187 protein-coding genes, 1 tRNA gene, 3 rRNA genes and 2 pseudogenes (2 of these 193 cut by a window edge) are annotated in these 230686 nt (G+C 56.9%); 105 read left to right on the forward strand and 88 right to left on the reverse strand.

Translation table 11 applies throughout. The features are described 5' to 3' along the window. The 3 genes in view from SANT_RS04415 to rlmM are tightly spaced (at most 18 nt apart) and all read left to right on the forward strand, a layout consistent with a single transcriptional unit that may run on beyond the window. Positions 1-752 carry the 3' portion of a transcriptional regulator GcvA gene (locus SANT_RS04415; RefSeq protein WP_025421091.1) on the forward strand. It extends 205 nt beyond the left edge of the window, so 752 of the gene's 957 nt are visible here — the last part of the coding sequence; its start codon lies beyond the left edge, outside the window; it ends in the stop codon at positions 750-752. A gap of 18 nt (positions 753-770) precedes the next feature. Continuing rightward, positions 771-1166 (forward strand): DUF423 domain-containing protein, encoded by a 396-nt coding sequence (locus tag SANT_RS04420; RefSeq protein WP_025421092.1) that lies wholly within the window; start codon positions 771-773, stop codon positions 1164-1166. Then, positions 1159-2259 (forward strand): 23S rRNA (cytidine(2498)-2'-O)-methyltransferase RlmM, encoded by a 1101-nt coding sequence (gene rlmM, locus SANT_RS04425; RefSeq protein ID WP_025421093.1) that lies wholly within the window; start codon positions 1159-1161, stop codon positions 2257-2259. The genes SANT_RS04420 and rlmM overlap by 8 nt, the downstream gene beginning before the upstream one ends. A gap of 102 nt (positions 2260-2361) precedes the next feature. Here the strand turns inward: rlmM and SANT_RS04430 are convergent, their stop codons facing one another. After that, positions 2362-4254, reverse strand: coding sequence for a glycoside hydrolase family 3 protein (locus SANT_RS04430; protein ID WP_237234647.1), 1893 nt, complete (start codon positions 4252-4254; stop codon positions 2362-2364). Between the two features lie 606 nt (positions 4255-4860). On the opposite strand from SANT_RS04430, the gene SANT_RS04435 reads away from it, so the two are divergent. Further along, positions 4861-5655: a prepilin peptidase gene (locus tag SANT_RS04435; RefSeq protein ID WP_025421095.1), complete on the forward strand. Its 795-nt coding sequence runs from the start codon at positions 4861-4863 to the stop codon at positions 5653-5655. A gap of 316 nt (positions 5656-5971) precedes the next feature. Here SANT_RS04435 and xni read toward each other — a convergent pair whose 3' ends face one another. From xni to queF, 3 genes are all read right to left on the reverse strand, one after another. Further along, a complete protein-coding gene (gene xni / locus SANT_RS04440; RefSeq protein ID WP_025421096.1) occupies positions 5972-6724 on the reverse strand; it encodes a flap endonuclease Xni in 753 nt (250 codons plus the stop codon). 92 nt (positions 6725-6816) lie between these two features. Beyond that, positions 6817-8181: a nucleotide 5'-monophosphate nucleosidase PpnN gene (gene ppnN, locus SANT_RS04445; RefSeq protein WP_025421097.1), complete on the reverse strand. Its 1365-nt coding sequence runs from the start codon at positions 8179-8181 to the stop codon at positions 6817-6819. Between the two features lie 205 nt (positions 8182-8386). Then, positions 8387-9232: an NADPH-dependent 7-cyano-7-deazaguanine reductase QueF gene (queF, locus tag SANT_RS04450; protein WP_025421098.1), complete on the reverse strand. Its 846-nt coding sequence runs from the start codon at positions 9230-9232 to the stop codon at positions 8387-8389. A gap of 60 nt (positions 9233-9292) precedes the next feature. Here queF and syd point away from each other — a divergent pair, with 60 nt between their 5' ends. The 4 genes from syd (at position 9293) to SANT_RS04470 (ending at position 12268) form a co-directional block, all read left to right on the forward strand. Further along, positions 9293-9856 (forward strand): SecY-interacting protein, encoded by a 564-nt coding sequence (gene syd, locus SANT_RS04455; protein ID WP_025421099.1) that lies wholly within the window; start codon positions 9293-9295, stop codon positions 9854-9856. An 844-nt stretch (positions 9857-10700) separates the two neighbouring features. Next, positions 10701-11021 carry a YqcC family protein gene (locus SANT_RS04460; RefSeq protein ID WP_025421100.1) on the forward strand — a complete coding sequence of 107 codons (321 nt, stop codon included), beginning with the start codon at positions 10701-10703 and terminating at the stop codon, positions 11019-11021. Next, positions 11014-11799: a tRNA pseudouridine(65) synthase TruC gene (truC, locus tag SANT_RS04465; RefSeq protein WP_025421101.1), complete on the forward strand. Its 786-nt coding sequence runs from the start codon at positions 11014-11016 to the stop codon at positions 11797-11799. The genes SANT_RS04460 and truC overlap by 8 nt, the downstream gene beginning before the upstream one ends. A 22-nt stretch (positions 11800-11821) precedes the next feature. Further along, a complete protein-coding gene (locus SANT_RS04470) occupies positions 11822-12268 on the forward strand; it encodes a flavodoxin (protein ID WP_025421102.1) in 447 nt (148 codons plus the stop codon). A gap of 253 nt (positions 12269-12521) precedes the next feature. Here the strand turns inward: SANT_RS04470 and SANT_RS04475 are convergent, their stop codons facing one another. The 4 genes from SANT_RS04475 to map all read right to left on the reverse strand — a co-directional run bounded on the left by SANT_RS04475 (position 12522) and on the right by map (position 17492). Beyond that, entirely contained in the window at positions 12522-12911 is a 390-nt protein-coding gene (locus SANT_RS04475; RefSeq protein ID WP_025246444.1) for a DUF3461 family protein, read from the reverse strand. A gap of 124 nt (positions 12912-13035) precedes the next feature. Next, positions 13036-13860 carry a 2,3,4,5-tetrahydropyridine-2,6-dicarboxylate N-succinyltransferase gene (dapD, locus tag SANT_RS04480; protein WP_025421105.1) on the reverse strand — a complete coding sequence of 275 codons (825 nt, stop codon included), beginning with the start codon at positions 13858-13860 and terminating at the stop codon, positions 13036-13038. Between the two features lie 51 nt (positions 13861-13911). Continuing rightward, on the reverse strand, positions 13912-16587 hold the full coding sequence (gene glnD, locus SANT_RS04485; RefSeq protein WP_025421106.1) for a bifunctional uridylyltransferase/uridylyl-removing protein GlnD: 2676 nt from the start codon (positions 16585-16587) through the stop codon (positions 13912-13914). A 110-nt stretch (positions 16588-16697) separates the two neighbouring features. Further along, the gene (gene map / locus SANT_RS04490; protein ID WP_025421107.1) at positions 16698-17492 is read right to left on the reverse strand and encodes a type I methionyl aminopeptidase; all 795 of its coding nucleotides are present in this window, start codon (positions 17490-17492) and stop codon (positions 16698-16700) included. Between the two features lie 334 nt (positions 17493-17826). On the opposite strand from map, the gene rpsB reads away from it, so the two are divergent. The 20 genes from rpsB (at position 17827) to tilS (ending at position 41823) form a co-directional block, all read left to right on the forward strand. Beyond that, on the forward strand, positions 17827-18552 hold the full coding sequence (gene rpsB / locus SANT_RS04495; protein ID WP_025421108.1) for a 30S ribosomal protein S2: 726 nt from the start codon (positions 17827-17829) through the stop codon (positions 18550-18552). Between the two features lie 115 nt (positions 18553-18667). After that, entirely contained in the window at positions 18668-19525 is an 858-nt protein-coding gene (gene tsf / locus SANT_RS04500; protein ID WP_025421109.1) for a translation elongation factor Ts, read from the forward strand. Positions 19526-19665: 140 nt separating this feature from the next. Next, entirely contained in the window at positions 19666-20391 is a 726-nt protein-coding gene (gene pyrH, locus SANT_RS04505) for a UMP kinase (RefSeq protein WP_025421110.1), read from the forward strand. A 68-nt stretch (positions 20392-20459) separates the two neighbouring features. Next, positions 20460-21017 (forward strand): ribosome recycling factor, encoded by a 558-nt coding sequence (frr, locus tag SANT_RS04510; protein WP_025246437.1) that lies wholly within the window; start codon positions 20460-20462, stop codon positions 21015-21017. A gap of 156 nt (positions 21018-21173) precedes the next feature. Beyond that, on the forward strand, positions 21174-22370 hold the full coding sequence (gene ispC / locus SANT_RS04515; RefSeq protein WP_025421111.1) for a 1-deoxy-D-xylulose-5-phosphate reductoisomerase: 1197 nt from the start codon (positions 21174-21176) through the stop codon (positions 22368-22370). Between the two features lie 195 nt (positions 22371-22565). Next, complete coding sequence (ispU, locus tag SANT_RS04520) at positions 22566-23327, forward strand: (2E,6E)-farnesyl-diphosphate-specific ditrans,polycis-undecaprenyl-diphosphate synthase (RefSeq protein WP_025421112.1); 762 nt, start codon at positions 22566-22568, stop codon at positions 23325-23327. Between the two features lie 9 nt (positions 23328-23336). After that, on the forward strand, positions 23337-24194 hold the full coding sequence (gene cdsA / locus SANT_RS04525; RefSeq protein WP_025421113.1) for a phosphatidate cytidylyltransferase: 858 nt from the start codon (positions 23337-23339) through the stop codon (positions 24192-24194). A 19-nt stretch (positions 24195-24213) separates the two neighbouring features. Further along, complete coding sequence (gene rseP, locus SANT_RS04530) at positions 24214-25569, forward strand: sigma E protease regulator RseP (protein ID WP_025421114.1); 1356 nt, start codon at positions 24214-24216, stop codon at positions 25567-25569. 37 nt (positions 25570-25606) lie between these two features. Continuing rightward, the gene (bamA, locus tag SANT_RS04535) at positions 25607-28033 is read left to right on the forward strand and encodes an outer membrane protein assembly factor BamA (RefSeq protein WP_025421115.1); all 2427 of its coding nucleotides are present in this window, start codon (positions 25607-25609) and stop codon (positions 28031-28033) included. Positions 28034-28175: 142 nt separating this feature from the next. Beyond that, the gene (gene skp / locus SANT_RS04540; RefSeq protein WP_025421116.1) at positions 28176-28673 is read left to right on the forward strand and encodes a molecular chaperone Skp; all 498 of its coding nucleotides are present in this window, start codon (positions 28176-28178) and stop codon (positions 28671-28673) included. A gap of 3 nt (positions 28674-28676) precedes the next feature. Further along, entirely contained in the window at positions 28677-29699 is a 1023-nt protein-coding gene (lpxD, locus tag SANT_RS04545; RefSeq protein ID WP_025421117.1) for a UDP-3-O-(3-hydroxymyristoyl)glucosamine N-acyltransferase, read from the forward strand. A 150-nt stretch (positions 29700-29849) separates the two neighbouring features. Then, positions 29850-30305 (forward strand): 3-hydroxyacyl-ACP dehydratase FabZ, encoded by a 456-nt coding sequence (fabZ, locus tag SANT_RS04550; RefSeq protein ID WP_011411663.1) that lies wholly within the window; start codon positions 29850-29852, stop codon positions 30303-30305. 4 nt (positions 30306-30309) lie between these two features. After that, complete coding sequence (gene lpxA, locus SANT_RS04555) at positions 30310-31098, forward strand: acyl-ACP--UDP-N-acetylglucosamine O-acyltransferase (protein ID WP_025421118.1); 789 nt, start codon at positions 30310-30312, stop codon at positions 31096-31098. A 2-nt stretch (positions 31099-31100) separates the two neighbouring features. Further along, entirely contained in the window at positions 31101-32249 is a 1149-nt protein-coding gene (lpxB, locus tag SANT_RS04560) for a lipid-A-disaccharide synthase (RefSeq protein WP_025421119.1), read from the forward strand. 23 nt (positions 32250-32272) lie between these two features. Further along, complete coding sequence (rnhB, locus tag SANT_RS04565) at positions 32273-32869, forward strand: ribonuclease HII (RefSeq protein ID WP_025421120.1); 597 nt, start codon at positions 32273-32275, stop codon at positions 32867-32869. Between the two features lie 58 nt (positions 32870-32927). Continuing rightward, positions 32928-36410 carry a DNA polymerase III subunit alpha gene (dnaE, locus tag SANT_RS04570; protein WP_025421121.1) on the forward strand — a complete coding sequence of 1161 codons (3483 nt, stop codon included), beginning with the start codon at positions 32928-32930 and terminating at the stop codon, positions 36408-36410. A 12-nt stretch (positions 36411-36422) separates the two neighbouring features. Beyond that, complete coding sequence (gene accA / locus SANT_RS04575; protein WP_025421122.1) at positions 36423-37382, forward strand: acetyl-CoA carboxylase carboxyl transferase subunit alpha; 960 nt, start codon at positions 36423-36425, stop codon at positions 37380-37382. Positions 37383-37578: 196 nt separating this feature from the next. Next, entirely contained in the window at positions 37579-39711 is a 2133-nt protein-coding gene (locus tag SANT_RS04580) for a lysine decarboxylase LdcC (RefSeq protein WP_025421123.1), read from the forward strand. 149 nt (positions 39712-39860) lie between these two features. After that, positions 39861-40250 (forward strand): VOC family protein, encoded by a 390-nt coding sequence (locus tag SANT_RS04585; protein ID WP_025421124.1) that lies wholly within the window; start codon positions 39861-39863, stop codon positions 40248-40250. Beyond that, the gene (gene tilS, locus SANT_RS04590) at positions 40240-41823 is read left to right on the forward strand and encodes a tRNA lysidine(34) synthetase TilS (RefSeq protein WP_025421125.1); all 1584 of its coding nucleotides are present in this window, start codon (positions 40240-40242) and stop codon (positions 41821-41823) included. The genes SANT_RS04585 and tilS overlap by 11 nt, the downstream gene beginning before the upstream one ends. A gap of 43 nt (positions 41824-41866) precedes the next feature. On the opposite strand, the gene rof is transcribed toward tilS, so the two are convergent. After that, entirely contained in the window at positions 41867-42127 is a 261-nt protein-coding gene (rof, locus tag SANT_RS04595; protein WP_025421126.1) for a Rho-binding antiterminator, read from the reverse strand. Between the two features lie 247 nt (positions 42128-42374). Here rof and SANT_RS04600 point away from each other — a divergent pair, with 247 nt between their 5' ends. From SANT_RS04600 to SANT_RS04610, 3 genes are all read left to right on the forward strand, one after another. Then, positions 42375-42911, forward strand: coding sequence for a YaeQ family protein (locus tag SANT_RS04600; protein ID WP_025421127.1), 537 nt, complete (start codon positions 42375-42377; stop codon positions 42909-42911). A gap of 194 nt (positions 42912-43105) precedes the next feature. Continuing rightward, complete coding sequence (locus tag SANT_RS04605; RefSeq protein ID WP_025421128.1) at positions 43106-43522, forward strand: copper resistance protein NlpE N-terminal domain-containing protein; 417 nt, start codon at positions 43106-43108, stop codon at positions 43520-43522. A gap of 701 nt (positions 43523-44223) precedes the next feature. After that, positions 44224-49710, forward strand: coding sequence for a hypothetical protein (locus tag SANT_RS04610; RefSeq protein ID WP_158500146.1), 5487 nt, complete (start codon positions 44224-44226; stop codon positions 49708-49710). Positions 49711-49765: 55 nt separating this feature from the next. Here SANT_RS04610 and proS read toward each other — a convergent pair whose 3' ends face one another. The 6 genes and pseudogenes from proS to metN all read right to left on the reverse strand — a co-directional run bounded on the left by proS (position 49766) and on the right by metN (position 55473). After that, positions 49766-51490, reverse strand: coding sequence for a proline--tRNA ligase (gene proS, locus SANT_RS04615; RefSeq protein WP_025421130.1), 1725 nt, complete (start codon positions 51488-51490; stop codon positions 49766-49768). A 198-nt stretch (positions 51491-51688) separates the two neighbouring features. Then, positions 51689-52390, reverse strand: a pseudogene (gene tsaA / locus SANT_RS04620) (tRNA (N6-threonylcarbamoyladenosine(37)-N6)-methyltransferase TrmO); the annotation flags it as partial. Beyond that, the gene (gene rcsF, locus SANT_RS04625) at positions 52387-52800 is read right to left on the reverse strand and encodes an Rcs stress response system protein RcsF (RefSeq protein WP_025421132.1); all 414 of its coding nucleotides are present in this window, start codon (positions 52798-52800) and stop codon (positions 52387-52389) included. The gene rcsF and the pseudogene tsaA, both read right to left, overlap by 4 nt. Positions 52801-52915: 115 nt before the next feature. Beyond that, complete coding sequence (locus SANT_RS04630) at positions 52916-53731, reverse strand: MetQ/NlpA family lipoprotein (protein WP_025421133.1); 816 nt, start codon at positions 53729-53731, stop codon at positions 52916-52918. A 64-nt stretch (positions 53732-53795) separates the two neighbouring features. Beyond that, positions 53796-54449: a methionine ABC transporter permease MetI gene (locus tag SANT_RS04635; protein ID WP_025421134.1), complete on the reverse strand. Its 654-nt coding sequence runs from the start codon at positions 54447-54449 to the stop codon at positions 53796-53798. Then, the gene (metN, locus tag SANT_RS04640) at positions 54442-55473 is read right to left on the reverse strand and encodes a methionine ABC transporter ATP-binding protein MetN (RefSeq protein ID WP_025421135.1); all 1032 of its coding nucleotides are present in this window, start codon (positions 55471-55473) and stop codon (positions 54442-54444) included. Before metN ends, SANT_RS04635 begins: the two co-directional genes overlap by 8 nt. 189 nt (positions 55474-55662) lie before the next feature. Here metN and gmhB point away from each other — a divergent pair, with 189 nt between their 5' ends. The 5 genes from gmhB (at position 55663) to rrf (ending at position 61880) form a co-directional block, all read left to right on the forward strand. Continuing rightward, positions 55663-56235, forward strand: coding sequence for a D-glycero-beta-D-manno-heptose 1,7-bisphosphate 7-phosphatase (gmhB, locus tag SANT_RS04645; RefSeq protein WP_025421136.1), 573 nt, complete (start codon positions 55663-55665; stop codon positions 56233-56235). A 340-nt stretch (positions 56236-56575) separates the two neighbouring features. Continuing rightward, positions 56576-58113 (forward strand): 16S ribosomal RNA (locus SANT_RS04650). 224 nt (positions 58114-58337) lie between these two features. Then, positions 58338-58413, forward strand: a tRNA-Glu gene (locus tag SANT_RS04655). Between the two features lie 162 nt (positions 58414-58575). Then, a 23S ribosomal RNA gene (locus SANT_RS04660) occupies positions 58576-61478 on the forward strand. Positions 61479-61764: 286 nt separating this feature from the next. Then, positions 61765-61880: ribosomal RNA gene (gene rrf / locus SANT_RS04665) — 5S ribosomal RNA — on the forward strand. The 16S, 23S and 5S rRNA genes sit together here with 1 tRNA gene alongside, the layout of an rRNA operon. A 431-nt stretch (positions 61881-62311) precedes the next feature. Here rrf and SANT_RS04670 read toward each other — a convergent pair. Continuing rightward, positions 62312-63148, reverse strand: a complete 837-nt coding sequence (locus SANT_RS04670; RefSeq protein WP_025421137.1) for a MurR/RpiR family transcriptional regulator — start codon at positions 63146-63148, stop codon at positions 62312-62314. Positions 63149-63311: 163 nt separating this feature from the next. Between SANT_RS04670 and SANT_RS04675 the strand changes: the two genes are divergently transcribed. Beyond that, positions 63312-64868: a PTS transporter subunit EIIC gene (locus SANT_RS04675; protein WP_025421138.1), complete on the forward strand. Its 1557-nt coding sequence runs from the start codon at positions 63312-63314 to the stop codon at positions 64866-64868. Next, positions 64865-65587, forward strand: a complete 723-nt coding sequence (locus SANT_RS04680; protein ID WP_025421139.1) for an N-acetylmannosamine-6-phosphate 2-epimerase — start codon at positions 64865-64867, stop codon at positions 65585-65587. Before SANT_RS04675 ends, SANT_RS04680 begins: the two co-directional genes overlap by 4 nt. A gap of 163 nt (positions 65588-65750) precedes the next feature. Here SANT_RS04680 and SANT_RS04685 read toward each other — a convergent pair whose 3' ends face one another. The 5 genes from SANT_RS04685 to trxC all read right to left on the reverse strand — a co-directional run bounded on the left by SANT_RS04685 (position 65751) and on the right by trxC (position 72012). Then, positions 65751-66095 (reverse strand): YfiM family lipoprotein, encoded by a 345-nt coding sequence (locus SANT_RS04685; protein WP_025421140.1) that lies wholly within the window; start codon positions 66093-66095, stop codon positions 65751-65753. A 72-nt stretch (positions 66096-66167) separates the two neighbouring features. Continuing rightward, the gene (gene pssA, locus SANT_RS04690) at positions 66168-67523 is read right to left on the reverse strand and encodes a CDP-diacylglycerol--serine O-phosphatidyltransferase (protein ID WP_025421141.1); all 1356 of its coding nucleotides are present in this window, start codon (positions 67521-67523) and stop codon (positions 66168-66170) included. Positions 67524-67606: 83 nt separating this feature from the next. After that, positions 67607-70330 carry a bifunctional acetate--CoA ligase family protein/GNAT family N-acetyltransferase gene (locus SANT_RS04695; RefSeq protein ID WP_025421142.1) on the reverse strand — a complete coding sequence of 908 codons (2724 nt, stop codon included), beginning with the start codon at positions 70328-70330 and terminating at the stop codon, positions 67607-67609. A gap of 188 nt (positions 70331-70518) precedes the next feature. Continuing rightward, positions 70519-71202, reverse strand: coding sequence for a tRNA-uridine aminocarboxypropyltransferase (locus SANT_RS04700; protein ID WP_025421143.1), 684 nt, complete (start codon positions 71200-71202; stop codon positions 70519-70521). A 369-nt stretch (positions 71203-71571) separates the two neighbouring features. Next, complete coding sequence (gene trxC, locus SANT_RS04705; protein WP_025421144.1) at positions 71572-72012, reverse strand: thioredoxin TrxC; 441 nt, start codon at positions 72010-72012, stop codon at positions 71572-71574. Between the two features lie 219 nt (positions 72013-72231). Here trxC and SANT_RS04710 point away from each other — a divergent pair, with 219 nt between their 5' ends. Continuing rightward, positions 72232-73365 (forward strand): tRNA/rRNA methyltransferase, encoded by a 1134-nt coding sequence (locus SANT_RS04710; protein ID WP_025421145.1) that lies wholly within the window; start codon positions 72232-72234, stop codon positions 73363-73365. A gap of 69 nt (positions 73366-73434) precedes the next feature. On the opposite strand, the gene mprA is transcribed toward SANT_RS04710, so the two are convergent. The 13 genes from mprA to SANT_RS04775 all read right to left on the reverse strand — a co-directional run bounded on the left by mprA (position 73435) and on the right by SANT_RS04775 (position 86425). Beyond that, a complete protein-coding gene (gene mprA, locus SANT_RS04715; protein ID WP_025421146.1) occupies positions 73435-73956 on the reverse strand; it encodes a transcriptional repressor MprA in 522 nt (173 codons plus the stop codon). A 138-nt stretch (positions 73957-74094) separates the two neighbouring features. Then, positions 74095-74433 (reverse strand): L-valine transporter subunit YgaH, encoded by a 339-nt coding sequence (gene ygaH, locus SANT_RS04720; RefSeq protein ID WP_025421147.1) that lies wholly within the window; start codon positions 74431-74433, stop codon positions 74095-74097. Beyond that, positions 74426-75163: an AzlC family ABC transporter permease gene (locus SANT_RS04725; protein ID WP_025421148.1), complete on the reverse strand. Its 738-nt coding sequence runs from the start codon at positions 75161-75163 to the stop codon at positions 74426-74428. The genes ygaH and SANT_RS04725 overlap by 8 nt, the downstream gene beginning before the upstream one ends. Before the next feature lie 113 nt (positions 75164-75276). After that, positions 75277-76476: an MFS transporter gene (locus SANT_RS04730; RefSeq protein WP_025421149.1), complete on the reverse strand. Its 1200-nt coding sequence runs from the start codon at positions 76474-76476 to the stop codon at positions 75277-75279. 142 nt (positions 76477-76618) lie between these two features. Then, a complete protein-coding gene (gene proX, locus SANT_RS04735; protein WP_025421150.1) occupies positions 76619-77617 on the reverse strand; it encodes a glycine betaine/L-proline ABC transporter substrate-binding protein ProX in 999 nt (332 codons plus the stop codon). A gap of 59 nt (positions 77618-77676) precedes the next feature. Then, entirely contained in the window at positions 77677-78663 is a 987-nt protein-coding gene (gene proX, locus SANT_RS04740; protein WP_025421151.1) for a glycine betaine/L-proline ABC transporter substrate-binding protein ProX, read from the reverse strand. A gap of 71 nt (positions 78664-78734) precedes the next feature. Then, on the reverse strand, positions 78735-80000 hold the full coding sequence (gene proW / locus SANT_RS04745) for a glycine betaine/L-proline ABC transporter permease ProW (RefSeq protein WP_025421152.1): 1266 nt from the start codon (positions 79998-80000) through the stop codon (positions 78735-78737). Beyond that, positions 79993-81195: a glycine betaine/L-proline ABC transporter ATP-binding protein ProV gene (proV, locus tag SANT_RS04750; RefSeq protein WP_025421153.1), complete on the reverse strand. Its 1203-nt coding sequence runs from the start codon at positions 81193-81195 to the stop codon at positions 79993-79995. The genes proW and proV overlap by 8 nt, the downstream gene beginning before the upstream one ends. A 686-nt stretch (positions 81196-81881) precedes the next feature. Then, a complete protein-coding gene (gene nrdF, locus SANT_RS04755) occupies positions 81882-82853 on the reverse strand; it encodes a class 1b ribonucleoside-diphosphate reductase subunit beta (protein ID WP_025421154.1) in 972 nt (323 codons plus the stop codon). A gap of 16 nt (positions 82854-82869) precedes the next feature. Then, positions 82870-84999: a class 1b ribonucleoside-diphosphate reductase subunit alpha gene (nrdE, locus tag SANT_RS04760; RefSeq protein ID WP_420480354.1), complete on the reverse strand. Its 2130-nt coding sequence runs from the start codon at positions 84997-84999 to the stop codon at positions 82870-82872. Beyond that, positions 84996-85403 (reverse strand): class Ib ribonucleoside-diphosphate reductase assembly flavoprotein NrdI, encoded by a 408-nt coding sequence (nrdI, locus tag SANT_RS04765; RefSeq protein ID WP_025421156.1) that lies wholly within the window; start codon positions 85401-85403, stop codon positions 84996-84998. The genes nrdE and nrdI overlap by 4 nt, the downstream gene beginning before the upstream one ends. A gap of 9 nt (positions 85404-85412) precedes the next feature. Beyond that, entirely contained in the window at positions 85413-85652 is a 240-nt protein-coding gene (gene nrdH / locus SANT_RS04770) for a glutaredoxin-like protein NrdH (RefSeq protein WP_025421157.1), read from the reverse strand. Between the two features lie 437 nt (positions 85653-86089). After that, complete coding sequence (locus tag SANT_RS04775) at positions 86090-86425, reverse strand: glycine zipper domain-containing protein (RefSeq protein ID WP_025421158.1); 336 nt, start codon at positions 86423-86425, stop codon at positions 86090-86092. A gap of 197 nt (positions 86426-86622) precedes the next feature. On the opposite strand from SANT_RS04775, the gene SANT_RS04780 reads away from it, so the two are divergent. From SANT_RS04780 to SANT_RS04830, 11 genes are all read left to right on the forward strand, one after another. Continuing rightward, positions 86623-86958, forward strand: a complete 336-nt coding sequence (locus SANT_RS04780; RefSeq protein ID WP_025421159.1) for a DUF2002 family protein — start codon at positions 86623-86625, stop codon at positions 86956-86958. Positions 86959-87459: 501 nt separating this feature from the next. Next, complete coding sequence (locus SANT_RS04785; RefSeq protein WP_025421160.1) at positions 87460-88356, forward strand: ABC transporter substrate-binding protein; 897 nt, start codon at positions 87460-87462, stop codon at positions 88354-88356. Positions 88357-88366: 10 nt separating this feature from the next. Next, a complete protein-coding gene (locus SANT_RS04790; protein WP_025421161.1) occupies positions 88367-90052 on the forward strand; it encodes an FAD-dependent oxidoreductase in 1686 nt (561 codons plus the stop codon). Further along, positions 90049-90819, forward strand: coding sequence for an SDR family NAD(P)-dependent oxidoreductase (locus SANT_RS04795; RefSeq protein ID WP_025421162.1), 771 nt, complete (start codon positions 90049-90051; stop codon positions 90817-90819). Before SANT_RS04790 ends, SANT_RS04795 begins: the two co-directional genes overlap by 4 nt. Positions 90820-90857: 38 nt before the next feature. Continuing rightward, complete coding sequence (locus SANT_RS04800) at positions 90858-91637, forward strand: amino acid ABC transporter ATP-binding protein (RefSeq protein WP_025421163.1); 780 nt, start codon at positions 90858-90860, stop codon at positions 91635-91637. A gap of 162 nt (positions 91638-91799) precedes the next feature. Continuing rightward, positions 91800-92708, forward strand: coding sequence for an amino acid ABC transporter permease (locus SANT_RS04805; RefSeq protein ID WP_025421164.1), 909 nt, complete (start codon positions 91800-91802; stop codon positions 92706-92708). A 560-nt stretch (positions 92709-93268) separates the two neighbouring features. Continuing rightward, a complete protein-coding gene (locus tag SANT_RS04810; protein ID WP_025421165.1) occupies positions 93269-94333 on the forward strand; it encodes an LLM class flavin-dependent oxidoreductase in 1065 nt (354 codons plus the stop codon). Positions 94334-94383: 50 nt separating this feature from the next. Further along, positions 94384-95547 (forward strand): aromatic ring-hydroxylating oxygenase subunit alpha, encoded by a 1164-nt coding sequence (locus SANT_RS04815; protein ID WP_025421166.1) that lies wholly within the window; start codon positions 94384-94386, stop codon positions 95545-95547. 55 nt (positions 95548-95602) lie between these two features. Continuing rightward, positions 95603-96589: an aldo/keto reductase gene (locus tag SANT_RS04820; RefSeq protein ID WP_025421167.1), complete on the forward strand. Its 987-nt coding sequence runs from the start codon at positions 95603-95605 to the stop codon at positions 96587-96589. A gap of 32 nt (positions 96590-96621) precedes the next feature. Further along, positions 96622-97983, forward strand: coding sequence for a type III glutamate--ammonia ligase (gene glnT, locus SANT_RS04825; protein WP_237234648.1), 1362 nt, complete (start codon positions 96622-96624; stop codon positions 97981-97983). 50 nt (positions 97984-98033) lie between these two features. Then, complete coding sequence (locus SANT_RS04830; protein ID WP_025421169.1) at positions 98034-98996, forward strand: PDR/VanB family oxidoreductase; 963 nt, start codon at positions 98034-98036, stop codon at positions 98994-98996. 8 nt (positions 98997-99004) lie between these two features. Here the strand turns inward: SANT_RS04830 and SANT_RS04835 are convergent, their stop codons facing one another. Then, complete coding sequence (locus SANT_RS04835) at positions 99005-99652, reverse strand: TetR/AcrR family transcriptional regulator (protein WP_025421170.1); 648 nt, start codon at positions 99650-99652, stop codon at positions 99005-99007. Positions 99653-99851: 199 nt separating this feature from the next. Here SANT_RS04835 and SANT_RS04840 point away from each other — a divergent pair, with 199 nt between their 5' ends. Next, entirely contained in the window at positions 99852-100862 is a 1011-nt protein-coding gene (locus SANT_RS04840) for an alpha/beta fold hydrolase (RefSeq protein ID WP_038668215.1), read from the forward strand. Between the two features lie 63 nt (positions 100863-100925). Here SANT_RS04840 and SANT_RS04845 read toward each other — a convergent pair whose 3' ends face one another. The 3 genes from SANT_RS04845 to SANT_RS04855 all read right to left on the reverse strand — a co-directional run bounded on the left by SANT_RS04845 (position 100926) and on the right by SANT_RS04855 (position 103198). After that, positions 100926-101339 (reverse strand): hypothetical protein, encoded by a 414-nt coding sequence (locus SANT_RS04845; protein ID WP_237234649.1) that lies wholly within the window; start codon positions 101337-101339, stop codon positions 100926-100928. Positions 101340-101388: 49 nt separating this feature from the next. Beyond that, a complete protein-coding gene (locus SANT_RS04850; RefSeq protein WP_237234650.1) occupies positions 101389-101868 on the reverse strand; it encodes a hypothetical protein in 480 nt (159 codons plus the stop codon). A gap of 517 nt (positions 101869-102385) precedes the next feature. Next, on the reverse strand, positions 102386-103198 hold the full coding sequence (locus SANT_RS04855) for a shikimate 5-dehydrogenase (RefSeq protein ID WP_025421174.1): 813 nt from the start codon (positions 103196-103198) through the stop codon (positions 102386-102388). Positions 103199-104072: 874 nt separating this feature from the next. On the opposite strand from SANT_RS04855, the gene glgX reads away from it, so the two are divergent. Then, the gene (glgX, locus tag SANT_RS04860; protein ID WP_237234651.1) at positions 104073-106310 is read left to right on the forward strand and encodes a glycogen debranching protein GlgX; all 2238 of its coding nucleotides are present in this window, start codon (positions 104073-104075) and stop codon (positions 106308-106310) included. 113 nt (positions 106311-106423) lie between these two features. On the opposite strand, the gene SANT_RS04865 is transcribed toward glgX, so the two are convergent. After that, the gene (locus tag SANT_RS04865) at positions 106424-107584 is read right to left on the reverse strand and encodes a cobalamin-independent methionine synthase II family protein (RefSeq protein ID WP_025421176.1); all 1161 of its coding nucleotides are present in this window, start codon (positions 107582-107584) and stop codon (positions 106424-106426) included. Positions 107585-108496: 912 nt separating this feature from the next. On the opposite strand from SANT_RS04865, the pseudogene SANT_RS04870 reads away from it, so the two are divergent. After that, positions 108497-109308 (forward strand): annotated as a pseudogene (locus SANT_RS04870) (nucleoside-specific channel-forming protein Tsx). A gap of 231 nt (positions 109309-109539) precedes the next feature. On the opposite strand, the gene speG reads toward SANT_RS04870, so the two are convergent. From speG to SANT_RS04885, 3 genes are all read right to left on the reverse strand, one after another. Further along, entirely contained in the window at positions 109540-110103 is a 564-nt protein-coding gene (gene speG / locus SANT_RS04875) for a spermidine N1-acetyltransferase (protein WP_025421179.1), read from the reverse strand. Between the two features lie 43 nt (positions 110104-110146). Further along, positions 110147-110476 carry a DMT family transporter gene (locus SANT_RS04880; protein ID WP_025421180.1) on the reverse strand — a complete coding sequence of 110 codons (330 nt, stop codon included), beginning with the start codon at positions 110474-110476 and terminating at the stop codon, positions 110147-110149. Between the two features lie 230 nt (positions 110477-110706). Continuing rightward, the gene (locus SANT_RS04885) at positions 110707-111654 is read right to left on the reverse strand and encodes a LysR family transcriptional regulator (RefSeq protein ID WP_025421181.1); all 948 of its coding nucleotides are present in this window, start codon (positions 111652-111654) and stop codon (positions 110707-110709) included. A 97-nt stretch (positions 111655-111751) separates the two neighbouring features. Between SANT_RS04885 and SANT_RS04890 the strand changes: the two genes are divergently transcribed. Together SANT_RS04890 and SANT_RS04895 are read left to right on the forward strand one after the other, a co-directional pair. Continuing rightward, positions 111752-112651 carry a DMT family transporter gene (locus SANT_RS04890; protein WP_051440110.1) on the forward strand — a complete coding sequence of 300 codons (900 nt, stop codon included), beginning with the start codon at positions 111752-111754 and terminating at the stop codon, positions 112649-112651. Positions 112652-112840: 189 nt separating this feature from the next. Continuing rightward, positions 112841-113353, forward strand: a complete 513-nt coding sequence (locus SANT_RS04895) for a GNAT family N-acetyltransferase (RefSeq protein WP_025421183.1) — start codon at positions 112841-112843, stop codon at positions 113351-113353. On the opposite strand, the gene SANT_RS04900 is transcribed toward SANT_RS04895, so the two are convergent. Beyond that, positions 113331-114044, reverse strand: coding sequence for a TetR/AcrR family transcriptional regulator (locus SANT_RS04900; protein ID WP_025421184.1), 714 nt, complete (start codon positions 114042-114044; stop codon positions 113331-113333). The two genes, SANT_RS04895 and SANT_RS04900, sit on opposite strands and share 23 nt — an antisense overlap. 205 nt (positions 114045-114249) lie before the next feature. On the opposite strand from SANT_RS04900, the gene dgcN reads away from it, so the two are divergent. From dgcN to SANT_RS04920, 4 genes are read left to right on the forward strand one after another with little or no spacing between them, the layout of a single operon-like run. After that, the gene (gene dgcN, locus SANT_RS04905; protein WP_025421185.1) at positions 114250-115257 is read left to right on the forward strand and encodes an N-acetyltransferase DgcN; all 1008 of its coding nucleotides are present in this window, start codon (positions 114250-114252) and stop codon (positions 115255-115257) included. Position 115258: 1 nt separating this feature from the next. Continuing rightward, a complete protein-coding gene (gene dgcA / locus SANT_RS04910; protein ID WP_025421186.1) occupies positions 115259-116272 on the forward strand; it encodes an N-acetyl-D-Glu racemase DgcA in 1014 nt (337 codons plus the stop codon). A gap of 2 nt (positions 116273-116274) precedes the next feature. After that, positions 116275-117333, forward strand: coding sequence for a P1 family peptidase (locus SANT_RS04915; protein WP_025421187.1), 1059 nt, complete (start codon positions 116275-116277; stop codon positions 117331-117333). Between the two features lie 10 nt (positions 117334-117343). Further along, on the forward strand, positions 117344-118165 hold the full coding sequence (locus tag SANT_RS04920; protein ID WP_025421188.1) for a M55 family metallopeptidase: 822 nt from the start codon (positions 117344-117346) through the stop codon (positions 118163-118165). Between the two features lie 497 nt (positions 118166-118662). Here the strand turns inward: SANT_RS04920 and cho are convergent, their stop codons facing one another. Further along, entirely contained in the window at positions 118663-119526 is an 864-nt protein-coding gene (gene cho, locus SANT_RS04925) for an excinuclease Cho (RefSeq protein ID WP_025421189.1), read from the reverse strand. 497 nt (positions 119527-120023) lie between these two features. Between cho and SANT_RS04930 the strand changes: the two genes are divergently transcribed. Beyond that, a complete protein-coding gene (locus SANT_RS04930) occupies positions 120024-120533 on the forward strand; it encodes a ferritin-like domain-containing protein (RefSeq protein ID WP_025421190.1) in 510 nt (169 codons plus the stop codon). Between the two features lie 960 nt (positions 120534-121493). On the opposite strand, the gene SANT_RS04940 is transcribed toward SANT_RS04930, so the two are convergent. The 3 genes from SANT_RS04940 to SANT_RS04950 all read right to left on the reverse strand — a co-directional run bounded on the left by SANT_RS04940 (position 121494) and on the right by SANT_RS04950 (position 123571). After that, positions 121494-121991: a ferritin-like domain-containing protein gene (locus SANT_RS04940; protein WP_025421191.1), complete on the reverse strand. Its 498-nt coding sequence runs from the start codon at positions 121989-121991 to the stop codon at positions 121494-121496. Between the two features lie 597 nt (positions 121992-122588). Further along, positions 122589-123038 carry a DUF421 domain-containing protein gene (locus tag SANT_RS04945; RefSeq protein ID WP_025421192.1) on the reverse strand — a complete coding sequence of 150 codons (450 nt, stop codon included), beginning with the start codon at positions 123036-123038 and terminating at the stop codon, positions 122589-122591. Positions 123039-123049: 11 nt separating this feature from the next. After that, positions 123050-123571, reverse strand: a complete 522-nt coding sequence (locus SANT_RS04950) for a hypothetical protein (protein ID WP_025421193.1) — start codon at positions 123569-123571, stop codon at positions 123050-123052. Positions 123572-123859: 288 nt separating this feature from the next. Between SANT_RS04950 and SANT_RS04955 the strand changes: the two genes are divergently transcribed. Continuing rightward, entirely contained in the window at positions 123860-124183 is a 324-nt protein-coding gene (locus SANT_RS04955; protein WP_025421194.1) for a glucose PTS transporter subunit EIIB, read from the forward strand. Positions 124184-124415: 232 nt separating this feature from the next. Here SANT_RS04955 and SANT_RS04960 read toward each other — a convergent pair whose 3' ends face one another. After that, the gene (locus SANT_RS04960; protein WP_025421195.1) at positions 124416-126068 is read right to left on the reverse strand and encodes a dihydroxyacetone kinase subunit DhaK; all 1653 of its coding nucleotides are present in this window, start codon (positions 126066-126068) and stop codon (positions 124416-124418) included. A gap of 388 nt (positions 126069-126456) precedes the next feature. Continuing rightward, entirely contained in the window at positions 126457-127743 is a 1287-nt protein-coding gene (locus tag SANT_RS04965; protein ID WP_025421196.1) for a Gfo/Idh/MocA family oxidoreductase, read from the reverse strand. Between the two features lie 107 nt (positions 127744-127850). On the opposite strand from SANT_RS04965, the gene SANT_RS04970 reads away from it, so the two are divergent. Beyond that, positions 127851-129440, forward strand: coding sequence for a hypothetical protein (locus SANT_RS04970; protein ID WP_025421197.1), 1590 nt, complete (start codon positions 127851-127853; stop codon positions 129438-129440). 224 nt (positions 129441-129664) lie between these two features. Here the strand turns inward: SANT_RS04970 and SANT_RS04975 are convergent, their stop codons facing one another. Then, positions 129665-130120: a transcriptional regulator gene (locus tag SANT_RS04975; RefSeq protein ID WP_025421198.1), complete on the reverse strand. Its 456-nt coding sequence runs from the start codon at positions 130118-130120 to the stop codon at positions 129665-129667. Between the two features lie 347 nt (positions 130121-130467). On the opposite strand from SANT_RS04975, the gene kduD reads away from it, so the two are divergent. The 7 genes from kduD to SANT_RS05010 all read left to right on the forward strand — a co-directional run bounded on the left by kduD (position 130468) and on the right by SANT_RS05010 (position 141389). Beyond that, entirely contained in the window at positions 130468-131229 is a 762-nt protein-coding gene (gene kduD / locus SANT_RS04980) for a 2-dehydro-3-deoxy-D-gluconate 5-dehydrogenase KduD (RefSeq protein ID WP_025421199.1), read from the forward strand. A 36-nt stretch (positions 131230-131265) separates the two neighbouring features. Further along, positions 131266-131904 (forward strand): RpiB/LacA/LacB family sugar-phosphate isomerase, encoded by a 639-nt coding sequence (locus tag SANT_RS04985; RefSeq protein WP_025421200.1) that lies wholly within the window; start codon positions 131266-131268, stop codon positions 131902-131904. 583 nt (positions 131905-132487) lie between these two features. Further along, positions 132488-132673 carry a hypothetical protein gene (locus SANT_RS04990; protein WP_025421201.1) on the forward strand — a complete coding sequence of 62 codons (186 nt, stop codon included), beginning with the start codon at positions 132488-132490 and terminating at the stop codon, positions 132671-132673. Between the two features lie 901 nt (positions 132674-133574). Beyond that, entirely contained in the window at positions 133575-135275 is a 1701-nt protein-coding gene (treA, locus tag SANT_RS04995; RefSeq protein WP_025421202.1) for an alpha,alpha-trehalase TreA, read from the forward strand. Positions 135276-135934: 659 nt separating this feature from the next. Continuing rightward, positions 135935-137464 (forward strand): alpha/beta hydrolase, encoded by a 1530-nt coding sequence (locus SANT_RS05000; RefSeq protein WP_025421203.1) that lies wholly within the window; start codon positions 135935-135937, stop codon positions 137462-137464. 759 nt (positions 137465-138223) lie between these two features. Further along, positions 138224-138655 carry a universal stress protein gene (locus SANT_RS05005; RefSeq protein ID WP_025421204.1) on the forward strand — a complete coding sequence of 144 codons (432 nt, stop codon included), beginning with the start codon at positions 138224-138226 and terminating at the stop codon, positions 138653-138655. 28 nt (positions 138656-138683) lie between these two features. After that, entirely contained in the window at positions 138684-141389 is a 2706-nt protein-coding gene (locus SANT_RS05010) for a cation-transporting P-type ATPase (RefSeq protein ID WP_025421205.1), read from the forward strand. Here SANT_RS05010 and SANT_RS05015 read toward each other — a convergent pair whose 3' ends face one another. From SANT_RS05015 to SANT_RS05030, 4 genes are read right to left on the reverse strand one after another with little or no spacing between them, the layout of a single operon-like run. Continuing rightward, positions 141390-142931, reverse strand: coding sequence for an efflux transporter outer membrane subunit (locus SANT_RS05015; RefSeq protein WP_025421206.1), 1542 nt, complete (start codon positions 142929-142931; stop codon positions 141390-141392). Further along, the gene (locus SANT_RS05020; RefSeq protein WP_025421207.1) at positions 142931-144073 is read right to left on the reverse strand and encodes an HlyD family secretion protein; all 1143 of its coding nucleotides are present in this window, start codon (positions 144071-144073) and stop codon (positions 142931-142933) included. Before SANT_RS05020 ends, SANT_RS05015 begins: the two co-directional genes overlap by 1 nt. Further along, on the reverse strand, positions 144070-145764 hold the full coding sequence (locus tag SANT_RS05025; protein ID WP_025421208.1) for an MFS transporter: 1695 nt from the start codon (positions 145762-145764) through the stop codon (positions 144070-144072). Before SANT_RS05025 ends, SANT_RS05020 begins: the two co-directional genes overlap by 4 nt. Next, the gene (locus SANT_RS05030; protein WP_025421209.1) at positions 145761-146204 is read right to left on the reverse strand and encodes a MarR family winged helix-turn-helix transcriptional regulator; all 444 of its coding nucleotides are present in this window, start codon (positions 146202-146204) and stop codon (positions 145761-145763) included. Before SANT_RS05030 ends, SANT_RS05025 begins: the two co-directional genes overlap by 4 nt. A 361-nt stretch (positions 146205-146565) precedes the next feature. Here SANT_RS05030 and SANT_RS05035 point away from each other — a divergent pair, with 361 nt between their 5' ends. Next, positions 146566-148728, forward strand: a complete 2163-nt coding sequence (locus SANT_RS05035) for a putative bifunctional diguanylate cyclase/phosphodiesterase (RefSeq protein WP_025421210.1) — start codon at positions 146566-146568, stop codon at positions 148726-148728. Between the two features lie 181 nt (positions 148729-148909). Further along, positions 148910-150499, forward strand: coding sequence for a phospholipase D family protein (locus SANT_RS05040; RefSeq protein WP_025421211.1), 1590 nt, complete (start codon positions 148910-148912; stop codon positions 150497-150499). 43 nt (positions 150500-150542) lie between these two features. Here SANT_RS05040 and SANT_RS05045 read toward each other — a convergent pair whose 3' ends face one another. Together SANT_RS05045 and SANT_RS05050 are read right to left on the reverse strand one after the other, a co-directional pair. After that, positions 150543-152942 carry a phosphoketolase gene (locus SANT_RS05045; RefSeq protein ID WP_025421212.1) on the reverse strand — a complete coding sequence of 800 codons (2400 nt, stop codon included), beginning with the start codon at positions 152940-152942 and terminating at the stop codon, positions 150543-150545. Positions 152943-153171: 229 nt separating this feature from the next. Beyond that, positions 153172-155577: a heavy metal translocating P-type ATPase gene (locus SANT_RS05050; protein WP_025421213.1), complete on the reverse strand. Its 2406-nt coding sequence runs from the start codon at positions 155575-155577 to the stop codon at positions 153172-153174. An 88-nt stretch (positions 155578-155665) separates the two neighbouring features. Here SANT_RS05050 and cadR point away from each other — a divergent pair, with 88 nt between their 5' ends. The 4 genes from cadR to SANT_RS05070 all read left to right on the forward strand — a co-directional run bounded on the left by cadR (position 155666) and on the right by SANT_RS05070 (position 159238). Next, entirely contained in the window at positions 155666-156145 is a 480-nt protein-coding gene (gene cadR, locus SANT_RS05055) for a Cd(II)/Pb(II)-responsive transcriptional regulator (protein WP_025421214.1), read from the forward strand. A gap of 72 nt (positions 156146-156217) precedes the next feature. Then, positions 156218-156400, forward strand: coding sequence for a hypothetical protein (locus SANT_RS05060; RefSeq protein ID WP_038668226.1), 183 nt, complete (start codon positions 156218-156220; stop codon positions 156398-156400). 215 nt (positions 156401-156615) lie between these two features. Further along, complete coding sequence (locus tag SANT_RS05065) at positions 156616-157476, forward strand: glucose 1-dehydrogenase (RefSeq protein ID WP_025421216.1); 861 nt, start codon at positions 156616-156618, stop codon at positions 157474-157476. A gap of 541 nt (positions 157477-158017) precedes the next feature. Next, the gene (locus SANT_RS05070) at positions 158018-159238 is read left to right on the forward strand and encodes an MFS transporter (RefSeq protein WP_025421217.1); all 1221 of its coding nucleotides are present in this window, start codon (positions 158018-158020) and stop codon (positions 159236-159238) included. Positions 159239-159310: 72 nt separating this feature from the next. Here SANT_RS05070 and SANT_RS05075 read toward each other — a convergent pair whose 3' ends face one another. The 4 genes from SANT_RS05075 to SANT_RS05090 all read right to left on the reverse strand — a co-directional run bounded on the left by SANT_RS05075 (position 159311) and on the right by SANT_RS05090 (position 163352). Next, positions 159311-160648, reverse strand: coding sequence for a hypothetical protein (locus SANT_RS05075; protein ID WP_148296239.1), 1338 nt, complete (start codon positions 160646-160648; stop codon positions 159311-159313). Positions 160649-161318: 670 nt separating this feature from the next. Beyond that, positions 161319-161831, reverse strand: a complete 513-nt coding sequence (locus SANT_RS05080) for a YgjP-like metallopeptidase domain-containing protein (RefSeq protein ID WP_025421219.1) — start codon at positions 161829-161831, stop codon at positions 161319-161321. A gap of 35 nt (positions 161832-161866) precedes the next feature. Next, complete coding sequence (locus SANT_RS05085) at positions 161867-162229, reverse strand: YibL family ribosome-associated protein (RefSeq protein WP_025421220.1); 363 nt, start codon at positions 162227-162229, stop codon at positions 161867-161869. Positions 162230-162365: 136 nt separating this feature from the next. After that, positions 162366-163352 (reverse strand): LysR family transcriptional regulator, encoded by a 987-nt coding sequence (locus SANT_RS05090; RefSeq protein WP_200867275.1) that lies wholly within the window; start codon positions 163350-163352, stop codon positions 162366-162368. Positions 163353-163410: 58 nt separating this feature from the next. Between SANT_RS05090 and pcp the strand changes: the two genes are divergently transcribed. Then, positions 163411-164058, forward strand: a complete 648-nt coding sequence (pcp, locus tag SANT_RS05095) for a pyroglutamyl-peptidase I (protein WP_025421222.1) — start codon at positions 163411-163413, stop codon at positions 164056-164058. Positions 164059-164187: 129 nt separating this feature from the next. Further along, a complete protein-coding gene (locus tag SANT_RS24680; protein WP_051440112.1) occupies positions 164188-165144 on the forward strand; it encodes a bactofilin family protein in 957 nt (318 codons plus the stop codon). A gap of 41 nt (positions 165145-165185) precedes the next feature. Here SANT_RS24680 and SANT_RS05105 read toward each other — a convergent pair whose 3' ends face one another. Together SANT_RS05105 and SANT_RS05110 are read right to left on the reverse strand one after the other, a co-directional pair. Further along, positions 165186-165743, reverse strand: a complete 558-nt coding sequence (locus SANT_RS05105; protein WP_025421224.1) for a sugar O-acetyltransferase — start codon at positions 165741-165743, stop codon at positions 165186-165188. A gap of 22 nt (positions 165744-165765) precedes the next feature. Beyond that, positions 165766-166944, reverse strand: a complete 1179-nt coding sequence (locus SANT_RS05110) for an MFS transporter (protein ID WP_051440213.1) — start codon at positions 166942-166944, stop codon at positions 165766-165768. Positions 166945-167081: 137 nt separating this feature from the next. Here SANT_RS05110 and SANT_RS05115 point away from each other — a divergent pair, with 137 nt between their 5' ends. Then, entirely contained in the window at positions 167082-167633 is a 552-nt protein-coding gene (locus SANT_RS05115; RefSeq protein ID WP_025421226.1) for a TetR/AcrR family transcriptional regulator, read from the forward strand. A gap of 410 nt (positions 167634-168043) precedes the next feature. Here the strand turns inward: SANT_RS05115 and SANT_RS24455 are convergent, their stop codons facing one another. Then, positions 168044-168193, reverse strand: coding sequence for a hypothetical protein (locus SANT_RS24455; protein ID WP_158500147.1), 150 nt, complete (start codon positions 168191-168193; stop codon positions 168044-168046). A gap of 199 nt (positions 168194-168392) precedes the next feature. Here SANT_RS24455 and SANT_RS05120 point away from each other — a divergent pair, with 199 nt between their 5' ends. The 3 genes from SANT_RS05120 to umuC all read left to right on the forward strand — a co-directional run bounded on the left by SANT_RS05120 (position 168393) and on the right by umuC (position 170793). Beyond that, the gene (locus SANT_RS05120; protein ID WP_025421227.1) at positions 168393-168758 is read left to right on the forward strand and encodes a S24 family peptidase; all 366 of its coding nucleotides are present in this window, start codon (positions 168393-168395) and stop codon (positions 168756-168758) included. 344 nt (positions 168759-169102) lie between these two features. Further along, positions 169103-169522 (forward strand): translesion error-prone DNA polymerase V autoproteolytic subunit, encoded by a 420-nt coding sequence (gene umuD, locus SANT_RS05125; protein ID WP_025421228.1) that lies wholly within the window; start codon positions 169103-169105, stop codon positions 169520-169522. 2 nt (positions 169523-169524) lie between these two features. After that, positions 169525-170793, forward strand: coding sequence for a translesion error-prone DNA polymerase V subunit UmuC (gene umuC / locus SANT_RS05130; RefSeq protein ID WP_025421229.1), 1269 nt, complete (start codon positions 169525-169527; stop codon positions 170791-170793). Positions 170794-170907: 114 nt separating this feature from the next. Here the strand turns inward: umuC and SANT_RS05135 are convergent, their stop codons facing one another. Together SANT_RS05135 and SANT_RS05140 are read right to left on the reverse strand one after the other, a co-directional pair. Continuing rightward, positions 170908-171561 carry a Qnr family pentapeptide repeat protein gene (locus SANT_RS05135; RefSeq protein ID WP_025421230.1) on the reverse strand — a complete coding sequence of 218 codons (654 nt, stop codon included), beginning with the start codon at positions 171559-171561 and terminating at the stop codon, positions 170908-170910. 121 nt (positions 171562-171682) lie between these two features. Beyond that, positions 171683-173002 carry an APC family permease gene (locus tag SANT_RS05140; protein ID WP_025421231.1) on the reverse strand — a complete coding sequence of 440 codons (1320 nt, stop codon included), beginning with the start codon at positions 173000-173002 and terminating at the stop codon, positions 171683-171685. Positions 173003-173556: 554 nt separating this feature from the next. Here SANT_RS05140 and SANT_RS05145 point away from each other — a divergent pair. Genes SANT_RS05145 through SANT_RS05155 form a run of 3 tightly spaced genes read left to right on the forward strand, consistent with a single transcriptional unit; the run spans position 173557 to position 176976 of the window. Next, positions 173557-174573, forward strand: a complete 1017-nt coding sequence (locus tag SANT_RS05145; RefSeq protein ID WP_025421232.1) for a LacI family DNA-binding transcriptional regulator — start codon at positions 173557-173559, stop codon at positions 174571-174573. Positions 174574-174591: 18 nt separating this feature from the next. Continuing rightward, positions 174592-175710, forward strand: a complete 1119-nt coding sequence (locus SANT_RS05150) for a mandelate racemase/muconate lactonizing enzyme family protein (protein WP_025421233.1) — start codon at positions 174592-174594, stop codon at positions 175708-175710. Positions 175711-175761: 51 nt separating this feature from the next. Beyond that, the gene (locus SANT_RS05155; protein WP_148296240.1) at positions 175762-176976 is read left to right on the forward strand and encodes an MFS transporter; all 1215 of its coding nucleotides are present in this window, start codon (positions 175762-175764) and stop codon (positions 176974-176976) included. A 59-nt stretch (positions 176977-177035) separates the two neighbouring features. Here SANT_RS05155 and SANT_RS05160 read toward each other — a convergent pair whose 3' ends face one another. After that, on the reverse strand, positions 177036-178364 hold the full coding sequence (locus SANT_RS05160; protein WP_200867276.1) for a chloride channel protein: 1329 nt from the start codon (positions 178362-178364) through the stop codon (positions 177036-177038). A 370-nt stretch (positions 178365-178734) separates the two neighbouring features. On the opposite strand from SANT_RS05160, the gene SANT_RS05165 reads away from it, so the two are divergent. The 9 genes from SANT_RS05165 to SANT_RS05210 all read left to right on the forward strand — a co-directional run bounded on the left by SANT_RS05165 (position 178735) and on the right by SANT_RS05210 (position 188996). Beyond that, a complete protein-coding gene (locus SANT_RS05165) occupies positions 178735-179826 on the forward strand; it encodes an ABC transporter substrate-binding protein (RefSeq protein ID WP_148296345.1) in 1092 nt (363 codons plus the stop codon). 866 nt (positions 179827-180692) lie between these two features. Beyond that, a complete protein-coding gene (gene arnB, locus SANT_RS05175) occupies positions 180693-181832 on the forward strand; it encodes a UDP-4-amino-4-deoxy-L-arabinose aminotransferase (RefSeq protein WP_025421238.1) in 1140 nt (379 codons plus the stop codon). A gap of 1 nt (position 181833) precedes the next feature. Further along, on the forward strand, positions 181834-182814 hold the full coding sequence (arnC, locus tag SANT_RS05180) for an undecaprenyl-phosphate 4-deoxy-4-formamido-L-arabinose transferase (RefSeq protein WP_025421239.1): 981 nt from the start codon (positions 181834-181836) through the stop codon (positions 182812-182814). Continuing rightward, entirely contained in the window at positions 182811-184793 is a 1983-nt protein-coding gene (gene arnA / locus SANT_RS05185) for a bifunctional UDP-4-amino-4-deoxy-L-arabinose formyltransferase/UDP-glucuronic acid oxidase ArnA (protein ID WP_025421240.1), read from the forward strand. The genes arnC and arnA overlap by 4 nt, the downstream gene beginning before the upstream one ends. After that, positions 184790-185683: a 4-deoxy-4-formamido-L-arabinose-phosphoundecaprenol deformylase gene (gene arnD, locus SANT_RS05190; RefSeq protein ID WP_025421241.1), complete on the forward strand. Its 894-nt coding sequence runs from the start codon at positions 184790-184792 to the stop codon at positions 185681-185683. The genes arnA and arnD overlap by 4 nt, the downstream gene beginning before the upstream one ends. A gap of 7 nt (positions 185684-185690) precedes the next feature. Further along, the gene (arnT, locus tag SANT_RS05195) at positions 185691-187343 is read left to right on the forward strand and encodes a lipid IV(A) 4-amino-4-deoxy-L-arabinosyltransferase (RefSeq protein WP_025421242.1); all 1653 of its coding nucleotides are present in this window, start codon (positions 185691-185693) and stop codon (positions 187341-187343) included. After that, on the forward strand, positions 187340-187675 hold the full coding sequence (gene arnE / locus SANT_RS05200; RefSeq protein ID WP_025246307.1) for a 4-amino-4-deoxy-L-arabinose-phosphoundecaprenol flippase subunit ArnE: 336 nt from the start codon (positions 187340-187342) through the stop codon (positions 187673-187675). The genes arnT and arnE overlap by 4 nt, the downstream gene beginning before the upstream one ends. Next, complete coding sequence (arnF, locus tag SANT_RS05205; protein ID WP_025421243.1) at positions 187672-188067, forward strand: 4-amino-4-deoxy-L-arabinose-phosphoundecaprenol flippase subunit ArnF; 396 nt, start codon at positions 187672-187674, stop codon at positions 188065-188067. The genes arnE and arnF overlap by 4 nt, the downstream gene beginning before the upstream one ends. 317 nt (positions 188068-188384) lie before the next feature. Next, a complete protein-coding gene (locus tag SANT_RS05210; protein WP_051440115.1) occupies positions 188385-188996 on the forward strand; it encodes an undecaprenyl-diphosphatase in 612 nt (203 codons plus the stop codon). A 206-nt stretch (positions 188997-189202) separates the two neighbouring features. Here SANT_RS05210 and SANT_RS05215 read toward each other — a convergent pair whose 3' ends face one another. Next, a complete protein-coding gene (locus SANT_RS05215) occupies positions 189203-190672 on the reverse strand; it encodes a SulP family inorganic anion transporter (RefSeq protein WP_025421245.1) in 1470 nt (489 codons plus the stop codon). A 179-nt stretch (positions 190673-190851) separates the two neighbouring features. Beyond that, positions 190852-191496: an HAD family hydrolase gene (locus tag SANT_RS05220; protein WP_025421246.1), complete on the reverse strand. Its 645-nt coding sequence runs from the start codon at positions 191494-191496 to the stop codon at positions 190852-190854. Between the two features lie 749 nt (positions 191497-192245). Between SANT_RS05220 and SANT_RS05225 the strand changes: the two genes are divergently transcribed. Then, positions 192246-194390, forward strand: coding sequence for a TonB-dependent siderophore receptor (locus tag SANT_RS05225; RefSeq protein WP_025421247.1), 2145 nt, complete (start codon positions 192246-192248; stop codon positions 194388-194390). A gap of 80 nt (positions 194391-194470) precedes the next feature. Here SANT_RS05225 and SANT_RS05230 read toward each other — a convergent pair whose 3' ends face one another. Then, positions 194471-195250 (reverse strand): transporter substrate-binding domain-containing protein, encoded by a 780-nt coding sequence (locus SANT_RS05230; protein ID WP_025421248.1) that lies wholly within the window; start codon positions 195248-195250, stop codon positions 194471-194473. Positions 195251-195620: 370 nt separating this feature from the next. On the opposite strand from SANT_RS05230, the gene uxuA reads away from it, so the two are divergent. From uxuA to SANT_RS05255, 5 genes are all read left to right on the forward strand, one after another. After that, the gene (gene uxuA, locus SANT_RS05235; RefSeq protein ID WP_025421249.1) at positions 195621-196808 is read left to right on the forward strand and encodes a mannonate dehydratase; all 1188 of its coding nucleotides are present in this window, start codon (positions 195621-195623) and stop codon (positions 196806-196808) included. A gap of 97 nt (positions 196809-196905) precedes the next feature. Next, positions 196906-198378: a fructuronate reductase gene (locus SANT_RS05240; protein ID WP_025421250.1), complete on the forward strand. Its 1473-nt coding sequence runs from the start codon at positions 196906-196908 to the stop codon at positions 198376-198378. A 240-nt stretch (positions 198379-198618) separates the two neighbouring features. Then, positions 198619-199395, forward strand: coding sequence for a Uxu operon transcriptional regulator (gene uxuR, locus SANT_RS05245; RefSeq protein ID WP_025421251.1), 777 nt, complete (start codon positions 198619-198621; stop codon positions 199393-199395). Between the two features lie 306 nt (positions 199396-199701). Next, positions 199702-201105, forward strand: a complete 1404-nt coding sequence (locus SANT_RS05250) for a hypothetical protein (protein ID WP_025421252.1) — start codon at positions 199702-199704, stop codon at positions 201103-201105. Positions 201106-201355: 250 nt separating this feature from the next. Next, complete coding sequence (locus SANT_RS05255) at positions 201356-201736, forward strand: hypothetical protein (RefSeq protein WP_148296241.1); 381 nt, start codon at positions 201356-201358, stop codon at positions 201734-201736. Between the two features lie 388 nt (positions 201737-202124). Here SANT_RS05255 and SANT_RS23215 read toward each other — a convergent pair whose 3' ends face one another. Then, positions 202125-202520 (reverse strand): VOC family protein, encoded by a 396-nt coding sequence (locus SANT_RS23215; RefSeq protein ID WP_237234652.1) that lies wholly within the window; start codon positions 202518-202520, stop codon positions 202125-202127. A gap of 91 nt (positions 202521-202611) precedes the next feature. Next, positions 202612-203007, reverse strand: coding sequence for a VOC family protein (locus SANT_RS05265; RefSeq protein ID WP_025421255.1), 396 nt, complete (start codon positions 203005-203007; stop codon positions 202612-202614). A 228-nt stretch (positions 203008-203235) separates the two neighbouring features. On the opposite strand from SANT_RS05265, the gene SANT_RS05270 reads away from it, so the two are divergent. Together SANT_RS05270 and SANT_RS05275 are read left to right on the forward strand one after the other, a co-directional pair. Further along, on the forward strand, positions 203236-204129 hold the full coding sequence (locus SANT_RS05270) for an AraC family transcriptional regulator (RefSeq protein ID WP_025421256.1): 894 nt from the start codon (positions 203236-203238) through the stop codon (positions 204127-204129). 296 nt (positions 204130-204425) lie between these two features. Further along, on the forward strand, positions 204426-205067 hold the full coding sequence (locus SANT_RS05275; protein WP_025421257.1) for an SDR family oxidoreductase: 642 nt from the start codon (positions 204426-204428) through the stop codon (positions 205065-205067). A 445-nt stretch (positions 205068-205512) separates the two neighbouring features. On the opposite strand, the gene SANT_RS05285 is transcribed toward SANT_RS05275, so the two are convergent. The 17 genes from SANT_RS05285 to SANT_RS05355 form a co-directional block, all read right to left on the reverse strand. Continuing rightward, positions 205513-206472, reverse strand: a complete 960-nt coding sequence (locus SANT_RS05285) for an NleF caspase inhibitor (RefSeq protein WP_025421259.1) — start codon at positions 206470-206472, stop codon at positions 205513-205515. Between the two features lie 715 nt (positions 206473-207187). Further along, positions 207188-209011, reverse strand: coding sequence for a hypothetical protein (locus tag SANT_RS05290; RefSeq protein ID WP_025421260.1), 1824 nt, complete (start codon positions 209009-209011; stop codon positions 207188-207190). Positions 209012-210187: 1176 nt separating this feature from the next. Further along, positions 210188-210526, reverse strand: a complete 339-nt coding sequence (locus SANT_RS05295) for a TA system toxin CbtA family protein (RefSeq protein WP_025421261.1) — start codon at positions 210524-210526, stop codon at positions 210188-210190. Positions 210527-210564: 38 nt separating this feature from the next. Next, entirely contained in the window at positions 210565-210930 is a 366-nt protein-coding gene (locus SANT_RS05300; RefSeq protein ID WP_025421262.1) for a type IV toxin-antitoxin system YeeU family antitoxin, read from the reverse strand. Positions 210931-210955: 25 nt separating this feature from the next. After that, positions 210956-211177, reverse strand: a complete 222-nt coding sequence (locus SANT_RS23220) for a DUF987 domain-containing protein (RefSeq protein ID WP_071881996.1) — start codon at positions 211175-211177, stop codon at positions 210956-210958. A gap of 13 nt (positions 211178-211190) precedes the next feature. Next, the gene (gene radC, locus SANT_RS05305) at positions 211191-211670 is read right to left on the reverse strand and encodes a RadC family protein (RefSeq protein ID WP_025421263.1); all 480 of its coding nucleotides are present in this window, start codon (positions 211668-211670) and stop codon (positions 211191-211193) included. Between the two features lie 11 nt (positions 211671-211681). Then, complete coding sequence (locus SANT_RS05310) at positions 211682-212125, reverse strand: antirestriction protein (protein ID WP_025421264.1); 444 nt, start codon at positions 212123-212125, stop codon at positions 211682-211684. 12 nt (positions 212126-212137) lie between these two features. Further along, positions 212138-212977, reverse strand: coding sequence for a DUF932 domain-containing protein (locus SANT_RS05315; protein ID WP_025421265.1), 840 nt, complete (start codon positions 212975-212977; stop codon positions 212138-212140). A 135-nt stretch (positions 212978-213112) separates the two neighbouring features. Further along, positions 213113-214057, reverse strand: a complete 945-nt coding sequence (locus SANT_RS23780) for a hypothetical protein (protein ID WP_237234653.1) — start codon at positions 214055-214057, stop codon at positions 213113-213115. A 62-nt stretch (positions 214058-214119) separates the two neighbouring features. Then, positions 214120-214530 (reverse strand): hypothetical protein, encoded by a 411-nt coding sequence (locus SANT_RS22855; RefSeq protein ID WP_025421267.1) that lies wholly within the window; start codon positions 214528-214530, stop codon positions 214120-214122. 148 nt (positions 214531-214678) lie between these two features. Further along, complete coding sequence (locus SANT_RS05330; RefSeq protein WP_025421268.1) at positions 214679-214894, reverse strand: hypothetical protein; 216 nt, start codon at positions 214892-214894, stop codon at positions 214679-214681. Between the two features lie 11 nt (positions 214895-214905). After that, positions 214906-215052: a hypothetical protein gene (locus tag SANT_RS24595; protein ID WP_171825048.1), complete on the reverse strand. Its 147-nt coding sequence runs from the start codon at positions 215050-215052 to the stop codon at positions 214906-214908. A gap of 4 nt (positions 215053-215056) precedes the next feature. Next, positions 215057-215770, reverse strand: coding sequence for a sporulation transcriptional regulator SpoIIID (locus SANT_RS05335; protein ID WP_025421269.1), 714 nt, complete (start codon positions 215768-215770; stop codon positions 215057-215059). Between the two features lie 260 nt (positions 215771-216030). Further along, the gene (locus SANT_RS05340; RefSeq protein WP_025421270.1) at positions 216031-216906 is read right to left on the reverse strand and encodes a GTPase family protein; all 876 of its coding nucleotides are present in this window, start codon (positions 216904-216906) and stop codon (positions 216031-216033) included. A 444-nt stretch (positions 216907-217350) separates the two neighbouring features. Further along, the gene (locus tag SANT_RS05345; RefSeq protein ID WP_025421271.1) at positions 217351-221376 is read right to left on the reverse strand and encodes a hypothetical protein; all 4026 of its coding nucleotides are present in this window, start codon (positions 221374-221376) and stop codon (positions 217351-217353) included. A 14-nt stretch (positions 221377-221390) separates the two neighbouring features. Next, on the reverse strand, positions 221391-221798 hold the full coding sequence (locus tag SANT_RS05350) for a DUF6375 family protein (RefSeq protein ID WP_025421272.1): 408 nt from the start codon (positions 221796-221798) through the stop codon (positions 221391-221393). Positions 221799-221809: 11 nt separating this feature from the next. Next, positions 221810-222712, reverse strand: coding sequence for a radical SAM protein (locus SANT_RS05355; protein ID WP_025421273.1), 903 nt, complete (start codon positions 222710-222712; stop codon positions 221810-221812). Between the two features lie 444 nt (positions 222713-223156). Here SANT_RS05355 and SANT_RS05360 point away from each other — a divergent pair, with 444 nt between their 5' ends. From SANT_RS05360 to SANT_RS05375, 4 genes are all read left to right on the forward strand, one after another. After that, positions 223157-224893, forward strand: coding sequence for an ATP-dependent nuclease (locus SANT_RS05360; RefSeq protein ID WP_025421274.1), 1737 nt, complete (start codon positions 223157-223159; stop codon positions 224891-224893). Continuing rightward, positions 224883-226301, forward strand: a complete 1419-nt coding sequence (locus SANT_RS05365; protein WP_025421275.1) for a UvrD-helicase domain-containing protein — start codon at positions 224883-224885, stop codon at positions 226299-226301. The genes SANT_RS05360 and SANT_RS05365 overlap by 11 nt, the downstream gene beginning before the upstream one ends. A gap of 61 nt (positions 226302-226362) precedes the next feature. After that, entirely contained in the window at positions 226363-227427 is a 1065-nt protein-coding gene (locus SANT_RS05370; protein WP_148296243.1) for a DUF5677 domain-containing protein, read from the forward strand. A gap of 170 nt (positions 227428-227597) precedes the next feature. Continuing rightward, positions 227598-230686, forward strand: partial view of a hypothetical protein gene (locus SANT_RS05375; protein WP_025421277.1) — the 5' portion only. Its footprint extends 763 nt past the window's final position; 3089 of the gene's 3852 nt are visible here — the first part of the coding sequence; the start codon lies at positions 227598-227600; its stop codon lies beyond the right edge, outside the window.

A 230686-nucleotide genomic window follows, 5' to 3' on the forward strand; every position in this document is an offset into this window, starting at 1 on the left:
ATTACCTCGACATCAAAGAGATTTTCTCCGCGCTGGCGGAAGCAACGCGCAAACTGCAATCGCGCAGCGCCAAGGGCGCGCTTACGGTCAGCCTGCTGCCGAGTTTCGCCATTCAGTGGCTGGTACCGCGGCTGTCGAGCTTTAACGCCGCCTGGCCAGGCATTGATGTTCTGATCCAGGCGGTGGACCGTGAAGAGGACAAGCTGGCGGATGACGTGGACGTGGCCATTTTCTATGGCCGCGGGAATTGGCCCGGGTTGCGGGTGGAAAAGTTATATGCCGAATATCTGTTGCCGGTTTGCGCGCCCGCGCTATTGACCGGCGTCCATCCGCTGAAAACGCCGGCGGATTTGATTTATCATACCCTGTTGCATGACGCCTCGCGGCGGGAGTGGCTGGCCTACAGCCGGCAATTGGGTTTAAACCAGCTCAATGTGCAGCAGGGACCGATTTTCAGCCACAGCGCCATGGTGCTGCAGGCGGCGATCCATGGTCAGGGGGTGGCGCTGGCCAATAACGTCATGGCGCAAACGGAAATCGAGGCCGGGCGGCTGGCGTGCCCGTTCAATGAGGTGCTGGAAAGCAAAAACGCATTTTACCTGGTGTGCCATGACAGTCAGGCGGAAGTGGGTAAAATCGCCGCCTTTCGTCAATGGATCCTGGCGCGCGCGGCCAGCGAACAGGAGACGTTCCGTTTTCGTTACGGCGCGACACAGCCTATGGCGCCGCTGCACGGCACACTCCATCAATAATTATCGGAATCGAGAAACATGCGTAGTCGTGGAATGCTGATTTTCGCCGCCCTGAGTGGATTCTTATTCGTGGCTATCGGCGCTTTCGCCGCTCATAGCCTGCGTCTGTCGCTTGGGGAGCTGGAAATGGCCTGGTTAAGAACCGGTTTGGAGTATCAGGCCTTTCATACGCTGGCGATTATGGCTCTAAGCACGGTGATGATGCGCAATCCCAACCTGTGGTTTTACTGGAGCGGCGTGCTGCTGGCTATCGGTATCGTGCTGTTTTCCGGCAGTTTATACTGCCTTGCGCTGTCGCACCTGCGCCTGTGGGTGTATATCACCCCCATCGGCGGCGTTTGTTTCCTGGCGGGCTGGGTGCTGCTGCTGATTGGCGCGCTGCGCCTGAAAAAAAAGGCGGAACGCCGTGAATAACGTTATCTTGTATTGCCGCCCCGGCTTTGAGAAAGAGTGCGCCGCTGAAATGACCGAGAAGGCCGCCGAACGGGAGCTCTATGGCTTTGCGCGCGTGAAGGAAAATAGCGGCTACGTGGTCTTTGTCTGTTACCAGCATGAAGAGGCGGATCGATTGATCCGCACTTTACCGCTGCGCAGTCTGATTTTTGCGCGTCAGATGATTCTGGCGGGCGACCTGCTGCGCGATTTGCCTACCGACGATCGCATTACGCCGATAGTGGGTATGCTGACGGGCGCCGTCGCCGAGGCGGGGGAGCTGCGGGTCGAAGTCCCCGATACCAATGAAAGCAAAGAGCTGATGAAGTTCTGCCGCAAATTCACCGTGCCGTTACGCGCCGCCCTGCGCGCGCAACGCATCCTCCGGAGGGATGAACGCACCTCGCAGCAGGTCATCCATGTGCTGTTTATCGCGCCGGGATGCTGCTACGTGGGCTACGCCTATCGGCATAATCATTCCCCCTTCTACATGGGCATTCCCCGGCTGCGATTTCCGCCGGATGCGCCCAGCCGCTCCACGCTAAAACTGGAAGAGGCTTTCCATGTCTTTGTTCCGGCGGATGAGTGGGATGAGCGTCTCGGCAGCGGCATGTACGCGGTGGATTTGGGCGCTTGTCCCGGCGGTTGGACCTATCAGTTGGTTAAGCGCAGCATGATGGTGCATGCGGTGGATAATGGCACGATGGACGAGGCGCTGATGGCCACCGGGCAGGTGATCCATCATCGCGCCGACGGCTTTCGCTTCGAGCCGCCGCGCAATAATGTGTACTGGCTGGTGTGCGATATGGTGGAGAAGCCGTCGCGCGTGGCGCAATTAGCCGCGGATTGGTTGGTAAAGGGGTGGTGTCGCGAGGCGATTTTCAACCTGAAGCTGCCGATGAAAAAGCGCTATGAAGAGGTCAACCAGAATTTACGCCTGCTTTGCGACCAGTTGGCGGCGAACGGGGTGCATGCGGAAGTACACGCCAAGCAGCTGTACCACGATCGGGAGGAAGTCACGGTGCACGCCCGCCGGTTCTGGAGCGCGGTGCCGGGACGGCGCGATGAGCGTTGAGGGGGCGCCGCGGCGTTAAAGCCGCGTGCCGTTGTCTGTGAACGGGGAAGGGCCGGCGCAGTGACAGCGCTCGGCCGCCGCCGGGCAGGACCTCGCGCAGCGTCAGCCGTTGAGACCGAAGCCGCGTGGATAGCGGATATCGGTTATCGCCCCCTGCGGGTCGACATTATAGATATTCACCGGCAGCTTACCGCTGGGCTTTAGATCCCCTACCAGCGCCCGCGCGGCGGCAAACAGCGATTCGCCGCGACGTACGCCGTTGTCCAGACCGTAATAGGCATAGGTGGCTACTATGGCGTCGGTCTTACCATCAAAGTGGATAATGTCGTAGGGCGAACGCATCAGCAACAGCACGATTTTCTTCTGCTGGCGGTGGGCATAATCGATAATGGCGGCAATGTGCGCCGTATCGCCCGTGCCGTTCGCTCCGCTGGCTTGGCCGTTGTTTTCCACCGGGCTGACGCCGACCGCCTGACTGCCGACAATCACGATATCGCAGCGATCGATTTCCTGACGCTGTGCCTGCCAGGCGATCTCGTCGATTTTATGGCTGCTGACGTCATGAAAACCCTTTTGTTGCAACACCTGCCGCACGGCATGGCCCTGTTCGCCCCAGGGCGTGAAAATGGCGATCCTGCGGCTGACGTCCCGCAGCGGCAGCAACTGATGATTTTGCAATAGCGTAATCGATTGATCGGCAATAGCGCTTTCCACCTCTTTCGCCAGGCGCCGCTCGGTCTCGCCGATCGCGGCGGAAGCCGCCTGGCCCGCCAGGATGTTTTTTGCCCGTTTGAGCGTTAGGATCCGCGCTACCGAGACATCGATCTCTTCGCAGTCTATCTCACCACGCTCCACCTGCGCGACGATGTAGTCGATAAGCTCGCGCAGTTTATCTTCCTCATCCGCCGCCTGTACGCTGACCGGCATCAGGGCAATATCAACACCGGCGTTAAATACTCGCTTAACCACATCACGCGGGTCGAAATGGTCGCTGATGGCCTTCATATCCAGCGCATCGGTTATGGTCACGCCGCGATAGCCCATCTCCTGGCGCAATAGGTGGTGCTGGATCCTACGCGACAGCGTGGCGGGAACAATAATGTCCTCGCCGTCGAGCCGGGTTATCAGGCTGTCGTCAAGGGCGGGGTATTGGATGTGGGCGGTCATAATCATGTCCGGCGCGTCGTTATCGGCGATAGCGGCGATATAAGGCGCCAGATCAACGGCGAAGGCCTGCTCGCGGTTGCGGTCCACCCGCGGCAAATTCAGGTGGGAATCGGTATGGGTATCGCCATGGCCTGGAAAGTGTTTGTAGCAGGTGACTATCTGCGCACTGCCTTTAACCATCTGGCGCGCCAGTCTGTCGACCTGTGCCGGGCAGTCGCCGAACGCGCGTACATTAATCACCGGATTGGCCTGATTGCTGTTCACGTCCACCACCGGCGCAAAATTGAGGTTAAGACCCAGGCTGCACAGTTCCTGCGCCATGATTTTGCCCTGCAAGTAGGGAAGCGCGCTTTCGCCGTGGCCTTCGTACAGCGCCCCGAGCGCCATATTGCCCGCAAACGCGGTGTAGTCGCCGCGCGGCAGGCGAAAAACATTACCGCCCTCGTTGTCGGTACCGATCAGCAAACCGATGCCGTGGGTCTGGGGAACGGCGGCGAGTTGCCCGGTCAGGCGGCGGATCTGGTCGGCATCTTTCAGGTTGTTGGCAAACAGAATGACGCCGCCGATGTGGTAATCGCGCAGGATGTTTTCGATGCAAGCGTTAAGCGCCACGGTGTCCCGCGCCGCGCCGCTAGCGCTATCCCGGCCCCAGTAGCGAAAATCGAGCATGATTTTCTGACCGATTTTTTCTCTAAGGGTCATACCGGCCAGAACGGATTGACTGTTGTCGGCGCGCGTCAACGCCTGGCCAAGCGCGTTGGCGCGAGGCGTCTGCGTCGTTACGGCGGCGACGCCGGTCACGCGTGTTGGAGGGATGGTGTTCATCATGTGCTCTCTCGCTCGGGGTAAACAGGGGGCGGTCATCATTGCCCGTCGCCGGCAACGCAGCGGGATCCCAACGTGTCAGAGGAATATCCTTACCGTTCCGGTAGGTAGCGCACGCCAGCACGGCGACACTATCATGCCAGCGGCGGACGAAACAGTAAATTGCCACATGGCGGCGGAGCGGGCATCCGGTGGATAGCCGCCCATTGACCACAGGACATTGACGCTCGGCCGTCGCTTGTTGCGGCGCAGTATCCAATTTCGCCGACGCAGGCTGGCCGGCCGCCGATGGCTGTGGCAAGGTTTGGCCAAGCAAGCGGGACGGTGCCGTTTTGCAAGCCTGGAAGGCGCACCTCGCTGGTCGTACGTCATAGATCGCAAGTCGTGGGTCACCCGTCGCAGGTTGTAGGTTGCGCGTCACCCGTCACCCGTCACGGGTTGTGGGTCGCACGTCACAGGTTACAAGTTACAAGTTACAAGTCGCAGGTCGCAGGTTGAACCTCACCCGTCACCTATCGCAGAGCCGCCGCTGGCAAGCGTTGATACGGCAACGGCTGATGTGCGTGGGCGCGCTGACGCTCACGCCGCGCGTGCAAGAGGGAATCGACGATGGCATCGTTAAATGTCGCCATGATGGCGCTTTGGTCCTCCTTAGGGACGGAACGGCGCGACGCATGGCGGGGCTGGGAAACGTTAGGGGTCGCCGGACCTGCGGCGGGAACGCCGGTAGAAAGAGCCTTATTTTTCGTTTGTTCGCCACCGCTTTGGCAACTGCTACTGCTGTTGCTCGGTTTGACGGCGGGGCTGGCGCTGCATTTCGCGCTATTGCAGTTGTTGGGCAACCTTCCCCGTCGGCGCGTCGGGCGCCTGGGAAATTGCCGTTTGTGCCGCTGGCCGCTGGCGCTGAGCGCCGGTGTGCTGTTTCTGCTGGCCGCCCTACGTTTCGCACCCGGCGCCGCGCTGGCGGGGGCGATACTGTTGTCTAGCGCGCTGCTGCTGCTGGCGGTGGTGGACGCCGCTACCCTGCGGTTGCCGGACGTTGTCACTCAGCCGCTGCTGTGGTTAGGGCTGCTGTTTAACCTCGGCGCCACTTTTGTGCCCCTGTCGGATGCGGTGTGTGGCGCTGTGATCGGTTATCTGATGCTATGGGGCGTCAACGGGGGTTACCGGCTGGTGTACCGCCGGCACGGGCTTGGGGCTGGGGATTTCAAACTACTGGCGGCGCTAGGCGCCTGGTTGGGCTGGCGTGCGTTGCCGCCGCTGCTGCTGCTGGCGGCGACGGGAGGGCTAATGTGTGTTGTATGCGTGCGACGGTGGCGCGGCGCGGACCTGGCGGCGCCGCTGGCGTTTGGTCCCTGGCTCGCGCTGGCGGGGGCGCTGCTGCTATTCTGGAACGGCGGGTAAGGAAGCCCTACCCGCTATATTCAGACGGCGGCTAATGCTGTTCCAGCGGCTATGCTCAAGCGGCGGCTGATGTCGCTCCAGCGGCGATGCTCAAGGGGTGGCTAATGCTTCTCCAGCGGCTATGCTCAAGCGGCGGCTGATGTCGCTCCAGCGGCTATGCCCAAGCGGCGGCTAATGTCGCCCCAGCGGCGATGCTCAAGGGGTGGCTAATGCTGCTCCAGCGGCTAGGCTCAAGGGGTGGCTAATGCTTCTCCAGCGGCTATGCTCAAGCGGCGGCTACCCGAGCTCCGCTCCTGCGGCACTTTTCATGCAGCGGCTAACGTAACCGCAACTGCTGTAAATTTCCCTGTAGCGTCACGGCGGTGTCCAGCGTAGCCACCCGACGGCAGAGAAACGCCAGATCACGGTCACGTTCCAGCTTGTGCCGCCATTTTTCCGGCAATCGCTCAAGCTGCTGGTAGAGAGCGTCCAGCGTGCCTGCCTCGGTTATCAGCTGCGCGGCGCTTTTGGGGCCGATACCGGCAACGCCCGGGATTTTGCTGCTGCTGATTCCCGCTAACCCCCAAAAATCGGTCAACTGCTGCGGCTGTACGCCGAAATGACGCGCCACGAAGGGCATATCCAGCCAGCGCTTTTGAAAGTAGTCCCGAATTTGTATCGACGGCGAAAGCAGCTGGCAATAGCCCTTATCGGTGGAGACCAGTGTCACCTGATGGCCGCCCGCCGCCACCTTGAACGCCAGCGTCGCGGCAATATCGTCCGCCTCATAGCCGCTGGCGTGCCAGCAGGGGACGGACTCGCGGTTGAATTCGGCGCGAATGGCCGGCATCAGCGCCTGCAGATCTTCCGGCATCGGCGCGCGCCCGCTTTTATATTGCGGCAATTGCTGATGGCGCCAGCTTTCGTGGCGCTCGTCGTCGTCAAACACCGCCACCGCGTGGCTGGGGTGGCAGTGCAGAATAAGCTGGCGCAGGGCGTGTCCGCAGGCGGCAAGGCAGGAAGCCCCCTGTACCGCATGAATGCGGCGGATAAGATTCAGCGCGTCAACTATCAACAAATGTACCGACATGGAGTGCCATCCTGATTATCCATTAGGCGGGACAAGCGGCCCCGCACGCGGTGAAAGCGCTGGCGCCGGCTTCCCGCCGGCGCCGGTAAGCGTTAAAGACGGATTTCGTAGCAGGGGAGGTAGGCGCTGCCGGGCAGCTTCATCCGGTGCTGGGCAACGAAACCCTGCAGTAGCGTATCCATATGCCGCATGATTTCCACATCGCCATGCAGTTGGTAAGGCCCGTACTGCTCGATAGCGTGAATGCCATACTCCTTTACGTTGCCGGCGACGATGCCGGAGAAGGCACGGCGCAGCGCGGCCGCCAGGCGTTCGGCCGGCTGTTCGCGGTGCAGATTGAGGTTGGCCATATTTTCATGGCTGGGCTCGAAGGGATGCTGCAAATCATGGGCGATGCGCAACGACCAGTTAAAGCCGTAAGCATCGCCGCTGCGGCGGCGGTTTTCTTGGACCTCCGGCATCGCCTTTTTCATGCGGCGGGCCACTTCAGCGGCATCATCGATGATTATGGAATAATAGCGGCGGGCCTGGGGGCCAAGCGTGCTAACGATAAATTCATCCAGCACGCGGAAATAGTCGGCGCTCTCCTCCGGTCCGGTAAGCACCAGCGGCAGCATCTGATCGGCGTTTTCCGGATCCATCATGATGCCCAGCAGATACAGGAACTCTTCCGCGGTGCCGACGCCGCCGGGGAAAATGATGATACCGTGGCCAAGGCGCACGAAAGCTTCGAGGCGTTTTTCAATATCCGGCATGATCACCAGCTCATTCACCAGGCCGTTGGGCGGTTCGGCGGCGATAATGGAGGGTTCGGTCATCCCGATAAACCGCCCCTCTTTATAGTGCTGCTGGGCATGGCCCACCGCGGCGCCCTTCATGGGGGCTTCCATCGCGCCCGGCCCGCAGCCGGTGCAAATGTTGAGCTCGCGCAGGCCAAGCTGATTGCCGACGGCGCGGGCATAACGATATTCGTTTTCGTTGATGGAATGCCCGCCCCAGCAGACAATCATATTTGGCGCTTCGCCCACGTGCAGCGCGCGGGCGTTGCGCAGGATGGAAAATACCAGATTGGTGATATGGGATGCGTTGGCCAGATTGAGATGTTGATGCCGCCCGGCGCTGGCGATTTGACCGTTAACAAACAGGATATCCCGCAATACGGCAAACAGGTTGGCCTGCAGCGAGCGAATGATGCGGCCATCGACAAACGCTTCTTCCGGCGGGTTCACCAGCTCCAACTTCACGCCGCGCTCGCGGCGCAGCACGTTAATATCAAAATCCTGAAAGCGCTCAAGCAGCTCTTTACTGCTGTCGGTCTGGATCCCGGAATTGAGCACCGCCAGCGAACAGTTGCGAAACAGCCGGTAGAGATCGCTGCTGGCGGTACGTTTGAGCATGTCCACTTCGAGTTGTGACAATAAATCCATGGAGCCCAGCGGGCTGATATGCGTAATCAAAATAGCTCCTTGTCATGCCGGTACATACAACAAAATGAGAATCCCATTCTGGCCTGGCGCTGGGGAACTGCGGCGCATAACCGCTGGCACAATGACCCAACGGCCCAACGGCCCGTCAGACCCGTTCTCGCTAAAAGTAAGGCCGGTAGGGCAGTTTTACCACCCTCGCCGCCGGGCGCGGGGCAATTTTGCGCGCCGCAATGCATTATTGCCGTGCAAGCCGCCCGGTTGCCGGCGAAAAGTGCGTATTACTACGCCAGGGATTGATATCCAATCCACCGCGGCGGGTATAGCGCGCATACACCGATAGGGTATCCGGGCGGCAAAATTGCATCAGATCGCAGAAGATGCGCTCCACGCACTGCTCATGGAATTCGTTATGCTGACGGAAAGACACGAGATAGCGCAGCAGCGCCTCGCGGTCGATGCGCGCCCCCCGGTAGCGGATTTGCACCGATCCCCAGTCCGGCTGATGGGTGATAAGACAATTGGATTTCAGCAGATGGCTGACCAGCGTTTCGCTCACCCAGGGTCCGCCGGCGGCGCCCTCAAGCCAACGGTTGCTAAAGGTATAGTCGTCGATGCGGATAGGTTGATCGTCGATGCACTCGCCGTCAAAACCCAGCACCGGGCTGCCGGTAAACTCGTCGAGCGCGCGCAGCGTGACCGCCACCTCGCCGTCGGCGCAGCGGGAGAGATCCTCGGCGAGAAGGTCGCGCACCGCTTCGCGTGAGGGAAAGCGGGTTTGGTTAAAACTGTTCAGATACAGTTTAAAACTTTTGGATTCGATAAGATTGACGCTGGTGGCGTTAAGGGCGACTTCGCCAATCGCCACCTGCGGCAAGCCCGCATCGTTGAGCCAGGAGAGCTCGTACAGGGTCCAGATATCGGCGCCATGAAAGGGGAGCGCCGCCGCCTGCAGCCCCAGCGGATCGCGGTTGAGGGCACGCGGTACCGCCTGGAGCAGCGAGGGATCGTAGCGCTCGCGGTACGGGGTGGGTTTCCCCAGCGTCAGCGATTGCAAAGCGTGATGTTGGTCATAATGCGTCATGGTGTTTACCTTGGGGCCTTACTGATACACTAGGCGTAGTGTACCGCACGGAGCCGTAAAATGAGAGAGAATAGGGACCCGGCCGCTGCCCTGGCGCTGGCGGATTTTACCGCGCGCTATGTAGAGTACTGGCGACAAACGACCGGCGGTTTACCCGTCAGCCATGGAGTATCCGATATACCGTCGCCCTGCGTCGTCGGAGGCGATGGCGACGCGGTGTACTGGCAGCCCCGGCCGGCGGCGCCGGATCAGACGCTGGCGGGCGTCGAGCGGGCGCTTGCCCTGCGGTTACAGCCGGCGGCGCAGGCCTATTATTGCAGCCAGTACGCCGGTGATATGCCGGCCGCCTTTGAGGGAGAGCCTCTCGAACTGGTGCAGGTTTGGAGCGAGTCCGATTTCGTGCGCGTGCAGGAAAACCTGATAGGGCATCTGCTGATGCAGCAGCGGCTGCGCCAGACGCCGACGCTATTTATTGGCACGACCGCGTCCGAACTGACTATAATTTCATTATGCAACCTGAGCGGGCAAGTACTGCGTGAGCAGGTGGGCGGCAAACGGCGCGAGGTGCTAGCGGCCGATCTGGCCGGCTTCCTCACCCGGCTGGCGCCGCGGCTGCCGGGGTAAATTTCACACCTTTTTATGCAAATTCTTGTAAGAGATGTCTTACAAGAACTGTAGGAAATAACTGTGTTTCAAAAGATTAAATTTAGCTAAAAATTTAATTATTCCAGCAAGATCAACGCAATATAACGACTCGTTAACATTTCGTTTAATCTGTCGCTTTATAAATACATATCACTACTCTTGTTTAGAACGAAAGATTAAGCGATCTTATCAATCAAATCAGTAAAGCAGGGACCGCCCACTGACCAGGATTGCGCCGCAAGGACAGCGCGAGGAGGGTGAGCGTAGGACCGGCCTCAGGAAGAAGCCCGCAAGTTTCAGGATGATACCCAGGACACCTCCAGGATGGAGAATGTGAGCCGGTAATGGAACACCGGCGAGGCATGGAGTGCTTAAGGACATACGTTTGATAACGTAGGCGTTGCGCAAGGACGGGTACTGCCGACACGGATTGTTGCAATGTTATCTTGTATAACAAGCGTCATGGAGGTAGGCAGGGAGCATAAATGTAGCGGGATTGCTATAAAACGAACCGGGGGTACTGTGTAAACAGTACCCCCTTTTCTTTGACGCAGACCCGCTCCGGCGTGAAAAAAGGCCCGATATTAACCGTTGCCGTAGCGTTATCCCGGCGCGAAGGAGGTCTGCCGTTGCGGGACGAGGGTGCCCGTTTTCTGTCGCACAGAAATTATCACTCTTGACAATAAAATCGTTTGCGCAACGCAGCCGTTAATGCCTCAATTGTCCGTTTTACGCCCATAATTAGCACTGGCCCCGCTCTGATGTTATTCTTTGCGGTTTTGCATGGACGGCGCCGACGGGTCGCGCGGCGCGGGAGGATCAGATGACGTTACATCAACAGGTTCGTCAGCGGCTGTTCGATATCGAGCAGGCCATGCGCGACGCCGAGATTTGGCAGCCGCAGCCGCCGGCGCGCGCGGCCTTCGACAGCGTAGAGCCGTTCTGCATTGACACGATGGAAGCGCAACAGTGGTTGCAGTGGATCTTGCTGCCGCGTATGCATGCGCTCCTGGATCGCGACGCGCCATTACCGCAACGCTTCGCCTTGGCGCCCTATTTTGAAGAGGCGCTGCCCGAAGCGCAGGCGTTATTGCAGCAATTACGCCGGTTGGATAGCCTGCTTGGCGGTGAAGCGCATGATTGAACTATGTTACCAGGATCAATACCTGGTGGCGGTCAATAAACCGGCAGGCTGGCTGGTGCACCGCAGTTGGCTGGATCGCAAGGAAAAAGTGGTGGTCATGCAAACGGTGCGCGACATGCTGGGGCAACACGTGTTCACGGTGCACCGATTGGATCGCCCGACCTCCGGCGTCCTGTTGCTGGCGTTGTCAAGCGACGTGGCCCACAGGCTGGCACAGCAATTCGAGCGCCATCAGGTGAAAAAACACTATCTGGCGGTCACGCGCGGCTATCTGGAAGGCGAAGGGCTTATCGACTATGCATTGACGCCGGAACTGGATAAAATTGCCGACAAATTCGCCCATCCCGAGAAAGCGCCGCAGCCGGCGCAGAGCCATTATCACGCATTGGCGCGGGTGGAGATGCCGGTTGCCGTTGGCCGTTATCCCAGTAGCCGCTACAGCCTGATGGCCCTCTCTCCCCTGACCGGCCGCAAACATCAGCTGCGCCGCCATATGGCGCATTTGCGCCATCCGATTATCGGCGATACCACCCATGGCGATCTGCGCCACAACCGCGGCTTCGCCGCCGCCTTCGACTGTCGCCGTCTGATGCTGCACGCTTGCCGATTGGCGCTGTCGCATCCGGTCACCGGCGTACCGCTGGTCATTGATGCCCGTTGGGACAACAGTTGGCAACAATTGACGCGCCAATTCGGCTGGCACGGCCTTCTCCCTGCATATGAAAGGGTTGAGTTTGCCGGGCCTTCAGGTCAGGATAAGGCCTTTGATCAAGCGTAGTAGGCTAGGGGAGTCGAGCGCCATGGCGCAAATAGGTATTTTTGTCGGTACGGTTTACGGTAATGCCCTGTTAACCGCTGAAGAGGTGGAGTCGGTGCTAACAGAGCAGGGGCATCAGGTAACCCTGTTCGAGGACGGTGGCTTAGAGCAATGGCAGGCGTATGCTGAACGGGTAATCCTCATCATCACCTCCACCACCGGACAAGGGGGGCTACCGGATAATATCGTGCCGCTGTTCCAGCAGGTGAAAGATAAACTGGGGCATCAGCCGGCGCTACGCTATGGCGTTATCGCGCTGGGCGACAGCAGTTATGATACCTTTTGTGGCGCGGGGCACGCTTTCGACGCGTTATTGCAGGAGCAGGGGGCTACGCGGGTCGGTGATCTGCTGGAAATCGATGCCGTGGAGCATCCCGAGCCGGAAACGCTGGCCTGCCCCTGGGCGGCGCAGTGGGGCGCTCTATTATAGTTTAGGCGCAGCGCGCGACCGACTAGGCTTGCCGCCGCGCGCTAACCGGCGGGGTGGCTGCCCTGCCGCAGGGGTTAGCCGGGTGGGTTAGCCATCGCCGCGTCTTCGCCGGGGGGGGCGATTGCCGCCGCGCTCGCGGCCGGATACAGCCCACCGAACGGAACGCAGCCTGCCCGCCCCGCCCGGCGTGGAGTGGCGTCGGGCGGGGCCGGGCTAAGGCGTGGCCGTCTTCGGTCTTTGCGCGGTCGCGCGGTTATTTCTGCCGGGTCAATTTTTCCAGATCCGCTTCGATCTCGGCGATTTTATTGGCCACCACGCTTTCCAGGTGGCGTAAGTCATCTAAAATTTTGTGCTTTAAATCCACCTCGGTCTGATCACGCAGGCAGATTTGATCCAGCTCATCGATCACATAGCGCAGATTGGGGCTGATTTCGTTGATTTCCCGATAGCCTTCCGCCGCATTATCCGACACCACGGTCTTACGTTGACGGGGGTATTTGAATTTAACGCTTTTGGCGAAAAACTCGCCTTTGTCACGGCGAAAATAAATCTTGAGAATATCGTTATTGGCCTCCTGGCGCAGGCTGTAGCGATCGATATCGTCCGGATGATTAACGCCAAGGCTTTTCAGATTATCGTACATGGTCGTCCCCTGGTGATGTGCGGTATAGGTAAAATTATGACGCCTGGCGGCGTCATAAGCTGTGACTTACGGCCGGATTTGCCGCCGTACTGACCGGGCGCGAACGCTGCCGCCGTGGATAATATTAGTCGATGGTGCGTAATAACTCATTGATACCCACCTTGCCGCGGGTTTTGGCGTCGACTTTTTTCACAATCACCGCGCAATAGAGGCTATAGCGTCCGTCTTTGGAGGGTAAATTGCCGGACACCACCACCGACCCTGCCGGTACGCGGCCGTAATGCACTTCGCCGGTTTCACGATCGAAGATTTTGGTGCTCTGGCCGATAAACACCCCCATGGAAATGACCGAGCCCTCCTCGACGATCACCCCTTCGACGACTTCGGAACGGGCGCCGATAAAACAGTTGTCCTCGATGATGGTCGGATTGGCCTGCAGCGGCTCCAGCACGCCGCCGATACCGACGCCGCCGGACAGATGGACGTTTTTGCCGATCTGCGCGCAGGAGCCGACGGTGGCCCAGGTGTCTACCATGGTGCCTTCATCCACATAGGCGCCGATATTGACATAAGAGGGCATCAGCACCGTATTGCGGGCGATATAGGCGCCCTGGCGCACGCTGGCCGGCGGCACCACGCGGAACCCTTCGCGCTGGAAGCGCTCGCTGTCCCAGCCGGCGAACTTCATCGGCACTTTATCGAAAAAGCGCGTTTCGCCGCCCTCGATCAGCTGATTGTCGGCGATGCGAAACGAGAGCAGTACCGCTTTTTTCAGCCATTGATGGGTCACCCATGCGCCATTGATTTTTTCCGCTACGCGCAGCGCGCCGCTGTCGAGGGAAGCGATAACGTGATTAATCGCGTCGCGGGTGGCGCCATCGACGTTAGCCGGCGTGATGGCGGCGCGTTGTTCAAAGGCGGTTTCAATAATCTGCTGTAATGACTGCATCCTGTCGTGTCCTGTCTGTCGGCTTAATGGGAATTCATAACGTTACTTGTATCACATTTTATCGTTTGGATTGAGCGCCTCTGTCAAGCGCCGCCGCAATTCCGCCTGCATTGCCGGGCTGAGGGCGCGGCGGTCGCCGCCCGCCAGAATGAATAAATCCTCCACCCGCTCGCCGATGGTTGAGATGCGTGCGCCGTGCAGCGAAATACCCAAATCGACAAAGACCTCGCTGACGCGAGCCAATAGTCCCGGCTGGTCGAGCGCCGTCAGCTCCAAATAACTGCGCCGCTCGGTCGGTGATGGTAGAAACACTACCGAGGTGTCCACATTGAAATGGCGTAGCTTGGGAGAAGGGCGGCGCACCCGCGGATGGCGGTAATCCCCGGGCTGTAGGATTTGCAGCAGCGCCTGGCGGATGACGGGATGGCGGTCCGGCGACAGCGGGCTGCCGTCCGGCTCGAGCACCACGAAGGTATCCATCGCCATGCCGTCCCGGTTGGTGAAAATCTGCGCGTCGTGCACGCTCAGATTACGGCGATCCAGCTCGCCCGTCACCGCGGCGAACAAATAGGGACGGTCCTGATTACGAATGAAAATCTCGGTGCCGCCGCGGGTGGCCTGTGGGCTAATCAGCACCAGCGGTTCGTCGCGGCCGTGCAGTACCATATGGCGCGCATGCCAGGCCAGCTGATTGGGGGTATGGCGCAGGAAATAGTCGGCGCGGCACCGGTTCCAAATTTCCTGCAGGCGGTGTTCGTCGACCCCTTCCATGCGCAGTAGCGCCAGCGCCTGGCGGCGGTTGTGCCGCACCCGCGCCCGAACATCCGGCGTGACATGCATACCGCGACGCAACTGCTTTTCGGTGGCGAAAAACAGCTCGCGCAGCAGGCTTTGTTTCCAACTGTTCCACAGCGTTTCGTTGGTGGCGCAAATATCCGCCACCGTCAGGCACAGCAAATAGTGCAGGCGGCTCTCGCTTTGCATTTCGCCGGCGAACTGCACCAGTACGTCCGGGTCCTGAATATCCCGCCGCTGGGCGGTGACCGACATGACGAGATGGCTTTCCACCAGCCAGGCCACCAGTTGAGCATCCTCGGCGGGCAAATCGTGCAGCGCCGCGAATTCCAGCACGTCGCGGGCGCCGAGCTGGGAATGATCGCCGCCGCGCCCTTTGGCGATGTCGTGAAATAGCGCCGCCACCAGCAATAAGTGCCGCTGGCCCAGGCGCGGAAACAGCTCAACGCACAGCGGATGGTACGGCCGCTGGCTGTCGTCGGCGAAACTTTCCAGCTTCAGCAATACCCGAATGGTATGTTCATCGACGGTGTAGGCATGGAACAGGTCAAATTGCATCTGACCGACGATATTGCTCCACTGCGGCATATAGGCCCACAGCACGCTGTGTCGATGCATCGGCAGCAGGGCGTGTTTCACCGCGCCCGGTTGATGCAAAATCTGCATGAACAGCGCGCGCGCCTCCGGGATCGTGCACAGCGGCGCCTTGAGATGACGGCGGGCATAGCGCAGCTGGCGCAGGGTGGCCGAATAGATCCCTTCGATATGTTGATTACGCACCATCTGCCAGAACAGGCGCAAAATGGCCTGCGGCTGTCGGCTGAACAGCGTCTCGTCGCGTAAATCAATGAGATTGCCGCGCAGCTGAAACTCGTCGTCCAGCGGCTGCGGCTTTTCATCGGGCGCCAGCGCCAGGATAGCTTCATCAAACAGCTGCAGCAGCATTTGATTCAGCTCGCTGACGCGGCGGGTGACGCGAAAGAAATCTTTCATCATCCGCTCAACCGGCAGGTTGCCTTCTCCCTGGTAGCGCAACAGTTGCGCCACGCTCTGCTGGCGGTCGAACAGCAGGCGGTTATCGTAGCGGTTCAGCACCAGGTGCAGGGCGAAACGGATGCGCCAGAGGAAGCTTTGGCACTCGTTGAGTTCATCCCGCTCGGCGCGGGTAATGAAGCCGAAGCCCACCATTTCATCCATCGAGGTGGCGCCGAAATGGCGGTGCGCGACCCAGAGCAGCGTATGGATATCCCGCAGACCGCCGGGACTGCTTTTAATGTCCGGCTCCAGATTGTAGCTGGTGCCGTGATAGCGCAAATGACGTTCCTGCTGTTCCGCCAATTTAGCGGGGAAAAACGCCCGCGAAGGCCAAAAGTCATCGCTGAATATCTGCTTTTGCAGGGTAAGAAACAGCGCCAAATCGCCGCAGATCAAGCGCGACTCAATCAGGTTGGTCGCAACGGTGAGATCGGCGCGGCCCTCTTCCAGGCACTCGGCAATACTGCGTACGCTGTGGCCAACCTCCAGCTTCAAATCCCACAACAGCGTCAGCAGTTCGCTAATATGCTGTTGCAACGGCGGCGTCAGCGGCGCCTGGCTCAAAACCAGCACATCGATATCGGACAGCGGATGCAGTTCGCCGCGGCCGTATCCCCCCACCGCCACCAGCGCGGTGTGAGGCGCATGGGCAAACCCGTGGTAATACCACAACTGCCGTAATAACTGATCGATATACAGCGTGCGGGCATCCACCAGCGTTTCCGCCGTCTCGCCCGCATCGAAGGCATCGGCCAGCCAGCGGTGGAACTCGTCCAGCCGCTCTTTTAAAAAAGGGCGGTTGAGGGCGTCATCCGGCCAGGTGAGGGGAGAGGACGGTTTAACCGGCGGCCGGCGCGGCGCCGGCGGGCTGGTATATTGAAGGATCTGGTCCGGCATCGGGTCGCCCTGCATAGTGCGGCAGCCCGGCGCGAAAGCGGTCTTACCGGGGCTGGCGCGGAATTGACGCTTGCCGCCGTCCGGCATGGGGCCGGGGGCTGTAAGCGGTATCAGGCCGGGTGGTGGATCACCGTCGGCAGCGAGTCATCGGTACGCAGCGTCATGATTTCGCAGCCGTCATCGGTCACCACGATCGTATGCTCGTACTGCGCCGACAGACTGCGATCTTTGGTTTTCACCGTCCAACCGTCTTTCATGGTGCGGATGCGGTAGTCGCCGGCGTTGACCATGGGCTCAATGGTGAACGCCATGCCCGGCTGCAATACCACGCCGCCGTCGTCGGCGTCATAATGTAATACCTGCGGCTCTTCATGAAAGCCTTCGCCGATGCCGTGGCCGCAATACTCGCGTACCACCGAGAAGCTTTCCGCCTCGACGAATTGTTGAATCGCTTTGCCGAGGGTGCGCAGGCGGATGCCCGGCCGGACCATGCGGATAGCCAGATAAAGGCTCTCTTTCGTTATCCGGCACAGCCGTTCGCCGAGAATGGTCGGTTTGCCGACGATGAACATCTTCGAGGTATCGCCGTGAAACCCGTCTTTAATGACCGTGACGTCAATATTCAGAATGTCGCCCTCTTTGAGCTTTTTCTCATCGCTCGGAATACCGTGGCACACCACTTCATTCACCGAAATGCAGACCGATTTCGGAAAACCGTGGTAGCCGAGCGACGCGGAAACGGCATGCTGCTTTTCGGTAATGTGCTGGTGGCATAAACGATCCAGTTCGCCGGTGCTTACGCCGGGTTTAATATAAGGTTCAATCATTTCCAGCACCTCGGCGGCCAGCCGGCCGGCAACGCGCATCTTAGCGATATCGTCTGATGTTTTAATAGGAATGGCCATGTAGAGATCCACAGTCGGCGCCAGGGTCGACAATAATATATGATAAATTAGCGAGTGGCATTAATGGTATCAGTACGGCTCGGCACTGCCAAATTATCATTTTTCCCGCCGCGCGAGGAAAACATTTGGTGGAGTCCGGGCGTGGTTTATGGTATAAAGCGCGCCGACGATAGGCGCCAGGTTTTTTAGCCGCGCGCCGTTCGTCGCAACGAAACTCAATTGTGTTATTACACACACGTATCGGCACATGCGCCGGGGTGCTCTGACCGCAAGGCCGGGGTCGGCCGTATGGGATACGTGGAGGCATAACCCCAAACTTACTTAGAGGTTTAACATGGCAACTGTTTCCATGCGTGACATGCTCCAGGCCGGTGTCCATTTCGGTCACCAAACCCGTTATTGGAACCCGAAAATGAAGCCTTTCATCTTCGGCGCCCGTAACAAAGTTCACATCATCAACCTGGAACAAACCGTACCGATGTTCAACGAGGCTTTGGCCGAGCTGAACAAAATCGCCTCGCGCAAAGGTAAAATCCTGTTTGTCGGCACCAAGCGCGCCGCAAGCGAAGCGGTAAAAGAAGCGGCCAACAGCTGCGATCAATTCTTCGTCAACCATCGCTGGTTAGGTGGGATGTTGACCAACTGGAAAACGGTTCGTCAGTCCATCAAGCGTTTAAAAGACCTGGAAACCCAGTCTCAGGACGGTACTTTCGAGAAGCTGACCAAGAAAGAGGCGCTGATGCGCACTCGTGAACTGGACAAGCTGGAAAACAGCCTGGGCGGTATCAAAGATATGGGCGGTCTGCCGGACGCGCTGTTTGTTATCGATGCGGAACACGAACACATCGCTATCAAAGAAGCCAACAATTTGGGCATTCCGGTTTTCGCTATCGTTGACACCAACTCCGATCCGGACGGCGTAGATTTCATTATCCCGGGTAATGACGACGCCATCCGCGCTATCAACCTGTACCTGACCGCCGTTGCGACTACCGTGCGCGAAGGCCGTTCTCAGGATCTGGCGGAACAGGCTGAAGAAAGCTTTGTGGAAGCTGAATAATAAGGCATGCTCTCAGGAGCCCTTATTAACCAAGTTTTAAATATGTTGGTTAGAGGGCCTGTCTTCAGGCCCTCTTTTTTACCTATCTCCAACACGGAATAACGAGGAACAGATAATGGCTGATATTACCGCCGCCCTGGTTAAAGAACTGCGTGAACGTACCGGCGCAGGCATGATGGAATGCAAAAAAGCCCTGGTTGAAGCGCAGGGCGATATCGAACTGGCTATCGACAACATGCGTAAGTCCGGCCAGGCGAAAGCCGCCAAGAAAGCGGGCCGCGTCGCGGCTGAAGGCGTCATCCTGACCAAAATCGCGCAGGACGGGAAATACGGCGTCATCATCGAGCTGAACTGTGAAACCGATTTCGTTGCCAAAGACGGCGGCTTCAAAGCCTTTGGCGACGAGGTCATCACCGCGGCGCTGAACGAACGCATCGCTGATGTTGAGGCCCTGAAGGCCAAATTTGAAGAAAAGCGCACCGCGCTGGTGGCTAAAATTGGTGAAAACATCAATATCCGCCGCCTGGGCGTTCTGGAAGGCGACGTGCTCGGCTCTTACCTGCACGGCGCGCGCATCGGCGTCATGGTTTCCGCCGCCGGCGCGGACGAGGAACTGGTGAAGCACGTCGCGATGCATATCGCCGCCAGCAAACCGGAATATGTCAACGCGGATGATGTGCCGGCCGACGTCGTGGCCCGTGAGCATCAAATTCAGCTGGACATCGCCATGCAGTCCGGCAAGCCGCGTGAAATCGCCGAGAAAATGGTGGAAGGCCGTATGCGCAAGTTCACCGGCGAGATTTCTCTGACCGGCCAGCACTTCGTGATGGATCCGAGCAAGACCGTCGGCCAGCTGTTGGGCGAACACGGTGCCAAAGTTAACAACTTCATCCGTTTTGAAGTGGGCGAGGGCATTGAGAAAGCCGAAGTCGATTTCGCCGCCGAAGTGGCCGCGATGGGTAAGCAGTTTTAATTAAGTTGTTCGGAACCGCCTGCAGGCGGTTCCGCTTTAATGAGCCGGAATAATGTCAGACGACGTGTGCCGCACTCATCAGCCGGGCGCGGCACCAGGTCAATTCCATCCCATGAAATCGCTCTCAAGGAACAGATCAAATGGCAACCAACGCAAAACCCATTTACCAGCGTATCCTGCTCAAATTGAGCGGTGAAGCCCTGCAGGGCGCCGAAGGTTTCGGTATTGACGCCAGCGTACTGGATCGCATGGCCCAGGAAGTAAAAGAACTGGTGGAGTTGGGTATCCAGGTGGGCGTGGTCATCGGCGGCGGCAACTTGTTCCGCGGTGCGGGGCTGGCGAAGGCCGGCATGAACCGCGTGGTGGGCGATCATATGGGTATGTTGGCGACCGTCATGAACGGTCTGGCGATGCGCGACGCCCTGCATCGCGCCTATGTCAATGCCCGTCTGATGTCGGCGATTCCGCTGAACGGCGTCTGCGACAACTACAGCTGGGCCGAAGCCATCAGCCTGCTGCGCAATAATCGCGTGGTCATTTTTGCCGCCGGTACCGGCAATCCCTTCTTTACCACCGATTCCGCCGCCTGTCTGCGCGGTATTGAAATTGAAGCCGAGGCCGTGCTGAAAGCGACGAAAGTGGATGGCGTCTTTTCCGCCGATCCGGTAAAACATCCGGATGCTACACTTTACGATCAATTAAGCTATCAGGATGTGCTGGAGCAAGAATTGAAAGTCATGGATCTGGCCGCCTTTACCCTGGCGCGGGATCACAATCTGCCGATTCGCGTGTTCAATATGAACAAGCCTGGCGCGCTGCGGCGGGTGGTAATGGGTGATAAAGAAGGCACCTTGATTACCAAGTAATGCATAACGGGGCCTGGCTACCCACCGCCACGGTCCGCCCGGATAACCAAGTCTCAAGGGTTCGCAACGTGATTAATGAAATCCGTAAAGATGCCGAGAATCGCATGGAAAAATGCGTCGACGCGTTCAAAAACCACATCAGCAAAGTCCGCACGGGCCGCGCTTCCCCGAGCCTGCTTGACGGTATTCAGATCGAATATTATGGCACGCTGACGCCGCTGCGCCAGCTGGCCAATATTGTCGCCGAGGATTCCCGCACTCTGGCTATCACCGTCTTTGACCGCGCGCTGGCGCCGGCGGTGGAAAAAGCCATTATGGCCTCCGATCTGGGGCTCAATCCCTCTTCCGCCGGTACGGTTATTCGCGTGCCGCTGCCGCCGCTGACCGAAGAGCGCCGCCGCGATCTGATAAAAGTGGTGCGCGCCGAAGCGGAGCAGGGTCGGGTGTCGGTGCGCAACGTCCGTCGCGATGCCAACGATAAAGTGAAGGCGCTGCTGAAAGACAAAACCATCGGTGAAGACGAAGACCGCCGTTCGCAAGACGAGATCCAAAAGCTGACCGATGCCTGGATCAAAAAGCTCGATAGCGCTTTAGCGGAAAAAGAAGCGGAATTAATGGAAATTTAATCCGCTGGCGAAGTAAAACGCCGCAGCGGCGCCTCCCTGGCGGGGTGCTGTCGCTGCGGTGTTTTTTTTTGTTTGAGCCGCCATAGACAAAATGGCGCCATCGTCTCAGACTAGATGTTTCCTTCATAATTCCAACGCGGTATAAAAAGTAACTTCATGCGGCATTTGACGATTCTTGGCAGTACCGGCTCCATTGGCGCCAGTACCCTGGCGGTGGTAAAGCACAATCCCGACCAATTCACCGTGCGCGCGCTGGTGGCCGGTAACAACGTTGCCCTGATGACCGAGCAGTGTCTGGCCTTTCGTCCCGACTACGCCTGTATGGCGGACGCCGCCGCGGCGCGGGCGCTCAAAGCCAACCTCGACGCGGCGGGTGCCACCACCGCGGTGCTGTCGGGCGCGCAGGCCGCCTGTGAGCTGGCGGCGCTCAATGAGGTGGATACGGTCATGGCTGCGATTGTCGGCGCCGCCGGGCTGTCGGCGACGCTGGCGGCGCTACGCGCCGGCAAGCGGGTATTGCTGGCCAATAAGGAGTCGCTGGTCACCTGCGGCCGGCTGTTCATGAACGAGGCGCGCCGCCATCACGCCCTGTTGCTGCCGGTAGACAGCGAACATAACGCGATTTTTCAGAGTTTACCTGAACCACTTCAGCGCGGGTTGGGTTACGCTTCCCTGATGGAACATGGCGTGTCGCGCATTATCTTGACCGGCTCCGGCGGCCCCTTTCGCCAGACATCGCTAGCCGAACTGGCCATGATGACGCCGGAGCAGGCCTGCGCCCACCCCAATTGGTCGATGGGACGTAAAATATCGGTGGATTCCGCCACCATGATGAACAAGGGATTGGAATATATCGAAGCGCGCTGGTTGTTCAATGCCGCGGCCGAGCAGATGGAAGTGCTGCTGCATCCCCAGTCCATCATCCACTCCATGGTACGCTATACCGACGGCAGCGTGCTGGCGCAATTGGGGTCGCCGGACATGCGTACGCCGATCGCGCACGCCATGGCCTATCCCGAGCGTGTGCCCTCAGGGGTCGCGCCGCTGGATTTTTTACGCCTCGGCACGCTGAGCTTCGAGCCGCCGGACGCCGCCCGTTATCCCTGTCTGCAGCTGGCGGTCGACGCCAGTCAGTGCGGCCAAGCGGCGACTACTGCGCTTAATGCCGCTAATGAAATCGCGGTAGCGGCGTTTTTGCGTGGCGATATCCGCTTTACCAATATTGCCGCCGTTAATCGGCGGGTGCTGGAGCAGGCCAACCAGCCCGAACCGGACAGCGTGGAAGCGGTGCTGGCCATCGACGGCCAGGCGCGGGAAATGGCGCGCCAAAGCGTCAGATTTTACGGGCGGTGACGCGACTTAGCGCCGCGACGGCTGATTTGTTCGTTGACCGGCAAAATGATATAGTCTGCGCCACTCATCCCGTCGATGAAGGCCAGCCGGGTAAAAACAGTGACAGGCCGTGTACGCACACGGCTTTTTTGCGCGTTCGGGGCCCTTCGTTCCGGTAAGACGGTGGTATTCTTAGTGAGGAAATACGTAAGCGTGATGTCGTCCGAAAATCAGCAAAAGCCAAAAGCGTTGCCTCCCTCCTCACCACGCCATGTGGCTATTATTATGGATGGCAACGGCCGCTGGGCGAAAAGCCGGGGGAAATTACGTATCTTCGGTCACCAAGCCGGCGTCAAGTCGGTCCGCCGCGCGGTAAGCTTTGCCGTCAGCCATCATTTCGACGCGTTGACGCTGTACGCGTTCAGCAGCGAAAACTGGAATCGCCCCAGCCAGGAAGTGTCCGCGCTAATGGAGCTGTTCGTGCGGGCGCTGGACAGCGAAGTGAAAAGCCTGCACAAGCATAACGTCCGGCTGCGCATTATCGGCGACACCTCGCGCTTCGGTATGCGGTTGCAGGAACGTATCCGCCGCTCCGAGGCGCTGACCTGCAATAATGACGGGTTGACCCTGAATATTGCCGCGAATTATGGTGGACGTTGGGATATCATTCAGGGGGTGCGGCAACTTGCCGCCCGGGTGCAAGAGGGCATCCTGCGTCCCGATCAGATAGATGAGGACGCCTTATGCCAGGTGGTCTGCATGAACGAGCTGGCCCCGGTGGATCTGGTGATCCGCACCGGAGGGGAACATCGCATCAGTAATTTCCTGCTGTGGCAGATAGCCTATGCAGAGCTGTTTTTTACCGACGTGTTATGGCCGGATTTTGACGACGCTGTTTTTGAAGGTGCGCTGAATGCTTTTGCTCAACGCGAGCGGCGCTTCGGTGGAACTACACCTAATGATGCCAACGCATCCTAGGGGGGATTTTTGCTGAAGTATCGCCTGATTACTGCTTTTGTCCTGATACCCATTGTTATCGCCGCACTGTTTTTGTTGCCGCCGGTTGGATTCGCCCTGGTTACCCTCGCGGTGTGTATGCTGAGCGCCTGGGAATGGGGGCAACTTGCGGGACTGGCCTCCCGCAGCCAGCGCATCTGGCTTGCCATACTCTGTGGCCTGCTGCTGGCGCTAATGATGCTCACCGTACCGGCCTACCGGCCGTTCGTGACCGTCTGGCAGGCGCAATATGCCCTATGGGCCGCCCTGGTCTGGTGGCTGGCGGCGCTGTTGTTGGTGTTGTGCTATCCCCGTTCCGCCACGCTTTGGCGCGACTCCCGATTACTGCGGCTGGCGTTCGGTATCCTGACCATTTTGCCCTTTTTCTGGGGCATGCTGGCGCTGCGTCAGCACCATTATGATATTAACCACTTTACCGGTGCCTGGTGGCTATTGTATGTCATGGTGCTGGTCTGGGGCGCAGATTCCGGCGCCTACATGTTCGGGCGCGCGCTCGGTCGTCACAAGCTGGCGCCGAAGGTCTCGCCCGGCAAAACCTGGGAGGGGCTGGTGGGCGGTCTGGTCACTTCCGCGGTGATAGCCTGGCTGTTCGGCAAATATGCGCCCCTTGACGCGGCCCCGCTTACGCTGCTGATTTGCTCGGTTGTCGCGGCGCTGGCGTCGGTGCTGGGTGATTTAACCGAAAGTATGTTCAAACGGGAGGCCGGTATCAAGGACAGCGGCCATTTAATCCCCGGCCATGGCGGCATTTTAGATCGTATAGACAGTTTGACCGCCGCGGTGCCGGTGTTCGCTTGTCTGATGCTGCTGGTCTTTAACGCTATCTGAGTCGGGACTGGGAGCGCTTATGCTGCACTTTTTCTGGAGTCTTGCCGCGTTCATCGTCGCGCTGGGCGTATTGATCACGGTGCATGAGTTCGGCCATTTTTGGGTGGCCCGCCGCTGCGGCGTGACGGTGGAACGGTTTTCCATCGGCTTCGGGCGTGCGCTGTGGCGCCGGCGTGACAAACGCGGCACGGAGTATGTTATCGCCGCCATTCCCCTGGGCGGCTACGTCAAAATGCTGGACGAGCGGGTAGACACCGTTGCGCCCGAGCGTCGTCATGAAGCATTCAATCATAAGACCGTCTGGCAGCGCGCCGCGATTATCGCCGCCGGGCCGGTATTCAACTTCCTGTTCGCCATTTTCGCCTATTGGCTGGTGTTTCTAATAGGCGTGCCGAGCTACCGGCCGGTTATTGGCGATATTGCCCCCCATTCCATCGCGGCGCAGGCCGAAATTTCTCCCGGTATGGAACTTAAGTCGGTTGACGGTATCGAAACGCCTGATTGGGATTCGGTTCGCCTGCAGCTTATCGATAAGATTGGCGACGGCGAAACCACCCTTGGCGTCGCGCCGTTTGGCGCCGCGCAGAGCGAGCGGAAAACGCTGGATTTGCGCGGCTGGCAATTCGAGCCGAACAAGCAAGACGCCATCGTTGCCCTGGGCATTATTCCCCTCGGTCCGCGCATTGAGCCGGTGCTTGCCGAAGTCCAGCAGGGGTCGGCCGCGATGAAAGCCGGTTTGCAAGCCGGCGACAGGATCGTTAAAGTCGATGGTCAGCCGGTCGCCGCATGGCAGCTGTTCGTGACCCAGGTACGCGATAATCCCGGCCGGCCGCTGCAAGTCGGCATTGAACGGCAGGGCAGCGCACTGGATATCACCCTGCGGCCCGACAGCAAGCCGGTGGGCAAAGGGGAAGTGGAAGGGTTCGCGGGCGTCGTGCCGAAGATAATCCCGCTGCCGGCGGAATACAAAACCGTGCGGCAGTACGGTCCGCTCCCGGCCCTGGCCCAGGCCGGCGAAAAAACCTGGCAGCTGATGCGGCTTACGGTCAGTATGTTAGGCAAATTGGTAACCGGGGATGTTAAGCTGAACAATCTGAGCGGGCCGATTTCCATCGCCCAGGGTGCAGGGATGTCAGCGGAATACGGTTTGATTTATTACCTAATGTTTCTGGCGCTGATCAGCGTCAATTTAGGGATTATCAATCTGTTCCCGTTACCGGTGTTAGATGGTGGCCATTTGCTCTTCCTGGCGATAGAAAAGCTCAAGGGAGGGCCGGTGTCCGAACGAGTGCAGGACTTTAGTTATCGTATCGGCTCGATTTTGCTGGTGCTGCTAATGGGTCTGGCCCTTTTCAATGATTTCTCCAGGCTATGATAGCCTGAGATTATGTTAGGAAGAACGCATAACCACGATGGCGATGAAAAAGTTGCTCATAGCGTCGCTGCTTCTTAGCAGCGCCACCGTATACGGTGCAGACGGGTTCGTAGTGAAGGACATTCATTTCGAAGGACTGCAACGGGTCGCCGTCGGTGCGGCGTTACTCAGTATGCCGATCCGTGTCGGCGACACGGCGACCGATGAAGATATCGGCAATACTATCCGCGCTCTCTTCGCTACCGGAAACTTTGAGGATGTCCGGGTGCTGCGTGACGGAGATTCACTGGTTGTACAGGTCAAGGAGCGCCCGACCATTGCCAGCATTACCTTCTCCGGCAACAAAGCGGTGAAGGAGGAGATGCTCAAGCAAAACCTGGATGCCCAGGGCGTTCGGGTCGGCGAGGCCCTTGACCGCACCACCATTTCCAATATCGAAAAAGGCCTTGAGGACTTCTACTACAGCGCCGGTAAATACAGCGCCACGGTGAAGGCGGTGGTCACGCCGCTGCCGCGCAACCGCGTCGATCTGAAGCTGGTGTTTACCGAAGGCGTCTCGGCCAAGATTCAGCAAATCAACATTGTCGGCAACCATGCTTTCACCACCGATGAGCTGATTTCACGCTTCCAACTGCGCGATGAAGTGCCGTGGTGGAACGTGGTGGGCGATCGTAAATACCAAAAACAAAAGCTGGCCGGCGATCTCGAAACCCTGCGCAGCTTTTATCTCGATCGCGGCTATGCCCGCTTCAATATCGATTCTACGCAGGTCAGCCTGACGCCGGACAAAAAGGGCATCTACATCACCCTGAACATCACCGAAGGCGCGCAATACAAGCTGTCTGGCACGGTGGTCAACGGCAACATGGCCGGCCACTCCGCCGAAATCGAGCAGTTGGCCAAGGTGCAGCCGGGCGAGCTGTACAACGGCGCCAAGGTCACCAAGATGGAGAACGACATCAAGCAATTGCTGGGTCGTTACGGCTATGCCTATCCGCGCGTGGCAACACAGCCGGAAATCAACGACGCGGACAAAACGGTCAAGCTGCACATCAGCGTCGATGCCGGCAACCGGTTCTACGTGCGCCACGTACGCTTTGAAGGCAACGACATCACCAAGGACTCGGTGCTGCGCCGCGAAATGCGCCAGATGGAAGGCGCCTGGCTCGGCAGTAATCTGGTCGATCAGGGTAAAGAGCGCCTCAATCGTCTGGGCTACTTTGAAACCGTGGATACCGAAACCCAGCGCGTGCCCGGTTCGCCGGACCAGGTAGACGTGGTCTACAAAGTGAAAGAGCGCAACACCGGCAGCATCAACGTCGGCGTCGGCTTCGGGACCGAGAGCGGCGTCAGCTTCCAGTTCGGTATCCAGCAGGATAACTGGCTGGGGACCGGTAACTCCGTCGGCTTTAGCGGCACCAAGAACGACTACCAGACCTATGCCGAGCTGTCGATGACCGATCCGTACTTTACGGTCGATGGCGTCAGCTTGGGCGGTAAGATCTTCTACAACGACTTCAGCGCCGACGACGCGGATCTGTCCGATTATGATCTGCGCAGCTACGGCGTGGGCACCACGCTAGGCTTCCCCATCAGCGAAAACCATTCGCTGAATTTCGGGCTGGATTACGTGCATGACGATCTGACCAACATGCAGCCGCAGGTGACAATGTGGCGCTATCTGAACAGCGTCGGCATCAATCCCAAGGTGGTTACCACCGATAAGGCGGACAGCGACGCCGATTTCAGCGCCGATGATTTCTTCTTATCGATGGGCTGGAGCTACAACAATCTGGACCGCGGCTATTTCCCCACCGCCGGTTCGCGCGCCAGTCTGACCGGTAAGGTGACGGTGCCCGGTTCCGATAACGAATATTACAAAATTACCTTCGACGCCAGCCACTACATCCCGCTTAGCGAAAGCGGCAACTGGGTACTGATGGGCCGGGCGCGCGCCGGCTACGCCGACGGTCTGGGCGGCAAGGATGTGCCGTTCTACGACAACTTCTATGCCGGCGGCTCCAACACCGTGCGCGGTTTCCGTTCCAATACCATTGGTCCGAAAGCGGCGTATTATAAGTGCAATAGCGGCAATACCCGCTATAGTGATTGTCCGGTGGACAAATCCAGCGATGCCGTGGGCGGTAACGCGATGGCCATCGCCAGCGCCGAACTTATCGTACCGACGCCGTTCCTGAGTGAGAAGTATGCCAACTCGGTGCGCACCTCGCTGTTCGTTGATGGCGGCACCGTTTGGGACACCGGCTGGCAAAATACCAGCGCGACCCGCGCCGCCGGTATTCCCGACTACAGCGATCCGGGCAATATCCGTATTTCCAGCGGTATCGCCCTGCAGTGGATGTCGCCGCTGGGGCCGTTGGTGTTCTCTTATGCGCAGCCGGTCAAGAAATACGACGGCGACAAGTCAGAGCAGTTCCAGTTTAATATTGGTAAAACGTGGTAATATGACACGGGATGATAGGCAGGCAAGGAGCAGGGCGACAGAGGCATTGACGTAGGATCAAGATGTTGCGTGCAAAGCAGGTTTACGCTGTCGCCTGGCTTTACAATGAAGCAAAACACAATGAGTGGTTAAGGAGTTTATAGTGAAAAAGTGGTTATATGCCGCGGGCCTGGGTTTAGCACTCGCTACCTCCACCGTCGCGCAAGCTGCCGATAAAATTGCTGTGGTTAACGTCTCCAGCATTTTCCAGCAGTCGCCGCAGCGTGCCGTGGTCGCTAAACAGCTCGAAAATGAATTTAAGGGCCGCGCCACCGAACTTCAGTCTATGGAACGCGATCTGCAAACCAAGATGCAGCGTCTGCAGCGTGACGGTTCCACCATGAAAGCCAGCGAGCGTAGCTCACTGGAGAAATCGGTGATGGCGCAGCGCGAGACCTTCTCCACCAAAGCGCAGGCGTTCGAGCAGGACAACCGTCGCCGCCAGACGGAAGAACGTAATAAAATTCTGAGCCGTATTCAGGACGCGGTGAAGAGCGTTGCCACCAAGGAAGGCTATGATGTCGTTATCGATGCTAACGCCGTCGCTTATGCCAGCAACGCCAAAGACATTACCGCTGACGTTCTGAAACAGGTCAAATAAGTCATGTCTTCAATTCGACTGGCTGATCTAGCACAGCAGTTGGATGCACAATTGCACGGTGATGGCGAGATCGTCATCACCGGCATTGCCTCCATGGGCAGCGCGCAAGCGGGCCAGATTACGTTTCTCTCGGACAGCCGCTTTCGTGAAAAACTCTCTTCCTGTCAGGCGTCGGCGGTGGTGCTCACCGAAGACAGTCTGCCTTTCTGCACCGGCGCCGCGCTGGTGGTTAGTAATCCTTACCTGACTTACGCCCGCATGGCGCAGCTGATGGACACCACGCCGAAGCCTGCCGAGGATATCGGCGCGGGCGCGGTTATTGCGCCTGGCGCGACCCTGGGACAGCGGGTGGCGGTGGGCGCTAACGCCGTGGTGGAATCCGGCGTGGTGCTAGGGGATGACGTGATAATCGGCCCTGGCTGTTTTGTCGGCAAGAACACCCGCATTGGCGCCGGCACGCGCTTATGGGCTAACGTCACCGTTTATCACGACATCGTCATCGGCGAGCGTTGTCTGATCCAATCCGGCACCGTCATTGGCGCCGATGGTTTCGGCTATGCCAACGATCGCGGCAACTGGATCAAAATTCCGCAGCTGGGCCGCGTCATTATCGGCGATCGGGTTGAAATCGGCGCCTGCACCACCATCGATCGCGGCGCGCTGGACGATACCACCATCGGCAACGGCGTGATTATCGATAATCAGTGCCAGATTGCACATAACGTGGTTATTGGTGACAATACCGCGGTCGCCGGCGGCGTTATTATGGCGGGCAGTCTGACCATCGGGCGCTATTGCATGATTGGCGGCGCGAGCGTCATTAATGGTCATATGGCCATTTGCGATAAAGTCACGGTGACCGGCATGGGCATGGTTATGCGCCCAATAACCGAACCCGGCGTATACTCCTCCGGGATCCCGTTGCAGCCGAATAAAGAGTGGCGTAAAACCGCCGCGTTAGTCATGAATATCAGCGATATGAGCAAGCGGATGAAAGCCATCGAGCGAAAATTAGCAAAAAACTAATCGCTCCCGCCCCTTATAGAGGATAATGCGCGTCGAGGCGCCTAAGCCCGGCGAGCCATTATTATATTCGCGGCCTGCTTGTTTTATCCTGCCGGGATTAAAGCAGGCCGTGTTGTTAATGCCACGTTTTTTAAAGACAGGAAGAGTATTTTGACTACTGACACTCATACTCTGCATATTGAAGAGATATTAGAACTGCTGCCCCACCGGTTTCCGTTTCTGCTGGTGGACCGCGTGCTGGATTTCGAGAAAGGGAAGTTTCTGCGGGCGGTGAAGAATGTTTCCTTCAATGAACCGTTTTTCCAGGGTCATTTCCCGGGCAAACCGATTTTTCCCGGGGTGTTAATCCTGGAGGCCATGGCTCAGGCGACGGGCATTCTGGCGTTCAAGAGCGCGGGTAAGCTGGCGCCGGGTGAACTCTATTATTTCGCCGCCATCGATGAAGCGCGTTTTAAGCGTCCGGTGCAGCCGGGCGATCAGATGATCCTCGAAGTTGAATTCATTAAAGAGCGTCGCGGCGTCGCGCGCTTCAAAGGTGTTGCCAAAGTTGATGGCGAAGTGGCTTGCGAAGCGTCAATGATGTGCGCCCGTCGCCGGGAGGCCTAAATACGTGATTGATCAATCCGCCTTTATACATCCCAGCGCCATCGTGGAAGAGGGCGCTATTATCCATGCCGGCGCGCATGTCGGCCCGTTCTGCGTTATCGGGCCGCAGGTCGAAATCGGTGCGCGCACGGTGCTGAAGTCCCACGTGGTGGTGACCGGTATTACCCGCATCGGTGAAGATAACCAGATTTATCCGTTCGCCTCCCTTGGCGACGTCAATCAGGATCTGAAGTATGCCGGGGAGCCAACGCGGGTCGAAATCGGGCACCGCAACCGGATTCGGGAAAGCGTGACCATTCATCGTGGCACGATACAAGGCGGAGAAGTGACTCGCGTCGGCAGCGACAATTTGCTGATGGTGAATGCCCATGTCGCCCACGACTGCACGGTGGGCGACCGCTGCATCATGGCCAATAATGCCACGCTCGGCGGCCATGTGGCGGTGGACGATTACGCCATTATCGGCGGCATGACCGCGGTGCATCAGTTCTGTGTCATTGGCGCCCACGTCATGGTCGGCGGCTGTTCCGGCGTTGCCCAGGATGTCCCGCCTTTCGTTATCGCCCAGGGTAACCACGCCACACCGTTCGGCCTGAACATTGAAGGGCTGAAGCGCCGCGGTTTCGATCGCGCCGCGCTGCACGCGATCCGCGCCGCTTATAAAATTATTTACCGCAGCAGCAAAACCCTCGACGAAGCCAAACCGGAGCTAGAAGCGCTGGCGCAGGAGCATCAGGTGGTAAATACCTTCCTGGACTTCCTGTCACGCTCGCAGCGCGGTATCATCCGCTGATTATGTCGGCACGTCCCATTACCATCGGTCTGGTAGCCGGAGAGACCTCCGGCGATATTCTCGGCGCCGGTCTGATACGCGCCCTGCGCGGCCATCTACCGGAGGCCCGCTTTGTCGGCGTCGCCGGCCCGCGCATGCAGGCGGAAGGAATGGAAGCCTGGTACGACATGGAAGAATTGGCGGTAATGGGTATCGTCGAGGTGCTCGAGCGCCTGCCGCGGCTGTTGCGCATCCGCCGCGATCTGACTCGCCGCTTCGCCGCGCTGCGGCCCGACGTTTTTGTCGGCATCGACGCGCCGGATTTTACGATTACCTTGGAAGGCCGCCTCAAGCGGCGCGGCATCCGCACTATTCATTACGTTAGCCCTTCCGTTTGGGCCTGGCGGCAAAAGCGGGTGTTCAAAATCGGCCGCGCCACGGATAATGTGTTGGCTTTCCTGCCGTTTGAAAAGGCGTTTTACGACCGCCACCATGTCCCCTGCCAGTTCATCGGCCATACGCTGGCGGACGCCATGCTGCTCGACCCGGATAAAGCCGCCGCGCGGCAGGAGCTGGGCATTCCCGCCGCCGCGCGCTGTCTGGCGCTGCTGCCGGGCAGTCGCCACAGCGAGGTGGCGATGCTGAGCGCGGATTTTCTGCGCGCCGCCGAGAAGGTGAGCCAGCGTTTCCCAGGGCTGGAGATTGTCGTGCCGTTGGTGAATCCGGCCCGGCGGGCGCAGTTTGAGCACATTTTGGCGGAGGTGGCGCCGGCGTTGTCGGTCAGGCTTCTGGACAACCAGGCCCGTCAGGCGATGATTGCCGCTGATGCCGCCCTGTTGGCCTCCGGCACCGCGTCGCTTGAGTGTATGCTGGCCAAGTGCCCCATGGTGGTGGGCTACCGCATGAAGCCGATGACGTTCGCGCTGGCGCGGCGGCTGGTGAAAACCCCGTGGGTGTCGCTGCCCAATTTGCTGGCCGGGCGTGAGCTGGTCAAGGAATTATTGCAGGAGGCGTGCCGGCCGGACGCGCTGGCGGCGGCCGTCATCGAGCTGCTCGACGATGATGCCGAGCGCGCGGCGCTGCTGGCCACGTTTCGCCAATTGCATCAGCAGATTCGCTGCAACGCCGATGAACAGGCGGCGCGCGCGGTGCTGGCGCTGATTAACCGATAATACTCTTGCAGGTAGTGATACGCATGACGGAACCTTTTATCTATCCTGTGGCGACGCTTATCGCCGGCGTCGACGAAGTCGGGCGCGGGCCTTTGGTGGGTGCGGTGGTGACCGCTGCCGTGATCCTGGATCCCGCCCGGCCGGTGGCGGGGCTGGCGGACTCGAAAAAGCTAAGTGAAAAGCGGCGCGAGGCGCTGTATGAGGACATCACCTGCCGCGCGCTGGCCTGGAGCGTGGGTCGCGCCGAAGCCGATGAAATTGACCAGATCAATATTTTTCAGGCCACGCTGCTGGCGATGCAGCGGGCGGTCGCGGCTCTGGCCGTCGTGCCGGATTTTGTACTGGTGGACGGCAACCGCTGCCCCCTGCTGCCTATGCCTTCACAGGCGGTAGTGAAAGGCGATAGCCGGGTGGCCGAAATCAGCGCCGCCTCCATCATTGCCAAAGTGACCCGCGATCGGGAGATGGCCGCGCTGCACCAGCAGTTCCCCGAATATGGTTTCGCCCAGCATAAGGGATATCCCACCGCTTTCCATTTGGAAAAGCTGGCGCTGCATGGGGCGACCGTGCATCATCGACGAAGCTTTGCTCCGGTCCGGCGGTTGCTGGAGCCGGCATGAACCTGGCATTGTCGCGCGGCGCGATCGTCGCGCCCACACTTCACATCGGGTAGCATCTATGGCCGAACCACGTTTTATTCACCTGCGCGTACACAGCGACTATTCCATGATCGATGGGCTGGTCAAAGTCGGACCGTTGGTAAAAAAAGCCGCGGCCCTGCATATGCCGGCGCTGGCCATCACGGATTTCACCAATTTATGCGGCCTGGTTAAATTTTACGGCAGCGCCCACGGCGCCGGCATCAAACCGATTATCGGCGCGGATTTTTTCGTACAAAGCGAGATGCTGGGCGATGAACTGGCGGAATTGACCATTCTGGCGGCCAATAATGTGGGCTATCAGCACCTGACCCTGCTGATATCGGACGCCTACAAACGCGGCTACGGCGCCGCCGGGCCGGTCATCGATCGCGACTGGCTGATTGAACATAACGAGGGATTGATTCTGCTCTCCGGGGCGCGCAAAGGGGATGTCGGTAAATACTTGATGCGCGGCAATATGCCCCAGGTGGAACAGTGCCTGGCGTTTTACCAGCGCTATTTCCCCGACCGCTATTATCTGGAACTCATCCGCACCGGCCGGGCGGACGAAGAGAATTACCTGCACGCCGCGGTGGAGCTGGCGGCGCGTCGAGGCTTACCGGTAGTGGCCACCAACGATGTGCGCTTTACCAGCGCGGATGATTTCGACGCCCACGAGATCCGGGTGGCGATACACGACGGCTTTACCCTCGATGACGCCAAGCGGCCGCGCAATTATAGCCCGCAGCAGTATATGCGCAGCGAAGAGGAGATGTGCGAGCTGTTCGCCGATCTGCCGGAAGCGCTGGCCAACAGCGTGGAAATCGCCCGGCGCTGCAACGTCACTATCCGCCTCGGCGAGTATTTCCTGCCGCAGTTTCCGACCGGCGAAATGTCCACCGAAGATTATCTGGTCAAATGCGCGCGTGAAGGCCTGGAGGAGCGGTTGGCATTCCTGTTTCCCGATGCCGATAGGCGGCGCGAGCAGCGCCCGGCCTACGACGAACGTCTGGACATTGAGCTGCAGGTGATAAACCAGATGGGATTCCCGGGATACTTCCTGATAGTGATGGAGTTTATCCAGTGGTCGAAGGATAACGGCGTACCGGTCGGACCGGGGCGCGGTTCCGGCGCGGGCTCGCTGGTGGCCTATGCGCTGAAAATCACCGATCTTGACCCGCTGGCGTTCGATTTGCTGTTTGAACGTTTCCTGAACCCGGAACGCGTATCAATGCCGGACTTCGACGTCGACTTCTGCATGGAGAAGCGCGATCTGGTGATAGATCACGTGGCCGAGACCTACGGGCGCGACGCGGTTTCGCAAATTATCACCTTCGGTACCATGGCGGCCAAAGCGGTCATCCGCGACGTCGGCCGGGTGCTGGGCCACCCTTACGGTTTTGTGGATCGCATTTCCAAATTGGTCCCCCCCGATCCCGGTATGACGCTGGAAAAAGCCTTCGTCGCGGAGCCGCAATTGCAGGCCATCTATGACGCCGACGAAGAGGTCAAAGCGCTGATTGATATGGCGCGCAAGCTCGAAGGTGTCACGCGCAACGCCGGTAAACACGCCGGGGGCGTGGTGATCGCGCCCACCAAAATTACCGATTTCGCGCCGCTTTATTGCGATGCCGAAGGCAACCATCCCGTTACCCAGTTCGATAAAAACGATGTGGAATATGCCGGCCTGGTGAAGTTTGACTTCCTCGGCCTGCGTACCTTGACCATCATCAACTGGGCGCTGGAAATGATCAACGCCCGGCGCGCCCGGCAGGGTTTGGCGCCCATCGATATCGCGGCTATCCCGCTGGAGGATAAGAAAAGCTTCGATATGCTGCAGCGCTCTGAAACCACGGCGGTATTCCAGCTGGAATCGCGCGGCATGAAGGATCTGATAAAGCGCCTGCAGCCCGACTGTTTCGAGGATATGATCGCGCTGGTGGCGCTGTTCCGGCCCGGTCCGCTGCAATCGGGCATGGTGGACAACTTTATCGACCGTAAGCACGGCCGCGAAGCCATCTCCTATCCCGATATCGAGTGGCAACATGCCTCGCTGCAACCGGTGCTGGAGCCGACTTACGGCATCATCCTTTACCAGGAACAGGTGATGCAGATAGCCCAGGTGCTGGCGGGCTATACCCTGGGCGGCGCGGATATGCTGCGCCGCGCGATGGGGAAAAAGAAGCCGGAGGAGATGGCCAAACAGCGCTCGGTATTCAAAGCCGGAGCGGAAAGTATCGGCGTCGACGGCGAACTGTCGATGAAGATCTTCGATCTGGTGGAAAAATTCGCCGGCTACGGCTTTAACAAATCCCACTCCGCCGCTTATGCGCTGGTGTCGTATCAGACGCTGTGGTTGAAAGCCCACTATCCCGCCGAGTTCATGGCGGCGGTAATGACCGCCGACATGGATAACACCGAAAAGGTTGTGGGGCTGGTGGACGAATGTCTGCGTATGGGCCTGAAGGTCCTGCCGCCGGATATCAATAGCGGCCAGTACCATTTTCACGTCAACGAAGAGGGCGAGATAGTCTACGGCATCGGCGCCATTAAAGGCGTGGGGGAAGGCCCTATTGAAGCCATTATCGAGGCGCGCAATCAGGACGGCCATTTCCGTGAGCTGTTTGATTTGTGCGCGCGCACCGATATCAAAAAGCTCAATCGTCGCGTGCTGGAAAAGCTGATAATGTCCGGCGCTTTCGACCGCCTGGGGCCGCACCGCGCCGCGCTGATGAATTCTCTCGGCGACGCGCTCAAGGCCGCCGATCAGCATGCCAAAGCCGAGGCCATTGGTCAGGGCGATATGTTCGGCGTGCTGGCAGAGGAGCCGGAAGCGGTGGAAGCCTCCTACAGTACCGTGGCGCCATGGCCGGAGCAGGTGGTGCTGGACGGCGAGCGGGAAACGCTTGGCCTGTACCTGACCGGGCATCCCATCACCCAATATCTGCGCGAGATTGAACGCTATGCCGGCGGGGTGCGCCTGAAGGATATGCACCCCACCGATCGCGGCAAAATGGTGACCGCGGTGGGGCTGGTGCTCTCCGCGCGGGTGATGGTCACCAAGCGGGGCAACCGGATCGGCGTTTGTACGTTAGACGATCGTTCCGGCCGGCTGGACGTGATGCTGTTCACGGATGCACTGGAAAAATACCAGCATTTACTGGAAAAAGACCGTATCCTTATCGCTCAGGGACAGGTCAGCTTTGATGATTTCAACGGCGGGCTTAAGATGACCGCCCGTGAATTGATGGATATTAGCGAAGCACGTGAAAAATATGCGCGCGGGCTTGCTATCTCGCTGACCGACAGGCAAATTGATGACCAGCTATTAAACCGTCTCCGTTTATCGTTGGAACCGCATCGATCGGGGACGATTCCAGTGCATCTTTATTATCAACGGCAAGATGCGCGCGCGCGGCTGCGCTTTGGGGCAACCTGGCGGGTGACGCCGACCGACCGTTTACTGAATGACTTGCGAACACTTGTGGGAAATGAACAGGTGGAACTGGAATTTGACTAATATAGGAATACTATGAGTCTGAATTTTCTTGATTTTGAACAGCCGATTGCAGAGCTGGAAGCGAAAATTGACTCGCTGACCGCAGTCAGCCGTCAAGACGAAAAATTAGATATTAATCTGGATGAAGAGGTGCAGCGCCTGCGTGAAAAAAGCGTGGAGCTGACGCGGAAAATTTTCTCCGATCTGGGTGCGTGGCAAATCGCCCAGCTGGCGCGACATCCCATGCGTCCCTATACGCTGGATTATGTGCGGCATATCTTCACCGATTTTGACGAATTGGCGGGCGATCGCGCCTATGCCGATGATAAAGCCATCGTCGGCGGCATCGCGCGTTTGGATTCGCGGCCGGTGATGATCATCGGCCACCAGAAAGGGCGGGAAACGAAAGAGAAGATCCGCCGCAACTTCGGGATGCCGGCGCCGGAAGGTTACCGCAAGGCGCTGCGGCTGATGGAGATGGCGGATCGGTTCAATCTGCCGCTGCTTACCTTCATCGATACGCCGGGCGCCTACCCGGGTGTCGGCGCCGAAGAGCGCGGCCAATCCGAGGCTATCGCAAAAAACCTGCGCGAAATGTCGGGCCTGCGGGTGCCGGTGATCTGCACCGTAATAGGCGAGGGCGGCTCCGGCGGCGCGCTGGCGATTGGCGTCGGCGATAAGGTCAACATGTTGCAGTACAGCACCTATTCGGTGATCTCCCCGGAAGGCTGTGCCTCTATTTTGTGGAAAAGCGCGGACAAAGCGCCCATCGCCGCCGAAGCGATGGGCATTATCGCCTCGCGCCTAAAAGAGCTGGAGCTTATCGACAGCATCGTGCCGGAGCCGCTGGGCGGCGCCCACCGCGATGTGCCGACCATTGCCGCCGCGCTGAAAACGCAACTGCTGGACGATTTGGCCGAGCTTGACGGTCTCAACGAGGAAGAGTTGCTCAACCGCCGTTATCACCGCCTGATGAACTATGGCTATTGCTGAGTGACCGACGCCGGACGCCGGCGCTCGAGGTGCCCGGGCCGGACCGGCGATGTCTCACACCCCGCATGTTCGCGCCTGCGGGGTGTTTTTTTTCGGCCGGCGATGTGCTTTGGCCGCGCCCGGCCAGCCGCAATGCCGGCTATGCTTAACGTTCGGCCGAGATAACTGAGCGAAGGACTTACGAAGGATGCGTTGAATGAACATCATTGCAATACTTTTGCCGGAACCGGTATTTTACAAAGCCGAACCGGTACGGGAGCTGGCACAGGCGCTGACCGATCAGGGCTATCACATTGTCTATCCCAGCGGCAGCCAGGATTTATTAACCTTACTTGAGCAGAATCCGCGCATTGCAGGCATTATTTTCGACTGGGAACAGTACGGCATGGATCTCTGCCTGGCCATTAACGAGATTAACGAGTATCTGCCGCTGTATGCGTTTATCAGCACCCATTCGGTGCTTGACGTCAGCGCCAATGAGATGCGCATGGCGCTCTATTTTTTTGAATATGGCTTAAACGCCGTCGCCGATATTAGCCAGCGTATCCGGCAATATACCGCTGAATATATTGATGCCATCATGCCGCCTTTGACCAAGGCGCTGTTCCATTATGTGGAAGAGGGGAAATATACTTTTTGCACGCCGGGCCATATGGCCGGTACCGCCTATCAGAAGAGCCCGGTGGGCAGCCTGTTCTATGACTTCTTCGGCGGCAATACGCTAAAGGCGGACGTGTCGATTTCGGTGACCGAACTGGGATCGCTGTTGGACCATACCGGCCCCCACCTGGAGGCGGAGGAGTATATCGCCCGCACTTTCGGCGCCGAGCAGAGTTATATGGTCACCAACGGGACCTCCACCTCCAACAAAATCGTCGGTATGTACGCCAGCCCCGCCGGCAGTACGGTGCTCATTGACCGCAACTGCCATAAGTCGCTGGCTCACCTGCTGATGATGAGCGATGTGGTGCCGATATACCTGACGCCGAGCCGCAACGCCTACGGCATTCTGGGGGGAATTCCGCAGCGGCAGTTCAGCCGCGCGAGCATCGCACAGAAGGTGGCGGCGACCCCGCAGGCCAGTTGGCCTGTGCATGCGGTAATTACCAATTCCACTTATGATGGTCTGCTGTATAACACGCAGTACATTAAACAGACGCTGGCGGTGCCGTCGATCCATTTTGACTCCGCCTGGGTGCCCTACACCAATTTCCATCCTATCTATCGCGGCAAAAGCGGCATGAGCGGAGAGCGAACCCCCGACAAAGTCATCTTCGAGACGCAATCGACGCACAAATTGCTGGCGGCCTTTTCACAGGCGTCAGTTATCCATATTAAGGGTGATTATGATGAACGCACCTTTAACGAAGCGTACATGATGCACACCACCACCTCGCCCCATTACGGCATCGTGGCATCCATTGAGATGGCGGCGGCGATGGTGCGCGGCAAACCGGGGCGCCGCCTGATTCAACGCTCCATTGAGCGGGCGCTGCATTTTCGTAAAGAGGTTTACCGTTTACGTCAGGAGTCGGAGGGCTGGTTTTTCGATATCTGGCAGCCTGAGATCATTGAAGACGCCGTCTGCTGGCCGGTGGAGCCGGGCGCGCCGTGGCACGGGTTTCGCGATGCCGACGCCGACCATATGTACCTCGATCCCATCAAGGTCACCATCCTGACGCCGGGAATGGACGAGACCGGAGAGATGGCGTCGGAGGGGATTCCGGCTTCGCTGGTGGCCAAGTTCCTCGATGAGCGCGGCGTGGTGGTGGAGAAAACCGGTCCTTATAATCTGCTGTTTTTGTTTAGTATTGGTATTGATAAAACCAAGGCGATGAGCCTATTGCGCGGGTTGACCGAGTTTAAGCGCGCCTACGATCTTAATCTGCGCGTGCGCAATATGTTGCCGGACCTGTACGCGGAAGATCCTGATTTCTACCGCCACATGCGTATTCAGGACTTGGCGCAGGGTATCCACGGGTTGATCCGCCAGCATCATCTGCCGCAACTGATGCTCAATGCTTTCGCGGTGCTTCCCGAGATGAAAATGACGCCTTACGCCGCGTTCCAGCAGCAGGTGCGCGGTAACGTAGAAACCGTTGAGCTGTCGCAAATGGTTGGCCGCATTTCCGCCAACATGCTGTTGCCGTACCCGCCGGGGGTACCGGTGGTGATGCCCGGCGAGATGATCACCGAAGGCAGCCGCGCGGTGCTGGATTTCCTATTGATGCTGTGCTCAATCGGTCAACATTATCCGGGCTTTGAAACCGACATTCACGGCGCTGAACTGACCGATGATGGCCGCTATTGGGTAAGGGTCCTGAAATAAAGCGCCACCCGGCGGACGGCATGGGCGTACCCGCCCTGTACGAGCCGTAGGAAAATTGGTACAAAGGCGGGGGACGCCGGGCGCGGGCGAAACGGCGGCGGCCGAGTTGCCGCCGGCGGGGCACAGAATGAGGACGGGGATCTTGAAACATGATTAGCCTACAACGGATGCACCATATCGCCATCATCGCCAGCGATTATGCGCGCAGTAAACATTTTTACTGCCAGGTGCTGGGCTTTACGCTTATCGGCGAACATTACCGCGCCGAACGGGACTCTTGGAAAGGGGATCTGGCGCTGCAAGGGGAGTATCTGATTGAGCTGTTCTCCTTTCCCGGCGCGCCGGGGCGGCTCAGCCGGCCGGAAGCCCAGGGGTTGCGCCATTTAGCCTTCAGCGTCGCCGACATCGATGGGGCGATTGCCAGCCTAGAGGCCGACGGCGTGGCCTGCGAGCCGGTGCGGGTTGATGCGCTCACCGGCAAGAAATTCACATTTTTTACCGATCCCGATCGGTTACCGCTGGAGCTGTATGAAGCCTGATGCCGTTGGGCAGGTGCAGGCGCTGCGCCGTCGTGTCGCAGCCCGTGTCGCCCCTTATCGCGCGCTGCTGCTGGCATTCAGCGGCGGGCTCGATTCCACGGTATTGCTGGATGCCCTCACCGCGCTGCGCGACGGTGATGACGCCCTGGATGGCGCAGACGCACCGGCGCTGCGGGCGGTTCATGTTCATCATGGATTAAGCCGCCACGCCGATCGTTGGGCCGCCCATTGCGCGCACGAATGCCGCCGGCGCGACGTCGCGTTTAGCACGGCGCATGTGGTGCTCGACGGGACGCCCGAGGGCCTGGAGGCGGCGGCGCGTAGCGCCCGTTACCAGGCGCTGGCGGCGACGCTGGGGGACGATGAGGTGTTGCTTACCGCCCAACATCAAGACGATCAGGCGGAAACGCTGCTGCTGGCGCTTAAACGCGGTAGCGGTCCGGCCGGCCTGGCGGCGATGGCGGCGGATGCGCCATTTCGCGGTCGCCGCCTGGTGCGGCCCCTGCTGGAGTGCGGCCGGGCGGAGCTGGAGGCGTACGCCCGTGCACGCGGGCTCCGCTGGATTGAGGATGACAGCAATAGCGACCTGCGCTTCGATCGCAATTTTCTACGCCTGCGGATCCTGCCGCCCCTGCGGCAGCGCTGGCCGCAATTTGCCGCCGCCGCGGCGCGCAGCGCGCAGCTTTGCGCCGAGCAGGAGCGGCTTTTGGATGAACTGCTGGCGGAGACGCTAGAGGCGCTTACCCTGCCGGACGGGTCGTTGCGCTTGACGGCGCTAACGGCGATGAGTGATATCCGGCGCGCGGCCGTTTTACGGCGCTGGTTGGCCAGCCGCGGCGTGAGAATGCCCTCACGCCAGCAATTGGCCCGGCTGTGGCAAGAGGTGGCGCTCAGCCGGCGCGATGCGGTGGCACAAATGCAGCTCGACGACCGGCAGGTGCGACGCTTTCGCGACCGTCTGTATGTGCTGCCGCAATTGCCGGCGCTTTCCGATGCTGTGGCGATAGTGCCCTGGCCGCCGCAAAGCGAGAGGCTTAGGTTGCCCGCAGGGCTGGGAATCCTCCATCGACGCCCGGTGGGCTTCAACGGCGTAGCGCAGAGCATCGCTAACGCGTCGCCGATGCCCGACAACGGCCCCGGGCGGCGCCTGGACGTCGATGCCGCGATCGGCGCCGCCGGAGGGGGCGTCGTCAACACCGACGGTGCCGCCAGTGCGGCGCTGCCCGAGGCTGTAGTGCGCGCACCGCGGCCCGACGAACGGGTGTCTGTGCGCTTTGGCCCCGTGCGCGGTCTGCTGTATATTACCGGGCGCCGCCGCGGGCGAACACTAAAAAAAATCTGGCAAGAACTGGCTATTCCGCCGTGGCGACGCGGTAGCACGCCGCTGCTGTTTTATAATGAACAGCTCATCGCGGCGCTGGGGGTATTTGTCACCTGGGAGGGCGCGACGCGGGAATCGGAGGCGCAATGGCATCTGTTTTGGCGGGCGGACAGCACTGACGCAAAAGCTGTCGCGCCAGAAGACGGTGGCCAGGACGGCGTAGGGGCAAACGAGGATAGCGAAAGCGATTAACGGTAAGCGGGCAGCCGTAGCGGCCCGCGCAAGTGAGAGAGAATTACTCTGCGCTGACCACCACGGTGCCCAACTCGGGATGGGTGAAGCTGGCAATGTGATCCAACCGGATGTCCTGGCTGACGCCCGCCTGTTCGATAACCAGATATTCAACGCGCTTTCTCGACAGCATTTCGCGTGCCGCGCCGGTCACTGTTTCCCCATTACGGAGCGTAAGGTTCAATACCCAATGGCGCGTACAGGCAAGCTCAAGATTATCGTAATCATCACAGTTAATGGGCTGATATTCTTCATTCATAGTCATAAGCGCTCACCTACATTTATTGGGCGGTAAATGCCGCCTGTTCCCTGAGGAAGGATACACCACCATTCACCGGTAATCCCGCACATCAATCAACAGTTATTCCTTAAACGACTATAGCACAGAGCCCCCCCATTCCTGGAAGAAAAGGCGGCGGATTCGCGGGCAAACGGTCTGGAAACCGGCGCTGCTGGCCGGCGACCGGCCAAGTCGAGTACACTGCGGTCATAAACCATAAAGGGAAACCACAATGGCGCTGAAAGCTACCATCCACAAAGCCACGGTCAATATTGCCGACATGGACCGTCATTATTATTCTGAAGCCAATCTGGTACTGGCGCAACACCCCTCGGAAACCCCGCAACGCCTGATGTTGCGGCTGCTGGCGTGGCTTTGCCATGCGGACGATCGTCTGGAATTTACCCGCGGGCTTAGCGCGGAAGATGAGCCCGCGCTGTGGTTGCGAAATGACCACGGCGAAGCGCAATGGTGGATCGAACTGGGCTTACCGGACGAAAAGCGCTTACGCAAAGCGTGTCACCAGGCCCGCCAGGTAGTGCTGTACGCCTATAATGCGCGTGCCGCTCGCGTTTGGTGGCAGCAAAACCAACCGCTTTTGTCTACGCATGGGAATTTGTCGGTACGCTTTATCGACGACGGGCAGCTAAACGCGCTGGCGAATCTGGCGCAGCGCAATATGGTGCTACAGGCGACGCTGCAGGAGGGATTAATCTGGCTGTCGAATGCCGACAGTCAGCTGGAGATCGCCTTCGAGCAGTGGCAATAGCGCGCGCACCAGCGCTGGCGCGGCCGCCCGGGGCCTCAAGAGCACCAAAAAGGATTACCGGCGCGCCAGTAAGAATAGTCTGGAAAATACGCCTTTCTCCTCGCCGCGACAAATTAATAGAACTTTTATTGAGTTTGAGTGTAATAAGATCATCGACCACCCTCTCGCTAACCAGAAGATAAAAGGAGAACCGGGTGAAAAGATTGATCTTGTTGCTGGTCATTACGCTCAGCGGCAGCGTGTTGCCCGGCTGCCACATTGCGCCGCCGGCGGATAGGGCCTTTACGCCAATGCAGCAGTATTATCAAGGCACGCTGCCGGGCGAGAACCGCGAGGCCATTGAAACCTCACTTTTCCTCGCGGAAAATGGCACCTTCGTCATGCGACAGCACTTTACCACCGGCACGCGCCTCGGCCGCATGCAGTCAAGCGTAGGCCAATGGGCGCGTACCGCCGACAAATTGACGCTGGTGGAAAACGCGACCGGTAAAAAGCGCTTTTTTCGACCGTCGGGCAATTCGCTGGAAATGTTGGATGATCACGGCGTGATGATCCCCTCCGCCGGCTGCCGTTTTCTACTTCTGCCGCCGCGCGATCGGGTAATGACTTGACGCGGCGCCCCGCGCACGGGCGAACCGCGATAACCGCACGTGTTAAGCCTAAAGCCGCTGCCCTGCGAAGGCATCGCGGTGCGGCTGACTGCCGTCATCTGTCTGCGGCATGCCAGTGCACATCGCGCGGCAAATGACAGCGCTATAGCCTCGCCCGAATATCCCGACGCTCCCAAGCCAATACCCTTCAGCGGTAGCGTTGCGTTAACTTCCCGCGCAGCAGGGGTAGGCACGGGATTATCATTTTATCTTCGTCTATGGATTATCGGCTGCGATTGAGGTATGCCAATCAGCGAAATGATTTTTCCTGGCGTATCGCTATTGTTCTTCAACGAGTTGCCGTAATTTATTTCGCCACCCTTAAGCATTTGTTATCTTCATATCCTCAAGCTGCCAGGCTTAATCAATGAATGTTAATGATAAAGCGTAATTATTAACGTTGGTTTCTGCCTAGCAATGAGTTTATCAACGTTATTGCGTGTTTATTACGTGGGGATAATATTTTCGAGCGGGTTTATTCATAAACCGAGGGAACGGCGCGTCCTAAAATTATATTTCAACGGTCAGGGAGGATTAATAGCATGTTGCTTATTTTCGATACGAGGGGTGTTGATAAATTAACGCCTTTTCATTATTTTCATCCCGCGCTAGGCCGGGCAAATAATAGCAGACTTGGCCATTCTATCATCGCCAGGGAAATAGTGCTTAAGCGTCGACGCGATTTCCGCGGGGGTAAAGCCATCCTGGCGTGGTTAATGTCGCCAGAAGCCGGCTTCCGCTGCGTTATTTTTGTACCCAGCGCGAGTGGACTGTGGCTACCGATCTCCGTCGCCACGGCCGCGAAAGAGCGTCGACGCATGACGTCAGCCGGGAAGCCGCCGGCGTTATTACCTGTATTTACCGCGACGCAGGTGCTTGCGCAGCCCCATAGGTTACCGGCCCTCGGTCCGCAGGCTGCGCGAGCCATCCCCTCAATAGCAGAGCAAGGCGCAGTATCGGGGGGGAATGACTCCCCTGCAAGGCAACCTCCGGGCGCGGGTAAAGAGACGCAACCCCTGGCGCGGCGCCGGCGCGCCACCGATGTCGACATGGCGCCCGCGTGTGCGCTTCGTCCTGAACATCAGGATTACTGGCGGCAGCTTAGCATCAGAAAACGTCAATTTGCGGCGTTCAAAACGCAGCACGCTGACGTGCTGGCGTCGTCAAAAGCCAACGTAGCCTTACCGGCAGACGTTGAAGAACAGCGGCGAGCACCCACGCCGCTGCAAAAACAGCGCGCGATGCTGGCCGAGAGGGAACCTTGGTTGCATGTGCATGGCCTGTCCCTGGAGGGTAAAGACCCTCCTGATGCTCGGCATCAAGAGTACCTGCATGAGCTGCTAAATAAAAAATTGGAGCAATATTTTCCCCGGGAAGCGTTCATCGACAAGCTTGACCTCGTCGTCGCGCTTAGCGTGACGTTCCTGGTTGAGACGGCACCGGGCAAGTTTTTTACAATTCAAGATCGCCAGGATTTTACCCTGCGGGACGTCATGACCGGCGATGCGCTGTGCGTTATGAGGCAACAGATGGTCGCCTCTAATCGAACTCCGCGTATCCAGACACTGCTTTTGACCGATAATCGCGGCGTGATGAAACCGGAATTTCTTGCGCGCATGGCCCAGTTAGCCAAAGAGGCTTTTTTCAATCTGCACCAAACATTGCAAACGCAGTTACATGAAGTGACCAACGATAGTGAAATTGAAAATGCCTATTTTACGATAGCGAAAAATCGGTTGGCCTGTGCATTGCTGCCGCTACTGGAGGAAAAAGAGCAAAACGCGGTGGCAACGATAGCGCGAAGATGGATGGACAACGAGATAACGGAGCAACTGATAACGCTACATCAGGGAGGAGAGCGCCTCTGCGTGCCAGGCATGGTTGCGCTGATTGAACCCGTTGGCGGCATGCTAATTTCGCTCTCCAACGGCAGAATCTATCTATGGACCCCTGATGACACCTCGGTGGCGCTGTGTTCATTTATTCATGGTCATCTGTCGCCGCGTCAGAAGCTAAAAGTGGCCGGCATGCCGCTCGCCGCGACGGTGGATCTGCAAACGTGTCAGGTTCTGCCACCGCTCTCCTTTAGCGAAAGCCACGATATTTGGCGGGCGCTAAAACAGCTCGACCACCATAAAATGAGCGAGTATCTGCACGATTATGCGCAAATGCAGCGCCAGGGACATTATCAGCAACCGCCCCCGACACCGGCTGATCCGCACCATACCGCCCAGCAGGTTCTGATGTATGCTGGTCTGGCGCTGTCGCTACTGGCGTTATTTTTCAGCGGCGGCTCCGCCGCCGTCTGCGCCTCGTTTATGCTGGCGAATATTGGCGTGGGCGCCATCAGCTGCGGCTTGTATGTACATACCGCGCTTACGGCCGATGACGTAGCGCTGAAAAAACGCGCCTGGACGAACGCGCTAATGGGGCTGATTTTTACCGCACTGGGCGGGGCGGCGGATGGCTATCAAGTGATGCGCGCGGCGGGCAGCCGCGGCAGCCAGGTGTTATTCAATAGTTATCTGACGCTGCACGATGCGCTTAAGGCCGGACACTCTCGTCTCTCCCTTGCCTCGGTGGCGGAAACCTTTATCAAAACCGACGCGCGCGGCCGGGCGATTATCCTCGTTGAAAGTTTGATCAAAGAGGGCAAGCATAACCTGAGCCAGTTCGGATTTAGCAGTGCCAAAGCCATGGTGCTTATCAATCAAATTACCGGCCGCATCAATTATCATCAGTATCAGTCTTTAGGCTTACTGGGCAACATTCGCCGTTTTTTCCGCGAACTGGTGGTCATTACCGGGCGTCAAGCCTTGAAGATGGTGCCGCGCGGCTATGAACTGGCGGTATTCGGCCATGCCGGCGAGCGGGCTGAAATAATGCTTATCAGCCTCGGTGACGGCCTGTTTGGCGGATATCAATTGGCGCCGATTAACGGCAAGCGCGCGTTGCAAGATGCCTGGGGAACGGTAACGCTGGACGAGTTTACCTTCGTTGGCGATGACCTACTGCTTGCCGATGGGCGACGGGCGCAATTGGTGGTAGAAGATTACCGGCCGTTGCCGTTATCCAATCAAATGCAGCCGGTATTGGCTCACGATGGGCCGCTGTCGACAACATTCCGCCGCTATTGCCTGCAGTTAGCGCGCCGGGGTGATCAAAGCGAGCGGCTGGCCGCGGCCCAAGCCTTCGCTAACGCTAATGCCTTCGAGTCTATTGAATGTCGGGTGTTGTTTTACTGGTTGGAGTCGGCTGAGTACCAGGAAATGCGCCATTATCTGCTGGTGGCGGAGAGGGAGGGCGTCCGGTATATATTGGATCCGGCGATGGAAAAATTGGCTTTTCTTAATATACCGACAATCTCGCAGCCCTGCATTCAGTCGGAGCAGCAATGGCTGGCGGCGTTCCGTCAAGCCGATAACACAACGCCGATTCGCTACCAAACGTTTACCAGCGTTGACGCGGCATTATCTTATCGGCGCGAGGCGCTGGACGAGATCAAAGAGACTTGGTTAATAAGACCGCCTGAGGTCAGCGCGATTGCGGATTATAATGACATCGATGGCATAAAATATGCCGTTTCACCGTCAACGTCTTCTCCGCTGGTGCTGCAAAAACGGTTAAGTCACGTTATTCGTAATTTGATGATAGATAATCACAGCTGTAGATCCAATTATGATTTTATGCTCTATATCTTTTATAACATTGCTTCACAGGAACAACGGGAAACCATCAACGCGGTTTTTTATGTGTATCAAAATGCCCACCATACGCTACGTAAGCTGATGAGTCCTGCCATCCCGGTACACAGTTACAGCGATATGTTGCGTACGGAGACTGGCAGGTTGATGGTTTTCCAGCGAGAGGATAATCATAACTTCCGCCATTGGATGGTCAGTTTGGGCAACGGCCGGTTCGCCGGCATGAATAATATGAAGATCGCCACCCACCTTGGTGAAGAAAAACGGGTATTATTAATGGAGCAGTTAGGGGAGTTCCGCAATAATATGCTCTACCCGCGCGGTGCGAAATATGGCTTCCATGTCGTGAAACACACGCTTGGCGTGACGCCACCGGCGCGTTCATTGCTACAGGTGGCAAAAGAATTATTACACCGTTCAATATTGCCTGAAAACGCCTGTGAGTATGCGCTAAATATATTGGTCCATGCCAACCGGCTATCGCCTCAGCAATCCGCCGCGGTGCAGGAAACCCTGGCGCACCTCGTCAATCCATCGAACGGCGGTCTACTGTCACAGCATAAGCTTGAAGATGTCCTGCTGGATATTCAGCCCGTGACCCACAGCATGGCGCTGAGGGATCTGGAACCGGGTAAATTGGTGGTCTGCTTTACACCCGAAAAACATTACCATATGTTATTAAGCTTGGGCGACAATCATTTTGCCGGCTGGAACAATCATCTATTTAATAATAAGTTGGGTGAGAAGGAGACTATCATTAGCGCCCGGCAATTAGGGTTATTCAACAAAGGTTTTTTGCAACAACAGGGTCTGTCCTATCGAGTTTTGAGCGGGGAGGTTAACGTCGAAAAGACGCGCGTGGCCGCGCTGCTTGGTCCTGATAGCCGTATTGCTTTCACCCATAATACCAGCGTGCCGGGCGGCAGCGTGCACATGCAGTTGAAAGCCCACGGTGCGCCTACCAGCATTAACCATTACGATGCTTTGGAATGCGCCGAGGTAGTGTTGGGGATAAATGAATTACATAATCACGGCAGACCGCTAAAAGAATTAGAACTTATCTCCTGTTACGGGGGGTATGGCGGGGCGCACTCCTGCGCCCAGGTTCTGGCCAATCGATTACAGATACCGGTAAAAAGTTATCGCCGGGTGGTGGTGGATCACAAATTTCAGCGGCAGGGTAGCGCCTTGGAATTTTCGCCGCAGAAGACGTTCGGCGCCAGACGTCTACAGGAAAGCGTCGTTTGGCATTTGCGGTTGCATAATTTATTAGAGCGCCTATACCTGCGGTGGCATCGCCTAGTCAGCGTCCGCCGGCCCCGTTCCGATCTACTCGATATGTCGTTCATTTTGATCGTGATGAATATCCTCAGGCTGCTGAAAGGCATGATCGACAGTGAATCTTTTCTTGAACGTTATCCCGGTTTTACGACGCCCAAGCTTATTGAAGAGGCTTTAACGCTGCTCGGCGCCGACGCGGCGAGCGACGGGCTGCTCGGCGCGATACTTATTTTGTTGTACGGTGAGCGGAAAATGCAGTGCGCGCTGCAACAATTTCTGGTGGAGAACGACCACGTTCGGTTGCGCCACGCTGATCCCACACCTCCCCCTCAACCGCCCGTGCCACACGAAATAGGTCATGCAACGCTCGATGAGAGTAATGATATTGCGCTAGCTCCTTTGGAGGCGTGTCGCGACCTACCCCTAATGAGCCAATTTTATCTCAGTTTTAGCGCGGGGGACGAGAAGCCGTTACTGGAACGCATCGTTAATATTGCCGCGCAGGATGCGGACAAACGGCGGTGGCCACGCAAAGTCGCGCAGGCGCTTAACGCTTTGCCTGGGGTGCCCGTTCAGGCCGGCAAGCGGGACGGTACGCGTATTATCCCCGAAGAGGGAGAAAAAGAGAATCTTATCTATATTGATGCCAATGCGACCTATGATTTTACTTTGCAGTGGGCCTTGATGAATGATGATGCGCCGTCACAGACCGCGCCTCTCGACGCGTGGCTGCCGTTTCCCACCGTCGCCAAACAGGGGGGAAAAATCTATCAGACGTTCCTTGATTTTCGGTCTTTGCGGTTGCAAACGGCTGCGCCGGCCATATTACTGCCCCAATGGGGAAGCGCCCTGTTGACGGTGCCGCGAGTGATTATCCAGATACTGGAAAATGGCACGCGGATGATCATCATGCAGCGGCGCCTGCCGCAGGAGTGCTACCACAGTAACGGGAAATTGGCCCGCTACATTGCCCAGGAAATAAACGACTATACCGCGTGCCTCAAAGTCGGTAAAAAGCAGGGGGGCGCGATACAGCCGGTCGACTCGGCTGATGAAAATCTGATCTATGTTGACCCGGACTGTCTGCAACGCAGCCGATTAACGGCGAGTGTAGTACTGATGGATGATGAGACGCGCGCGCCAGGCTTTCGCGAGCCGGAATAGAACGCGCCGTCCACGACCGTGGACGGCGCATGAGTGAGGCGCGTCGTGTCTGGTTTTATTGCGCGGCGGTGATTTCACCGACGAGAAAATCAACAATCGCGCTGAGTTTGATCATCTGCTTCTCACCGCTGCGGCGGTTTTTATACTCGATTTCATCCGCATCCAGATTGCGATCGCCTATGACCAACTGGTGCGGTACACCGATAAGCTCCATATCGGCAAACATCACGCCGGGACGCTCTTTGCGATCGTCGAGCAGAACGTCGATACCGCGCGCCTGCAACTGCCGGTAAAGATCTTCCGCCACCTCTTTCACCCGGAAGGATTTATGCATATTCATCGGCAAAATGGCGACATTGAACGGCGCCAGCGCTTCCGGCCACAAAATGCCACGCTCGTCATGGTTTTGCTCGATAGCGGCCGCCACCACGCGGGTGATGCCGATGCCGTAGCAGCCCATGGTCAGCGTTTGGTTACGGCCGTCTTCACCCTGCACGGTGGCTTTCATCGCTTCTGAATATTTGGTGCCCAACTGGAAAATATGGCCCACTTCGATCCCGCGCTTGATTTGCAGTGTACCGTTACCGTCCGGGCTGATATCGCCGTCAACAACCTTGCGCAGGTCGGCAACCTGAGGCAGCGGCAAATCCCGTTCCCAGTTGATGCCAAAGAAGTGTTTCCCCTCGGCGTTGGCGCCGGCGGCGAAATCGCTCATCACCGCCACGCTACGGTCGATGACCAGCGGCAGCGGCAGGTTCACCGGCCCAAGCGAGCCAGGACCCGCGCCGACCGCCAGACGGATTTCCTCTTCGCTGGCGAACGTCAACGGGGCGGCGACCTGCGGTAATTTTTCGGCTTTGACGTCGTTGAGCTGATGATCGCCGCGGACCATCAGCGCCACCAGCGGATGACCGGCGTCTTCGCGGGCGCGGACCAGCAGCGTCTTGACGGTTTTTTCCACCGGCAGTGAAAATTGCGCCACCAGTTCGGCGATGGTGCGAGCGTCGGGGGTGTCCACCAGCCGCATCTCTTCGCTCGGCGCGGCGCGGGTGGCGGCCGGGGCGACCGCCTCTGCCAGTTCGATATTGGCGGCGTAGTCTGACGCGGTCGAGAAGACGATATCGTCCTCACCGCTGTCGGCCAGCACCTGAAACTCGTGGGACGCGCTACCGCCGATGGAGCCGGTATCCGCCTGCACCGCGCGGAATTCCAGCCCCATACGGGTGAAAATAGCGCTATAGGCCTGATACATAGCGTCATAAGTTGCCTGCAGCGACGCCTGGCTGGTGTGGAAGGAGTAGGCGTCTTTCATCACAAACTCCCGCGAACGCATGACGCCGAAACGCGGGCGCACTTCGTCGCGGAATTTGGTCTGAATCTGATAGAAATTCAACGGCAACTGCTTATAGGAGCTGACCTCGTTGCGAATAAGGTCGGTTATCACCTCTTCATGCGTGGGGCCCAGGACAAACGGCCGCGCGCCGCGATCGGTAAACCGCAGCAGTTCCGGGCCGTACTGGACCCAACGTCCGCTTTCCTGCCACAGATCCGCCGGCTGCACTACCGGCATGGCCACTTCAATCGCGCCGGCGTTGTTCATCTCTTCGCGCACGATATTTTCCACTTTACGCAGCACGCGCAAACCGGTGGGCAGCCAGCTATACAGGCCGGACGCCAGCTTACGAATCATCCCGGCGCGCAGCATCAGCTGATGGCTGACCACTTCCGCATCGGCGGGGACTTCCTTGAGGGTGGAGAGCAGATATTGGCTAGTACGCATGTTAGTTAGGTTCCACAAAAGCGGCTGAGTGCCGTAGGCTGCCGGCAGGCAGCAAAAATAATGAAAGTGATATAGTCTACCAGCGCCCGCCGACGGCCAAAAGGACCGGCGGCAAATTTAACCCGTTATCCCGCCTGCGCCGCCGGATTCGGGCTCGGTGGTCGGGCCGGTGGCGTCAGTGTCGCCGCCCGGTAACGTATCGATGGCGATAACCTCGGCAGTCGTCTCGCTCACCCGCCAGCGGACATTAAAATCCAGCAGCGCCGCGGCATATTCCCGCGCCGGCATTCCCCCGCGGTGATAGGCGGGACGGGGATCCTGCGCCAGAACATCGCCGATAAATTCCCGCAATCGGGGCCAGACGTGAGCCTGCGCGCGCAGCTGCCGCTCTGCCGGGGGGGAGAAAATGACCTGTAGGGTATCGGCGGGGGCGGCTTGCGCAAAGCCCGCGCGGGCGTCGGGCAGGCTTTCGGCATAGGGAAGATAGGGTTTGATATCCACCACCGGCGTCCCATCCACTAAATCCAGACTGCCGAGACGTAAAATGACGTCGGCGCCGCGCAGCGTAATGCCCTCTAGCGCCACCAGCGACATACCGATGGGATTGGGGCGAAAAGGCGAGCGGGTGGCGAACACCCCCATCCGGCTATTGCCGCCAAGCCGCGGGGGTCTGACCGTGGGCCGCCAGCCGCCCTCCGGCGTTTGATGAAAAACAAACAGCAGCCAAATATGGCTGAACTCCGTCAGGCCGCGTACCGCTTCCGCTTGATTATAGGGCGGCAGCAAATGCAACTCGCCGACGCCATCCGCTACCAGCCCCGGCTGGCGCGGCACGGCGAACTTTTCTTTATAGGGCGAGCGGACAACGCCTATTTGCCTGAAGCCGAAAGTCGCGGTCATTGCGAAACGCTGAGCGCGGTCCCCTGGCAAATGGCCTGCTGATAGCAGCCAGCGACGGCGCTCACGATCTGGCACTGATGCAGCAACACGCCGTTGCCTTTCATCGCGGCGGCGCGGATCTGCATATTGCGGCGCGCGGCGCTGATGCTCGGCGGCGGATCTTGCAGGCTGACTTTGCAGGTGGAGCCATACACCTCGCCCAGATCGCGGAACGGCTTGCCTACCAGCTCTTCAGGATTTTTATACAATTTCGCCGGCAGGGGCGCGCTGCGTGGCGCGGCTTTATGCACGGTGGAGGTCGTGTCTTTAAACGGATTTTTGGGGCCGCTTTGTACGGCGGAAGGTGCGTGGTATAGCCCGGAGCATCCCGTTAGCGAGAGAAGGAGCAGCGAAACAGGTAATGCGCGCATCATTTTTCCTCTGGTTATTGTTATAACGGCTGCTATTGAAGCAATCTACGGCAGAAATAACAAGACGGGCCGTGACCCGTCTGATTAAAACACCGCGAAAAACTGTTATTAACAATTACCAGCCTTTGACTGCGCCACCGTTAAAGATTTTGTTGGCGGCATCGTTCACTTCATCGGACTGATAGGCCTGAACGAATTTCTTGACGTTTTCAGCGTTTTTATTGTCTTCGCGCGCCACGATCAGGTTGACATAAGGCGAGTCCTTATCCTCGACAAACAGACCGTCTTTGGTCGGCGTCAGGCCAATCTGGCTGGCGTAAGTGGTATTGATAACCGCCAGGGCGATCTGCTGATCGTCAAGCGATCGCGGCAACTGCGGGGCTTCAAGTTCCACCAGCTTCAGGTTCTTCGGATTATCGGTCACATCCAGAACGGTCGGCATCAGCCCCACGCCCGGTTTCAAACCGATCAGCCCAATTTTTTGCAACAGCAGCAGCGAACGGCCCAGGTTGGTCGGATCGTTGGGTAGCGCGATTTGTGCGCCGGGCTTCAGCTCGTCCAGCGATTTGATTTGCTTGGAATAGCCGGCGATGGGATACACAAAGGTATTCCCTACGGCCGCGAGCTTATAGCCGCGATCTTTTATTTGCTGATCCAGATACGGTTTGTGCTGGAACGCGTTAACATCGATATCGCCCTTGCTGAGCGCTTCGTTCGGCAACACGTAATCATTAAAGGTCACCAGCTCCACGTCCAGGCCGTATTTCTCTTTGGCCACTTTTTGCGCCGTTTCCGCTACCTGCTGTTCCGCGCCATTGATCACGCCTACTTTGATGTGATTCGGATCTTTTTCATCCTGTCCGCAGCCGGCCAGCGCCACCGCGCTAACCAGTGCCGCCACCTTTGCCAGAGTTTTAATATTGAAAGACATATCCCTTTCCTCACAGTGAGATGTAGTGTCCTTACGCCATAATGTCGACGCAGGGACGGTCGCGTTATTTATGGGTAACCGCTCTGACGAGCCGATCACCGCCAAGTTGTATTAAATAGACCAGAACCACCAACAATACTAATACGGTATTCATCACGGTGGCGTTGTAACCGATATAGCCGTATTGAATGCCGATTTGTCCCAGGCCGCCGGCGCCCACGGCACCGCCCATGGCGGAATACCCCACCAGGGTAATGAGCGTAATGGTCGCGGCGTTTATGAGACCCGGCAGCGCTTCCGGTAGCAGCACCTTGCGGATAATCTGTAGCGGTGTGGCGCCCATGGCGCGAGAGGCTTCTACCAGGCCAGAGGGAATTTCCAACAGGGCGTTTTCGACCATTCGGGCAATAAAAGGGGCAGCGCCTATCGTTAGCGGCACGATGGCGGCCTTAAGGCCGATGGAAGTCCCGACGATGATACGGGTAAACGGAATCATCCAAACCAGCAGAATAATAAAAGGAACGGAACGGAATATGTTTACTAACGCCGATGCCATTCGGTACATTTTGGCATTGTCGACAATCTGACCGGGACGGCTAACGTATAGCAATACACCGATGGGCAGACCGATGACAAAACCGAAAAATCCCGAGACGAATGTCATCGTCAGGGTTTCCCAAACCCCACGGGCCAATAGGGCGATCATTCCATCAGACATAACCCAGTACCTCTACATTGACCTGATGCTGCTGCAAATAAGCGATAGCGGCGGCAGCGTCCGCTTCCTCCCCGTCCATTTCCGTCAACATGATGCCGAATTTAACGCCGCCGGCGTAATCCATCTGGGCGCTGATAATGTTATTGTTGACGTTGAAACGGCGCGCGGTTTCCGACAACAGCGGCGCATCCACCGACTGACCGGTAAATTCCAACTGTAATATGGGAATGCGGCCGGGCGCACGTTCGTTATGCATGCGCTGCTGATAATCCTGCGGAATATCCAAATGCAGCGTTGAACGGATGAAAGCCTGGGCCAGCGGCGTTTTCGGATGGGAAAACATTTCGCTTACTGAATCCTGCTCAATGAGTTCCCCTTGGCTGATGACCGCAACCTGATCGCAAATGCGTTTCACAACATCCATTTCATGGGTAATCAACAGTATGGTCAGACCCAGGCGCTGATTGATATCTTTCAACAACGCTAAGATTGACTGGGTCGTGGCGGGATCCAGCGCGCTGGTGGCTTCATCGCACAGCAGCACTTTAGGATTGCTGGCCAGCGCGCGGGCGATGGCGACACGCTGTTTCTGCCCGCCCGAAAGATTCGCCGGATAGCTATCCGCTTTATCCTCCAGCCCAACCAGCGCCAGCAACTCGGCGACCCGCTGGGTGATAGCGCTTTTAGGCCGCTTATCCAATTCCAGCGGCAGCGCGACATTGCCGGCCACCGTGCGCGAGGAGAGTAAATTAAAATGCTGGAAGATCATGCCTATCTGACGACGGGCATCGATCAACTTCCGCTCGGGCAGATTCGTCAGATCGGTACCGTTGACCACCACCGAACCGGATGTAGGCCGTTCCAGCAGATTGACGCAGCGTATCAACGTGCTTTTCCCCGCGCCGGACGCCCCGATGACGCCGTAAATTTGCCCGGCGGGCACGTGAAGGCTAACATCTGATAGCGCGGTAATCGTCCGCGTGCCCAGCGTGAAATGCTTGGTGATGTGAGAAAGTGTGATCATGCTTATTTTTATATGTAGGCCGCATAGCGAACGTAAAGGTAACAAATCAAAGCCGACCGGCATTGAAGTGCGTGGATGTTAAGGCGTCTAGACGTCTAAGTCAACTGCGTTACGTTCCATTTTATGGGTTTCTCTTCCCATGTCAAAACATGCGATACTTGAGGCTTACCCGTAATCAGGAGCCTTGCAGTGGCACAGTCTGTTTCCGCAATTTTTTTAGACCGTGACGGTACGATTAACGCCGATAACGGTTACGTCCATGAGATTGACGATTTTCAATTTATCGATGGTGTGATCGAAGCCATGCAGGAATTGAAAAAAATGGGCTTCGCCCTGGTGGTGGTCACGAATCAATCCGGGCTGGCTCGAGGTCTTTTCAGCGAAGAGCAGTTTATGCGCCTGACGGAATGGATGGACTGGTCACTGGCGGATCGTGACGTTGATCTGGACGGTATCTATTTTTGCCCTCACCATCCCCAGGCGGCGGTGGAGGCGTTACGCCAAGAGTGTGATTGCCGCAAGCCGAAACCCGGGATGCTGCTGGACGCGCAGCGCCACCTGCATATCGATATGGCTTCTTCTTATATGGTGGGGGACAAACTGGACGATATGCTGGCGGGCAAGGCGGCCGGCGTTGGCACTCGGGTACTGGTGCGCAGCGGCAAAGCGGTAACGGAGCAGTCCAGCGCGGCGGCGGATTGGGTCATCGATAGCCTGGCCGCGCTGCCGGCCGCGATTAAACAGCGTCAATCCGGCGCGTAACGAATGATTTGTGACCGGTTGGAAAAAAAGTAAGGATATTCCCTTGCCATTTCAAACCGGCTCCCTATAATGCGCCTCCATCGACCGGTCATGTGAATATCATCACAGTGAACGGGAGGGTTCAGAAACAGGCGAAACGGCTTGACACTGAATGAGGAAGGCGTAATATACGCCACCTCGCGCCAGCCGGATTCCGGCAGCGCAGCGCTCTTTAACAATTTATCAGACAATCTGTGTGGGCACTCACAAGACGATATCGATACACGAAATATCAAGTCTTGAAGAGTGAACAACGAATATTCATAGAATACCAGTTTTAATTCTTTGAGCATCAAGCTTTTAATTGAAGAGTTTGATCATGGCTCAGATTGAACGCTGGCGGCAGGCCTAACACATGCAAGTCGAGCGGCAGCGGAAAGAAGCTTGCTTCTTTGCCGGCGAGCGGCGGACGGGTGAGTAATGTCTGGGGATCTGCCCGATGGAGGGGGATAACTACTGGAAACGGTAGCTAATACCGCATAACGTCGCAAGACCAAAGTGGGGGACCTCGGCCTCACACCATCGGATGAACCCAGATGGGATTAGCTAGTAGGTGGGGTAATGGCTCACCTAGGCGACGATCCCTAGCTGGTCTGAGAGGATGACCAGCCACATGGAACTGAGACACGGTCCAGACTCCTACGGGAGGCAGCAGTGGGGAATATTGCACAATGGGGGAAACCCTGATGCAGCCATGCCGCGTGTGTGAAGAAGGCCTTCGGGTTGTAAAGCACTTTCAGCGGGGAGGAAGGCGATGGCGTAAATAGCGCCATCGATTGACGTTACCCGCAGAAGAGCACCGGCTAACTCCGTGCCAGCAGCCGCGGTAATACGGAGGGTGCGAGCGTTAATCGGAATTACTGGGCGTAAAGCGTACGCAGGCGGTCTGTTAAGTCAGATGTGAAATCCCCGGGCTCAACCTGGGAACTGCATTTGAAACTGGCAGGCTAGAGTCTCGTAGAGGGGGGTAGAATTCCAGGTGTAGCGGTGAAATGCGTAGAGATCTGGAGGAATACCGGTGGCGAAGGCGGCCCCCTGGACGAAGACTGACGCTCAGGTACGAAAGCGTGGGGAGCAAACAGGATTAGATACCCTGGTAGTCCACGCTGTAAACGATGTCGATTTGAAGGTTGTGGCCTTGAGCCGTGGCTTTCGGAGCTAACGCGTTAAATCGACCGCCTGGGGAGTACGGCCGCAAGGTTAAAACTCAAATGAATTGACGGGGGCCCGCACAAGCGGTGGAGCATGTGGTTTAATTCGATGCAACGCGAAGAACCTTACCTACTCTTGACATCCAGAGAACTTGGCAGAGATGCCTTGGTGCCTTCGGGAGCTCTGAGACAGGTGCTGCATGGCTGTCGTCAGCTCGTGTTGTGAAATGTTGGGTTAAGTCCCGCAACGAGCGCAACCCTTATCCTTTGTTGCCAGCGATTCGGTCGGGAACTCAAAGGAGACTGCCGGTGATAAACCGGAGGAAGGTGGGGATGACGTCAAGTCATCATGGCCCTTACGAGTAGGGCTACACACGTGCTACAATGGCGCATTCAAAGAGAAGCGATCTCGCGAGAGTCAGCGGACCTCATAAAGTGCGTCGTAGTCCGGATTGGAGTCTGCAACTCGACTCCATGAAGTCGGAATCGCTAGTAATCGTGGATCAGAATGCCACGGTGAATACGTTCCCGGGCCTTGTACACACCGCCCGTCACACCATGGGAGTGGGTTGCAAAAGAAGTAGGTAGCTTAACCTTCGGGAGGGCGCTTACCACTTTGTGATTCATGACTGGGGTGAAGTCGTAACAAGGTAACCGTAGGGGAACCTGCGGTTGGATCACTCCTTACCAGACGATACGTTCAAGTGACGTGTCCACACAGATTGTCTGATAACTGTCACGAGCAAAGCAGCCCGTCGGCGGCTTTTTCCTGTTCGCCCGGCGAGCAAGGTAAACGTCATTGGCGGCTGAGCGAAGTTACCACCGCTTTTGCGGTCAGGGTTGCCCGCTTGCCTTACTGAAAGCGGTGCCTTTTCCGCCCAGGTATCGCGGTGCGTTGCCCGCGTTTTACGAGTCCCCTTCGTCTAGTGGCCTAGGACACTGCCCTTTCACGGCGGTAACAGGGGTTCGAACCCCCTAGGGGACGCCACTTTGCTTTTTATTTCAGAGCGCGTTTATCGAGCGCGCTGCGAAATACCGCTCTTTAACAATCCGGAACAAGCTGAAAATTTGAAACACATGCTGAAGTGCAAACTCAGTATGCGAGTCTCTCAAACGAAGTAAGCAAACCTGAGACAGCTCAGGGTTGTGAGGTTAAGTGACTAAGCGTACACGGTGGATGCCTAGGCAGTCAGAGGCGATGAAGGACGTGCTAATCTGCGAAAAGCGCCGGTGAGCTGATATGAAGCGTTATCAGCCGGCGATGTCCGAATGGGGAAACCCGGTGCAACTCGTTGCATCATCGTTAAGTGAATCCATAGCTTAACGAAGCGAACCAGGGGAACTGAAACATCTCAGTACCCTGAGGAAAAGAAATCAACCGAGATTCCCCCAGTAGCGGCGAGCGAACGGGGAACAGCCCAGAGCCATCATCAGCTTGCGCATCAGGAGAACGGTCTGGAAAGTCCGGCGACAGAGGGTGATAGCCCCGTATCCGAAGGTGTGCTTGTTGTGAGCTCGATGAGTAGGGCGGGACACGTGATATCCTGTCTGAAGATGGGGGGACCATCCTCCAAGGCTAAATACTCCTGACTGACCGATAGTGAACCAGTACCGTGAGGGAAAGGCGAAAAGAACCCCGGCGAGGGGAGTGAAATAGAACCTGAAACCGTGTACGTACAAGCAGTGGGAGCATCCTTCGGGGTGTGACTGCGTACCTTTTGTATAATGGGTCAGCGACTTATATTCTGTAGCAAGGTTAACCGCATAGGGGAGCCGCAGGGAAACCGAGTCTTAACTGGGCGTCTAGTTGCAGGGTATAGACCCGAAACCCGGTGATCTAGCCATGGGCAGGTTGAAGGTTGGGTAACACTAACTGGAGGACCGAACCGACTAATGTTGAAAAATTAGCGGATGACTTGTGGCTGGGGGTGAAAGGCCAATCAAACCGGGAGATAGCTGGTTCTCCCCGAAAGCTATTTAGGTAGCGCCTCGTGACGTCATCTACGGGGGTAGAGCACTGTTTCGGCTAGGGGTCCATCCCGGATTACCAACCCGATGCAAACTGCGAATACCGTAGAATGTAATCACGGGAGACACACGGCGGGTGCTAACGTCCGTCGTGAAGAGGGAAACAACCCAGACCGCCAGCTAAGGTCCCAAAGTCATGGTTAAGTGGGAAACGATGTGGGAAGGCCCAGACAGCCAGGATGTTGGCTTAGAAGCAGCCATCATTTAAAGAAAGCGTAATAGCTCACTGGTCGAGTCGGCCTGCGCGGAAGATGTAACGGGGCTAAACCATGCACCGAAGCTGCGGCAGCGACACGTAAGTGTTGTTGGGTAGGGGAGCGTTCTGTAAGCCTGCGAAGGTGGCCTGTGAGGGCTGCTGGAGGTATCAGAAGTGCGAATGCTGACATAAGTAACGATAAAGCGGGTGAAAAGCCCGCTCGCCGGAAGACCAAGGGTTCCTGTTCAACGTTAATCGGAGCAGGGTGAGTCGACCCCTAAGGCGAGGCCGAAAGGCGTAGTCGATGGGAAACAGGTTAATATTCCTGTACTGGGTGTGACTGCGAAGGGGGACGGAGAAAGCTAGGTTCGCCGGGCGACGGTTGTCCCGGTTCAAGCGTGAAGGTGGAATGAGCAGGCAAATCCGCTCATTCTCAACACTGAGGCGTGATGACGAGCCACTACGGTGGTGAAGGAATTGATGCTACGCTTCCAGGAAAAGCCTCTAAGCTCCAGGTCACATCGAATCGTACCCCAAACCGACACAGGTGGTCAGGTAGAGAATACCCAGGCGCTTGAGAGAACTCGGGTGAAGGAACTAGGCAAAATGGTGCCGTAACTTCGGGAGAAGGCACGCTGGCATGTAGGTGGAGGGCCTTGCGCCCCGAGCTGAAGCCAGTCGCAGATACCAGCTGGCTGCAACTGTTTATTAAAAACACAGCACTGTGCAAACACGAAAGTGGACGTATACGGTGTGACGCCTGCCCGGTGCCGGAAGGTTAATTGATGGGGTTATCGCTTGCGAGAAGCTCTTGATCGAAGCCCCGGTAAACGGCGGCCGTAACTATAACGGTCCTAAGGTACGAAATTCCTTGTCGGGTAAGTTCCGACCTGCACGAATGGCGTAATGATGGCCAGGCTGTCTCCACCCGAGACTCAGTGAAATTGAACTCGCCGTGAAGATGCGGTGTACCCGCGGCAAGACGGAAAGACCCCGTGAACCTTTACTATAGCTTGACACTGCATTGAGCCTTGATGTGTAGGATAGGTGGGAGGCTTTGAAGTGTGGACGCCAGTCTGCATGGAGCCAACCTTGAAATACCACCCTTTAATGTTTGATGTTCTCACTCAGGCCCGTTATCCGGGCCGAGGACAGTGTCTGGTGGGTAGTTTGACTGGGGCGGTCTCCTCCCAAAGTGTAACGGAGGAGCACGAAGGTTAGCTAATCACGGTCGGACATCGTGAGGTTAGTGCAAAGGCATAAGCTAGCTTGACTGCGAGAGTGACGGCTCGAGCAGGTGCGAAAGCAGGTCTTAGTGATCCGGTGGTTCTGAATGGAAGGGCCATCGCTCAACGGATAAAGTACTCCGGGGATAACAGGCTGATACCGCCCAAGAGTTCATATCGACGGCGGTGTTTGGCACCTCGATGTCGGCTCATCACATCCTGGGGCTGAAGTAGGTCCCAAGGGTATGGCTGTTCGCCATTTAAAGTGGTACGCGAGCTGGGTTTAGAACGTCGTGAGACAGTTCGGTCCCTATCTGCCGTGGGCGCTGGAAGATTGAGAGGGGCTGCTCCTAGTACGAGAGGACCGGAGTGGACGCACCACTGGTGTTCGGGTTGTCATGCCAATGGCATTGCCCGGTAGCTACGTGCGGAAGAGATAACCGCTGAAAGCATCTAAGCGGGAAACTTGCCTCGAGATGAGTCTTCCCTGAGGCCTAGAGCCTCCTGAAGGGACGTTAAAGACGATGACGTTGATAGGTCGGGTGTGTAAGCGCTGCGAGGCGTTGAGCTAACCGATACTAATGACCCGTGAGACTTAACCTTACAACACCTGAGCTGTTTGAGAGCGAGCGTGAGACGAGAGCGAAAGCGAACGTTGACGCCCAAAGCGCAGGCGGATGACACCGCCGACACCCGCGCCAACCGCAGGCCAGATATGGCCGTGAAAGGCATAAGCCACACCGACCCCGGTGCGGCGGCAGGGCGTGCAGCGTGCGCAAGAGACAAGACACTATCAGCGATGTTCCGGATAACGCCCGACGGTCACGTGAGTGAGGGTCGGGCAGCAAGAGCCTTCTGCACGGCGAAAGCGGTGCGGAGAACGAATTTGCCTGGCGGCACTAGCGCGGTGGTCCCACCTGACCCCATGCCGAACTCAGAAGTGAAACGCCGTAGCGCCGATGGTAGTGTGGGGTCTCCCCATGCGAGAGTAGGGAACTGCCAGGCATCCAATCAAGAAGCCCTCTGCTGACGCAGAGGGCTTTTTTCTTGCCTAGAAGCACGCGGTTGTCACGGTCACGGCCGGGACGGCAGGCGCTATCAACGAGCCCTCGGCGCAAGCCGGGGGCTTTTTTCTTGCCTAGAGGCACGCGGTTGTCACGGTTAAGGCCGGGACGGCAGGGGCTAACAACGAGCCCTCGGCGCAAGCCGGGGGCTTTTTTCTTGCCTAGAGGCACACGGTTGTCACGGTCAAGGCCGGGACGGCAGGCGCTATCACCGAGCCCTCGGCGCAAGCCGGGGGCTTTTTTCTTGCCTCCGAGGCACGCGATTGTCACGGTCAAGACCGGGATGGCCGGTCTTAACGCTGCCGCTCATGCCATAGCCCGCGCCGAACGCGGGCGTTAACGGGCGTTAACGGGCGCAACGAGAAGCGGCGTTTACAGCAGTAGCGGCAGCGTGGCGCTAGCGCTGCGCTGGCTGGCGAGGGCGTAGCGGTCATCCAGTTTTAACAGCTCCTGGATCAATAATTCCACCAGCAACATGGCGCCGATTTTTGATTGCAGCGCGCCGGCGTTGAGCGGGCCTTCCGGTTTGGCGGCGACCAGCAACACGTCGGCCAATTCACATAGCGGACTGTGCAGCGTATTGCTCAGCACGATCACTTTTGCCCGGTGCTCACGGGCGAGCGCTACCGCCGATAAAACATCGCGGGTAGATCCTGAACTGGAGATGGCAATGACCGCGTCTTCCGCGCCCAGGCTGACGGCGTTCATTGCCGCGCTGTGCATGTCATCAAAGGCATGGGCGGACTTGCCCAGCCGCAGCAACTTATACTGCAGATAATTACCGATAATCGCACTGGCCGCCACGCCATAAATCTGCAGCGAACGCAGAGTGTGCAGCATAACGGCGCCGTCCGCCAGCGCCTGGCGGTTAACCAGCTTACCGGTATCCTGTAACGCGTTAGCGGCCTCAACGATTAATCCCTGCACGTCATCTGTTGCCGCCGACGCCGGCTCATCTTGCTGACTTGCTTCCAGGGCCAGCGCCATTTTAAATTCGGCAAACCCCTTACAGCCCAACATGCGGCATAGACGCGTCACGCTCGCCTCGCTGGTTCCGCTTTGCTCTGCCAGCTCGGTAATGGTGAGATAGAGCACCCGTTGGGTATGCTCGAGTACGAACACGCCGAGCTTTTGCAGCGTCGGGCTGAAACTTTCCAGGCTATGCCGCAGGTAAAGCAGCAGATTCACCGGCGCCGAATGTTGATTCACAGCAGACTCCTTGTTGTAGGCCGAACCGGTTAGCAGAGGATCCCGAATGCTGCCGGAGAGACTATATTAGGCGTAATAGCCCCTTTACGAAAATGTTTATCGATCGATATACTGCACATGATGAAAATTTTCATCAATAAACATTTTACTGGGGATAATTATTATGGCTCGGCCACCTTCTGCAGTCAGCGGTAAATGGTTTGAAAAAGCCCAGAGATTTGGCAAATCCTTTATGTTGCCCATTGCCGTTCTGCCGGCGGCGGGTTTGTTGCTGGGTATTGGCGGCGCATTATCCAATGTGAATACGGTTGCCGCCTACCCCTTTTTGAATATTCCCTGGCTTCAGGATCTGTTTACCGTGCTGGCGGGTGCCGGCACCATCGTCTTTGCTAACTTGGCGGTGCTCTTTGCCGTTGGGGTGGCGGTGGGGCTGGCGAAGACGGATAAGGGGACGGCAGGCATGGCGGCGCTGCTGGCCTACTTGGTGATGAATGCCACGATTAATGCCCTACTGCAGATAAGCGGCAAGCTGGCGGTCAGTAATCCCGGCGCTCACGGTCAGGGGATGGCGCTGGGGATCCAGACGCTGGAGACGGGCGTATTCGGCGGGGTAGTCATCGGTCTGGTGTCTTATTGGCTGCATAACCGTTACAACAAGATTGCGCTGCCGCAATTTCTCGGCTTTTTTGGCGGCTCGCGCTTTGTGCCGATCGTTTGTTCATTCGCCGCGATTATTGTTGGCGCGGTGATGGTTGTCGTGTGGCCCTGGTTTCAGAAAATAATTTTCAGTCTCGGCGGTCTGGTGGACGCTACCGGCTATCTGGGAACTTTTATCTATGGTTTTGTACTGCGGATGCTGGGCCCGTTTGGCTTACATCATATTTTCTATTTACCGTTCTGGACCACAGCGCTTGGCGGCAGCGAGGTAATAAACGGCCAGCTTTATGAAGGAACTCAGCGCATTTTCTTCGCGCAATTAGCGGATCCCAATACCCAGCATTATTATATCGGCACGGCGCGCTTTATGTCCGGGCGTTTTATTACCATGATGTTTGGGCTGCTTGGCGCCTGTTTAGCGATGTACCATGCGGCGCGACCGGAAAACCGTAAGCGGGTGGGAGGACTGCTGCTGTCGGCGGCGCTCACTTCTTTCTTGACCGGTATCACCGAGCCTATCGAGTTTTCATTCCTGTTTATTGCGCCGGCGCTGTATGTGCTGCATGCCGTGTTCGATGGTTTGGCGTTTATGCTGGCCCATATTCTGCAAATTACCATTGGCCAAACCTTCTCCGGCGGCTTTATCGACTTCATTTTGTTCGGCGTATTGCAGGGCGAGGCCAAAACCCATTGGCTGTGGGTGCCGGTAGTAGGGGTGCCCTGGTTTCTGCTTTATTACTTCTCATTCCGTTATCTGATTCGTCGTTTCGATTTCAAAACGCCCGGTCGGGAAGAGATGAGCGCCGTAAGCGAGGCGACGGTCGGCAGCCAGCGGGCGGAGACGATTATCCAAGCGTTGGGCGGGCGGGAGAATATTGAGGAGCTGGATTGCTGCGCGACCCGTTTGCGGGTCACGGTACGGTCCCCGCAACGGGTGGACGACGCCTTGCTTACGCAAAGCGGCGCCCGCGGGGTGATTAAACGTGGCAACGGGGTGCAGGTTATCTATGGCCCCCATGTGACGGTAATTAAAAATGAAATAGAGGAAGCGACTGCGTCATGACTGAATCCATGCTGACGACAATTAAAGGCAAACTGGTGGTGTCGTGCCAGGCGCTGGAGCAAGAACCGCTGCACGGTGCCCAGATCATGGCACGTATGGCGCTGGCGGCACAACAAGGGGGGGCTGCGGCGATCCGCGCCAACGGTCTGGCGGATGTGGCGGCGGTGCGGCGGCAGGTCGCGCTGCCGGTTATCGCTATCATCAAACGAGATTATCCCGACAGCGAGGTGTTTATTACCGCTACGGTGCGTGAAATTGATGAGCTTATGGCGGCCCAGCCGCCTATGATTGCCATGGACGCCACCGATAGGCCGCGTCCCGGCGGCAGCTCGCTGGCGCAGCAGGTGGCCTATTGCCGCCGGCATTATCCGCAACTGCTGTTGATGGCCGATATTGCAAGCGTAGCGCAGGCGCGAGAGGCCGAGCATCTGGGTTTCGACGTCATCGGCACGACGCTTTATGGTTACACCGACGCGAGCCGCGGACGCACGCTGGCCGAGCACGATTTCGTTTTTCTGCGCGAGGTACTGGCGGCGGTCAGCCGGCCGGTTATCGCCGAAGGTAATGTTTTGACGCCGGCAATGGCGGCGCGTTGCATGCAACTCGGGTGTCATGCGGTGGTCGTGGGCGGCGCGATTACCCGTCCGCAGCAGATTACGGCGCGTTTTGTCTCTGCAATGGAAACGGGTAACGACGCGAGAGCGGGCAACGAGGACTAAATCACGGTAGGGTCCCAGCGCTGCGCGGCGTTTAGCCGGCGTCGTCGCCGGGATACTCGCCGACGGGGATGGGCTACGACTATCGACCGCCCGCCCGATAACAACGCAGCGGCAGGCGCCGCTGACAATGTGTTTTTGGCGCGGCGGCTGCAAGGTAACGGGGTCAGTTGCTCAGCGCATACAGGCTGTAGCCGGCGGCGGCGCCCGCCACGTCCCAGGTAAAGTCCTTCCAGCTCCAGCCTGTGCCGTTCGGTCGGCTGTCCCAGGCTTCTTTCAGCGCGCCGAAGGTAATGGCGAGGCCAAAACCAATATTACGACTGCGCACCGGCGAGGCCGATTGATGTTCGGCGATCGCGCTGCCGGCCACCGCCAGCAGTGCGGAACCAACGAAGTGTTGGGCTTTGTCGCGGCCGGTCCAACTGTCCTGGGCCAGATGGCTGCAGCCGGCACACCAGAGGAGCGGCAGCAGCCACAAGAGCGGTAAGCATAAACGGCGATAGGTCGGCACCCTTGGGTGCCTTCTGGCTTCCGACGGCGTGACCAACCTGTAAACGCGCCAGGGGAGAAAACGCATGCCTGTTCAGAGTATCCGGCTGATTAAACGGTCGATGCGGATACGGCGTAAACGACGGATAAGCTTACGCACTTTAACCGGATAGTCGGCGATGCTTTGCAGCTCGGTGAAGTGCCGTACCGCCCGGGTGTGGGTACGGATCAGCGCGAGTTCACGCTCGCGCTGCGGGCGCAGCGCCTGCGCGGGATCGTGGATCAGCAGCGCATTCTCCAGATCGAGCCGCCAGGCCCGCGGGTTCAGGTTGTTACCGGTCAGCAATTGCCACTCTTGGTCCACCCAAACGCCTTTTAAGTGATAGCTGTTGTCGTCGTCTTTCCACAGACGCACCACCAGTTGACCATTGTCTACATAACGCTGCAAACGGCTAAGAAAGCGGCGCAGGTTGATTTCATACAGGTAAGGCAGGGCGCCGATGATTTTAAACGGCTGATCTTCCGGGATATAGAAATCGTTGGCGGTTTTATCGCCGACAATGATCTCCACCTGCCTGCCCAGGCGCAGCAGCCCGATGAGATCGCGCACCAGCAGCGCGGGTAAATTGAAATAAGGGGTGCACAACGTCAAGGTATCGCGGGTCGAGCACAATAAATGATGGATTGTTTTGTTCAGCGGGCTTTGTTTGCCCAATCCTACCAGCGGGGTAATGGCCAATTCATTGGGGCCGGCCTCACCCTGATAACGATAGCCGGCCTCCCGCAGGGTCTGACGAAACAGGCGGGTATCGTTTTTTATTTCCAGGCTTTTCGGCCGGGCGGCGTTGTCCAGCCGGTTCACCGCCGGCGCCGTGAGCAAATGTTGTTTGATATAGTTGAGCAGCGTGTCCGCCAGCGGCTGATTGCGGATAATCTGGTAGCGATCGTAGCGGTATTTATCCTGCTGATGCAGATAGACATCGTTCAGGCTGGCGCCGCTGTAAATGACCTCGTCGTCGATGATAAAACCCTTCAAATGCAACACGCCCAACGCTTCGCGGGTATTGACCGGCACGCCATAGACCGGCACGTCCACGCCGGAATGGGCTTGCGCCATCCGGCAGTACCAGTCGGCGTTGGTGTTGGCGGCGGCGGCGCCGATGCGGCCGCGCTGCGCCCGGTGCCAATCAACGAGAATCGCTATTTCAAGCGTAGGGTCGGTGCGTTTGGCCTGATATAGGGCCTCAAGGATCCGTTGGCCGCCTTGGTCCTGCTCCAAATACAGCGCGACCAGATAAATTCGCTGTCGGGCGCCGGCGATGGCCCGTATGAGCGCTTGATAGAAATCTTCAGGACTGAAAAGCGTTTTAACATCTGCAACCGTCTGGGGGATTTTTGGCAGTTGTGCAAGGTGTTGTTGGTGTTTGCTGCGTTTAAAAGTTGACAACATCACAGTGCGCTTCTTCTCTTATCATCGAAGGTTGGAATGACCCTGTGCAAACAGGTATTTGCGTTGAATCGGCCATAATACCACTACTTCTGTTGCTTGTGGGCATGTTTCAATTCGCCCGGCGAATCCTTGCCCGCTATCGGTGCAATGCTCTCTGTAGACGGTTCCAGCGCCAGCGATAGCGCGACGATACCGTCCTGCAATTGAATATCCACCGTGAAGCCTAATTTGCGCGCCAGCGTTATCATGCCGCGGTTGTTGGGCATGGTAATGGCGGTCAGCCGCTGTAGACCATGGGCGCGGGCGTAATCAATCATCTTCTCCAGCAGCATGCGCCCGAGACCCAGTTTTTTCAAATCGGAACGCACCAGCACCGCGAATTCCGCATCGGTATTATCGGGATCCGCAATGACGCGGGTGACGCCGATGATGACTTCACGCTCTTGTTGCTGCGTGACCGCTACAAACGCCATTTCCCGATCGTAGTCGATTTGTGTCATATAGGCCAAATCTTCATGGGTAAATTCGCTAATTTCGCTGAAGTAGCGGTAATAAAGATCTTCGCGGGTCACTTGGCCGATGAAAGCTTTCAGCAGCGGTTCATCTTCCGGCAAAATCGGCCGGAACAGACAACGTTGCCCGTTATTGAGCGTGACCACCGACTCCAACTGGCGCGGATAGGGCCGAATAGCCAGCCGCGCGCCGGCGTCGCCATGGTATTCGCTTAAATGCAAACTGACATCCAGCGCCGTCATATCGCTGCCGCAGGCCAGCAGCGGATGGATATTCAACGCGATAATTTCCGGGCAATCCACCACCAAATCGGACACCTGCACCAGCAGTTGGCTGAGCGCAGCGGTATCCAGCGGATACAGCGGGCGGTTATTGCGCAGAGCGCCCTTCTTTAATCCCTGCAGCACCAGGTGATGGGCCAGCGCCATATTAAGCGGCGGCAGCGCTACCGCCACCGGCGCGCCGGCGCGCCAGTCGCTTTCGCCATCGCCTAATAAGATAAGCGGGCCGAAGACGGGGTCCTGCTCTACGCTGATGCGCAGCTCCTGCGTGCCGGCGCGGCTCGCCATGCTCTGGACCGCCAGGCCTTCGATGCGCGCGTCCGGATAGGTGACCGCCGCCCGTTCCAGCATGGCGCTGGCCGCCTGCGCCACTTCCGTCGCATTGCGCAACGCAAGCATCACTCCCTGCACGTCGGATTTATGTGCGATATCGGCGGAGCGCAGCTTTAGCGCGACCGGATAGCCCAGCCCTTCACTAAGCCGGACCGCGTCGTCGCTGTCGGCGGCGATCCAGGTGGGCAAGGTCTTGATGCCATAAGCTTCAACCAGGGGCCTAACGTCATGGGTTTCCAGCCGGGTGATACCTTTATCCAGCGCCTGGCGGATCATTTGGTGGACGTGGGCGGCGTCGATGGTCAACCCGATCGGCAGCGCCGGCGTCTCCATCAACTGGCGCTGATTGCGCCTATACTCCGCCATATGCATGAAGGCCGTCACGGCCCCCTCGGGTGTGCGGTAGGTTGGCAGGCCCGCTTCGGTGAACAGACGGCGCGCCTGCTGTGAAGAAAACTCGCCGCTCCAGTTGGTCAATACGGTAACCGGCCGCGAGCGGGAAGCGCCGGCCAACGTGGCGATAACGTCGGTGGCGGTCTGGCTACTGGGCGCGGCGGCGCTCGGGGCATGGATTATCAGCAGCGCGTCATAATCCTTACTGCCCAGGAGCGCCAATAGGGCGGCGCGGTAACGTTCCGGGGTGGCATCGTCGGCAAGATCCAGCGGGTTGCCGGGCGTTAACGCCGAGGGGAGCGCGCGCGCCAGCGCCGCCAGGGTGGTTTCGTCCAGCTCCGCCAGCCGGCCGTGTCGGCGCAAAAGCTCGTCCAGCGCCAGCGCCGCCGGCGCAATCCCGTTACTGATAATCATCAGCCGTTCGCCGCCCAAGGGCCGCATATGGCTTAAGGTTTCCACCGCCGAAAACAGCTCGTGGGTGTCGCGCACCCGCAGCAGCCCGGCCCGCTGAATGGCGGCATCATAGGCGGCATCAAGGCCGGGAGGGTAGTTGAGCAGCCGCTGCGCCTGGATGGTGCGCCCGCTTTTGATGACCAGAATCGGCTTATTGCGCGCCGCGCCGCGGGCGGCGGAGAGGAACCGTCGGGCGTCGGAGAGGTGTTCCAGATGCAGCAATATCGCGCTAGTTTTACCGTCGCGTGCCAGGAAATCCAGCATATCGTCGACATCAATGTCGATACTGTCGCCGAGGGCGATAAAATAGGAAAACCCGATGGCGCGCTGCTGCGCCCAGTCGAGCACGGTATTGGAAACCGCCGCCGACTGCGAGATAAACGCCAGTTTACCGCGATGAATGGGAACCGGCGAAAAGCTGGCGTTCAGTCCCTGCCAGGGGGCCAGCAGCCCCAGACTGTTCGGCCCCAGCAACCGCATGCCGAAATGTTGGGCGCAGGCGCGCAGCTCATCGAATTGCGCCGGCGGCGCCGACAGCACGATGGCCGTTTTACAGCCCCGTTCGCCGAGCGCGGTCAGCAGCGCCGTATTACGCCGGGCGTGGGTACACACCACCGCCAGATCCGGCGTCAGCGGCAGCGATGCCACCGAAGGATAGCTGAGCACGCCGCAGACCGCCGGATATTTCGGCGTTACTGGCAGCACCGGCCCGCTGAAACCGCCATCAAGCAGATTGCGCATCATCAGATTGCCGGCGCGGCCGGGCGTGTCCGATGCGCCGACCACCGCGATCGATTTTGGCCGCAGCAGCGCCTCCAGTCCCCGTAAACTCATCTACTGCTTCCCCTTGCTGGTTGACGGGATAAGTGTACGCGTTTTATTTCATTCCTGCTGTGACGGCAGCCCAGGGAGTCGTGCGGCGACGCGAGGGCGCATCGACGCGGACACGTTGTCTGGGTGGGACAGTAGCGCGCGCTGGGTGGACTAAGACGCGACAAACGCCATCGCCCGCGGAGGGGCCGTTAGGAGGGCGCTAGGCGCGGCGCGTGGGATTTACCCGCCAGATAGCGGCTGCGAAAGAGGATAAAATGCGCCATCAGCGCATCAGCGGCGGCCCTGTCTCCCGCTAGGGTAAGCAAGGCGACGGCCACTTCCGCGGTACAATGGTGGCCCTCGCCGTGGCTGCCGCGCAGGCCATATTGCGAAACGCTGGGCAGATCCAGCGACAGTACCGGAAAATCCGCCAGCCACGGACTTTTGCGAAACATTTTCCCCGCCTCGGGCCAGGTGCCGTCCAGCAAAATAAACAGCGGCGGCCGGGCGTCGGGTACAACATGATTGACCACGCGTCGCTCCCCCGACATAGGGCCGGCGGGAAACACGACATACGGTTGACGAAGCGGATCGGCCACCGCCGCCAGCATGGCCGGATCCGGCTCGGTACGCGACCAGAGGAATGCTTGCGTCGTCGGCAGAATATCGGCGATTAACCGCCCGGTGTTGCTGGGCTTGAGGGGTTCAGCGTCGAACATCACCAGACAGAATCGGCTGCTGGCCTGCTGCGGCATGATGGTGTCGCACAAACAGCGCCGGCGCGGCAGCAGACACCGTTCGCAGCGCAGCACCCGGCAGCCGCGGGCACGGAAAGGGCGCGTGGCGTGTTGCAAGCGCAAGTGGCGCAAGGCCAGTACGGCGTTTAAAGTCATGGCGTGGCCGGCGGTGGAAAAAGAGGATGAGTTTACCGGAGCGCTTAAGGGAAGGATAATGCTTTTTGCCTCACGGCCTGGGTTTTCTGGGCGCATCAGCCTATTCGCTCAAGGCGGCTTGCTTGCGGCATAAGTTGATTAGCCCACGGCGCGGAGGCTTTGCTTACCCCATCGGGACCGTCCCTGAAGAAGGTCGTTTGACTGACGCTGACCCACTTTACCCGAGGCGTCCCGACAGCCGCTAAACGCGTCTCCTTGGCAGGCCCCGGAAAAGCCTACCCAACTCGGGGCGCCCCGCGGGACATTAGGCGCCGACTTCAGCGCCTCTCACGGGGATAAGAGACACTCTTCGACGGGGCCGGCGTGGGTTTAGGAGGTCGTGTCCTGGAGGGAGAGGCCTTCATCCAGCCACTCCTCGAATGGCGCTTTCGGCATTGCGCCATGCAGCGAGTCCACTTTCTGCCCCTGCTTGAACAACATAATGGTCGGAATACTGCGAATACCAAAACGGCTGCTGAGCGCCGGTTCGGCTTCGGTATTGATCTTGATGAAACGCACTTTATCGCGACGTTCGCCGGCGACGGCATCGAACACCGGCGCGAAACCTACGCAGGGGCCGCACCACGGGGCCCAAAAATCGATGACAATAGGCAAATCGTCTTGCAGCAGCTTGTCAAGCGTCGCGCCGGTAGCGTGAATAACCGAACCGTCCAGCAGCGGTTCACCGCAGCGGCCGCATTTGGCGGCATCATTGATCCTGTCGTCCGGCAGGCGATTGGTGGCCAGGCAGGATGCACAAACCGTATTCATAATGTTGCCTCTGATGAGCGTAACCGCCGCGCCGGGAATTTTGCGACCGGTGGCATTCGCGCTTTTAGTGGGTCAGTTTTCAAAGTATGGTAAAAGAAATAACGGGTGACAAAATGGTTTGTTCAATGGTTTCGATAGTTGCCGGCTTTTACCTTAACCCGGTAGCTATATGGGCGGAGATCGGGTAATCTTCGCGCCCATCAGAGGGGGGAGGGCAATATGAGCGATAGCGATGCGTTAAAGGGTAAGAATGGCAAAGTCCGCGTGATGTATGTGCGCAAGGAGGAAGAGCAGGCGCCAGCGCGCCGCCCCGCCACGCGCAGCTCCACCACCGATCGCAAGAGCGGTCAGCGCGATGAGGGCCGTAATCCGTGGAAGACGCCCGGCGACCGCGCCCGCGGCGGCGCACGTGCCGATCGCGCCTCCTCCTCGGGCGACGCGCCCCGCCGCGCCCGGCAGGACGCCCCACCCCGCGACGACAGCGCCGGCCGCCGGCCGCGCGGCGAAACCTCGGACTCGCCGTGGAAAACCTTCTACGCGGGGGATGACGCCGCTGTACCCGATCATGGGGGCATTAGCGGCAAAAGCCAGATTGATCCCGAACAGCTGCGCCGCCAGCGCGCCGAAGAAACCCGCGTTTACGGGGAAAACGCCTGTCAGGCGCTGTTTCGCAACCGCCCGGACGCCATCGTTCGAGCCTGGTTTGAGCAATCGGTGACGCCGCGGTTTCGCGATGCGCTGCGCTGGATGGCGGCCAACCGCAAGGCTTATCATGTGGTGGAAGACGATGAGCTGGCCAAAGCCTCGGGCACGGAGCATCACGGCGGCGTCTGTTTTCTGATTAAAAAACGTGCCGGTCTTGACGCCGACGGTTATCTGACCAGCGTTGCTGCAAAACAGCACGATTGCGTTATGGCGCTTGAGCAGATTAGCAATCCTCACAATCTCGGCGCAATCCTGCGCAGTTGTGCGCACTTCGGCGTAAATGGCGTGATGGTGGGCGATAGTGCCCTACTGGAGTCCGGCGCCGCGGTGCGCACCGCGGAAGGTGGGGCAGAGCACGTCAAAGCCATTCAGTGCGACGATATGTTGCAAGACATGCAGCGTTTTCAGCGTGCCGGCTACACCGTGGTGACGCTGACCGGCAACGGCGGCACGCCACTTTCCGAAGTGAAGATGCCCGCCCGGGCGGTGCTGGTATTGGCGGAAGAGGGCGGCGCGCTCTCACAAGCGGTACTGTCGCAGGCGGATATCGCGGTGGCCATCAACGGCACCGGTCGGGTACCCAGTTTGAACGTGTCCGTCAGCGCCGGCATTTTGTTGGCGGAGTGGTGGCGGCAAAACCGCGGCTGACGGCGGCGGGACGCAAAAAAAACGCCGCGGAGTATCCTTCGCGGCGTTTGCTGTGGCAAGCGGCAAAACTCACTTCAGCACATCCTCTTCCGAGATAAGCGTGTCCAGCTTATTTAACAGCTTGCGGGTCAGGCTTTCCAATTGCTGCTTTTCCGCTTCATTCAGCGTCGACCACAGGGAAAGCAGGCAGTTGTACTGCGGCGGCAAGAGATTATCGAGAAACGTCTGCCCGGCGTCCGTCAAATGCAGATGTAAACAACGGCGGTCATTTTCGCTCTCTTTACGTTCAATCCAGCCGCGCTTTTCCAGCTCATCGGCGATGCGGGTGGCGTTGGTACGGGAGGAGCCCAGGGCCGAACTCAATTCTGACGGCTGAATACTGCGGCTGGCCTGGGATTCCAGGGTGACCAACGCCATAAACAGGGTTTCGTTGATTCCCTGGGCTTTCAGCATACGGTTGCGATTTTCCAGCAGTTTACCCTGCATGTGCATGCACAAACGGGTTAACAACACTTCCTGGAAAGGAAAATCGCTTTTTTGCTGCGCGCGCAGCGTTAACATTTGTTCTATCGGGGTGAACGAACTTTCCATCGTAACCTGCACCTCATTAGTTGCAGACTGTATAATAACTGATGTAATCACCCATGTAAATATTGTCAGGATGGAAAGTTTAGACGTCTATATAAGTGTTGAGGTAATGTTAATTTACCCGGCTCTTAACTGCCCCGGTCAAAATGTCAGCAGGCACTTGTACACCACGCCATACACCAGCGCGCTGGAGAGCGTCGCCATAACGATGCTGCGCGTGCGGTAAAACAGCGCCGTTAACGTCAAAAAACCCGCCAGCGCAGGCCAGCTACGCTGCGGCTCCTGCAGGATATCGGGTAAGGTGGAGACCACCAGCAACGCACAAATGGCGGCAATACCGATACTGTCCAGTACCCGACCGAGGAGGCCGTTGCGCAGCGGCCGGCCGCCGGCGTTGCCCGCCAGGCGCAGCGGTAACCAGCGAAACAGAAAATTCGCCGTCCCGACCACACAGCCAATGATAAACACGGTACTAGTCACGGCTCTCCTCCTTTAATGACGACAGCAACGCCGCCAGACAGCCGCCGCCGATGCCGCCCAGAATCGCCATGGGGATCGATACCAGCCAGAGGCCCGCCAAGGCGCCGACCAACGCCGCGGCCAGCACCAGGCTTTGCCGGCGCTGGAAAGCGGCCAGCAGAAAACTGAGAAACAGCGCCGGTAGCATAAAGCCCAGTGCCGCCGAGACGGCGGGCCAATCATCGAGCAGACCATTGCCGGAACAGACGCCCGCCAGCGTGCCGGCCACCCACGATAGCCAAGCGCAGAGCGCGACGCCTAACATCCAGTCTTCCGACCAGCTGCGGTTATCCCGGCTGAGGCGGCTGATGGCGGCGGCGAAGACTTCATCGGTCAGGCCGAAAGCCCAGAGGGCGGTTTTACGGGGGGCCAACGCGCCAGGAATGCGTTGGCGCAGCGCCGGTCCATACAATAAGTGACGCACGTCCATCGCCATGACCGTCAGCGCCGCTATCCACAGCGAAACGCCGGCGCTGAGCAGGGTAGTAATCACAAACTGGCTGGCGCCGGCGTAAATGATGCAGGAGATGAACAGTCCTTCCAGCGGCGTGAAGCCGAGTTTCACGGCATTCAGGCCAAAGGCGAACGCCACCGGCATATACCCGATGACAATCGGCAGGCTATCTTTGATGCCCTGACGGAATGTCGCGGGCGCGGTAGTGGCCGGCAGACCGGCAATGTTAGACTCCATGATGAATCGCCTTCTTTCCTTTGATGGCTGACAAGAGCGCGGCGCCACGCGCCGCGGCGGCGAATCTTATCAATACCATGAGACATCGCCCCGCGCCAGCGGCGCACGCGCGATCAGGCGCGGGGAAGGCCGGACTCTTCGTGACGGCTGCCGCGCAGCCACAATAACAAATTAATCAGGCAGAGCAGGCCGCCGGCGAGGCTGACGCCGTTCCAGCCGGCGCTTTGGTAAGCCGTGGCGGATACCAGCGACCCGAAGGCGCCGCCGGCGAAATAGCTGGTCATGTAACCGGAGGTCAGACGGTTACGCGCCTCCGGCATGCGACGGTAAATCACGCTTTGGTTGGTGATGTGCAGCCCCTGCACCGCCAAATCGAGGGCAATAATGCCGAGCACCAGCGACAGCCAATGATATTGGCCATACCACACCAGCACCCAGGAGAACAGCAGCAGCAATAGCCCCCCGAGCGTGGTCATTTTGGCTTTACCCCGGTCTGCCAGCGCGCCGGCGCGGGTGGCCGCTAATGCGCCCGCGGCGCCCACCAGGCCAAACAGGCCGATTTTCGACTCGCTAAAATGAAAGGGCGGCGCGGCCAGTAAAAACGCCATGGAGGTCCAAAGATTACTAAAACAGGCAAAGCTGAGGCAGCCCAGCAGAGCACGGTTGCGCAATACCGGCGATTGCCGATAAATGCTGAAAATTGAGCCGAGCAGCTGGCGGTAATTCAGATCGGAGTACTGTTTATACCGCGGCAGGGCAAACCACAGTATTACCGCCATGACCACCATCAACGCGCTCGCCAGCCAGTAAACGGTTTGCCAGCCGCCGAGATCCGCCAGCGCGCCGGCAACGGTCCGCGCCAGCAGGATGCCGAGCAGCAGACCGCTCATGATGGTGCCCACCACCTTGCCACGCCGCTCGGGATCGGCCAGCGAAGCGGCCAAGGGTACCAGGATCTGCGCCACCACGGAAAAAAGGCCGGTCAGGGCGGTGCCCAATAGCATCATCGGCAGGGACGGCGCCGAGGCGGTAATCACCATGCCGATGGCGGCCAGCACCGACATCACCACGATCATACTGCGGCGTTCAAATTTATCGCCGAGAGGCACCAGGAACATCAGGCCGCAGGCATAGCTGAGCTGTGCCGCCGTGACAATGAACCCCGCCTCGCGCACCGACAAACGGTAGGTCCTGGCGATAGCATCCAGCAGCGGCTGGGCATAGTAATTGCTGGCAACGGCCAGGCCGGTGGCGATTGCCATGATGAGGATTAATGCCGGGTTCAGGCTGGGATGATCTGTGGACGTTTTCATTAAGGTTTCGTTTAACCAACGGGCGGGTATTATTACCGATTAACAACAAAAAAACGAGGGGTGAGTCCCCCTCGCTGGTTTTTCGCCGGTGTTATGGCGGGGTTACGCCCGCATCGACGATCCGAACGGCGCAGTGTCGCGCTTATTTGGCGGCGGCCGCGGCGGTGTTTACCCAACCGTCGAATAGGGCCTGATGCGCTTTGATCCAGCCGTCGGTCTGGCGTTCAATATCCGCTTCTTGCGCTTCGCCCTGGTGCATCCGCGCGTTCTGCGCGTTGATATCGGCAATCGGCAGCTTCATGATGGCGAAGAGCTTGGCCGCTGCCGGATTGGCTTCAGCCCACCGTTTGTTGGCGACGATGCGCATGCTGTTGACGGGGAAGCCATAGTCTGCGCCGTTGGGCAGCTTGGTGCTGATCCCTTTCTGCTCACCCGGCAGCGAAGAGAATGGCACCTGCAACCAAACCACATCGCGTCCCGGCACCAGTACGTCGCTTACCCAGTACGGTGTCCAGGTGTAATACAAGATAGGTTTACCTTCTTTGTAGCGGCTGATGGTATCGGCCATGATCGCCGCATAATTTCCCTGATTATGCTCGACGGTCGCGCTCAAGCCATAGGCTTTGAGGTGATGGTTGATGACCGCCTCACAGCCCCAGCCTGGCGTACAGCCGGACAAATCCGCCTTGCCGTCGCCGTTGGCGTCGAACAGCTTGGCCAATTTAGGATCCTTGAGCTGGTCGATGGTGGTAATGTGGTACTTCTCGGCGGTCTTTTTATCGATCAGGTAGCCTTGGGCCGCGCCTTCGACATAATTACCCTGGCGATAAAACTTTGCGTCACCGCCGGCGGCCTGGTACTGATCCGCGTGCAGCGGGTCCCAGTTCACCGCCATAAAAGTGGCATCGCCAGAGGCAATTGAGGTATAGGCCACGTTGTAGTCCACTTCCCGTGGCGACTGCACCGAGTAGCCCAGTTTTTCCAAGGCCTTATTCACCAGCAGGGTTTGAAATGTCTCTTCGGTAATGGTGCTTTGCACCGGCTGAACCTGGATGCCTTTCCCCGGCAGCTCGGCGGCAAAGGAGGTCTGTACGGCGAAAGCCGCGGTGAGCGCGAACGCCCCTAATGCTATCTTGCGCATGGGTTTACCTTGTGTTGGTCGTTGTAAGAATACGCCGCGGTGCGAACCGCGACGCCAGGTTATTGGGCCGCCGCCTGCGCCGCGCTTAACCAGCTAGCGAACTGCTTGGGATGAGCCGCAATCCAGCTGTCCACGTGGCGGGAGATCGCTTCAGGGGTGTTTTCCCCCTGATGCATACGCCGGTTCTGCGCATTCACATCGGCCACCGGCAGCGTCATGACGGCGAACAGTTTGGCGGCGGCCGGATTCTGCGCCGCCCACGCTTTATTGGCGACAATATGTTGGTTATTGACCGGGAAACCATAATTGCTGCCGTTAGGCAAACGGGTATCCTGATTGCCCGGATAGACGGATCGCGGGACCTGTAGCCAGACCACATCCCGGCCGGGCACCAGTTCGGCGCTCAGCCAATAGGGCGTCCAGGTGTAATAAAGCACCGGCTTGCCCTGGTGAAAGCGGGCAAGGGTATCGGCGATGATCGCCGAGTAGTTGCCCTGATTTTGCGTCACCGTGGATTGCAGGTTGAACGCCTTGATATGCCCGTCGATGACATTGCCGCAGATCCAGCCGGGGTTACAGCCGGTAATATCGGCTTTGCCGTCGCCGTCGGTGTCGAACAATTTGGCAAGGGCGGGATCGCGTAATTGATCCAGCGTGCGAATATGGTACTTTTCGGCGGTTTTTTTATCGATCAAATAGCCTTGGGCGGCGCCGGCGATATAGGTGCCCCGACGGTAGAATTTGCCATCGCCGCCGGCGTGGTCGTACATCTCTTCCATCTGCGGCTTCCAGTTCACCGCCAGATAGGTCGCATCGCCGTTGGCGATGGCGGTGTAGGCGACGTTGTAATCCACTTCATTAGTGGGCTGAACGTCGTAGCCCAGTTTCTGCAGCGCCCGGTTAACCAGCTCGGTTTGAAATGATTCTTCCGCCAGCGAACTTTGCACCGGTTTTACCACCACGCCTTTACCGGGCAGCGCGGCGGCGCAGACAGACTGGGTGAATACGGCGGTGAGCGCGAGCGCACGGATAACGGTATGACGCATGGGGAAGTCCTGTTCTGTTTAGGGCGGGCCGCGGCGCAATGCGCTGCCGTTGCCCGCCTTCGGGGAAAAGGTTATGCCTGCTTGCGAAACGGACGGGTTATCAGTCCCAGCGGGCCGCTGCTGTACCAGAGGCGGTTGCCGCGGCTGCGGCTGTCGCGCCCCAACGACTGCGTCAGACGATCGAGGATAATCGCCAGGATCACAATACCGACGCCGCCGACGGTGGCCAAGCCCATGTCGAGCCGGCCAATGCCGCGCAGCACCATCTGTCCCAGACCGCCGACCGCGATCATCGAGGCGATGACCACCATCGACAGCGCCAGCATCAACGTCTGATTAATCCCCGCCATGATAGTCGGCAGCGCCAGCGGCAATTGCACTTTGAACAACATTTGGCGCGGACTGGCGCCGAATGACTCCGCGGCTTCCACCAAATCCGCCGGCACCTGCTTGATGCCGAGGATGGTCAGCCGCACTATCGGCGGCAGGGCGAAGATAATCGTGACCACCACCCCTGGCACATTACCGATACCGAACAGCATGACGATCGGCACCAGATAGACGAACGCCGGCGTCGTCTGCATCGCATCCAGCAGCGGGCGGATAATCTTTGCCGCACCGTTGCTGCGCGCCAGCCAAATACCCAGCGGTAGCCCGAGTACGATGCAGAACAATAGCGAAGTGAGCACCAACGCCAGCGTCACCATCGCCTGCGACCAGGCGCCGATGGCGCCGATGATAATAAGCGACACCAACGTGGCCACGCCCATGCCGAGCGTCGACATTTGCCAGGCTATCAGCGCAAAAATGATCATCGCCACGGGAGCCGGCAGGCCCAGCAGCAGATGTTGAAAGCCGCTTAGGATGAAGTCCACCGGGACGCGGATGCCCTGGAACAGCGGACGAAAATGCAATACTACCCAATCAATGCCTTCGGTGACCCAGCGATCGAGGGGGATAAGCGTTTGATGAAACGGGTCAAGCACATTGAAATGCGCGGGCGCGTCGGCCGGAGCACTGTTGAGCCAGTCAGCGCTTTGCTGCGCCGCGTGTTGCGAGGCGGCATCGCCTCCCGGCGCGGCGGCATTGCCCCAGGCATCGGCGCCGCCGGCGGGGGCGCTATGGGCCGCCTCACCGCCGGGGGCCGCGGTGCCGCTCCAGGGATCGGCGGCCTGGGAGGTGCCACCCTCGGCGGGGGCGCTATGGGCCGCTTCGCCGGCGGGCGCCGCGGTGCTGCTCCAGGGATCGGCGGCCTGGCCTGCGGCTTGCTGGCCAGCGGCCTGCTGAGCGGGCGCTGCGTTGGTCGCCGTCCACGGATCGGTTGTGGTGTTACTCATTGTTCATCCCCTCTTTATCCAGCGCCTGCAGCAGCATCCCTTTGGAAATAATGCCGATGTATTGATTATCTTCACCGACGACCGGTACGGCGCAGGGCGCCTGGGCGACGGTGGAAATCAATTCACTGAGCGGCGTCTCGGCGGGAATGGTGGCCGGCGATGACAGCAACGCGTCTTCCAGCGTACCGTTGGCGGAAAGGGCGGCCTTCAACGAATCAATGGACACCACGCCGATAAATTTCTGACCGCGTTCCAGCACATAGCCGAAATCACGATCCTCATCTTGCAGCAGCCTCAGCGCGGAGCGCGGGCCGACGCCCGGGGTTTTACGGATCAGGGTTACCGGCCGGCGACGGGCGATATCTTTGGCGCTGAATACCTGCGAGATATCCACGCCGCGGAAGAAGGTGCGGACATAGTCGTTGGCCGGATTATTGAGGATCTCGTCCGGCGTGCCCACCTGCACCACCTCGCCCCCTTGCATGATAGCGATGCGATCGCCGATGCGCATCGCCTCGTCAAGGTCATGGGAGATAAAGATGATGGTGCGCTGGTGGCGGGACTGTAGCTTGATAAGCTCGTCCTGCATTTCGGTACGAATAAGCGGGTCGAGGGCGGAAAACGCCTCATCCATCAGCAAAATATCGGGGTTGATGGCCAGCGCGCGCGCCAGGCCGACACGCTGGCGCATGCCGCCGGACAGCTCGTCGGGCCAGGAATGCGCATGCTGTTCCAGCCCCACCTGCGACAGGGCTTCCAGCGCTTTGGCATGCCGCTGTTGCGGCGCCATACCGTCCAGCATCATGCCGAAAGCGGTATTATCCAGCACGTTCAAATGGGGCATCAGGGCAAAAGACTGGAACACCATACTGATTTTTTTACGTCGCACCTCGCGCAGGGCGGCATCGGCGATATTGGCGATGTTTTCGCCGTCAATCAGCACCTCGCCCCGTGTCGGCTCTATCAGACGATTGAGAAGGCGTACCATAGTGGATTTACCCGAGCCGGATAATCCCATGATGACGAATATCTCGCCTTCTTCAATGGCCAGACTGGCATTTTTCACGCCAACCGTCAGACCGGTTTTTGCAAATATGGTATCTTTGTCTTGCCCTGCGTTAATCAATTTGAACGCCCGCTCGGGGTGTTCGCCAAATATTTTATAAAGGTTCTTTACTTCAAGTTTTACTGCCATGAAATTATAGTTTTCCCGTGTGACATTTACTATATATAAAATAATCCTGACCAAAATTAAAACGCCCTATACCCTAACATACTGAGATTCTGAGACAACCCCTAGCCGTCCTAAAGACAGAATATTCATGACGCGAAAAGGGCCTATTCCGGCCGGATCCACTACGGCAGACAAGGGTTTGCGGCAAATATCACCTCGTGAAAAAAAAAGCTATTTTGGGACGATGGAGAGAGCGATATCAGCAGCGAAATGGGATGCGGGGCGACCGCTTGCGGATATATATCCGTTTCGATATTGGTTCTTTTTTGTTCATATTCGGCGCAAGCGGATAATAGTGCCGGGGCTATAAGATGAAGCGATTTACCCCGTCAATCGCCATGATGGTATATTCGCGCATTGCGTTTAATATCGGGTCAGAAATCGGCCCGGTATTATGGCTTTGAGCGAGAGGAAAAAAATACGGCATTGCCGATGCGGCGAAGAAGAGAAATAAGCAATGCGGGAGCACAGCTTATGCCTCAGAGGTGAAATTGTCAGGTATCAACCCCAACCGTTTACAACTGGTGCGCGGGAAAAACCGATTGTCTTCGGGGAAAACCCGACCGGCGCCGCAATTTCGGCCTCGCCGAGCCGTCCCGTCCACGCCGCCGGTCACCCACACCCGTCGGCGTGGACGGCCATCGGCGTTAGAAGGCCCAATCCTCGTCTTCCGTATTGACCGCGCGCCCCATCACATAGGAAGAGCCGGAGCCGGAGAAGAAGTCATGATTCTCATCCGCGTTTGGCGACAGAGCCGAAAGAATGGCGGGATTGACGGCGGTCATCGAAGCCGGGAACAGTGCCTCATAACCGAGATTCATCAACGCTTTATTGGCGTTATAGTGCAGAAAAGCGGTAACGTCCTCGGTCCAACCGACGTCATCATACAGCGCGGCGCTGTAGGCCAGCTCATTCTCGTAGAGATCCTGCAACAGATCATAGGCGAACAGCTTGACCGCCTCGCGCCGCTCCGGGGTGGCCGCCGCCAGACCGCGCTGGAATTTATAACCGATATAATAGCCGTGCACCGCTTCATCGCGAATAATAAGGCGAATCAAATCTGCGGTATTGGTCAGCTTGCCGCGGCTGGAATAATACATTGGCAAATAGAAGCCGGAATAAAATAAGAATGATTCGAGAAAAACGCTGGCCACTTTTTTCTCTAGCGGATCATTATGCTGATAATGGCGTAGGATAATAGCCGCTTTATTTTGCAAAGCCGCATTCTCTTCGCTCCAGCGATAAGCGGCGTCCACATCCGCCATGGAACAGAGGGTGGAGAATATCGAGCTGTAGGAACGGGCGTGTACCGCTTCCATAAAGCAGATATTGGAAAATACCGCCTCCTCATGGGGGGTCAGAGCGTCGACCATCAACGCCGGCGCGCCGCAGGTATTTTGCACCGTATCCAGCAGCGTTAGGCCGGTAAATACCCGGATCGTCAGCTGTTGCTCCTGGGCGGACAAGGCGTTCCATGACGGGACGTCATTGGACAGCGGCAGTTTTTCCGGTAGCCAGAAATTGGCGGTCAAACGGTTCCAGACTTCCAGATCTTTGTCATCCTGGATACGGTTCCAGTTTACCGCCTGGACGCGCGAAGGCGCGGATTCGAGGGTCATAGCATTCTCCTTGACCTTACAGGGCGCACGACACGCAGCCGGCCACTTCGGTACCTTCTAGCGCCAGCTGCCGGATGCGGATGTAATACAGCGTTTTAATACCTTTCTTCCAGGCGTAAATTTGCGCCCGGTTAATGTCGCGCGTCGTTGCGGTATCGCGAAAGAACAGCGTTAGCGACAGCCCTTGATCCACATGGCGGGTGGCGGCGGCGTAGGTATCAATAATTTTTTCCGGCCCAATTTCATAGGCATCCTGGTAATAGGCCAGGTTCTCATTGGTCATGTACGGCGCGGGATAATAAACCCGGCCGGTTTTACCCTCTTTACGGATCTCGATACGCGAAACGATCGGGTGAATACTGGAGGTCGAATGGTTGATATAGGAGATGGAGCCGGTGGGCGGCACCGCTTGCAGGTTTTGATTATACAGCCCGTGCCGCTTGACGCTGTCCGCCAGCGACCGCCAGTCCTCTTGTGTCGGTAACTGAATATGGCTTTTGGCGAACAAATCGCGCACGCACGCGCTTTTCGCTTCCCAAAGCTTATTGATGTAGGGCGTAAAATAGTCGCCGCTGGCGTAGCGCGACTGCGCAAATCCGCCGAAAGCGCGCCCGCGCTCTATCGCTAAGCGGTTGGAGGCGCGCACCGCATGATAGGTCACGGTGTAAAAATAGAGATCGGTAAATTCCACAGCTTCCGGGCTGCCGTAATAAATATGCTCGCGCGCCAGATAACCGTGCAGGTTCATTTGACCGAGGCCGATGGCGTGGGAATGCTGATTACCCTCGGCGATCGAAGGAACGGAACCGATGTGGCTCATGTCTGACACCGCGGTCAAGGCGCGCACCGCTGTCTCTACCGTATGGCCAAAATCGGGCGAATCCATCGTACGCGCGATATTCAGCGAGCCCAGATTACAGGAGATATCGCGCCCTACATGTTGATAGCTCAGGTCTTCGTTGTACTCGGTGGCGCTGTTAACCTGCAAAATTTCCGAACACAAATTACTCATATTGATGCGCCCGGCGATGGGATTGGCGCGATTCACCGTGTCCTCGAACATCATGTAAGGATAACCGGACTCAAACTGAATCTCGGCCAGCGTCTGGAAAAAAGCGCGCGCGTCGATGGCGGTTTTACGAATACGGCTGTCCGCCACCATCTCGTGATAACGTTCGCCGATCGCCAATTGTGAGAACGGCTGGCCGTAAATGCGCTCAACGTCATAGGGCGAGAAAAGATACATCGGCTGGTTGTCTCGCGCCAGCTGAAAGGTGATATCCGGTATCACCACGCCCAGCGACAGGGTTTTGATACGGATTTTCTCGTCGGCGTTTTCGCGCTTGGTGTCCAGAAAACGCAAAATATCGGGATGGTGGGCATGCAGGTAGACGGCGCCGGCACCCTGGCGAGCTCCGAGCTGATTGGCGTAAGAGAACGCGTCCTCCAACATTTTCATCACCGGTATCACGCCGGACGATTGATTCTCGATACGCTTGATGGGGGCGCCCGCTTCGCGCAAATTGGTCAACATAAAGGCCACGCCGCCGCCGCGTTTCGACAGTTGAAGCGCGGCGTTGACCGCCCGGCCTATCGACTCCATATTATCTTCGATACGCAGCAAAAAGCAGGAGACGTATTCCCCGCGCTGCTGTTTACCGCAGTTGAGAAAGGTGGGGGTTGCGGGCTGGAAACGGCCGGAGAGCATCTCCGCCATCATCGCCCTGGCGAGGGTTTCGTCGCCGGCGGCCAGCGTCAGCGCCACCATGCACACCCGATCCTCAAAATCTTCCAGATATTGCTTGCCGTCGAAGCTTTTCAACGCATAGCTGGTGTAGAACTTTAGCGCGCCCATGAACGTCTGGAACTGAAACCGTTGCGCCCGGGCTTCGGCGAACAGCGAAGCGATAAACGCCTGGCTGTAAGGCGCCAGCACCTTAGCTTCATAATAGCCCTCGTCGACCAGGCAACGCAGCTTTTCCTCAAGGGAAGCAAAGCGACGGCTGTTCGGGATCACATGCTGTTGCCGGTAGCACTCTACCGCCAGATGATCCTTGTCGAACTGGATATGGCCCGCCTCGTCGTAGAGGTTGAGCATGGCATTAAGGGCATGATAATCCAGCGCCTGCAACGCGGGTTCAATTATGCTAAGTTCTGTCGCTGCCAAAATTCGGTCACTCCCTTACGTACCTGTACGACATCTTCCGCCGTCCCCAGAAGCTCAAAGCGATAGAGCAGGGGAACCTGGCATTTTTGGGCGACGATATCGCCCGCCAAACAGAAGGCCGCACCGAAGTTCCGGTTGCCGGCGCCGATGACGCCGCGCAACAGGGAACGGTTTAACGGATCGTTGAGAAAACGGATGACCTGACGCGGTACGGCGCCGCGGGTCGAGCCGCCGCCGTAGCTCGGTAAAATAAGAATATAGGGGGCATCCGCTTTCACGCTCTCGCGCATCTCAAGAGGAATACGCAGCGCCGGCAGCCCTAATTTGCTGACGAAGCGGTGCGTACTCTCCGAACTGCTGGAAAAATAAACCAACGCGGTCATTACCGCGCCTTAGGCCGGGATTGCGCTGGCAGACAACAGGCTGATTTTGTCGGGACGAAAGCCGCTCCAGTGTTCATTGGCGGTCTGTACCACGGGAACCTGCTGATAACCGAGCGACCGGACATGATGCAGCGCTTGTTCATCGTCCAGCAGATCCACCAGCCGGTAATCGATGCCTTTACGGTCAAGCGCGCGGCAGGTGGCGTGACATTGGACACAATCCGGTTTAGTGTAAATAGTAATAGTCATGATTCGTATTTACCTCTCACAGTGTAGGTATCGCGGGCTTGCGAGAGTGCTGCCGCCGCGTTGTGGTGCTGAACATGTAATGCATACTATATCTAGATATAAATCAGATCAACCATACAATATATAGTAATACCCCGCGGCGGACGCCAGCTTCTGAGCGAAAAAAAAGCAAATAAAAAACCCGCTCCAGGCGTGGAGCGGGTTCATTGCGGATCATACGCAGGTAACCAAGCGGGAAAAAAATTTTCCCGGGACGCTTTAATTTGCTGTTTTACCGGCGTGGCGGCGTGAGGTGGAAACCCGCGTCGCGCGCCGAATCAGGGGTGGATTTTGGCGACTTTTCGCTTGCGAAACAGCGGCGCTATTTTGGTGCGGATGTGTGGTCAGGCGCGGATGCGCTCGCGGACCGGCGCGGGCGCATCCGCGGTGCTGTCTGACTAACGGCGCGTTAACAGAACGCCCAGCACGATCCCTACTGCAGTGGTGATGCCCAAGCTGTGCCAGGGTTTTTCCACGACAAAGTTTTTGGTTTGCACCGCCGCGTCGCGGGCGTACTGAGCGCCATCGCGGGCGTATTGACCGATGCGGCTCTTGCCGTTCAGTTTGGCGCGGGTGTCGCGCAAGGCCCGCCGGGCTTTCGCCTGCAGGTCACTCAGTTCTTCCTGGGTCGTTTTATCGGTTGTTTTCAGCAGTGAATCCAGGGTGTCGGCCAGCAGAGAAACATCGTCTTTAAAATCCAATTGGACGTCCTGTTTTTCGGTTTTGGTAAACATGTGTTTCTCCCATTCAGTAGTAGGTTGTTTAATTATAGACCTATTTTTCACCACCGGCGGCGCAGGCACCGGGGATGAAACGGGAAAGTATCGGCTTTTTGGATTATTCTGAAAGGCGGGAGTGCGGCTTATCTCACTCCACCTGACCGATTACATTAGCTGTGATCACTTCACCGTGACTGAAGAGAGGACAAATAATGTATTTAAGACCCGATGAAGTAGCGCGCGAACTGGAAAACTCCGGCTTTGAAAGGGACACCATTACCCGGCAAAGCTATGGGTACCGTAAAGGACATCATTATGTGTATGTTAATCGCGAAGCCAGGCTGGGCAGGACCGCGCTGGTGGTTCACCCCGCGCTGCGCGATAAGAGCAGCCTGTTCGCCGAACCCACCTCACCGGTACGCGCAAGCGTGAGCTATCAGGCTTTTCCGCCGGATCCTGAAGGGCAGCCGGATAGCCACTACGGTATTCCCCACGGTTTTAGCTCGCGTGCTTCCCTTGTCCGCTATCTGCAAAAAATGTTCAATTGATCGCCTGATCGCGTGACTTCTTTCTCGCTTTGACGGCGAGCCGCCTCTCCGGCCGTTATCTTTCGGTCGGTAAGCGCCGCCCTCCCGGCCTTCACTCAACCGCCCTCATCAGGCTTCCTCTCAACCGCCCTAATCGGGCTTCCTCTCTACCGCGCTGCTTAGGCTGCTCTCCACTGACCTGATTGAGCTCTCTCTGCCGATTTTCTTTTGCCTATCCCCGCCGGCGTTTGCACTGAATTGATGAAAAAACCGACGACCTTGCACCGTCGGTGCACACATTTACACCCGTTTGCGCCTATTTTTTAAGCTAAGCGCGGTAGAAGGGAACGCGCAATACGGTACGAACCGTTATGCAACCTTAATTAATTGATTAGTTAATTCTGGCACGGGAGTTGCAATTCTGTTACGCCGCGCGCGGATTGCCAGGGGATTTTTGCCGGCGGTAGGTTTCACTCCCATTGGGGGGATTTAATGACTAACACCGTTTCAGGAGTAGCAAGCATGAAAAAAATCGTCGCACTCTTTAAGACCGCGCTGCTCTGCAGCGGTTTATGGCTGGTAAGCCAGGCGCACGGCGCGCCCGCGGCCGCGCTTAGTGTGGATACCGCGCTGCATAATCAACTGCCGGCGAAGATCAAACAAAGCGGCGTCATCAACCTGGTGACCGACGCGCACTATCCGCCCTGTGAAGTTTTCGCGGAAGATAATAAAACGATGATAGGCTTTGAGCCGGATCTGTGGAACGCCATGGGTAAGGTACTTGGCGTCGAGATTAAACCGGTTTCCATTGATTTCGCCGGCTTGATCCCGGGGGTCAAAAGCGGGCGCTACGATATGGCGATGGAGTGCATCTCCGACAGCGCGGAACGGGAAAAGCAGGTGTCGTTCGTCAACTATGCCTATGCCACCAATGAAGTGTATACCCTGGCTGACAATAAAAGCATTACCACCGACCCGCTGACGCTGTGCGGACTGAAAGTTGGCGTGCAGGCCGGAACCGATTTCGAGCACGCCGTGACCGACATCTTGAATCCGAATTGTAGCAAGAACGGCAAGGCGGCGATCGCGGTTACCCGTCTCCAGTCCGCCGACGCGGTACTTCTGGCGCTTTACGCCGGCCGTATCGATTTCGTACTCAACGATGCCGCCGCCGCCGCCGAAATCAAAAAAGTGGCGCCGCGGCCGATCCGCACCGTCGCTATGTCGCTGCTGCCAAAATATTATCTCGGTATCGTCGTTCAGAAAGACAACACGGCGCTGGCGCAAGCGCTGCTCGGCGCCCTGAACGTGCTGTGGCGTAACGGCGAATATGAACGCATCATGCATAAATGGGATCTGCAACCGGTGATGCTGGAGCAGCCCGGGATCAATTTGTTCAGCACCCGGCCAATGAAATAAGCGCGGGCGGATGATGAACGATCGCGTTGATAACGCCGCGCCGCAGGCGGATGAGATACAAAGCTGCGACGTGCTGGTGGTCGGCTCCGGCGGCGCGGCGTTGAGCGCCGCCCTTGCCGCGGCGGTGGCGGGGCTTAAGGTCTTAATCGTCGAAAAGGCCGCCACCGTCGGCGGCACGACCGCCATGTCCGGCGGCGCGGTATGGGTGCCGGCAAATCATCATGCGTTGGCACAGGGGGTGCAGGACAGCCCGGCGGAGGCTTTGACCTACCTGCGCGCCAGCGCGCCGGAAGGGTGGCGTGAGACGGAGGATCGGCTGTGGCGACAGTTCGTGCAAAGCGCCCCGGCCATGCTCGCATTCCTTGAGCGGCACACGCCGCTGCGCTTTCAATTGACGACCGAGGGCGATCCGCTGGACGGCAATGCCGGAGGAAAAACCTTCGGCCGGATGGTCACGCCCGCGCCGCTGCGCGCCCGCGTATTGGCCGGCGCCTCGCTCAAGCTGCGGCGTTCGCCGCTGCCGCATGTTTATACCTATCAGGAGGTTATCGGCGACGATCCCTATCATTTTCCGCTGCGCGTGGCGCTGCGCCTTTCGCCGCGCATCATTTGGCGGTGGTTGACCGGCGCCCGCACCAAAGGGGCGGCGCTTATCACCGGGCTGCTCGCGGGCTGTCTGGCGCACGGCTGCCGTTTGGAAACCGCCGCGCGGGTCGAGCGGCTGGATTATACCCCTGAACGCGGGGTGACGGGCGCCTGGTTCAGTCGCCAAGGGCGGCTGACGCAAGTTAACACCACCCAGGGTGTCGTGCTGGCCAGCGGTGGATTTGAATGGGACGCCCTGCGGCGCAGTCGGCATTTCCCCGGCGCGTTTGATTATATCTCCAGCCCCCCCACCAATGAGGGGGATGCCCACCGGATGGCCGAGGCTATCGGCGCGCGTTTGGCTCATATGGATCAGGCGACCATCACCGGCGCGCTTCCTGCGCGCTATGAAGGGCAGCGGTATGGGCTGTCGGTCTTTTTTCAGTATGAACCCAATGTCGTGCTGGTGAATCGTCATGGCGAACGCTTCACCAATGAATTCACGTTTAATCTGGGAGAGGTGCTGGATGAGCGGGAATACCCGCAAGGTCCCCCCGCCCATCTACCGGCGTGGTTGATTTCCGATGCCGGCCTGTTGTGGCGTGCGCCATTGCTGCTGGCCTGCGCCCTGCGCAATCCCGGCTGGCTGCGCCGGGCCGCGACGCTCGAGGAACTGGCGCAGCGCCTCAATCTGCCGCCCGCGGCGCTGACGCGCAGCGTAGCGCGCTTTAACCAATTTTGCCGCCAGGGGGTAGATGAGGATTTTCACCGTGAACGCAGCGTCAGCCACGCCAACGGCGATCGCCGCTTTCACGTCGGCCTGCGGGCAATTACCCGCGCGCCCTTTATCGCCGTGCCGTTCAACCGCACCTATCTGGCAACCAAAGGGGGACCGCGCACCGACGAGTTCGGCCGAGTGGTGCACCAGAACGGCGCTATCATCCCCGGTCTGTTCTGCGCCGGCGTCGCCATGGCGAATCCCATCGGCAGCCGCGCCGTCGGCGCGGGGACGACGCTTGGGCCGAATTTGACCTGGGGCTATATTTGCGGCCGAACGCTGGCGGAACAGGCCAGGGGCGAGCCGCCGACACCCTTAGCGGAGGAAGCATGAACCAAGGCGATTTCACCGGCCGCGTCGCGCTGGTCACCGGCGGCTCGAAAGGGATTGGCCGGGCCATCTCGCTGGCGCTGGCGCAGGCTGGCGCCGATATTGCATTACTTTTGCACGGCGATCGCGCGGCGGGCGAAAGGACGGTACAGGAACTGCGCGAACGGGGACACCGGGCGCAGGCCTGGTATGCGGATATTGCCGATCGCGCACAGGTTGCCGGCGCAATTGAGGCCATGTGCGCCCGTTACGGCCGCATTGACATGCTGGTGAACAACGCCGGGGCGAACGGCTCGGGAGATCTGCTAAGCGTGGCGGACGACGAGTGGCAGCGGGTGATCCAGGTGAATCTAACCGGCAGCTTCGTGGTGGCCACCGAAACGGCGAAGGTGATGCGCGCGCGGGGCGGCGGCGGCATTGTCAATATCGCCGGCGCCTCGGCCCATCGCTGCTACCCAGGCGCCGGCGCCTATGGACCGGCGAAGGCGGCGATTATCAATCTTACGCGCCAGATGGCGGTGGAGTGGGCGCCCTATGGCATCCGGGTGAACGGCGTCAGTCCCGGGCCGGTACGTGAAGATACGCCCTGGCAGCAGCACGAGCCGGCGCTGGCGGCGGAGGTGGCCCGCCTGCCGCTGCGGCGCGCCGGTTTGCCGGAGGAGATCGCCGGCGCGGTGGCCTATTTGCTGTCCGATAGCGCCGCTTATATTACCGGCCATATGCTGGCGGTGGACGGCGGCGCGCACTGTACCTGGTACATGACGGCATAGCCTGCGGTCCGGTTAAGCGAAGCGATAAAGGGGGAATGATGACGGGAACAGCGACACCATCGGTGGCCGCCTATCAAGTGATAAAGCGGTTTCACGGCAACGAAATTCTGAAAGGGGTGGACATGACGGTGCAGCGCGGGGAGGTGGTCTGTCTGATAGGGCCTTCCGGTTCCGGAAAATCCACTTTCCTGCGCTGCATCAATCACTTGGAAAAAATCGACGGCGGCGCCCTGTATGTGGACGGGGAACTGATGGGCTACCGGCAGGCCGGCGACAAACTCTATGAGTTGAATGAAGCGGAGATCGCCCGACGCCGCGCCGGGATTGGCATGGTGTTCCAGCGTTTTAATCTGTTTGGTCATATGACGGCGCTGGAGAACGTGACTGAAGCGCCGATCCGGGTGCGGGGTATGGCCCGCGCCGAGGCGGTGGAGCAAGGCAAAGCGCTGCTTGATCGTGTCGGCCTGTCGCATCGGCTGGATGCCTATCCGTCGCGCCTGTCGGGCGGCCAGCAGCAGCGGGTGGCGATCGCGCGCGCCCTGGCGATGAAACCCAGCCTGATGCTGTTCGATGAACCGACCAGCGCACTGGATCCGGAGCTGGTAGGGGAGGTGCTGGACGTGATGAAAGATCTGGCGAAGCAGGGGATGACGATGGTCGTGGTCACGCACGAAATGGACTTCGCCCGTGAGGTGGGCGATAGGGTGGCCTTTATGGACAATGGATCAATTATCGAGCAGCGCTCGCCTGAAGACTTGTTCCGCGCGCCGCAGCATCCGCGCACCCGAGCATTTCTGGCAAAATATTTGTCTTCGTGAACGCGATCTAATTGGCTGAATTGTATGGAATTAATATTAATCGTACGATTAAATTTTCGTTCTATCGCTGTTGACAGTCGCGTTTGGTAAGAGCATATTGTTAATTAACTGATTAATTAATTATCTTGGCTCATTATGCTCCTGATGTTGAAGAGAGACCCCATGACAGATAATCAGTCCTATCGCGTCAGCCGTTCCGGACGGGATGACCGCTCTGCCGCCACGCCGTATCCGCACGACGCCATGACGGTGGTAGCGAAGCGTTACCCGGGGCGCTGGGTAACGACCGGCGTATTCGCGCTGCTGCTGATACTGATGATCCACTCGGTGGTGATGAATGACAATTTTGCCTGGCCGGTGGTGGGACGCTATTTATTCTCTCCCATCATCTTAAGCGGTTTGTGGGTTACCCTGTGGCTGACGGTGGTCATCATGCTGCTGGCGATTGTGCTCGGGGTGGCGATTGCCGCCATGCGGCTGGCCAGTAACCCGCTTCTCGCCTGGTGCAGCGGCGGCTACATTTGGTTTTTCCGCGGCACGCCGGTGCTGGTGCAACTGATTTTCTGGTACAACCTGGCGGCGCTTTATCCCCAGGTCACCCTTGGTATTCCGCACCTGTTTACGCTGTATCAGGGCAGTATGAACGATTTAATTACCCCTTATACGGCGGCGATCCTGGGACTCGGACTCAATGAAGCGGCCTATATGGCGGAAATCATCCGCGGCGGCATGTCGTCCGTCGACAGCGGCCAGCAAGAAGCGGCGCGCGCGCTGGGGATGAAGCAGGGACTGTGGCTGCGTCGGGTTGTGCTGCCGCAGGCGGTGCCGTTCATTATTCCGCCTACCGGCAATCAGGTGATCGGAATGTTGAAAACCACCTCGCTGGTGAGCGTGATTTCACTTTCCGATCTGCTTTATTCCGCCCAGTCCATTTATTCGCGAACGTTTGAGAATATCCCTCTACTTATCGTTTGCTGTATTTGGTATTTGGCGGCCACGACGCTGTTAAGCGCCCTACAATCGCGCATCGAGAAATACTTTCGCCGCAGCCAACGCGACGCCTCGGCCTGACGTCAGCCGATATAAACCCCGCCGGGCGTGATCCGCCGGGAATAATAAAACAGCCGCGCGCGAGGCGCCGGGGAAAATAAGGTCGGGCGCTCGATGCGCGCAGGTTAAGCGGGGCAGCGGGCAAGACGTCCTCTTAGCCAATCGCGTTTACGCCGGCAGCATTACGTTGGAAACACGCATTGATGCCGGCAACGTTACGTTGGAAATACGTCTTGATGCCGGAAACGTTACAACGGAAATACGTCTTGATGCCGGCAACGTTACGTCGGAAATAGGCATTGGGCCGGCAACGTTACATTGTAAATACACACTGATGCCGGCAATGTGACGTCGGAAATACGTATTGATGCCGCGAACCGACGTCGAGTAGAGAAATTTACGCCGGAATGTCGAGCGGGTGAAGAGACTGATGCGCAGAATAACGGCCGAACTCGCTACGCCGGCGAGAGGCATTATTGTCGGCCAGGTGCTGCGTGGCTGAATCTCACTTGCCGTCAAATTCCCACGGCTGGCAATAGCGCCAGCCGGCACAATTGCCCTTTTGCTTACCTGGAGCTGGCATGAAATTAGGACTGTTTAATTTAATGTCTTATAAAGACAATGCGCGGGGGATCCAGGGCGTTATTCAGGATACGCGCAGTATGGTGTCCCTGGCGGAGGAGATCGGCTTTGCCACCGCCTGGTTTGCCGAGCACCACTTCACCAACTATTCGATCAGCGTCTCGCCGCTGCTGATGGCCGCCCATATGGCGGGCTACAGCCGGCGCATTCGGCTGGGAACGGCGGTTATCGTCCTACCGCTCTATGAGCCGATGCGCCTGGCGCAGGAAATTGCGCTGGTGGATCGCCTGCTGGAAGGGCGGCTGGTGCTGGGCATCGGCAGTGGCTATCAGGCTTATGAATTCGAGCGTTACCGGCGAGATGTTACCCAGCGCAACGCGCTACTGCTATCGCACTGGGACTTTATCGAACGCGCGCTGACGCACGGCCGCACCGTGTCGCCGTCCTGGCAGGGGGAGCAGGTGGAAACCGATTTCCTACTAACCCCTTTGCAGCAGCCGCTACCGCCGCTGTATCTCACCACCACGCAGCCGCAGGTACTTAAACGCTTCGCGCCCCTGGGGGCGACGCCCTTTATGACCGCGGGGTGGCGCGGCTCGGTGCGTCTGGGCGAGATGGTGCGCGATGCGCGTAACAGCTGGGGCGAGGCCGGTCTGGATGCGCAGATGCCGGTTGCGGTACAGCAATATATTCATGTCACCGACAGTCATCAAGCGGCACTGAAGGCCGCTGAACGGGCCTTGTTCGTCGCCAGAATGATTGCCGCGCTGCACGATAGCCGGATCAAAACCGCCGCCGGCTTTATCGATGCGCCGCCGTTGCAAGATGAGCCCGCCGCCGAGGTGGTCAGGGATAATTTAATTATTGGCGATGCGCATCTGGTGGCGGAACGTATTATTCGTGAAGTCCGGGAAATTAATCCTTCCCATTACAACTGCTTTTTCCAGTTTGGCGATATGCCTATCGCCGACGCCAGACGATCGTTGGAAAAATTCGGTCAGCAGGTCATACCGTTATTGGAAAAAGAGCTCGGAAGCGTCACCGTTAATTACGCCGCCGCGTGATTTAACGCTTATTCATCAAACTGAACACGCTGTTATTACAGGAGGCCGCTATGCCAGATATTTCGCAGCGTATCGATTGTGTTACGGATGAATGCGCAGCCATTATAGAAACGATTAAGCGCCAACAATCGGAAGAGGCCGCCTACGCCTCGACCTTACCGGCAGAAGCCTATAATAGCGAAGCCTTTTTTGACTATGAGATGGAAAAAGTCTTTCGCGCCGATTGGCTGTTCGTCGGGCATGTTTCGCAGATCCCGCAGGAAGGGGATTACTTTACGCTTAACATCGTCAAAGAGCCGCTGGTCGTGATCCGCCATCAGCAGCAGGTACGCGTGATGTCGTCGGTGTGCCTGCACCGCTGGGTGCCGGTGGTGACCGGCGAAGGCAATGCCAAAGCGCTGGTGTGCCCGTTCCATAACTGGACCTATGATACCGGCGGCCAATTGATCGGGACGCCGTATATGAATCAGGCGGCGGAGTTCGACCGCCACAGCTGCTCGCTGCCGCAGATCCGCAGTGAAATCGTGCACGGTATGATTTTCATCACCTTTTCCGACAGCGTCGAGTCGATAGCCGATCGATTGCGTCCTCTTAACGCCCTGTTGGACAAATACCAGGTGGCCGATTTGCATACCGCCTACACCCTCGACTATGACTGCCCGTTCAACTGGAAAATGGCGGTGGAAACGTTTATGGAGTGCTATCACCACTCCGCCGTGCACCGCACCACGCTGGAGGACAGTTTCCCGGGGCGCTTGAGCTATATCGGCGAAGATGGCCCGGGGTGGACGCTGTGTCATCAGCCGCTGCGCAAAAACGGCGCTATTTCGGAAGTCCTGACCCCCGGCCTTATCCCGCTGAGCGGCTTCAGCGAGCAGGATATGCGGCAAATTGATTTGATGCTGATTTACCCCACCTGTCTTATCGGGTTGAATCCTGATCGCTTAAGTATCAGTACCTTGCTGCCGGAGGATCGCCATACGACACGTTGGCATCGGCTGGTGCTGGTGTCCAAAGCCTCCGCCGCGCAGCCGGACTTTGCCGCCACGGCGGCTGAAATGAAGAACGGCAGCCTGGGCATTATTGACGAGGATTTGGGCATCAATGCGGCGCAGAAAATCGGCAGCCGCTCGCGCATGGCGCGGCCGGGCCGGCTTGGTCATCTGGAAACTACCGTGTGGCATTTGGCCAACTATTTGCGCCGCCGTTTATAGTCGCGCGGGTTTGGCACACGGCGTTTGTCCTCTGCTTAACAGTAAGGAAACGGCAATGAAAATGGTAAAACTCGGGCGCTCGGGGCTGGAGGTTTCGGCTATCTGTTTGGGCTGCCTCACCTATGCCTCGCCGGAAAAGAGCGGCTATGGCTGGACGCTGGATGAACGGCAAAGCCGTCCCTTTATCCAAAAGGCGCTGGAGAGCGGTATCAACTTTTTCGATACCGCCAATGTGTATTCGGGAGGCGAGAGCGAGGTCGTGCTGGGGCGGGCGCTGAAAGATTTCGCCCGTCGGGAGGAGGTGGTGATTACCTCCAAGGTCTATAACCCGATGCGCAAGGGGCCCAACAGCAAAGGATTATCCCGCAAATGCATCATGACCGAGATCGATGCCAGTCTAAAACGGCTGAATACCGATTACATCGATCTGTATGAAATTCATCGCTGGGATTACGACACGCCCCTGGAGGAGACGCTGGAAGCGCTGCACGATTTGGTAAAGATGGGCAAGGTACGCTATCTCGGCGCCTCTTCGATGTATGCCTGGCAATTTTGCCAAGCGCTGCACGTCGCGCGGGCTAACGGTTGGACGCCGTTTATCGCCATGCAAAACCACCTCAATCTTTTGTACCGCGAAGAAGAGCGGGAAATGATGGGGTTATGCCAGGCGCAAGGCATCGGCGTCACGCCCTGGAGCCCGCTGGCGCGCGGCCGTTTGGCGCGGCCGTGGCAGCAGACCGCCGCCACGGCGCGCGGGGCCGGCGATGCCTATGCGGAGTTTCTCTACGCGGCGACCGAGCAGGCGGACCGGCAGGTTATCCAGGCGGTGACCGAGGTGGCGACGCAGCGCGGTATCCCGCAGGCGCAGGTTGCGCTGGCCTGGCTTTACAGCAAGCCTGCGGTGGTGGCGCCGGTGGTCGGCGTCACGGCCCTACAGCATTTGGAAGACGCGCTCAGCGCCACGGAACTGACGCTGAGCCGCGAGGAAATCGCAATGCTGGAAGCGCCCTATATCCCTCACCCGATCGTTGAACATTCATGATGCGGCGGGTTTCACCGCCTATGGCAGAGCAGATGATGAAAAAGACCGAACAGCAGATAACCGAACTGGAACAACAATTACAGCAGCAGGGCGTGGAGTATTGCATGGGCGCCTATGTGGATATTCACGGCGTGCCGAAAGGCAAAGTGGTGCCGATTGGCCATTTCCGTCAAATGGCGGCCGGGTCGGAGCGCTATACCGGCTATGCCCTTGATGGCCTGGGCCAACTGCCTAACGAAGATGAACTGACCTCGATTCCGGATCTGGACGGCATAATCCAACTGCCCTGGGAGCCGAAAATCGCCTGGATGCCGGCCGATAATGCCTTTCAGGGCGAACCCTATCCCCTCAGTACGCGGGTGGCGCTGAAAAACGTGCTGGCGCAGGCCGAGGCGATGGGCTTTGGCTTTAATTTGGGGATCGAGTGCGAGATCTATTTGCTTAAACGCGAGCAGGACGGCGGACTGACGGTGCCGGATGCGGACAATAAGCTTAATAAACCCTGCTACGATTTGCAGGGGTTTGTCGGCCAGTTTGCCTGGCTCGACAAAGTCTCTTCCACCATTAACCAGCTGGGTTGGGATCTCTACTCGCTGGATCACGAGGATGGCAACTCGCAATTTGAGTTTGATTTCAAATACGCCGATGCCCTGACCAGTTGCGATCGCTTTATTTTCTTCCGTTTCATGGCCAAGCACTATGCCCGGGAATTAGGGCTGGTGGCGACCATGATGCCGAAACCCTTCGCAAATAAAACCGGTACCGGCGCGCACTTTAATATGTCGTTGTTTGATAAGGCCAGCGGCGAGAATATTTTTCAATCCGCGCAGGATCCGCGCGGGCTGGGGCTATCTCAAACGGGGTATTACTTTATCGGCGGCCTGCTGCGCCACGGGCGCGCGCTTTGTGCTGCCTTCGCCCCCACGGTGAACAGTTATAAACGGCTGGTGCGCCAGGGCGCGATGAATTATTTCTCTTGGGCGCCGGTATTCAACTCCTATGGATCCAATAACCGCACCAACTCGGTACGGGTACCGGCCGGCGGCGGCCGCTGCGAATCGCGCAACGCCGACGGCGCGGTCAATCCCTATCTGGCGGCGGCGCTGGCGCTGGCGGCCGGGCTGGAGGGGATACGCGACAAGATAGACCCGCGCGAGCCGAACGAAGACAATTTGTATGCCATCAGCGAACAGGAGCGTCAGGCGCGGGGCATTGATTTTCTGCCGCAAAATCTGCTGGAAGCGGTGGAGGCGTTCGATAGCGATCCTTTCGTCGAGGCGACGCTCGGTAAAGCGCTTAAGGATGAATTCGTCAAATACAAACTGCAAGAGTGGAATCACTACCACCTGCATGTCAGCCAGTGGGAAATCGAGCGCTATAGCACGATTTTTTAAGGCGAAACGCCGCCCTGAGGGCGCGCGCCGCCGGTTTGCGGAGCAGAACGATGAATGAACAGCCGTTCATGGAGGTGGTGGTCACCGAAAAGCGGGATGAGGGCACCGGGGTTATCGTTTTGACCCTGGCGCGGCCGGACGGTCAGCCGCTGCCGGCCTGGCGTGCCGGCGCGCATATCGCGGTCCGCCTGAGCGCCTCGCTGTTGCGCCATTACTCGTTGTGCGGCGATCCCGCGCAGCGGCACCACTACCGGTTGGCGGTGCTGGTCACCCGGCACTCCCGCGGCGCCGGGGAGTATCTGCGCCAGCAGGTCATGCCGGGTCAGATCCTCGCCATCGGTGCGCCGGTGACGCTGTTCGCGCTGCAACCACAGCCCTATCCGGCGCTGCTGCTGGCGGGAGGTATCGGCATCACGCCGCTGTTGCCGATGGCGCTGACCCTGGCACGTCAGGGGCGCCCTTACCGGCTGCATTATTTCGGCCGCCCGGACACCCTCAGCGCTTTCGACCTACAGGAGACGTGGCGTGAGATTGCGCCGGCGATCAGCGTGCACCACCAAGCGCCGGCGGATCCGCGCGGGCTACTGGCGCGCTGGCTGCGGCACGTGGGGCGCAGCGCGATTTATCTCTGCGGATCGCAGCCGTTTACCGCGCAGGTACGGGATGTCTGCGCGCGACACGGCGTCGCCGACGAGGATCTGCATTATGAGCTGTTCACGCCGCCGGCGCTGGCGCAGGCGGGGACGTTTATAGTGCAACTGCACCCGTCGGGGCAACGGGTCGCGGTCACGGGGGAGCAGACTATCGTCGAGGCGCTAAGCCTGGCCGGCATCGAGACCGAGACCGCCTGCGGCATCGGCGTCTGCGGTACCTGTCAGGCGCGGGTGGTGCGCGGTACTCCTGACCACCGCGATAATTATTTGACGCCAGCGGAAAAACAACAAAACGACCGGATATTGCTGTGCTGTTCGCGCGCCCGGTCGCCGGAAATTGTTATCGAACTGCAGGACTGACCTGCCGTTTATGCCGGCTTGACCGCCAGATGTTCAAAGACAAACTCGCGCATGCAATTGATGGCATGTTTGTATTTAAATTTAGGAAACATGACCGTGCGGAATAACACCCCATCGAGGTAGGTGGAAATAAACATCGCCATATCGGCGGGGTTCACCTCGCGAAATACTCCGGCCTGTATGCCGTCGGTGAGGGTATTTTTCAGCACCACCGACTCTTTTTCATAAAACTTTTTAATGGCTTTATCGATTTGCGGGGTACGGCCGTGGGTGCCGGCATAATCCAGGCTGATTTTGGCCAGCTTTTGCAGCAAATAAAACTGCATGATATGTATCTGGATCCAAAGAAACAGCACTTGTTGCGAATCGCGGGCGTCGTGTTTGATAGCCTCGAACTGCTCGAAGGCTTTTTCTACTGTAGATTCAATGACTTTGAGAAAAAGGTTTTCCTTGGAACCAAAGTAGTAATAAATCAGAGCTGAATTATGGCCCGTGGCGTCGGCAATATCTTTAATTCTGACGGATGAGTAATTTTGCCGGGCGAACAATTCCAGTGCGCAATTAAGCAGGGTCGTCGCCACATCCCCCGGCTGGTTTTTTTTTGCCTTTACGGTGGCGGCGGGCGTCATTGCGGTCTTGGTAGCGCGAGTTTTCATAATCCTTTCCGGCTCAGAGAGCCTGTTTTTAAACGAGCAAGCGTGGGTCAGGAAAACAGGATTCCTAAGCCGTGCGCGGCTTGGACTAACAAGGCGCTGTTTCGGCGCCCCGACGGATAAATAGTACCATAGACGTGAAATTGGCAACAAGTTAACTATCTGATTAATTAATCACCGCGGGTGCGGTGCGCGAGGGGCAATGATGCAGGACACTCAACATTGTGAGCTAGGGGATTTTATTCTGCACAGCGGCGAGCGGCTGCAACACGCCCGGCTGAGTTATGTGACCTATGGCCGTCTTAACCGCCGGCGTGATAATGCTATTTTACTGCCGTCCTGGTATGCGGGCGACCATCGCGGTTGGGACGCGCTTATCGGTACAGGGCAGGTGCTCGATCCGGCCCGGTATTTCATTATTTGCACCAATCTGTTTGGCAACGGTGTCTCCAGCTCCCCCAGCCATCCCGGGCCGCAGCAGGGCAGGCGCTTCCCGGCGGTGACGCTTCTGGATAACGTGCGGGCGCAGCACCGGCTTATCTTTGATCATTGGCAAATCGACAGACTGGCGCTGGTCGCCGGCTGGTCGATGGGGGCGATGCAGGGGTATCAGTGGGCCGCGCTGTATCCCGATGCGGTCGGCGCATTACTGGCGGTGTGCGGTAGCGCCAAATGCTGGCCGCTGAATCAGGTATTTCTCTCGGGCATCGCCGCGGCCCTGCAGACGGACCCGCTATTCCAGCAGGGGAGTTATACCCGCCCGCCGCTGCAGGGGTTGGCCGCCTTCGGCCGCTGCTATGCGGGGTGGGCCTATTCCGCCGCGTTTTATCGCCAGCATCTCTACCGGCAGTTAAATTTCCCGACCCGCGAGGCGCTGTTGCACTATTGGGAGCAGGATCATCAAGGGCGCGACGCCAATGATCTGTTGTGCATGCTGCATAGCTGGCAGACGGCAAATATCGCCGATAATGCCCATTTTAGCGGTGATTTCGACGCGGCGATGGCGGCGATTAGCGCCAGGACCATTGTCATGCCCTGTACCACCGACAGCTATTTCACGCTGGAAGAGGCAGAGATGGAATGCGGCTTGTTGCCGCGGGGGGAATGGCGCCCGCTGGCGTCACCGTTTGGTCATTGCGCCGGCGCGCCGGGCCGGCTGCCGGCGGAAAGCGCGTTTATCTGTCGGGCTATGGCCGACCTGCTGGCGGCATGAGGCGAGGCGGTATTGCTCCGCCGGACCGGGAGTGGCATCCCCCCCGGCCCGGCGGGTGGCGTACTAATCGACAATCTCCAGCTCGACCACCCGGCCCTGATCAAACCAGGTTTCCAATCCGGTGACGCGCAGTTGCAACGACCCTTCAACGACCTCGCCGATGTAGGAAATCGGCAGCGGCTCTTCGGCGGTGTCGTCGCCGTAAACGACGCAAAATTGCTGCCGCGGACTGTAAAAACACACCGAGCCCGTGGCTTTACCGTATTTCTCGCGGCGCAGTTTGCCCACCTCTTCGGTTTTATATTTATTTTCCCAGGGCGCGACAATCGGCATGGTGAAAAACACCATATCGCCAATCAGCTTGCCGTGCTGCAATACGCTTTTCATCGGCAATTTTGCCCGCAGTTCCCGCGCCAGGTTGGGCACTTTATCTTCCCAAACTTCTATAAGGCAAACCGGTTCACCGGCAACGTTCATTCGCAATTTCATGGTGGTACCCGTATTCGTAAAAGCGTGAAAAGGAAAGTTAGGCCGATTTAACCCGGCGGAAACCGTCACCCAGTCCCCAGGGCAGGATAAAATCCACCCACATATGCAAACGGTTTGCATAAGAAAGGGCGGCATGGGAGAGGCGGCACAACTCTTCTAGCGTGGTGCAGCGACAGGCGGTGTCGACATAGAGGTGAATCAGACTTGCCGCATGGGGCAGGCTGACAAAATCAAAAAAGTCCGCTTTGTAGCCAATGATCTCTTTGATGAGCGATTGCAGGGTTTTCAGATCGGCGTCGGTATCTTCCGCTACCCGAATAAGCCCCCACAGCATTTCATCCGCCATGGTGCGCGCCTCGCCTTCGGCAAAGATAATGGTGCTCAGATATTGACCGCGCGAACCGGTGCCGCGCGGCACAATTCCCTGGCCCAGCGCCTTCACTTCGTCTGGCTGATCGAACCAGATTTTTTCGCGCTCTTGCTCAAAACGCGCTATCACCTCGTCAATGGTCATCATGTTCTCCAAGTGCAGTAGGGGGAAACCGTGCTCGGGTCGTCGGAGAGACCCCCGCACGGGCATCACGGTCGCCCGTACAGGGCGTAAAGAGTACTGTTAATTAATTAACTAATTAAAAGCAAGGATTATGCCAACTGACGGATGGCGTTAAAGGGGCTAACTATCAATGGATTAACTGATTTCTAATCAGTGGATGATACGGCGGGGTGCGACACTATGCGCACCAACAGTGCAGATGCAGCACCATTTAGGCTATCGCGCCCTGATGGGCAATGGCGGCCAATGCCCCCGGCAGGGCATTCTGATAGCGTAAAGCGCTTGCAGCGGCGCGTCATACGCGGTCCGGCAGGCGCCTGCTGAATGCCAGAGTGGGCACGCCGGCATTACCGGCACCCATTGAATGTCAGAAAGCGCCTGCCGGCGCCATCGACGCTAATTGACCATCACGCGCGGGCACGCCGGCAACATCGACGCCCCCTTATTTCAGAAAGGACATGCCGGCGTCCTTCCTCCGACCTTAGCCGGCGGCGTGCGCGGCGGCGCGGGCGACCAGATCCGGGTCTGGGCGTACGCCGGTGTAGAGAACAAATTGTTCCAGCGCCTGGATTGCCACCACCTCGGCACCGGTAATAACCGGTTTTTGCAGGGCGCGCGCGGCTTGGATCAGCGGCGTTTCAGCCGGCATTGCCACGACGTCGAATACCACGTTGGCGGCGGCGATAAGCGTGCGGCTGAAAGCAAGCGTATCGATGTCCGCGCCGCCCGCCATGCCGAGCGGCGTAACGTTGACCAGCATACCCGCCTGTAGGCCATGCTCATCCCGCTGCCAGCGATAGCCATATAACTCTGCCAGATGGCGTCCGGCACGTTCGTTGCGTGCGACGATCACGCCGTCGCGAAACCCCGCATGATGCAATGCGCCGGCGACGGCTTTGGCCATCCCACCGCTGCCGCGCAGGGCAAAGGAAAGCCGCGGATCCACCTGATGCTGGGCAATCAGCCGCTCCACGGCGATAAAATCCGTATTGTAGGCTTTTAACTGCCCGTTAGTGTTGACGATAGTGTTAACCGATTCGATGGCCTGCGCCGACGGATCCAGCTCATCCAGATAAGGAATACAGCTTTCTTTGAACGGCATGGACACCGCGCAGCCGCGAATACCCAGCGCGCGCACCCCGCCGACGGCGGCGGCAATGTCTTGGGTAGTGAATGCCTTGTACAGATAATTCAACCCCATATGCTGATAAAGATAATTATGAAAACGCGTGCCAAAATTGCCCGGGCGTCCGGCCAATGACATGCACAGCTGGGTGTCTTTGTTAATCTCCATTGTTGCTCCCTGGTTAAGGATAATCCGCTGTGGCGGCGAAACGTCACGCACGATAATCATTACAGGTTAACCGATTCCGCGAAAAATGAAACCGCACCCCCCTTGGCTGTCTGCGCTTATGCGCCACGGCGAGACGCCCGCGCTGACGGGGCAGATTATCCGGCGCCGCGGGCGCAGAGCCTGCAATTGAGCGCCATCGCCGGCAGTGAGGCACCACGGTCAAGCTTATGTCGCGGCTCTGGCATAACCTCCAAAGGCGACTACACTCAGAGCTTATATACAGGCCAGGGGCGGTGTCTTAAGTCAGCTGCGGTACCCCATACGCGGGTGCGGTGTCCCGACGCGACGCGGTACCCAAGCCTGGATCCGGTATTCCGAGGTGAATGGGGCGCCCATGCCTGGACCCGGTATTCCGAGGCGAATGGGGTGCCCAAGCCTGGATCCGGTATTCCGAGTCGGACGCGGTATCCCAAGTCAGACGCGGTCTTCTGTGTCATAACGCCTATGACAAAACACTTACGTTTAACGCCGGGCGCGGGCGGCGCCGGCGAAGGTAGGCGGTGAGGCCGCCGGCATCAGCGACGCCAGGCGCGAGTAGGGTGACGCCGCCGTGGCGCGTCGCCTGTAGCGGGCGTGATTCAAGCGGGCGGTATGCTTTCACCGACCGCGCCTGCGTCGGCGTTAGCTATGGGGGTGAGGCCACTTACGCAAGGATACACCGGCAGGAGAAGGTAACTTCTCAAGGGCCGGATCGCCGTCGGCGATCTTGGCAGAAGCGAACGGACATTACTTTTATTCGTCTCAGGGGTGACTAAAGATGGCCAAGGGATCGTCAAAAAAACGTGAGGAAATCATACCTACCGCCACGACAACAATGGCGAGCAAGGTAGATAATCAAGTAGAAGTGCTGTTGGATGGTAAAGGTGTCCACATTGCCCACCCCAATACCGATAATGACATCGTCAAACATTTGGATGCCGGCCGTACCACTCGCGTGAGAGAGGGGAAACCGGTTCCGCTCGGGGCAACCTGGGATGGCCTGGGGGTCAATTTCGCTATTTTTTCCGCTCATGCGACGCGCGTGGAACTGTGCTTATTTAATGAGGACGGCGAAGAGTATGACCGAATTGAATTACCGGAATATACCGATGAGGTATGGCACGGTTATTTGCCCGACGCGCGTCCGGGGCTGCTGTACGGTTACCGGGTACATGGCCCGTTTGAGCCGGAGCAGGGGCATCGCTTTAATCCGGCCAAGCTGCTGCTAGACCCCTACGCGAAACAAATCTGGGGCGAACTGCAATGGGACGATGCCCTGTTTGCCTATGACATCGCCAGTGAAGACAAAGATTTGACTCTGGACGAGCGCGACAGCGCGCCGTTTATGCCGAAATGCCGGGTAATTGATCCGGCGTTCTCCTGGCCCATCAACGGTAAGAACTTCATTCCGTGGGAAAAAACCCTGGTGTATGAAACGCACGTGCGCGGTTATACCATGCGTCATCCGGCGGTGCCTGAGCATTTACGCGGCACCTTTTCCGCGCTGAGCGTGCCGCAAATTGTCGACTATATAAAGACGCTTGGCGTCTCCGCCATTGAACTGATGCCGATCCACGCCTTCGTCGATGACCGCCATCTACAGGAGAAAGGGCTACACAATTTTTGGGGGTACAACACCCTCGGCTTTTTCGCGCCGCACCCCAAATATATGGCCACCTCAACCGTTAACGAATTCAAGCAGATGATAGCCACCCTGCACGCCGCCGGCATCGAAGTCATTCTGGATGTCGTGTATAACCACACCGCCGAAGGGAATGAACTGGGGCCGACTTTGTCGCTAAAGGGGATCGACAACGCCAGCTATTACCGCCTGTTTCCCGAAGAAAAGCGCTATTACATTAACGATACGGGTACCGGCAATACGCTGAATTTGAGTCATCCGCGCGTGCTGCAAATGGTGACCGACTCTCTACGCTATTGGGCGACGGAGATGCAAATTGACGGTTTCCGTTTCGATTTGGCGACAATCCTCGGCCGTGAAAGCTACGGTTTTGACGAAGGCTGCGGCTTTCTGGATACTTGTCGCCAGGATCCTATCCTCAGCCAATGCAAGCTGATAGCGGAGCCCTGGGACTGCGGCCCGGGCGGATATCAAGTAGGCGGTTTTCCGCCGGGCTGGGCCGAATGGAACGATCGTTATCGTGATTCGGTGCGGAAATTCTGGCGCGGCGATGAGGGGCAACTGGCGGAATTCACCACCCGACTGGCGGGCTCGGCCGATATTTTTAATCACCGCGGCCGCAAGCCGCACGCCTCGGTCAATTTCATTACCGCGCATGATGGCTTCACCCTCAACGATATCGTCTCCTATGAACACAAGCATAATGAGGCCAACGGCGAGGATAATCGCGACGGACATAGCGAAAATATTTCCGCCAATTATGGCGCGGAAGGTTTGACCGACGACCCGGCGATAAATGCGCTGCGATTGCGGCAAATGCGCAATATGCTAGCGACCCTGATGTTTTCCCAGGGCACGCCGATGCTGCTGGCGGGCGATGAGTTTGCCCGTACCCAGCAGGGCAACAATAACGGCTATTGCCAGGACAGCGAAATCAGCTGGGTCGACTGGAATATCAACGACAAAGGCCAATCGCTTATCCTGTTTACCTACCGGCTTATTGCGCTGCGTAAGCGTTTCCCCATCCTGCACCGCGGCCGCTTCTTCACCGGTAAGCTGAACGAGAAGCTGAACATCAAAGATGTCACCTGGTTTCAGCCCGGCGGCGAGGAGATGAATGAAGCGACGTGGGGCGATGCTCACTTAAAAAGTATCGGTATGTTGCTGGACGGGCGTTCACAGCCGACGGGGCTGCTGCGGGTGGGGTCACAAAGTACCGTGCTGCTGCTGTTCAGCGCCTCGCACGAAGACGTGGTGTTCACCCTGCCGGAGGTGGCGCACGGCCGCGGCTGGCGCCATATCTTCGATACCTTTCAGCCGGATGATATCAGCGAGCACACCTTTGATTTCGGCCACCACTACACCTGCCCATCACGTACCGTGGTGTTATTTGAACTGGTGAATAGCAAATCATCGATGGTGGTCGCCTGACACGCCGCGCTTTGGGCCGGCGGCGACGGTAACGAGCAAGGTGGCCGGCCGTCCGCTGTGTCAACCGACGCGGGCAGCGTTTATTGGCCGGCTCGACGCGCTCGCCCGCGGCATCAACCGCGCCACAGCCGCTCGCTGGCCAGCGCCGCGCCGGCGCGCAGCGCTCGAAACTTCTCGCGGATAACCGTCGGATGCACTTCCGTACGGTAGGTGGCTTGGGAGGAGAAACCGCAGTCGACGCCGGCTATCACGTTGTCCCGGCCCACACGTTCCGCGAAACGAACCAGTCGCTCTGCGATAAGCTCAGGATGCTCCACGGTGTTGCTCGCATGGCAGATAACGCCCGGGATCAGGCGTTTCCCTTCCGGCAGTTTAACCTGTTCCCAAAGGTGGTATTCGTGTTCATGGCGTACATTGCCCGCCTCGAATGAGTAGTCGCTGGCGTTAATGCGCAACATGAAGCGGACGAACTCAATGAACGGGACGTCGTGGATACGCGGACCCTCATTGATGCTGTAGCAGGTATGGTAGCGGATTTTGTCCTGCGGCAGGCCGCGCAGCGCATGGTTCAGGATCTCAATATAGGCATTGGCCTTACGATGGATAGCCGCATTGTCCAGTTGGCGATCGGCAAATAAATCCGGCAGGAAGGGGTCATCGATTTGTACGCTGAAGCCGGCGTCGATGATGGTTTGATACTCTACGCGCAGCGCGTCCGCAACGGCGCTCAGATACTCTTCTTCACTGCGGTAAAATTCATTGCTGCCCACGCCGGTCGGCGCCACCGAGGGTAAAAACGCTCCCTGACAGGCGGTCGTCGTTAGTGCCAGCTTCAGATTGTCGATATCCCGTTGCAGCTGCGGCAGGCCTACATAGCGGACCGGGCCGGTACAGGCCACCGGCACGAACGGCGTCAAATTGCCGCCCAGCATCGCTTCGCCGAAATAGTGTTTATAGTACTCAGGAAACGCTTCAACTTCGGCATCAAACGCCGCATAGCCCGCGCCCGGCCGAGGTTCAAAACCTTCAATGCGCTCACGGACGTAGGAAAAGAAACCGGTCTTGGATTGTTCGCCGTCGGTGACAATATCGATGCCGTCCGCCACCTGTTCCTCGACGGACTGGCTGACGGCCTGACGAATGGCGCTATCCAGCTCTGCCTGATTATCCTGGCCATCTATATTGGCTTTCATCAGATCCAGCAAGGCAACCGGGCGCGGCAGGCTACCAACATGGGTGGTGAAAATACGGGAACTCGCTGCAACGTCTGACATGACAAAACTCCTGTAACGGCGCCCTGCGCGGGCCGAATGAGCGTGGCTCGATAATAGATGAACAGGCATCATAGGTGAAAGCTCTTGGTGCGTCTATGCTGTTGTTAGCACGCGAAGTGATCGCGATGCGGTAGGGCAATCCCCCGTTACTCAAGGACATGCGTAGACGCCAAAAGGCATTTCACTCCGGCTAACCGCGCCAATGCCGCGCTTAAGACACGCATCAAACAGCGTTATAAGGAGCGCCTCCAGCGCTAATTGGCAATAATTCACTGTTAACGTTGCCGGCGCAGAGGATGTCCGGCCGATAGCCTTCCTCTGGCTGGCCAGAGGACAGGGGGAGGCGGTCGGTGACGTTGGGCCGGTCATTCTCGCGGACGAATTCGGCAAGGCGAAACGGTGACACGGCTCTCTCTTTCGCGGTTCCGGCATGGCCTCAGAAGGGTTATCCGCAACGGGGACGGCGGTTAACCGCGAACAATTCGCGGTTAAGTAGCGCGGTATTGATAATCAGGTTATTTCCGCGCCAAATAGCCTACTAAGCGGCAAGCCGGATGAAGCATAATGGTCCATTCTGGTTATTTTAGCTGCGATATATTCTGGTGATTTTGTCTTAAAAGACAATTAATTTCAGGGTAATGCTGAACCGTAAACGGTTATCGGGAAAGAGATTGACAACGCTGGATTAAAAGCTTATTTCGTCAGGAAAAACACGGCGGCGAGAAGCCGCTAAAGGTGTTTCGAGTTAGGACCGACTGATATTACGATGATTCCTCTTTTGAAACGTTTCACCAATATATTATATGTTCAATACTCTCGGTTGTTTTGGGATGGTTTTTATTTCTGGCGATAATATGAAAATAAAAAAAAGCGGTGGGGGCACTTTTCGCCTTAACCTGTGGCTTCTCAGCGGTGGCGGGTAACGGTAACCATAGCGATCAATCTCTTTCTGATTGGTGGCACCAGAGCCTAAACGTTGTCGGTAGCTATCATACCCGCTTCGTTCCGCAGCTAAATAATGACGTTTATCTGGAATATGAGGGGTTGACCCGCAAACAGTGGTTTGACTTTTAGGGTTATCTGGATATACCTAAGTCATTTGGCGTCGGTAATGGCGCCGATCGCGGTCTTTGGGATAAAGGGTCGCCGTTGTTCATGGAAATAAAGCCCCGTTTCTCCATCGACAAACTGACGGGGTCCGATCTCAGTATGGGGCCTTTCAAGAGTGGTTCTTCGCCAATAATGACATGTACGATATGGGCCGCAGTGCCGCGTCCCGTCAAAGTAGTTGGTATAGGGGGGTCGGCACCGATATCGCTACCCACAGCGATCTGGCGCTGTCATTGAATATTTACGCAAAATATCAGTGGCAAAATTATGGCGCCAGCAATGAAAATAGCTGGGACGGGTATCGCGTCAAAGTAAAATATGTCTATCCTCTCACCACATTATAGGGTGGCGGTCAAAGTTATATCGGTTTCGCCAATTTTGATTTTGGCTCCGATTTAGCCGCCAACGCCGGCGGTGTAAGCAGCAATAATGCTATCGCCTCCAGCCCTATTTTGGCCCTGGCCTATGACCATCTGCATTACTCGCTGGTCGCTCGCTATTTCCACCACGGTGGCCAGTGGCGCGACGGCAGCCAGCTGGATTTTGGCGATGGGCCGTTCAGCGGTGCTTCTACCGGCTGGGGGTATTGTCTGCTAGTGGGGTATAACTTCTAATCCCTAAGGACTGCCGCGCGCCGCGTCTTTTCATGATGCGCCAGGTACCGTTGCGCGTTGGCGTGCGGCGGGTTTCATGATGCGCCAGGTACCGTTGCGCGTTGGCGTGCGGCAGGTTTTTTTGAAGCGCCAGGTACCGTTGCGCGTTGGCGTGCGGCAGGTTTTTTGATGCGCCAGGTACCGTTGTGCGTTGGCGTGCGGCCATTTTCCAGCGCTGGCCCCGGAGGCCAGTTAGCGTTTTTGCTCAAGCGCCGTCGCGCGGGCATTCTGATATTCGTGCTGGAACAGGCACATTCTCAGCGTATTGCGGTATTGGCCGTTGATGAAAAATTCCTGCAACAAAACCCCTTCTTGTTTGAAACCCAACTTGGTATAGATATGGATGGCTTTGGTGTTCTCTTCATCAACGATCAAATACAGCTTATGCAGATTGAGTACCATAAAGCCGAAATTCAGCGCCAGATGAGTCGCTACACTGGCATAGCCTTTTCCCTGGTGCTCGGGCGCCACCAGAATAGAAAATTCGGCGCGGCGGTGGATATGATCGATATCCACCAATTCGACCAGCCCAACGCTGACGCCCAGTTTATCGATAATGAACCGCCGCTCGCTGATGTTGTGGATATTTTTCTGATAAAGATCTTTTAACTCCACATAGGCTTCATGTGGCTCCTCAAACCAGTAGCGCATCATCATCTCATTATTATTGAGCTGATGAATAAAGTGCAGATCTTCACGTTCCAACGGGCGCAGCTTAATCTGATGATCCTCTGAAACTTGGCTTGTTGTTTTCATAAAAATATTCTCTATTACTTGAATTAAGACATAATGAGGCTGATCAATGACCGGCGGTTTTGGAGAATAAATTAATAATCAAAACGCCGGCGATAATCATGGTAATACCGCATATTGCCACGGCATCCAATTTTTGCCCATACAGGAAATAGCTTACGATGGCGACAAAAACAATGCCTAAACCGCACCAACTGGCATAAGCGATGCCGACAGGTACGGTTTTAAGGACCAGCGACAACAGCGTAAACGAGATGGCGTAACCGATTATCACTAAAAGAGAAGGCACCAGTTTGCTAAAGCCCGCCGACGCTTTGATAGACGAGGTGGCAATGACTTCCGCAATGATAGCAACAAATAAATAGAGATAAGCCATAGATGACTCTAACCAAGTAATTAAACCTCAAGACTACCACTTTTCACGCGCGGAAAAAATACCGTAGCGGTCTCCCGTAGCGTAAGCGAAACGCGCGGCAGCGGTGAATAAAGTCTACCCGCAAAGAAATGTGATAAACACATTTTTCCTGTGCGTTGATTAGGCCGGAAAACGATTGACGTGACCGCTTATCCCCACCGGCGTCTTGCGTTCGTCGGCGCCGGACAGGGTTATGGCACCGGTGACGAGGAAGAGCGGTCGCCGGCGTTATCGGCTAAGGCCGCCGCCAGAAAATCTATAAATACCCGCATTTTGGGCGGCAACTGGGGATTGGGGCGATACAGCACCCAGGCCATACCTTGATAGGGGCCATCGTAACGCCATTGGGGCAATACCGGCACCAGCGTCCCCTCCGCCAGCGCGGCGGCGGCGGTAAAGTGCGGCAGGCAGGTAATGCCCAAATGCTCGAGGACTACCGCCATACGCGCTTCGCTGTGGTTGCTCACAAAACGGCCGTGCACCTCGACCTGTCGCCGCTGTTCACCCTGGCGGAATCGCCAGCGGTTATCCTCGGGCGTTTCCCCCAGCCAAATACAATCGTGCTGCGCTAAATCCTCCGGCTGTTGCGGCGTGCCGCGCCGGTTGAGGTAAAGCGGTGTGGCGCAGAGCAACTGCCGGACAAATGTCAGCGGCCGCCCCGCCAGATTCTCCGGCGGCCGGTCGCCGATGGCAATAAGCATGTCCAGGTCGCTGGCCAACAAATCCGGCAGGCTATCGGTCAACTGTAAGGCAACGTCCACCTGCGGATAACGCTGCAAAAAAGGGCCGATTAACGGGCCGATAACGAATTTGCCCAGCGCCTTGGGCACGCTTAGCCGCACCTGCCCCTGCGGGGCGGACATCGCGCTGTCGGAAATCGCCAGCACATCGCTGGCGCTGGACAGGATCCGCTGACAGCACAGGTATACCTCATGACCCGCCTCGTTCAGGCGCAAGCGGCGCGTGCTGCGTTCCAAAAGCCGCAATCCCAGCGCCTGCTCCAGTCTGGCTATCTGCCGGCTTACCGCCGAGGCGGTGGTGCCTAATTCGCGGGCGGCGGCGGAGAAGCTGCCTTTTTCCACCACTTTAACCAAGATCACCATATTGGGCAGCAGGGGGAGAAGTTGATTTGTTCTCATAAGGAATAAGTGTTGTGCATTTATCGGTAATTATTGCCGGAGCAACAAAAGAATATACTGCAACCCTTGCTAAAGATCATCGATTACGGATGTTGAAATGCTGAATATCGCGTTAGCGCGCCAAAGCCGTACGGCGCCACAGCTTGCCGATGCCATGCTGTTGCTGGTGGCGGTTATTTGGGGCAGCAGCTATGCCGCCACTAAACAGGCGCTCGCATTTTATCCGGTTCTGGGTTTTATCGCGCTGCGCTTTACCTTGACCTTCCTGGTGCTGGTGCCGCAACTGCGCGGCGCCGGCTTGACGGCCCTGCGTCCCGGGCTTCCGCTGGGGCTGATTCTGCTTGGGGTATTTATTTGCGAAACACAGGGCGTGGCGATTATCAGCGCCGGAAATGCGGCTTTTCTAATCAGCCTGTTCGTCATTTTTACGCCGTTGGTGGAATGGTTGGTGTGTCGAGGACGGCTCGACGGAAGATTAATGCTGGCGGCGCTGCTGTCGTTGCTGGGCGTTTATTGGTTGTGCGGTGGAAGCGCGCTGCGCCTGGGACGCGGGGAGTGGCTGGTGATAGCCGCCGCGCTGTTGCGCGCCTGTTTGGTGTGTTATACCCGGCGCCTGACCGCGCAGCGGGCGGTACCGGCGCTGGCGTTAACCGCGGTCCAGACCGGGGTCGTCGCGGCCGGCAGTTGGCTGCTGCTGCTCTTCACTTTTCGACAGCCGCCACCCTTGCCCGCGTCGTGGCAGTTTTGGGGGATCACCTTGTATCTGGCATTGTTCGCCACCCTGTTTGCCTTTTTCGCGCAGAATTATGCCGCCGGCCGTACTTCGCCTTCGCGGCTCTCGCTCCTGCTGGGCACCGAGCCGCTATTCGGCGCGCTGCTGGCGGCGCTGTTGCTTAATGAACATCTCACGGCGCTGGGTTGGGTCGGCGGCGGCTGCATTGTCGCCAGCCTGCTAATGGTGCTGACTCGACGCGCCCCGCCGCAGCAAGTCCCGTGAAATTGGCCGCCGGGTTGCGCAACGTTCGGCCGCGCTTGAGGTGCTGCGCCAGGGGCGCGGGACGACACCGCTAGCGCCTTTCTCCCGCGCTGCCGGCAATAACCTTTTGAGGTTGCCGCCATTGGATCCCGGCGCGCCTGCCTTTATGATGACTGGCCGAGACTTCCCCATCAATCACTGGACGAAATCATGCTGGAAATTCGCCTCGCCAGCCGCAAGGATGCCGATTCCCTGACCGCGCTGGGTTATGAGAGTTACATCGGACATTTTGGCCATCTTTGGCCGCAGAAACAGGCGCTGGCGGATTTTCTGGCGGATGATTTCGCGGCGCCATCGCTGGAGAAAAGCTTTGCAGAGCCACATTGCCACTGGCTGATAGCCAGCGTTGACGGCCAGGATGTTGGTCTGGCGAAGCTGTTGTGTGAGATGCCGAGACCGGATACCGGCTCTCTCGGCGGTCAATTGAAAAAGATCTATTTTCTGCGGGAATTTACCGGGCGCGGGTACGGCAGGCCGCTGTTTAGCGCGGTGGAGATGCTGGCCAGAGAAGCTCGGCAAACGCAGCTATGGCTGGAAGTGTTACCGCAAAATCACCAGGCCAAAGCTTTTTACCTCAGCCAGCAGATGGCGGTCAGCGGTGAAACCGCTTACGAGCGCGAAAGTCGCTATACGCCTTTGCTCATTTTGAGCAAGGCGCTGTAGCCGGAGGGGCCGTCATGGGAGGGTCCAGCAGACGCAGCGCCAGCGCGGCGACCGCCGTCATCTCTTCATGTTGCCGACCGGCTTTGCCGACCACGCGCATCCCCTGTAGCACCGCCAGCATGAGTAAGGCGCTATGTTCCACATTCAGCGCCGGATCCACCGAGCCATCTTCCTGACCCAGGCGGATAAACGCCGCAAGGCGGCTTTGGTTGGCGTCCAACGCCTGACGTACCGGCCGCGCCAGCGCATCCTCCAGCGCGGATAATTGCGCCGTGCTGCCGGCCACCAGACAGCCGCGAATACCCTCAGCGCCTTGGGAGAGCGCGGCGTAATCCTGCAGCAGCACCGCCACCTTGTCGCGTCCGGTGACCGCCTGGGCCAGCGCCTGGCGCGTGTGTTCGCGCCGCTGGCAAAGATAGCGATCAAACACCTGTAAAAAAAGCGTCTGCTTATCGTTAAAGGCTTTGTAAATGCTCCCCACGGTCAAACCCATGCCTGCGGCCAGGTCGGCCACGGAGGCGGCATGGAAGCCTTTGGCGCGGAAAACCTGCATCGCCCGGTCCAGCGCCTGTTCGGTATCGAATTGCCGCGGCCGGCCGCGCCCGTCCGACGCCGGTGGCCGGGGAATGCCCGTGGACGGACGCGTTGTCGCTGTGCCGGCCGGGCCGATGTATTCAGGGGTTTTGCGCATGGCATGATTATAGGAAAGGTTCTTTTCCTAAACAAGCCCGGCGCGGGTGCCTGCGCCGAGCTAACGTCTTGTCTTGGGCGATTTAGGCCGGCGAGCGGCTGCCAGGGGATAGCCTAAGGTTATACCCTGCCGCTAAACGGGTATTCGTTTTTCGCTAGATGTGGTGGAATGATGGAGGTCGGTTTAGTTTATTGAGAGTACCGCTATGCTGATTCCGCAACCCTATCTGCTTTTTCTCGGCGATGTCACCGACCCGCTGGCGGCGAAAACCGCCCGCGGTATTCAAGTGTGGCGTCCCGATCACTGCCTTGGCCAGTTGCGTTTGCCAGGCTGCACGGTTTCCCTCGGCCTTGAGGAGATCGGCATCGAGGATGCCGCGGCGCGAGGCGCCCGCACCCTGGTGCTAGGTACCGCCAACGCCGGCGGTTTCCTGCCGCCGCACTGGCTGGAAACGGTTCGTTCGGCCATTCGCGCCGGTATGAATATCGCCAGCGGCCTGCATGAGCAACTGTCCGCGACGCCGGGTTTGGCAACGCTGGCGGAGCAGCACGGCGTCAGGTTATTTGATGTGCGTCATCAGCGGCCGGCTCTGGCGGTCGGCAGCGGGAAACCCCGCGCCGGTAAACGGGTGCTGACGGTGGGTACCGACTGCTCGGTGGGCAAAATGTATACCTCGCTGGCGCTGGAAGCGGCCATGCGCGAGCGCGGGATGAAAGCCGATTTCCGCGCCACCGGCCAGACCGGCATTCTGGTGGCGGGAGAAGGGATTGCCATCGACGCGGTGGTGGCCGATTTTATCGCTGGCGCCGCGGAGGCGCTGTCGCCGGCCAATGATGCCGATCATTGGGATATTGTTGAAGGGCAGGGGTCGCTGTTTCATCCTTCCTATGCCGGGGTCAGCATGGGCTTGCTCCATGGCGCTCAACCGCACTGGTTGGTGATGTGCCACGAAATGGATCGTCCCCACATGCGCCACCTCCCTCATCAACCGATGGTGACGCTGGAGGTCTGTGTCGAAGCCAATTTACGCGCCGCGGCGGTCACCAGCCCCGGGGTGAAGCTGGCAGGATTCGCGCTCAATACCTCCGGCGCCGGCGAGGCGCAGGCGCGAGACTATTGCCGCCGGCTGAGTGAACAATTCGGGGTACCGGCAACCGATCCGGTACGTTTTGGCATCGGGGGCATCGCTCGCCTGCTCCAGGAGCAAGGGTGACATGCGAACGCTAACGATTGAAACGCTCGAGCTGCCGCTGGCGCGGCCGTTTGTTATTGCGCGCGGCGCGCGCACCGCGGTGCCGGTCGTGCGGGTTACGCTAACGGAGGACGGCGTCAGCGCCAGCGGCGAGTGCAGTCCGAACGCCCGCTATCAGGCGTATCCCGACGGCATATGCCGCCAGTTGGAGACGCTGCGCGCGGCGATTGAGACCGGTTTGAGCCGCCAGCAGCTCGGCCGCCTATTGCCGCCCGGTTCGGCGCGCAACGCGCTGGATTGCGCGCTGTGGCGGCTTGAGGGGGCGCTGCGCGGTCAGTCGCTGTGGCAACTGACGGGCCGCACGCCGCCGGCCGCCGGCGCTATTGTGTGTGCACAAACGTTGAGCCTCGGGCCGGCGGCGTCAATGGCGTCCGCGGCGGCCGAGGCAGTAGGCGGCGGCGCGCGGCTGCTGAAAATCAAACTGGACCGGCAGCAGATCCTGGAAAAAGTCGCCGCTATTCGCGCCAGCGCGCCGCGCGCTACGTTGATTATCGATGCCAATGAGGCGTGGGCCGGCGTCGATCTGGCGAGTTTGTTCGCCGCGCTGCAGACCTACGGCATCGCCATGATTGAACAACCGCTGCCCGCCGGCCAGGACGCCGATCTGCTGCGCTGCGTGCATCCTATCCCGATTTGCGCCGATGAAAGTTGTCATAGCGCGGTTGATATCGCCGGTTTGCGCGGCCGTTATGACATGATCAATATTAAGCTGGACAAGTGCGGCGGCCTTAGCGAAGCGCTGGCGATGGTGGCGGAAGCCAAGTTACAGGGCATGCGGGTGATGGTGGGTTGTATGCTGGGCTCCTCGCTGGCGATGGAGGCGGCGTTGCCGGTGGCAATTGACGCGGAATTCGTCGATTTGGATGGGCCTTTGTGGCTCGCGCAGGACGCGGCGCCGCACTTGCAATATGGCCAGGGTCAGGTGAGCTGGGTGCCGTTGGCGGGCGCCCAACTCACCGCAAACGGCGGGGCGTGACGATGGACGATTATTTGCATCAGCAGCTGCGGCTGCTGCTGGGACGCTGGCGCGACAGCGGCCTGGTGGCGCTGCCGCGCGTGCCCTGCGGCGCTCGTAACGATATCAGCGATGTGGCGGGGGTTACCGTCGGCCATGCGACGCTGGCCGCGGGGGACATCCAGACCGGCGTGACGGCTATCGTGCCGCCGGGAGACAATCTCTTTACCGCACCGCTGCCGTGCGGCGCAGCGGTGTTGAACGGTTTTGCCAAGCCCGTCGGGCTGGTACAGGTTGCCGAGCTGGGGCTGTTGCAAACGCCGATTTTATTAAGTAATACCCTGGCTGTCGGCACGCTGTTTACTACGCTTGTGCGCGAGGCTATCGCGCGCAACCCCGAACTTGGCCGCACGCTGCCGACGGTGAACCCGCTGGCGCTGGAATGCAACGACGGCTGGCTTAACGATATCCAGGCGCTGGCCGTCACTGAAGAGGTGGCGCGTCAGGCGCTGTCCCAGGCTTCGGAACAGATAGCGCGCGGCAGCGTTGGCGCCGGGCGCGGCATGAGCTGTTTCGGCCTAAAAGGGGGGATCGGCAGCGCTTCGCGGCGGTGCTCGTCGTTAAACGCCACGCTGGGCGTGCTGGTGTTGGCCAATTTCGGCACGCTCTCCTCTCTGACGCTGGACGGCGTTCAATTGGGGGCCGCCGTCGCGCCGCTGTTGCCGGAGTTGGCGCCCCAGCAGGATGCCGGCTCGGTAATCGTTATCATGGCGACCGACGCGCCGCTCGACGGTCGCCAGCTATCACGGATCGCCCGGCGCGCCGGTGCGGGACTAGGGCGCATCGGCAGTTATTGGGGACACGGTTCCGGCGATATCGCCCTGGCGTTCTCAACCGATCCCCTACCCAGGCCGCCGGCGGATGATGCGCTGGAGCCACTGCTGGCCGCGGCGGCCGACGCCACCGAGCATGCGGTGGTGGATGCGTTGTTGAGCGCTACCCCCGTTACCGGTTTTCGCGGGCATCATCGCCCCGCGCTGCGGCAGGTGCTGGACAGCCTGGCGCAGCGTTATCTTCATTAAGGAGCCGCACATGCGGGTATTTATTTCGGCGGATATAGAGGGCATAGCCGGCGTGACCGGCCGAGAACAGTGCCGGGCCGGCAGCGTGGAGTACCCGCTGGCGCGTGCGCTGATGGAACAGGAAGTCAACGCCGCGATCGAAGGGGCTTTCGCCGGCGGCGCCAGTGAGGTGGTCGTGGCGGACAGTCATGGCGCGATGGAAAACCTGCGCGCCGATAGGATAGATCCGCGCGCGCGGCTGTTGCAGGGTAAACCGCGGCCGCTGTCGATGGCGGAAGGGCTTCAGCAACAGCCTTTCGACGGTATGATGTTTATCGGCTATCACAGCGCCGCCGGCGAATTCGGCGTGCTGGCTCACACCATTAACGGCCGGGCTTTTTACCGCGTGACCATTAATGGCGAAGTGATGGCGGAAAGCGACATTTACGCCGCCCTGGGCGCGGAGTGGAAGACGCCGCTGTGGCTGGTCAGCGGAGACGACATGCTACAGCGATGGATCGCGCGGTATTATCCCTTTGCCGGTTACGCCTGCGTAAAACGCGCCATTTCGCAAAATGCGGCGGAGTCCCTTAGCCCAGCGCAGGCGCAGGCCGTAATTCGCCAAGCCGCCGAGCGCGCCGTACGGGAGGGAGGCGGCACGCTGGCGTCGCGGATCGCCCCACCTTACCGGTTGGAAGTGATGGTAGCGCGGCCGGCGCTGGCGGATCTTTTCTGCCTGGTGCCCGGCGTCGGCCGTAGCGATGCGTTAACGGTGCATTATACCCGCGAGGATATGGCGTCGTTGGTGGGTTTGCTTAGCGCCTTTTCGGTGCTGGCGACCGGGCAAGGATGAGACGCCCGAGCACGTCGCGAAAAGTAACATTAATCCTGTAGGTTGAGGGCGGTTAGCTTGACGGTCGATCGCTTTTAGGCATCTAATAGACGGTGCTCAACGGTGCTCAACGGTGCTCAACGGTGCTCAACGGTGCTCAACGGTGCTCAACGGTGCTCAACGGTGCTCAACGGTGCTCAACGGTGCTCAACGGTGCTCAACGGTGCTCAACGGTGCTCAACGGTGCTCAACGGTGCTCAACGGTGCTCAACGGTGCTCAACGGTGCTCAACGGTGCTCAACGGTGCTCAACGGTGCTCAACGGTGCTGTCCCTGCGATCGCGCCGCCGGTGTTGACCGGTGAAGGACCCTGCGCCAATGGTGGAAGCTGTAGGGGCGTTAGCGCCGCTTACCCTTATCGCCGCGGGGGCAAAAGCGGTGACCGGGTCTCCGTCACTCGCTGTGGGCGCCTCAGCGCAAGCAGAGGCCGGGAAGGGGGGCCGACCTGGCGCGAGGGCGTCAGGTCAGTTCAATGATGTCATGGCGGCCGCTCATGATAGGCCCGCACAAAATTTTATAACCGTCGCTGTCAAAACTGGGGGATACCGTGCGCAGCCCGGCGGCTTGCGCCAGCGTTTCCACCGATCCGAGATAGAACCAATTATCCACCACATGGATCTGTCGCCGATCGCCATCCGTTTCCACCAGTCCCACCGGGCCTGAATAAGGCCAACAGAAAATCCGCATCTGCCCCAGCGCATCCATCAGTCTTAGGTGATGATCTTCCCGGCTCTCCCGGCCGCAACAGGCTCCGGCGCAGCGGCCAAGATGATGGCGAAAACACGGCCGGCCGTGGCTTACACGCTCCAGTCCAAGTAGGGAATAGCATAATTGCTCGCTGTCGCCGATAGCGAGAAGCGATTGCTGCGCCGCGCGACGGCTGGAATACAGGCCGTAGAGATCCGGCGTGCGGGCAAAATCAATTTCTTTGGCGCTGACGATGGACGGCACGCCCTGTACCACCTGGATGGAGCAAAGCTGACGGTTGCGACGCAGCCGTTTATTATGCAAAGGCTGCAGCTGCTTTATCATTTGTGCTTCGAGCAGTAGCGCGCCGATTTCGCCAGCGGTACGGTGAAAGCTGATACGGCGGGCCTGGCGCAGCATGCGGGCTTCTTCCGCGGTTCGCAAATGCGACATCACCCGGCTGCGAATATTGACGCTTTTGCCGACATAAAGCGGCATCACGTCGCTGTCGCTGTGGAAGACATAGACGCCGGGGGAGGAAGGCAGATCGACAATAAAAGGACGAAGATGCTCCGGGTATTGATAAGCCTCGGCGGGATCAAATTCCCGGCGCGCGGCGGACAACGGTTTATGCACTGACGGTAATCCATTTTTACTGTTATTATATACAGCTTATCAGTTATTGTTACCGCCTTAAAGTATAAAATTGCGTCACAGAAGGATAATTGTTGCGCAAACAGAAGAAATCGCTGGTGCCCCCGAGCGTTACGCTTGGCGTTATCGGTGCATGACTTGTGTTCATTTTCATCGCGGATTTTCCGTTATGGGACGAATTGCGACAGGGACAGCAGGCTTACCGGGCGATGAATCGATAATGTAACAACGGGGCGATACTTGAAAAGCCGTGCTTAAAACAATGTGTTAACCTGGCGGAAAATTAATGGAAAGGGCAATAAACCTAACCGCCAGAAACTCTTTTTTGCGACATGACATGTTTAGCCAAGCGCGATCTTCTCCGCCTTTCACGGAAAAATAACGTCACCCGTTACTGGCGAAATACCCGATCGAGACTAAACTTAAAGCGTGAAGAACATTATTTTTTTATTATATTATTTGTGCTCAAGAGGTTTATTATGGCCGATTTACACGAGAATTATCTTGACTGGTTACGTGATGCCCATGCAATGGAAGAGCAGGCTGAGACCATGCTTAAAAAAATGGCCGGCCGACTCGAACATTATCCCGTTTTGGAAACTCGAATCAAACAGCATATTGATGAAACACGCGAACAGCAGCGTTTAGTGGAATCAATTATCAAACGCTATGATTCATCATCGTCGACATTTAAAGACGTCACCGCCAAAATGGCCGCCATCGGTCAGGCAATGGGCGGAATGCTCGCGTCGGACGAGGTAGTTAAAGGCGCCATTAGCGGCTACGTGTTTGAAAATCTGGAAATCGCATCTTATACCTCTCTGATTGCCGCCGCGAAAGCGGTGGGGGATACCGAAGGTGAACGCATTTTGACGCAAATTTTGGCGCAGGAAAAAGCGATGGCATCCTGGCTGTTGGAACACTTGCCGGAAGTGACGCAACAGTTCATGATGCGCTCGAAGGCGCCCCATACCGAAGCCCGAAAATAGTATCCTGATGCCAAGCTCTTTCTCTTTTCATTAAACCGGGTTTCGCCCGGTTTTTTTCTCACCTTTCCACGCTCTGGTATTCTTCCTGCCCACAAATTTACAGGGGGTAAATTCCTGGCTTTTTTGCTGCATCGCCAACTAGATTAATTTTTAGCACAGGCGAAAATACGCTTAAGCGAGCGTATGCACGGGCAAGCGATAATGTTTTATCCTAGGGCGCTTGCACACGCCATCCCAAAGTAAGTGCTCATTTAGCGGCAAAAAGTTGTCGATGAATATATCTGTCTGCGTTTGCCTCAATGGCTTATCATCCCCACTAAGGGGGTCGAAAGGGGGCAGGTGTGACATTAACGCCGGGCGCTTAACTGCGGGGCTTTGGTAATTGCGGAGGCTTATGGTAATCCAGGAAGGTAAAAGCGCCGGCCGATAACGGCTAGGGTGGATAATTTAACCGCGCTAAATTGCGTATTGGGTTTGATTATTCTGGCATAACTGCGATGCTGCCAAATCGCCAAATCGCCAAATCGCCAAATCGCCAAATCGCCAAATCGCCAAATCGCCAAATCGCCAAATCGCCAAATCGCCAAGTCGCTGTCGCGCCTGCGGGCTGACCCCTTAGCTCGCGGGCCACATGCCAGATGCGAGGAAAATCATCGGCTTAGCGATCGCTTATCCGCCACGCATTAATGCAGCGTACCCCGCGCTCAGACCGCAATGCCCCAACGTCAGTCATCGTATAATGGCACCGCTGAGTCAAGGTGGAGGGCGGAGCGTATATTACCAACGTGATATCGCTTAGCCCCGCCAACTGTTCTCAACTGTTCGATAAGCAGTAAAACCCTCGACAGGCTCTCAGCAGGCTAGAAACGCGGCCAAGGGCGATTTAGGGGGGGTTAAAGGGATAATAAGGCCGTTTCACGCTGGCTGCGGGACCCCTCAAGCGCCCCGGCCAGGCCGCCGTTATCTCTTGCCGGCTTTACTGTTAACGCCACCGGTGGCGAGCTTTGATAATTTCACATCGGTGGCCTTTTCTTCCTGAAGGGTCTCGTCGAGAAGTGTTTTTGCCTCACTGTAGCCTAGCAACCCGGCTAAAGTACTCAAGGTACCGTAAGTAGCGATTTCATAGTGCTCAACCTTCTGCGCGGCGCCAATTAAGCCGGCATCACGCACGGGGCCTTTTTCCACTTCCTCGATAATTTCCTGCGATTCCTCGACTAACCCTTCCATCGCCATACATTTCATACGCTTTATTTTAACGCCCGGCGTCACTTCCACCAATTTGTCGAGTCGTTCGATTTGTCCCTGCGTTTCTTCCAAATGTAATTTAAATCCCTCAATTAACTGCGGTTCGGTAGCGGCTCGGGCCATTTTAGGCAGCGCTTTGGTGATCTGTTTCTCCGCACTATAAACATCGGAGAGAGAATGAATAAATAAATCTTCCAGGGTCTTAACGTTCATTATTGTCACCTTGTCAGTAATATCATAAAAATAGTAATATTGTCATGGACATAATAAATAATGGCTGGCGTTTTTAAAAAATGGCACAAAAAGCCAATAAACTAAGCTTAGGTTAGGTTTGTGTATTCAACAATGTTATATATCAATAAAATTCCCCGTTGAACTTTTTTGATTGGGTGTGCAACGTTATCAATGCGTTGTCGCCCGTGCCACCCAAGCGGTAAAAAAAAGCCGATTTGTTTCATAGCGCAAAATGCCTTGGTGTCGAGGGTAATCGACAAATAAAGAATTTTCTTAGGTTATTATCAGCTCATCGCTCGCGCATTCCTCCATAATCAGAAAAGGTTTTGCTAATGCCGCTCTGGCGACGCGATCTGCCACGTCCTTCATACCGGCGGCCGGGACGGAACACACCAGCGGGACGGTCGATAAACGCGACGGTGAGAACCCTGCCGCGGGTTAAGCGCGGCAGGTACCACTCGCCGTTTAAGGCCTCGGCCGTTGCGCAAATCTGTTGATATTAACGGGCCAGCGAGCACCGGCCTGATGATCGTTTCTGCCGCCCGCAGGGCAAGCTGTCGATAACCTCACAGACGGTTAGTTATCCTCCTTCGGAATGATGGTAATTTTGCCATTTTGTTCAAGTATCGCGTAGCGAATGCGCTCCAGCGACAATATTCCGTCTGATTTGCGGGCGCTGGTTAATAAATCATCGTGACTGATATTCATTTTTTTCATTCGGAGTTCAAGGATTTTACCGTCATCGATGAGCAGTACCGGTGGTCCGTCCATTGCCAACCAGACCAACTGAGATTTGCCTTTAAGAAAAGATAATGCAATATCCATTACGATTAACGTGACGATAGCGATAGCGGCGCCCACCAATGAGAAGTCCTCGCCCAAAATGGCCTGTTGGCAGGCTTCACTGATTATCAATAGCAAAATGAAGTCGAAACTGTTCATTTCCAGCAAGGTGCGCCGGCCGGAAATACGAAAAACGACAATTAACAGTATATAAATAAATCCCGCACGTAATACCATATCCATGTTTCATCACCTTATGGATAAACTAGCTGATTAAACGTAATTTTCTCCGTCCCGGAAGTCATTATGGTATTGGTAAAATAACCCATTTTATTGGGTTTGAGAGTAATATACATGCTATACCATTGATCTTTCTCAGGAATGCTTTGGGTCAGCGTCAGGGTATTATTATTAAGACTGGCGGATTGCGGCTGCGGCTGAATATATTCAATATCAAAATTGTTAATGATATTGCCCGTCAGCTTGATTTGCATGGCGTTTTCTTTATTGATCCTTACATGAATAACATAATGGGTGTCGGTAGTGTTGCGCGCAAAACGATCGTACTCCAGCTTGAGATTGCCCGAGGAGCTTTGCCTAGAGGCATCGCTCATCAAACCCTGTGAAAACAGTCCAAGCGCCGCCAACAGTACGAATAAAAACAGCAAGAACGTGCCCCAGCGCTGTAATGTCCAGGCGAGGCGTTGGAACGCCATATGTTCTTGCACCGGATATTGTCTACTGCGGTAATCATCGGATGCGGACTTATTCTCCATGCTTATTACCTCAAAAGGCCTGCCGTCGGGTGAACGCTCTTTTTCCTCGAAGCGCCTTGGCAAGTATAGATGTAAAAAAACGGTATAGAGCAAATCGCTAACCGTAGGGCATAGCCATGGCGCGTTCAGGTCGGCGGCGCTAGGATGAAAGCGACTTAGTTTAAACGTAAGGAATAACGAGTCGGCGTAGGGAAACGAGCGGTGGGCGGCGGCATGCCAAACGGCCTGAAACGGACGTGACGCGTTCCATGCCGGAATGGCTTGATCGGGATAATGAGGAATAACGCTATGCTAAATATTGTTGAGTTTGTCCGTTTTGTTCGTGAAAGAATGCATCAGGCCCAGCATCCGGAGCCGGGCGATCCGGATCTCGCTGCATTGATTGCCGCCCTCGGCGGGCGGTGGAATATCCGTGAAGTGGATGCCTGTATCACTCGGCTGCGGGTGACGGTCAAGGATTTAGCTAAAGTGAACAGCGGCACCATTCAGAGTCTGGGGGCGCTGGGGGTGATCATTTTGGGGCATCAAGTGCAGGCCATCTTCGGCAAGCGTTCCGACAATCTAAAGCGGGAATTGGAAGAGCGCTTCGGTTTGGATGAGACCGCAAAATAAAAACCGGCGCATGCGCCTTGCGCTTCGCTGCACGCCTTGAACACGGCCGCAGAGCGACCGTTGCGGCGCGCATCGCCCCTCTCCTGGCAACCAGCGTTGCCGCCTTCTTGGCGGCGCGCATCGCCCCTCCCCTGGCAACCTGCGTTGCCGCTTTCTTGGCGGCGCGTTGGCCAGGCCGCCGGCGGTGGCGCGCTGCGCCGTTGCAGGGAAGGAGGGCGCCAAAAGGGGGCGTTTACCCCGCTTGCGCCGCCAGATTAGCAAACGCTTTCTCTATCGCATACGCGCCCGGATCTTTATGGCCGGTGAGGTTGTCGCTATTGAGATAGGCGGACCGGCCGGCGTTCGCCTTATCCATAGCAGCGGTGGCGTCGGCCCCCGCGCGGGCGGCATCCGCCGCATGGCGCAGGTCAGCGCCCTCGGCCAGCGCCTCCAGCGCCGGTTGCAGCGCATCGATAAGGGTACGGTCGCCGCGCTCGGCGCCGCCGTAATGTTTCATTTGCTGAAGGCCGGCCAGCAGCGCCTGCGCCAACGGTTGGCCTTCGGCCACCTGCTGACCGGCCGCGGTAAAGAATATTGACATCAATACGCCGCTGGAGCCGCCCATAATGGTGGCCAGTTTATCGCCTATTAGCGTCAGCAGCGCCGCGGGATCGTCCTGGGGTAATTGACCTTCACGGTTCAGCGTGGCGATTTCACGTGCGCCGGCGGCGAAGGTGGTGCCGGTATCGCCGTCTCCCACCAGGCTATCAAGCCGGTTAAGCTCGTTTTCCAGCGTCAGCAGGGTTTCGGTAACGACGTCGATAATATTACCCGTGCGGGCGTTAACGGATGGCGTGACGCGTGTCGTTTGGCGGGGATTAGCGGCTTGTTGCCGAGTCAGCGGTTGCCAGCGCACCGCCGGTTGCCAGCCGGCGGTTTCCACCTCCGCTAGCAGCGCGGTGGTCAGGGTAGCGTCCAGCGCCAGCAACGACAGCGAGAACCCCTTCATATCCAGCGCACTGACCAGCGGCGCCGGGCCGATAAGATAGCTCAGGCGATCGCGCAACGCAGAATGGACCAGCTCTTTGGTGAGCACGCTCATTTCCAGGGGAGAGACGCCGCCAAGGTTGTTTATCAGCGCCGCCACAGGCCCCTGGGCGGGGAGATGGGCGCTGAGCTTATCCACCATCACCTGGATAAGTTCGCGGCTATTAACGGTCGGCAGCGTCTGCGCGCCCGGCTCGCCGTGTATGCCCAGTCCCAGTTCGACATGGCCGTCTTTGATGCGTGCAGCGCCGCCTTCTTCTTCCGGTAGGTTACAGCCGGTCATCGCCACGCCAATACTGGCGGTTGCGCCGATAGCTTTCTGCGCCAGCGCGGTCACCTCCGCAAGCGTAAGCCCCTGCTCGGCCGCGTAGCCGGCAATTTTATGGATAAGGGCGGTCCCGGCGATGCCGCGCGGCTGCTTGTTGTCCGGCAGGGAGATATCGTCATCTACCATCACCAGCTCGACCCGATAGCCCAGGCGTTTAGCTTTCTCCGCCGCCAACCCGAAGTTAAGGCGATCGCCGGTATAGTTTTTCACAATTAACAGACAACCCGGCTCGCCGGTAACCGCGAGAATAGCGCTGAGAACGGCATCGACGCTGGGGGAGGCGAAAATATCGCCGCAAACCGCCGCGGTCAGCATCCCTTTGCCGACAAATCCCACGTGGGCCGGCTCATGGCCCGAGCCGCCGCCGGAAATCAGCGCGACCCGATCTTTTTGCCACTCTTTACGCACCACGACCCGGATAAAGGGGTCCACGTCGAGCTGAACGAGGTTTTGCCAGCGTGAACCGACAATCGTGCCCTCAATGGCATCATTGACCAGGGCGTTGCGGGTGTTCATAAAAAATTTGGACATAGGGCAAAAACCTTTTCTGGGTAGGCTGGAAATGCCGCCGTGGCTGCCGGTGCCGCAGGCCGGCGGCGGTGAATAGGTTGCTATCCTAATGATTATAATTGATATTGATGGGGTTGCATTGATATGGCTGGTGTTATCGCGATATCACTGGCGATACAGCAATGTGGCCGTTGGCAGCGATAGGTGAGCGTTAGCGCACTATCGCTGGCGACACGGTATTGTGGCCGGCGCGGGAGCGATATGGCGAGCGTTATTGCGACAGCAATGGTGGCATAGCAATATCGCTGGTGGCCAGAGCTTTAGCGTTCGCCACGCCGCTAAAGCGATTCTCCCCCTTCGCCGCCGCAGGGAGAATCTGGAGGGGCGGTGCCAGGGCCGCAGTAAGCGGTCAATCGGGCAACGAAATCGCTAACGCGCTAATCTTAACCGGCGCTTCGGTGCGCAAAGAACGGTTGGCGGCGATACCGGTCATTATCGACAGCGCGCCGTCGCGAAATCCCGCGGCGCGCCGTAATGGATCATCCACCGGCGCGCCAAACAGATCGTTTAGCATCACCCGATCGCCGCCGCCGTGGCCGCCGGCCTGAGGCGGGACGTCTACCCGGTACGCGTCGCCAAACATCGGGAACACGCGGATATCACACTCGTCCAGCGCGCCTTCCTGCGCCTGTTCGCCGCCGCCGTTGACATAGGATTTTTCTACCAGTTTCATTTCAAGTCTTCCTTGGCTGCCGTTGAACACCACGTTGAGCCCTTCCCAAGGGAGATAAGCGTTAAGCGAATAGGTCATGATGGCACGGTTTTTATAGCGCACCATCACCCCCATGACGTCCTCAATGCTGATGCCGTCGTCAAACACGCTTTTATCGCGAAAATAGCCGTCTTCCTGTTCCGCTTCCAGATAAAGGGCGCGCAGGGTCGGGCTTGGCGCCATGTGCAGCGCGAAGGGGTCGCGCTCGGCCGCCGGGTTTTGGTGGCAGCGAGCGTAGAAATCCGTGATGCCGCGCTGTTCGGCGTTAGCCCGGCCGTAAAAACGTAAATCTCCCTGGGCGTAAACCGTCTCCGGCTCGCTACCCAGCCAGAAATTGACCAAATCGAAATGATGCGTCGATTTATGGACCAGCAGCCCGCCGCTGTTGCGTTTATCGCGATGCCAGCGGCGAAAATAATCCGCGCCGTGCTGGGTATTCAGCAGCCATTCAAAATGAACCGAGAAGACCTCGCCAATGGTACCGGCCGCCAGCAGCTCGCGGATTTTGCTGTGGTGCGGCGCGTAGCGATAATTGAAAGTGACGCGTAACTGCCTGCCGGTGCGCCGGATAGCGTCCAGAATAGCCTGGCACTTATCTTCATCGATAGTCATCGGTTTTTCGCTGACCACATCGCAGCCCAGTTCCATCGCCCGCACGATATAATGATGATGGGTGCGATCGATAGAGGTGACGATGACCACATCCGGTCGAGTCTCGGCGATCATGCGATCGAATTCCTGCGCATGATAGAGCGTTACCGGCGCGTGTCCCCGTGCGCCGATGAGCCGGTTGGCGTAGGCCATTCTGACGCGGTTGGTATCGCAGAACGCCACCCAGCGCGCCCGGACGCTGAAATCCGTCGCGATGGCGTTGATATAAAGACCGGCGCGTCCCCCGGTGCCGACTAACGCATATTTTTTCATTGGTTACCTCTTGATTTACTGGATGAGCCGTCGTGTTATTGACAGCCTAAGCGGGATAGTTTTATGTTGGCTGCTCTTGACGCCGCACTGGTCATCGGGAGGACAGCGTGCCGCAACGTCTGCTGGAGGTGAACACACCGCTAATCTGGCACTGGCCGCATGTGCTGTCGCTGCTGGAGACCCTGCAACGTTACCGTTTTACCGGGCTTATCATTCATCAGCAGACTATTCTGGCGCTGCTGGCTCCCCCCTCGCCGACTTTCCAGGGCGCGGATCGCAATAATCTTTTTCATGAGCGCGAAAGCGCGTTGCATTACCTCCGCCGTATCGGTCGTCTTTGCCGGCAGCGACGGCTCTCGCTGTGGCTCCAGGGGGAGGCTTTCCCCAACGACGGTAGACTGGCGCACAAATATCCCGAGCTGCGGCTGACGGACGATCCCGACCAGGGGCAGCGTTTTCTACAGCATTTTTATCAGACGATCGTCAGCGCTACCCTGGCGACGTTGCCGGACGTCAGCGGTCTCATTCTCAGCCTGCAAACGCCGGAATTTCATCCGCGGCAGTGGGACGCCCCCCTGGACGCACTTTATCGTCAGCTGCGGCGGCAGAATAAAAAGCTGGTATTGCGCGACTACACCGATGACGATTGGCCGCGGCGTCAGCTGCAAAGCACAGTGGCGCGAATGCCGGCGGATGTGCGCGCATCGCTGAAAGCCACCGCGGTCGATTACCGTCCCGGTTTCGCCAATAATCCGGCAATCAACGCGATGGGCGCGCGCAAAATCTGGATCGACATTGATTTGTGGGGTATCGATTACGGCTGGACGTTGCTGCCTTGCCTGCTGATTGATGAGCTGCAGGGCAGGCTCAGTTGGGCGCAGTCGGTCGCCGGCGACAGGCTTGAGACCATTACCGCCCGCCTTGACTGGGAATGGATCCACAATAGTCCCCTGCAGGGCTCGATTAATGAAGGCAATCTTTATGGTCTGGCGCGAATCGCGGGCGGCGAGACGCCGGTCAGCGCGGCTCAATTGCTGGATGAGTGGCTGGACAGTCAGGGATTGCGTCCTGGCTATCCCGTGCAGCGGCAAACGGTGCGCCAGCTGTTTATCAGCAGTTACGATTGGATGTGCCGAACGCCCTATCTGCTGGGCCGGGTGATGCATCAGCACAGCCAACTGCCGGCGGATATTGATACCGCGCTGCGCCTGCTGCATTCCGACGCCCGTAGCGCCAACTGGCGCCAGTCGTTCCAGGCGTTGTTTCCGCGCGACGATGAGCAGGCGGGCCGCGCGCAGCGGGAATTGCTGCAGCTTGAGCAACAGCAGAACGCTTTTTTGGCCGAACGGCTGCACGACCAGGCGCAAGCCCTGCGCCGCGACGCTGAATTGCCCGCGGCGTTCGCCGACGTGCTTTGCGGCGCCTGGGCCTCGGCCGTCCGCTATACGCGCCTGTTTGGCCATGCCCGTCAGGTAATCAGTTTGCGGTGGTATATCAACCAGTATGGCGCCAACCGTTCGCGTCAGGAGACTCTGCTCACCGCCATCGATGCGGCGCAGCGATATGCCGAGCAAACCTGCCGTTGGCTGGCAGAAAACGAAATTGACCTGGCGCATAACTTGCCCCTCCTGCTGGATCCCGCACGTCTTAGCCGGCTGGCCGAAAGTTGCCGTCCCGGCGCCGAGGCGATTGAGTAATGCCTAAAGAGTAAAAGTGCGGCGGGGGAATTGAAACGTAATTTCAAAAGCAGAAAGGCGCCAAGTGCAAGGAAGGGGTAAAAGCGTGATGGAGTTTGCAAGTCGCCGTCAAAACCTGTGATTCAGATCACAGGTTAAGCTAAAAGAAGTGTGATCGATAACGGACGGCGCGGGTGGAAAGGTGATGTGTGTCACATCTTGATTTGACGCCGAAAGCCGGGTCATTAGCAGCTATCACGCAGAAAGCTTTGCCGCCATCCCTTGTCGGCGTACGTTAAAAACAGCGTTTCGCTGGACTGCCGGCACTCAGTTTCCGACAAGATGTGCAGATATAGTCCCGGCTCGCTTTCCTCTAGCCGCGAACCGACAAATAACGCCCGCAGCGAAACATCCGCGACCCGCGGGAGACCGGTTTCACCGCGCTCCCAGCGTTCAATCACATCGCTTTGCACCCCCATCACCGACGCCAGTTCATGAACGCTCATGCTCATTTCACGGCGCAGAAAGCGTATTTCATGACAGGATAAAAGGTTACGTCGATTGATGAGTAGTTTTGCCAATACCTGATGCAGAGCGGGTTTATCTTCGATGTCTACCTGGACGTGCTCCCCCTGCTTCCCGCAGCGGTAGCCGTTGGTGAGCCAAACGGTTTCCAAACCACAATCAGTGTAATGATACATAAACATTCCTTGTATAAGCCGATCCCTTGGACTGATGACTTATAAACAACTCTGCCGATGTTGGCAATAGAGGTCCGTTTAACGTTCGTAGCCTAACGCCGTGAAGCGGGAACCGCATCTGAACCGGATCCGGTGTCGCATCGGGCACACGGAAACCGTGCGGGCCGGGTGTAAACGAACGGGGCGCCGGGCAAGCGGAAAGCGGGTGGATCTGCAGAAACCAGGGGAGCCTGACGCGCTGGGTAGATAATTAAAACGTTATTTCATTATTATTGAATCCTGCGGGCCATTTTACTATGATGCCAACATGCATTCGACCTTACAACCTGCCTCGAGAGGAAGACAACATGGTACTCAACGCATTTCAATTAACGGGTAAGGTCGCACTAATAACGGGTTGTAATACGGGACTGGGGCAGGCGATGGCTCTCGCGCTGGCACAAGCCGGCTGCGATATCATTGGCGTGAACCGCAGCGAACCGGCTGAGACGGCGGCGCGCATCACCCGTCTTGGCAGACGGTTTTATGGGCTGAATGCCGATTTAAGCGATACTCGCGTGATCCCCGACATCCTCAGCCAGGCGCTGGCGCACGCGGGCAGAATTGATATTCTGGTCAACAACGCAGGCATCATTTTGCGCCAAGATGCCGTTGATTTTACAGAGCAAGAGTGGGACGCGGTGATGGATCTGAACAGTAAATCGCTGTTTTTCTTATCGCAGGCGGTCGCGCGGCAGTTCATCCGCCAGGGGGATGGCGGCAAAATCATTAATGTCGCCTCACTGCTCTCTTTCCAGGGCGGGATCCGTGTGGCGTCGTATACCGCCTCGAAAAGCGCCGTGATGGGCATTACCCGCCTGCTGGCCAACGAATGGGCTCAGCACGGTATTAACGTGAACGCTATCGCCCCCGGCTATATGGCGACCAACAATACCGACTCGCTGCGCGCCAGTGCGGTCCGCAATCAAGAAATTCTGGCGCGTATCCCCGCCGGTCGCTGGGGCGAGCCGGCCGATGTCATGGGGCCTGTGGTGTTTCTCGCCTCTGCCGCGGCCGATTACATCAACGGCTACACGCTCGCCGTAGATGGTGGGTGGTTGGCACGTTAAATTTGTTATAAGCGAATCCGATACGGAGCAACAAACATGAAAATTGCCTTAATTAATGAAAACAGCCAAGCGGCGAAAAATGAATTGATCTTCAATACCCTAAAGGGGGCGGTGACACCGCTCGGGCATGAGGTGTTCAATTACGGGATGTACTCCGCCGAAGACCCCCATTCGCTGACCTATGTGCAAAATGGGATCTTGGCCGCCATTGTGTTGAACGCGGGCGCGGCGGATTATGTGGTAACCGGCTGCGGCACCGGCGCCGGCGCCATGTTGGCCTGTAATTCTTTCCCGGGCGTCATTTGCGGCCTGGCGGTCGATCCCTCCGACGGCTATATGTTTGCGCAAATCAATGACGGCAACGCCATCTCGCTGCCGTTTGCCAAAGGCTTTGGCTGGGGCGCGGAACTGAATATGCAGTATATCTTTGAAAAACTCTTTGGTAGCAAAGGCGGTCAGGGGTACCCCCGCGATCGGGTGGTGCCGGAGCAGCGCAACAAAAAAATCCTCGATGGCGTCAAAGCGGTGGCTTACCGCGATTTGCTCTCCATCTTGAAAGATCTGGACCAGGATTTGGTCAAAGGTGCCGTCAGCGGCGAAAAGTTCAAGCACTATTTCTTCGCCCATTGTCAGGATAAGGTTATCGGCAGTTATATCGAGACCCTGCTGGCGTGACGGCGAACGGCGGTCACCGGCGCTGTGGCGGCTGACCGTCGGTTAGCGTACGACCGACGTCATCCAGACGAGGCGCGTCTGGCGCAGCGCTTGTCCTGGGGCGCGCAACGACAGCCCCTGGCGCATACTCTGCCAGAACCCCAATCGGGAAGATCACCGCTTCTGATTTAGAAAGCGATTTTATCTCCCTTTAATGGGAGAATGAGCGGTCATACCCTTGCCGCGCGGTGGCGTTTACGCCTGCCAGATCGGCTAACTTCTGCCCCACCGCGTAACGGCGTGCTAATAATTATCTGATTTAAAACAAATAATTACCGTTTCGCGCGGTTAGACAGCTGGCTAACTTCATGGCTCGATGGGCTATTTTTTGCTTCGCTTTTGGCGGTTAAAAGGGCAAAAAGAGGTATCATCTCAGCTATTTGCGGCCTATTTTCCTTAATGAAATAGGTAAAAAACGGCATCTGGCGTCAAAAACACTTCCCTCCCACCGCCTTTTACGTTTATAACAGTCATACTGTCACAGACAGACTGTACGGTTCCATTTCACCCGGGTAAACGGACCTCTCAGGTCGGGAGTATCAAGATGATTGTTGAACGTATTATGGGTCTGCTGTTCAATATCGAAGCCATGTCGATCAATGCTACCTTGTCCGGCGCCGAAATGGATGCCGTATTCAGCGCTATGGGCTGTGAAAATATTCCGGTTTATATCCCCGCCGACGTCTGGCAGCGCGTAAGCGAGCTGACTGCGGGTGCAGAACGGGCCTGACGCGCCGGCCGCTTTCCCCCAGTCCGCCTGAAACACGCCCGACGCCCTAGGGGGCGAGGGGTTATTTGCGCCCGGCGTATAGGTAAAGAAGGGTAAAAAAGTGATCTCCGTTGTCCCAGGGGAATAGCCCAGGCGATAGAGGGGCTATCATTGTTATAGGCAATGTATATACCCGGACGATGAGCCAATATATCTCCTTACGCGAGAGAATGAAGCATCGTATTAATGCGCAAGCCGCTCCGCTAATCTGGCGCCCGGCGGGCTACCCGTTTGAGGGTTAATATCCGCGGGCCAGAATAAGAGTAATAATTATCAATGTGTGAAATGATGTCAGTCTATATCATTCTACTACCCAAAAGTAAGGCCTGGCGGGGTAGCACAATAGCGGCGCAGTGCTATTGTCGGCGACCTATGCGATAATCAAACGCACTATGACGGACGGTCCATCCGGCCGCATCAACGCTCTTTAAGTCTTCAACTTCATTATCCGATAAATCCGAAACTTGCCGCTCAAGCGGGCAGGAGGAGGGCATGCGGTCTGGCCGACGTCAGGTTTTTTTGTTGCCAGTTGGCCCGCCGGACGATGAAGATAGTCTATATTTAGCGCGCAGTGAAAATATCATAAGTGAAAGCATTCTGCCTAAGTAGCTGTTATACGGTTTAATTTAACGACGGAGGCGCAATGAACAGCGGAAAAATTACCCCGGAGCACGTTCGGCGGCGGTGAGCGTATTTTTTTATTCCCGGCGCGGCGCCGTAAATAATCCCTTAACGGCGTCCGGACTTACCGCTTTGTTTCGCGCGCATTTCGTCCTGTCCGACCCGGAGCAGGCCAGCAGTAGCTATAGTTATTAATCCGGTACCGTAGTTTGGGTAGCGTATAAAAAAGGAGAATTCACCTATGATTACACGCTCTTTCCGGTGGACCTGGAAATCTTTTATCACATTAGGAGCCGCATTAAGCACAGCGTCCGGGCTGGTAAAACCCCTGCCACCGGTAAAGCGCACGCCGCAGGATGAAACGCCGCAGTCGCCAGATATCATGCTGGGCCAGCTTTACATCGATGTACAAACCGCCAAACTCTATCCCGATCAGAAAACGTTTGCCGATGCGGTGCCTCGCCGGGCGCCCGCGGCCATCATCGCGGATTATCAGAACAAACGTTTGCGGAAAAATTTCAATCTGCGCCATTTTGTCGACAAAAACTTTATTTTCCCTACCGACCGGGTGAAATATGTGCCGCCGACCGGGCAAAGTCTGCGTGAACACATCATCACGTTATGGCCGGTATTGACCCGTAATGACGCCAGGGTACGCCCCCATGATTCGTTATTGCCGATGCCCTACGACTATGTCGTGCCGGGGGGGCGTTTCCGCGAAATTTACTATTGGGACAGCTATTTTACCATGTTAGGCCTCGCCGAGAGCGGGAAATGGGACCTGGTGCGCGGCATGACCGATAATTTCGCACATGAAATCAACGTATTCGGCCGTATTCCCAACGGCAACCGCAGTTATTATATCAGCCGCTCCCAGCCGCCGTTTTTCTCGCTCATGGTGGATCTTCTCGCCGGTCACGATGGCGGCGAAGTGTATGAGCGCTATTTACCGCAAATGAAGAAAGAGTACGACTATTGGATGGAAGGGTATGAAAGCCTGGATCCCGGCGTTGCGGCAGGGCGTTTGGCCCGCATGCACGATGGCGCCTTTTTAAACCGCTATTGGGATGATGAGGATACGCCGCGGACCGAATCCTATCTGGACGACATTCTTACCGCCAGCGAGGCAAAGGATCGACCTGCGGCGGAAGTCTATCGCGATTTGCGCGCGGGCGCCGCGTCCGGTTGGGATTTCAGTTCGCGCTGGTTTGATAATCCTTTGGAGCTTTCTTCCATCCGTACCACCTCCATCCTGCCGGTGGATCTGAACGCGCTGATATACCATTTGGAGCATACGCTGGCCAACGCCTGCCATATGACCGGCGATAACGAGGCGGCAGGCCGCTACAGCCTGGCGGCGCAAGCCCGAAAAGCGGCAATCAATCACCATTTGTGGAATGAAGCCGAAGGCTATTACGCCGACTACGACTGGCTGTTAGGAAAGTTGCGCGAACAATTGACCGCCGCAACAGTATTCCCGCTCTACAATAAAATCGCGCCGCCGGATTACGCGCGCCGCACCGCCGAGGTGATCCGATTGCAGCTGCTTAAGCAGGGCGGCATGATCACCACCACCAATGTCTCGGGTCAGCAGTGGGATGCCCCTAACGGCTGGGCGCCGCTGCAGTGGGTGGCGGTGGAGGGGCTGCGCCATTACGGCGAAGAGGCGCTGGCGGAGGAGATAGCCACCCGTTTTCTCGGCAACGTACAGCGGCTTTATAATAACCAGCATAAACTGGTGGAAAAATATGTGGTGGAAGGCAGCGGTTTAGGCGGCGGCGGCGGCGGGGAATATCCGTTGCAGGACGGCTTCGGCTGGACGAACGGCGTAACTTTGAAGCTGATGGTGATGTACTGCGGTCAATCGCAGGACAACGTGGAAAACGTCGAGGAGCTGCTTGCCGAAGCGGATAGTCGCCAGCGAGCCTTGGCGGCGTCTTGACGGTTGTGGCCGGCGGGGCTGATTGCCTGCCGCCGCTGCTGCCCCGTTGATTTAACCCCCTCTGTTTTCGGCCGAACGCCGGTTGGTATCAGCTGCCGTGCGTTCGGACGGTCATCGGCGAGGCGGTGAATACGCTTTTCTGACCACCGCCACCCTGGCTCCTCTTTTTATCGTCATAGTATGAATGAAACCTATTCCCGGGATTTCTATACTCATCTTTGTGACAACGCGCGAATCCATTATTATACTAAGGCACATTTCGCGCGGGGCGGTGAATGTCGGCCGGTATATTGCGCTAGGTATGAGGCATTAACCGCTGCGCAATGCGCAACGCATAGGCTATGACGATAGTCGAAGGTTTATAAAGCGGTGCGGCTATTGTCGCCCGTGATATTGCTACCCGCTCATAAAGTCCGTCGCACAATTGAGCGATGGGTTTGGGTTGACCCGCCAGGATAAAGCGCGGCCTTCATCGCGCTATATCCTGTTGGACCGTCGTGCAGGAAGAGCCCGGCCTATGCCGCCACCCGTCCGGCTATTAACGCCTGTCGGACCCGTACACTTTACTATTCGTTACCGACCATGACGATAATCCCTTGCGCGCGGTGGCGTTAGGCGATCTCATTTATGCGTTATTACAACGCCAACAGGCTACGATAATGGCAATAATAAAGCGGCTTACTCAGCTCGCCAATGCCGTCTTTTGCGGCGTCTTTTCGCTGTCGAAAAAGATGATAATAGGTCTTTTGATACTCTTGGCGGTTTTTTTCATTGGCCGCGTTTACGAGTCACAGCAAGGTCCGGCGCTGCACCGCTGGCATACCTGGGTGCCGGATGAAATGACGGCCGCCGATATTGATAAGGCTACGTTTGCGGAGTATCTGGCGAAAGAAGACGCCCTATTTCGCGCTATGAAGGCCAACGTCACGGATAAAATTACGCCGGAGGAAGCCACGCCGCTTAACCGTTATTATGCCGGCAGCCTGGTCTATCCGGGGAAATTTGCCCGTGACTGGAATCGTTCCTATGTGCTGATGCCGGCAGGACAGCCTCGCGGCGCGGTGGTGCTGCTGCATGGGCTGACCGATACGCCCTATAGTTTGAAAAGCATCGCCGAGGACTATCAGCAGCAGGGGTTTGTTGCCGTGGCGCCGCGCCTGCCCGGTCACGGCACGGTGCCGGCGGCCCTTACCAGCGTCGACTGGGAGGACTGGCTGGCGGCGACGCGGCTGGCGGTGCGTGAAGCGACGCGGCTGGCGGGGCCGACGATGCCGCTACATCTCGTCGGGTTTTCCAACGGCGGCGCGCTGGCGATGAAATATTCGCTGGATAGTCTGGACGATAATCGGTTGCGTAAACCGCAACAGATTATCTTGCTTTCGCCGATGATAGGCGTTACCGCTTTCGCCCGCTTTGCCGGACTCGCCGGGCTGCCGTCGATATTTCCCGCCTTTGCCAAAGCGGCGTGGCTCGGCATTGTGCCGGAATTTAACCCCTTTAAGTACAATTCTTTCCCCGTAAAGGCGGCGCGGCAATCTTATTTGCTTACCCAGGCGCTGCAGCGGCAGATTATACAGGATGCGCGCAGTCATAAACTCGATGAACTGCCCCCCGTGTTGACTTTCCAATCCGTCATGGACTCCACGGTAAGCACGCGCGCGGTAGTACAATCGCTGTACAACCATCTGAAGGATAATGGTAGCGAGCTGGTTATCTTCGATATTAATCAGGCCGTCAGTTTCCGCCCGCTGTTCCGGCGTTCGTCCTGGACCGCGGCGGCGACGCTATTGCCAGCACGGCCGCGGCGTTATACCACCTCGGTCATCACCAACGCCTCTGAAAGCGCGTTGGACACCGTTGCCAGAATCACCCCGGCCGGGCAGGAAAAAGAGATTATTGAGCCGTTGAATATCCGCTATCCGCAGGAAATGTACTCCCTCTCCCATGTTGCCCTTCCTTTCCCGGTGTCGGATTCGTTATACGGCAGCCAGCCGGCCGATGAGAAGCAGTATGGCATCAGCTTCGGCACCCTCTCCATGCGGGGGGAGTCGTCGGCGTTAATCGTTGGGCTTGAGTCGCTCATGCGGGCCACCTCCAATCCGTTCTTTCCCTATTTGCTTGAGCGCATTAACCATAATATCGCCTGTAGCCATCAGCCGGATGTGGTGCAGTGCTTACGGTCGCTTTAACTTTTTTGCCAAAAAGGGGCGCTGGAAATACCGGCGCCAAAATGAGGAAGGGGAATGCGAAACCCTCGCGTTGCTTTCGCCGAGTCGATGCTGCGCACTTGTCAATCCCGCCCCCTCGTTGTTTCTGGCGAAAAAGATTTGTTGCGCCAATGATAGCAGGCCGCGAGCAATAAGCCTGTTATGAGATTAAATGTTAAGAAATAAGCGCCAAGAGGAAAAGAGATAACAATTTACTTTCTTTCTCTCAATATCAACGCCTTTATTCGTTGCATTTATATTACCCGGAGAGCCCATATTTTATTAGCCGGAGTGCGACGTCAATTTATTATTTTAGTTTGATGCTGGCGATGAATGGGTGAAAAGCGCCGGAGAGCCTTGGCCTGGAAGCGGGGTGTGACGCGGTCTGCGCCGTGTAAACGTTAAAGCATGAAGTAGGTTGCAGATATTTAATTATACCTTGACCGGAGATCATAACGCATGGAACACAACGAAAGTTAAATGAAGTACTAATAAGTGATTGTTAGCGACTTTTTTGGTCATGGGGCGCTTTATGTGCATTGATAAAGTTGTATTGTAAGATGATTTTTTATATATTGAGTTGTCACTTCACGAAATTAACCGCATTGCGCGACGTTTTATGACTGTCTGGTCCGAGTGTTTTCTATTGCTCGAACAGGAACGCTATGAATATTCATCCTGTTTTTGCTTGTGGGGCCGCCATTCATCGCGTCTGCTAAAGTAATATTTAGGATAGTCGTCATGTACAAGAATATACTCGTTCCGGTCGATATTTTTTCGCCGGGTTTGGCGGATAAAGCCCTCCGCCATGCTGAATTTCTGGCAAAAAGTTCGGCTGGACAGATCCATTTAGTGAATATCATCCAGAAATTTTCCCCCATACTTACGCGTGGCTTTGTTTCCGACGCGCGCAAGATGGAAGCGTTTCTCAACCGGTCTGCAAAAGAAAAGCTGGTTGATTTGACTAAGAAAATAGATTTGCCGCAGGACAATGTTCATCTGCATATCCGCGCCGGCAATATTCGCGATGAGGTCACGCGGGCCGCGGATGAATTAGAGGCTGATGTCATCATCATTGGCTCCCGCAATACCAATATCCAGACTCATCTGCTTGGCTCCGATGCCGCGGACATTGTGCGTTATGCCCGTGTTCCGGTTTTTGTTATTCGCTGATTACCTAAACCGGAAGAAGATACGTTTTATGAAGACAGAAAACCCCATGAAAGCGGCGGATTCGTTGCCGCATTACTATCAACTCTCCGTGACGGATACGCTTGAGAGAATAAACAGCGCTGAGCATGGATTAAGCCGCGAAGAGGCCGCCTCCCGGCTGCGAACGCACGGCGAGAATGTGCTGCCGCAGAAAAAGGGTAAGCCGGCATGGTTACGCTTCCTGGCGCATTTTAATGACGTGTTGATTTACGTGCTTTTGGCCGCCGCGGTATTGACCGCGGCGATGGGGCACTGGGTGGATACGCTGGTGATTCTGGGTGTGGCGATGGTCAATGCCCTTATCGGCCATATCCAGGAAAGCAACGCGGAAAAATCGCTGCAAAACATTCGTAATATGCTCTCTAACGAAGCGGTGGCGATCCGGCAGGGCGCGCATGAAACGGTGCCTACCGCGGCGCTGGTGCCGGGCGATGTGGTGGTTCTCCGCGCTGGCGACCGCATCCCGGCGGATCTGAGAATTATCGAGGCGCACGGCCTGCGCGTCGAAGAGGCCATTCTCACCGGCGAGTCAACGGTGGTGGAAAAAACGACCGCCGCGCTGGCGGGCGAACTTTCGCTCGGCGACCGCACCAATCTGGTGTTCTCCGGGACAACCGTGAGTTCGGGCGCCGGCAAAGGCGTGGTGATCGCAACCGGCGGCGCCACCGAACTGGGTCATATCAACCAGATGATGTCGGACATTGAGCAGCACCGTACGCCGCTGCTGGTACAAATGGACAAACTCGGCAAAAGTATTTTTATCAGCATTTTGGTTATGATGGCCGCGCTGTTCACCTTCAGCCTGCTGTTCCGCGAGATGCCGCTGACGGAATTGCTGTTGTCGCTTATCAGCCTGGCCGTCGCCTCGGTGCCGGAAGGGCTGCCCGCCATCATTTCCATCATTTTATCCCTTGGCGTGGTGACCATGGCGCGCCAGCACGCCATCATTCGCAAGTTGCCGACCGTAGAAACCTTAGGTGCGATGACGGTTATCTGCTCCGATAAAACCGGCACGCTGACCATGAATGAAATGACGGTGAAAGCGGTGATTACCGCCGATCGGGTTTATCGCGTGGAGGGGGACAGTTATGCGCCGGTGGGCGCGATGCATCCCGTGGATAGTCAGACGCCCGTCTCCGTCGTCGCCGGTTCGCTGCTGGAGCGCTATTTGCGCACCATCGATCTCTGTAACGACAGTCAACTGATGCAGGATGAAAACGGCCACTGGCAAGTGACCGGCGGCCCGACGGAAGGCGCGCTGAAAGTGCTGGCCACCAAGATGACGCTTCCCGCCGTCGCCAGCGCATTGCGCAGCAAGATCCCTTTCGATTCGCAATACAAGTACATGGCGACGCATCACCTTGTCGGCGATGAAGAGCGCATTCTGCTCACCGGCGCGCCGGATGTGCTGTTCCGGCTGTGCCGCGAGCAGCAGACGGAAAACGGCCTGCAGCCGTTCGACCAATCCTATTGGGAGAGTAAAATCGCCGAGTATGCGCGCGAGGGATTGCGTATGGTCGCCGCCGCCTGGAAACCCGCAACCGCGGGTCAGGGGACGCTGACGCATCAGGATCTTGAGCAGGGCGTCATTTTCCTCGGCATCAGCGGTATGATGGATCCGCCGCGCCCGGAAGCGATCGCCGCGATTCGCGACTGCCGGCAGGCCGGTATCCGGGTGAAAATGATCACCGGCGACCACCCGCAGACGGCGATGAGCATCGGCAACATGCTTGGTATCGGCAACGCGCATCAGGCCATTACCGGTCGCGAACTGGAGACTATGGACGAAACCCAGCTCAGCGAAGCGGCGCAGGCCTATGATATTTTCGCGCGCACCAGCCCGGAGGATAAATTCCGTCTGGTTCGGGCGCTGCAAAGTAAGCAGGAGATCGTCGGTATGACCGGCGACGGCGTCAATGACGCGCCGGCGCTCAAGCAGGCCGATGTGGGTATTGCGATGGGCATCAAGGGTACCGAGGTGACCAAAGAGGCCGCCGATATGGTACTGACGGATGACAACTTCGCCACTATCGCCAGCGCGGTGCAGGAAGGACGGCGCGTTTACGATAATCTCAAGAAAACCATCCTGTTTATCATGCCGACCAACTTGGCGCAGGGGTTGCTTATTATCATCGCGCTGCTGGCGGGTAATATCATTCCGCTTACGCCCGTGCTGATTTTGTGGATGAATATGGCGACCTCCGCCACGCTTTCCTTCGGGCTGGCGTTTGAGGCTGGCGAGGCGAATATCATGCGGCGGCCGCCGCGCAATCCCCGCCTGCATGTCATGGACCGCTTTGCCATTTGGCGCGTGGCGTTTGTCGGCGGCATGATAGCCCTTAGCGCCTTTGTACTGGAAGCCTGGCTGCAACCGCGCGGACATTCGGCGGAATTCATTCGCACCGTGCTGTTGCAAACCCTGGTGTCGGCGCAATGGTTCTATATGATTAACTGCCGCGTCGCAAACGGCTTCTCGCTGAATAAAGGCTTGCTGGCCAACCGCGGCATCTGGGTGGTCAGCGCCGTGCTGCTGCTGCTTCAGCTGCTTATCATCTATGTTCCATTCATGCAGACGCTGTTTGGTACCGAAGCGCTGCCGTTGCGCTATTGGGCCATTACGCTGGCGATTGGTTTGGTCATGTTCCTGGTGGTCGAGGTGGAAAAACCGCTGACGCGGAAATGGCGCACCGCCTGATTAACGGCGGGACGCCGGCGCGGCGTCCACCTGCCAGCCGCCGCCCAGCGAGCGATAGAGATCGGTCTGCGCCTGCAAAAGATCATTTTGTAGCGCGATCACGCTTACCTGGGTGGCATAGAGCGTGCGCTGCGCGTCTAGCTCTTCCAAATAGGACGCATAGCCGTTGGCGTAGCGGTTATGCGCGATACGTAATTGCTCCTGCACCACCTCCTGCTGCGTGCGGGTTTCCACAAGCTGCTCGCGCAGCCGCAGGATGCTATCCAGACTGTTGTTCACTTCGCCAAAGGCGTTGCGTACCGTTTTCTCGTAATTGTACAACGCTTGATTGCGCGCGGCGGCGGCAATGTCCACCTGGGCGTTCAGCGCTTCGCGGTTAAACAACGGCGCCAGAATACTGCCGCCGACGCTCCACAGACGAAAAGGATTATCAATCAGTTTCGCCAGCGCGTCATCCTGCAACGTGCCGGTAGCGGTCAGATTAATCGACGGCAGTAAATTGGCGCGGGCGGCGGACAGCGAGGCGTCAGCGGCAATGAGCTGGCGTTCCGCCTGGACGATATCGGGCCGGCGGCGCATCAGCTCCGACGGCAGTACCGAAGGCAGCGGCAGCGGGGTGATATGGTGCAGATCGGCGCCGCGGGCGATGCTCCCAGGGTTACTGCCAACCAGGATGCGCAGCGCGTTTTCCTGCTCGGTGATCTGATGCGACAGTTGCGGGATCTGCGCGCGGGCGGCCTGGTATTCCGCCTGCGATTGCGCCAGTTCCAACCGTGAGGAGTAGCCGGTTTCAAATTGACGGCGCGCCAGATTGAGCGAATTCTGCCGCGTTTGCAGCGTCGCCCGGGTCAGCGCCAGCTGTTCATCCAGCGAGCGCAGGCTGAAATAACCCGAAGCAACGGAGGAGGCAACGGTCAGCATTGCCGCGGCCGCTGCCGCCTGCTGCGCCTCCAGCGTCGCGCGTGCCGCCGCGGCGCTGTCGCGCTGCGCGCCCCACAGGTCGACATTGTAGTTCGCCTGGAGCGCACCTTGATAAACGGTGCTGTGGATAGGCAAGCCGGTCACCGAGGAAAGCGTGCGCGCGCGGCTGCCGTTGATCTGGGCATCCAGCGTCGGCAGCCTGTCACCCTCCGTCGCGCGCAGGCGGGCGCGGTATTCCTCCACCCGCGCCCGGGCGGTGAGGATGTCGGTGTTATAGCGCAGCGCCTGCTCCACCAGCGCGCTTAGCGCCGGATCGCCGAACGCGTGCCACCAGTTGGCCTCTACCGGCGCGCCGGGGCCGACGGTATTGCGCCAGGCGGGCGGGATCATCAGCCGCGACGGCGCGACGGGCTCGCGGGGTGCGCCGCAGGCGGTCAGCAGCAGGCACACCAGCGCGAGACCGGCGGTGCGGCGGCGTGCGGGGCATTTCTGCGCCGGTCCACGCCGGGAGAGGCCGACAAGCCAGCGCCGGCCCTTGCCGCGCGCGGTCGGTTGAGGCGCCAATTCCTTCTGGCGGCAGACGGCGCCGATGGGCCGGCGGCGTTGAAACCGGTTAGCCATCAGCGATTCACTCCCTGAGCCGCGCCGGGAATAGCCGATGAGCCGACGGGGTCGGCCGGCGTGCTGCCGGTATCGATATTGACCTCCACCGACATCCCGGGACGCAGGCGCCGGTATAGCGCATTATCATGATCAATGCGCAGACGCACCGGGATGCGCTGGGCGATTTTGACGAAGTTACCGGTCGCGTTGTCGGACGAGATGGCGCTGAACTCGGAACCGGTGGCCGGCGAAATGCTCTCCACTACGCCGCTGAAGGTCGCATGGTCGAGCGCATCCACGCTGAAGCTTGCCCGCTGTCCCAGCCGGATCCCGGCCATCTGCGTCTCTTTCATATTGGCGATGATCCACATTTGCTCCGGCACCAGCGAGGTCAAATGCGTACCGGCGCTGACATAGGCCCCCTGGCGCACCGAAATTTGCCCCAGTTGACCGTCGCGCGGCGCGACGATACGGGTATTGGCCAGGTCGATTTGCGTCAGCTCCAGCGCCGCCTGCGCGTTAGCGACATCTGCCGCCAGCGAGGCGCGGTTGACGATCACCGTTTGCAGATCCTGTTTTGCTTTTTCCAACGAGGCTTTGGCCTGGGCGATATTGGCAACCGCCTGGCTGGCGCTGGCGCGCGAAGCATCCCGTTCGCGTATCGACAGCGAACCGTCGGCGACCAAATTCTCCACGCGTTGCAAATCCAGCTTCGCCTTGCGCGCCTGCGCCTCGGCATTGATTACCTCGGCCTGGTACTGCTCCACCGATGCCTGCGCGCTGCGGCGCTGTTGAACGTTATTATCCAGCGCCGCGCGCTTCATCAATAACTGCGCCTGCGCCTGGTGTACCCGTTGACGATAAATCCGCTGATCGATAACCATCAATACTTCATCCCGCCGGACCCAGGCAAAATCCTGCACCCGCACCTCGGTAATGTAACCGCTGAGCTGAGGGCTGATGACCGTGACCTGGCCCCGCACATAGGCGTTGTCGGTAGACTGCACCTGGCGGGTGAAGGGGGGCAATTGCCAGGCGTAAAGGATCACCAATACCCCCACGAGCGCAATCGCCGCCGAAATCATAATGGTTAAAATGCGCGCATTACTGCTTTTTTCTTTTTCCGGCGCCGCCGCCGGATTATCACCCTGCTGACTCATTGCCCCTCCGACGCAATGACGGCCGTCGCCGCCGCTGCCGTTTGTCTTGCCGCCATCGCCGCCGCTTGCCGCTGTGCGCGGCGCGCTTGGATGCGCAGCCACAGCAAACGCCACAAAATCCACACCAACGTCACCAGCGCGATCGCCGCGGTCAACAGGTAAACATCGTTGTAGGCCAACGTATTCGCCTCGCGGCTGGCGATGCTCTGGAGCTGCGATAACCCTTGTACGCTTTGCAGATAACCGTCGTTGAGCACGCCACCGTAGGCGGCGGTATAGCTGTTGACCCGCTCCGCGACCAGCGGATTCGCCAGGGTTAACTGCTCGGTCAACTGGCTGGAATGAAATTTCTCGCGTACCACCTGGAACGTCCCCAGCCACGCGGCGCCCAACAGGCCGCCGATATTCTGGCTCATACCGAACAGTACCGAGAAACTGACCAGATTGCGCGGCTCGGCCACGACGCCGCCGATGCCCGCCAGCAAGGCCGGCGCCAGAAAAAAGGCGCCGCCGAAGCCGAGCAGAAACTGGCTGAAATAGAAATTTTCCGGCCGGGTCAGACTATTGGAGTGAGCATCCATCAGCGAGGCAAACATCATTAGCGCCAGGGAGATAATGATTGGCTGCGGCAATTTTTTCGGGTTGACGGTCAGGGCGCTGCAAAATACCCCCGCTATCATGCCGAGCAGGATGGCGACCGATAGCCCGCGCATCTGGTCATTGAGCAGGCCGATTTGCTGCAGGTAGCCGATGGCGCCGGTGTTTTGCTCCGACAAGACAATCCGCATCAAAATCATGATAAGCCCAAGGCGAATGATCGCGCCGCTGCTGAGCCAGCGGGTGTTGAGCAGCGGGTTGCGGCGGTGGTGTTCCACCACCAGCGCGCTGACGATAAGCACCATTGAGGCGGCCAGCGACCAGCCTATCCAGGGCGCCTCACGCCACCAGTCTATTTTCCCCAGAGAAAGGACGCCGCACAGCAGCGCCATACCGGGGGCCATCAGCATGAAGGTGAGAAAATCCAGCTTCTCGAAAACTTTTATCCGGTCGCTGGGCGGCAGTTTCATCAGTAATACGCCGGCCAGCGACACCAGCGCCAGGCCCAGCTCAAACAGATACAGACCGCGCCATTCGTTCAGCGCCAGCAACTCTGATGAGAACAGCCGCGCCAGCGGCGTGGCCATCTGTGCGATACCGATCCCGACCGTTAACGCTTTGAGCCGGTGCTTGGCCGGAAACGCCTGGATCTGATAATAGATGGACAGTGAACTGAGCGCCGCGCCTACCATGCCGTGCGCGGCGCGGACCATCATCGCGGTGCTGAGATCATTGACGAACAAATGGAAAAAGGTCACCAGCACATACAGCACCAGAAACGCTTCCGTAAATACCCGCAAACCGTACTGCTGGCGGAATTTCACCAGCAGCAGATTAATCGAGACATTGGTCATCAGGTATACCGCCGGCAGCCAGGCGATTTCGTTGGAATAGGCGCCGAATGAACCCTGCAGGTTGGTGAGATTGGCGGTGACCAGCGCGTTTCCCAGACCGCCGGTCAGCGATACCAGCACCCCCACCAGGCCATAAGCGATGCGCCGGTGCCAGGGGTGCAGCGGCGTTGAAGGCGAGCCGGGCAGGGTAGGCTTTTCATGGGGCAGCCATTGCCGCGGGGCGTAGGGATCGCTTTTCATCGCTGTTTGGCCTCCGCTGCCTGTAATAAGGTATCCAAGACCCGCCAGGTGGTGTCGAGATCCGGCTCGCTTACATAGGATAATAGTTCATTTCGCAGCGCGTCGGCCTCGATTTTCACCTGACGGTACAGGGCCTTGCCCTGCGGGGTGGTGAGCAGCAGTTTTTGGCGCTTATCGGCGGCGGGCGTTTCGCGCCGGATCAGGTTTTGCTGTTCCAAACGGTGAAGCAACGGCACCAGACTGGCGGTTTCCAGGCCCAAAAACGCCGCCAGCTGTTTCTGGGTCCAGGGCTGCGTTTGCTCGGCGTCGGCGATAGCGGACACCGCGACCCAGCTGGCGCGGCTCAGGCCGGTCTCTTTAAGCCGGTTATCGATGGCGAGACGCCAGGCGTGGGCGGTACGGTGCAGCAGCCGCGGAAAATGTGCGTTGTGCGATTTCACTCAAGCAGGTCATGATTTATTAGTTAGATATCTAACTAAAAATACCATGTGTTGCGCCAACTGCCTATAGCCACGGCGGGGAAAAGCGAGGTTTGTTATTCCGCCGGCCGTGCCGGCGCGAACGAAACCCCGCCCGCGCCGGCGTTGGCTATACTGAATTGTAACCACAGCAATCTGTTGCTCGTGTGACTTGGGCGATGGGCGGGCGGCAATAGTCAGTCTGTGAATCCGGCCCCTTCGGTGGCTACCCGAGGCGCGCGGGTGTAAAGGGAGAGAGCGTCTCACGGCGTCGGGCTAACGGCGCCAGGGAAGAGACGGTGGACAAAGGCGCTATGGCAGCGAAGCATTGTGAGAGGCAACCATGAGTCAATCCCCGCTAGACCCGGAGGAGCAGCATCGCCTTGCCATCCTGGAAGAATATGGCGTTCATTCCGCCCTGACGGAAACCAGCCTGGATCGTATCATTCATCTCACGGCCAATATCTTCAATGTGCCGATCGTATTGATTTCGCTCTTAGAGGCGGACCGGCAACTGTTCGCCGCCAGCGTCGGCGTGAGCGTGTGCGAGACGGGGCGCGAGCTCTCTTTTTGTGCCCACGCCATTCGCCAGCAGGACATGATGGTGATCCCGGATGCCCGGCAAGATACCCGCTTTGCCGATAATCCGCTGGTCACGGGCGATCCGCATGTCCGCTTTTACGCCGGCATGCCGCTGCGCAGCCAGACCGGTTACGCGCTCGGCACGTTATGCATTATCGACCGCACGCCGCGCGTGGGGTTGAGCGAAAGCGATCGCCGCAATCTGCGCGATCTGGCGGCGCTGGTCATGGATAAGTTGGAGATGCGCCGCCTGGAACTGGCGCGCGCGGCCAGTAAGAACCGTTTTGAAAACATCGCCCGCACCTCGCCCGACGCAATCATCTGCGTGGATCATCAAACGCATATCACTTTTTGGAACAATGCCGCCGTCAAGCTGTTCGGCTATACGCGGCAGCAAATCTTGGGCCGTCCCCTCGCCATGCTGTTGCCGAATGCGGTGGTGGCCAGCCTGACGCAGCTGGCCGCGCGACAGGAAGCGCACAGCGAAGGGGGAACGCTTGAGCTCTCGGTGCGCGCCGCCGGCGATCGCCTGATCCCGGTAGAATTGTCCGTTTCGTTATGGATGGAGGGCCATGACGTTAGCTTTGGCGCCATTCTGCGTGATATTACCGAACGGCGGCAGAATGAAGAGCGTCTGTTCCGCCTGGCGCATATGGACTATCTGACCGGCCTGGCAAACCGGACGCAACTGTCTTCCAGCCTCGAACAGGCGCTGCGGGATGAAAAAGCCGCCATCATTATGCTGGTGGATCTAGATGGTTTTAAGGATGTTAACGATAGCCTGGGTCACGACGGCGGCGATGCGCTATTGGTGGCGGTAGCGCTGAAACTTCAGGCGGCGGTACGTTCGGGCGATACCGTGGCGCGCATGGGCGGCGATGAGTTTGCGCTGCTGCTGCCGGGGTTGGATGACGCCCGCCGGGCGGGAGAGATAGCCGACCAGATTATTGATGACATCTCGCACACGACCACCGTTGACGGCCAGGTGGTGACGATCAGCGCCAGTATCGGCATTGTGCTGTTTCCCCTGCACGGCGCGACGATGCAGGAATTGCTCACCAGCGCCGATCTGGCGCTGTATCAGGCCAAGGCCGAAGGCCGGCACTGCCGGCGGTTCTTTACCCCCGCGTTACGGGCGCTTTCCCAGTCCAGACGATCTTATCAGTCGCAACTGGCGCGCGCCTACCAGCAGGGGGAGTTCGAGCTGTATTACCAGCCGCAGGTGCGGCTGGCCGACAACGCGATCATCGGCGCGGAGGCGCTGCTGCGCTGGCATCACCCGGAGAAGGGGGTGCTCGGTCCGGCGGCGTTTTTACCGGCGCTGGATGCCGGGCCCTGGGCGGAGCGGGTAGGGGAGTGGGTCATCCGTACCGCTTGTCGACAGGCCGCCGATTGGCGCCGCCAGGGGGCGACGGATTTTCGTGTCGGCGTGAATTTGTTCAATGTGCAGTTTCGCACCGGCGCCCTGGCGCATCAGGTTCATGGCATTTTGGCGGAAACCGGTCTCGACGCCGACGCGCTGGAGCTGGAAATTACCGAAAACATTATTCTGCGCTACGACGAAAATATGCTGCGGCCGCTTAAAGAGCTGCGTAGCGAAGGTGTCGGTATCGCCTTCGACGATTATGGGACCGGTTACGCCTCGCTGAGTATGCTGAAGGATTATCCGGTGACGCGGTTGAAGGTAGACCAAACGTTCGTCCGCGCCATGTGCGATTCCGCCCCCGATGCCGCCATTGTGCGCGCCATCCTTTACCTCGGCAGCAGCTTCAAACTGGGGGTTATCGCCGAAGGCGTGGAAACGCTGGAGCAGGCGGAGATGCTGCGCCGTAAGGGCTGTCGGGAAGCGCAGGGGTTTTTATTTGGCCAACCGGTACCGGCGTCGGCCTTTGGCGAACTATTGCGGACAGGTGTACGGTCGTAGTCCCGCGTTGCGCTTGATGCATTATGCTATAGTTGAGTTAATAACTTTTTCAGGATAACGACAGCATGATGCCAGCTTTGATGTGCGGCGAGCGTTGTTTGGGTTTTCGTTATTATGCAGCACCGAGCCGGTACCCTCTTAGCCGTCGTGGCATGCTCTGTTTTACTGCCGGGGGGGCAGCATGAGCCGCGGCGAAAATCCTATCGGCGCCACCGCTTTGCGGCGAACGACGGCGGGCCGGCGCAGGCCTGGCGGCCGCGCGCTGCATCGTCTGCTGCTTTCCTTCGGCCGGCGGGGCGCTTTTCGCCCGCCGCAGCCGTCTTTGGCGCCGGCGCCGGAGCAGACCGCCGATACCCGACTGGGGCAGCTGTTAACGCCGCGCTATGCCGGTCATCCCGGTCAAAGCGGGATCCTTGCGCTGCAAGACGCCGAGGGCGCGTTCGTTGCCCGGCTGCTGATGGCCGCGACCGCCGAACGCACCCTGGATGTGCAGTACTATATCTGGAACGGCGACATCACCGGTACCCTGCTGATGCATGCGCTTTACCAGGCGGCGGAACGCGGGGTACGCGTACGGCTTTTGCTTGACGACAACGGTACCGCCGGGTTGGACGGTATATTGGCCGCCTATGATGCCCATCCACGCATCGAAATCCGTCTGTTTAACCCATTCGTCGTGCGACGGCCGAAACTTCTGGGGTATTTGACCCATTTCCGCCGCGCCAACCGTCGGATGCACAACAAATCCATGACCGCCGATAATCAGGCGACTATCGTCGGCGGCCGCAACATCGGCGACGAATACTTCGGCGCTACCAGCGGTATCCATTTCACCGATATGGATGTCCTGGCGGTGGGCGCGGTGGTGCCGGACGTGTCGCGGGATTTCGATCGCTATTGGTCCTGCGCCTCGGCGGTGGCGCTGGACCGCGTATTGCCCAGCGGCAGCCTGAAAGCGCTGCGGTTTGAAGTGGAGCGGGCGACTCTTGCCGCGCAGGCGCCGCAGGCCCGCCGCTATCTACAGGGGCTGGCGGACTGTGCGATATTCAATCAGCTGGCCGACGATACGCTGCCGATGCGTTGGAGCACGGTCACCATGGTGAGCGACGATCCCGATAAGGGACGGCGGGAGCTGGCCTCGCAGGAATTGATGATTTACCGGCTAAAACAGGTCATGGGCAACCCGGTGCGCCGCCTTGATTTGGTTTCGCCCTATTTTGTGCCCACCGGCGCCGGCGTGAGTTTGTTTGCGGCGATGGTTCGTCAGGGCGTTCAGGTACGGGTGCTGACCAACGCGCTGGAAGCCACCGATGTCGCGGCGGTGCATGCAGGCTACGCCCGACGCCGGCGGGCGTTGCTTGAAGCCGGGGTGATATTGTATGAAATGCGCCGGCAGCATGCCGACGTGCGGCGGCGCAACGCCGGGCCGTTCGGCAGCTCCGGCTCGAGTCTGCATGCGAAAACCTTTGCCCTGGACGACCAGCAGGTCTTTGTCGGGTCATTTAATTTTGACCCACGCTCGGCGCGGCTGAACACGGAGATGGGGTTCGTCATTGATGACCCCGTGCTGGCGCAGGCCGTCGATCGCGCCTTCGATGAGGAGGTGCCGGACAGCGCCTATGCGGTTACGCTGGATGAGGCGGGACGGCTGTGCTGGCTTGAGCGCAAAGACGGCCGCGAAGTGCGCCACTACCACGAGCCGGGCACCGGGTGGCTCAAGCGCAAGATGATCGCCGTGGTCTCCCGCCTGCCCATCGAATGGCTGTTGTAGCGCGTTGACGCGTGCCGACGATTTGGCGGCCGCCCCCGCTGAGTCAGCTTCTCGCCTGCCAGCGCCAGTCGCGGACTTCCGGCAAATCGTCGCCGTGGGCGCGCACATAGTGATAGTGCTCATCAAGCTTGCGGCGAAATAGCGCGAGCGCCGCCGCCGCCGCCGGCGTTTGATGCAACCCCGGCACCCGCTCAATGGCCTCTATCGCCAAATGGAAGCGATCGACTTCGTTGAGCACCGTCATGTCGAACGGCGTCGTGGTGGTCCCTTCTTCCATGAAACCGCGCACGTGGAAATTGGCATGATTTTGGCGCTTATAGGTCAGGCGATGAATCAGATAGGGATAACCGTGATAGGCGAAGATCACCGGGCGATCCGGCGTAAAAATGTCATCGAAAAAGGCGTCGGTGTGGCCGTGGGGATGCTGCTGTTTCGATTGCAGACCCAGTAAATCCACCACGTTGACGACGCGGATGATAAGGCTGGGCAATGCTTGACGCAGCAGATCCACCGCCGCCAGGGTTTCCATGGTCGGCACGTCGCCGGCGCAGGCCATCACAACGTCCGGCCCATCGCTGCCGTTTTCATTGCCCGCCCACGGCCAAATACCCAGGCCGGCCTTGCAGTGCGCCGCGGCCTCCTCCCGCGTGAGCCATTGTGGCGCCGGTTGCTTGCCGGCGACGATAACATTGATCCGATCAAAGGTATTCAGACAGTGATCGCCGACCCACAGCAGGGTATTGGCGTCCGGCGGCAGATAAATACGCACGATATCCGCTTTTTTATTGGCGACCAGATCGAGAAACCCCGGATCCTGATGGCTGTAGCCGTTATGATCCTGACGCCACACATGGGAGGAGAGCAAATAGTTAAGGGACGATACCGGCTTGCGCCAGGGCAGGCCGCGCGCAACCTTCAGCCATTTGGCATGTTGGTTGAACATGGAATCAACGATATGGATGAAGGCTTCGTAACAGGTGAACAGGCCATGGCGGCCGGTGAGCAAGTAGCCCTCCAGCCAGCCCTGACAAAGATGCTCGCTGAGAACCTCCATCACCCGTCCCTCTTGCGACAGCGACTCGTCAAAGGACTCGATTTTCTCCATCCACACGCGGTCGGTGGCGTCAAAGACGCTGCTGAGGCGGTTTGAGGCGGTCTCGTCCGGACCGAATAGACGAAAGTGGCGGCGTTCAGCGTTAAGCGTGAACACGTCCCGCAAATAGTCGCCAAACACGGCGGTGGATTGGGCCTGTGTTTCGCCGCGGCGGGGGATGGCGACCTCATAATCGGCGATTGGCGGCACAATCAATTCTCGGCGCAGCAGGCCGCCGTTGGCATGGGGATTGGCGCCCATGCGGCGGTTACCCTCTGGAGCCAACTGCTGTAGCTCCGGCCGCAGCCGGCCATCGCTGTCGAACAAGGTTTCGGGTTGATAGCTTTGCAGCCATTGCGCCAGAATTTGCCGATGACCGTCATCGTCGCGACAGCCTGCAACCGGCACCTGATGGGCCCGCCAGAAACCTTCGGTCTTTTTCCCGTCCACCTCTTTCGGACCGGTCCAGCCTTTGGGGCTGCGCAGGAGGATAAGCGGCCAATGGGGAACGCCCTGCGGCGCGCTGCCCTGGCGGGCCGTCTTCTGAATTTCCTGGATAATATCAAACGCTTTATCCAGCGCGGCGGCCATCTTTTCATGCATGGGCATCGGCTCATCTCCGGCGACAAAAATAGGCTGATAGCCGTAACCGCTGAACAGCCGGTTGAGATCGTCGTCGCTACAGCGTGCCAGTAGGGTCGGATTAGCGATTTTATAGCCGTTAAGATGCAGGATCGGCAGCACCGCACCATCGCGCGCCGGATTGATGAATTTGTTGCCGTGCCAACTGGCGGCCAGCGGGCCGGTTTCCGCCTCGCCGTCGCCGATAACGCAGGCGGCAATCAGATCGGGGTTATCGAACACCGCGCCATAGGCGTGTACCAGGGAATAGCCCAGCTCTCCCCCTTCATTGATCGAGCCCGGCGTTTCCGCCGCCGCATGGCTTGGGATACCCCCCGGGAAAGAAAATTGACGAAACAGCTGGCGCATACCGTCTTCGTTCTGCGGTACCGCTGGATAGATCTCGCTGTAAGTCCCCTCCAGCCAGGTATTGGCCACCATGCCCGGCCCGCCGTGACCGGGGCCGCAGATATAAATCACATTGGCATCGCGCGCGCGGATGATGCGATTAAGGTGGACATAGACGAAATTCAATCCCGGCGTGGTACCCCAATGGCCAAGCAGCCGGGGCTTGATATGCACGGGCGCCAGCGCCTGGCGCAACAATGGATTGTCCAACAAATAAATTTGTCCGACCGAGAGGTAGTTGGCCGCAGACCAGTAGCGGTCCATCAGGTGTAGTTCTTGGGGTGAAACGGCGGTCTGGGACCGCGTGGCTGGGGTGTCCATCGGCGCTATTCCTCCAAAGGATGGCTATGTGGAACGTCTACCCCAAGTCTAGACCGGCTTGCCCGGCCCTGCCGCGTCGGCACGCCAGGGAACTGTGGATGAATGTTGCTGACCGCGCGGTACGGCGCTAAAGCCGGCGCTCCTACCGCATTGCGGTCACGGCTAAATACCGCGGCTGACGTGGCGCAGGCTTAAATGCGGCGGCTGTCCAGCCGCCGTGGATAATGGCTTAACGCAGCGGCTGCCCTGCGACGTTGCCGCGCGCGGGCGCCGCGGACGTCGTTTGCCGCTCGCGCGGCGTCTGGCGCAGTAAACGCAGGCCATTGGCGACCACCAGTAGGCTGGTGCCGACATCGGCGAATACCGCCATCCACATCGTCCCTGCCCCCGCCAGCGTGAGGAGCAAAAACAGCGCCTTAATACCCAGCGCCAGGGCAATATTTTGCCGCAGAATGCGGTGGGTGGCGTGCGACAGCTGGATAAAACGCGCCACCTTGCGCAAATCATCATCCATCAAGGCGACATCCGCGGTCTCAATGGCGGTATCGCTGCCCAGCGCACCCATGGCGAAACCAATATCCGCCCGCGCCAGCGCCGGCGCATCATTGATGCCATCGCCAACCATGCCGACCGTGCCCCGGTCTGCCAACTGAGTTATCTTTTGCAGTTTATCTGCCGGCAGCAGGTCGCCATACGCCTCGTCGATATCCGCCTGCGCCGCGATAGCTTTAGCGGTGGGTGTATTATCGCCGCTGAGCATCAGGGTATTGACGCCAAGCTGATGCAACTGCGTGATGGCGTCGCGGCTGTGGGATTTCAGCGTATCCGCCACCGCAAACAATGCCTGCACGCGCCCTTCGCCCATCAGCATCACGAGGGTTTTGCCCTGCTGTTCCAGCGCGGCGGCGCGCGGCGCAAGCTCATCGGTGGCAAGCCCCAGTTCATCGGCCAACCGCCGGTTGCCAAGGTACCACTGGCCGCCCGCTATGACGCCGGTAATGCCGCGACCGGGCAGGGCGGTGAAGTCGGATACCAAGGCGGGCGGCGTTCCGGCTATGTCCGCCGCCTGGGCAACGGCCTGCGATACGGGATGGTCGGAGCGCGAAGCCAGCCCGGACGCCAACGGATAAAGCGCCTTGATATCCCGGGCGTCGAAGGTCAGGCTATCGGTCAGCACGGGTTTACCGTGCGTCAGGGTGCCGGTTTTATCGAGGGCCAGCCAACGCAGGCGCCGTCCTTTTTCCAGATAGACGCCGCCCTTAATCAAAATTCCCTGGCGTGCCGCGGCGGCCAAACCGCTGACGATGGTGACCGGCGTGGAAATCACCAGCGCGCACGGGCAGGCGATCACCAGCATCACCAGCGCTTTGTAGATCCACGCATACCAGCCGCCGCCTAACAATAGGGGCGGTAAAAGCGCCACCAACAGCGCCATGACCAGGACCAGTGGCGTGTAGATACGGGCGAAGCGGTCGACAAAGCGTTGTGTCGGCGCCCGGTTTCCCTGCGCTTCGCTGACGGCGTGGATGATACGGGCGAGGGTGGTGTCGTCGGAGGCGGCGCTAACCCGGTAGCAAAATGAACCGGCCTGATTGAGCGTACCGGCAAAGACCGCATCCCCCGGGCGTTTTTCCACCGGCAGGCTTTCACCGGTGATCGATGCCTGGTCCACCGTGGACTGCCCCTGTTCAACCCACCCGTCGAGGGCGACGCGCTGACCGGGTTTGACCCGCAACAGGCTTCCGACCGTCACCGTGCCGACGTCTACCTCTTGCCAGCTTCCGTCCGCCTGTTGCAGGCTAGCGGTCGCCGGCACGCTTTGCAACAACCCGCCAATGGCGTTGCGGGCGCGATCGAGAGAACGGGCTTCGATCAGCTCGGCGAGGGTAAACAACACCATCACCATCGCCGCCTCTGGCCATTGTCCGAGCAACAGCGCACCGGTGACGGCGATGCTCATCAACGCGTTAATATTCATCGTCCCCTGCCGCAGGGCCAGCCAGCCTTTTTTATAGGTCGTCAAGCCGCAGGCGACGACCGCCAGCAACGCCAGGGCGGCGCTGGTCCCGCCCGGCAGCGATAGCCAATGGCAGATTTCCGAGGCGAAGGCGGCGAAAGCGGCCAGCACCAGCGGCCAGCGGCGTTGACGCGGCACGACGGCATCCGCGAGCGGCGCGTCGCCCGCCGCGACCTCCGGGGTAAACCCCAGCGACCGTATTGCCGTGAGTATACCGTCCAGGCTGTCCGGACTGTGGACCACCGTCAGTACCCGCTGCATCAAATTAAAGTCCATCGCCGTTACCGCGGGCATTGCCGCTAATTTCTTGCGGATCATCCCTTCTTCGGTAGGGCAGTCCATCTGCATGATGCGGATCGGCGTGCGTATGGCACCGTTCACCGCCTGCGATGCCGCGAGGGGCGCTGTGGCGTTCGCGGGCGCGGTGCGGGTGTCGCCGGCCTCCGGCGTGCACGAGCCGCAGCAGGCGTCACCGACGGGCCGTGCGCCATTCGCGGGCGCGGTGCGAATTTCGCCGGCGTTCAGCGGGTGCGATCCGCAGCAGGCGTCGTCGGCATCCAGGGGATGGGCCTTAGTGATTGTCGCGGCGCGATAGGGTAATTTCTCCTTGCCGTTCATAGTGGCAATCTCCCGATGGCTTGTCGTAAGTTGTCAATTCAACACCCTGAAGCTACTATAGGGTCAATAGATTATTGGGGAGACCTGGATGAAAATCGGTGAATTGGCCCGTCTGGCCGCCTGTCCCGTGGAGACGGTGCGTTATTACGAGCGCGAGCAGCTGCTGCCGGCGGCAATACGCGATCAAAACAACAATTACCGCCACTACGACAAGCGCCACCTGGAGCAACTGGTGTTTATCCGGCGTTGCCGCTCGCTGGAGATGACCCATGACGAAATCCGCGAACTGCTCGCGGCACGCAGTCAGCCCGACGCCGGCTGTAGCGCCATCGATGGCTTGATTCAGGCGCATCTGGAACATGTCCGCACCCGCATGGTGGAGCTGCAGGCGCTTGAAGCGGAGCTTAACGATCTGCGCGGGCGCTGCGATGCCGCGCGCGCGACGCGCCATTGCGGCATTTTGCATGAGCTTGATCATCAAGCGCCGCCAGCGCGGGAGCCGACTGCGGCGCACGGCAGTCATGTCGCCGGCCGCCTGCACGGCAGCGACGTTAGCGGTAGCGTCTAGCCGGCTGCAACGCGCCCGTCGCCGACAGTGCAGGGCGCCAGACGCTTTCTTTTCTTTTGCTAATCGGGGCCTATGATGACGAAAAAAAAGCCTGAAGAAACGACGATCGATGAAGGATTGGCCAAGCTGCATGAAGCAAGCGAGCAATTGACGGAGCAACAACGTGACGCGCTGGCGCAAGCTGCAAAAGATGCGGCGCAAGAAAGTCGGCGCGAGGGGCAGCCGACGCCGCCACCAGGTAAGAAACCGAGCTGAACGTCAGCCTGCTTCGGCGCGGTTCAGCCATGACGTTGCGCCGATGCGGCTATCAACCGGCCTACGCCAATGGCAATAGGTAGTAAACCCCCCTTCACTGTTCCTGCCCCTTTTGGGCCCTCGCCGCGCCATTTTTTCAACTACGCTTAGCGATGTGCCAAACATTATTTGATTAATTAGTTAATTAACTATTTGTTGATTGAAGGAGGCGCCCCATGTCGTCTGAATATCCCTTTCCTCCACTGCCGGAGCAAAAACAGTCTCTCCCCGGCTCTTTTTTAGCGATGGATCCGCGCCCGGATCATGGCGAAGATCATTACCGCGGCTCGGGACGGCTGGCGGGCAAAAAAGCCATCATCACCGGCGGCGACTCCGGTATTGGCCGCGCGGTCGCCATCGCCTATGCCCGCGAGGGAGCCGATGTCGTGATCGCTTATTTAGATGAGCATGAGGATGCGCAGGATACGGCCCGTTTGGTGCAAGAGGCGGGTCAGCAGGCGGTGCTGGTGGCGGGGGATATTACCGATGCGGCGCATTGCCGGGAAATCGTTCGTCAGGCGGTGCAATCTTTCGGCCGTATCGATATTTTAGTCAATAACGCCGCTTTCCAGCAGCTGCGTGAAGCCGTCGAGGACATTACCGACGACGAGTTTGACCGCACCATGAAAACCAATGTTTACGCCATGTTCCATATTACCAAAGCGGCGCTGGCGCACATGCCAAAAGGCAGCGCCATTATCAATACCGCATCAATCAATGCCGACAGGCCGAAAGCGATGTTTGTCGCCTATACCACCACCAAGGCGGCCATCGTCGGTTTCACCGGTAGTCTGGCGACGGCGCTGGCGGAGAAGGGCATCCGCTGCAATTCCGTGGCGCCCGGCCCCATCTGGACACCCTTGATTCCCGCCTCGATGCCGGTGGATCAGGTAAAGCAGTTTGGCGGCGAAACCCCGATGAAACGCGCAGGGCAGCCGGCGGAGCTTGCGCCGGTCTACGTAATGCTGGCCAGCGAGGAAGCCAGCTACATTTCCGGCGCCAACGTGGCGGTAACGGGAGGAAACGCTATCATTTGATCCGCGCGGTGGGCAATGCCCCCCGTTAACCCCTCGGGCGCGCCCGCGTCTACCGTTGCCCCTATTGGGCGATGTCGGCCGCCGTCGCGCTCCTGCCGTTGACTTCCGGCAAACGGCTTGCCGGTCAAAGCCCGCCTTCTGCCCGGCGGCCTGTTGATGCTTAGCACAACCTGCCGCCGGGAACGCCACTCCCACCCTAGCTAACCTGCGCCCTACCGTGGGTGTCGTATGCCTTGTCGTACCCCCTCTTTGTTTCCGACGTCGATCTCATTATCCGCCTGTAACGACTGTCCGCGCCGGCGGGATAGCCCTACGCGGGACATGGAGATTTACCCTTTGCATCGCTTTGAAACAACTTTCACCTAGCTGACTAATAATTACATGTTATAAACAAATAGATAACACTGCCAAAACATGACATCAGCACCGGTTCCACGACCGGACACTTGGAGCGTGCCGCTCTCGTCCTGCCAATCGCGCCTCTCTATAGTGCTGCGCCTCGTTACCGGTACCCTACTTACAGAACCACAGGATCACATCTATGTTCAATTGGACCGCGACCCAGCGCAATGTGGCGTTCGCCTGCTTTGCCTGCTGGATGCTGGATGCCTTTGATTTCTTTATTCTGGTGTTTGTACTCAGCGACCTCGCTGGCTGGTTTCATACCGATATCGCCAATGTTTCCATTTCCATTATGCTGACGTTGGCGGTGCGGCCCATCGGGGCGCTGCTATTCGGACGTTTGGCGGAGAAATTCGGCCGCCGGCCGATATTAATGGTCAATGTCCTGATGTTTTCATTATTTGAGCTGCTCTCGGCCTGGTCGCCCACGCTGGGGCTGTTTATCGCCTTCAGGGTAATCTACGGCATCGCGATGGGCGGTATCTGGGGCGTTGCATCCTCCCTTGCCATGGAAACCATCCCCGACCGTTCGCGCGGGCTGATGTCCGGTATTTTCCAGGCGGGTTACCCGGGCGGCTATTTACTGGCATCGATTATCTATGGACTGTTTTATGCGCTGGTCGGCTGGCGCGGTATGTTTCTTATCGGGGCGCTGCCGGTGCTGCTGCTGCCGTTTATCTATTTCAAGGTGCCGGAATCGCCGGTGTGGCTGGCGGCTCGGGAGCGCAAAGAGAGCGTGGCGCTGTTGCCGGTGATCCGCACGCACTGGAAGCTTTGCGTCTACCTGGTGGTATTGATGGCCTGCTTCAACTTTTTCAGCCACGGTACGCAGGACCTGTATCCCACCTTTTTGAAGGTACAACACGGTTTTGATCCCCATACCGTCAGCCTTATCGCCATCGGCTATAACATCGCCGCCATGCTGGGGGGGATCACCTTTGGTTCTTTATCGGAACGCATCGGCCGTAAAAAAGCCATGATCACCGCTTCATTGTTGGCATTGCCGGTGCTGCCGCTATGGGCATTTTCCTCTGGCTCGCTCACCATCGGCATCGGCGCGTTTCTGATGCAGTTTATGGTGCAGGGCGCCTGGGGCGTTATCCCCAGCTATCTTACGGAACTGGTACCCGCCAACTCGCGCGCGGTGCTGCCTGGATTTGTCTACCAACTGGGGAATTTATTGGCGTCGGTGAACGCCACGCTGCAGGCCACGGTTGCCGAGTCGCACGGTAACAATTACGGCCTGGCCATGGCGCTGGTGGCGGGAACCGTGGCGATATTGATAGCGATTCTGGTGTCGTTCGGCCGAGAAACGCGGGGGCTGACCATCAGCGGCAGTGTCGGCGCCCAGCGCGAATAGGGCGCGCTTTTCGCTCCCTTACCGCGTCTAACGCGCCTGAGCCGTTCGCCGCGCGGGTGTGTTGCCGCGCGGTCAGAGCGGCATGAGCGCAACGTCGGCCGGCAGCGTTCCATCGGCGGCGGAAGGATCGTCTTCCGCGGGCGCGACGGCCGGCTCCGGGCTATGGACGTGATTGCCGATAAAAAGCACATATCCCACCACGGACATCAGGCCTATCAGAAGTGTCGCGGTGATGTCATCTGAGGCAAATAATTCGACGTAGCCAAAGGCTAAGCTAAATAACGTTGCCCGTGCGGCCAGAGTGGTAAAAAATGTTATAACGATGGTTTTGAGGGTGATCTCTTCACTCTGTCGCCACTGCATCCCAATTTCAAGCTCACCATTCTTCCTTTTCGCGGGCCCAAGAGAGCGGTAGGTCAGTTCATCCGCCACCTCGCCGAGGATATTGACCACCGGGCGCGCGATAGCATTCGCCGCCACGATATTGATATGATTCGCCAGAGCGGCGGCGCTCACGCTCATCAATATATCGACCAGAATTTGATTTATCCCGTAAATGCCCGCGGCAAGCAGCGTCGTTCTCACGCTTGGCGGCCCGCTATTATTATCAACCAGCAGTAAAAAGAATTGGATAAAATCCCTGGATAAGACATAGACAAACTCAGCGGCAATCAGTGCCGGCGCCACGGAAGTCAAACGGTCACTGACCCATAATTGATAACTTGACCAGGCCACCAATACCATCCCGGCCACCCGCGTTAAAACGCTGGTCGGGGTCGAGCGTTGAAGAAAATAATCAAGCCCCAGTCCGCCGCTCTGGATAATGAACGGCAGTAGCGAGGCGCAACATCCCGCTATTTTTAGCGCGGGAAGGTATTCGTCTCCCAGGTCACTGAGGACGCCAAAGCGTACCAGCTCCCTGGCGCAGGTGGGGATCCCCACGGAAAGGATGCAGCGTAGCAACGGTCGGAGAACATTGCGCAGACGGCGTTCAACCGGGGATAATTCGGGCTCACCCGTATCTTCCCCCAAGGCCGTTGATGACATGACCACATTCTCCGCGCCGGGGGTGAAACGTACCGTTCCAGCGGTGTCGGTGGGGGGGCTCGCACCCGCGACGGCAAGCGTGAACGGCTGATTCTGCGCGTTGTCCGCAACCGTTCTTGCCGCGGTCAGCGCCTGTTTCCAAGGTATCGTTGCACTACAGAGCGGGGCATCCTCGCTGCGCCCGGCTTCGTTCGCCGTCGTTTCCGGTTGTTTGGCACCCGACCCGCTTGCCGCGCGAGTGAGGGTAATATTGCCGGCATGGCGCGTTTGCATACCGAGCAGGGTTGTGTTCTCTTCAGATGCAGATTCGACATGTGTGCGGCGATAGGCAATAGCAGACGGTGCTATCGAAGATAATGGCATTTTCCCCCCTCAATAAATGAGATTGACCGTTTTTAAATATGAGATTGAAGGCGGCGGGATATTATGGGGTGCTATGATGTAAGCGTGATCTCACACCAAGCTGTATCGCCGGCCTTATTACAATAGGGTAATGAGTATCACAGGGTACATTTCTCAAACAGGCAATTATAGGCTTTAATCTCAGCACGTATGAACCATCAGCGATAATTACATTTTTCATCTCAGTCGTGGCGGATAATATAATTTTCCGAGAAAGGTCGATGATATTAATTGCTCAGGGCGCAGGCGCCGTCAGCCTGCGATTAACGTCTGGGTCGGGGAATATTGATCGGAGCTGTTAATTAAAGTCTGGCGTAGCCGTTAAACAGGGGCAGAAGTTAATGAGCGCTGTTGCTTGCGTCTGATACTACCGGGTCTGTGATAAGCATCGGGTGTCATCGGGCGCGGCGATGCGCATTTCATATCATCGAACCGGTGGCAGCGCCGGGTGCATTTGGCGCCGTCCCCGGTGCCGGTTTTGCTTCCCTCAGCCCTAAGCGCCTGGCTTCGGGTAATCTGGTGCTTACCTTGGGCCGGACATCGGCTGCGGCCGCGCGCGATCAGGATCGGCAAAAGAGGGGGGTTAGGGTTTCTCTTTGGCGCGGCTGGCGCACGCATGACCGTCGCGGCGCTATTGCCCTTCGGCGCGCGATGATGCGTGTTCGCGCCAGGTAAGCCAGACGCGCATATCAAATTCCCATTGATGATAGCGGGGGTCCATATGGCAGCATAATTGATAAAAGGACTTGTTATGCTCCTTCTCTTTTAAATGGGCCAGCTCGTGTATCACGATCATCCTGAGAAACGCCTCTGGCGCGGCGCGAAATAACGCGGCGATGCGGATTTCGTTTTTACTTTTAAGCTTGCCGCCCTGGGGACGGGAGACAAAGGTGTTGGTACCCAAGGTTCCTTTAACGGGATTCTGCCGATTATCGAAATACACCTTGGCGAGAGCGGCGGTGTTTTTCAGATAACGCTGTTTCAGTTCGCTGACGTATTGGTACAGCGCTTTGTCCGTCTGAATCGCGTGGTAGGTTGGATATTGGCTTGCAAGCCAAGGGCCGAGCCGGTCCTGCGCCATCAGGCGGCGGACGCGCTCGACCAGGTCGGCGGGATAACCGGTTAGGTAAGGCAGATCGTTCATTGCGCTGTCGTCATGCCGGTGAGGAAAGCTGCCGCTTAAAAGGGGCTACGGGCGTAACCGGTGACATCCTTCAGCCCCATTTCTCGGCCGAGGGCGGTCATCGGGTGCACCACCACCAGACCGCGCACTTTTTTCTTCAGCGCGCCCATGTCGGCCTGCTCTTTTTTGCTGATTGGCCGGCTGAATGAAAACGTTTGTAGCTGCTGCGCCTGTTTGCTCAACTTTGCGACGCGCAGGTTTTTCAGCCGGTGAATTTCCGTTTCCAGCGTCGCTTTTTCCTCTTGGTGCTGCGCCAATTGCTCAGGATCGCCCTGCTGAATGACGTTGGGCTCTTTATGGTTCAGAGCATCCAGCCGGTCGCTGAGCCGTTTGATTTCCGCTTTTTCCTGTTCTTTCATATTATCCGATCCCCATCCGGCTTCTAGCCGATGTCATCTTGCGCTATTGCCTTAGTGTATCAGGATGCGCGCCGCTTTGCTGCGGCATCGGTTAGCCGTCAGCCCGTGTCGGGCTAACTTTGCATATAGCCGTCGCTCAATTCTGGTCGTCTTCCTCAGCCTGCATTTGCCGCACCGCCAGCAGGAGTTGTTGCGCTAGCCATCGGCTTGCGCTATCGCCGCGGCCGCTGACCATATCAATGCTGAAAGCGGTATCCGCCAGTTCCGCCGGCAGAGCCAGTATTCGCAGCGGATCGGTAATCAGTCGGCGAGCCACTCGCCCGGCCAACGTGGCGATGAGGTCGGTGCCGCTTACGGCCTGCGGCAGCGCGACGATGTGGGAGAACGTTGCCGCGACGCGGCGTTTTAAGCCCATGGCCGCGAGCTTCTGGTCGATAACCCCGCGCCGTGAACCGTCATTGCTCGGAACGAACAGCGCGTGGGGCCGCTGCAAATAGGTTTGCAGCGCCAGCGTTCCGGGAGGGGCGTCCCGAGATCCGGCGGGTAGCGTGGCGCGATCGGCGATGCAGACGAAGTCTTCGCTATACAGTGGCACCACCCGCATACGTTTCGGCGGCGTCAGATGGCCGCCGATGGCGATATCCACCTGCGCGTTATCCAACTGGGCGTAAATGCGCTCCCGATCCAGCGAACACCAGCGCAAATCGATGCCGGGCGCCAGCCGGCGCAGGCGACGCACAATATGGGGCACCAGCACGATATCGGCATAGTCGCTGGCGGCCAGCGTGAAACGTCGGCCCTGGGCCCGAGCGGGATCGAATACGCTATCTCTGTCCAGGGTCGCGCGCACCTGATCAAGAATGGCGACAATGGCCGGTATCAGCGTCCGCGCTTTTTCGGTCGGCACCATACCGCCGGCGGTGCGAACAAACAGCTCGTCTTGAAACATCAGGCGCAGGCGGCCCAGCGCATTGCTTACCGACGGCTGCGCGCGGTTGAGCCGTTTACCGGCCAGGGTAACATTCCCCGTTTCATACAGGGCCTCAAACACCACCAGCAAGTTAAGATCGACGGAGGCAAGATTCATGACATCAATAATAGGAATAGCGTTTATCCATTTCAAGAATTGCCTGCGCTTTGGCTATCATCCCGCCATAACGCTAAATAAGGGAGAAGAAACCATGTCAGTGGTACTCGTAACCGGTATTGAACCTTTTGATGGCGAAAGCCTGAATCCTTCATGGGAAGTTGCGCGCAGGCTTGACGGCGAGCAGTTGGCGGGCGCGACGCTGGTGGCGCGCCAACTGCCGTGCGTTATCTCACGGGTTAACCCGGCGCTCTTCCACATGCTGGCAACGCTGCGCCCTGCGCTGGTGCTTTGTCTCGGCCAGGCCGGCGGACGCGCCGATATTACCCTTGAGCGGGTAGCGATCAATCTTGTCGATGCGCGTATTCCCGATAACGCCGGCCAGCAGCCGGTGGATGAGCCGGTTTTTCCAGAGGGGCCTGCCGGCTATTTTACCACGCTGCCGATTAAAGCCATGGTGCAGGCGCTGCGCCGGGAGGGCATTCCCGCTTCTGTTTCCCAAACCGCCGGCACCTATAACTGCAACGCGATTTTTTACGGCCTGTGCCATTATATCGCCAGCCGGCAAGCCCCCATGCGCGGCGGTTTTGTCCATTTGCCTTATTTGCCGGAGATGGCGGCCGCGCATCCCGGCGCGCCCAGTATGGCGCTGGCGACGCAACAAGATGCCGTGAAAACGCTTATCCGCACCGCATTGATGACCGCCAGCGATATTCGCGTCGGGGCCGGCGCGTTGCACTGACGCGGCGAAAAGGGCGAAATCCCCCTCGATACCCAGGTTTATTCCCGCTTCATCCGCGCCGGCTATCCGCTATGGTTGCCGCGATAGCGCCCGATGACGACCTCCGGCGCGGCGCTGGAAACAAAGGGAATGAACAAAAAAACACAACAACGCTACCCGGACGGCCTGTGGCTGAATGGCGCCTGGACGGGGTGGATCCTGGCGCTGGCGGCGTATCTTATGGACAGAACGCTGTTGTGCGCAGCGGCAGCATCTGCCGCGCTGGGTCTGTTGGTCCTGTATTTTGTCAAAACGAGGGTGGAAAACCGGAATATGTTTGGAAAAAAAATGCCTGCGCAAACGCCGCTCCCGCCGGAGCCCGCGCCCGCCGCCGCGCCCGCGGGCGCTTCTCAGCGGGTGGAAAAACAGCGCGCGACGCTGATTGCCAAAAGCGCCGTGTTCACCGGCGATATCGACATTGAGGGCGATATTCATATCTGGGGCAAAATTACCGGCAATATTCGCGTCAAAGAGGGGGCCATTCATGTGATGCATGCCGGCCAGGTGGAGGGGGAGTTGCTGGCGCCCGAGATCATCATCGATGGCAAGGTGGAAGGCACCTGTTGCGCCACCACGCTGGACATCCTGGAGCACGGCGAGCTGCACGGCGTCAGCCGCTGCGCCGGTATGACGATACAGCGCGGCGGGCAATTTGTCGGTCAGTCGGAAAGCGGTGAACCGCTTTCCCCGCAGCACGGCGCGAAAGGCGCGTTATCCCGCCGCGGGGGCACCAGTCGCGACCGCGGCGGCGCCAAGTGCGAGCTCAGCGGCGCCGATCCTGACCGCGGCGGCGCCAAGCGCGAGCTCAGCGGCGCCGATCCTGACCGCGGCGGCGCCAAGCGCGAGCTCAGCGGCACCGATCCTGACCGCGGCGGCGCCAAGCGCGAACTCAGCGGCGCCGATCCTGACCGCGGCGGCACCAAGCGCGAACTCAGCGGCGCCGATCCTGACCGCGGCGGCGTCGATCCCGGGCGCAGCGCCCCGGAGGGGCGGCCGAAGGCCGCCTTGGCGCCGGCCAGCCATGACGGGACGGCCACGACGGATTAAACGGCCGCGCGCTATTTTTTGCGGCCACGGCCGTTGGCCTGCTAGGGTAACGGCCGCGCCACCCGGCAGGGATAACCGAACGCCAGAACCGACGCCGGTATGTCCCGCGTGACCACACTGCCGGCGCCAATAACCGTATTATCGCCGATGGTGACGCCCGGTAAGATAGTCACGCCGCCGCCTATCCATACGTTATTGCCGATAGTGATCGGCAGAGCATACTCTAATCCCTGATTGCGTCGCGCCACGTCAAGCGGATGACCTGCGGTATAAATCCCGACATTGGGCGCGATAAAGACATTATCGCCCAGAGTGACCGGCGCGCAGTCGAGGATCACCAGATTGACGTTGGCATAGACATTTTTGCCGACGTGAATATGGTAACCATAATCACAGTGAAAGGGCGGTTCAATACATAAACCGTCGCCGCTGCTGCCCAGCAGGCTCTTAAGCAGGCGCTGACGCCGCGCGCCATCCCGCGGGTCGCATTGATTATATTGCCACAGCGTGACTTTTGCCGCCTGCCGCTCTTGGCTGAGCTGCGGGCAGCCGCAGGGGTCGTAAAGTAACCCCGCTGCCGCTTTTTCTTTCTCCTTCATTGCCGTCTCCCGTTATCTACCGTCATGGCCGCGCCGTGGCCTGCGCCGAAGATTCCCGCATCGCCGGCGCCAGGACGATCGCCAGCGCGACCATCGCCAGCACCAGGATCATCGCCGAGCGCAGGCCGAAATGCTGGCCCAGGAAACCCAGCAGCGGCGGGCCGACCAAAAACGCCACATAGCCCAGCGTGGCGACGATACTGACGCGCTCCGCGGCAAATTGCTCGCTGTCGCCGGCGGCGGAGATCGTGAGCGGAAAGCCGAGAGAGGCACCCAGTCCCCATAACACCACCGCGCCGCCGGCCACTAGCGCGTTATCGGCGAAAATAATAAGCGCCAATCCCGTGGCCCCCAGCAGCGCGCTGCCGCGCACGACATTGACTCGCCCGAACCGCATTTGGAACATGCCGCCGCCAAATCGCCCGGCGGTCATCGCCAGCGCAAAGCCGGCGTAAATCAGCGAGCCGGACGTGGCGTTGAAACCATGCCCGTCCACCATCAATAGCGGTAGCCAATCGCTGGCCGAGCCTTCCGCCAGCGCCATCGCCAATACGATGACGCCTATCATCAACAACTGACGGTTTTTCATCACCCTCAGCATCGACCCGCTGCGCCGATGGCCTTCCCCTGTTGCCTGCGCCTTACCCGTGCCGGCCGGAATCGAGCGCAAGCCCCAGGGCACCGCCGGCAGCGCAATACCCGCAATCAGCAGTAAATGCCATTGAATAGGGAAATCCATGGCGGTCAGACCAATGCCGATCGCCGCGCCCGCCAGGGTACCCAGGCTATAACAACCGTGCAGCATCGACATCACCGGGCGGTCAAGCAGCCGCTCCACGGTCGCCCCTTCGATGTTGATCGCCACTTCGGCGCTGCCCATACCGACCCCGATGAAAAACAGCCCGGCCGCGACCAGCACCGACTGCGAGAGCGCCGCGCCGCAGGCAATGATAAGCATTGCGGCCGTCACCATCGCCATGCCGGTAATGATGACCGGTCGGGTACCGAGGCGGCGGGTCAGCCAGCCGGAACTGAGTATGCCGCCCATCGAGCCCAGCGATAGGCCAAACAGCACCATGCCCATTTCGGCGGTGGAGGCGTGCAGGCGGTCGCGAATGGCGGGCGTGCGGGTTACCCAGGAGGCCATACAGAGTCCGGGCATAAAGAAAAACAGAAATAGCGCGAGGCCGCGGCGCTGCATACTGGTCAGGCTCAAGCGAACTCCTGATGGCAAGGTATCTTGCTTCTGAGCCTAGCATCATCCATGATAATGTACAAATGTACACTTTGGCGGACGGCCGTTTTCCTCTATCACCTTAGCCTTTCGAGGGCACCTGTATGAGCAGCAAGAAAAGCCGGCGTACCGACCCGGATCGGCGTGCGCGTATTATTGACGCGACGCTCGATATGATTGCGCAACATGGCGTGGCGAGTATCACCCACCGCAAGATCGCCGCCGCCGCCGATGTCCCGCTGGGATCGATGACCTATCATTTCGCCGGTATGCAGGAGCTGCTCAAAGACGCGTTTAGCCAGTTTGCCGTCGCGATGTCGGCGGATTATGCGGCGCGGCTCGGGGTCGCCCGCAGCGCTGACGAGGTGGGGGAGGTTATCGTGGATATCATCTGCGGCGATGAGGCCACGTTCGAGAGGAATTTATTGTTGAGCTATGAATTGTACCTCTATGGCAGCCGTCATCCCGGGTTGAAACCGGTGATGCAGGACTGGATGGCCCGTAGCCAGCGCGCGCTGCTGCGTTTTTTCGATCTTCCCACCGCCCGGGCGCTGGATGCGTTGATTGAGGGAATGATGCTGCATCACGCAGTGGATCGTACTCCCGCCAGCCGGCAGGAAATCGCCCGGCTAGTGCAGAAAATTATCCGGCCCTGAACGTCGGGGCGTGCGTCGACGCGGCAACCGATCGCACGGGTCGGCGATTGTCCACCGTTATCCTTTGTCTGCCGTCAACGTCCAATGCCCAGTGCCCAGTGCCCAGTGCCCAGTGCCCAATGCCCAATGCCCAATGCCCAATGCCCAATGCCCAATGCCCAATGCCCAATGCCCAATGCCCAATGCCCAATGCCCAATGCCCAATGCCCAATGCTCAATGCCCAATGCTCAATGCTCAATGCTCAATGCTCAATGCTCAATGCTCAATGCTCAATGCTCAATGCTCAATGCTCAATGCTCAATGCTCAATGCTCAATGCTCAATGCTCAATGCTCAATGCTCAATGCTCAATCTTCAATCCCCAGTCCCCAATGCCCAATGCCCAATGCTCAAGGCTCAATGCTCAATGCTCAATGCTCAATGCCCAATGCCCAATGCTCAATCTTCAATCCCCAGTCCCCAACGCTAAACGCCGACGCTGACACCCAGCGCGGACACCCAGCGTTGACCCCCATCACCCAGCGCCTGGCGCCTATCGTTTCTTGTCTGAGTTTCGCCATAGACCTGCTATCGCCGGCATTGGTGGCGAAAATGCGGCGCTGGCGGGAATTTTGGCCATAGGGGAACGGATTTGTCCGAACTACATTGAATGGCAACGGATTTGTCCGAACTATATCGGTTGCAAGTGCTCACTCACTTCACAGGGGCCGCCGTTTATACTAGCCTGTATATATATACATAACCCATAAGGCGGTAGCGATGAATGAACGTCCTTCTACCCTGGCGAATAACGGACATCGGGTTCTGCTGGAAACCCTCTACTATGGCGAAGCAAACGCCACCTATTTGATGCGCGCCTGCGAGGCGAGCGTCACCTGCGGCCTCCGCGCCGGCGCGCTGCTGGTGGTCGACCCGGCCGCGGAGCCGCGGGACGGCAGTATTGTGGTCATCCAGACCGGCGAAGATCTCTCCTTGCGGCGGCTGCGGCTGCGGCCGGAGAAATACCTGGAAAATCTTGACGCGCCGGACGACATCCTACCCTGGCCGGACCAGGCTACCGTACAAAGCGGTATTATCTGTTGGGGAATTTTACTCTATACGGTAAACGGCGAGCCGGCACAATAGTCAAATAAACATAATCAATTCCATTCGCCGGCCGTGCGCCCGTCTCTCTTTTTTTCCCGAGAGCGGGCGTGAAAAAGAATGTATCCGCGCTTCTTTTAACCCCGTTTTTTTCATGCCCTGTACCGCTGCGTTTACAATAATCGCCGTGAGTGATTATGCGCTGGCTTAACAGCTATTTCGGCGTATTGCGTCTTTTATTGTCGCGACCGCGCGCGGCCATCAAATTATATTTTTTGCCGCTTCAAGCACCTACCATTTGACCCTCCGGCTTCGCTTCACAAGTCTAATACTCCATGTTTATACTGTATGAAAACACAGTAAAGAAACATTCGGAGTCATGAAGTATGCTCTTTTTTCGCGCAGATGATGCCGCCGGCGTTATGCCACTTTCCCTGTTTGTCGAACGAGTGCCGGCCGGCTTCCCCAGCCCGGCGCAGGATTATATTGAGAACCGTATTGATCTTAACCAACTCTGCGTGAGTCATCCGGCCGCCACCTATTTTGTGCGCGTCACCGGCGATTCGATGATAGAAGGGTTTATTAATGAAGGGGATATGCTGGTGGTGGATTGTTCTATTACCGCCCGCCACGGGCAAATTGTTATCGCATCGGTAGGGGGCGAGTTTACCGTCAAACAGCTGCAGCTTACCCCGGTGCCGCGTTTAATCCCGATGAACCCCGCTTATCGGCCCATACCGATTCGGGATGAGGACAATATCGAAATTTTCGGCGTGGTAACCTTTATTATTCATTCGGCACCCTGATCATGTTTGCGCTAGCGGATGTCAATTCCTTCTATGCATCCTGTGAAACGGTTTTCCGGCCTGATTTGCGCCGGACGCCGGTGGTGGTATTAAGCAATAATGACGGCTGCGTGATCGCCCGCTCTGCCGAGGCGAAACGGCTCGGCATCAAAATGGGCGTACCGTACTTCAAGATGCGCGAATTATGCCGGCGTCACCGCATTACCGTTTTCTCCAGTAACTACGCGCTGTATGCCGATATGTCCCATAGGGTGATGTCCATCCTGGAAGAGATGGCGCCGGCGGTGGAGATTTACTCCATTGATGAAGCCTTCATGAACCTGGCCGGCGTCGATCGCTGCGTTGATCTCACGGCCTTCGGCCACAGCGTCAAACGACGGGTTCATCAATGGACTAACCTCCATGTCGGCATCGGCATCGCGCCGACGAAAACCCTGGCGAAGCTTGCCAACCATGCCGCCAAGACCTGGCATAAAACCGGCGGCGTGGTGGATCTGTCCGCCCGCGAGCGTCAGCGCAAACTGATGGCGCTGGTGCCGGTGGATGAGGTGTGGGGGGTGGGGCGGCGCATCGGCAAAGCGCTGAATGCGTTGGGCATCAATACCGCGCTCCAGCTGGCGGACAGCCATAGCGCCTTTATTCGCAAACATTTTAACGTGGTGCTGGAACGCACCGTACGCGAACTGCGCGGCGAATCTTGCCTGGCGCTGGAGGAGTTTGCGCCGGTCAAGCAGCAGATCGTGAATTCCCGCTCCTTCGGCGAGCGGGTGAGCGACTATGTCGCGCTGCGCGAAGCGGTTTGCGCCTACGCCGAGCGCGCTGCGGAAAAGCTGCGTGCCGAGCGACAATATTGCCGTATGGTGTCGGTATTTATCAAAACCAGCCCCCACGCGCCGGGAGAGGTGTATTACGGCAATCAGGCCAGCGGCAAACTGACCGTTCCCACCTTTGATACCCGCGATATCGTCAATCTGGCCACCGACTGTCTGGATCGTATTTTCGTACCGGGGCTGCGCTATCAGAAGGCCGGCGTGATGTTGGGTGACTTTTACAGCAAGAACGTGGCGCAATTACCCCTGTTCGATGATCATCAGCCCCGCGCCAATAGTGAGGCGCTGATGGCGGCGCTGGATGAAATCAATCACTCCGGCAAGGGCAAAGTGTGGTTTGCCGGACAGGGGATACAGCGCGGTTGGCAGATGAAGCGGCAGATGTTGTCGCCGGCCTATACCACGCGCGTCGCGGACCTGCCGGTGGTGAAAGCTAACTGAGCCGGCGACCGCGCTGTGTCGGCGGCGGGGAGGCGCGCGTTCTTGCCGCCGTCTAAGGCGTCCGACGGCGGGGAGAAGCCGGGTATTGCCGTCACCGAAGGCGCCGGCGCCGTTTCAGGGCGCATCCACCACCAGAATGCCAAGCGGGTGCGCCAGATCGGCCAACTGCCAGCTCTCCAGCTTGACCCCCTCCAGGTTCACCCGGCGGATATCGAGGTTGCCCAGGTCGGCATTGGTCAGATCGCAATAGGTAAAATCAGCCGCCAGCCAGTCTATCTGGTTCAGCTCGCCCCCCGAAAGATCGGAGCCGCGAAAATTGGCGCCGGTCAGCACCGCGCCGCGCCAGCGGTTGCCCATCAATTCGCATTTTTCCAGCGTCTGCCGGCTGAAATTGCAGTAACTCAGATTGCTTTTAGTGATGTAAGCGCGGCAGAAGAACCGGCGCCGGCCAAGGCTGTTCATAAAGCTGGCCTCGCGAAAATCCGCGCCCTGAACTTTGCATTCGCGTATTTCCAGGCCGAGCGCGTCGGCATAGCGGAAATCCGCCAGCGATAAATCGCAGCCGACAAAGCTGGCGTCACGCAGCAGCGCGTGGCTGAAATTGCAGCCGCTGCGGATATCATCATCATAAAAACGGCAGTTCAGAAACTGGCTGTCGGTCAGATCGGCCCGGGAAAAATCACAGCCCGAAAAGTGCATGTCGCGTACGATCTGGCCGGTGAACCGGTCGCGGGAAATGGCGGTGGCAGACAACGTGGTTTCATCCATACTGTTTCTCTGTCGTTGAGCGATGACGGGCGGCCAGTCTAGCATTTCCGACGCGGCCCGCAGAAGGGGGCACGCGCCGTTGCCGCGCCGCCATCGGCCCTCACCATCGGCGCACGGCCGGTTACTTCGGGTCCCCTCCCGCATGCAGCGCCAGCCGTTTGTTGCCCAAGCGCAGCCACAGCAGGCGCAGCGCGCCGAGCGCCAACCAGGCGGAACCGAGCATGATGGCGGTGCGGTCCAAACTTATCAGCAGCCATAAAGAGGACAGGGCGCCGAGCGCCGGAGCCACCAGATAACGCAGCGCGTCCCAGCCGCCGCGGCGCTTCAACCGCAGATAATAGTGGCCAATGACCGACAAATTGACCAAGGTAAACGCCAGAAAGGCGCCGAAGTTGATAAACGACGTGGACGTGGTCACGTTCATCATCAGCGCCAGCAGCGCGACCGTCGCGCATAGCGCAATGGCGTTCACCGGCGTGGTAAATCGGCCTAGCCGTCCGAGTAGGCGGGGCAGCACGCCGTCGCAGCCCAGGCTGTAAAGCATCCGGCTGGCGCTGGCCTGTGCGGAGATGCCGGAGGCGAATTGGCCGAATACCAGCCCTATCATAAACAGCGTGACGAACACGTCGCCACCGATATTACCGGCGATTTCAAACGCCGCCGAATCGGCGTTCTGAAACGTCGCGCCGGGATGGGCCAACTGCACGCACCAGGCAACGACGATAAAGAGAATGCCGCCGCTAAGCGTGATAAGCATTATCGCGCGCGGGATGCTGCGCTGAGGATCGAGCGTTTCGCCGGCCAGGGTGGTGATGGCATCGAATCCCAGGAAGGAATAACAGGCCACGGCGGCGCCGGCGATCAAGATAGGCAAGAGCTGATCGCGATCGTCGAGAAACGGCGCCAGACTCCAAAACGATTGCGAAGCGTCACCCCAGATGTAATGTATCGCCAGCGTCGCGAAGGCCACCACAATCAGCAGCTGCACCGCCATCAGCAGCAAATTGACGGCATAGGCTACCTTCAGCCCAACGATATTGATGGCGGTGGTGACGGCGATAAACGCCAGCAGCCAGGCGAACTGGGGCACCGCCGGCACCGCTGATGAGAGGTAGACCGCGCCGATGAGCCAGATAACCATCGGCAAAAACAGATAATCCAGCAGGATGCTCCAGCCGGCGAGAAAACCCATGTTCTCGCTGATGGCGTTACGCACGTAGACGTAGGCGGAGCCGGCCACCGGAAAGGCGGCGGACATCTGGCTGTAGCTGCAGGCGGTGAAAAACATGGCGAACAGCGCCAGCACGTAGGCGCCGGCCACGTGGCCCTCGGTGATTTGCGCCAGTACCCCAAAGGTGCCGAGTACGATAATGGGCGCCATATAGGCCAATCCGAACAAGACCAAATGACCGGTGGTAAGGGTTTTCTTGAATTCTGGCATGACATTACTCCTTGTAAGATTGCACTGTGGCGACAGCGGGCGCAGAAGGCGGCGAAGTCACTCTCGCCGCCGCACCGCCCGTCGGGACGTTCCCTGCATGCGTCCTGATAGCATCATCCGGCCTGCGCAAAACATGCTTGCTGGGGCGGACCGGTCGACGCCGGTCCTGAACAGCGTCGTCTGGCGGTGCCCGGGTCCATACGGGGTCATATTGCCGTGAGAAACCCCAATCAATGCACAACCTATCGCCGCTAGTCCGCGGACGATTTCGGCCGCTGCAAGGCTGTGACCAATCAGCAAATCGATTCATCTGACGTAGCGCGTAACGACCGTCCGCGGTGGAGGGGACGCACGTCTTTACCGAGGTGCGGCCCTGGAAAGGGTTTACAGCCCAATGTTGTCACTTTCGGTGCCGGCCGGCGGCGAAATGGGGGCGCAGTAGGCGCGATATGCCTCTCGGCGGGCGATGGCGTGATGAAATTGAGTGATTGATCACAGTCATCATTAAAGGAATCTCTATAGTTAGGTAATCGATTACCTAACTATTTATCTTCATGGACAAGAAAGTAGCCATCAGCGATGTTGCCCAGGCGGCGGGCGTATCGACGGCGACAATTTCACGCTATCTAAACGGTAAATTCGGCTCGATGAGCGTGGCGACGCGTGAGCGGATAGGCCGGGTTATTGCCGAAATGAACTACAAGCCGAACGACGTCGCGCGTTCGTTGCGCAGCACGCAGAGCAAGACCATCGCCGTGATTATGGCGGACATTTTTAATCCTTATTCAATGGATATATTAAAAGGTATTGAAGGCGTCTGTACGCCGTTTGGTTATACGCTGTTTTTATGCGATGCCAAAGATGATGCCCAAAACGAAATCGCCATTATTGAAAATATGATGTCCAAACGCGTCGACGGTTTCATCATCAACAGCACGGGAAAAAACGATCGCTTTATCCGGACCGTTGCCCAGGAAATCCCGACGGTACTGGTCGGCAGAAAACTCGGCTTCGAGGATATGAATTGCGTATCGGTGGACAATCGGCAAGGAATGCAACTGGCGATGGCGCACCTGCGGCAGCGGCACTGTGATGCCGTCACGCTGTTTACGCCGCCGCCGGATACGATTTCCCCCCGTATTGAACGCGTGGACGCGTTTAATGCCATCGGTGAAAGCGAGGCGTTCAAAGGGGTGCCGTGCCGTACCGTGATTGTGGAAAACGAGACCGTGGATACGCTTGGCGAACATATTGCGCAGGCCGTGAACGGGGCGGCCACGCCCGGCATTATTTCCATTAACGGCAAGCTGTCGCTCAGCATGGTCAAGGCAATGCATCGCGCCGGTTTGGCTTTTCCGCGCGACCTGCTGTTTATCGGCTTCGACGATACGGAATGGGCCTCGGTTATCGCCACACCGCTGACCGTTATTGCACAGCCGACGTATGACATCGGCGCCGGCGCGGCCAGTAAACTTATCGCGGTGCTGACCAAGGAAAAGAGCATCGCCGACAGTGGTCAGACCCGATTGCCCGTCACGCTGATTGAACGGCAATCGACAATAAGAAAGTAGACAGGAGAATAAGACATCATGCGAGTCACTGAAATTAACACCCATGTGCTTAAGGACAAGCTTTCTGAAAAATTCGGCATGTCGCAATGGTATTGGGATGTTCGCGCTATATGCCTGGTTGAAATTAAAACCGATGACGGGATTACCGGCTGGGGGGAGTGCTTTGGCCCGGCCGAAACCAATGCCGCATTGATAAAAGAACTTTACGCCCCGCAGCTTATCGGGCGCGATCCGCTGCCGCGCCGTCATGTTTGGGAGACGCTTTATAACCGCACGCGCGAGTTTGGCCGCAAAGGGATTGCGATTTCCGCCTTATCGGGAATTGATATCGCCCTGTGGGATATATACGGCCAGTATGTGAACCAGCCGATAGGCCAGTTACTGGGGGGCGATGTAGCGCAGCCGGTGGCGGCCTATGCTTCGACATTTTATTATTCGGCCGAGAATGCCCGCGTGATTGAAGAGAATGCGGCGCAAGCAATCAGCGAGGGCTTTAGCGCATTTAAAATGAAGGTCGGCGCGCTGTCGATTGAAGACGATGCGCTCCGGGTACATAAGGTCCGCCAATGTATCGGCGATAGCGCCCTGTTGGCGGTGGATGCCAATCGCGCCTATACGGCTAATGAAGCCATCGCGCTGGGAAAACGGATCGCGCCACACAATATTGCCTGGTTTGAGGAGCCGGTATTGCCTGATGATTTTGCCGGTTATCGCGAGGTGAGGGATAAACTGGACATGCGTATCGCCGGCGGTGAATCGGAATTCACGCGCTTTGGTTTTCGATCCTATTTAGAACAGCAGTGTATTGATATCGCTCAGCCAGATGTTGCCGCCTGCGGCGGAATAAGCGAAGCGCTGACGATTGCCCAACTGGCCACGGCATACGGTATCGAATGCTATCCGCATCAATGGGGATCGGCTATTTCCCTTGCCGCTACGCTGCATCTGACCAGCGCTATTCCGCTGGCGGTCCCGGCCATGGCAAAACCGCGCCCCGTTCTGGAGCTGGACCGCGCGCCGAATATCTTCCGCGAGCAGCTCTCCGATTTGGCTATCGGTCCCGTTATGCAGGTGCCGCAGCGCCCCGGCCTCGGCATTGAGATTGACTTCGATATGATAAAGCATTATTCGACCTGATCCGCTTAGGGCGAGTTTATTTATAAATCATACCTTGATGTGGGAATGACTATGTTTACCTCTAAATGGTTTCGCATTGGCGTTACGCTGATGATCGGGATTTTTGTCGCCTATCTGGATAGGTCCAATCTTTCAATTGCCTTGCCCGGCATTGAAAAAGACCTAGATATAAACGGTTCGGCGGTAAAAAGCCTTGCGCTCACGGGATTTTTGATTGGTTATGCATTTGCCAATTTCTTCGGCGGTATTTTGACAACTAAGCTCAATCCTAAAATCACCATCGTCAGTATGGTATTTTTATGGTCGGTGGTGCAGATTATGACGGCGTGGGTAACCTCGCCTACGGTGCTCATTATTTATCGCATTATTCTGGGCGTAGCTGAAGGGATCTACTGGCCGCAGCAGTTCAGATTTGCCCGGGCGTGGTTTACTAAAGAAGAAATAACCCGCGGCACCAATCTGATACAGTTTTACGGGCAATTTCTGGCGCTGTCGTTAGGCTTTCTGATCTTAACGCCGATATTTACCTATTTGAGCTGGCAATGGGTATTTTATATTACCGGCGGGCTCGGTGTTTTGATTGTGGTCCCCCTGTTTCTTATCTTTCTCAAAAATGCGCCGGATACGCCGCTTGAAAATAATGCCGCGGCCAGCGCCGATGACGTGCCCGTCAAGGGGATGGTGTCATTTCGCGATTTAGGCGGCGCGCCTTTTCTGTTGTTGATCTTCAGTTATTTCGCCAACGGTATGCTGTTTTGGGGCGTGACCCTGTTTATTCCGATGGTGGTAAGTTCGCTGGGATTCAGCGGATTATGGCAGGGGCTGGCCAGTTCATTGCCTTATTTTCTGGCCATTCTTTTCGCCATTCCCATGTCTTATGTCAGCGACAAAACCCAACGGCGCGGGTTGATTGCCGCCGGCGGTTTGTCGGTGGCGGGGATTTTGCTGATTACGCTTCCCTTAATTGCCAGCCCGGTCGTGAAAATGGCGGTCATCACGCTTTCCATCGCCTGGTTTACCAGCTGCTTTACTACCAATATCTGGTCCATTATTACTTCCAGCGTCAGAAAGGAAGCGGTGGGGGCCGCGTCCGGGATCATCAACGGTATCGGCGCGGGCGTCGGCGGAACAACGGCGGGCTTTGTCGTCGAGTTTCTCCACGGCAGCACCGGCTCCTATTTGCCGGGCTTCGTGGTCATCGGCATCGTCGCTATTGTCGGTGGGCTCAGCGTGTATACCTATTGTCGCATCAAAGGCGCGGGATGAGGTTTAACGCGTCGGTCAGTGCTTCATGCATCCAATGAGCGGCCGCGGGGCGTTCACCCCTACGGCTGTTCTGGCGCGCCATCACCCGCCGATGCGGTATCGTTACGCACCGGCGCGCTACCTTCCGATCCTCTAGGCGCTGCCCTTGACTGACAGAATTTGAACAGGCACATCGCGCCGGTGACGGCAACGATCATCGGCGGCAGAAAATTCAGCGTCAGGTCGGTGAACTCGAATATCAACACTATCGCCGTGAGCGGCATCGTCATCGACGCGGCCAAAAATGCCCCGGCGCCAATGACCGCAAAGGCTCCCGGCGCGGTGCCGGGCCACAAATGATTCCAGGCGCCTCCCAGCAAGCAGGCCAACAGCGCGCCGCAGGTCAAACCCGGCGTAAGCAGGCCGCCCTGGGCGCCGGCGCGTAAACTGCCCCATATGGCCGCGATCTTCAATACCAATAGCGTTGCCGCCGTCGCCATCAGTAGATGATTGCCAAAACTCAATTGCGCGGGACCTTTGCCGTTGCCCAACAAAGCCGGGAACGTCGCCGCCAGCAAACCGATAACGGTAAAATTCAACAGGCATAGCACGGGCAACAGGGCGTTGCGCGGCGCCCTGTCCCTGGCGCTACGGGTGAGGCGGCTAAAGCCGTAGGCGGCCAGCCCGAACAGCGGACCGGCCAGCAGCGACCAGACCAGAAGCGCAGGCGTCACCGCCAGGGCAGGCAGATGATATTGCGTTTCATTGCCAAGCCCCGCCCAGGCGACCATCGCCGCGATAGCGCAGCAGGCCAGCGCCGGGATCATCACCGTGAAGCTGAACGTTCCCATCAGCACTTCCAGTACAAATAGCGCGCCGCCCAGCGGGACGTTGTACACCGCCGCCAGCCCGGCGCCGGCGCCGCAGGCCATCAGGATGCGGGTGTCGGCGTCGCCCAGGCCCAAGATGCGCGCCAGCCGCCCGGCGCTCATGGCGCCCACTTCACGGGGCGCGACTTCGCGGCCCAAGGGTGAGCCCAGCGCAACGGTGGTAATTTGCAACAGCGCGTGGATAAGCGTTGCCGCCACCGGCATTGCCGGCTTTGCACTGGCAAGCGCGCGGGCAATGCTGACCAGCGGGCGCGCGTGGCGATAAAGCAGCCACCAGCCACCGCCCGCCACCAGACCGCAAAACATCAGCACGCCGGCGCGGCGCAGGGGAGAAGCGGCGGTGACGCCCTGTAAAAAGCTCTCTTGGCTGATGATGTGCGGCAAGCTATAGCCAAAAAAGAGATGCTGTATAGCATGAAGCAGCATCGCCAGCAGCATACCGCTAATGCCGGCGACAAGTCCGGTAAGGATGACCGCCAGAGCCAGAACGAAAAGAGAACGAGAAGGGGATTTTGTCATAATGCGCATCTACTGCTGCAGGTTTAAGTTACGGCGAAGCCAGGACGGCGCGGTTGCTTAGAGATGAATCGTTAAAGTTAAATTATCACGAAACGACGGCGGCCACTCGCGCTAAACGGGCGTTGGAGGAGGGTGAGCGCGTTTTTCCGCCGTTGATTTATGGATGGTTTAACTTTTTTCTGTCACCTGCCGGCGTCACCGCAGGGTGGCGGTGTCGCGCGACCAAGGCTTAATGGCAGGGGCTCGTCACGGTTAGGCCGTACAGGCAAACGCGATTAACCGGCACCAGCGCTTTGCGAATAAAGCTCTATATGATAATAATTATCACTTCCAATAATTTGCGCAGGGAATACATGTGTTGAAAATCAAGATGATGATGACGGTTGGCGCGCTGTGCGCCTCGGCCGGCTGCCTGGCGAGCACTTATCCGCTGACGGTCACCGATATGGACGGCCAAACGCTTACGCTGGCGAAAGAGCCGCAACATGTCATATTGCAGGACGGCCGCGATATCCTCTCTCTGGCGCTGCTGGATCGGGAAAATCCCTTCCGCCGCGTGGTGGCGTGGAATAATTTGCCCAAGAAACAGGATGTCCAGACCTGGGAACTGTTGAAAAAAACCTGGCCGGCCGCCGGCGATATTATCGACATGGGATTTAACGATCAGGGACAGGTGAATCTGGAGAGCGTTATTGCCCAGAAACCCGACCTGATGATAGCGCAATTGCGCGCGAAACCGGCCCTTGAGCAGACCGGCGTTATCAGTAACTTACAACGGCTCGGTATCCCGGTGATGTTTATCGATTATGAACTGCATCCAGCAAAGAATACCGCCGCCAGCATTACGTTATTGGGCAAGGCGTTGAATCAGGAGGCGCGCGCCGGCGAATACACCGCCTTTTATCAGCAACGCTTCGCCAGCATGCAGCAAACCATCAACAGCATTAAAATCAAACCCACGGTATTCATCGAGCCTATTGCCGGCAATAGCGACAACTGCTGTTTTACTCATGGCCATAATGGCTGGGGCGGACTGGTGGAATCGGTCGGCGCTAAAAATATAGGTTCCACGCTGTTACCGGGCGCGTCCGGGTTTGTTTCGCTGGAAAAAATCATTGCCATGAAGCCGGACGCCTATATCATGACCGGGTCCAAACGGCCGAATAATAATATCTTGCCGTTCGGGTACGGCGTCAGCCATGAGCAGGTTGGTGCGGTCTTCAATACGCTTATTCACCGCACCGGATTGAATGCAATCGCGCCGGTCAAGACGGGGGCGGTATACGGGGTCTATCATCACTTTTATAACCATCCATATAATATCATTGGTATGGAAATTCTGGCCAAAGATCTTTATCCACAGGCGTTCACCCGCCTGGATCCCACGGCAGATTATCATCACATTATTACCACCTATACCCACATCCCTGACGCGCCGATTACGCTGAGCTATCAGCCGTAACTTCACGGTAGCGCTCTGTCCTGGCCGGCGACCGAAACGGGCGCTGGCCCGGACGGTGAACAGCGTTGCAAAACCGTGCCGCCTTCGCACGGCGCCGGGCGGTTAGGAAAGGCAGCGCCATAGGGGCTGGCGGTAAAGAGGGATACCGCCGGCTTTCAAGCCAGGCCGGGCAACACGCTCGTTATCACGCCTGCGGCCCACGCTCATCTACGGCTGCGGGCGACGCTGCCCATTGCCTATGGCCGACATTCCCGACACCTAAGGTTTATGCTCCCCTTACGCCTGTTGCCGACGGCCCCTTTGCCAGGGTTCAAGTTTCCCAATGCCGAGATCCGTTTGCGCGTGCCGAAGGCGCTTGCCTGTGAAAAAAAGAAATGGGTGACATTCGCGGAAAAAGTCACGCGCTATACTTTTTTTACCGGCGCAACCACCGCGAAAAAATGTTAATGACGGATAATACGCCAAGCTTATTGATTTCATTAGGGAGTATTTGAATTATTTCCCTATGCAAAGTTGAAAAAAAACCGGCGCAGGGCGAGGGTAAACGATTTCGTTTATTACGCTGACTTATCCTATCTCAGCGTAGACTAATTGAAGTCGATACAGCGATGAGAAAAATGTTACATGGGGTGATGACAGAATACCCGCATATGAGTGGGTAAACACAACTTAAACGAACATTTAAAAATAGCCCTATTCATTGCGGCTCCTAATTTTCATTTAAGGAAATTCAGTTAAGATCCCTCCGGTTTGTAGCGCGGTCATTCATTACAGAACTTTACCGTTCAGCGGCAATACCGTTCACGCCAATCATGTCGCTTGCTGCCGCTCAATCGTGACTCGCCATTTTTAAGGGAAACCGAATAATGTCTGAATTTTTGCCGTTCTCCCGGCCTGCGCTGGGCGAGGCCGAGCTCGCCGCCGTCGGTGAGGTATTGCGGTCGGGCTGGATCACCACAGGGCCGAAATGCGCAGAGCTGGAACAGGCGTTCTGTCAATTGACCGGTAATCGCCATGCCATCGCCGTGAGCTCGGCGACCGGCGGTATGCACGTCACGCTCATGGCATTGGGGCTGCGGCCGGGCGATGAGGTGATTACGCCTTCGCAGACGTGGGTTTCCACCCTGAATATGATCTGCCTGCTCGGCGCTGAACCGGTTATGGTCGATGTCGACCGCGACACGCTGATGGTGACGCCGGCGCTCATCGAAGCGGCGATCACCCCGCGCACCCGCGCCATTGTGCCCGTTCATTACGCCGGCGCGCCGGCGGATATCGACGCTATTCGCGCGCTGGGCGCACGCTACGGCATCCCGGTAATTGAGGATGCGGCGCATGCGGCGGGTACCGGCTACAAAGGCCGCCACGTGGGCGCCGCCGGCACCGCCATCTTCTCGTTCCACGCCATCAAGAATATGACCTGCGCCGAGGGCGGTATGGTGGTCACGGACGACGATGCGCTAGCGCAACGCATCCGCAGTCTGAAGTTTCACGGTCTGGCGGTGGATGCGTTCGATCGCAATATGCAGGGCCGGGCTCCGCAGGCGGAAGTGATGGCGCCGGGTTACAAATACAACCTGGCCGATATCAATGCCGCCATGGCGCTGGTGCAGCTCGATAAACTGCCGCAGCATAACGCGCGCCGTGCGGCCCTGGCGCAGCGCTATTTGCGCGGGCTGGCCGATACGCCGTTTTCTCCGCTGGCGCTGCCCGTCTGGGAACACCACCACGCCTGGCATCTGTTTATCATCCGCGTCGACGAACGGCGGTGCGGCATTGATCGCGACGGTCTGATGCAGGCGCTGAAAGAACGCGGCATCGGCACCGGCCTGCATTTCCGCGCCGCCCATACGCAGCGTTATTACCGCGAGCGTTTTCCCGATTTGGTCCTGCCGGACACCGAGTGGAACTCCGCGCGCATGTGTTCGCTGCCGCTTTTTCCCTCCATGAATGATGACGATGTCGAGCGCGTGATTGCCGCGCTGCGCGCCATTGCGAAGGTTTGATATGACAATACCCATGAAAATAGACAAAGTTTCGATCGTAATCCCGGTCTATAACGAGCAAGAAAGCCTGCCTGAACTGATGCGTCGCACGGTGGCGGCCTGCGAGCAGCTCGACGCCGCCTATGAAATTCTGCTGGTGGATGACGGCAGCAGCGACGACTCCGCCGCCGTATTGACCGCCGCGGCCGAAGCGCCGGGCAGCCATATCGTCGCGGTATTGCTCAACCGCAATTACGGTCAGCACTCCGCCATCATGGCCGGGTTCAGCCACGTGAGCGGCGATTTGATAGTGACCCTCGATGCGGATTTACAGAACCCGCCGGAAGAGATCCCGCGGCTGGTCGAAGTTGCGGCCCAAGGCTACGACGTAGTAGGCACCGTGCGCCAGAATCGGCAGGACAGCTGGTTCCGCAAGCGCGCCTCGCGCATGATCAACGCCTTAATTCAGCGCACGACCGGCAAAGCGATGGGCGATTACGGCTGCATGCTGCGCGCCTATCGCCGCCATATTATCGACGCCATGCTGCACTGCCACGAGCGCAGTACCTTCATTCCGATTTTAGCCAATACCTTCGCCCGCAAAACCATCGAAATACCGGTGATGCATTCGGAACGAGAATTCGGCGATTCCAAATACAGTCTGATGAAGCTTGTCAATTTGATGTATGACCTCATCACCTGCCTGACGACCACGCCGCTGCGCATGCTGAGCGTTATCGGCAGCATTATCGCCCTGCTGGGGTTCGCATTTTCCCTGCTGCTCATCACGCTACGCCTGTTTCTCGGCGCCCATTGGGCGGCCGAAGGCGTTTTTATGCTGTTCGCGGTGCTGTTCATTTTTATCGGCGCGCAATTTATCGGCATGGGGCTATTGGGGGAATACATCGGCCGTATCTATAACGATGTGCGCGCCCGTCCCCGTTATTTTGTCCAGCGTGTGGTCAGTCAAAATCCACTCTCGTCTCAACAGGAAACACAATGAAAGCTGTCATTTTTGCTTATCATGATATGGGCTGCGTAGGCGTCACCGCCCTGATTAAAGCAGGCTTTACTATCGAGGCCATCATCACCCATCCTGATGCCCCTACGGAAAAACCCTTTTTTGGTTCGGTGGCGCGCATCGCCGCGGAACACGGTATTCCGGTGTTTGCGCCGGATGATGTTAACCATCCGCTGTGGGTAGCGCGAATCACAGCAATGGCGCCGGACGTGATATTTTCCTTTTATTATCGCCAGCTGCTGTGCCAGGAGATTCTGAGCCTGCCGACGGTGGGCGCATTCAATCTGCACGGTTCGCTGCTGCCGCGCTATCGCGGCCGCTCGCCCCTGAACTGGGTGCTGGTCAACGGCGAAGAGGAAACCGGCGTGACCCTGCATCGCATGACGGCGCGGGCCGATGCCGGCAACATCCTGGCGCAGCGCGGCGTGGCGATTACGCCGCAGGACGATGCGCCGTCGCTGCACCGCAAGCTGTGCGAGGCGGCGGCGGCTGTGCTGGAGAGCATTTTGCCGGCCATCCGTGAACAACGATTTAGCGAAACGCCCCAGGACGAAAGCGCCGCCAGCTATGTGGGCCGCCGTACGCCGGAAGATGGCCGCCTGGACTGGTGTCAGCCCGCCGCGACCCTCGCCAATCTGGTGCGCGCCGTGACCGATCCCTGGCCGGGCGCCTTCAGCTATGCCGGCGGAGAAAAATTTATTGTCTGGAAGGCGCAAGTGCGTCCGAACAGCGACGCCGCACAGCCCGGCACCGTTTTGTCCGTTGATCCGCTGGTTATCGCCTGCGGCAGCGATGCGCTGGAGATTCAAACCGGCCAGAGCCAGCAAGGGGTATATATGCAGGGCGGCCAGTTGGCCCAGGCGTTGGGGCTGGTCAATGGCGCGCTGCTGAATCCGCGCCCGCTGGTCAGCCATAAGCGCCGTACCCGCGTGCTTATCCTGGGGGTGAACGGCTTCATCGGTAACCATTTGACCGAACGTCTGCTGCGCGACGGCAATTATGAAATCTACGGTTTGGATATCGGCACCGATGCGATAAGCCGTTTTATGGTGAACCCGCTGTTTCATTTCGTCGAGGGCGATATCAGCATTCATTCGGAGTGGATCGAATATCACATCAAAAAATGCGATGTCGTTTTGCCGCTGGTGGCGATCGCCACGCCTATTGAATATACGCGCAATCCGCTGCGGGTGTTTGAACTCGACTTCGAGGAAAACCTGAAAATTATTCGTCATTGCGTCAAATACCAAAAACGCATCATTTTCCCGTCGACGTCTGAAGTCTACGGTATGTGTACCGACCCGGTGTTCGACGAAGACGATTCCAGCTTGATTGTCGGGCCTATCAATAAGCAGCGCTGGATTTATTCGGTGTCGAAACAGCTGCTGGACCGCGTCCTGTGGGCATACGGTGAAAAAGAGGGGCTGCGTTTCACGCTATTTCGTCCCTTTAACTGGATGGGACCGCGGCTGGATAATCTGAATGCGGCGCGTATCGGCAGCTCGCGCGCCATTACTCAGCTGATCCTGAATCTGGTGGAGGGATCGCCGATCAAATTAGTGGACGGCGGCGCGCAGAAACGCTGCTTTACCGATATCAGCGACGGTATCGAGGCGCTGTTCCGCATCATTGAGAACAAGGACCAGAATTGCGACGGCCAGATAATTAATATCGGCAACCCGGACAACGAAGCCAGCATCCGGCAGTTGGCGGAGTTGCTGCTGGCAAGTTTCGAGCGCCATCCGCTGCGCCAGCATTTCCCGCCGTTCGCCGGTTTCCGCGATGTGGAGAGCAGCAGCTATTACGGCAAAGGCTATCAGGATGTCGAGCACCGCAAGCCGAGCATTCGTAACGCCAAGCGCCTCCTGGACTGGGCGCCTACGGTGCCCATGGCGCAGACCATCGACGAAACGCTGGACTTTTTCCTGCAAACCGTCGATTTGCCGGACGCGCCGCAATGAAAAACGTCGGCCTGCGTATTGATGTCGATACCTGGCGCGGCACCCGCGACGGCGTGCCGCGCCTGTTGGAGATGCTAGCGGCGCAGCAGATCCAGGCGACGTTCTTTTTTAGCGTGGGGCCGGATAATATGGGGCGCCATTTGTGGCGTCTGGCAAAACCGCAATTTTTGCTGAAGATGCTGCGCTCGCGCGCCGTTTCGCTCTACGGCTGGGATATTCTGCTGGCCGGCACCGCCTGGCCCGGCAGGAACATCGGCCAGGGGCTGGCCGCGCCGATCCGCGCCGCCGCGGCCGACCATGAAGTCGGGCTGCACGCCTGGGATCATTTTGCCTGGCAGACCTGGGCCGGGGTGTGGAGCGAAGGTCAGTTGACCGAGCAGATTCGCCTGGCGCGGGATGCATTGACCGCGATTATCGACCGGCCGGTAACCTGTTCGGCGGTAGCGGGCTGGCGCGCGGACGATCGCGTGGTGCAGGCTAAACAGCCCTTTGGCTTTCGTTACAATAGCGATTGTCGCGGCACGGGCCCCTTTCGGCCGCTGCTGCCGAACGGCGCTTTCGGCGCGGTACAAATACCGGTGACGCAGCCCACGTTTGACGAGGCCGTCGGTCGGAGCACCACCCGCGCAGGCTACAACCGCTTCATTCTCGATAGCATCAAAGCGGACGGCGGGACGCCGGTTTACACTATTCATGCCGAAGCGGAGGGCATTGCGCTCAGCGGCATGTTTCGGGAATTATTGTCGATGGCGGCGGCGGAAGGGATCCGCTTTTGTCCATTGCAGGAGCTCATCCCTCCGGACGTCGCCGCCCTGCCGGTCGGTCGGGTGGTGCGCGGCGTTCTGCCGGGACGGGAGGGCTGGGTCGGATGTCAGCGCTTGTTAAAGTGAGTCGAGAATGAAAGCCATCAAAGCCGGTGTCGGGCTGCTGCTCGTCATCGCCCTGTATTATCTGCTGCCGCTGGCGTTTCGCGGCCTGTGGCAGCCGGATGAAACGCGCTACGCCGAGATAAGCCGCGAGATGCTGGCGAGCGGCGATTGGATCGTCCCCCATTTCCTGGGCCTGCGTTATTTTGAGAAACCGGCCGTCGGCTATTGGATCAATAACCTGAGCCAGTGGGTGTTTGGCCACACCAATTTCGCCGTGCATTTTGGTTCCACGTTCTCCATTGCTCTGACGGCGCTCATGGTGTACTGGCTGGCGCGGCGTTTATGGCAGGATCATCGCCTGGGGCTGACGGCGGCGGCGATTTTCAGCTCCTGCCTGCTGGTCTATAGCATCGGGACCTATGCGGTGCTCGACCCGATGATCGCCTTATGGTTGGCGGCCGCCATGTGCGCTTTCTGGCAGGCGGCGCAGGCGCCCCGCGGTTGGCGTAAAGGCCTGGGCTATCTGGCGGTGGGCGTTGCCTGTGGGCTGGGGTTCATGACCAAAGGCTTCCTGGCGCTGGCGGTGCCGGTGCTCGGCGTACTGCCGTGGGTCATCGCGCAAAAACGCTGGAAAGAGGTGTTGTCTTACGGGCTGCTGGCGGTAGTCGGCGCCGTGGCGACAAGTTTACCCTGGGTCATCGCCATCGCGCGTCGCGAGCCGGATTTCTGGCATTATTTCATCTGGGTCGAGCATATACAGCGCTTCGCGGAAGATAATGCCCAGCATAAAGCCCCTTTCTGGTATTACCTGCCGGTGCTGCTGGCGGGGACGCTGCCCTGGTTGGCGCTGCTGCCCGGCGCGCTGCACGGCGCCTGGCGTGAACGTCAGGCGCAAAGCGGGGCGTTCTATCTGCTGGGCTGGGTCGTGATGCCGCTGCTGTTTTTCAGCCTGTCGAAAGGCAAACTGCCTACCTATATCCTGCCCTGCTTCGCGCCGTTGTCCCTGCTGATGGCGCGCTATGCGACGGCGTGGGGCGGGCGGGCGCTGAAGGTCAACGGGGCGATCAATCTGCTGTTCGGGCTGCTGTGCGTCGTCGCGTTAGCCGGCGTGTTGGCCCCCTGGGGGCTGGCGCGGCATCCGCTTTTCGGCCCCGATGAAGGCGGCAAAGTGCTGCTGGGGGTGCTGAGCTTTGTGATCTGGGCGGCCGTGGGCGGGCTGACCCTGCGCGCGCCGGCGGTACGCTGGCGCTGGGCGGCGCTGTGTCCGCTGGGGATTGCGCTGTTGGTCGGACAGGCGATACCGCAGCGGGTGATCGACGCCAAGCAGCCCCAGTCATTTATCCAGGCGGTGCGCCCGCAGCTGGAGAATAGCCGCTTTATTCTCGCCGATAGCGTCGGCGTGGCGGCGGGACTCGCCTGGGAGCTGCAGCGCAGCGATATTGGGTTATTTGAACGCCAGGGAGAGCTGGCCTATGGCTTGAGCTATCCCGACGCCGCAGGCCGTTTTATCCGCGAGGAGGGGTTTTCTGACTGGCTGCGTGAACGCTGTAAAGAAGGGTCGGTTGCGTTGGTGCTGCTGCTTCCCAACGGCGAGTCGCAGATTGACCACCTGCCGCGCGCGGATGAAACTTTCCGCCGCGGACGGCTGGTGCTGTTGTCATACCATCAGCGCCGGCCATGATTTATCTACTGATTTTCCTCGTCAGTCTGCTTAGCTGCGCCGGCCAGCTATGCCAGAAACACGCCGCCAGCGCGGTGCCCGGCGCCGTGCGTCTCCGGCATCGGGTGCGCTGGCTGGCGACAAGTTTGCTGCTGCTTGGCGTCGCCATGTTGGTGTGGCTATGGGTATTGCAGCGGGTGCCGGTAGGTATCGCTTACCCGATGTTCAGCCTTAATTTTGTGCTGGTGACCCTGGCCGCCCGTTGGCTGTGGCGAGAGCCCGTGGAATGGCGTCACGGCGTCGGCCTGCTGTTGATCGTGGCGGGAGTGATGGTCATGGGGGTCAATCTGTGAGGGGCTATGGCTGGGGGTTATTCAGCGTGGTATTGGTCAGCGCCGCGCAGCTGCTGATGAAATGGGCGATGATGCATTTGCCGCCGCTTGCCGCTCCCCGCCTGTGGCTGGACCCGGGCAACGCGGTGGCTATAGTGCTGCTGGCGGGCGGCTTACTGGCCTATGCCTGTTCCATGGGCTGTTGGTTCATGGCGCTGCGCCGCTTGCCGCTGAATAAAGCCTATCCGCTGCTCAGCCTCAGCTATGTCCTGGTGGCGGCCGGTGCGCTGATGATCCCCGAATTTCACGAGCGGTTTACGCTATCGCGTCTGATGGGTGTGGCGTTGATTTGCGGCGGCCTGCTGCTGATTTGCCTACCCGCCCGGAAGAAGGACGCCGCGCCGCGCCGCTGAGGGCGGCGGCCGCGCCTTGGCAACTCTCAGCCTGACCCTTAGTCGCTGTCGCTGTCGCTATCGGGGCAAAACCTGTACGCCGCGACGCGCGTGGCGGCGTACGGTATAAGGGCGAACGCCGCGCCCTGGCAATTCTCAGCCTGGTCCTAATGTTGCCTTCAGGTCAGGGTGGCACAATAGGCCACTTCGAGCCGCGGCGCGAGCGTTCGCGATTGCTCGCCGCGCGGCGCAGGGCAGGGCCTGGCGCCCGATGACCCACATCACGACGTACAGGATGCGCGATATTCCCCTGCATTGTTCAACTAGGGATAGAAGCTATGACAACTTTCACGCCGGCTTTGGAACAGCTTAACGTTTATTTGTTTCAGTTAATCAACGCCCCCGCCGCCGTCAGCGCCGGCATGCTGCGGGTGGGAACATTCTTCGCCAGCGACGCCGTGGCATTGTTTCCCCTGGTGTTGCTATTCAATTGGTTTTGGCGCGGCGAGGCGCAAAAAAAGGCCGTGCTCTACGCCCTGTTTAGCATGCTATTGGCGCTGGTTATCAACATCACCATAGGTATGGTTTGGCAACATCCGCGGCCGTTTATGATCCCTCTCGGGCAGCATTTCCTCTATCACGCGGCCAATAATTCCTTCCCAAGCGATCATATGTCGCTGGCCTGCGCCATCAGCTTTAGCCTGATAGGCGGCGGCACGCTGCGGCGGCAGGGGCTAGCCCTGTTCGCGGTCAGCGTGCTGGTCGCCTGGGCCAGGGTGTTTATGGGCGTTCATTTCCCGCTCGATATGGCGGCATCGTTGGGCGTGGCGCTGGTGAGCGCGGGGTTGAGTTTGCGGAGTGTAACGGCGGTAAACGCCGTGTATGCCTATGTTTACCCCCGCTACCATGCCCTATTCGCCGCCGGTATACGAAAAGGGGTGATCAAATAATCGACCGGCCGCGTTCTTCGCTTGCTTGCCTTTGCCGCGAGGCGGCCTGCGGGTTAAGGGCATGACGCATTACCCGCCTGCCGTTCGCTATCCTGCCGCCGCAGCCGCAGCCGCCGCCGTCGCAGCCGCCGCAGCCGCCGCCGTCGCAGCCGCCGCCGCCGCCGTCGTCGCAACCGCAGCCGCCGTCGCCGGTCCGCCGCCCGCGGTCACGACAAGCGGCCGGTCAGGCGCCGATGAAAATCGCTGCTGCGTGCGTCAAGGCCGGTAAAGGTTACCTCGGCGCCCTGCGCCTGATATTTGGTGACAATGGCGTCCAGCGCGGCCACGCTGGAGGCGTCCCAGATTTGCGAATGGGTCAAATCAATAATCACCGTCGCCGGATCCTGACCATACGCGAATCGCTCAATGAGATCATTGCTGCTGCCAAAAAACAGCGGGCCGCGCACCCGATAGTGCACCTGGCTGCCGTCGGCGGCCAGCTCCCGCTCGGCATTGATCACATGCGCCACGCGGCGGGCAAACAGCATCATTGCCAGCACCACGCCGCCCAGTACGCCTACCGCCAGATTGCCGGTCCAGACCGTTGCCGCAACGGTGACGCTCATCACTAGCGTTTCCGAAAAGGGCATTTTGCGCAGCGTGCCCGGGTTAACGCTGTGCCAGTTGACGGTTTTGACCGCCACAATCATCATCACCGTCGCCAGTACCACCATCGGAATACGCGCCATCACGCCGCTTAACGCGGTCACCAACAACAGCAACATCAGCGCCGCCGTAAAGGTGGAGAGGCGGGTGCGCGCTTGTCCCAATTGTACATTGACGAGGGTCTGTCCTATCATCGCGCAGCCGGCGATCCCGCCATACACGCCGGCGCAGAGATTGGCCACCCCCAGCGCCCATGACTCGCGGCGCTTGCTCGAGTGGCTGTCGGTCAACTCATCCACCAGCTTGGCCGTCAGCAGCGATTCCAGCAGGCCAACAAACGCCACGCTGAGGGCCGTGGGCCAGATGATCCGCAGGGTTTCGGCGGTTAACGGCACGCGCCACTCGGTTAAGCCGGGCAGTCCGGCCATCATGGGGCCTGCGTCCCCGACGGTCGGTACCGGCCAGCCGCCCCAGACCGCGATGACGGTCACGACAACGATCGCCACCAGCGACGAAGGCAGGGCGGATGTCAGGCGCGGCCATGCGAACATAATCACCCCCGTCAGCGCAAACAGAAGCCAAACCTGCCAGGCGTGATGCAGCAGGTGCGGTACCTGAGCGACAAAAATCAGAATGCCCAAAGCGTTGACAAAGCCCACCATGACCGAGCGCGGGATATAACGCATCATGCGCGCCAGACCCGCCAGGCCAAACAGGATCTGCACGCTGCCCGCCAAAAGCACCGTTGGTAAGATATACGCCACGCCGTGGACATGCACCATCGGGCCGATAACCAGCGCCACCGAGCCGGCGGCGGCGGTGACCATGGCGCGGCGCCCGCCGAGCAGCGAGGTCACCAGACACAGCACAATCGATGCCACAAGGCTGACTTTGGGGTCGACGCCGGCGATGACCGAAAAGGAGATCACCTCCGGCACCAGCGCGAGCGCGGTGACAATACCCGCCAGACATTCACGCGCCAATAAACGGGGTACGCCGGGCGCGGCGGGGGAAAAGGGCGTTTTTGCCATGTAATTCCGTTAACCAGGGATAGGAGTAAATGAATGCGGCGGAGAACCGCCCTGAGCGGCAGCTTGGTAACCGCTAATCGGTACCCGTTCGCGCCATCACGGCGCGCGGGCACGGTAGGTGAAGAGTGTAAACGACTTTGCGCCGAGATGCTTCGTTTACGATGGCGTTCAGGTTATCTCTATGGCTGCCGGCAGAGGATCGCGGGTAACGCGTGAAGATCGTCAAGGGCGATCCCAGGTGTCTCGCGCCTGGCGTCTTGCAGTAGCGCCCAGGGTCCGCGACGTAAAAATACCGCCAGCATTCCCGCCTGGCGTGCAGGGAGCACATCATTATCCAGTCTGTCGCCCACGTAGGCGACCTCGCTCGGTTTAAGGCCCGGCGTCGCGGCAAGGATCTGCTGGAAAAAGCGCGGATCGGGTTTTTCTACCCCCCAGGATGCCGAAGAGCGAATGATATCCGCCGGCACTCCCGCCAGGCGCAGCGCCTGTTCCACCGCCTGGGGTTGATTACCCGCAATACCCACCAGTATACCGGCCTGGCGCAAACGCCTCAGACAGGGTAGGGCGTCCGGATAAAGATCCGTCGCGCGCAGGCGGTAAGATTTGCCGGCCTGTTCGCGCTGCTGCTGCAACTGCTGAAAATCACTGTCCGGCCGCACCAGGCGGAATATCCGACGATGATGTTCGCCTCGAGCGATGACGGCGCCCAGAGCGGCGAAAAATGTCAACCGGGAGAGCCCGAGAAAATCGGCCCACTCCGCCCATTCCCGGCTTTCATCGACCAGCGTTTCGCCCACGTCGAAAAATACCGCTTTGATTGCCACAGGTTTACTCCTCTCGCCGCCGCGGCGCGCCGTTACCTTGCCTATCATGCCACGCGGGCGGCCTACCTGTAACGCTAAAGAGGGATAGGGTATGGCTGCTGGCGTAAAATAACAGCCGTGTTACAGACCGCTATGGCGGAATATTAAGGGCGTCCACGCTAATCGGTATTAGCCGGCGAACGAGAATAGTTGTTAAGGGGCGCTTCCCGCCGCTGCCGCCGCTATTTTTCGCCCGCCAGGCCAACGGCGCAGTTATTTTACGTCGCGAGCTAAAATAAGCCGGAAACGGGACGCTAATCCTTAATAAAGACAGGGTATTCCCGTTGCGGGCACAAATAAGCCGGCAATGGGACGCTAATCCTTAATAAAGACAGGGTATTCCCGTTGCGGGCACAAATAAGCCGGAAACGGGACGTTAATCCCTAATAAAGCCAGGGTATTCCCGTTGCGGGCACAAATAAGCCGGAAACGGGACGCTAATCCCTAATAAAGCCAGGGTATTCCCATTGCAGGTAAATGCCGGCAGGTCAACTCGCGTTAAACCGGATCCCCGACGCTAAATGACATCATCCCTAACACTATTTTTCATAATTAATGCATTTGTAAATAGAATGCTTGCAAAACATAAATAGAAAGATAATTATTATCATCCGCATTCAAGCCAGAATTGCCAGGGAATGCTTTCATCATCGCGCGTTTAAGATGAAACACGCGCGGGCGCTGTACGGTTTTAGAAAGAGATAACGTGAATGACTAACGCTTTCAGGATCAAAACATCTGTGCTCCTTTGCTCTATGGCCTTAGCCCTACCGCTGACGGCGGCCGCGGAAGAGACCATCGTCGTTACCGCTCAACCGGACGCCGGCGCCGATGCGCCCACCGCGGGGTACACCGCCAAGACCAGCACCGGCGCCACCAAAACCGATAAGCCCCTTATCACTACCGGACAATCCATTTCCGTCATTACCCGTCAGCAAATAGACGATCAGGGCGCGATGGATTTAAATCAGGCGCTGAATTATACCCCGGGCGTTTTCACCAATTTCGCCGGTGCGGCGACGCGTTTTGATACTATTTCGCTGCGTGGATTCCACGGTGGTGATGTGGATAATACCTTCCTTGATGGTTTACGAGTCATGAGCGACAGCGGCAGCCATAATAACCTGCAGGTGGATCCGTGGTTTCTCGAACGCGTGGATGTGATTAAAGGCCCTTCATCCGCGCTTTATGGCCAGACGGTACCGGGCGGGCTGGTTAATATGACCACCAAACGCCCGCAATTCATCGAAGAAGGGCATTTTCGGCTCTATGGCGGCACGCAAAATACCCAAGGCGGCGCGTTTGACTATACCAATGCCATTAACGATCAATGGGCTTTTCGTATAACCGGCATGACCCGCAGCAGCGATACCCAATACGCTCATACCCGCGAGGAACGCTACGCGATTTCCCCTGCGCTGATGTGGCAACCCAATGAAAACACCACCTTGTTGCTCAAAGCGTATTTGCAAAAAGATCCGTCTGGAGGCTATCACAGCGCGGTGCCGGCCGACGGTAGCCTGAGCGAGCGCCACGGTTCCCGTTTAAGCCGCAGCTTTTATGACGGCGAGAGCGATATGGATCAATATAAGCGCCGGGAGCAAATTTACAGTTATGATTTTTCGCATACCTTCAACGATACCTGGTCGGTACATTCCACCGGGAGTTATACGCATGCCAATGTCTCGATTGATCAGGTGTATCAAGGCGGCTGGGTAGGGGATAGCGATTTGCTGAGCCGTTATTATACCGGCGAGCGCTCCTCCCTGGATGCGTTTGCGATGGATAACCGGGCGCAGGCGGATTTCAATACCGGCGCCGTTGATCATAAGTTGGTGCTTGGCGCGGAATATCATCAATATAAAAATGATTTGTGGGACGGCGGCGCCTATGGGACCTATTTAAATGCCGCCACCGGCGCCTCCGCGGGCAGCGCGTTGTTCCAGGATCCTGCATTGACGATTCCCGGTTACTATAATGACAATAACAATCAACGTCGTTATTACCAGACCGGCGTTTATCTGCAAGATGAAATGGTCATGGATCAATGGCACCTGGATGTATCGGGCCGCTACGATCGTATCGTGTCCAAGCAGGTTAGCCACAGCTATGACACCTCGGTTCGCCGCGCCGATGATCACATCAGCGGTCGGGCTTCGCTGTTGTACGCCTTTGCCAACGGGGTATCGCCCTATATCAGCTATAGCCAGGCCATCACGCCAACATCACTGACCGGCGCCGACGGCAATTTACTCAAACCGACCACCGCCGAACAATATGAGGCCGGCCTGAAATATCAACCTGTGGGCAGCTCGAGTCTCTATACCATCGCCGTTTATGATTTGATGCAAAAAGACGTCGCCAATCGCGATATCATTACCGCCACCTATACCCCGTCGGGAAAAGTACACTCACAGGGAATTGAGCTTGAGGCCCATAACCAAATCACCCCTCGCCTGAGCACCCTTGCCGGCTATTCTCTTAATCACGTTCGCTTTAAAGACTCCGTAGACGGCAATGACGGCCATACCCCTTATGTTACCCCCAACCAAACCGCATCCTTCTGGGGCCATTACCGCTTTGATTATGGCATCAGCGTAGGCGCCGGCGTCCGTTATATCGGTAAGCAGTGGGCGGATAACGAAAACACCACCCGCGTGCCGTCCGTGACGCTCCTGGACGCATCGCTGCGCGCCGATTTGGGGGCGTGGGACGGCCGCCTGAAAGGCGCATATGTACAGGTGAATGCCAACAACCTCACCGATCGCGACTACGTCGCGGCTTGTTATGGCACCGGTTACTGCTATTGGGGCGCGGAACGTTCGGTAATGGCCACGGTCGGCTATGACTTTTAAGCCGGCGTAAAGGGTGAACGCCTGACGCTTGCCACGCGCTTTCAGCCGAGGGCGGCCGCCTGCCAATGGGGCCGCCGCCGCTAGCCGGCTGTCGCCGCCCGCCATTGGCGGGCCAGCGCACGATAACTGCCGTCTGCCTGATGCAGATGCAGCCACTGGTCGACATACCTTTTCCATACGCTATCGTCCCGCGGCAGCATATAGGCTTTTTCGCCGTACTGTATCGGCACATGGGGTTGCACGGCGCACAATGATGGATAACGTTGCTGCTGAAACAAGGCTTCCTCCACGTCGGTAATCATGACATCCGCCTTTTGGTCAACCAATTGTTGGAAAATAGCCGCGTTGTCATGGCTCAACATCAGCGTCGCGCGCGGCAAGTGTTTACGCACCACCGCTTCATTGCTCCCTCCCGCTGGGGCGATGATCCGCACCGCCGATTGATTCATCTGCTCAATGCTATGCAGTTGAGGCCGGTCCACGCAGCGTACCAGCGGTATTTTGCCCTCGACGCTGAGCACCAGCGAGAAACTGGCTCGTTTTTGGCGATCCAGCGTAACGGAAACCCCGCCCACGGCGATATCGCAGTCGCGCGCGCTAAAATCTCTCATCAGGCTCTTCCAGGTGGTCGGTACCCACTGGATACGGGCCGGCAAACTGTCGGCCAGCGATTGCGCCATCGCGATATCGATGCCTTCATAACGGCCGTCGGCGCGTAAAAAGCTATAAGGCCGATAATCGCCTGTGGTACAGACCTTTAATACCCCCTGTTGCAAAATACGGTCGAGGCGCGATTGCGCCCAACCGCCGCCGCTGATGCTGATGCTGAGCAAAAGAAAAAACCGTAGCGCGTGCGTCATGATGCGATCTCCCTATCGTGGCTGTAGCGGCATCCAGTGGCCGCCGGTAAACCGATTATGCCGTCATTCTTGGCGGGCGTAGGGTCAATTGGCGGTCAATAACTTATCGCCCCGCAGGCCGTTATCACGCCGTTAATAAGACGGACGGCCGCAAGGTTAAACGGTACGGCGTTCCCTCTAGACGGCGATAAAATGTGATTTGGTTAACCAAATTGCGCATCATGGTTGACATCTGGCGGGTTTTGGCGGAATTTATAGGCCAAAATAGCAGGTGGTAGCCAAAAATCGATTTTTTTGGTAGACCAATTTGCGCATTACGCTACGTGTATGCTCGAGGCTGCACGATGATCGCTTATCGATGAGGTGGAAAATGAAACAGACCTGGCGCTGGTATGGCCCTAACGATCCGGTCTCGCTGGCTGATGCGAGACAGGCCGGAGCCACAGGCATCGTCACGGCATTACATCAGATCCCGAATGGCGAGGTCTGGACGGTGGAAGACATCTTGCAGCGCAAAGCGATAGTGGAAGCGGCGGGGCTTGAATGGTCCGTGGTGGAGAGCGTGCCGATTCATGAGGATATCAAAACCCACAGCGGCAACTACGATCTGTGGATCCGTCATTACCAGCAAACGCTGAGGAACCTGGCCGAATGCGGGATCCGGACGGTGTGTTATAACTTCATGCCGATTTTGGATTGGACGCGCACGGATCTGGAATATGTATTGCCGGACGGCGCCAAAGCCTTGCGCTTCGACCAGATAGCTTTCGCCGTGTTTGAATTGCATATCCTGCAACGTGCGGGCGCTGAAGCGGACTACAGCGCGGAGGAGATCGCTCAGGCGGCCCAGCGCTTTGCCGAGATGAGCGCCGAGGACAAAACGCGCCTCGCCCGCAATATTATCGCCGGCTTACCGGGCGCCGAAGAGGGATATACGCTGGAACAATTTCGCGCCCAGCTCGCGCGCTATCAGGGGATCGATCACGGCAAATTACGGGAAAACTTCGCCTATTTCCTGCGCGCCATTATTCCGGTGGCGGAAGAGGTGGGGGTGCGCATGGCGGTGCATCCCGACGATCCGCCGCGGCCCATCCTGGGACTGCCGCGTATTGTTTCCACGGCGGATGACATGCAGTGGATGGTGGATACCGTAGACAGTATGGCTAACGGCTTTACCCTGTGTACCGGCTCCTATGGCGTGCGCGCCGACAACGATTTGGCGGCGATGACCGAGCGGTTCGGGCCGAGGATTTACTTTGCTCACTTACGCTCGACCCAGCGGGAAAGTAATCCTAAAAGTTTCCATGAAGCCGCGCATCTGGCGGGAGACGTGGACATGTTTGCGGTTGTCAAGGCTATCGCACACGAAGAGCAGCGGCGTAAGGACGCCGGACGGGAAGACGCGATTCCGATGCGCCCCGACCACGGGCACCAGATGCTCGACGACCTGAAAAAGAAAACCAATCCGGGCTATTCCGCCATCGGCCGGCTCAAAGGGCTGGCGGAAATACGCGGCCTTGAACTGGCCATTCAGCGCGTCTTTTTTGCCGATCGCTAAACCGCTTAGGCACGGCAACGCCCGTGCCGTTTAATTCTATTCTGTTCGGTTTGCCCAGGGTGCACTGCCCCGGCAGACCGAATGGCAGGAGGCATTAATGGAAACAACTATCGCCACGGGCACGCTGAGCGTCGCCCGGCCCGCCTGGGATACTTCACGCCTGGCGGCGCGGATGGTGCATTTGGGCTGTGGCGCTTTTCATCGCGCCCATCAAGCGCTATATACTCACCATCTGCTGGAAACGACGGCGTCGGACTGGGGATATTGCGAAGTCAACCTGATGCCGGGCAACGATCGGCTCTTGATTGAAGCCTTACGCAAGCAGCGGTGCCTGTATACCGTCGCCGAAAAAGGCGCCGACGCCACCGAACTCAAAGTCATCGGTTCAATGAAAGAAGCGCTGCATCCCGAGCTGGATGGCTGCCGCGCGATCCTTGATGCTCTGGTGCGTCCGGAAACGGCCATCGTTTCGCTAACCGTCACCGAAAAAGGCTACTGCGCCGAGCCGGCCAGCGGTGAACTCGATCTTAATCATCCGCTGATTAAGCACGATCTGGCCACGCCGGATCGGCCGAAATCCGCCATCGGCTACATTGTTGAAGCGCTGCGTCTGCGCCGGCAACAGGGTCTGCGGCCGTTTACCGTGATGTCCTGCGACAACCTGCGTGAAAATGGTCAGGTGGCGCGCATAGCGGTCTTGGGGCTTGCCCGGGCGCGTGACGCCGGCCTCGCCGACTGGATAGCGCAGCAGGTGACGTTCCCCTGCACCATGGTTGATCGCATCGTGCCCGCCGCGACGCCGCAAGCGTTGCAGGAGATTGCCGATGCCCTTGGGGTTGACGATCCCTGCGCCATCGCCTGCGAACCCTTTCGCCAATGGGTCATAGAAGATAACTTCGTTAATGGCCGCCCCGATTGGGACCGGGTCGGTGCACAGTTTGTGGATGACGTGGTTCCCTTTGAGATGATGAAACTGCGCATGCTTAACGGCAGCCACTCCTTTTTGGCCTATTTGGGTTACCTGGGGGGATGTGATGCTATCGCCGATACCATGACCCATGCGCAATATCGCCAGGCCGCCCTGGCGCTGATGATGCAGGAACAGGCGCCGACGCTATCGATGCCGGCCGGCACGGATTTGGCGGCATATGCCAAAGGGCTAATCGAGCGCTTCAGCAATCCTTCACTACGTCACCGCACTTGGCAAATCGCCATGGACGGCAGCCAGAAACTGCCGCAGCGCATGCTGGATCCGATACGTCAGCACGTGGCGGAGGGGACGGATTTTCGTCATCTGGCCTTGGGGGTCGCGGGCTGGATGCGTTATATCCTGGGTGAGGACGAGCAGGGCAATGCCATTGAGGTGGTGGATCCCTTAAGCGGCACCTTCCAAACGCTTAATCAACGGTATCCGCGCGGTCCTGAGCGTGTGCAGGCGTTGCTCGGCATCCGCGCTATTTTCGGTGACGATCTGCCGGCGAATGCGCGCTTCGTCACGGCGGTCACCGAGGCCTATGAACAGCTGTGCCGGGTAGGGGCTAGAGCCGCGGTGGAAGCGCTGTGCCGTTAGCGCGCCGGGCCAGTACGCGCTGATATCCGCGCGTCAGGAACGGCACGAATCGGGTAACGCCGTCTCGCTAGTAAGCGGCGCTGGTCAACCAAAGCGGCGAGAGGGCGCCCAAAATGGTATTGCGGCCGTAAGTGTGACATTATAGCTAACGGGCCAGGTATCGGCGTGGTTGGGGCTTCCCCCGCGATTGCGCCGCTTCCTTCTCTTTAAGAGATGTTAACCGACATAGATAAAGCCACGATGAAATCGAGTCTTATACAACAGCGTCCGTACCAGCAAGTGGGCAGCATCCTGCGCGACATGATTGCGCAAAAGCGCTACGCGCTCAATGAACGCTTACCTCCCGAGCGTGAGATTGCCGACATGCTAAACGTAAGCCGAACGCTGATTCGGGAAGCGCTCATTATGTTGGAGCTGGAGGGGCTAATCGAGGTCCGGCGCGGCGCGGGTATCTTTGTCATCAGCACGCCAGACATGCGTCAAGGCGGCAAGGATGAGGGTGCGCAAAATGTTTGCAACGATGCGGGCCCGTTTGAGCAACTGCAGGCGCGACAACTGCTGGAAAGCAACATCGCGGAATTTGCCGCCCTGCAGGCCACCCGTGAAGACATTATAAAAATGCGTCAGGCGCTCCAACTGGAGGAAGAAGAGTTGGCCTCTGATTCTCCCGACGGGGCGGAGAACGGCGATATGCATTTCCACCTGGCGGTTGCCGCGGCCACCCATAACAGCATGTTGGTCGAGCTGTTCAAACAGTCCTGGGAGTGGCGCGAAAATAATCCCATGTGGATCCAGCTGCACCGCCATTTGGATAATACCCGTTATCGTAAAGAATGGCTGCATGACCACAAACAGATCCTGGCGGCGCTTATCAAAAAAGATCCGCGCGGCGCCAAATTTGCCATGTGGCAACACCTGGAGAATGTCAAACATCGTCTGCTGGAATTTTCTGATGTCGACGATATTTATTTTGACGGTTATCTGTTTGAATCCTGGCCCTTGAGCCACAGCGAATAACGCCCAAAGCACCGCTCGGGTCGGAATCTCTACGGTCCGACGCTTCCTGATGTACGCGCCGCTTACACAGGCACGCTTGCCCCGGGTAAGCGTGCCGGGTACTGCTCACTATCCCACGCTTTAGCCTCATTTTCCTGCTTATCATGCCTGTCATCGCTTGCGAGCGACGCGGAAAAACGCCGAAGATATCTCGGTAAATCACCTGATGGTGTCAATCAGAGTGCCGTCTATAGTGGTGCAATTATGTTCATTTAGGGCTATCTCGCTGTGTTACATGGTGAGGCGATACTGATAAGGGCGAACTCTATGTCGATTGTAATTAAAACCTCCCCTTTTTTACCCTTCAATAGAACCATAAGTAGTGACAAAATTGCCCGCGCCATCAACAGTGACAACAAAGCGGACGCCATGGCGTTAAACCTCTGGGATAAAATTAAAGATTGGTTTTGTGGGACCAAAACCTGTGAGGTGCTGGAAAAGATTTTTGTTATTACGCATGGCGAAGGCAACATGACGACGCAACAGGCTCTGTCAAAAGTCATTGCATTTTATCAATTGCAGGGGATGGCTTATCCCATTCATGATGATAAATTCCACGCCGTTGTCACATCCAATGGCGAGGGGAGTTATCGGTTCAGTTTCTCTATTGCGGGCGTCATGAAGGGGCAGAGCCTGTGCTATGGTAAGCATGAGGGAGATATCAGGGCAATACAACGCCATGCGTTAACGAATGACAGTGAATTTCTGCTTCCGGCCCATGTTGGCGATAAAACCGTCGGATGCGCCATAAGCAGTATTAGTTACGATAAAGAACGCAATGAATTTAATGGGGTATCACAAGCGAATCAAGGCAGGTTATCTCTACACTTGTTGAGTGACGCGGCCAAAGATCGCCTCGCGCGGCATCCCGAGCTTGCCCAGGCGTGGGTTTCATTGCAAATGAAAACCTTTGATTTTTATGCAAGGCTTTATTCTGACCTGGAAGAAAAGGCCAAACTGGCCGAGATAAATATTGTAGAGTCCGAAGAGCATTGGCTGCATTGTTTTGCGAGATCCCTTAAATCTCTTTACCAAAGCAGAAACGAGATGTTCGCAAATGAACTCAATGACAATGGTTGGAAGGGGCTTTTAACACTGGGCGAACCCTTTTATGACAAGCCCCTCTCCCACCAATCTGGCTGGGGCGAAAAGATGTATGCCGAACCCGTCTATGCCGAGCCGGCCGATGCTTTCTCTGATGATGAGGAACCTCTGTATGCCGAGCCTGTCAATGCTATTTGTGCCTTTGAGGAGCCCCTGTATGCTGAGCCCGTTTATGCCGAGCCTGCCTATGCTATCTCTGGTTATGACCAACCCTTATATGCGGAACCTGCTTCTATCGGCCGTGGTGAGAATCAACTCCAGCGTTCAGGATCACCTATTCCCTCATTCGTTAGCCCAAGGAATAACCTTCACGAAAACCGAGGTGACAATCATCATAATGTGACCGGGCACAATGACGCTAACTTAGCTGCAAATTCGCCTCTGGCTTGCAGGCAATCAGAGAAATATTACCATGGCCCGTTAAATGGAGATATTTACGCGAAAATTGATAAACTAAAAACAGGAAAGACGTCTAGTTTATTAGAGGAAATTATCAGTGAGGTGAGAGTGAATGAAGCGAAGTTTCCCCTACTGGCGGCCTACGTGAGGAAGCATAATATGATATGAAAAAACAGTCCTGATAGTGTTATTGTTTAAATGACATGTCTCTATGCCGGCATCTGTTTTGCCTGAATGCCTGATAATAATATACTGGCCAAGGAGTCAGTAAAAAGAAGACCTTATTTAACGATTAGTGCCGTACGCGATGTAAGGTGGGTCCAAGCAGTAATGCTGCTTAGGTGCCGAATTTTAATGGTATTGAAATTACGTTGGGCTTAAGATCTCTGGGCGTTTATATAATATTAAAGAGGCCGATATGACTATATTTCTTTATGCCAATGGCGCATCGCAAAAGTGCACTGCAAGTAGAGAAGACAGCAAATTCACAGGGGCAGAAAAGGGTGGGGCAGGACGCCTTTCACGCGCGGCGGTAATGGGGAAAGTGTATAAATTTGCCAGTAAAGTGATGAGTGTCAAAAATACGGCCATCGCCTTTATCAAAAAACACCCCAAGTCAATTACTACGGCTATTGGCATCACCACGCTGCTGGTGGGCGTGTCGATCGCGAACCCCGCGTTGATGAGCACTGGCATTGCCACTGTGGTCTCTGCAATTATTTATATTCCACCGCCAATGACCTCCGAACAGGGCGACATTGCCGCTAGTATTAAAAATAAACGCAATATCACAGAATGACGCTGCTTAAGTTATTCACGGTTGCGCTATGTATCGTCACCCCGGCCTGATGTGAGCTCATTTCACGGCGTCATGGTCTTGGAGAGGTTTTTGGCTTGTCCACAGTAGCGCTTTACTCTATCGCGCCGGCACCGGTTAAGCCGCCGGCGTGAACCCGTGAGGCATAATCGTGCGGCAACAAGGGTTTTTAGCGTTAGCGTTTACGCTGATCATTCACTGATTGGAAATGTTCTCCTTGACGTCCGTTCCCTGCGCCGGTGAACCGCGTGCTCATCGCTAGTCCTCCAAAGCGGCCTAGTTTATAGGGCGCGCTCGGTCAGAAACGGCGTCATAATGCCATAGGTTGTTGCACCCTTTTTTGCCGGGTATTTTTACCTGATGCTTTGGTTTATCTCTGTTGACACACGACTTCCAGATTATTGCCATCAGGATCCAGAATGTAGGCTGCATAATAATGGTCGTGGTAATGGCGGCGTATCCCCGGCGCGCCATTATCTTTACCGCCAGCCCGTATGGCGGCCGCCCAGAACTGGTCTACGGTGGCGCGCTCTCGAGCAGAAAAGGCCACATGCACTGGCGCAACCGTCGAAGCACAATCGTGCAGCCAAAGACGTGGATACCCCTCGGGTCCAAGACCATGGCGAAAACCTCCCGTGCGGTTATGGGCCGGGTCGACGGTTATCACCAGGCGAAACCCCAGTGGCGCCAGCGCCTGCTGATAAAATTGTCGCGAAAGTTCTGCATCCGTTACCGCAATTTCAAGATGGTCAATGACAGACATCATGTTCTCCTACAGTTGAGCGTTAACCCTTGAGGCTTCAGAGACATACCGCGGTTGAAAGCCAGTACGCCGTCAAGCATAAAGGTTTATCCTGTTAGTGCTGCCACTGCTTGTAGACAAATTCAAGGCTATAGCCATCGGGGTCCCGAACTTGAGCCGCATAATAGCGCGGGTCATAGTGGCGTTGTGCTCCCGGGGGATGTATTTCCGTCGCGCCTGCCGCTAGGGCTTGGGCATGGGCCTTATTGACTTCCTCTTCCGAGTGGGCAACAAATCCAATATGCACGGCATCCGTTGCCACCGTTCCTTGTCTTAGCCAGAAAAATACCCGTCCGTTGGCGCCAAACCCCTTCAAGTCGGGGTGGCCTGGGGGGCCGTCTTTGCCGTCATAGTCGTGGCGCCGGGTTATACCCAGAAGGGGCAATACCTTCGCATAAAAAGCAATAGAACGCGGTATATCGCTTACGGTAATAAAGATATGATCCAGCATGTTGTGCTCCTCTCGCAAATGATATGGCTGCCGGAAACCTCCAGTGTCTGGGCATTAATCCAACCACCGGTAATCAAAACACAACGCATAAATTCCGCCTTCAGGGTAACGTTTGACTTGGGCAAGCGTACGCCGGCGCTGTAATTCTGGCTCATGCAATTCTCTTCAATCATTGCCTGATTCTGCTTTTATGTTGTTGCGGATACCGGGGCGTGGTATGTATTGATAATGGAAGAACAATTGTATGAACTCCGTGCGCTGGCTTCCGGGGCCGGGAATCAGCGTACTGTGACCGGTATACCCCGCGTGGCGATGGTTCAAGGGGAGATCCCTGAGCATCGATTAGCCGCGATATATGAACCGATGATTAATCTGATCCTGACCGGATCAAAAAGCATGACGGTGGGGAACAGAACCTACCAATACGATCCTGCCACTTACTTCGTGATGTCGGTGGATTTGCCAGCCGTCGGTAAAGTTTATGCGGATAAAAAGACCGGCGCGCCTTATCTTGCCGTTAGTCTGACGCCCGAACCGGAAATTATCGCGGACCTGCTGGCCGGATTGCCCGCCTCGGACACCGCCGCGCGTTGTGATTCGGGCTTTGCTGTCGCGCCCGTTACGGTCGAATTATTGGATGCCTGGATAAGACTGTTACGTCTGATGAACAAGCCCGAGGAAATTGCCGCGCTGGCGCCGGCGTATGAACGGGAAATTCTGTTCCGGGTTCTCCAGGGTCCGCTTGGCTGGATGCTACGCGATATTGCAACACCCGAAACCCATCTGTCACGAATTTATGCGGTGGTAAATTGGCTAAAGCAGAACTATATGCAGGCCGTGAGGGTTGACGCGCTGGCTGATATGGCTGCGCTCAGCGTTTCGGCGTTTCATCGTCACTTTAAGGCAATCACAGCGCTAAGCCCGGTGCAATATCAAAAAAGGATCAGGTTAATGCAGGCGCGGGCAAAGCTTGCCGCCCGTGGGGAGACTATCACCACCATTGCGCTGTCTGTCGGTTATCAAAGCCATACGCAGTTCAGCAGAGATTATTCGCGGTTGTTCGGCCGACCACCCTCAGCGGATCTCGCCCGTATAAAACACGGCGGTAGCTTGCTTGAATAGGGCATATTCCGTCTGGCCCGAAGATTGGCTCTATCCCTGAGAGCGCAAGCCAACGCCGCAAAGAGAATAACCGGGACCTGCGCGATTTGTCGGTCAATCACCCATAAGCCTATCATCGCGAGGCGTGGTTTCTTATCTTGGCGATGACAACAGGCTGCTTAGCGGCGATGCCACTTTTATAGGGTCCGCCACGGTCCATAGACTACGATTAAGAAAGCCTGTTGGCTAAGATCACAACCGATCGAATTTCATCATCATTCTCCAATGGTGGAGATAAACGAAATAAGGTGTGTGCTATGAGCAACATTCTCATTCTTGGTGCCGCCGGGAAGATCGCGCAGCACGCCATTAAGCAATTTCTCGGGCAAAAGGTGGGCTTTCTGACGCTGTATTTACGCCAATCGGCACGTCTGCACAAGCTGGCGAGTGAACATGTCAGGGTAATCGAAGGCGATGTCACGGACACGCGACATCTACAGGAAGTCGTACAAGGCCAAGATATCGTCTATGCAAATCTGGCGGGTGACGACATTGAGGATCAGGCGCGATCGACCGTTAGCGCGCTTGAAGCGGCTGCTGTCCCACGTCTTATATGGATTTCGACCCTGGGTATTTACGACGAAGTTCCCGGTGCTTTCGGCAAGTGGAACCATAAGATGTTGGACGATGGTTATCTTGAACCTTACAGCGCCGCCGCCAACGTTATCGAGTCCTCGTCGCTGGACTATACGATTGTGCGGCCAGCCTGGCTCACCGACAGGGACGAAGTGGATTATGAGCTCACTCAGAAGGGGGAACCTTTCAGAGGCACGGAGGTTTCACGCAAAAGCGTCGCCGACCTTGTGGTAAAATTGGCGCGGGATCCTAAACGAGCGGTACGTGGTTCCGTCGGCGTAAATAAACCCGGCACCGAGGGTGATAAGCCGTCCTGGTATTAATCGCGCACGCTAGCGGCGCAAACGAATGATAATTTGCCGATACCGATACCGATACCGATACCGATACCGATACCGATACCGATACCGATACCGATACCGATACCGATGCCGATATCGATGCCGATACCGATACCGATACCGATGCCGATACCGATACCGATGCCGATACCGATGCCCCGGTGCCGATGCCTTTTACTTTCGGCACCATGAAAAGAGATGTTAATGGGACATCAAGAGCTTATGACAATAGCGTAAGCCCGGCAATGCTTGTGTGGTTGAATGTACCATGCAAGCATTTTTCAGATCGGCTTGCCGATTCCACAGGCGGGTCGGCATCACTATTTTCCAGGGGCGGGCCGCAATGGCCCAGCGGCGCATAAGCGTAACGCCAAACTGACCGCTTAACATTTTCGTTAACCCTACCGCGCTAACCGCGCTCGCGGTATTAACCATCTATAACGGAGTAGGCACTTTTCTCGAAGGCGGGAATAGACTTATTGTTTTTTAGCGCCTCAAGATCGCTTGACAGCAAATGTTTAAAATGGACCGTAAGTCGGTAGCGATGTTCAAACATAAATCTATCAATGAAATTGTTTTCTTCGACTATTTTAGACGTAATGTTATTAAAGTAGTAAAGCTTAAGCAGCGCTTCGACATAGGTTTCGATATCGACAGCTGATTTTCCTGGGGATAGAGGGATATGATTCCCTTGAGGATCAACGATATCTAATGCGAAGGTTTCTCTATACAGCGATAATGCATTTTCTTCCAGCATAATATAGGTGTTTCTCAGCGTATTGAAATGCTGCTCCACTAAACGCGCGGCTTCTCTCATGGGATGAAACTTTTCTATCGCCTCTTGAACGTCCTTATCTTTGTCAACCGTTATCCCATGGGGGGGCCATAATTTATCGACATGATAGGTATTAATAAAGGTTGAGTGGCTCTGGATTTTTTTATAATCTTCATTACTCATTTTACTCGTAATGAAATTTCTCATTGAAAGTTTTTTAATATGAAAATAGTGGCATTCATTGAAGAGGTCTACAGCAAAATTTAGCAAACCTTTGAAACGAGAGAACCGATCGGCTAATTTCTGCTTGTCAACCTTACGAGACTCTTCATCTTGCCGTGCCGCATTATAGCAAGAGGTGTATACCTTTTTATATAGTCTGCTTATCTCGGCATCAAGGTCGAATAAACCTCGCGATAGGGTATCCAGCGCTGTTATTAGCCCAGGCGCTAATTCGTCAATATTGTAAAGACCAGGGATAGCGTTGGCTTCTTCTATTTTCTTTATTTGCGCCGGGGAACAGACCGCGCTGGCCCTATCACGCTGGGCCGCGGCCTGTGCCAGTGAAGAAGCATTGTAGTTTGCAACGGTGCCTACATAAAATGGGTTCATTTTAACGATTTCCTTAGCAAAAGTCCGAAAGTCAATTTCCGGAAGTTGATAGTAGCCATATGAAAACCGTAGATCAATAGAAATATGACTACAGTACATAAAGTGATGAATGTAATAGGTATTATCTATTATATGCTTTTCTTATTAATTTGATTGTTATAGATCGGATGATTGCAATAAAAAATGTGAGTGTATTAACGACATCGTCATGCTCATTCATGCCATTTGATACCCACCGCAGGTTTATTACTTGTCAACTTTTCGAGGAGGTATGTGTTGACTAGCAATAGCTAAATCGGGTTTAACACGTTGGGACTAATTTGGTCGTAGGCGAGAATGATACCTCGCATTCGATGATAACCACCAAGCCGTTCGTCAGTCTTGTTCATAAGTCACGCGTAGCGCTAATACCCGTTTTCGTGTCGGTGCTATTGATGCGCCGTAGCCGATTGTCGCCGCTTTACATTATTGCGCCGGCATGTGCAGCGCTGCTGGGGGTGATAAATATAACCGGCTCAGGAAGCGGCAGGCCCTTCCCCTTCCCGTGGTGACAGAGTGACAGAGTGACAGAGTGACAAAGGGGAGAAGGGTCCAACTTGCGCTATACAGTGGCGGAGCCTAATGCCATAACTGTACTGTCTTTCCACTTTCGGTTAACACCATGCAACATGCTGCGATGTACCTTAATGTGACGCAATAATATCATTGATCCTCTTCAAGGGCGAAGCCGATTTTGTGGCTGAGTATCGTCATGACCGATGATATAAAATTCAGCCCCGGATGCTTTGATTGCCGCCTCGGCGCTAACCAGGAGAACGTCTAATTGCTTCCTGATAGCAGACTGAGCGTTTTGCGTATAATAGCTTTTCATCGTATGAGGTTGTACAATTATTACTCTAAACCTAATTCTGCTTTCTCGTTCAAATGATGCTATAGCATCTATAAATGAATTGTGGTCACTGATTTTGTCATCTTTCCAACAGTATTTAATCGCTGCTTTTTTAGACCGTTCTTTTAATTCAGCAGCAAGTATTTTTCTGTTGATATATCGAAGGTTTTTGATTGCTTGGTTAATGACGATGTCGTGAGCACCCACTGAAATTCTTCTTTCAGCACTGCTGGTATTGGCGGCTTTGATGTGAATCAAAGAAAAGAAAAGGTTATCATTGTGCTGAACAATATGTAAAAAATCTGCTTTTTCTCCCGCACCATCGTCGCAGAAAAGCCAACCCGTGGGTCTATCTGTAGTCAAAAAATCTTCATGGGAACCCCAAAGCCCGCTCCAATGCTGCTTTATCCAGCAAAAGAGGGATTTCTGATAACCTATCTTATTGAGTGCGATTTTACCATTAACTTCAGGTTTTTCTTTTAGAATGTCAAAGTCTTCAAAATCCGCCCAAATGAAGTTATTAAAGGGAATGTCACGATACTTTGTTTTGAATACTCGGCTGTTAACGATGGTATGACCAGATTCATACCAGCATTTTACTACTTCGGGGGACTTAAATATATGGGAAAAATACTCCAGATCTTGTTTTTTTCCGTGTTTAGGATAAGACTCGGTTAACTCAAAGTTAATGTCAAAATCATTGATTTTTGGCAACAGCATGATATTGCCAATGCTTACGTTATTTTTGAACACCTCTAATTTTATTTGTGGTGAGTGTAGCGTGTCCATTATCTTATAGGTAAAGTCGCTATGAATATTACGCAATCGTTCAAGTTTATTTTCACTTAATCCATGGCTATTATACTCGGGATCTAAAAATGATAAGTCATATAGATTTTGAATGCCTGTCATATCGGCAACAGGTATGGCTAGAATGCTAATCGGATTTTCAATTTCATCGCCGTTTTTATCAATCTTGTCTAATATCTCGAGCACCCTGTTTTCAAAAGTTTCCCAATTCTTACAGGGTCCGCGCCACAAAGATGACTTGTAGGGATTGAGACCAACTGTTGTTTCGGTGCCTTCTAAAGAGGTTCGGACAGCAGACATAGTAAAAGATTGGTCCTCCAGAGGATTTAAAGTCTCGGCAACACTTTCTCCGCCTAATACTTTAGAATCTGCCTTAAAACTTTTTCTGCCATGTATCCCAGATAGCCATAACATTTTGATCTCATCTTCATTAATAAATAGATAATTAAGATGATTTATATTAATAACTTTGAGGTTAGGTAGCCGCGGCGTAAAAAAATACGTTCTGATTTCATCTTTCATGCCTTTTTCAGACATGTAGAAGGCAAAGGTATTATTGAGGTTAAAGGTGATGAATATGTGATTTTCAACGTCGGTTAAGTTATCACCCTTAAACCAACTTGGTTTTTTTAGAACCTCGTAATGGGAATAGTAGAGTAAGGTTTCACCCGCAGCATCTTGTCTTGCAGGATGCATTTCTACTATTTGATCTTTACGACCTTCTGTCTCAATAATTTCGGCTATCGTTGCATGAATTTTCCCGGCGTCGGCATCGGCTTCGCTAGAGCCTAAAAGTATCGAAAGGAAAGGCTTAATTTGCATTTTATTAATTTCATCCATGTTTTTTTTCCATTTTTGATAGCTATTTTTTATGTAATTTATAAAAGGCTGGCTGGTCAAACAATGATCAACATCTCAATCTGCAAATGAAGCAGTAAATATAAAAATCGTTTTTAGGAAAAATGCTTACCCTGCGCACGTCTAATTTTGATTAATCTAAAGCCTATCGTTAAACAATGAGGCGTTAAGGATTGAGTACATACGGGTACATGTGTGACGTGCTCACTTTGGCCTGAGACGTAAAAAATCGGCCTGAACCGGTTTCCGTTCCGCGGGGTCAATTAGGAACATGGGATAAGCCCAGCCGGCCTTGCGGACGAACTTAAACAGGCTGCGCGAGGTGGCCGCGTAAAGGCAGTAAACTGTGCCTAGGTGGCAAAATCGCCCGGTGTACGCCAGCTATCTCACCGGTCACCTGTAACCGGCGCCAAGGCGGCTGTACCATTACAAGTTTTAGCCGTGGTTTCCAAACCTCTTTGGAGTAGCGTTAGCTGTTTGACGGTTCACAAGCTGCTACGAATCATTCTTATTAGGAAAAAGTAGTCCACGGTTTGCACTTGTCGGTGTCCTCATTCCCTAAACCTCTTGTAATCAGGGGATAGCGGTACCATGTATGATTAGGCGATAGAGGGAACTTATGCTGTCGCTTAACTGCCATGAGTTTGGATGGAATTGAGCGCGGGTTGCTAAAGCGCCACGCCATCTTACCCAATGTTTTGCTAAGTGGGATACTTCCGTCTCCCTCACGCAGGGTGACGCCGTTTATAATTGTCTGGCTTTTAAAATTAACACGCTGTTGTGAGGGGGTAAAACCCGTGCCCTCACTGATCTGCATCCATACACGGTATACGTCTACATTTCACATTATGACGAGCACCGGCATGTTTACCCATTATCACTGGATGCCGGCGGATTGTTTCGGATGGATACGGGCACAAAAAAACCCGCAGGGCTTGCGCCGTGCGGGCTCTTAGAACTTCATCAGGGCTGGCGGAGTCTGAATTGGTTGTGTAACTTGTTGTTTAATAGCTGATAACCTTCAGTTCAATTTTCATTTTGGTCCCATTGTTGGTCCTAAAAGAAAATGTCAGGTTTTTTGCAGGGGAGGGGAGGTTACAGCAGGAGCCTCTTCGGCTGTGAGATTAGCATTTTGCTTTCCTTTAGTCTGCTCTGTATTTAAGCGTTTATCTCGCGTTGGTTTTTTAGCAAGCCGATATGGCGCCTTGCTCGCAAAATATCTACTACGGAAATGTACGGAGTCTGCTCTTGCCACGAAAATCCTATCCGATCGATACGGACAAGCCCGTATTTTTCGACCAAGAAATTCACCGCATCGTTGAGAGATACCCCTGCCTCGATATGTTCCTGAATGGTGGTTTCATTACTGAACGGTGTGTCATTCAGCGTCAGGCCATAGTGCTGCGATAACAGATGAGTTAGCAGCTGCTGCCAGATTTCAACGGGTGACAGGCAGGGCTGAGTCGCCCGTGTCGGGCGTGATGATATGGTTTGCATGATGTTTACTCTGTGATGTTCAGGGAATAAGCGGGGATTTACTGCGGCTCAGTTTGCTCAGGATAGATAGCAATGTAAACATAGCCACAGGAGCCGAGTGTGTCGGCTTCGCAGGTGAGTCCGTTGTGGTAAAGCGTGACGCAGTGCTGATAACGGGGATTGAGCTCGCTGCTAATCAGCATCAACTCCAGTTGTTTGAGCATCAACGGAAAGGCCTGGTCGAGGCGCAATGCATCGTTGTCGCTGAAAGCACCGTTGAATCCGGCCCGGTCAGCGAGAAAATGCACCCGGTTGCCTTCCTGCACCAGGCGAGCGCCAAAACAGGGTGTGACACTGCGTTTTAGTCCCCAATGCTTGCAGGATGTATCCTCCGGCGTGGTGCCGGAAACAGAGTGATTGTTCATAATTGTTCCAGATTAAAGGGAAGGATTAATTGAGAGCGACGCTACGAAGAATCACATAGGGACCATTGCGGTCCTGACGACGTTCAGCGAAGACGGCCAGAACACCGTTGATGTTGTGTACCTCCCGACCAGCGTAGTGGCAGATGCTGCCGGACCACCTGTATTTCCCGGTACAGAAGCGAAGCAGACATGACCCCGGATGCTTGCGGTATATCGTCATCGCCTGGCGTTTACTGATTATTTTCATCGCTGTTTTCTCTCTATAACCAGCCGCGTTCAGCAAACGAGACAATATCCATGCCGCCGATCACCAGGTGATCCAGCAAGCGGATATCAACCAGCTCCAGTGCCTGATTCAGGCGTTCTGTAATCAGTCTGTCGGCCTTGCTGGGTTCGGCATGGGTTGACGGGTGGTTATGAGCCAGAACCGCCGCAGCGGCATTGTGTTTCAGACCGGCCTTAACGACCTCACGCGGATGTACGGTGATACTGTTGATGGTTCCCAGAAACAGCGTGTCGTGGGCGATCAGACAATGCTGGTTGTCGAGGAAAAACACGATGAAGGCTTCCCGATCCAGCGTGGCGAGTTGCAGGCGCAGCCAGTTCCGGACGGTATGGCTGGAGGTGAATGATGCGCCGGGTTCGCGTAACTGGCGTTCCAGCAGGGTTAAGGCTTTACTGATGGTTTGCTGTGCTGACGCTGGCAATGTGGTAGCAAACAGCGGTAACTGTGACTCCATAGTGACATACCTCAGTCAATAATGTGCTTGATGGCGCTACATTCAGGATGGCTCAGCGCGAAATCACGTAAGCGATAATAGTGCTCAGTCATCGCGTCACATTCGGTACGACAGGTATGGTGGTTGTATGCCATCAGGCAGGCGACTATCCCTGCCGCTTCACGGGTAAGCTCTGCAGCGTTCCCGTTCATGCTGTTAAACAATGTCCACGTCTCATCGTGCTCTGACTCAGGAGCCATAAAAGCACCGCCGTTGCTGAGCGTCGAAAAGCGCCAGATACTGCCGTGGTAATCGACACACAGCCGATCCATCCAGGCGAAAATGCGAGGTTCAAGGGTTATCCATTGCGGGATGGTGCCAAAGTGCTTCGGCCAGAAGCTAATGCGTAACTCGTCAGGTACCACTGAGGCAGTGATTGCTGTCTGCTCAGCGACCTGAAGGTGTTGTGCATCCATTAAACTATCTCCTTAAGCTGAAGGTGTTGTTGAAGGCCCGAAAAAATCGAGCATGTTTTCTGCCATAACCCAGAGGGCACGATTGAGTTTCACATCACCATCGATACCGGTAACGGCACGGGTGCGGCTGTTTTTCCCCTGCGCGGTACGTCCCGATAATCCCCCTTTCATCAGGTTTTCCTGCACACGCTGGTAGACGGTCCACAGGTCATCGCTGTAATCCTCCCGGCGACGCGGAGCCAGTAATTGCGATGCCGTAATCGGCTGATGCTCCTCACCGAAACGATAATCCAGTGCGGCATTCGCCAGCGCGTGACGTGCTGGTGGAGGAAGTGTCAGCGACTGCATTGCATCGCGCTTCTCTTCCACCCGGTCAAACACGCCGAGCACTTCGTAAGCCCCTTCAATCACTTTCTCCACGACATTACCTTTATGGGGTACCCGCACTTCTCCGAATGACTGACCACAGACCAGGCCGTTGGTACAGACGCCACGAAACAGCCCCGGCAGCATCTGGTAACTTGATGAACCATCATGGCTGTTGAGCAGAATGATTTCCGGGACCTGATGCCCGGTCAGTTGTCCGGTTCGACGCAGGCGAAGCATGTGTTTGGTGTGCTCCCGTTTGCTCTGGTCACGAACCTTCGTCTGGCAGGCAAAGAACGGCTCAAAGCCTTCACGCTGGAGGCTTTCGAGGATGGTGATGGTCGGGATGTAGGTATAACGGTCTGAACGGGACTCGTGCTTGTCACTCCCGAACACACTGGGGACGTGATTCATCAGCTCTTCATGGGTCAGAGGCCGGTCACGACGTATCTGGTTTATACGGCCAAAGCGGCTGGCTAATCGCATGGTTAACTCCTTATAAAGTCGATAAAAATACAAAAGGCAACACTTCCCGAAGGAGGTGTGGCCTGATTCTGTTTATAACGGTGATACTGATGGTGCGCTGGTAGTACAGTTGCGCGGATTTTTCTGCGTGGCTTATCAGTGTTGCTGATTTTTGGCTTTTACTTTATCCCAGGAAGGACGTCGCTTGCCGGAGAACTCTTTTCGCATTGACCAGTAGCCAATGGGGTACTGCTGTACAATCTGGTTGCTCACGCCGATATCAACCGACAGATATTGTCCGTTATTGATGGAGCCTTTGCGTATCCAGGCATCCGGGCTGCAGGTGCCTGTGTCATACTGGTGCCATGACGCTGCGTCCCTGTCAGCCACGTAAAAATCACCAAAGGCGCAGCTGTGCGCGGATTTTCTGTTCAGAATGGCAACGTAATATTTGGTGTTGGCGATTATGGTACAACTGCTGTTCTGCCCGCCACAGACATGCCACAGTGACTTTCCGTCATCGCCAGTGAAGGTCCAGATAGTGTTAGCCGGTGCACCATCAGGGGATGCCGCTGTTGTGAGCGCCGGAGCCTGTTGCTGTGGGACCGCTTCCTGTACGTCACTGCGCAGGACTCTTGTTTCTGCGTCCCCTACGTCGCCAAACGTTTTTTCCTCGCCCCCGTTGTAATAAAAACCCGCAACAACATGCTCTGAGGGGATATACAGAATCTTCAGATAATGGTCACCACAGTTACCCCGCTCACAGACAGAGCCCTGCAACCACTTCTCGCCACCCACTTCCACCGGAATCAACCCGCTGTCCGGACCGTTCATTAAACCATCTTGTCCCAGTAACCCCTTAATTCCTGCTGAATTCAGGGCGTCATCAATGTCTTTTTTGAAAGCCGGGTCAGCGTCGTAAACGTTGCCCAGAAAAGGGCATGATCCGTATCCGTTTTCATTACCCCCCGCATCAGGCTGGCAGGTCATTGCGTCCGCTGCAGTTCTGGCAACGCCTGCTGCGCAGACCTCAGTGGTAATAAGACAAAAAGTGGATATTAATATTGCGTGTTTTAATTTACGTAAAGTCACAGACATCATCAGCCCGGCTCCATTCTGTTTATACAAAATAAACGGGCCCCGTGCAGGGCCCTGTAAGAGACTTAAAAGTCGATAGTATTAAGCCCGACATTCTTTTTGATGGTGGGATCGTAGATAACAACGGTAAGTTTCCCATTCGCCGGTGAGCGAACAAACTTAGCGGTGGCCTCACCGCTACACGTCGCATGGCGGTTATAGTCCATCATCTTTCCCTTGCTGGTGGTCAGATTAACTACGATCAGGTAGGGGTCATAACAGGCTATGCCACCCGGGCTGCTTAACAACGCATAGTGGCCATCATCAGATACACCAGTGAGTTTACACACCCCATTTTTTACATCATCGCTTCCGCACATCTGCTCACTGCCGTCTTTCACATCAATCACTTTTTGGGGTAATTTAACTGCTGCGGCATTAACGGGTAAGCTCAACAAAAGACCTGAAATAATGAAAGGCAATATGAATGCTTTCATCTGTTTATCCTTATTTATTGTTAAAGTAAAAATGCTTACAGGGTGGAAATTGCGTTCCGGCCCGCAACCTGCTTCTCATTGAGTGGGCCGATTTTTGGTTACCTTACTCATGAACGCTGCGCGGGGCCTGCAACTAGCGCGACAGGAATTAAAGCTCGCCCCGGTCACGCAGGAGTTTTCTTGCCATACGCCTTTCCGTCTCGGTTGCGCTGCTGAAAATGCCGTTTTCAGTGACAATTCTTTTCAACTCCGCGCTGCTCTTTGTCTCCAGTCGGTCATGAACCACTCTTACCTCCCGTGCACTGTCGAGAGCGCCTTTTGCCACCTCTTTAGCCAGTTTCCCGGCTGCATTCCAGAATCCCATGTGCTTCTCCTCTACAGATAGCCGTTATCCTTTCCCCACTCACACCCACAGTCGCGACACATCCAGCCATCGGACCAGGGGATGGTGTCGTGCGAGCCACAGTCCGGGCAGCGTTTACCTGAAGTGGGGTTACGGGGTGTGATGCTCCTGATTTTCATAATGTTATCCTCCTGTTGCTGGTTGATGTGGTTCAGTCCGAAATGTGGATATCACTTCTCCGATGAACCGGAAATGAGGCAACGCCTGAAGAAAGTTCGGGCGGGACAGCATGCTGGTGAAATACCCGTCTGGTTTGAACGTTTCCGGGTGAAACGTAACGGAGTGAACGGTGCTCAGCGCAAAAACAGTTATCTGCCCGATAAATTCACCCGCCAGAAACCACTCACCGGCGCTGAAAATCAACCGGTAGGGGGCAAGGCTGCCACAGCGGCACCCGTCGGCCAGCAGAGTTACCCTCCGCTGTTCTGATACTGCCCTGACCAGCCGCGTGAAGATCCCCGGACGGGAGGGAGGCACTGGCATATCCTGATGCCAGATAAAGCACGGCGATGCCCCCTGACCGCTCAGAAGTGAACTGACCAGATGGATATCCATATCAGGAAACAGTGCGCCAATCCCGGACTGACGGGCAAACTGCATTGCCGCCTCTTCCCTGAGTTCATGACGGCCTCCGGTCAGCAGGCGACAGTAGCCGCCCCTGTATTCGAGATCGAGGTAAATCAGCCGCTCGCGGAAATCATGGTGCAGGGTGCGCTCTGAGACACCAAATTCCGCCGCCAGCTTGCGCACATTCAGCGTTTCACCTGCGATCAGACGGCTGATGATTAGCGACAGCCGGACAGACAGCCGGTCATAACGACGCCCAGCCTGAGACATGCGTTATCTCCGTATTGGGTAAGTGATTAATAAAGAAGGTATTATGGTAATGGACCAGGTTGACAGGTTGTGTCCATGACATGTGGCGAAATGCCAGACGCGGAAAGGCAGTGTGGATGCATTGCAGGCAGCAATGACCCAGGTATGGCTGGTAGTATCTTCTGTTGGCGCAGACAGGTTGTGTCTTCTACATGAAAATCATCTATTCAGTAACGAATAAACGAAATAATCCACTACTGTTTTAAGGATGTTTTATTCATTCAGAAGAAAATCCAGTCCCAGACAGTGCGGGCGACTGACACGACAGCATCACGTACGGTACGAATCACCGTTTTCAGCGGCGCAGGCAGGAACGATGGTGACTCTACTGTATCAAACACTTCATCCACGGCATGACCAAAGCGCTCGCGTGCCTGCTTTTTTACCGGCTCGGTGCAGAGCCTTCCATGCAGTTGTGTTGTCAGTGGGCTCGCGGCCCGGTCAGGCAGGCTGCGCATCATCGTCTCTACCATCGCATCAAGCCCCCAACCAGTTCGGGCCGATACAACACAGACTGGATGGTGCGGCAGGAAGATCTGTTGTACAGCGCTCCGCTTGGCCTCAATTGTCGACTGCTGGCTATGAGAGGGGGTATTGCTGGTGGTATTCCACTGATGGCAGGGTTCGGCCTTGTCAGCCTGATTCACTACAAATATGACCCTATGCTGGCAGGCCAATATAATTTTTCGATAAAAATGCTCATCCACCGACAGAGCGCGATCATCGGCTTTGATAACCCACAGCACTAAATCCAGTTCGGGCAGGACACGACGATAGAGGGCGGCGTATTCTTTATCTCTTTGATCGCTTTCACCCACCCCTGGCAAATCAATAATCATTAGGCTGTGATCGCCATTGCGGAGCCGAAAGCGCAGAACATCACGGGTGCAAGAGTCAACATTACTGACAGGTGTTACCTCTCCCTGAAAGAGAGCATTACAGAGTGACGACTTACCAGCCCCTGTTTTGCCCATAATACCTATCACAGGTTCGTACTGCGTCAGGCTACGAAGACGTTCAAGGATGAGGTTGCGAAGCGTGTATGGCAGTAAAGCCAGCGGTTGCTCAAAGGCCTGATGGCTATCAGATTTTTGCATAGTAAGATCTCAACGTGAAAAACAAAAAGCCCCGCTATCCGGTAAGGAAGCGGGGGATTCGCGGAGATAATATCTGTCTATAATTATTTGGAGTGCTAGCCAAATACCAATGGCTTCGATTTTGATGATGTTAGAATGCTTGGTTGACAGATTGCTTTGTATAAAAAATGGACGTTCCTAGTTCATCCCTCAACATATACCCATACTGAATAGCGACATCATCTTGCTGAACGAAGATCCTCGATTATGCTTCGTTTGTTGAATAACTTTCCCGTCATTATGAGCATGTCTATCGTTAATGCCTCTATCTGGCCCGCACAGAAGGCTTCGAAGTGAAGCCTTCTACTTTCAGATGAGATACCGAATAAGATCCTCAAAGTTTACGGATGAAAGATTTCTGAATTCGTAACTCATATAGCGACTCCGCCCGCAATATTTTGGTTACTAGCACTCAGAAGCTACCTGATGGATATGAATACGCTTGTGAATATGTTGGTGATTCACGTAATACCTGTGCAAATTGTGCGTCTTGTTGGAGCGGTAATGAAAACCACGCTCCCCCCACATAAGCCATACCAATACCTTGCCGGATTGCATCAAGTAACGATCAAGTAGATCACGGCGCAGATAACTGACTGAGCCACTGACAGTTGAATCATACTCGCCAACTTTGCGGTACAGTGATGCCACACCTGCTGCATCATGCAAATCCCATGTGTTTGCACGGTATCTGAGATTCAAAGCCTCACAAAGTTGCTTTGAGGGTAGGCTCGCACCGCTGCTTTGGTTCTCCACGCTATGGTAACTCTCCCAGTTGTAGTCCTGCACAGTGATATCTACCGCAACGCCATTGCCTGACCATCTGTCTGCGGACACCAAATTTTCATCACTATCATCCTCTTGTTCATTTGCGACTAGCAGCCCCGGAATCGACGAGAAAGGCATCTCACCAGCATAGGTGTAATAGTAGCCAGGAGCATCAGGGATGGCGCTGTTGCCAGGATATTCAAGATCAGTGAACAACCTACATAGATTGTCAACTTCTTGGCTATCTACGAATACTCCTCGCAGGAAAGTGAAAATCTGCCGGTCATCCGAGGTAGCATTTTGCTCAACAAAACCGTCAAGTAGGATCCATGGCCCCGTCAGACCATCAATTTCCGTAATCTCAAGGATGCTACGGTAGTCAGGTTGCGGACCCCTCATGATCCAATCCCCATCATCCGACGACTGTTCGCTGAACAAGGCTGGAAGTGGCAAATCAATGCTCACAGCGTCTAGCGGGAACGTCGGGTCGATATCTGCGTCCGATGGACGAGCGCTGCGGTCTTCGGAAAGGAGGCCCTGCGCGTATCGCAGTCCCCACATCTCGAAGTAAGCTATCCAGCCGTACTTTTTGCCATATCGATCGATTTTGTGTTTGTCTTCTCCCATACGAGAGCCGGAATACATTTGCCGATCAATAGCTTCGAACTGCTCAGGGTCATAACCAAGCACCAGCATTCGAGAAATAATTGCCTTCAACACCTGTTGGTACTCTGGGTTGCTGTCATCGTAGTTCGATCTATGTGGAATAAGTCTCCCAATCGTATAGTTACCGAAGTCCATTCGAATCGCTGCGCTCTGCGCTTGCTTGATGACTGCTGTATCGTACTGACGAATGCTTTTAAATACGTTAGGCAGATGGCTAAAAGGCGGAACAAGATGAGCAGCTTCATCCTCTGAAAAACAATTTGGATCTACCATCCTTGCAATGGCAATGATTCCCAGGCAGTACTGTTGATATAACGCATGCCAAGTAGGAGCTGTAGCATCAGGTACAAACATGGTTTGGTAAATCTCACGAGCGAACCGTGGCAACGCATCATGTAACTCTACTGCATCGATATCCGACCAAGTGGTCAGGACTGCACCGTAGGCTGCGGCGAACACTCGCTCGGGGACATATGGGTCTGAAACTGCATTTGTCTCCATCGCCAACCGGAAAAACTCTTCTGGCCGCCTGATGGCAAATTCATACAGGGCTTTGGTAGCCATATCCCGCAAAGCTCTGGATGTCGTCGTCAATGTCCACATCACCCAGCGAACTCTCCGAAGTTCACGCTCATCCAGATGACCCAATTTCCATCTCGTCGACAAGAATTTTAAGTCATCTTTAACTTGTTCAGATTTCTGACGAATCCACTCGGACCAAAAAAGATCGCGCTGAGTATTGGACATCGCCATTAGCACATCATGCAAAAAGCTCATATCAAACGGATGTGCTAGTGCAGCCCTGATGCTCCGTAGCTTCTCGAAGGCAAATTGTGCAAATCGCTTCGACTCCTGCATAGCTTGAGCAAATCGTTCAACAGTAGCCCGCCCGATATATCTTGGGTCCGATTGCGTCGTCAATAACAGAGCGTTCATAACGAGTATATCATCCGACAAGTCTTGCCAAAGCTGCCGCCTACCAGAGTGTTGAGGATACAGATCAACCAGAGCCCGGAATACGTCATAAGCGAAGGTATGCGAATCAGGTCCATGAGATTTAAATTTTGCGCTCCCTTCATCGCTTTTTAACCATTGGACCAACTCAGGCTTCCTAAGCAGGTGGTGCGCCATCATATGTCCGGCCATTAGGTCGTATGCAAACGCAACTCCTTGCCTACCTTCTTGAGAAATAGTCCTAACTAGTATGCCTTCAGACTCCAGTGCACGAATAATACTATCGTTCCACCCCATATCCCGAACTGCCGCCCGTGTAGCTTGAAAATCCACACTTCTCGCATTGTTATCCCAAAGAAGACCCGCGATCGTCAGTAGTGCATCCTGAACGTCATCTTGATAAATGCGATGCATCGCCGGTGAAAGCTCAGCGACTCGTGCGGCAACCTTGTTAAAATGTGCTTCGAACAGGCTTGCAAGCGAACGGGGCAATGCTTCCACTCCGACAATATGCTGACGAGAGGAATTTGCTACTTCGCAAAAAATTCTCAGTGTTAAGGGGTGCTGCAAGAGTTCGACTGGTAGATCCGCATCGGTAGCATCGATCTTGTAGTACTCAAAGTACTTGTCAAATGCTGTCTTCGGATCTTCCTGAAACCCGTTATGTTCAACTTGGGGAAACCCCTCAGGCAGACACATCTGGGCGAATTCATTGCGAAGAGTGACAACTAACAAGACATAAGGAAAATTCTTTAGAAGCTCATCCGCTCGGGATAATTCATCCCTCCAATTTCTCGGATCTTCCGCCTCATTCAGACCGTCAATAACAATAGGTATGCGTTTGCCTGCACGCTGGCCTGCCGCATCTACGGCCTCAATCAGGCGGTCGAAACTTTCTGCTGGCCTCCCAGAAATCTTGAAGGCAGTTACGAGATCATCAAGCCCTTGACCTGAATGAAGATTCTTACCCAATAGGAGGATTCCCCCTGGGAATTCCCCTTCTGGCTGGGTTACCTTGACTGCAAGTTCAGATTTACCTTCACCTGCCGCCGCAAGTACAGCAACTGCCCGAGCACCAATTGACTGCTCCAGACTGCGGAGAACAGACGAAACCATGTGAATATCTGCAACCAAATTAGCGGTTAACGGAGCCCCGTCAAAGCGAGCTCCACGCAATTTCGAAAGTAGCCTGTCATAACGTACCGGCTGACGAGGATTTGAAACCAACGCTTGATGTACAGAGTTAAAGTCACCTTTGCCGAGCGCCGTGTGTAAACCATCAATAAACTCAGTCAACCCAATAACCCGGGACAGGAGTAATTCAACTTCAGTCCTGAGCTCAATTTTGAGTTGCTCAGTAACCGAAGCAATGCTCGTATGATTCTTTTTTAAAGCGTTTGAGAGTTCTTCCAGAGATTCCCATGCGTTTTGGCTGCACAGATGCCTGAATATATTCTCCTCAGCCCCCACCGCTACATGAACGTCTGGCTGGTAGCGGTTCTTAAATGGAGCCACGGCAAGCTTATACTGCTCAGCAATTAGCTCTGGGGTTAGAACCAGTTCACCAAAGTAGGTTTCCCGTAAAAGCGCTCCCGGTCCGACCAAAAGATCTTCGATATCAGTAGCAGTGAGCAGTTCTAACTTCAATTCGGGGAAGCGGTCTCGCTCTAGCGCGAAAAACCACTCTTGATCACCTTTTGTTAACGTGTGATGAGTCCAAAGCTTCCAATTGGTTACTCCAGGGACATGCTTACGCGTCTTTTCGATACCTTCGATGATCTTGTTGCGGCGGGAGGCTCCCAAATCTTGTCCATTCACCAGCTCATACCACTTGCATTGCCAACCAATCCAGCTTGGTGGCGCACCGAGATCACAAGGCTCCGTCAGCTCGAGGTGAAACTCCACCCCAGGCTGATTTGCAAGTTGCTTAAAGCGACCGAAACGACCATAGTGTCGGCGTACCAGAGCGCGGCAAAGGTTTTCGAAGTTCACATCTGCTGCACCGGGCAGTTCGTTGAATACTTTCCAATTTACTTCAGGCATCAATGCATCCTCTTTCAACTGGCATCGCTGGAATCGGACGGATAGTCATGCGCTGAGAAAATCTCGACCTTTGCTCCAGCCTCGACAAACAGCTTCACGAACGCGGATACCTCTGCCTCATCAGTAGTTATTGTTATTCTATCGCCTTCACGATCTAGATGATGATCTGACACCAATTGACCAAGATCGGTTGGTCCTAAAGTGTGGAGTTTTAGGCTGCATAGTAATGAGAGCATTTCATCTGAAAACCGTTGATTCTCTGGCTCATCAAAAGGGATCGAGTAACATTCATCTTTCTCAGCCTGAGTACTGAGCGTTTTAATATCCTTCTCGACCTTCTCTGCATCTTGCTCTTGCTTGAATTTTCCGATGAGAACTAAGTTCATCGAATGCTCAGAACCATATCCGTTCCAAATTTTCATTACTGTGCCCCTTATTTCATCTCTAAGGTATTACGAAGTCGCTTAAGCGCTGACAGAACACCGGTTTCGCCAATATCCACACCGGTGGTTGAATAAGAACTCATACGCAATATGCCGGAAGCGTCTATGTGCGCGTAGGCTCGAAGGCCAGTTTCATCAGGAAGAGGATCGCATATGGGTAGTCCTGACGCTCCCACCTCACTTACTGCAAGTCGAACCTCTCCTCTATAGTTGGAGACCCAGTTCTTAAGCTCTCGGCCGACCACTTCATTCATACTTGCGACCGCGTTAGTTGCTTGCTGAGGCAATAACAGCAATTCACTAGCTCCAAACTGTTGCGCCAGCTCAGTTACTGCATCAAGCTCAAAGACTGTACGTTCGTTTATCACGACGTTTATTCCAAAGGGCGACAATGTTGCAATCGATTCAATTCCCTTAATTAAGTTGGCAAAAGGTTTTCCGCGCAGTTCTTCATAGGTACTGCCTGTCCCGTCAACGCTAATACGCGCGAAGTGAATTGAACCTTTGAGGTGTTTAACTAATTGTTGCGACAAACGATGACCATGGGTCGTGAATGTCACGGCAAGCTGAGTTTCCCCGGCAGCCCGTTTGCATATTTCGACGAAATCTGGATGGAGAGTTGGTTCCCCTCCGCCAAAGCCGATGCCGAAGCATCCTTCAGTATCCAATTCCTTTAACCAGCTAAGTACTTGGTCAGTATGCAGCACTGCCTTGTGTTTGGGCGCAAAACAGTACGCGCAATGGAGATCGCAAAGATTGGTGAGTGCTATTGAGACTTGACGGGGAGACGTCGACCAAACTGCCCCCTGAGGGTGCAATTCGTCTAATAGGATGTTCAAACCCATATTCCGATCGAAGAAATGCACTCCGTTTGGCCCGATTCTGGACTTCATAACACCAAGTTCCCCGCTGCTTAAAACCCACAAAAGTAATGGTATTTAACATCATAGCGAGAAATCCCTTTAAAAGGATTGCGTAAGGTCTGCTTTTCGCTCCCAGTAGACCTTCAGCGTCACACGTTTATCTGATGTATGCCAGAATCAGGCATGGCTAATACTGGAGTTTCTTAATTACTGGCGAGCTTAAGTAAAACGAATAATCCTCTAACCAATATTGGGAAACTTAACGTACAAAATACAGACCGTGTGTTCCTAGCATATGCCTCAACATTGAGGGTTAGATCAAGAAACGAGAAGATAAAACAGTAAGATAGGTATCCCTGTTTAGATCCTTGTTCATTGAGAGCGTAATATATTTTTTGCGCTAAATATTTTCTTCATGGATGTTTTTTGCGAGCACGCTGTAAATGAAGAAAATGAGAACTAAGGAGCAGATCCGTGATCAGAATTTGCAAAGTCGAGATCCAGAATTTCCGAACTATCCGCTTACTGAACTGGCAACCTTCATCAGGCCTCAACTGCCTGATTGGCCCTGGAGACAGCGGCAAGACCACTATTATCGATGCGATTGACTTTTGCCTTGGTGCCCGCCGCAATATCAGTTTCGCCGATACTGATTTTTATGGGCTGGATGTCACCCAACCCATCAGCATCACAGTGACGCTTGGCTCGTTGCCCGATGCACTGATGCGCTTAGATTCGTACGGAAATTATTTACAGGCCTTCAACCGCGCAAACGGGTTGGTCACCGAAGAACCTGAACAGGGTCTGGAAACGGTTCTTTGCTTACGTTTGACAGTGGATAGCGAGTTGGAGCCTGTCTGGTCGTTGGTATCACAGCGCGCTCAGGCACAAGGGCTGGAGCGCAATATTGCCTGGAAAGATCGGTTGCTGTTAGCCCCAGCCCGGCTCGGGGCTTATGCTAGTTCCAACCTGTCATGGACACGCGGTTCGGTGCTCAATCGCCTGACGGCAGAGCGGCCAAATCTTGGTGCTGAATTGGCCAATGCGGCACGCCAGGCCCGGAATGGTTTCGGAGATCAGGCTGGTGTACAGCTGGCAGCAACACTGCAAATTGTGACCCAGAAAGCCAATGAACTTGGCGTTCCTTTAGGTGGTGGAACCCAGGCATTGCTGGACGCGCACGCCGTATCGATCGGAGACGGAGCCATTGCGCTACACGATGCTACAGGGGTGCCCTTGCGCTCACTGGGAACAGGCTCATCCCGTCTACTGGTCGCAGGTATGCAGCGTGTGGCAGCGCAGCAGGCGTCTATCATTCTGGTCGATGAAGTTGAGTATGGGTTGGAGCCGCATCGCCTTACCCGATTGTTGAACTCCCTTGGTGCGAAGGAAAATCCTCCTCCCCTTCAGGTATTCCTGTCCACCCACTCCCCGGTTGCTGTCCGCGAACTTAACGGCAATCAGCTCTTCGTGGTACGCAAGTCTGCGGATGGCGCACATCGAGTTCTCCAGGTAGGTGTCGCTGATGATATTCAAAGCACCGTTAGGGCTGATCCAGAAGCTTTTCTCGCTCGTAGCGTCATAGTCTGCGAGGGTGCCAGTGAAGTCGGCCTAATCCGTGGCCTGGACCATTTCTGGACGAATATAAACGGACAATCAATGCTGGCCGCAGGAACTGCATATGTGAATGTAGGCGGCGGGGAGCCGGACCGGTGTTTTGTTCGTGGGCTCGCATTGCGTCGGCTTGGCTACCGGGTACTGGTCATGGTTGATGCGGATAAGCCGCCCACTGCGGCGACAGTACAGGCATACATGGATGCAGGTGGAGAGTACATCACCTGGCGAAACGGACGTGCTCTGGAGGACGAGCTGTTTCTGAGCCTGCCGGATACCGGCGTCGATGCCCTACTTCAACGGGCAATCGACCTTATGGACGAAGAGCTGGTGGCTGAGCATATTCAGGCACAATCGAACGGTCAACTGACACTCGCCCACATTCGGCAACAGCGAGAATTGATCGGCATTCCGTATCCTATTGAGACGCGGCAATTGCTGGGGATGGCCGCACGTAATCGTCGAAACGGCTGGTTTAAATCAGTCACCAAATATGAAGATATAGCACGCGATATTCTGGGGCCGCACATGCCAGCGACAGACGCTGTGTTTTACGCACTTATTGATCGGCTTTACAGGTGGGCTCATGCCGTCTGAGTACGATTTATTTGCTTTTCGCCGCGGCGCGATCACTGCCCCTGCGGGGTGTGGCAAAACACAACTTATCGCCGATGCGCTGACCCGGCATACCGGAACAACGCCAGTACTCATCCTCACCCATACCAACGCGGGTGTCACAACGCTGCGTCTGCGCATGCAAAAAGCCGGAGTTGCTGCTTCGGCTTACCACATTGCCACAATTGATGGTTTTTCCATGTGGCTGGTGGCTATGTTTCCGCAACGAAGTGCTGTTGCCTCTGCAGTCCTCCTGCTCCAGAATCCCGGAGCCGACTACCCAGCAATACGCATGGCTGCTAGGCATTTACTCCAAAGTGGGCACCTCAATGAGGTCCTCGCAGCAAGCTATGCCCATCTGATTGTCGATGAGTACCAGGACTGCAATTTAGTGCAACACGATCTGGTTACAGCACTTTCCGTGGTACTTCCCACATGTGTTCTTGGCGACCCGATGCAGGCTATCTTCGGCTTTCGCGGTAATCAGCTGGTGGACTGGAATACCCACGTGCTTCCGCATTTTCCTGCTATCGGCGAGCTTAACCAGCCCTGGCGCTGGACTAACGCAGGCAAGCCCGAATTTGGCCAATGGCTTCTTGAGTGTCGGCGAATACTCCTGGCAGGAGGTGGCATTGATTTACGCCAAACCCCGCCGGAAGTTGTCTGGGTCGAGTTGCAACCGGCTACTGCCATTCAGCAGCGGCTCACCGCTGCGTTAACACAGGCTGTTACGCGGGAAGGAGACGTTCTGGTGATTGGCGATAGTCGTAACCCTCGTGGCCGCCGGCAAATGGCCAGTCAGACACCGGGGGCTACTGCAGTGGAGCCCGTCGACCTCGCCGACCTCACGTTGTTTGGAACGACATTCAACCTGCAGTCTGCCGACGCACTGATTTGTTTAGTGGAGTTTGCCGCGGAGGTTATGACGCAGGTCGGAGTAGCTGTCTTGCAACGCCGACTGGAGAGCTTACGCAGGGGGACTGCACACAATCCAGCGACTGAGGCAGAAGCCGCACTGCTCGCGTTCACTAATGCCCCAAGTTTTCCCTTGGCCATCGAGGCACTACGCGCATTGACCAGGCAAAACAATGCCCGAGTCTATCGTCCGGATGTGTTGTATTGCTGTCTGCGCGCGATGCAAATAGCTGCGGAGGGGAGTTGCAGCTTTGCCGAGGCCACGGTGCGGGAGCGCGAACGAAACCGACACGAGAGTCGCCCCCTTGCGCAACGTGCCATTGGTAGTACTCTGTTGCTGAAGGGACTAGAGGCGGAAGTGGCCGTTATAACAGCCCCTGAGGAGATGGATGCCCGACATCTCTACGTAGCCTTCACTCGCGGATCGAAGAAGCTGGTTGTCTGCTCGTTTACTCCCGTGTTGATGCCCCGCTAGTGTCGACGTAAAGCCCCCTTACTACGTCGACGGAGTGCTGACCCTCTCTAAGGAACTGAACTTGTTAAACAAAAAAGTACTTTCTCAGATACAGGATGTGGCTGGTAGCGGCAATATGTCTCCCGCAGAGATTGCTGAGTGGTTAGATACTCATTCTGAAGACATAAAGCATTTGGTTGCGTTGAAAATGTTCGAGTATTTGGATGAGGCTAAAGGGGAGGTATTAAAGGACCATTACGAAAATTTAGATGCATTTAGAGGAAGACTATTTACAACATGGGAGTCCCCTTTAAAGCGGCTGGATGCATTAATTTATGGCTGTACTGAAATCAGTAATGAGGTAAACAGTGAGTATCGCACCGGTTCTGGAGAAAGGTCCGCAAAACTGAACATAACCACCCGACTGCACGCACGTGCTGTCCAGGTTTCCTGCGAGATATCTCATCTTCTAAAGGGTGGCTTTGCAGACGGTGCAATGGCCCGTTGGAGAACGCTCCATGAAACCACGGCCATATTGATATTTATTGCAGAAGGCGACGAAGACCTGGCGAAAAGATTCACGGATTTTCAGAGCATACAGAGGCGAAAAGCTGCTAATCGCTATAATAAATATAGTGAAGAGTTGGGTTTTACTTCTTTCTCCCCAGAAGATTTAAGTCGGTTTGATCTCGAAAGAAATGACATCGTTGGTAAGTATGAAGCGGGTTTCGGCAATGAATTAGGTTGGGCCGCAAAAGCTTTAGGAAAAGAACCCAGTGCCAGAACTAAGGTTCGCTTTAGTGATATTGAGGAATTTGTCGAGCTGGACTTTTTGCGACCGCACTACGGCTTTGCCAACCAGTATATTCATGCAGGAATTGACAGCATTGGCTTCAAGCTCGGTACATCGCTTTCAAATAAAGATCTCTTGCTATGCGGACCATCTAATGAAGGGCTGTTAGAGCCGATTCAGTGCACCAGCTTGTCCTTAATACAGGCCACTCAGGCGATAATCTCAGTTTCACCAAACGATCAACGTTTGCTATATAGCTCCGTGCTCTGGTTGTGGCATGAGAAGTTGAAAGAAGAAGTTGTTGCCGCATCTGATGCCCTAATGAAGAAAGGTGAAGCTGATAATTTTGAATAAAATCTGGAAAACGAAGATGACGCCGGTTGTATTTTAATCTTACTCACATGATGTCAACCCAAACGAACGATGCATGAAAGCTGAATATTTGGAGAATGGATAGAAGTTACTCAGTTTTTGGTGAATTCAAAGTATGAATAATGGCAAAAATTTTTTACTAAGGTGAAGGCGTGGCAATCTTTGACATTGAAAAGGACGAATTACTTCGGCTCTCCGATATCCAGCTAGAAGAGCTAATAGCTCGGCTAGCAGAAGCTGAAGTGGCAATGCATGGCTATAGCCCAGCATGTGTAAATTGGTCTGGTTCAATTACAGCCCCTGACGGAGGAATTGATATCCATGTTCAGGTTCCAGTTGATCAACTGAAACCAGGCTTTCTTGTAAGGCCTGATACGGTCTTCCAGGCAAAGAAACATAAGATGCCAAAGGCTACAATTGAGAAGGAAATGGGCACCGGCAAAGTGCTTTCCCCCATCATATCTGAACAAGCCAGAAAACAAGGCAGCTACATCATTGTCAGCCTGGGTGATGATTGCTCGCCATCAGGAAAGGCGGATCGTCTCAAAGCAATGAGGGATGCAGTAAAAGATGATCCTAACAAAAGCTATCTTCATCTTGATTTCTACGACCGTTCCAAACTCATTCAATGGCTGCGCCAATATCCATCAGTCATGCTGTGGGTAAAAGGTAAGCTTGGGCAAGGGTATTCCGGTTGGCAACCCTACGGAGCTTGGAGCAATCCGCCACAAGGTGTTACAGATACTTTAATCTCAGCCCCAGGTGTAACCATTACTTTACCGTCGGTAAAGGGGCAAAAACTTAAAATTGATGAAGCAATTAGCCCAATGCGAGCCCTTATTCGTTCAACGAATAAGGCGGTTCGTATTACAGGATTGTCTGGTGTTGGGAAGACTCGAATCGTTCAGGCACTCTTTGATGAAACTGTTGGAACAGATGCACTTGACCGGACAGTAGCTATGTATGTTGATACTGGCTCTGAGCCAGTACCGTCGGCTACAGCAATGCTTGATAAGCTGATCGCTGAGGGCCGACGAGCAATTATGATCCTTGATAATTGCCCATCAGAACTTCATGCTTCGCTTGCCAGTAGAGTATCAGCCGCAGGAAAAGAAGTAAGTCTAATCACGATCGAGTACGATATTAGGGATGACAAACCACAGACAACTGAGGTTATCCATATTGAGACAGATGGCCCGGAGGTGGCAGAGCAACTTCTTATCCGTCGCTTCGCGTCTATTAGTCAGAATAATGCCCGCCGTATTGCTGAGTTTGCAGATGGAAATGCAAGAGTAGCTTTGGCTATAGCGGAAAGAGTGGAAGAAGGTGAGAGTTTGGCTCTGCTTTCTGATGCGCAGTTGTTTAATCGCTTGTTTGAACAGCGTAATCATCCCGATGGTAATTTACGGGAGCAAGCTGAAATATTGTCACTGGTATATTCATTCTCGGTATCTAGTCCAGATGCTGCTACCGATGAACTGGAAATATTAGGGGCGCTCTTTGGGTATTCCAGAACCCAGTTATTTAAAGCCGTTACGAAGCTGATGGAACGTCATATCGTTCAGAAAAGATCTCACTGGAGAGCTATCTTACCTCATGCCATTGCTAATAGATTGGCAGCATCTGCACTCGACAGTATTCCCGTTGATCAACTTAGGGCGACTTTTGAAGCTCCGGATTGTGAGCGTTTATTAATGTCTTTTTCGCATCGCCTGGGGTTATTGCATGACCATCCTGTTGCGAAAGAAATTGTAGAAGCTTGGCTTCAGCCTGAAGGGATGCTAGGAAGAATAGCCGAGTTAAATGATATTTCGTCACGAATACTCGGGTATATCGGACCGGTTGCACCTGAAGCATTGCTCAACAGAATTGAGGCCGTACTCTCATCATCTGATTTCAAAGGTATGGAACCGGGCTACAATCCGCAGCGACGTAGTATTCTGCGTCTTTTACAATTGATGGCATACGAACCGAACGCCTTTGAGCGATGCGCTAGGCTTCTTATTCAAATGGCAGAGGACGAAGCCGATAATAATGACCTGGATTCTGCTCGAAACATGGTCCCAAGGTTTTTCCAGGCGTATCTGTCTGGTACTCATGCATCCCTAAGCCAACGTATTGCTTTAATGAACGAATGCATTGCATCAAGCATTATTACGCGTAGATCTCTGGGCTTCAAGATGCTCTCAACCGCCCTAGATGGCCCAACGTGGTCAGGGTTTGGGGTGAATGAGTTTGGAGCTAGATCAAGAGACTATGGATACGAACCTAACTATGATGAACTTGTCGAATGGCGCAGCGCCTTTATTGACGTTGCTATCCAATTAGCGGCATCCGGAGATCCTGAGCTTGAAAGGCCGGCACGATCAATCCTGGCTGACAAATTCAGGGGAATTTGGTTTCAGGAAGCAATGCGAGACAAACTCGTCGATGCGACCCGTACACTAAATGCTTTTAGTCCTTGGGAGGAAGGTTGGAAAGCCGTTCGCTCAACGATCTACTTTGACTATACCAAGCATAGCGATGGAGATGATGTTGAACCGTTACCGGACAATCTTGCTGCCTTAGAGAAGCTGTTGGAGCCCACAGAGTTAATTCCGACAATAAAGACATATGTGTTGAGTACGAATCATGATTATTGTGTGCTGGATGCGGATTTTGAGCATGAGGATTCGAATAAATCTACCGCAGCCGGAAAAAGGCTGGAAGCCAAAGCGCTTCAATTAGGACAGGATTTTGCCTTATCAAATCATGTGCTCGAGGAATTAGGTTCAGAACTATTCTCCGTTGGTGGAATGCCCTATCGTGCCATCTTTGGTCGAGGGCTTGCTCGGGGGGCAAATGATCTACGTGTTGGTTGGCAGCGACTTGTTGAACGAATAGAAAATCAGCCAGATGTTAACAAAGATTTTGGAGTCATAGGTGGCTTCATTGAAGAAGTCGACTCTGTCGATCCAGCGTTAGCACAGGAGTTTCTCGACCAATGTGCGCAGCATCCTGAACTTCGACAGGTATTAGTTGGCTTGCATCCTTGGGGGAAATTTACGCTAAATGATTTGGATCGCTGCATGAAGAATTTGGATGACCCAGACATTTGTCCTTTCATGTATGAGCCGATTCTATGGCGAGAACAATACGCCAATTTGCCGGGAGTTCGTGTCCTCGATCTTGCTGAACGGCTCCTAAGTAAAGTAAGTGGAGATAATGTCATTTTGCATGCGCTCTCCATGAAACTGCATGG

Source organism: Sodalis praecaptivus (assembly GCF_000517425.1).
In the GTDB taxonomy this organism is placed as follows: Bacteria; Pseudomonadota; Gammaproteobacteria; order Enterobacterales; family Enterobacteriaceae; genus Sodalis_A; species Sodalis_A praecaptivus.

Coding starts and splice junctions, on each gene's coding strand:
- SANT_RS04805 (WP_025421164.1), top strand. CDS start 91,800: ATGACAGATAATCAGTCCTATCGCGTCAGCCGTTCCGGACGGGATGAC.
- SANT_RS05215 (WP_025421245.1), bottom strand. CDS start 190,672: ATGGCAAAAACGCCCTTTTCCCCCGCCGCGCCCGGCGTACCCCGTTTA.
- SANT_RS04815 (WP_025421166.1), top strand. CDS start 94,384: ATGCCAGATATTTCGCAGCGTATCGATTGTGTTACGGATGAATGCGCA.
- SANT_RS05070 (WP_025421217.1), top strand. CDS start 158,018: ATGTTCAATTGGACCGCGACCCAGCGCAATGTGGCGTTCGCCTGCTTT.
- SANT_RS05240 (WP_025421250.1), top strand. CDS start 196,906: ATGGAAACAACTATCGCCACGGGCACGCTGAGCGTCGCCCGGCCCGCC.
- SANT_RS05250 (WP_025421252.1), top strand. CDS start 199,702: ATGTCGATTGTAATTAAAACCTCCCCTTTTTTACCCTTCAATAGAACC.
- SANT_RS22855 (WP_025421267.1), bottom strand. CDS start 214,530: ATGAAAGCATTCATATTGCCTTTCATTATTTCAGGTCTTTTGTTGAGC.
- ispU (WP_025421112.1), top strand. CDS start 22,566: ATGTCGTCCGAAAATCAGCAAAAGCCAAAAGCGTTGCCTCCCTCCTCA.
- SANT_RS05020 (WP_025421207.1), bottom strand. CDS start 144,073: ATGAGTCAGCAGGGTGATAATCCGGCGGCGGCGCCGGAAAAAGAAAAA.
- SANT_RS05115 (WP_025421226.1), top strand. CDS start 167,082: ATGAGCAGCAAGAAAAGCCGGCGTACCGACCCGGATCGGCGTGCGCGT.
- SANT_RS04865 (WP_025421176.1), bottom strand. CDS start 107,584: ATGTCAGACGTTGCAGCGAGTTCCCGTATTTTCACCACCCATGTTGGT.
- SANT_RS05345 (WP_025421271.1), bottom strand. CDS start 221,376: ATGCCTGAAGTAAATTGGAAAGTATTCAACGAACTGCCCGGTGCAGCA.
- SANT_RS05225 (WP_025421247.1), top strand. CDS start 192,246: ATGACTAACGCTTTCAGGATCAAAACATCTGTGCTCCTTTGCTCTATG.
- lpxB (WP_025421119.1), top strand. CDS start 31,101: ATGTCGGCACGTCCCATTACCATCGGTCTGGTAGCCGGAGAGACCTCC.
- SANT_RS05155 (WP_148296240.1), top strand. CDS start 175,762: ATGTTTACCTCTAAATGGTTTCGCATTGGCGTTACGCTGATGATCGGG.
- SANT_RS05080 (WP_025421219.1), bottom strand. CDS start 161,831: ATGAACGATCTGCCTTACCTAACCGGTTATCCCGCCGACCTGGTCGAG.
- SANT_RS05065 (WP_025421216.1), top strand. CDS start 156,616: ATGTCGTCTGAATATCCCTTTCCTCCACTGCCGGAGCAAAAACAGTCT.
- umuD (WP_025421228.1), top strand. CDS start 169,103: ATGCTCTTTTTTCGCGCAGATGATGCCGCCGGCGTTATGCCACTTTCC.
- proX (WP_025421150.1), bottom strand. CDS start 77,617: ATGCGCAAGATAGCATTAGGGGCGTTCGCGCTCACCGCGGCTTTCGCC.
- accA (WP_025421122.1), top strand. CDS start 36,423: ATGAGTCTGAATTTTCTTGATTTTGAACAGCCGATTGCAGAGCTGGAA.
- dgcA (WP_025421186.1), top strand. CDS start 115,259: ATGCGAACGCTAACGATTGAAACGCTCGAGCTGCCGCTGGCGCGGCCG.
- bamA (WP_025421115.1), top strand. CDS start 25,607: ATGGCGATGAAAAAGTTGCTCATAGCGTCGCTGCTTCTTAGCAGCGCC.
- uxuR (WP_025421251.1), top strand. CDS start 198,619: ATGAAATCGAGTCTTATACAACAGCGTCCGTACCAGCAAGTGGGCAGC.
- SANT_RS05310 (WP_025421264.1), bottom strand. CDS start 212,125: ATGGATGCACAACACCTTCAGGTCGCTGAGCAGACAGCAATCACTGCC.
- SANT_RS04830 (WP_025421169.1), top strand. CDS start 98,034: ATGAATGAACAGCCGTTCATGGAGGTGGTGGTCACCGAAAAGCGGGAT.
- SANT_RS04780 (WP_025421159.1), top strand. CDS start 86,623: ATGTATTTAAGACCCGATGAAGTAGCGCGCGAACTGGAAAACTCCGGC.
- SANT_RS04580 (WP_025421123.1), top strand. CDS start 37,579: ATGAACATCATTGCAATACTTTTGCCGGAACCGGTATTTTACAAAGCC.
- SANT_RS04885 (WP_025421181.1), bottom strand. CDS start 111,654: ATGAGAACAAATCAACTTCTCCCCCTGCTGCCCAATATGGTGATCTTG.
- SANT_RS24680 (WP_051440112.1), top strand. CDS start 164,188: ATGAACAAAAAAACACAACAACGCTACCCGGACGGCCTGTGGCTGAAT.
- SANT_RS05105 (WP_025421224.1), bottom strand. CDS start 165,743: ATGAAGGAGAAAGAAAAAGCGGCAGCGGGGTTACTTTACGACCCCTGC.
- SANT_RS04990 (WP_025421201.1), top strand. CDS start 132,488: ATGATTGTTGAACGTATTATGGGTCTGCTGTTCAATATCGAAGCCATG.
- SANT_RS04725 (WP_025421148.1), bottom strand. CDS start 75,163: ATGGAGTCTAACATTGCCGGTCTGCCGGCCACTACCGCGCCCGCGACA.
- SANT_RS05270 (WP_025421256.1), top strand. CDS start 203,236: ATGGAAGAACAATTGTATGAACTCCGTGCGCTGGCTTCCGGGGCCGGG.
- proX (WP_025421151.1), bottom strand. CDS start 78,663: ATGCGTCATACCGTTATCCGTGCGCTCGCGCTCACCGCCGTATTCACC.
- SANT_RS04730 (WP_025421149.1), bottom strand. CDS start 76,476: ATGAAAACGTCCACAGATCATCCCAGCCTGAACCCGGCATTAATCCTC.
- pcp (WP_025421222.1), top strand. CDS start 163,411: ATGTCAGTGGTACTCGTAACCGGTATTGAACCTTTTGATGGCGAAAGC.
- SANT_RS04795 (WP_025421162.1), top strand. CDS start 90,049: ATGAACCAAGGCGATTTCACCGGCCGCGTCGCGCTGGTCACCGGCGGC.
- proV (WP_025421153.1), bottom strand. CDS start 81,195: ATGGCAGTAAAACTTGAAGTAAAGAACCTTTATAAAATATTTGGCGAA.
- SANT_RS05150 (WP_025421233.1), top strand. CDS start 174,592: ATGCGAGTCACTGAAATTAACACCCATGTGCTTAAGGACAAGCTTTCT.
- SANT_RS05145 (WP_025421232.1), top strand. CDS start 173,557: ATGGACAAGAAAGTAGCCATCAGCGATGTTGCCCAGGCGGCGGGCGTA.
- dgcN (WP_025421185.1), top strand. CDS start 114,250: ATGCTGATTCCGCAACCCTATCTGCTTTTTCTCGGCGATGTCACCGAC.
- SANT_RS04680 (WP_025421139.1), top strand. CDS start 64,865: ATGACTGAATCCATGCTGACGACAATTAAAGGCAAACTGGTGGTGTCG.
- SANT_RS04430 (WP_237234647.1), bottom strand. CDS start 4,254: ATGATGAACACCATCCCTCCAACACGCGTGACCGGCGTCGCCGCCGTA.
- rpsB (WP_025421108.1), top strand. CDS start 17,827: ATGGCAACTGTTTCCATGCGTGACATGCTCCAGGCCGGTGTCCATTTC.
- pssA (WP_025421141.1), bottom strand. CDS start 67,523: ATGTTGTCAACTTTTAAACGCAGCAAACACCAACAACACCTTGCACAA.
- rnhB (WP_025421120.1), top strand. CDS start 32,273: ATGACGGAACCTTTTATCTATCCTGTGGCGACGCTTATCGCCGGCGTC.
- SANT_RS05285 (WP_025421259.1), bottom strand. CDS start 206,472: ATGAACCCATTTTATGTAGGCACCGTTGCAAACTACAATGCTTCTTCA.
- SANT_RS05140 (WP_025421231.1), bottom strand. CDS start 173,002: ATGCCAGAATTCAAGAAAACCCTTACCACCGGTCATTTGGTCTTGTTC.
- SANT_RS23780 (WP_237234653.1), bottom strand. CDS start 214,057: ATGATGTCTGTGACTTTACGTAAATTAAAACACGCAATATTAATATCC.
- umuC (WP_025421229.1), top strand. CDS start 169,525: ATGTTTGCGCTAGCGGATGTCAATTCCTTCTATGCATCCTGTGAAACG.
- SANT_RS24455 (WP_158500147.1), bottom strand. CDS start 168,193: ATGGCGAAACTCAGACAAGAAACGATAGGCGCCAGGCGCTGGGTGATG.
- proW (WP_025421152.1), bottom strand. CDS start 80,000: ATGAGTAACACCACAACCGATCCGTGGACGGCGACCAACGCAGCGCCC.
- arnT (WP_025421242.1), top strand. CDS start 185,691: ATGAAAGCCATCAAAGCCGGTGTCGGGCTGCTGCTCGTCATCGCCCTG.
- SANT_RS05035 (WP_025421210.1), top strand. CDS start 146,566: ATGAGTCAATCCCCGCTAGACCCGGAGGAGCAGCATCGCCTTGCCATC.
- SANT_RS05015 (WP_025421206.1), bottom strand. CDS start 142,931: ATGGCTAACCGGTTTCAACGCCGCCGGCCCATCGGCGCCGTCTGCCGC.
- SANT_RS23215 (WP_237234652.1), bottom strand. CDS start 202,520: ATGATGTCTGTCATTGACCATCTTGAAATTGCGGTAACGGATGCAGAA.
- SANT_RS05160 (WP_200867276.1), bottom strand. CDS start 178,364: ATGACAAAATCCCCTTCTCGTTCTCTTTTCGTTCTGGCTCTGGCGGTC.
- SANT_RS05275 (WP_025421257.1), top strand. CDS start 204,426: ATGAGCAACATTCTCATTCTTGGTGCCGCCGGGAAGATCGCGCAGCAC.
- SANT_RS04840 (WP_038668215.1), top strand. CDS start 99,852: ATGATGCAGGACACTCAACATTGTGAGCTAGGGGATTTTATTCTGCAC.
- SANT_RS04470 (WP_025421102.1), top strand. CDS start 11,822: ATGGCGCAAATAGGTATTTTTGTCGGTACGGTTTACGGTAATGCCCTG.
- SANT_RS04955 (WP_025421194.1), top strand. CDS start 123,860: ATGCTAAATATTGTTGAGTTTGTCCGTTTTGTTCGTGAAAGAATGCAT.
- SANT_RS04850 (WP_237234650.1), bottom strand. CDS start 101,868: ATGATGACCATTGACGAGGTGATAGCGCGTTTTGAGCAAGAGCGCGAA.
- SANT_RS05165 (WP_148296345.1), top strand. CDS start 178,735: ATGATGATGACGGTTGGCGCGCTGTGCGCCTCGGCCGGCTGCCTGGCG.
- SANT_RS04435 (WP_025421095.1), top strand. CDS start 4,861: ATGGCATCGTTAAATGTCGCCATGATGGCGCTTTGGTCCTCCTTAGGG.
- dapD (WP_025421105.1), bottom strand. CDS start 13,860: ATGCAGTCATTACAGCAGATTATTGAAACCGCCTTTGAACAACGCGCC.
- SANT_RS04695 (WP_025421142.1), bottom strand. CDS start 70,330: ATGAGTTTACGGGGACTGGAGGCGCTGCTGCGGCCAAAATCGATCGCG.
- queF (WP_025421098.1), bottom strand. CDS start 9,232: ATGACGCATTATGACCAACATCACGCTTTGCAATCGCTGACGCTGGGG.
- cadR (WP_025421214.1), top strand. CDS start 155,666: ATGAAAATCGGTGAATTGGCCCGTCTGGCCGCCTGTCCCGTGGAGACG.
- SANT_RS05315 (WP_025421265.1), bottom strand. CDS start 212,977: ATGCGATTAGCCAGCCGCTTTGGCCGTATAAACCAGATACGTCGTGAC.
- SANT_RS05060 (WP_038668226.1), top strand. CDS start 156,218: ATGATGACGAAAAAAAAGCCTGAAGAAACGACGATCGATGAAGGATTG.
- speG (WP_025421179.1), bottom strand. CDS start 110,103: ATGAAAACAACAAGCCAAGTTTCAGAGGATCATCAGATTAAGCTGCGC.
- SANT_RS04845 (WP_237234649.1), bottom strand. CDS start 101,339: ATGAACGTTGCCGGTGAACCGGTTTGCCTTATAGAAGTTTGGGAAGAT.
- truC (WP_025421101.1), top strand. CDS start 11,014: ATGATTGAACTATGTTACCAGGATCAATACCTGGTGGCGGTCAATAAA.
- syd (WP_025421099.1), top strand. CDS start 9,293: ATGAGAGAGAATAGGGACCCGGCCGCTGCCCTGGCGCTGGCGGATTTT.
- SANT_RS04880 (WP_025421180.1), bottom strand. CDS start 110,476: ATGGCTTATCTCTATTTATTTGTTGCTATCATTGCGGAAGTCATTGCC.
- proS (WP_025421130.1), bottom strand. CDS start 51,490: ATGCGTACTAGCCAATATCTGCTCTCCACCCTCAAGGAAGTCCCCGCC.
- SANT_RS05010 (WP_025421205.1), top strand. CDS start 138,684: ATGAAGACAGAAAACCCCATGAAAGCGGCGGATTCGTTGCCGCATTAC.
- SANT_RS24595 (WP_171825048.1), bottom strand. CDS start 215,052: ATGAAAATCAGGAGCATCACACCCCGTAACCCCACTTCAGGTAAACGC.
- SANT_RS05230 (WP_025421248.1), bottom strand. CDS start 195,250: ATGACGCACGCGCTACGGTTTTTTCTTTTGCTCAGCATCAGCATCAGC.
- SANT_RS05075 (WP_148296239.1), bottom strand. CDS start 160,648: ATGCCATTATCTTCGATAGCACCGTCTGCTATTGCCTATCGCCGCACA.
- SANT_RS05300 (WP_025421262.1), bottom strand. CDS start 210,930: ATGAACAATCACTCTGTTTCCGGCACCACGCCGGAGGATACATCCTGC.
- SANT_RS04890 (WP_051440110.1), top strand. CDS start 111,752: ATGCTGAATATCGCGTTAGCGCGCCAAAGCCGTACGGCGCCACAGCTT.
- xni (WP_025421096.1), bottom strand. CDS start 6,724: ATGTCGGTACATTTGTTGATAGTTGACGCGCTGAATCTTATCCGCCGC.
- SANT_RS04635 (WP_025421134.1), bottom strand. CDS start 54,449: ATGTCTGATGGAATGATCGCCCTATTGGCCCGTGGGGTTTGGGAAACC.
- SANT_RS04985 (WP_025421200.1), top strand. CDS start 131,266: ATGAAAATTGCCTTAATTAATGAAAACAGCCAAGCGGCGAAAAATGAA.
- SANT_RS05350 (WP_025421272.1), bottom strand. CDS start 221,798: ATGAAAATTTGGAACGGATATGGTTCTGAGCATTCGATGAACTTAGTT.
- arnD (WP_025421241.1), top strand. CDS start 184,790: ATGAAAAACGTCGGCCTGCGTATTGATGTCGATACCTGGCGCGGCACC.
- arnE (WP_025246307.1), top strand. CDS start 187,340: ATGATTTATCTACTGATTTTCCTCGTCAGTCTGCTTAGCTGCGCCGGC.
- SANT_RS04930 (WP_025421190.1), top strand. CDS start 120,024: ATGGCCGATTTACACGAGAATTATCTTGACTGGTTACGTGATGCCCAT.
- tsf (WP_025421109.1), top strand. CDS start 18,668: ATGGCTGATATTACCGCCGCCCTGGTTAAAGAACTGCGTGAACGTACC.
- SANT_RS04460 (WP_025421100.1), top strand. CDS start 10,701: ATGACGTTACATCAACAGGTTCGTCAGCGGCTGTTCGATATCGAGCAG.
- SANT_RS04945 (WP_025421192.1), bottom strand. CDS start 123,038: ATGGATATGGTATTACGTGCGGGATTTATTTATATACTGTTAATTGTC.
- map (WP_025421107.1), bottom strand. CDS start 17,492: ATGGCCATTCCTATTAAAACATCAGACGATATCGCTAAGATGCGCGTT.
- lpxD (WP_025421117.1), top strand. CDS start 28,677: ATGTCTTCAATTCGACTGGCTGATCTAGCACAGCAGTTGGATGCACAA.
- SANT_RS05135 (WP_025421230.1), bottom strand. CDS start 171,561: ATGGATGAAACCACGTTGTCTGCCACCGCCATTTCCCGCGACCGGTTC.
- SANT_RS05290 (WP_025421260.1), bottom strand. CDS start 209,011: ATGGATGAAATTAATAAAATGCAAATTAAGCCTTTCCTTTCGATACTT.
- rcsF (WP_025421132.1), bottom strand. CDS start 52,800: ATGCGCGCATTACCTGTTTCGCTGCTCCTTCTCTCGCTAACGGGATGC.
- SANT_RS04600 (WP_025421127.1), top strand. CDS start 42,375: ATGGCGCTGAAAGCTACCATCCACAAAGCCACGGTCAATATTGCCGAC.
- arnB (WP_025421238.1), top strand. CDS start 180,693: ATGTCTGAATTTTTGCCGTTCTCCCGGCCTGCGCTGGGCGAGGCCGAG.
- SANT_RS05025 (WP_025421208.1), bottom strand. CDS start 145,764: ATGAAAAGCGATCCCTACGCCCCGCGGCAATGGCTGCCCCATGAAAAG.
- SANT_RS04475 (WP_025246444.1), bottom strand. CDS start 12,911: ATGTACGATAATCTGAAAAGCCTTGGCGTTAATCATCCGGACGATATC.
- SANT_RS05005 (WP_025421204.1), top strand. CDS start 138,224: ATGTACAAGAATATACTCGTTCCGGTCGATATTTTTTCGCCGGGTTTG.
- mprA (WP_025421146.1), bottom strand. CDS start 73,956: ATGGAAAGTTCGTTCACCCCGATAGAACAAATGTTAACGCTGCGCGCG.
- SANT_RS05000 (WP_025421203.1), top strand. CDS start 135,935: ATGGCAATAATAAAGCGGCTTACTCAGCTCGCCAATGCCGTCTTTTGC.
- SANT_RS04775 (WP_025421158.1), bottom strand. CDS start 86,425: ATGTTTACCAAAACCGAAAAACAGGACGTCCAATTGGATTTTAAAGAC.
- SANT_RS04700 (WP_025421143.1), bottom strand. CDS start 71,202: ATGACTTTAAACGCCGTACTGGCCTTGCGCCACTTGCGCTTGCAACAC.
- radC (WP_025421263.1), bottom strand. CDS start 211,670: ATGGAGTCACAGTTACCGCTGTTTGCTACCACATTGCCAGCGTCAGCA.
- rseP (WP_025421114.1), top strand. CDS start 24,214: ATGCTGCACTTTTTCTGGAGTCTTGCCGCGTTCATCGTCGCGCTGGGC.
- nrdI (WP_025421156.1), bottom strand. CDS start 85,403: ATGACCGCGTTGGTTTATTTTTCCAGCAGTTCGGAGAGTACGCACCGC.
- SANT_RS04915 (WP_025421187.1), top strand. CDS start 116,275: ATGGACGATTATTTGCATCAGCAGCTGCGGCTGCTGCTGGGACGCTGG.
- SANT_RS04675 (WP_025421138.1), top strand. CDS start 63,312: ATGGCTCGGCCACCTTCTGCAGTCAGCGGTAAATGGTTTGAAAAAGCC.
- ispC (WP_025421111.1), top strand. CDS start 21,174: ATGCGGCATTTGACGATTCTTGGCAGTACCGGCTCCATTGGCGCCAGT.
- SANT_RS05120 (WP_025421227.1), top strand. CDS start 168,393: ATGAATGAACGTCCTTCTACCCTGGCGAATAACGGACATCGGGTTCTG.
- SANT_RS05340 (WP_025421270.1), bottom strand. CDS start 216,906: ATGCAAAAATCTGATAGCCATCAGGCCTTTGAGCAACCGCTGGCTTTA.
- SANT_RS05330 (WP_025421268.1), bottom strand. CDS start 214,894: ATGGGATTCTGGAATGCAGCCGGGAAACTGGCTAAAGAGGTGGCAAAA.
- SANT_RS04965 (WP_025421196.1), bottom strand. CDS start 127,743: ATGAAAAAATATGCGTTAGTCGGCACCGGGGGACGCGCCGGTCTTTAT.
- SANT_RS04790 (WP_025421161.1), top strand. CDS start 88,367: ATGATGAACGATCGCGTTGATAACGCCGCGCCGCAGGCGGATGAGATA.
- SANT_RS04810 (WP_025421165.1), top strand. CDS start 93,269: ATGAAATTAGGACTGTTTAATTTAATGTCTTATAAAGACAATGCGCGG.
- SANT_RS04895 (WP_025421183.1), top strand. CDS start 112,841: ATGCTGGAAATTCGCCTCGCCAGCCGCAAGGATGCCGATTCCCTGACC.
- SANT_RS05365 (WP_025421275.1), top strand. CDS start 224,883: ATGCCGTCTGAGTACGATTTATTTGCTTTTCGCCGCGGCGCGATCACT.
- SANT_RS04800 (WP_025421163.1), top strand. CDS start 90,858: ATGACGGGAACAGCGACACCATCGGTGGCCGCCTATCAAGTGATAAAG.
- SANT_RS04960 (WP_025421195.1), bottom strand. CDS start 126,068: ATGTCCAAATTTTTTATGAACACCCGCAACGCCCTGGTCAATGATGCC.
- SANT_RS04630 (WP_025421133.1), bottom strand. CDS start 53,731: ATGTCTTTCAATATTAAAACTCTGGCAAAGGTGGCGGCACTGGTTAGC.
- uxuA (WP_025421249.1), top strand. CDS start 195,621: ATGAAACAGACCTGGCGCTGGTATGGCCCTAACGATCCGGTCTCGCTG.
- glnT (WP_237234648.1), top strand. CDS start 96,622: ATGATGAAAAAGACCGAACAGCAGATAACCGAACTGGAACAACAATTA.
- SANT_RS04855 (WP_025421174.1), bottom strand. CDS start 103,198: ATGGAGATTAACAAAGACACCCAGCTGTGCATGTCATTGGCCGGACGC.
- SANT_RS05335 (WP_025421269.1), bottom strand. CDS start 215,770: ATGTCTCAGGCTGGGCGTCGTTATGACCGGCTGTCTGTCCGGCTGTCG.
- SANT_RS23220 (WP_071881996.1), bottom strand. CDS start 211,177: ATGAAAATAATCAGTAAACGCCAGGCGATGACGATATACCGCAAGCAT.
- kduD (WP_025421199.1), top strand. CDS start 130,468: ATGGTACTCAACGCATTTCAATTAACGGGTAAGGTCGCACTAATAACG.
- arnA (WP_025421240.1), top strand. CDS start 182,811: ATGAAAGCTGTCATTTTTGCTTATCATGATATGGGCTGCGTAGGCGTC.
- rof (WP_025421126.1), bottom strand. CDS start 42,127: ATGACTATGAATGAAGAATATCAGCCCATTAACTGTGATGATTACGAT.
- SANT_RS04420 (WP_025421092.1), top strand. CDS start 771: ATGCGTAGTCGTGGAATGCTGATTTTCGCCGCCCTGAGTGGATTCTTA.
- SANT_RS05265 (WP_025421255.1), bottom strand. CDS start 203,007: ATGCTGGATCATATCTTTATTACCGTAAGCGATATACCGCGTTCTATT.
- SANT_RS05050 (WP_025421213.1), bottom strand. CDS start 155,577: ATGAACGGCAAGGAGAAATTACCCTATCGCGCCGCGACAATCACTAAG.
- SANT_RS05110 (WP_051440213.1), bottom strand. CDS start 166,944: ATGCAGCGCCGCGGCCTCGCGCTATTTCTGTTTTTCTTTATGCCCGGA.
- SANT_RS04940 (WP_025421191.1), bottom strand. CDS start 121,991: ATGAACGTTAAGACCCTGGAAGATTTATTTATTCATTCTCTCTCCGAT.
- SANT_RS05355 (WP_025421273.1), bottom strand. CDS start 222,712: ATGAAGTCCAGAATCGGGCCAAACGGAGTGCATTTCTTCGATCGGAAT.
- SANT_RS05045 (WP_025421212.1), bottom strand. CDS start 152,942: ATGGACACCCCAGCCACGCGGTCCCAGACCGCCGTTTCACCCCAAGAA.
- SANT_RS05085 (WP_025421220.1), bottom strand. CDS start 162,229: ATGAAAGAACAGGAAAAAGCGGAAATCAAACGGCTCAGCGACCGGCTG.
- SANT_RS05210 (WP_051440115.1), top strand. CDS start 188,385: ATGACAACTTTCACGCCGGCTTTGGAACAGCTTAACGTTTATTTGTTT.
- SANT_RS04710 (WP_025421145.1), top strand. CDS start 72,232: ATGAGCGATAGCGATGCGTTAAAGGGTAAGAATGGCAAAGTCCGCGTG.
- SANT_RS04920 (WP_025421188.1), top strand. CDS start 117,344: ATGCGGGTATTTATTTCGGCGGATATAGAGGGCATAGCCGGCGTGACC.
- SANT_RS04975 (WP_025421198.1), bottom strand. CDS start 130,120: ATGTATCATTACACTGATTGTGGTTTGGAAACCGTTTGGCTCACCAAC.
- tilS (WP_025421125.1), top strand. CDS start 40,240: ATGAAGCCTGATGCCGTTGGGCAGGTGCAGGCGCTGCGCCGTCGTGTC.
- SANT_RS04585 (WP_025421124.1), top strand. CDS start 39,861: ATGATTAGCCTACAACGGATGCACCATATCGCCATCATCGCCAGCGAT.
- metN (WP_025421135.1), bottom strand. CDS start 55,473: ATGATCACACTTTCTCACATCACCAAGCATTTCACGCTGGGCACGCGG.
- arnC (WP_025421239.1), top strand. CDS start 181,834: ATGACAATACCCATGAAAATAGACAAAGTTTCGATCGTAATCCCGGTC.
- SANT_RS04900 (WP_025421184.1), bottom strand. CDS start 114,044: ATGCGCAAAACCCCTGAATACATCGGCCCGGCCGGCACAGCGACAACG.
- glnD (WP_025421106.1), bottom strand. CDS start 16,587: ATGCCGGACCAGATCCTTCAATATACCAGCCCGCCGGCGCCGCGCCGG.
- SANT_RS05255 (WP_148296241.1), top strand. CDS start 201,356: ATGACTATATTTCTTTATGCCAATGGCGCATCGCAAAAGTGCACTGCA.
- dnaE (WP_025421121.1), top strand. CDS start 32,928: ATGGCCGAACCACGTTTTATTCACCTGCGCGTACACAGCGACTATTCC.
- SANT_RS04835 (WP_025421170.1), bottom strand. CDS start 99,652: ATGAAAACTCGCGCTACCAAGACCGCAATGACGCCCGCCGCCACCGTA.
- SANT_RS04950 (WP_025421193.1), bottom strand. CDS start 123,571: ATGGAGAATAAGTCCGCATCCGATGATTACCGCAGTAGACAATATCCG.
- SANT_RS04785 (WP_025421160.1), top strand. CDS start 87,460: ATGAAAAAAATCGTCGCACTCTTTAAGACCGCGCTGCTCTGCAGCGGT.
- pyrH (WP_025421110.1), top strand. CDS start 19,666: ATGGCAACCAACGCAAAACCCATTTACCAGCGTATCCTGCTCAAATTG.
- SANT_RS04820 (WP_025421167.1), top strand. CDS start 95,603: ATGAAAATGGTAAAACTCGGGCGCTCGGGGCTGGAGGTTTCGGCTATC.
- glgX (WP_237234651.1), top strand. CDS start 104,073: ATGGCGAGCAAGGTAGATAATCAAGTAGAAGTGCTGTTGGATGGTAAA.
- treA (WP_025421202.1), top strand. CDS start 133,575: ATGATTACACGCTCTTTCCGGTGGACCTGGAAATCTTTTATCACATTA.
- SANT_RS05040 (WP_025421211.1), top strand. CDS start 148,910: ATGAGCCGCGGCGAAAATCCTATCGGCGCCACCGCTTTGCGGCGAACG.
- trxC (WP_025421144.1), bottom strand. CDS start 72,012: ATGAATACGGTTTGTGCATCCTGCCTGGCCACCAATCGCCTGCCGGAC.
- nrdH (WP_025421157.1), bottom strand. CDS start 85,652: ATGACTATTACTATTTACACTAAACCGGATTGTGTCCAATGTCACGCC.
- SANT_RS05295 (WP_025421261.1), bottom strand. CDS start 210,526: ATGCAAACCATATCATCACGCCCGACACGGGCGACTCAGCCCTGCCTG.
- nrdF (WP_025421154.1), bottom strand. CDS start 82,853: ATGACCCTCGAATCCGCGCCTTCGCGCGTCCAGGCGGTAAACTGGAAC.